Annotated in this window: 206 protein-coding genes, 3 tRNA genes, 2 pseudogenes and 1 riboswitch (2 of these 212 running past the window's edge); of the genes and pseudogenes, 110 read left to right on the forward strand and 101 right to left on the reverse strand. The window is 63.2% G+C overall.

Annotated elements, in window-relative coordinates; genetic code table 11:
* From DFLDMN_RS08495 to DFLDMN_RS08530, 8 genes are all read left to right on the forward strand, one after another.
* Positions 1-2,661, forward strand: the 3' portion of a protein-coding gene (locus tag DFLDMN_RS08495; protein WP_423198025.1) for an ATP-dependent DNA helicase. The gene continues 1,239 nt to the left of window position 1, outside the view; 2,661 of the gene's 3,900 nt are visible here — the last part of the coding sequence; the start codon falls outside the window, past its left edge; its stop codon occupies positions 2,659-2,661.
* A gap of 493 nt (positions 2,662-3,154) precedes the next feature.
* The gene (locus DFLDMN_RS08500; RefSeq protein ID WP_423198026.1) at positions 3,155-3,496 is read left to right on the forward strand and encodes a hypothetical protein; all 342 of its coding nucleotides are present in this window, start codon (positions 3,155-3,157) and stop codon (positions 3,494-3,496) included.
* Between the two features lie 109 nt (positions 3,497-3,605).
* A complete protein-coding gene (locus DFLDMN_RS08505; RefSeq protein ID WP_423198027.1) occupies positions 3,606-3,863 on the forward strand; it encodes a hypothetical protein in 258 nt (85 codons plus the stop codon).
* Between the two features lie 2 nt (positions 3,864-3,865).
* Positions 3,866-4,090: a hypothetical protein gene (locus tag DFLDMN_RS08510; protein WP_423198028.1), complete on the forward strand. Its 225-nt coding sequence runs from the start codon at positions 3,866-3,868 to the stop codon at positions 4,088-4,090.
* Positions 4,087-4,467 carry a hypothetical protein gene (locus tag DFLDMN_RS08515; RefSeq protein ID WP_423198029.1) on the forward strand — a complete coding sequence of 127 codons (381 nt, stop codon included), beginning with the start codon at positions 4,087-4,089 and terminating at the stop codon, positions 4,465-4,467. Before DFLDMN_RS08510 ends, DFLDMN_RS08515 begins: the two co-directional genes overlap by 4 nt.
* A gap of 119 nt (positions 4,468-4,586) precedes the next feature.
* The gene (locus tag DFLDMN_RS08520; protein ID WP_423198030.1) at positions 4,587-4,829 is read left to right on the forward strand and encodes a hypothetical protein; all 243 of its coding nucleotides are present in this window, start codon (positions 4,587-4,589) and stop codon (positions 4,827-4,829) included.
* Between the two features lie 46 nt (positions 4,830-4,875).
* Positions 4,876-7,377: a type IV secretory system conjugative DNA transfer family protein gene (locus DFLDMN_RS08525; RefSeq protein ID WP_423198031.1), complete on the forward strand. Its 2,502-nt coding sequence runs from the start codon at positions 4,876-4,878 to the stop codon at positions 7,375-7,377.
* Between the two features lie 60 nt (positions 7,378-7,437).
* On the forward strand, positions 7,438-9,270 hold the full coding sequence (locus tag DFLDMN_RS08530) for a hypothetical protein (RefSeq protein ID WP_423198032.1): 1,833 nt from the start codon (positions 7,438-7,440) through the stop codon (positions 9,268-9,270).
* 46 nt (positions 9,271-9,316) lie between these two features.
* On the opposite strand, the gene DFLDMN_RS08535 is transcribed toward DFLDMN_RS08530, so the two are convergent.
* Positions 9,317-10,051 (reverse strand): hypothetical protein, encoded by a 735-nt coding sequence (locus DFLDMN_RS08535; RefSeq protein WP_423198033.1) that lies wholly within the window; start codon positions 10,049-10,051, stop codon positions 9,317-9,319.
* A gap of 90 nt (positions 10,052-10,141) precedes the next feature.
* Between DFLDMN_RS08535 and DFLDMN_RS08540 the strand changes: the two genes are divergently transcribed.
* The 8 genes from DFLDMN_RS08540 to DFLDMN_RS08575 all read left to right on the forward strand — a co-directional run bounded on the left by DFLDMN_RS08540 (position 10,142) and on the right by DFLDMN_RS08575 (position 16,382).
* Positions 10,142-10,510: a hypothetical protein gene (locus tag DFLDMN_RS08540; RefSeq protein WP_423198034.1), complete on the forward strand. Its 369-nt coding sequence runs from the start codon at positions 10,142-10,144 to the stop codon at positions 10,508-10,510.
* 24 nt (positions 10,511-10,534) lie between these two features.
* A complete protein-coding gene (locus tag DFLDMN_RS08545; RefSeq protein WP_423198035.1) occupies positions 10,535-11,623 on the forward strand; it encodes a hypothetical protein in 1,089 nt (362 codons plus the stop codon).
* 12 nt (positions 11,624-11,635) lie between these two features.
* Complete coding sequence (locus tag DFLDMN_RS08550) at positions 11,636-13,423, forward strand: hypothetical protein (RefSeq protein WP_423198036.1); 1,788 nt, start codon at positions 11,636-11,638, stop codon at positions 13,421-13,423.
* A 24-nt stretch (positions 13,424-13,447) separates the two neighbouring features.
* Positions 13,448-14,089, forward strand: coding sequence for a hypothetical protein (locus DFLDMN_RS08555; protein ID WP_423198037.1), 642 nt, complete (start codon positions 13,448-13,450; stop codon positions 14,087-14,089).
* A gap of 107 nt (positions 14,090-14,196) precedes the next feature.
* Positions 14,197-15,120, forward strand: a complete 924-nt coding sequence (locus DFLDMN_RS08560) for a hypothetical protein (protein WP_423198038.1) — start codon at positions 14,197-14,199, stop codon at positions 15,118-15,120.
* 92 nt (positions 15,121-15,212) lie between these two features.
* Positions 15,213-15,497, forward strand: a complete 285-nt coding sequence (locus tag DFLDMN_RS08565) for a hypothetical protein (protein WP_423198039.1) — start codon at positions 15,213-15,215, stop codon at positions 15,495-15,497.
* On the forward strand, positions 15,484-16,047 hold the full coding sequence (locus DFLDMN_RS08570; protein ID WP_423198040.1) for a DUF4116 domain-containing protein: 564 nt from the start codon (positions 15,484-15,486) through the stop codon (positions 16,045-16,047). Before DFLDMN_RS08565 ends, DFLDMN_RS08570 begins: the two co-directional genes overlap by 14 nt.
* Positions 16,047-16,382 carry a hypothetical protein gene (locus tag DFLDMN_RS08575; protein WP_423198041.1) on the forward strand — a complete coding sequence of 112 codons (336 nt, stop codon included), beginning with the start codon at positions 16,047-16,049 and terminating at the stop codon, positions 16,380-16,382. The genes DFLDMN_RS08570 and DFLDMN_RS08575 overlap by 1 nt, the downstream gene beginning before the upstream one ends.
* Positions 16,383-16,405: 23 nt before the next feature.
* Here the strand turns inward: DFLDMN_RS08575 and DFLDMN_RS08580 are convergent, their stop codons facing one another.
* A complete protein-coding gene (locus DFLDMN_RS08580) occupies positions 16,406-17,704 on the reverse strand; it encodes a zincin-like metallopeptidase domain-containing protein (RefSeq protein ID WP_423198042.1) in 1,299 nt (432 codons plus the stop codon).
* Positions 17,705-17,830: 126 nt separating this feature from the next.
* Here DFLDMN_RS08580 and DFLDMN_RS08585 point away from each other — a divergent pair, with 126 nt between their 5' ends.
* Together DFLDMN_RS08585 and DFLDMN_RS08590 are read left to right on the forward strand one after the other, a co-directional pair.
* The gene (locus DFLDMN_RS08585; protein ID WP_423198043.1) at positions 17,831-18,262 is read left to right on the forward strand and encodes a hypothetical protein; all 432 of its coding nucleotides are present in this window, start codon (positions 17,831-17,833) and stop codon (positions 18,260-18,262) included.
* A gap of 1 nt (position 18,263) precedes the next feature.
* Complete coding sequence (locus DFLDMN_RS08590; protein WP_423198044.1) at positions 18,264-18,599, forward strand: hypothetical protein; 336 nt, start codon at positions 18,264-18,266, stop codon at positions 18,597-18,599.
* Between the two features lie 45 nt (positions 18,600-18,644).
* Here DFLDMN_RS08590 and DFLDMN_RS08595 read toward each other — a convergent pair whose 3' ends face one another.
* The 7 genes from DFLDMN_RS08595 to DFLDMN_RS08625 all read right to left on the reverse strand — a co-directional run bounded on the left by DFLDMN_RS08595 (position 18,645) and on the right by DFLDMN_RS08625 (position 26,801).
* The gene (locus DFLDMN_RS08595) at positions 18,645-19,175 is read right to left on the reverse strand and encodes a hypothetical protein (RefSeq protein WP_423198045.1); all 531 of its coding nucleotides are present in this window, start codon (positions 19,173-19,175) and stop codon (positions 18,645-18,647) included.
* 120 nt (positions 19,176-19,295) lie between these two features.
* A tRNA-Ile gene (locus DFLDMN_RS08600) sits at positions 19,296-19,372 on the reverse strand.
* 166 nt (positions 19,373-19,538) lie between these two features.
* On the reverse strand, positions 19,539-21,818 hold the full coding sequence (gene rpoD / locus DFLDMN_RS08605) for an RNA polymerase sigma factor RpoD (RefSeq protein ID WP_423198046.1): 2,280 nt from the start codon (positions 21,816-21,818) through the stop codon (positions 19,539-19,541).
* 523 nt (positions 21,819-22,341) lie between these two features.
* Complete coding sequence (dnaG, locus tag DFLDMN_RS08610) at positions 22,342-24,186, reverse strand: DNA primase (protein WP_423198047.1); 1,845 nt, start codon at positions 24,184-24,186, stop codon at positions 22,342-22,344.
* A 210-nt stretch (positions 24,187-24,396) separates the two neighbouring features.
* Positions 24,397-24,846 (reverse strand): GatB/YqeY domain-containing protein, encoded by a 450-nt coding sequence (locus DFLDMN_RS08615; RefSeq protein WP_423198048.1) that lies wholly within the window; start codon positions 24,844-24,846, stop codon positions 24,397-24,399.
* Between the two features lie 189 nt (positions 24,847-25,035).
* The gene (rpsU, locus tag DFLDMN_RS08620; RefSeq protein ID WP_423198049.1) at positions 25,036-25,248 is read right to left on the reverse strand and encodes a 30S ribosomal protein S21; all 213 of its coding nucleotides are present in this window, start codon (positions 25,246-25,248) and stop codon (positions 25,036-25,038) included.
* A 317-nt stretch (positions 25,249-25,565) separates the two neighbouring features.
* A complete protein-coding gene (locus DFLDMN_RS08625; RefSeq protein ID WP_423198050.1) occupies positions 25,566-26,801 on the reverse strand; it encodes an NAD(P)/FAD-dependent oxidoreductase in 1,236 nt (411 codons plus the stop codon).
* A 128-nt stretch (positions 26,802-26,929) separates the two neighbouring features.
* Between DFLDMN_RS08625 and tsaD the strand changes: the two genes are divergently transcribed.
* A complete protein-coding gene (gene tsaD, locus DFLDMN_RS08630; protein WP_423198051.1) occupies positions 26,930-27,958 on the forward strand; it encodes a tRNA (adenosine(37)-N6)-threonylcarbamoyltransferase complex transferase subunit TsaD in 1,029 nt (342 codons plus the stop codon).
* 45 nt (positions 27,959-28,003) lie between these two features.
* On the opposite strand, the gene folE2 is transcribed toward tsaD, so the two are convergent.
* The 4 genes from folE2 to DFLDMN_RS08650 all read right to left on the reverse strand — a co-directional run bounded on the left by folE2 (position 28,004) and on the right by DFLDMN_RS08650 (position 32,293).
* Positions 28,004-28,810 carry a GTP cyclohydrolase FolE2 gene (folE2, locus tag DFLDMN_RS08635; RefSeq protein ID WP_423198052.1) on the reverse strand — a complete coding sequence of 269 codons (807 nt, stop codon included), beginning with the start codon at positions 28,808-28,810 and terminating at the stop codon, positions 28,004-28,006.
* Between the two features lie 335 nt (positions 28,811-29,145).
* On the reverse strand, positions 29,146-31,062 hold the full coding sequence (gene dxs, locus DFLDMN_RS08640; RefSeq protein WP_423198053.1) for a 1-deoxy-D-xylulose-5-phosphate synthase: 1,917 nt from the start codon (positions 31,060-31,062) through the stop codon (positions 29,146-29,148).
* A gap of 47 nt (positions 31,063-31,109) precedes the next feature.
* The gene (locus DFLDMN_RS08645) at positions 31,110-31,994 is read right to left on the reverse strand and encodes a polyprenyl synthetase family protein (RefSeq protein ID WP_423198054.1); all 885 of its coding nucleotides are present in this window, start codon (positions 31,992-31,994) and stop codon (positions 31,110-31,112) included.
* A complete protein-coding gene (locus tag DFLDMN_RS08650; protein ID WP_423198055.1) occupies positions 31,991-32,293 on the reverse strand; it encodes an exodeoxyribonuclease VII small subunit in 303 nt (100 codons plus the stop codon). The genes DFLDMN_RS08645 and DFLDMN_RS08650 overlap by 4 nt, the downstream gene beginning before the upstream one ends.
* Before the next feature lie 407 nt (positions 32,294-32,700).
* Here DFLDMN_RS08650 and DFLDMN_RS08655 point away from each other — a divergent pair, with 407 nt between their 5' ends.
* The 3 genes from DFLDMN_RS08655 to DFLDMN_RS08665 all read left to right on the forward strand — a co-directional run bounded on the left by DFLDMN_RS08655 (position 32,701) and on the right by DFLDMN_RS08665 (position 35,829).
* Complete coding sequence (locus DFLDMN_RS08655; RefSeq protein WP_423198056.1) at positions 32,701-33,804, forward strand: aromatic ring-hydroxylating oxygenase subunit alpha; 1,104 nt, start codon at positions 32,701-32,703, stop codon at positions 33,802-33,804.
* Positions 33,805-34,012: 208 nt separating this feature from the next.
* Entirely contained in the window at positions 34,013-34,936 is a 924-nt protein-coding gene (locus DFLDMN_RS08660; RefSeq protein ID WP_423198057.1) for a DMT family transporter, read from the forward strand.
* A 32-nt stretch (positions 34,937-34,968) separates the two neighbouring features.
* Entirely contained in the window at positions 34,969-35,829 is an 861-nt protein-coding gene (locus DFLDMN_RS08665) for a sulfurtransferase (protein ID WP_423198058.1), read from the forward strand.
* Between the two features lie 8 nt (positions 35,830-35,837).
* On the opposite strand, the gene DFLDMN_RS08670 is transcribed toward DFLDMN_RS08665, so the two are convergent.
* The 4 genes and pseudogenes from DFLDMN_RS08670 to polA form a co-directional block, all read right to left on the reverse strand.
* Positions 35,838-36,662, reverse strand: a complete 825-nt coding sequence (locus DFLDMN_RS08670; RefSeq protein WP_423198059.1) for a ZIP family metal transporter — start codon at positions 36,660-36,662, stop codon at positions 35,838-35,840.
* A 79-nt stretch (positions 36,663-36,741) separates the two neighbouring features.
* Positions 36,742-37,428: pseudogene (locus DFLDMN_RS08675) on the reverse strand (dienelactone hydrolase family protein); the annotation flags it as partial.
* An 84-nt stretch (positions 37,429-37,512) separates the two neighbouring features.
* Complete coding sequence (locus tag DFLDMN_RS08680; RefSeq protein ID WP_423198060.1) at positions 37,513-38,847, reverse strand: NAD(P)/FAD-dependent oxidoreductase; 1,335 nt, start codon at positions 38,845-38,847, stop codon at positions 37,513-37,515.
* Positions 38,848-39,149: 302 nt separating this feature from the next.
* Entirely contained in the window at positions 39,150-41,984 is a 2,835-nt protein-coding gene (gene polA / locus DFLDMN_RS08685) for a DNA polymerase I (protein ID WP_423198061.1), read from the reverse strand.
* A gap of 4 nt (positions 41,985-41,988) precedes the next feature.
* Between polA and DFLDMN_RS08690 the strand changes: the two genes are divergently transcribed.
* From DFLDMN_RS08690 to DFLDMN_RS08705, 4 genes are all read left to right on the forward strand, one after another.
* Entirely contained in the window at positions 41,989-42,945 is a 957-nt protein-coding gene (locus DFLDMN_RS08690) for a TIGR00730 family Rossman fold protein (protein ID WP_423198062.1), read from the forward strand.
* 261 nt (positions 42,946-43,206) lie between these two features.
* Complete coding sequence (locus DFLDMN_RS08695; protein ID WP_423198063.1) at positions 43,207-43,641, forward strand: hypothetical protein; 435 nt, start codon at positions 43,207-43,209, stop codon at positions 43,639-43,641.
* Between the two features lie 147 nt (positions 43,642-43,788).
* On the forward strand, positions 43,789-44,772 hold the full coding sequence (locus DFLDMN_RS08700) for a homoserine kinase (RefSeq protein WP_423198064.1): 984 nt from the start codon (positions 43,789-43,791) through the stop codon (positions 44,770-44,772).
* Positions 44,773-44,775: 3 nt separating this feature from the next.
* Positions 44,776-45,570 carry a BPSS1780 family membrane protein gene (locus DFLDMN_RS08705; protein WP_423198065.1) on the forward strand — a complete coding sequence of 265 codons (795 nt, stop codon included), beginning with the start codon at positions 44,776-44,778 and terminating at the stop codon, positions 45,568-45,570.
* A 36-nt stretch (positions 45,571-45,606) separates the two neighbouring features.
* On the opposite strand, the gene DFLDMN_RS08710 is transcribed toward DFLDMN_RS08705, so the two are convergent.
* Positions 45,607-47,991 (reverse strand): UvrD-helicase domain-containing protein, encoded by a 2,385-nt coding sequence (locus DFLDMN_RS08710; protein WP_423198066.1) that lies wholly within the window; start codon positions 47,989-47,991, stop codon positions 45,607-45,609.
* Between the two features lie 287 nt (positions 47,992-48,278).
* On the opposite strand from DFLDMN_RS08710, the gene DFLDMN_RS08715 reads away from it, so the two are divergent.
* On the forward strand, positions 48,279-51,146 hold the full coding sequence (locus DFLDMN_RS08715) for a valine--tRNA ligase (protein ID WP_423198067.1): 2,868 nt from the start codon (positions 48,279-48,281) through the stop codon (positions 51,144-51,146).
* Between the two features lie 289 nt (positions 51,147-51,435).
* A complete protein-coding gene (gene galU / locus DFLDMN_RS08720) occupies positions 51,436-52,305 on the forward strand; it encodes a UTP--glucose-1-phosphate uridylyltransferase GalU (RefSeq protein ID WP_423198068.1) in 870 nt (289 codons plus the stop codon).
* Positions 52,306-52,418: 113 nt separating this feature from the next.
* On the opposite strand, the gene DFLDMN_RS08725 is transcribed toward galU, so the two are convergent.
* The 5 genes from DFLDMN_RS08725 to DFLDMN_RS08745 form a co-directional block, all read right to left on the reverse strand.
* Entirely contained in the window at positions 52,419-52,646 is a 228-nt protein-coding gene (locus DFLDMN_RS08725) for a sulfurtransferase TusA family protein (RefSeq protein WP_423198069.1), read from the reverse strand.
* Positions 52,647-52,700: 54 nt separating this feature from the next.
* On the reverse strand, positions 52,701-53,288 hold the full coding sequence (locus DFLDMN_RS08730; RefSeq protein ID WP_423198070.1) for an NUDIX domain-containing protein: 588 nt from the start codon (positions 53,286-53,288) through the stop codon (positions 52,701-52,703).
* A 40-nt stretch (positions 53,289-53,328) separates the two neighbouring features.
* Positions 53,329-54,363, reverse strand: a complete 1,035-nt coding sequence (locus tag DFLDMN_RS08735; RefSeq protein ID WP_423198071.1) for a threonine aldolase family protein — start codon at positions 54,361-54,363, stop codon at positions 53,329-53,331.
* A gap of 64 nt (positions 54,364-54,427) precedes the next feature.
* Entirely contained in the window at positions 54,428-54,616 is a 189-nt protein-coding gene (locus tag DFLDMN_RS08740; RefSeq protein WP_423198072.1) for a 4-oxalocrotonate tautomerase, read from the reverse strand.
* A 22-nt stretch (positions 54,617-54,638) separates the two neighbouring features.
* The gene (locus DFLDMN_RS08745; RefSeq protein ID WP_423198073.1) at positions 54,639-55,412 is read right to left on the reverse strand and encodes a class II aldolase/adducin family protein; all 774 of its coding nucleotides are present in this window, start codon (positions 55,410-55,412) and stop codon (positions 54,639-54,641) included.
* A 151-nt stretch (positions 55,413-55,563) separates the two neighbouring features.
* Here DFLDMN_RS08745 and DFLDMN_RS08750 point away from each other — a divergent pair, with 151 nt between their 5' ends.
* Positions 55,564-56,967 (forward strand): NfeD family protein, encoded by a 1,404-nt coding sequence (locus tag DFLDMN_RS08750; RefSeq protein WP_423198074.1) that lies wholly within the window; start codon positions 55,564-55,566, stop codon positions 56,965-56,967.
* 1 nt (position 56,968) lies between these two features.
* Positions 56,969-57,733 (forward strand): slipin family protein, encoded by a 765-nt coding sequence (locus DFLDMN_RS08755; protein WP_423198075.1) that lies wholly within the window; start codon positions 56,969-56,971, stop codon positions 57,731-57,733.
* 132 nt (positions 57,734-57,865) lie between these two features.
* On the opposite strand, the gene alaS is transcribed toward DFLDMN_RS08755, so the two are convergent.
* Positions 57,866-60,490: an alanine--tRNA ligase gene (alaS, locus tag DFLDMN_RS08760; RefSeq protein WP_423198076.1), complete on the reverse strand. Its 2,625-nt coding sequence runs from the start codon at positions 60,488-60,490 to the stop codon at positions 57,866-57,868.
* A 265-nt stretch (positions 60,491-60,755) separates the two neighbouring features.
* Between alaS and DFLDMN_RS08765 the strand changes: the two genes are divergently transcribed.
* The 3 genes from DFLDMN_RS08765 to DFLDMN_RS08775 all read left to right on the forward strand — a co-directional run bounded on the left by DFLDMN_RS08765 (position 60,756) and on the right by DFLDMN_RS08775 (position 63,880).
* On the forward strand, positions 60,756-61,976 hold the full coding sequence (locus tag DFLDMN_RS08765; protein ID WP_423198077.1) for a CaiB/BaiF CoA transferase family protein: 1,221 nt from the start codon (positions 60,756-60,758) through the stop codon (positions 61,974-61,976).
* Between the two features lie 241 nt (positions 61,977-62,217).
* Positions 62,218-62,673, forward strand: a complete 456-nt coding sequence (locus DFLDMN_RS08770) for a DUF2214 family protein (RefSeq protein WP_423198078.1) — start codon at positions 62,218-62,220, stop codon at positions 62,671-62,673.
* A gap of 163 nt (positions 62,674-62,836) precedes the next feature.
* A complete protein-coding gene (locus tag DFLDMN_RS08775) occupies positions 62,837-63,880 on the forward strand; it encodes a tripartite tricarboxylate transporter substrate binding protein (RefSeq protein WP_423198079.1) in 1,044 nt (347 codons plus the stop codon).
* An 11-nt stretch (positions 63,881-63,891) separates the two neighbouring features.
* Here the strand turns inward: DFLDMN_RS08775 and DFLDMN_RS08780 are convergent, their stop codons facing one another.
* Entirely contained in the window at positions 63,892-64,080 is a 189-nt protein-coding gene (locus tag DFLDMN_RS08780; RefSeq protein ID WP_423198080.1) for a hypothetical protein, read from the reverse strand.
* A gap of 19 nt (positions 64,081-64,099) precedes the next feature.
* Positions 64,100-65,872, reverse strand: a complete 1,773-nt coding sequence (locus DFLDMN_RS08785; protein WP_423198081.1) for a potassium/proton antiporter — start codon at positions 65,870-65,872, stop codon at positions 64,100-64,102.
* Positions 65,873-66,324: 452 nt separating this feature from the next.
* Between DFLDMN_RS08785 and DFLDMN_RS08790 the strand changes: the two genes are divergently transcribed.
* The 3 genes from DFLDMN_RS08790 to DFLDMN_RS08800 all read left to right on the forward strand — a co-directional run bounded on the left by DFLDMN_RS08790 (position 66,325) and on the right by DFLDMN_RS08800 (position 70,123).
* A complete protein-coding gene (locus DFLDMN_RS08790; RefSeq protein ID WP_423198082.1) occupies positions 66,325-66,786 on the forward strand; it encodes a tripartite tricarboxylate transporter TctB family protein in 462 nt (153 codons plus the stop codon).
* 13 nt (positions 66,787-66,799) lie between these two features.
* Positions 66,800-68,302: a tripartite tricarboxylate transporter permease gene (locus tag DFLDMN_RS08795; RefSeq protein ID WP_423198083.1), complete on the forward strand. Its 1,503-nt coding sequence runs from the start codon at positions 66,800-66,802 to the stop codon at positions 68,300-68,302.
* Between the two features lie 198 nt (positions 68,303-68,500).
* The gene (locus tag DFLDMN_RS08800) at positions 68,501-70,123 is read left to right on the forward strand and encodes a hypothetical protein (protein ID WP_423198084.1); all 1,623 of its coding nucleotides are present in this window, start codon (positions 68,501-68,503) and stop codon (positions 70,121-70,123) included.
* A gap of 9 nt (positions 70,124-70,132) precedes the next feature.
* Here DFLDMN_RS08800 and DFLDMN_RS08805 read toward each other — a convergent pair whose 3' ends face one another.
* Entirely contained in the window at positions 70,133-71,017 is an 885-nt protein-coding gene (locus DFLDMN_RS08805; RefSeq protein WP_423198085.1) for a LysR substrate-binding domain-containing protein, read from the reverse strand.
* Between the two features lie 154 nt (positions 71,018-71,171).
* On the opposite strand from DFLDMN_RS08805, the gene DFLDMN_RS08810 reads away from it, so the two are divergent.
* The 5 genes from DFLDMN_RS08810 to DFLDMN_RS08830 all read left to right on the forward strand — a co-directional run bounded on the left by DFLDMN_RS08810 (position 71,172) and on the right by DFLDMN_RS08830 (position 76,251).
* Positions 71,172-72,152 (forward strand): Bug family tripartite tricarboxylate transporter substrate binding protein, encoded by a 981-nt coding sequence (locus DFLDMN_RS08810; RefSeq protein ID WP_423198086.1) that lies wholly within the window; start codon positions 71,172-71,174, stop codon positions 72,150-72,152.
* A 5-nt stretch (positions 72,153-72,157) separates the two neighbouring features.
* A complete protein-coding gene (ggt, locus tag DFLDMN_RS08815; protein ID WP_423198087.1) occupies positions 72,158-73,786 on the forward strand; it encodes a gamma-glutamyltransferase in 1,629 nt (542 codons plus the stop codon).
* Between the two features lie 161 nt (positions 73,787-73,947).
* A complete protein-coding gene (locus DFLDMN_RS08820; protein ID WP_423198088.1) occupies positions 73,948-74,811 on the forward strand; it encodes a PhzF family phenazine biosynthesis protein in 864 nt (287 codons plus the stop codon).
* A 79-nt stretch (positions 74,812-74,890) separates the two neighbouring features.
* Positions 74,891-75,508 carry a pyridoxamine 5'-phosphate oxidase family protein gene (locus DFLDMN_RS08825; protein ID WP_423198089.1) on the forward strand — a complete coding sequence of 206 codons (618 nt, stop codon included), beginning with the start codon at positions 74,891-74,893 and terminating at the stop codon, positions 75,506-75,508.
* Positions 75,509-75,621: 113 nt separating this feature from the next.
* Positions 75,622-76,251, forward strand: coding sequence for an FMN-binding negative transcriptional regulator (locus tag DFLDMN_RS08830; RefSeq protein WP_423198090.1), 630 nt, complete (start codon positions 75,622-75,624; stop codon positions 76,249-76,251).
* Between the two features lie 18 nt (positions 76,252-76,269).
* Here the strand turns inward: DFLDMN_RS08830 and DFLDMN_RS08835 are convergent, their stop codons facing one another.
* Entirely contained in the window at positions 76,270-77,706 is a 1,437-nt protein-coding gene (locus DFLDMN_RS08835; RefSeq protein ID WP_423198091.1) for a CoA transferase, read from the reverse strand.
* A gap of 172 nt (positions 77,707-77,878) precedes the next feature.
* Here DFLDMN_RS08835 and DFLDMN_RS08840 point away from each other — a divergent pair, with 172 nt between their 5' ends.
* The 7 genes from DFLDMN_RS08840 (at position 77,879) to DFLDMN_RS08870 (ending at position 82,341) form a co-directional block, all read left to right on the forward strand.
* Positions 77,879-79,621 (forward strand): glutamine--tRNA ligase/YqeY domain fusion protein, encoded by a 1,743-nt coding sequence (locus DFLDMN_RS08840; protein WP_423198092.1) that lies wholly within the window; start codon positions 77,879-77,881, stop codon positions 79,619-79,621.
* Positions 79,618-79,839 carry an RNA-binding S4 domain-containing protein gene (locus DFLDMN_RS08845; protein ID WP_423198093.1) on the forward strand — a complete coding sequence of 74 codons (222 nt, stop codon included), beginning with the start codon at positions 79,618-79,620 and terminating at the stop codon, positions 79,837-79,839. Before DFLDMN_RS08840 ends, DFLDMN_RS08845 begins: the two co-directional genes overlap by 4 nt.
* 25 nt (positions 79,840-79,864) lie before the next feature.
* Complete coding sequence (locus DFLDMN_RS08850) at positions 79,865-80,242, forward strand: MAPEG family protein (RefSeq protein WP_423198094.1); 378 nt, start codon at positions 79,865-79,867, stop codon at positions 80,240-80,242.
* Positions 80,243-80,306: 64 nt separating this feature from the next.
* A complete protein-coding gene (locus tag DFLDMN_RS08855; RefSeq protein ID WP_423198095.1) occupies positions 80,307-80,903 on the forward strand; it encodes a YceI family protein in 597 nt (198 codons plus the stop codon).
* Positions 80,904-81,018: 115 nt separating this feature from the next.
* Entirely contained in the window at positions 81,019-81,327 is a 309-nt protein-coding gene (locus DFLDMN_RS08860) for a hypothetical protein (RefSeq protein WP_423198096.1), read from the forward strand.
* Positions 81,328-81,408: 81 nt separating this feature from the next.
* Positions 81,409-81,954, forward strand: coding sequence for a YaeQ family protein (locus tag DFLDMN_RS08865; protein WP_423198097.1), 546 nt, complete (start codon positions 81,409-81,411; stop codon positions 81,952-81,954).
* Between the two features lie 39 nt (positions 81,955-81,993).
* Positions 81,994-82,341, forward strand: a complete 348-nt coding sequence (locus tag DFLDMN_RS08870) for an FKBP-type peptidyl-prolyl cis-trans isomerase (protein WP_423198098.1) — start codon at positions 81,994-81,996, stop codon at positions 82,339-82,341.
* Positions 82,342-82,429: 88 nt separating this feature from the next.
* Here DFLDMN_RS08870 and DFLDMN_RS08875 read toward each other — a convergent pair whose 3' ends face one another.
* Positions 82,430-82,750: a hypothetical protein gene (locus DFLDMN_RS08875; protein ID WP_423198099.1), complete on the reverse strand. Its 321-nt coding sequence runs from the start codon at positions 82,748-82,750 to the stop codon at positions 82,430-82,432.
* A 227-nt stretch (positions 82,751-82,977) separates the two neighbouring features.
* Here DFLDMN_RS08875 and DFLDMN_RS08880 point away from each other — a divergent pair, with 227 nt between their 5' ends.
* Positions 82,978-83,751 (forward strand): gamma-glutamylcyclotransferase, encoded by a 774-nt coding sequence (locus DFLDMN_RS08880; protein ID WP_423198100.1) that lies wholly within the window; start codon positions 82,978-82,980, stop codon positions 83,749-83,751.
* Positions 83,752-83,782: 31 nt separating this feature from the next.
* Positions 83,783-84,580: an ankyrin repeat domain-containing protein gene (locus tag DFLDMN_RS08885; RefSeq protein ID WP_423198101.1), complete on the forward strand. Its 798-nt coding sequence runs from the start codon at positions 83,783-83,785 to the stop codon at positions 84,578-84,580.
* A gap of 36 nt (positions 84,581-84,616) precedes the next feature.
* Here DFLDMN_RS08885 and DFLDMN_RS08890 read toward each other — a convergent pair whose 3' ends face one another.
* Complete coding sequence (locus tag DFLDMN_RS08890) at positions 84,617-86,326, reverse strand: long-chain fatty acid--CoA ligase (RefSeq protein ID WP_423198102.1); 1,710 nt, start codon at positions 86,324-86,326, stop codon at positions 84,617-84,619.
* A 225-nt stretch (positions 86,327-86,551) separates the two neighbouring features.
* On the opposite strand from DFLDMN_RS08890, the gene trxA reads away from it, so the two are divergent.
* Positions 86,552-87,397 (forward strand): thioredoxin, encoded by an 846-nt coding sequence (gene trxA, locus DFLDMN_RS08895; RefSeq protein WP_423198103.1) that lies wholly within the window; start codon positions 86,552-86,554, stop codon positions 87,395-87,397.
* Between the two features lie 73 nt (positions 87,398-87,470).
* On the opposite strand, the gene DFLDMN_RS08900 is transcribed toward trxA, so the two are convergent.
* Positions 87,471-87,923 (reverse strand): bacteriohemerythrin, encoded by a 453-nt coding sequence (locus DFLDMN_RS08900; protein WP_423198359.1) that lies wholly within the window; start codon positions 87,921-87,923, stop codon positions 87,471-87,473.
* Between the two features lie 127 nt (positions 87,924-88,050).
* On the opposite strand from DFLDMN_RS08900, the gene DFLDMN_RS08905 reads away from it, so the two are divergent.
* Entirely contained in the window at positions 88,051-88,629 is a 579-nt protein-coding gene (locus DFLDMN_RS08905) for an AAA family ATPase (RefSeq protein WP_423198104.1), read from the forward strand.
* Positions 88,630-88,649: 20 nt separating this feature from the next.
* Here the strand turns inward: DFLDMN_RS08905 and DFLDMN_RS08910 are convergent, their stop codons facing one another.
* Positions 88,650-89,531 (reverse strand): tRNA threonylcarbamoyladenosine dehydratase, encoded by an 882-nt coding sequence (locus DFLDMN_RS08910; protein ID WP_423198360.1) that lies wholly within the window; start codon positions 89,529-89,531, stop codon positions 88,650-88,652.
* Between the two features lie 210 nt (positions 89,532-89,741).
* Between DFLDMN_RS08910 and DFLDMN_RS08915 the strand changes: the two genes are divergently transcribed.
* The 5 genes from DFLDMN_RS08915 to DFLDMN_RS08935 all read left to right on the forward strand — a co-directional run bounded on the left by DFLDMN_RS08915 (position 89,742) and on the right by DFLDMN_RS08935 (position 97,032).
* A complete protein-coding gene (locus DFLDMN_RS08915) occupies positions 89,742-92,051 on the forward strand; it encodes an AsmA family protein (protein WP_423198105.1) in 2,310 nt (769 codons plus the stop codon).
* 359 nt (positions 92,052-92,410) lie between these two features.
* A complete protein-coding gene (locus tag DFLDMN_RS08920) occupies positions 92,411-93,616 on the forward strand; it encodes an MFS transporter (RefSeq protein ID WP_423198106.1) in 1,206 nt (401 codons plus the stop codon).
* Between the two features lie 103 nt (positions 93,617-93,719).
* On the forward strand, positions 93,720-94,358 hold the full coding sequence (pdxH, locus tag DFLDMN_RS08925) for a pyridoxamine 5'-phosphate oxidase (protein ID WP_423198107.1): 639 nt from the start codon (positions 93,720-93,722) through the stop codon (positions 94,356-94,358).
* 323 nt (positions 94,359-94,681) lie between these two features.
* Entirely contained in the window at positions 94,682-95,923 is a 1,242-nt protein-coding gene (locus DFLDMN_RS08930; protein WP_423198108.1) for a class I SAM-dependent methyltransferase, read from the forward strand.
* A 77-nt stretch (positions 95,924-96,000) separates the two neighbouring features.
* Positions 96,001-97,032 (forward strand): DUF72 domain-containing protein, encoded by a 1,032-nt coding sequence (locus DFLDMN_RS08935; RefSeq protein WP_423198361.1) that lies wholly within the window; start codon positions 96,001-96,003, stop codon positions 97,030-97,032.
* 68 nt (positions 97,033-97,100) lie between these two features.
* Here the strand turns inward: DFLDMN_RS08935 and msrA are convergent, their stop codons facing one another.
* Positions 97,101-97,646 carry a peptide-methionine (S)-S-oxide reductase MsrA gene (gene msrA / locus DFLDMN_RS08940; RefSeq protein ID WP_423198109.1) on the reverse strand — a complete coding sequence of 182 codons (546 nt, stop codon included), beginning with the start codon at positions 97,644-97,646 and terminating at the stop codon, positions 97,101-97,103.
* Positions 97,647-97,907: 261 nt separating this feature from the next.
* Between msrA and DFLDMN_RS08945 the strand changes: the two genes are divergently transcribed.
* Positions 97,908-98,498, forward strand: a complete 591-nt coding sequence (locus DFLDMN_RS08945; RefSeq protein WP_423198110.1) for a flavin reductase family protein — start codon at positions 97,908-97,910, stop codon at positions 98,496-98,498.
* 64 nt (positions 98,499-98,562) lie between these two features.
* On the opposite strand, the gene DFLDMN_RS08950 is transcribed toward DFLDMN_RS08945, so the two are convergent.
* On the reverse strand, positions 98,563-99,042 hold the full coding sequence (locus tag DFLDMN_RS08950; protein WP_423198111.1) for an Lrp/AsnC family transcriptional regulator: 480 nt from the start codon (positions 99,040-99,042) through the stop codon (positions 98,563-98,565).
* Positions 99,043-99,175: 133 nt separating this feature from the next.
* Here DFLDMN_RS08950 and kynB point away from each other — a divergent pair, with 133 nt between their 5' ends.
* From kynB to kynA, 3 genes are read left to right on the forward strand one after another with little or no spacing between them, the layout of a single operon-like run.
* Positions 99,176-99,817 (forward strand): arylformamidase, encoded by a 642-nt coding sequence (gene kynB / locus DFLDMN_RS08955; RefSeq protein ID WP_423198112.1) that lies wholly within the window; start codon positions 99,176-99,178, stop codon positions 99,815-99,817.
* Positions 99,818-99,834: 17 nt separating this feature from the next.
* Positions 99,835-101,091, forward strand: a complete 1,257-nt coding sequence (kynU, locus tag DFLDMN_RS08960; RefSeq protein WP_423198113.1) for a kynureninase — start codon at positions 99,835-99,837, stop codon at positions 101,089-101,091.
* Positions 101,092-101,104: 13 nt separating this feature from the next.
* Entirely contained in the window at positions 101,105-102,085 is a 981-nt protein-coding gene (gene kynA / locus DFLDMN_RS08965; protein ID WP_423198114.1) for a tryptophan 2,3-dioxygenase, read from the forward strand.
* Positions 102,086-102,095: 10 nt separating this feature from the next.
* On the opposite strand, the gene DFLDMN_RS08970 is transcribed toward kynA, so the two are convergent.
* Complete coding sequence (locus tag DFLDMN_RS08970) at positions 102,096-102,935, reverse strand: IclR family transcriptional regulator (protein ID WP_423198115.1); 840 nt, start codon at positions 102,933-102,935, stop codon at positions 102,096-102,098.
* A gap of 128 nt (positions 102,936-103,063) precedes the next feature.
* Here DFLDMN_RS08970 and DFLDMN_RS08975 point away from each other — a divergent pair, with 128 nt between their 5' ends.
* Positions 103,064-104,257 (forward strand): acyl-CoA dehydrogenase, encoded by a 1,194-nt coding sequence (locus DFLDMN_RS08975; RefSeq protein ID WP_423198116.1) that lies wholly within the window; start codon positions 103,064-103,066, stop codon positions 104,255-104,257.
* Between the two features lie 66 nt (positions 104,258-104,323).
* Here DFLDMN_RS08975 and DFLDMN_RS08980 read toward each other — a convergent pair whose 3' ends face one another.
* The gene (locus DFLDMN_RS08980) at positions 104,324-104,962 is read right to left on the reverse strand and encodes a peroxiredoxin (protein ID WP_423198117.1); all 639 of its coding nucleotides are present in this window, start codon (positions 104,960-104,962) and stop codon (positions 104,324-104,326) included.
* 374 nt (positions 104,963-105,336) lie between these two features.
* On the opposite strand from DFLDMN_RS08980, the gene DFLDMN_RS08985 reads away from it, so the two are divergent.
* The 3 genes from DFLDMN_RS08985 (at position 105,337) to DFLDMN_RS08995 (ending at position 106,769) form a co-directional block, all read left to right on the forward strand.
* A complete protein-coding gene (locus DFLDMN_RS08985; RefSeq protein ID WP_423198118.1) occupies positions 105,337-105,654 on the forward strand; it encodes a DUF883 family protein in 318 nt (105 codons plus the stop codon).
* Between the two features lie 150 nt (positions 105,655-105,804).
* Positions 105,805-106,182 (forward strand): phage holin family protein, encoded by a 378-nt coding sequence (locus tag DFLDMN_RS08990; protein ID WP_423198119.1) that lies wholly within the window; start codon positions 105,805-105,807, stop codon positions 106,180-106,182.
* Complete coding sequence (locus DFLDMN_RS08995) at positions 106,179-106,769, forward strand: DUF3318 domain-containing protein (RefSeq protein ID WP_423198120.1); 591 nt, start codon at positions 106,179-106,181, stop codon at positions 106,767-106,769. The genes DFLDMN_RS08990 and DFLDMN_RS08995 overlap by 4 nt, the downstream gene beginning before the upstream one ends.
* Positions 106,770-106,886: 117 nt before the next feature.
* On the opposite strand, the gene DFLDMN_RS09000 is transcribed toward DFLDMN_RS08995, so the two are convergent.
* The 12 genes from DFLDMN_RS09000 to ybgC all read right to left on the reverse strand — a co-directional run bounded on the left by DFLDMN_RS09000 (position 106,887) and on the right by ybgC (position 117,894).
* The gene (locus DFLDMN_RS09000; RefSeq protein WP_423198121.1) at positions 106,887-109,232 is read right to left on the reverse strand and encodes an EAL domain-containing protein; all 2,346 of its coding nucleotides are present in this window, start codon (positions 109,230-109,232) and stop codon (positions 106,887-106,889) included.
* Positions 109,157-109,654 carry a hypothetical protein gene (locus tag DFLDMN_RS09005; RefSeq protein ID WP_423198122.1) on the reverse strand — a complete coding sequence of 166 codons (498 nt, stop codon included), beginning with the start codon at positions 109,652-109,654 and terminating at the stop codon, positions 109,157-109,159. The genes DFLDMN_RS09000 and DFLDMN_RS09005 overlap by 76 nt, the downstream gene beginning before the upstream one ends.
* 328 nt (positions 109,655-109,982) lie before the next feature.
* Positions 109,983-110,058, reverse strand: a tRNA-Lys gene (locus DFLDMN_RS09010).
* Between the two features lie 43 nt (positions 110,059-110,101).
* A complete protein-coding gene (locus DFLDMN_RS09015) occupies positions 110,102-111,217 on the reverse strand; it encodes a YeeE/YedE family protein (protein ID WP_423198123.1) in 1,116 nt (371 codons plus the stop codon).
* A 142-nt stretch (positions 111,218-111,359) separates the two neighbouring features.
* Positions 111,360-112,046 carry a 7-cyano-7-deazaguanine synthase QueC gene (gene queC, locus DFLDMN_RS09020; RefSeq protein WP_423198124.1) on the reverse strand — a complete coding sequence of 229 codons (687 nt, stop codon included), beginning with the start codon at positions 112,044-112,046 and terminating at the stop codon, positions 111,360-111,362.
* 244 nt (positions 112,047-112,290) lie between these two features.
* Positions 112,291-113,049, reverse strand: coding sequence for a tol-pal system protein YbgF (gene ybgF, locus DFLDMN_RS09025; RefSeq protein ID WP_423198125.1), 759 nt, complete (start codon positions 113,047-113,049; stop codon positions 112,291-112,293).
* A gap of 17 nt (positions 113,050-113,066) precedes the next feature.
* Positions 113,067-113,579, reverse strand: coding sequence for a peptidoglycan-associated lipoprotein Pal (gene pal / locus DFLDMN_RS09030; RefSeq protein WP_423198126.1), 513 nt, complete (start codon positions 113,577-113,579; stop codon positions 113,067-113,069).
* 16 nt (positions 113,580-113,595) lie between these two features.
* Positions 113,596-115,065, reverse strand: coding sequence for a Tol-Pal system beta propeller repeat protein TolB (gene tolB, locus DFLDMN_RS09035; protein WP_423198127.1), 1,470 nt, complete (start codon positions 115,063-115,065; stop codon positions 113,596-113,598).
* A gap of 142 nt (positions 115,066-115,207) precedes the next feature.
* Positions 115,208-116,311 carry a cell envelope integrity protein TolA gene (tolA, locus tag DFLDMN_RS09040; protein WP_423198128.1) on the reverse strand — a complete coding sequence of 368 codons (1,104 nt, stop codon included), beginning with the start codon at positions 116,309-116,311 and terminating at the stop codon, positions 115,208-115,210.
* A 15-nt stretch (positions 116,312-116,326) separates the two neighbouring features.
* Positions 116,327-116,764, reverse strand: coding sequence for a protein TolR (gene tolR / locus DFLDMN_RS09045; protein WP_423198129.1), 438 nt, complete (start codon positions 116,762-116,764; stop codon positions 116,327-116,329).
* Between the two features lie 45 nt (positions 116,765-116,809).
* Positions 116,810-117,493 (reverse strand): protein TolQ, encoded by a 684-nt coding sequence (gene tolQ / locus DFLDMN_RS09050; protein WP_423198130.1) that lies wholly within the window; start codon positions 117,491-117,493, stop codon positions 116,810-116,812.
* Positions 117,490-117,894 (reverse strand): tol-pal system-associated acyl-CoA thioesterase, encoded by a 405-nt coding sequence (gene ybgC / locus DFLDMN_RS09055; RefSeq protein ID WP_423198131.1) that lies wholly within the window; start codon positions 117,892-117,894, stop codon positions 117,490-117,492. Before ybgC ends, tolQ begins: the two co-directional genes overlap by 4 nt.
* Positions 117,895-118,050: 156 nt before the next feature.
* Positions 118,051-118,200, forward strand: a riboswitch (ZMP/ZTP riboswitch).
* Positions 118,201-118,384: 184 nt separating this feature from the next.
* Here ybgC and glyA point away from each other — a divergent pair.
* From glyA to DFLDMN_RS09135, 16 genes are all read left to right on the forward strand, one after another.
* Entirely contained in the window at positions 118,385-119,632 is a 1,248-nt protein-coding gene (glyA, locus tag DFLDMN_RS09060; protein WP_423198132.1) for a serine hydroxymethyltransferase, read from the forward strand.
* 156 nt (positions 119,633-119,788) lie between these two features.
* Positions 119,789-120,256 (forward strand): transcriptional regulator NrdR, encoded by a 468-nt coding sequence (gene nrdR, locus DFLDMN_RS09065; RefSeq protein WP_423198133.1) that lies wholly within the window; start codon positions 119,789-119,791, stop codon positions 120,254-120,256.
* A 399-nt stretch (positions 120,257-120,655) separates the two neighbouring features.
* Positions 120,656-121,339, forward strand: a complete 684-nt coding sequence (locus DFLDMN_RS09070) for a GspH/FimT family pseudopilin (protein ID WP_423198134.1) — start codon at positions 120,656-120,658, stop codon at positions 121,337-121,339.
* 4 nt (positions 121,340-121,343) lie between these two features.
* Positions 121,344-121,922: a type IV pilus modification protein PilV gene (gene pilV, locus DFLDMN_RS09075; RefSeq protein ID WP_423198135.1), complete on the forward strand. Its 579-nt coding sequence runs from the start codon at positions 121,344-121,346 to the stop codon at positions 121,920-121,922.
* Positions 121,919-122,761: a PilW family protein gene (locus tag DFLDMN_RS09080; protein ID WP_423198136.1), complete on the forward strand. Its 843-nt coding sequence runs from the start codon at positions 121,919-121,921 to the stop codon at positions 122,759-122,761. The genes pilV and DFLDMN_RS09080 overlap by 4 nt, the downstream gene beginning before the upstream one ends.
* An 8-nt stretch (positions 122,762-122,769) precedes the next feature.
* Positions 122,770-123,363 (forward strand): pilus assembly PilX family protein, encoded by a 594-nt coding sequence (locus DFLDMN_RS09085; protein ID WP_423198137.1) that lies wholly within the window; start codon positions 122,770-122,772, stop codon positions 123,361-123,363.
* A 122-nt stretch (positions 123,364-123,485) separates the two neighbouring features.
* Complete coding sequence (locus DFLDMN_RS09090) at positions 123,486-128,285, forward strand: pilus assembly protein (RefSeq protein WP_423198138.1); 4,800 nt, start codon at positions 123,486-123,488, stop codon at positions 128,283-128,285.
* A 30-nt stretch (positions 128,286-128,315) separates the two neighbouring features.
* Positions 128,316-128,789 (forward strand): type IV pilin protein, encoded by a 474-nt coding sequence (locus DFLDMN_RS09095; protein ID WP_423198139.1) that lies wholly within the window; start codon positions 128,316-128,318, stop codon positions 128,787-128,789.
* Positions 128,790-129,259: 470 nt separating this feature from the next.
* On the forward strand, positions 129,260-129,625 hold the full coding sequence (locus DFLDMN_RS09100) for a hypothetical protein (RefSeq protein WP_423198140.1): 366 nt from the start codon (positions 129,260-129,262) through the stop codon (positions 129,623-129,625).
* Positions 129,622-130,545, forward strand: coding sequence for a PilW family protein (locus tag DFLDMN_RS09105; RefSeq protein WP_423198141.1), 924 nt, complete (start codon positions 129,622-129,624; stop codon positions 130,543-130,545). Before DFLDMN_RS09100 ends, DFLDMN_RS09105 begins: the two co-directional genes overlap by 4 nt.
* On the forward strand, positions 130,539-131,102 hold the full coding sequence (locus tag DFLDMN_RS09110; RefSeq protein WP_423198142.1) for a pilus assembly PilX family protein: 564 nt from the start codon (positions 130,539-130,541) through the stop codon (positions 131,100-131,102). Before DFLDMN_RS09105 ends, DFLDMN_RS09110 begins: the two co-directional genes overlap by 7 nt.
* Positions 131,099-132,973, forward strand: coding sequence for a pilus assembly protein PilY (locus DFLDMN_RS09115; RefSeq protein ID WP_423198143.1), 1,875 nt, complete (start codon positions 131,099-131,101; stop codon positions 132,971-132,973). The genes DFLDMN_RS09110 and DFLDMN_RS09115 overlap by 4 nt, the downstream gene beginning before the upstream one ends.
* Positions 132,970-133,422 carry a type IV pilin protein gene (locus DFLDMN_RS09120; RefSeq protein WP_423198144.1) on the forward strand — a complete coding sequence of 151 codons (453 nt, stop codon included), beginning with the start codon at positions 132,970-132,972 and terminating at the stop codon, positions 133,420-133,422. The genes DFLDMN_RS09115 and DFLDMN_RS09120 overlap by 4 nt, the downstream gene beginning before the upstream one ends.
* Before the next feature lie 40 nt (positions 133,423-133,462).
* Complete coding sequence (locus DFLDMN_RS09125; RefSeq protein ID WP_423198145.1) at positions 133,463-133,990, forward strand: pilus assembly FimT family protein; 528 nt, start codon at positions 133,463-133,465, stop codon at positions 133,988-133,990.
* Between the two features lie 84 nt (positions 133,991-134,074).
* Positions 134,075-135,196 carry a bifunctional diaminohydroxyphosphoribosylaminopyrimidine deaminase/5-amino-6-(5-phosphoribosylamino)uracil reductase RibD gene (gene ribD / locus DFLDMN_RS09130; protein ID WP_423198146.1) on the forward strand — a complete coding sequence of 374 codons (1,122 nt, stop codon included), beginning with the start codon at positions 134,075-134,077 and terminating at the stop codon, positions 135,194-135,196.
* A 21-nt stretch (positions 135,197-135,217) separates the two neighbouring features.
* On the forward strand, positions 135,218-135,844 hold the full coding sequence (locus DFLDMN_RS09135; protein WP_423198147.1) for a riboflavin synthase: 627 nt from the start codon (positions 135,218-135,220) through the stop codon (positions 135,842-135,844).
* 61 nt (positions 135,845-135,905) lie between these two features.
* On the opposite strand, the gene DFLDMN_RS09140 is transcribed toward DFLDMN_RS09135, so the two are convergent.
* On the reverse strand, positions 135,906-136,643 hold the full coding sequence (locus DFLDMN_RS09140) for an ABC transporter substrate-binding protein (protein ID WP_423198148.1): 738 nt from the start codon (positions 136,641-136,643) through the stop codon (positions 135,906-135,908).
* A 30-nt stretch (positions 136,644-136,673) separates the two neighbouring features.
* Positions 136,674-136,802: a hypothetical protein gene (locus DFLDMN_RS09145; protein ID WP_423198149.1), complete on the reverse strand. Its 129-nt coding sequence runs from the start codon at positions 136,800-136,802 to the stop codon at positions 136,674-136,676.
* 396 nt (positions 136,803-137,198) lie between these two features.
* Here DFLDMN_RS09145 and ribBA point away from each other — a divergent pair, with 396 nt between their 5' ends.
* The 4 genes from ribBA to DFLDMN_RS09165 all read left to right on the forward strand — a co-directional run bounded on the left by ribBA (position 137,199) and on the right by DFLDMN_RS09165 (position 140,564).
* On the forward strand, positions 137,199-138,314 hold the full coding sequence (gene ribBA / locus DFLDMN_RS09150; RefSeq protein ID WP_423198150.1) for a bifunctional 3,4-dihydroxy-2-butanone-4-phosphate synthase/GTP cyclohydrolase II: 1,116 nt from the start codon (positions 137,199-137,201) through the stop codon (positions 138,312-138,314).
* 63 nt (positions 138,315-138,377) lie between these two features.
* Complete coding sequence (gene ribH / locus DFLDMN_RS09155; RefSeq protein WP_423198151.1) at positions 138,378-138,884, forward strand: 6,7-dimethyl-8-ribityllumazine synthase; 507 nt, start codon at positions 138,378-138,380, stop codon at positions 138,882-138,884.
* The gene (gene nusB / locus DFLDMN_RS09160; protein WP_423198362.1) at positions 138,877-139,371 is read left to right on the forward strand and encodes a transcription antitermination factor NusB; all 495 of its coding nucleotides are present in this window, start codon (positions 138,877-138,879) and stop codon (positions 139,369-139,371) included. Before ribH ends, nusB begins: the two co-directional genes overlap by 8 nt.
* An 11-nt stretch (positions 139,372-139,382) precedes the next feature.
* Positions 139,383-140,564 carry a pyridoxal phosphate-dependent aminotransferase gene (locus tag DFLDMN_RS09165; protein ID WP_423198152.1) on the forward strand — a complete coding sequence of 394 codons (1,182 nt, stop codon included), beginning with the start codon at positions 139,383-139,385 and terminating at the stop codon, positions 140,562-140,564.
* A gap of 155 nt (positions 140,565-140,719) precedes the next feature.
* Here DFLDMN_RS09165 and DFLDMN_RS09170 read toward each other — a convergent pair whose 3' ends face one another.
* Entirely contained in the window at positions 140,720-141,769 is a 1,050-nt protein-coding gene (locus DFLDMN_RS09170; protein ID WP_423198153.1) for a transglycosylase SLT domain-containing protein, read from the reverse strand.
* Between the two features lie 616 nt (positions 141,770-142,385).
* Here DFLDMN_RS09170 and ubiD point away from each other — a divergent pair.
* From ubiD to trmB, 6 genes are all read left to right on the forward strand, one after another.
* Positions 142,386-143,903 carry a 4-hydroxy-3-polyprenylbenzoate decarboxylase gene (ubiD, locus tag DFLDMN_RS09175; RefSeq protein ID WP_423198154.1) on the forward strand — a complete coding sequence of 506 codons (1,518 nt, stop codon included), beginning with the start codon at positions 142,386-142,388 and terminating at the stop codon, positions 143,901-143,903.
* Positions 143,904-143,971: 68 nt separating this feature from the next.
* Positions 143,972-146,071: an acetoacetate--CoA ligase gene (locus DFLDMN_RS09180; RefSeq protein WP_423198155.1), complete on the forward strand. Its 2,100-nt coding sequence runs from the start codon at positions 143,972-143,974 to the stop codon at positions 146,069-146,071.
* A gap of 30 nt (positions 146,072-146,101) precedes the next feature.
* The gene (locus DFLDMN_RS09185; RefSeq protein ID WP_423198156.1) at positions 146,102-146,998 is read left to right on the forward strand and encodes an aldose epimerase; all 897 of its coding nucleotides are present in this window, start codon (positions 146,102-146,104) and stop codon (positions 146,996-146,998) included.
* A gap of 127 nt (positions 146,999-147,125) precedes the next feature.
* Positions 147,126-148,508: an O-antigen polymerase gene (locus DFLDMN_RS09190; RefSeq protein ID WP_423198157.1), complete on the forward strand. Its 1,383-nt coding sequence runs from the start codon at positions 147,126-147,128 to the stop codon at positions 148,506-148,508.
* A gap of 60 nt (positions 148,509-148,568) precedes the next feature.
* A tRNA-Gly gene (locus DFLDMN_RS09195) sits at positions 148,569-148,643 on the forward strand.
* A 78-nt stretch (positions 148,644-148,721) separates the two neighbouring features.
* Complete coding sequence (gene trmB, locus DFLDMN_RS09200) at positions 148,722-149,489, forward strand: tRNA (guanosine(46)-N7)-methyltransferase TrmB (RefSeq protein ID WP_423198158.1); 768 nt, start codon at positions 148,722-148,724, stop codon at positions 149,487-149,489.
* Between the two features lie 67 nt (positions 149,490-149,556).
* Here the strand turns inward: trmB and DFLDMN_RS09205 are convergent, their stop codons facing one another.
* From DFLDMN_RS09205 to DFLDMN_RS09215, 3 genes are all read right to left on the reverse strand, one after another.
* Complete coding sequence (locus DFLDMN_RS09205) at positions 149,557-150,438, reverse strand: undecaprenyl-diphosphate phosphatase (protein ID WP_423198159.1); 882 nt, start codon at positions 150,436-150,438, stop codon at positions 149,557-149,559.
* 82 nt (positions 150,439-150,520) lie between these two features.
* Positions 150,521-151,090, reverse strand: coding sequence for a DUF1439 domain-containing protein (locus DFLDMN_RS09210; protein WP_423198160.1), 570 nt, complete (start codon positions 151,088-151,090; stop codon positions 150,521-150,523).
* Between the two features lie 13 nt (positions 151,091-151,103).
* Positions 151,104-151,400 carry a YkgJ family cysteine cluster protein gene (locus tag DFLDMN_RS09215; protein WP_423198161.1) on the reverse strand — a complete coding sequence of 99 codons (297 nt, stop codon included), beginning with the start codon at positions 151,398-151,400 and terminating at the stop codon, positions 151,104-151,106.
* A 136-nt stretch (positions 151,401-151,536) separates the two neighbouring features.
* Between DFLDMN_RS09215 and DFLDMN_RS09220 the strand changes: the two genes are divergently transcribed.
* The 5 genes from DFLDMN_RS09220 to DFLDMN_RS09240 all read left to right on the forward strand — a co-directional run bounded on the left by DFLDMN_RS09220 (position 151,537) and on the right by DFLDMN_RS09240 (position 158,241).
* Positions 151,537-152,334 carry a TetR/AcrR family transcriptional regulator gene (locus DFLDMN_RS09220; protein ID WP_423198162.1) on the forward strand — a complete coding sequence of 266 codons (798 nt, stop codon included), beginning with the start codon at positions 151,537-151,539 and terminating at the stop codon, positions 152,332-152,334.
* Between the two features lie 127 nt (positions 152,335-152,461).
* Positions 152,462-153,115, forward strand: coding sequence for a protein-L-isoaspartate O-methyltransferase family protein (locus tag DFLDMN_RS09225; protein WP_423198363.1), 654 nt, complete (start codon positions 152,462-152,464; stop codon positions 153,113-153,115).
* Between the two features lie 11 nt (positions 153,116-153,126).
* Positions 153,127-153,450, forward strand: a complete 324-nt coding sequence (locus DFLDMN_RS09230) for a rhodanese-like domain-containing protein (RefSeq protein ID WP_423198163.1) — start codon at positions 153,127-153,129, stop codon at positions 153,448-153,450.
* A 170-nt stretch (positions 153,451-153,620) separates the two neighbouring features.
* Positions 153,621-155,081, forward strand: a complete 1,461-nt coding sequence (locus tag DFLDMN_RS09235) for a TolC family outer membrane protein (RefSeq protein ID WP_423198164.1) — start codon at positions 153,621-153,623, stop codon at positions 155,079-155,081.
* Between the two features lie 58 nt (positions 155,082-155,139).
* The gene (locus DFLDMN_RS09240) at positions 155,140-158,241 is read left to right on the forward strand and encodes a family 78 glycoside hydrolase catalytic domain (RefSeq protein ID WP_423198165.1); all 3,102 of its coding nucleotides are present in this window, start codon (positions 155,140-155,142) and stop codon (positions 158,239-158,241) included.
* On the opposite strand, the gene DFLDMN_RS09245 is transcribed toward DFLDMN_RS09240, so the two are convergent.
* The 13 genes from DFLDMN_RS09245 to DFLDMN_RS09305 form a co-directional block, all read right to left on the reverse strand.
* Positions 158,209-159,093, reverse strand: coding sequence for a methyltransferase domain-containing protein (locus tag DFLDMN_RS09245; protein WP_423198166.1), 885 nt, complete (start codon positions 159,091-159,093; stop codon positions 158,209-158,211). The two genes, DFLDMN_RS09240 and DFLDMN_RS09245, sit on opposite strands and share 33 nt — an antisense overlap.
* A gap of 23 nt (positions 159,094-159,116) precedes the next feature.
* Positions 159,117-159,479, reverse strand: coding sequence for a hypothetical protein (locus DFLDMN_RS09250; RefSeq protein ID WP_423198167.1), 363 nt, complete (start codon positions 159,477-159,479; stop codon positions 159,117-159,119).
* Positions 159,476-160,642, reverse strand: coding sequence for a dTDP-4-amino-4,6-dideoxygalactose transaminase (gene rffA / locus DFLDMN_RS09255; protein ID WP_423198168.1), 1,167 nt, complete (start codon positions 160,640-160,642; stop codon positions 159,476-159,478). The genes DFLDMN_RS09250 and rffA overlap by 4 nt, the downstream gene beginning before the upstream one ends.
* Positions 160,643-160,647: 5 nt before the next feature.
* Positions 160,648-161,301, reverse strand: a complete 654-nt coding sequence (locus DFLDMN_RS09260) for a class I SAM-dependent methyltransferase (RefSeq protein WP_423198169.1) — start codon at positions 161,299-161,301, stop codon at positions 160,648-160,650.
* A 48-nt stretch (positions 161,302-161,349) separates the two neighbouring features.
* Positions 161,350-162,048, reverse strand: a complete 699-nt coding sequence (purN, locus tag DFLDMN_RS09265) for a phosphoribosylglycinamide formyltransferase (RefSeq protein ID WP_423198170.1) — start codon at positions 162,046-162,048, stop codon at positions 161,350-161,352.
* Positions 162,045-162,962 (reverse strand): glycosyltransferase family 2 protein, encoded by a 918-nt coding sequence (locus DFLDMN_RS09270; protein WP_423198171.1) that lies wholly within the window; start codon positions 162,960-162,962, stop codon positions 162,045-162,047. Before DFLDMN_RS09270 ends, purN begins: the two co-directional genes overlap by 4 nt.
* A complete protein-coding gene (locus DFLDMN_RS09275; protein ID WP_423198172.1) occupies positions 162,959-163,648 on the reverse strand; it encodes a WbqC family protein in 690 nt (229 codons plus the stop codon). The genes DFLDMN_RS09270 and DFLDMN_RS09275 overlap by 4 nt, the downstream gene beginning before the upstream one ends.
* Positions 163,649-163,661: 13 nt before the next feature.
* Positions 163,662-164,867, reverse strand: coding sequence for a hypothetical protein (locus tag DFLDMN_RS09280; protein ID WP_423198173.1), 1,206 nt, complete (start codon positions 164,865-164,867; stop codon positions 163,662-163,664).
* A 50-nt stretch (positions 164,868-164,917) separates the two neighbouring features.
* Positions 164,918-166,210: an O-antigen ligase family protein gene (locus tag DFLDMN_RS09285; protein WP_423198174.1), complete on the reverse strand. Its 1,293-nt coding sequence runs from the start codon at positions 166,208-166,210 to the stop codon at positions 164,918-164,920.
* 87 nt (positions 166,211-166,297) lie between these two features.
* Positions 166,298-167,113: a DUF4377 domain-containing protein gene (locus tag DFLDMN_RS09290; protein ID WP_423198175.1), complete on the reverse strand. Its 816-nt coding sequence runs from the start codon at positions 167,111-167,113 to the stop codon at positions 166,298-166,300.
* Positions 167,114-167,618: 505 nt separating this feature from the next.
* The gene (waaA, locus tag DFLDMN_RS09295) at positions 167,619-168,911 is read right to left on the reverse strand and encodes a lipid IV(A) 3-deoxy-D-manno-octulosonic acid transferase (RefSeq protein WP_423198176.1); all 1,293 of its coding nucleotides are present in this window, start codon (positions 168,909-168,911) and stop codon (positions 167,619-167,621) included.
* Positions 168,911-170,014: a lipopolysaccharide heptosyltransferase I gene (gene waaC / locus DFLDMN_RS09300; protein ID WP_423198177.1), complete on the reverse strand. Its 1,104-nt coding sequence runs from the start codon at positions 170,012-170,014 to the stop codon at positions 168,911-168,913. The genes waaA and waaC overlap by 1 nt, the downstream gene beginning before the upstream one ends.
* The gene (locus DFLDMN_RS09305) at positions 169,995-171,380 is read right to left on the reverse strand and encodes a phosphomannomutase/phosphoglucomutase (RefSeq protein WP_423198178.1); all 1,386 of its coding nucleotides are present in this window, start codon (positions 171,378-171,380) and stop codon (positions 169,995-169,997) included. The genes waaC and DFLDMN_RS09305 overlap by 20 nt, the downstream gene beginning before the upstream one ends.
* A gap of 204 nt (positions 171,381-171,584) precedes the next feature.
* Here DFLDMN_RS09305 and DFLDMN_RS09310 point away from each other — a divergent pair, with 204 nt between their 5' ends.
* From DFLDMN_RS09310 to DFLDMN_RS09335, 6 genes are all read left to right on the forward strand, one after another.
* On the forward strand, positions 171,585-172,733 hold the full coding sequence (locus DFLDMN_RS09310; RefSeq protein WP_423198179.1) for a glycosyltransferase family 4 protein: 1,149 nt from the start codon (positions 171,585-171,587) through the stop codon (positions 172,731-172,733).
* 1 nt (position 172,734) lies between these two features.
* Positions 172,735-174,051, forward strand: a complete 1,317-nt coding sequence (locus DFLDMN_RS09315) for an exopolysaccharide biosynthesis polyprenyl glycosylphosphotransferase (RefSeq protein WP_423198180.1) — start codon at positions 172,735-172,737, stop codon at positions 174,049-174,051.
* A gap of 17 nt (positions 174,052-174,068) precedes the next feature.
* Positions 174,069-175,184, forward strand: a complete 1,116-nt coding sequence (locus DFLDMN_RS09320; protein ID WP_423198181.1) for a glycosyltransferase — start codon at positions 174,069-174,071, stop codon at positions 175,182-175,184.
* Entirely contained in the window at positions 175,181-176,458 is a 1,278-nt protein-coding gene (locus DFLDMN_RS09325; protein WP_423198182.1) for a lipopolysaccharide biosynthesis protein, read from the forward strand. Before DFLDMN_RS09320 ends, DFLDMN_RS09325 begins: the two co-directional genes overlap by 4 nt.
* A 2-nt stretch (positions 176,459-176,460) precedes the next feature.
* Positions 176,461-177,549 (forward strand): glycosyltransferase family 4 protein, encoded by a 1,089-nt coding sequence (locus DFLDMN_RS09330; RefSeq protein WP_423198364.1) that lies wholly within the window; start codon positions 176,461-176,463, stop codon positions 177,547-177,549.
* Positions 177,550-177,720: 171 nt separating this feature from the next.
* Positions 177,721-178,584, forward strand: a complete 864-nt coding sequence (locus DFLDMN_RS09335) for a hypothetical protein (RefSeq protein ID WP_423198183.1) — start codon at positions 177,721-177,723, stop codon at positions 178,582-178,584.
* Positions 178,585-178,656: 72 nt separating this feature from the next.
* On the opposite strand, the gene DFLDMN_RS09340 is transcribed toward DFLDMN_RS09335, so the two are convergent.
* From DFLDMN_RS09340 to rfbB, 18 genes are all read right to left on the reverse strand, one after another.
* Positions 178,657-180,555 carry a polysaccharide biosynthesis protein gene (locus tag DFLDMN_RS09340; RefSeq protein WP_423198184.1) on the reverse strand — a complete coding sequence of 633 codons (1,899 nt, stop codon included), beginning with the start codon at positions 180,553-180,555 and terminating at the stop codon, positions 178,657-178,659.
* A gap of 85 nt (positions 180,556-180,640) precedes the next feature.
* Complete coding sequence (locus tag DFLDMN_RS09345; protein ID WP_423198186.1) at positions 180,641-181,219, reverse strand: acetyltransferase; 579 nt, start codon at positions 181,217-181,219, stop codon at positions 180,641-180,643.
* Positions 181,219-181,779, reverse strand: a complete 561-nt coding sequence (locus DFLDMN_RS09350) for a sugar transferase (protein ID WP_423198187.1) — start codon at positions 181,777-181,779, stop codon at positions 181,219-181,221. The genes DFLDMN_RS09345 and DFLDMN_RS09350 overlap by 1 nt, the downstream gene beginning before the upstream one ends.
* A complete protein-coding gene (locus tag DFLDMN_RS09355) occupies positions 181,776-182,720 on the reverse strand; it encodes a UDP-glucose 4-epimerase family protein (RefSeq protein WP_423198188.1) in 945 nt (314 codons plus the stop codon). Before DFLDMN_RS09355 ends, DFLDMN_RS09350 begins: the two co-directional genes overlap by 4 nt.
* Positions 182,717-183,970 carry a glycosyltransferase family 4 protein gene (locus DFLDMN_RS09360; RefSeq protein WP_423198189.1) on the reverse strand — a complete coding sequence of 418 codons (1,254 nt, stop codon included), beginning with the start codon at positions 183,968-183,970 and terminating at the stop codon, positions 182,717-182,719. The genes DFLDMN_RS09355 and DFLDMN_RS09360 overlap by 4 nt, the downstream gene beginning before the upstream one ends.
* A 19-nt stretch (positions 183,971-183,989) precedes the next feature.
* Positions 183,990-185,120 carry a non-hydrolyzing UDP-N-acetylglucosamine 2-epimerase gene (gene wecB / locus DFLDMN_RS09365; RefSeq protein ID WP_423198190.1) on the reverse strand — a complete coding sequence of 377 codons (1,131 nt, stop codon included), beginning with the start codon at positions 185,118-185,120 and terminating at the stop codon, positions 183,990-183,992.
* A gap of 4 nt (positions 185,121-185,124) precedes the next feature.
* A complete protein-coding gene (locus DFLDMN_RS09370) occupies positions 185,125-186,168 on the reverse strand; it encodes a polysaccharide biosynthesis protein (RefSeq protein WP_423198191.1) in 1,044 nt (347 codons plus the stop codon).
* A gap of 24 nt (positions 186,169-186,192) precedes the next feature.
* Entirely contained in the window at positions 186,193-187,074 is an 882-nt protein-coding gene (locus DFLDMN_RS09375; protein WP_423198192.1) for a dTDP-4-dehydrorhamnose reductase family protein, read from the reverse strand.
* 4 nt (positions 187,075-187,078) lie between these two features.
* Entirely contained in the window at positions 187,079-188,194 is a 1,116-nt protein-coding gene (locus tag DFLDMN_RS09380) for a glycosyltransferase family 4 protein (RefSeq protein WP_423198193.1), read from the reverse strand.
* Positions 188,191-190,131 (reverse strand): asparagine synthase (glutamine-hydrolyzing), encoded by a 1,941-nt coding sequence (asnB, locus tag DFLDMN_RS09385; RefSeq protein ID WP_423198194.1) that lies wholly within the window; start codon positions 190,129-190,131, stop codon positions 188,191-188,193. The genes DFLDMN_RS09380 and asnB overlap by 4 nt, the downstream gene beginning before the upstream one ends.
* 16 nt (positions 190,132-190,147) lie before the next feature.
* The gene (locus tag DFLDMN_RS09390; protein ID WP_423198195.1) at positions 190,148-191,200 is read right to left on the reverse strand and encodes a glycosyltransferase family 4 protein; all 1,053 of its coding nucleotides are present in this window, start codon (positions 191,198-191,200) and stop codon (positions 190,148-190,150) included.
* Positions 191,197-192,483 carry a lipid II flippase MurJ gene (locus DFLDMN_RS09395; RefSeq protein ID WP_423198196.1) on the reverse strand — a complete coding sequence of 429 codons (1,287 nt, stop codon included), beginning with the start codon at positions 192,481-192,483 and terminating at the stop codon, positions 191,197-191,199. The genes DFLDMN_RS09390 and DFLDMN_RS09395 overlap by 4 nt, the downstream gene beginning before the upstream one ends.
* 19 nt (positions 192,484-192,502) lie before the next feature.
* The gene (locus tag DFLDMN_RS09400) at positions 192,503-193,555 is read right to left on the reverse strand and encodes an NAD-dependent epimerase/dehydratase family protein (RefSeq protein ID WP_423198197.1); all 1,053 of its coding nucleotides are present in this window, start codon (positions 193,553-193,555) and stop codon (positions 192,503-192,505) included.
* 16 nt (positions 193,556-193,571) lie between these two features.
* Positions 193,572-194,849, reverse strand: a complete 1,278-nt coding sequence (gene tviB / locus DFLDMN_RS09405) for a Vi polysaccharide biosynthesis UDP-N-acetylglucosamine C-6 dehydrogenase TviB (RefSeq protein ID WP_423198198.1) — start codon at positions 194,847-194,849, stop codon at positions 193,572-193,574.
* A 65-nt stretch (positions 194,850-194,914) separates the two neighbouring features.
* Positions 194,915-195,469: a dTDP-4-dehydrorhamnose 3,5-epimerase gene (rfbC, locus tag DFLDMN_RS09410; protein ID WP_423198199.1), complete on the reverse strand. Its 555-nt coding sequence runs from the start codon at positions 195,467-195,469 to the stop codon at positions 194,915-194,917.
* Positions 195,466-196,344, reverse strand: a complete 879-nt coding sequence (gene rfbA, locus DFLDMN_RS09415; RefSeq protein ID WP_423198200.1) for a glucose-1-phosphate thymidylyltransferase RfbA — start codon at positions 196,342-196,344, stop codon at positions 195,466-195,468. The genes rfbC and rfbA overlap by 4 nt, the downstream gene beginning before the upstream one ends.
* A 9-nt stretch (positions 196,345-196,353) precedes the next feature.
* Positions 196,354-197,271 (reverse strand): dTDP-4-dehydrorhamnose reductase, encoded by a 918-nt coding sequence (gene rfbD, locus DFLDMN_RS09420; protein ID WP_423198201.1) that lies wholly within the window; start codon positions 197,269-197,271, stop codon positions 196,354-196,356.
* The gene (rfbB, locus tag DFLDMN_RS09425) at positions 197,261-198,325 is read right to left on the reverse strand and encodes a dTDP-glucose 4,6-dehydratase (protein ID WP_423198202.1); all 1,065 of its coding nucleotides are present in this window, start codon (positions 198,323-198,325) and stop codon (positions 197,261-197,263) included. The genes rfbD and rfbB overlap by 11 nt, the downstream gene beginning before the upstream one ends.
* Before the next feature lie 254 nt (positions 198,326-198,579).
* On the opposite strand from rfbB, the gene DFLDMN_RS09430 reads away from it, so the two are divergent.
* A complete protein-coding gene (locus DFLDMN_RS09430) occupies positions 198,580-199,428 on the forward strand; it encodes a symmetrical bis(5'-nucleosyl)-tetraphosphatase (protein ID WP_423198203.1) in 849 nt (282 codons plus the stop codon).
* Here DFLDMN_RS09430 and DFLDMN_RS09435 read toward each other — a convergent pair.
* The 7 genes from DFLDMN_RS09435 to DFLDMN_RS09465 form a co-directional block, all read right to left on the reverse strand.
* Positions 199,425-200,213, reverse strand: a complete 789-nt coding sequence (locus DFLDMN_RS09435; protein ID WP_423198204.1) for a lysophospholipid acyltransferase family protein — start codon at positions 200,211-200,213, stop codon at positions 199,425-199,427. The genes DFLDMN_RS09430 and DFLDMN_RS09435 overlap by 4 nt on opposite strands.
* 15 nt (positions 200,214-200,228) lie before the next feature.
* Entirely contained in the window at positions 200,229-201,512 is a 1,284-nt protein-coding gene (locus DFLDMN_RS09440) for a dihydroorotase (protein WP_423198205.1), read from the reverse strand.
* A gap of 41 nt (positions 201,513-201,553) precedes the next feature.
* Positions 201,554-202,525 carry an aspartate carbamoyltransferase catalytic subunit gene (locus DFLDMN_RS09445; RefSeq protein ID WP_423198206.1) on the reverse strand — a complete coding sequence of 324 codons (972 nt, stop codon included), beginning with the start codon at positions 202,523-202,525 and terminating at the stop codon, positions 201,554-201,556.
* Between the two features lie 52 nt (positions 202,526-202,577).
* Complete coding sequence (pyrR, locus tag DFLDMN_RS09450) at positions 202,578-203,102, reverse strand: bifunctional pyr operon transcriptional regulator/uracil phosphoribosyltransferase PyrR (RefSeq protein WP_423198207.1); 525 nt, start codon at positions 203,100-203,102, stop codon at positions 202,578-202,580.
* Positions 203,099-203,536: a RuvX/YqgF family protein gene (gene ruvX, locus DFLDMN_RS09455; protein ID WP_423198208.1), complete on the reverse strand. Its 438-nt coding sequence runs from the start codon at positions 203,534-203,536 to the stop codon at positions 203,099-203,101. The genes pyrR and ruvX overlap by 4 nt, the downstream gene beginning before the upstream one ends.
* Positions 203,529-204,104, reverse strand: coding sequence for a YqgE/AlgH family protein (locus tag DFLDMN_RS09460; protein WP_423198209.1), 576 nt, complete (start codon positions 204,102-204,104; stop codon positions 203,529-203,531). The genes ruvX and DFLDMN_RS09460 overlap by 8 nt, the downstream gene beginning before the upstream one ends.
* A gap of 75 nt (positions 204,105-204,179) precedes the next feature.
* The gene (locus tag DFLDMN_RS09465; protein ID WP_423198210.1) at positions 204,180-204,881 is read right to left on the reverse strand and encodes a pseudouridine synthase; all 702 of its coding nucleotides are present in this window, start codon (positions 204,879-204,881) and stop codon (positions 204,180-204,182) included.
* 134 nt (positions 204,882-205,015) lie between these two features.
* Here DFLDMN_RS09465 and DFLDMN_RS09470 point away from each other — a divergent pair, with 134 nt between their 5' ends.
* Positions 205,016-206,551: a cryptochrome/photolyase family protein gene (locus DFLDMN_RS09470; protein ID WP_423198211.1), complete on the forward strand. Its 1,536-nt coding sequence runs from the start codon at positions 205,016-205,018 to the stop codon at positions 206,549-206,551.
* A gap of 131 nt (positions 206,552-206,682) precedes the next feature.
* Here DFLDMN_RS09470 and DFLDMN_RS09475 read toward each other — a convergent pair whose 3' ends face one another.
* The 3 genes from DFLDMN_RS09475 to hemC are packed head-to-tail and all read right to left on the reverse strand — an operon-like array spanning position 206,683 to position 211,023.
* Positions 206,683-207,873, reverse strand: a complete 1,191-nt coding sequence (locus DFLDMN_RS09475) for a heme biosynthesis HemY N-terminal domain-containing protein (protein ID WP_423198212.1) — start codon at positions 207,871-207,873, stop codon at positions 206,683-206,685.
* Positions 207,874-207,876: 3 nt separating this feature from the next.
* Positions 207,877-209,982 (reverse strand): uroporphyrinogen-III synthase, encoded by a 2,106-nt coding sequence (hemDX, locus tag DFLDMN_RS09480; protein ID WP_423198213.1) that lies wholly within the window; start codon positions 209,980-209,982, stop codon positions 207,877-207,879.
* Positions 209,983-209,991: 9 nt separating this feature from the next.
* Positions 209,992-211,023 (reverse strand): hydroxymethylbilane synthase, encoded by a 1,032-nt coding sequence (gene hemC / locus DFLDMN_RS09485; protein WP_423198214.1) that lies wholly within the window; start codon positions 211,021-211,023, stop codon positions 209,992-209,994.
* A gap of 150 nt (positions 211,024-211,173) precedes the next feature.
* Between hemC and ppc the strand changes: the two genes are divergently transcribed.
* The 4 genes from ppc (at position 211,174) to DFLDMN_RS09505 (ending at position 218,605) form a co-directional block, all read left to right on the forward strand.
* A complete protein-coding gene (gene ppc / locus DFLDMN_RS09490) occupies positions 211,174-214,368 on the forward strand; it encodes a phosphoenolpyruvate carboxylase (RefSeq protein ID WP_423198215.1) in 3,195 nt (1,064 codons plus the stop codon).
* Between the two features lie 62 nt (positions 214,369-214,430).
* Positions 214,431-215,843, forward strand: a complete 1,413-nt coding sequence (gene argH, locus DFLDMN_RS09495; protein ID WP_423198216.1) for an argininosuccinate lyase — start codon at positions 214,431-214,433, stop codon at positions 215,841-215,843.
* Between the two features lie 407 nt (positions 215,844-216,250).
* A complete protein-coding gene (locus tag DFLDMN_RS09500) occupies positions 216,251-216,847 on the forward strand; it encodes a TRAP transporter small permease subunit (RefSeq protein ID WP_423198217.1) in 597 nt (198 codons plus the stop codon).
* Between the two features lie 12 nt (positions 216,848-216,859).
* Positions 216,860-218,605 (forward strand): TRAP transporter large permease, encoded by a 1,746-nt coding sequence (locus DFLDMN_RS09505; RefSeq protein WP_423198218.1) that lies wholly within the window; start codon positions 216,860-216,862, stop codon positions 218,603-218,605.
* 87 nt (positions 218,606-218,692) lie between these two features.
* On the opposite strand, the gene DFLDMN_RS09510 is transcribed toward DFLDMN_RS09505, so the two are convergent.
* The 4 genes from DFLDMN_RS09510 to apbC all read right to left on the reverse strand — a co-directional run bounded on the left by DFLDMN_RS09510 (position 218,693) and on the right by apbC (position 223,656).
* Positions 218,693-220,957, reverse strand: a complete 2,265-nt coding sequence (locus DFLDMN_RS09510) for an Orn/Lys/Arg decarboxylase N-terminal domain-containing protein (RefSeq protein ID WP_423198219.1) — start codon at positions 220,955-220,957, stop codon at positions 218,693-218,695.
* A 184-nt stretch (positions 220,958-221,141) separates the two neighbouring features.
* Positions 221,142-221,708, reverse strand: a complete 567-nt coding sequence (gene dcd, locus DFLDMN_RS09515; protein ID WP_071014972.1) for a dCTP deaminase — start codon at positions 221,706-221,708, stop codon at positions 221,142-221,144.
* A gap of 188 nt (positions 221,709-221,896) precedes the next feature.
* Positions 221,897-222,463, reverse strand: a complete 567-nt coding sequence (locus DFLDMN_RS09520) for a superoxide dismutase family protein (protein ID WP_423198220.1) — start codon at positions 222,461-222,463, stop codon at positions 221,897-221,899.
* Positions 222,464-222,555: 92 nt separating this feature from the next.
* Positions 222,556-223,656 (reverse strand): iron-sulfur cluster carrier protein ApbC, encoded by a 1,101-nt coding sequence (gene apbC, locus DFLDMN_RS09525; RefSeq protein WP_423198221.1) that lies wholly within the window; start codon positions 223,654-223,656, stop codon positions 222,556-222,558.
* 385 nt (positions 223,657-224,041) lie between these two features.
* Here apbC and DFLDMN_RS09530 point away from each other — a divergent pair, with 385 nt between their 5' ends.
* On the forward strand, positions 224,042-224,680 hold the full coding sequence (locus DFLDMN_RS09530) for an OmpA family protein (protein ID WP_423198222.1): 639 nt from the start codon (positions 224,042-224,044) through the stop codon (positions 224,678-224,680).
* 187 nt (positions 224,681-224,867) lie between these two features.
* Positions 224,868-226,922, forward strand: coding sequence for a methionine--tRNA ligase (gene metG, locus DFLDMN_RS09535; protein WP_423198223.1), 2,055 nt, complete (start codon positions 224,868-224,870; stop codon positions 226,920-226,922).
* A gap of 224 nt (positions 226,923-227,146) precedes the next feature.
* On the opposite strand, the gene bamE is transcribed toward metG, so the two are convergent.
* A complete protein-coding gene (bamE, locus tag DFLDMN_RS09540) occupies positions 227,147-227,695 on the reverse strand; it encodes an outer membrane protein assembly factor BamE domain-containing protein (RefSeq protein ID WP_423198365.1) in 549 nt (182 codons plus the stop codon).
* Between the two features lie 85 nt (positions 227,696-227,780).
* Positions 227,781-230,686 (reverse strand): annotated as a pseudogene (locus DFLDMN_RS09545) (translocation/assembly module TamB domain-containing protein); it runs 1,229 nt beyond the window's last position.

Raw genomic sequence — 230,686 nt, forward strand, 5'->3', positions numbered from 1 at the left:
TTAAAAGAAGAAATGAAAGGCTACTCTGAAGAGATTGATGCTAAGAAAGCTGAACATCAAGCCATGAAAGACTCACTTGATAAAAACACTAGATGGGGTGTTTTGGTTAAGCATGGTCAAGCTGAACTTCCATTGAAGGAAGGTGAAGTTAAGAAAGAAGGAGAAAACAGAACTTCTTACTTTGTCACTTATAAAAATGAATACGGTAAAGAAGTGACTGTATGGGGTAAGGGTTTAAGAAATGCTATCAATGAATGGGAAGAGCAAGTTAAGAATAATGACAATGCAGATAATCGCATTGAATTAACCTTCAAAGGAAAACAGAAGGTCAAGGTTAATCTTCCTAAGACAGTTGATCCAAAGACCAAGAAGGTTTTGGAATGGGAAGAAAAAGAAGTTGAGAAAAATATTTGGGAATGCAAACCATCAAATCAGGATAGAGAAAAAGTAGTCAATGAGAGAAAGCAACTTATTGAAGAAAGAAGAGAGCTTGTCCACAAGAAGAATGACTTAATGAGTCAGTTGAACCAGGTCAATCGTGAGTATCAATCAAGCTTCAAGGTTTTGGATTCAAACAAACACCGTCAAGATGTTTGGAAGTATTTGAAGGCTCCAAAAGAGAACAAGGCAAAATCATTGAAAGATATTGAGATTGCCAAGTCTGTATCTGAAATGAAATTGAAGATGAAAGCCAAAGGTGATGTTGGTTTAACTTTCCTTGGAAAAACAGATAGAGAGTTGATTACAAGCTTAACCAACACATCAGCATTCTTCACTGAGAATCAGATGGTGATTGAGTTATCCAAGATGGCAGGTATTGGCCCACAAGCCACAGTCCTTGCAAGAGCCAAGCTTGATGAGTGGCAGAAGAACGGCTTCCTTGTCTCTACTGGCAACATGAAGACCGGCCAAGAGAATTTCACTACCTACGAGCTCATGCAGAAGGAGCATGAAAATGTTCAGATGATGAGTGGTGCAGTCAATAGAGCATGGAAGTCTAGAGTCCATAACCGCATTGACTTTGAGATTCAAAAGATTGTTGATGCTTCACCAGCAGACAAGAAGCCAGCCCAGGAACAGCTAGATTTCATCAAGGCTATCTTTGAACCAAGACAAGGGACACTCACTATTGGAGTACCGGGAGCAGGCAAAACTTTCTCAGTTGGAAAAGCTACTGAGATAGCCAACAACTACGGTTATAGAACCTTTGGAGTCGCGCCAACAGGCAAAGTGAAAGGTGCTTTGATTGATGAGACAGCAGTCAACAAGGGCTATACCGTTGATAAGTTGCTTATGGAAATCAAAGACAACAAGCTTCAGTTAAATCCTAATGACATCCTTTTCTTAGATGAAAGTTCAATGGTAGGAACTCGCCATTGGAATGACCTTTTGAAGAACTTGAATGGAGCCAAGATAGTTGCACTAGGCGATCACAATCAGATTGCTTCAGTAGCCACAGGCAACACTTTAAAAGCCTTTGCCAAGGAAGAGAGCATCAAGCCACACATCAACTACTTAACTGAAATCAGAAGACAGAAGGATGAAGTAGCTCTTGCAGCAGCTAAAAAATCTGCCCTTGCTGATGTGTACCGTAGTGGTGATATTGAAGCTATCAAGAAAGACGGAAGACACATATCCAATGCAGACAAAACAGGTTCATTGGATATTATGGAAAAAGAAGGAAGAGTTGTTTTATTTGAAACATCAGAAGATAAGTACAATCAACTTGTTGTTGATTATCTTGACAACAAAAATGAATTCAAAGAAAAACTATTGCTTGCGCCTGATAACAAAACCATTGACTTGATGAATTCAAAAATTCAAGACGAAAGATTGAACCGCAATGAGATTGGTGGAACTTATCTTGAAAATGAGAAGGAAAGATTTTACAAAGGTGACAGAATAATCCTTGAAGAGAACAACAACAAGGAAGACTCTTATTCCAATGGAGACATTGGAACAATCAAAGATGTCATCAATGGAAAAATGATTATTTCATTAGATAATGGCAAGGAAAGAATTCTTGAAGATATAACCAATGTGAGATTGGGATACAGCATAAGCTTGAACAAATCACAAGGGGCAACCGTTAATGATGTCTTCTTATGTGCTGAAAATTCTCAAGTGTTGTGTCAGGAAATCTACAACGTGGGTATCACAAGAAATAGATTCATGTGCAAAATCTATGGTGTTCAATCTGAGTTTCAGGAAATCAAGAAACAGTTCATGAGAGAGAATTCCAAGGAAGACTTGATTGATATGTTCAAGAGATATGTTTCAGGTGAAAAGCCTACCTTCCAAGAAGAGCAAGAAGCTGAAGCAGCAAAATTAGCAGCAGAAAAAATCAATGGCATTGTTGCAGGTCTTAAAGAGAATGGAGCCTTCTTAGATAAAGGCATCCAGAACATGACCAGTGATAAAGTTCAATCTACTGTGAAGACACCGGAAGTTGCAACACACATCAAGAGTGAAGCAGTTAAACAGGAAGACATCACAAAATCTGTTGAACAAGCTAAGGTAAATGAACAAGCTAGAACATCTACTAAACCATTGGCTACTGATGCAAATAAAGAGAAAGAAGCCAAAAACAATTCTTTCAGTCAGTTAAGACAAAAGAGAAAAGAGAAAGCAAAAGAAGATGGTGCAGAACTATCCATGTAAAAGAAAAGGCTCCAAGTTGGAGCCTTCTTTTTTTGTCTCAAAGAAAAAGCCACTGTTGAGAGTGGCTATTCTTACTTATTATGGAAAATATGAATAATGCAGATAGATAAAAGGAGCCATCATTCAATACATTAACAATAATTGTTTTTTATTGTTTGTCAACAATCTTGATGGATTTCTTTTTGGTTGCAGGTATCCCAAGAAGCACGGACGAAGCCGCGCACACTTACCTTACAGGCCAACAGCTACAGCCTAAGTCTCTATAACCCTGCTACAGAGTCCGTAAACCGCACTGGACGAGCTCAACCAGGTTCAGCCAGGTAGAAGCCACCCAACCACCAAGAAGGTTTCTCACAGGCAGGTTAGACACGTGAGTGAAAGGCTCCGACCTTTCTTCTAGTGATGATAGAAGACTGCATAAACATTACCATCAACTATTGATTTAATAATTATTTTTCGTAAGATAAGACAATAACTATAAAGGAAAATGATTATGGCAAAAATGAATAAAAGAGAAGAAGACTTAAAGAAGATAAATGAATTAGCAAACACAGAGAAATCCAAACCTGAAGTTGAAAAAGATTCACAAGGCAACGTCATTAGAGTAGTGACAAGAAGTGTAGTCATCAACAACATTCCTCATGGTGAACCACAGCCACCACAAAGATTAATTTGTTTGAATTGTCAGTTTGCTTGTTTCATCAAAACAAAAGCAGATATAGAGAACTTTTGTAAATACAGATTCAGAAATGTCTATTCAATGGAGAACACACAAGATGAAGACATTATTGAAGATTGTGATGGAACATACATACCAGAAGATAAAAAAGAATGAAGAAGAGTCCCGAAAGGGACTTTTTTATTAGATATCCTTTATTGTTTGTACTATTGATTATTGTTTAATAATTTCATAGAATAATAAGACAACTATAAAGGAAATAAATATGAAATCACTTACAATAATTAATGGAGAAATTGCATCATATGGATTAAAGATTGTTGCAATCACTACAGAAGTAGAAATGACTCCAACTTACTACTTATTGAAAAATGTCCCTGACACCAAAGGCAATAAGTTCAAAAGATTGATGTCAATCATCAACCCTACTGCACAAGGTCAAATCATTAAATCATCAAAAGATGTTAATGATGTGTTGAAGACATTAGAGGAAGAGCTTAAAAAAATAGGAACAGGAGCTTAATCATGAACTACATTGAAAACAAAATAGAAGAAAAGGATGGTTCAGTAAAAGTCACTGTTGTTCCTGTTAAAAAATCATTGATAAACAGATACACATTCACAGTTGGCATGTTCATTGTTGGATTTGTTTTGGTAGCAACAGGAATGGCAGTAGGTTTAGGAAGTTGCCTTTCTATTGGAGCAGTCTTCTTAGCTAAGAAATTTCATGACGTGGAGAGACAATCATGAAAATAAAGACACCACTTCAATTTTTGAACAACAGAAAGTTAGATAGATTTTTCTGTGAGTATGTGAATTACTTAAACAAAAAAATCAAAAGCATTGGAATGAAATCAAAGCTACAAGCAATGAAGATTTTTGAAGAAGATTTTCTTGTTGTAGTTGATGAAATGATTCCATTGTTTGAAGTTGCATTGATAGATGAAGACATGCAAGTTAATGAATTCAGATTTCAAGAATATTCAGAGAAAGAATTCATCAGGTTTGATGCTTGGTTTAGAACAGAAGCAATGTTCTACATACTCAGTAAAGTAGAGTCATTAAAAGCAGATGATGTGAAGTTTTCAAGATTACGACAATACAGAGAAAAATATGCATTCACCTAAGAAGACCCGAAAGGGTCTTTTTTTATTTCTACACGATATCTTATTTGATGTGATTTATTGACAATAAAAACCTATTTCATAGAATAAGTTATATATACATAATTACAAGGAGAAATATTATGGAAAATAAAGTAAATAAAAAAGTGTCAGATGAAGAATTCTTTGCAGCATTAACAAAGCACAGTGATAACCAAGTTGAGAACGGTGGTTTATTGATGGATGACTATGAAGAGCCAGATAGTGACATCAAGCCAAAATCAAAAATCTCAAAATTGACAAGCTACATTTCTGAAAATGCTGTAGGTCTTTCATTGATTGGCTACATTGGTCTGTTGTTAGTTGTCTCATTAAAATTCATGTAATTGAAAATGAACACTCAAAAGAAAAATAATAATAAAGGAGTGTCTTATGAAAAAGCCACAGTATTTAAAAGACAAAGATGGAAACATTGTCTTAGATAAAGAAACTGGTCTTCCTATAGAAATAAACAAAAGAACATTTGGATTAAAAGAAGTTGTTTGGCGATCTTACAGAGACAAGAAAGGATTGCCCGATGAAACACAAGCAGTTATTTGGAAAGAAACATTGTGGGGATATGGAATATTTGCTTTCATATTCTCATATGTTCTTGTTGTTTTGTTTTTATGGATGCTTGATTTCTCATTCTTTCCAAATCCACCAACTTGGATTGTTCAAGCAAGTGCAGATGTAAAAGAATCTCACAACTTCAATGCCAACCCGTTCTATCAGTTATTTAGATTATTGGGATGGTTCTCACACTTGTTCTTTGGATTCTTCCCTGAATCAAGTTGGGAATACAGAGTTTATTTAGACAAGATAAAAGCAGCCTATGGTGATTGGCCTGTAAATGTCATATTAATCAAACTGTTGTTTGTTCCATTTTTGGCAGCAATCTATTCAACATTCTATGCAGTGAGACATGGAATAAGAAACCCTGTTGATGCAGTTGTTATCAAACACAAAGCAGGAGCCCAAGTTTTTCAGCCTGACGAGTCAGAAGAAATTCTTGCTAAGAAACTATCCGCTCAATCAAAGAGATATGGCAAGCACAAAGCATTTGCCCAAATGTCTCACAACTTGATGTTTGACGAACATTCAAGAAGAACACACACATTAATCTTTGGAACAACAGGTTCAGGTAAATCCCAAGTCCTTGCACCGCACCTAAAAGCATCTATCAAGAATTGCAAGAGAACAGTCATTCTTGACCCTAAGAGAGAGTTTGCTAATGCCTTGTTCAATCCCAAGGATAAATCAATGGCAATCATTGATTTCACAGACAAGCATGGTTCCATTCCTGACATCTTCAACGACATCAACGGCCCAGGTCTTCTATCAGCAGTAGTAGCAGGGATGATTCCACCTGAAGGCAATGGTGATGGCTCCATGTGGGTTTCAGCAGCACAAGCAGTATCCAAGGGCTTGATTGTCTATTTACAAGAGACAACAAGAGATCCAAAAACAGGAATTGTTGATGCTGACTGGATTGATATGTCTCAGTTGCTTCTTCAGTCTCATGAAGATTTAGCTTATGCAATCTTTGAGTATTACCCTGAAGCAAGAGTTTTAGTAGGTGAATTAAATCCTGATGGAACAATAAAACAAAACGTCACCACAGCCGGCATCATGATTAACATGTTTGCAAAATCTGAAATGTGGACAGGTATTGCAAAATACATGCTTAACAACAGAAATGCTAGAAAGATTTCTCTTGAAAAGTTCATGACTGACCCAGATTATGAAGTCAGAACTTTATTCATCTACCCAAATGCTGAAGTAGAAACAATATCTAGACCTTTTGTGTCTATGATTCTTTCTTATCTTATTTCATTCATTGATAACCCAAGATTAATTGAAAGTGAAACTGAGCCAATAGGCAATTTCTTCTTAGATGAATTCCATGCACCAGGCAAGATGTCAAACAGCCAAGGGCTACCAGTAGTCAACAAGTTGTTTGAAAGAGGACGTTCAAAAGGATGGGGAGCCTATGTAGCAGTTCAGGACATCAACCAACTTTGGAACCTATACAAGAAGGAAGATGTTCAAGGATGGTTAGGTACAGCCTGCAACTTCATTTGCACAGGTGCGAATGGTGAAACCTTGAAAGCTATCTGTGATTCACTTGGCAAGAAAGACATCTTGAAGCTTCAAGTCAGTGAAACACATCAGCAATCAGATAGAACTACTAGCCAATCTAAAAATTGGCAGAAGCACACAGAAGAAGCTCTTCTTCCTTCTGACCTTTCAAAAATGCTTGAAAAAGTAGAAGGTGCAGGTATCCGCTATTACTACAAATCAGCAGGAGTAGCCGATGCATTCATTTTGGAAAAACCATTTGAGGAATTGAAGAAAAGAAAAGATAACGCATTCACACCTGTTAAACCATCTAACACCATTGCTAAAGATGAAAATAGTAGAGTCAGTTTAAGACTTACAGCAATGAGAGAAGAAAGAGAAAAACAAAGATTATTGGCTGAAGAACTTGAAAAGGAAAAAGAACATGCAAATGAAAAAGCTTCAAAAGGTGAAATAGCAGGGTCTACTTATTATGACGATGAGCCAAGTGATGAAGAAATGGATATTTCAGACTTTGACAGAAACAATGAACGAAATAAGAAAATCTATGACTTGATTGATCTTGAAGGGGATAGTGCTGATGAACTTGCCTCAGATATGGTGAAAGACTCAATGTTAGAAGCTATTTTTGATTCTCATGCAATCACAACAGTATTGAATCTTGCTCAAACTCTTGCTTCACCATACAAAAATCTACAAACTTCATCTAAGCAAGTTTTTGAAAAACATCAAAAAGAACAGATGAGCAAAAGATTGGAAAGAGTCTTTGAAAAAGATATGAAAATGAAGGAGGAAAACACCACAAAGCATTGATTTAAATTTTATTTTTTGTAATATAAATCCATAGAACTACTAATATAAGGAGAAAGGTCTATGGATTTATTTACTGATGAAGCAATAGAAAATTTTAGAAAGCAAATTGAAGCTGAATACGAAGAAAAACTAAAGCTAGTTGTTCAAGGTGTAAAAGAGACAATTGCTGATGAAATCAATCATGGTGCAACAATGGAAGATTGGTTTGCTAATGCAGACTTTCAATTGAAGTTGGAGCAACAAGCCCAAGAAACAATGTTTGGTAAGCAGGAGGAAGCCAACCAGGAACAAGCCCAGGATCGCCCTGAAGCTCTTCAATCCGTTGAGACAGGCAAAGGTACTGGTGAGCCTTCTGTGAGTCAGGAAGAGCCTGTATTTGATGAAGGCGGTACTACTGAGGCAGTGGCCACAAGCTCAATCACACCAGAAATGGAAGCAGCAGCCCTAGACTCATCATCCTTCTTCCAACAGGCCGCAGGTATACCAACACCTGAACAGCCACAAGTCACCGAGTCCATCACACCTGAGATGGCAGCAGCAGCTCAAGAGTCTTCTGCATTCATGCAGAGTCAAAACAAGCCAGTTAAAGAGCCTGTAGCAGTGGAAAGCAACATCAAGGAGTATTCCACTCTATCCAAGACAGACCACAGATTGAGTAGCCAAGCCATGCACACTGAAATGGTGGAGCGTGAGAATGCCATTCACGATGAAATGAAGCATGGTCAAGACTTCAAGGGCTTCTTTGACCACCGCAACCCTGAGCAAGTGAACAACTACTTTGAGCATTCAAGCAGTGCTTCACTTGGAACACTTGCAACAAAAAATGGCAAGGAATACAGAGAGAGCGTTAAAGGTAAATCTCATGAAGTTCAAGCCAATGATGCCGCCTACTCTGACTCATTGAAATTCATGCATAGAAACCAAGCTGCAGAATTGGACTTTGCTCAAAAGTTCAATCCTGATTCAGTTGATATGGTTCAAAAGAAACATGCTTTTGAACAGGTTGATTTCAAGTTGATGGACAAGGCAAATAGCAATGAAGTTGCTACAAGAAGACTTGGCGATCCAACAGTCTCTATGGAAGAAAAAAAAGCAACTCAGCTACAACCAATCACAGCAGAAGATAAACAAGAATGGTTCAAGGCTTATAAAGAGTTTGACAAAGAAAGAAGTGCTTATCTTGGTGTTGAGTCAGATAAAAGTTACCGTGAACAAGCTTTATCAGAAAGATATGATGACCAGTTTGTAAAAAACTATACAGGCATGATGGACAAATCCAATGATAGAGATTTTACTTTTGAAAGAAAAGAAGTTAAGCCATACAGCGAGTACAACAAAGACTTAAACAACATCAGTGACATTGAGAAAAATAAAACATTGAATTCATTCAGAGATTACAAGGCCGATGAGTTAGGTGGAACTTGGAAGCATGAGTACAAGACAAATTCCAAAGAAGCAGTGATAGAGAAGCCAAAAGCTGAAATATCACAACAACAAATCAATGCCGCTGAAATGTCTGAAGAAGGTTCAAGAGATAAGAGCTTCAATCTTAGTAACATTTTTGGTAAAGAACAGATGAAGCTTTCTGACTACTCACCAGCTTTACAGAACATCATCATGAAAGCTGATAAGAAGATGGCTCAAGAGTATGGAACCAAGGAAATCACCAAAGGGCACCAAGTAGAGAAGACACAAGGCAACGAAGGTAAGACTTCATCTATGTCAGCTATCCAGGAAGCCAACAAAGGAAGAGTTCAGACTCAAGGTAAGGAGGAAAGTGCTGCTATGGCAGCAATCAAAAGTCACACTCAATCAAATGAGTTGAAGACTCCACAACAAGAGATTGAGCAACCTAACAAGAAGAGACAGATAGAAGCAGGTGTTGGCTACTAAGCCAAAAAGAAAAAGACCCAAAAGGGTCTTTTTTTTTCCATCGTTTTCAGTGCATGAACTTCAAAAGTATTCCTGTAAAGATAGATCCTGCTAAACCTGTACCAAGCAATAAGCCGATAAGTTGAGCAGTTGTAAAGCTTGCTGCATTTTTTGATTGCTTGATAAGTTCATCAATCTTTTCAGAAAGTTTCACAACTTTTGAGCTTTCACCTTTCTGAAGTCTTTTGCTTAAACAAGCCAATACCAACTTATCAATCTCAGATTCCAACTCTTCAGTTTTTGCCGCCTGAACATCTTGGAAAGCACTAAAGATTGGTTTGATTTGTTCATTGATGCTTTCTCTTAATTTGTTATTCACATCTTCTTTTGTTAAGTCCTGTTTTTCAGATAACTCAATAACATAAGAAGACAAAGATTTTATGTAAGTGACGATGTTATCAACGGACTCAGCCATAGTTTTTTTAACATCACTGTCAAACTTACTTGCTTGTTCATCCAACACGATACTTAAAGAATTCACTCTATCACTAATAGAGTCAGTTTTTGTTGATAACTCATCCAAGAAATCAATCTGTTGTCTTGTGAATTCTTTAAATGCTTCAGCAGTCATGTAGTAGAAGGCAAAGGTTAATTCCATTTCTTTATGACCTGAAACACCTCTCTTCTTCAAGAACTCACTTAAATCATTTCTTTCATTGATGTCCTTAATTCCTGAAAGTATATGAGGAATAACATCATCAGCTTTCAACAAATTATAAAGTTTATTTTCGTTATTTGTCATTTTTATTTCTCCTTGTATTGACTTAATACTTTCTATTTTGTATATATATCTTATCAAATAAAAATCTAATTACAATAGGAGATAGATAAAATGACAGAAAAAAGTTTAAAAGAATTAAATGAAGAGTTGATTTCTAATGGTGAGGGTTGTACTTATTCAGATAAATACAACTCTATTTTCTTCAATGACAAGGCATACAAAAATCACACAGTCTCTATTTATGAGAAAGGTGGGGTTTTCAATGTATCAGTGAAAAACAAAGGAAAGTCTTTTGAATCAACTACACCAAAAGAAAAGAAAGAGTGTATTGAATTGAAGAATGCTTTGGTTGAAAGATTAAATGGCTATGGTGTTTATCACTTTGAAGGAGTGAAGCCATTACAGAACAAAGAGCAAGTTCAATCCAAAGAAGAACCTGTTGAAAACCCATTTGGTGAACTAGATGAGTTTGGCAACTAAACAAATAACTATAAAGGAGAAAATATGAAAGCCACAACATTAAAAAAGATAGATGACTTTGATGAATTGGAAATATCCAATGATGAATACAAAAAGATAGAAAGTGATTTGAGTAAGGGATTTGATAACAAGACGCAAGAAGACAAGGAAGCCGAAAGACTTCTTGAAGAAATGATTGCTCTAGAGGAAAAATTGGCTCATACAAACCCTAAGAACTTCTATCTTGTTTGGAGCCAAGTTGTAATGGAGAAAGCAGAACTTGATGCACTAACTACATCATCAAAAATAAATCAAGTCTTAGCAAGATTAATTTTTGGAAGTTTTAAAAAACAAGTTATTGCTCCATTTGCATATTGGAGTGAGCAAGACAAAATCAGATGTCTTCCTTTGGCTTTTGATCCAAAGTTGGCAGGAAATGAATTAGTCAAGAGAAACAAATACATTACAACAAGACAAATTCAAGAGCTTAGAAATCAATTTGCAGACAATGCACTTTCTTTTGCAAACAGCGTGAGTCTTGTTGTTAGTGTCTCAATATTCATGACCATGTACTTTTTCAGCATGAGTGGAATAAACAAGGCAGCAATTCTAACCGCTATTGCTGGTGGAGTTGCTTACAAGTTCAGAGATTGGATTAAACAGAAGACAAAGCAAGAGAAGAGCTATCTACTTCACAGAGTCCTATTTGGTTTAGCTGCTTCAATCTTTTTAGGAAACTTAGGCTATGTGAAGGTTCAGCAAATTCAAAACAAAATTCAAGCTGAAAAGAAAGCCGAATCAATACGTGAAGACAGCTTAACAAGTGCAGTTGAAGAATTCAAAAAAGCAAATGATGCATGGTTGAATACAGTTGAAGCAAATAAACCATATGCAGCACAAACATTCTTGAATCACATTGTTAATTTAAAACTTGAACAGTTTGTACAAACAATGAATTCAATGAAAAAAGATGTTGGCAGTGATTTCTACAAGTCAAGAGTCAAGGAAGTTCAGGATGTGCTTGTTCAAAAAGATGTACCTGTATTCAGTAGATTGCTTGGTGAAGGAGTTGTTAAACAATCTGATGTTGAAACAATTCAAACCACCATAGAAGAAAAAATGAAAAGACTATAAAGGAGAAGAAAAATGAAATTATTTGGAAAAAAATTTAGCTTAGTAGATGGAGATAAGGCATTTGAGAAGTCATTAGATTGGGCTTTGGAGCTTACTTCAGGCAATGCAGCATTGAATGGTGAGGATGTGCCAGAGGATTTGAGAGAGCCCTTAGATAAGACCATCTTCACCAGGTCAGGCAAGCCATATGCAGGGCAAACCTTAATGCAGGATAGATTCATGGTAGGCAATACAGCCTTGAACCCTTTCTTCTGGCTAGTTGGGATGTTCATTTGGAACATTGGACTAGCAGCCCTTGGTTTTGGTGCAATTGTTGGTTTCTTCAATTCATCAAACTTGAACATGAAGGATTTGGCAACTCTATTTGGTGCTTGCACTTTCATTTTCTTCTTTCCCGCAATCATTGCTTGGTTAATTTCATGTATAGCTCAAGCGAGATTTATTAATCCATTCGCAATGCAAAAAGGAAGTGACTCAAGAGCCTTCAAAATGTTTGCCGCATTTATGTTGGGTTCAGGTGCATCCTTAATGCTTCCTACTATTGCAAACATTGGATTAATTGGGCTAGTGATTCCATATTTATTCTTCATGAGTCCTTTTTGGATTATGAAGCTACACAATGAAACATGGAACATTGAGAGAGCTAGAACACTTTCATCCCAATTAGCTAGTCACAGAAGTAATGCAGGTGAAGCAAGTGTTGATTCATACCATAACAACAACAAAATTAAGCAAATCTACAATGCAAGAAAAGACTCATCAATCTTTGTCCCAGTTGGTGAAGCAACCGGCATGATGAGAGCATTAGGCAGAAAGAATGCTCCTGTACGTGGAACCGTGATGGGGTTAACTCTTAACGATAAGAAAAGACACTTATCAGTTTGGGGTGATTCAGGTGGCGGTAAGTCTTTCACTCTTAGAAATATTGGCTTCTATATTTGTCAATCAGAATCTGGTTTCTTATTGGTTGATGGAAAGAACACATTAGTAAAAGAGTTTGGTGTAAAAAGTGAAGGCGGTTTATTGGATGAAATCATTTCCATTGAAAGAAGTCCTAACTTAAACATTCTTTTAGGTCTTCCACCACAAATGGTTGCTTCAGTTATCTTGACAGTTTCAAGTCCTGAAGACTCCAAGAAAGACATTTGGGATTCAGCAGCAGGCTTAGGATGTTTCTATGCTTCATCTATTCAAGAATTACTTGTTGAAATGAAGAACCCTGAAAAGGTCAATCCTGATGTTTTAGATCACTTCAATGGTGAATGGGTAGGTGTTTCAAATCATGCAGGCTACTATGATGAGTCATTCTTAACCTTCAAAAGAATTGGTGTTGAAATGCTTACACCACCAGAGAAGGGAGAGCATGAATTGATTGAAGCTTTAATGTGCCATTCTCAATACAAAGAAACAACCTTGGATAAAAAAGGCAACACTGTATTGACCAATAGAGCGGTTCATATTGATAACTGCATTCACTATGTAAAAACAAAACAAAGAGAAGGTTCAGACAGAATCAATTCATCAATTGAATTCACCGTTGATAGCTGGAACTCTTTGATGATTACTTCTGAAAAAATCTTAGGATGGGCAGCTTCAACCCATAGTGATGTTGATGTTACTGAGTGTTTGAGAAGAACAGCATTTAATCCAAAAACAGGAAAAAAAGAAGGCAAGAAAATTGGTATCCACATTGATCCATCATTGGGCGATGTTTCAAAATTAGTTCAACGCTTTTTGATTACCAAAGTTCTTATTGATGTCACTGCAAGAGCAAACATGAATGGTGGATGGGAGTCTTAAGAAGACCAAGTTCAATGCTATTTCATGTGTGATGAAGCCCAGGACGTTCTAACTTCCTACATGATTGACAAAGCAGCAGTCACAAGAAGTTTAGGCTTCTCATACATCATTGCTACTCAGACAGAAGACAGCTTGATTGAGAAGCTTGGTGAACCTGTTATTGATGTGTTCAAGAACCATTTCAGAAGTTGCATTTGGGGACCAACCAACAACAAGAGAACCATTGAAACCATCATCTACAGATGCGGTAAAACACACATCATCAACAGTGGATTTAAGACAGGTGATCCAATTGACTTTGACCATACAGAGAAGTCTTTCTTGGAAAGCCCTGAGTTTGATAGAACCCATCCTGACTATGAGTACATGACTAAGTTAGGTTCTAGAAGTGCAATGGGGAACATGTTTCAATACATGAAAAGAAGAAAAATTGAAGCCCATAACAAAGGTGAATCAAGAGGTCAATCTTATGTAGATACAGGAAGTTTAGACCTTGCTACATATCACAGAGAAAGTGACAAGCCACTTGATGTCTACAACTACCAAATTGCAGCAAGACACAACAACATTGGAATGGCAGTCTGTCAGTTAAGTAGAGCAGGATATGAAAGAATTGACCTTTGCAAAATGTATGGTAGAGATGAAAAATTCAATTTGATTAAGTAATCATCCAAAAAAGAAAAGACCCGAAAGGGTCTTTTTTTATGTCTGTTGACTTCTCTTTTTAAAACGCTATTAATTATAGTACATATTATAATAATAAGGAGAAAGATATGACTAAGATAAATGATGCAGAAAAAGAGAAAGTAGCTAAAAAACCAGCAACTAAAACACCAAAAACAAATACTAAGGCAGCAGCAGAAAAAAAAGAAAAAGTTGAAGCCGTAGCCAAAGAAACAGTTGTTGAAGATACTTTAATTAAATCAAGCAATGGCGATTCAATCAGTGTTGAACCTGATAAAGAAAAAGGTGTTTATAAAATCACCATGCCTAACTACTACGATGCTACTTATGACATTGCAGGCAGAAACAAGTTAGGTGAAATCAAAGGATATGTTGATTCAGAAGATAAAAGTCAGAAAACAAAGAATGTAGTGATTGAAGTTCCTTTTGACAAAATCACTGACAAGAAAACCGCTGATGACTTCAACAGAAAAATCAGTCATGCAAGAAGCACTATGAAAGAAATCAAAAATGAAATTGACACTATGGAGACAGTCATAGCTTTTGCCGCTGATGGTAAAGAGTATCTTTCTAATGGCATTCCTAAAACTGCCATGAAAGATGAACAAGGCAATTTCATCAAGAAAGATGGTAAAACACAATTTCAAAACGGTGGATGGTTCAAAGGTGATTTGGTTAGTGTTGGAAAATACTTTGTTGTTGTGAAAGACAACAATCCAAACATTCCACAAGACAAGATGGTTTTCAGAAAATTGGAAACTAACAAGATGCTCAACTTTGCTGATGGTGATTACAACAAGCCAAGACAAGATGCAGTGAGAGATAGATTAGGTTTAACCGATGCTGATTTCAGCCATGATGGAGGTGTTAAGCCAGGAATTGAGAGATATTTTTCTTACGATGAAAAAGGGAGAGCAGAAAAAATCAGTAGCACATACGTGAATAAAAAAGCTCAAACACAGCAACAAGGAAAAGCAAAAGAAAATAGTGATGAAGCTGCATTAAGTAGATAAAAACAAAGCCCTAAAAAGGGCTTTTGTTTTTTGTAGCTATTGCTTATTGATTTCAATTTTGTATTATTAATAAGTAAAAGGAGATAAGAAAAATGAATTCATTTGATATTTTATGGATAGCAACACTTCAATGGTTGCTTATGAGAATAGGACTGATAGATAAATTTCAGTTCTTAACAGCGAAGCAAAAAGAGTTGGGCAAGAAATACGAGAAACAACTAACACTTGTTTTACTTGCTTTTGGTAGTGTGAAGATGTTCTTCAATCATCCAATATTTGAAATGCTATTCATGGCAATTTGGATGACCTATTGCATCTTTGCAGTCATGGAAGTTTATGTTTATGTTTATGAAGGAGTTGAAAATGCAACAAGCTAAGAAGAAATTATTAGACTTCACAAGTGATGACTTGAGAAGTTATGTTTATGAAAAAGGGTTATTTAAAGATGATGATGTTTATCATGGAAGAATGGATAGCTATTTTGATTATTTGAGTTTAGGCAGTGAAGACAAGAATGACACATTGGTTTCACTCTATGCAGTGAGAAACAATTCATTCAATCTTTACCATGTTCCTGAAGAAGTCAAAAATGATGCAAGCTTTTTGAGTTCTTGTTTGAAGCACAACATCAATTCATTTGAAAGAATGACTCCAAACGAATTACAGAAAAAAGGTGTTGTAGCTTATGTGTCAGTAGCGATGCCTAAGCTTTTCAATTACTACCCTGAAGAATTGAAGAATGACCCTAAATTTTGGGCTAGTGTGGTTTCAATTAATAAAGATGTAGTTCAGCACTTACCACCTAAAATAGTGAATAAGGTCAATAAATACAATCAATCATTAAAAGCTTCACAAGGTCAATCACAGGACAAAGAAGAAGTATTAGTACCATCATTGGACATTACAAAAAGAAAAGGAGATAACTAATGGAAAGAGAAAAATTATTGTCATATTTAACCGACTTGGAGAAGAAGATTCTTGTTGGTGTAGAAAAATATTTTGAGAAGACAAAAGAGGTTCATCCAATTCAGCAGTTGAAGACAGAGAAGTCCACCAGGAATGAACATGCAGCCTTCTATTTTTGGTTCACAAGTTCAAGAACCTTCAACTTGTCACCAAATAAGAAAGTCATTGGAACAGTCATCAAAGGAGCAGCAGCAAAAGCCTGTTGCATACTCAATGAAGACTCTTTTGAAAACATCATGCTTACATACACAAGATGCCGAAAATTGAAAATAGAAGACCAGTTGAACCGAAAATAAAAAAGACCCGTTAGGGTCTTTTTTCATTGCATGGAAAGCTGAATTTCTTCTTCTTTTTGTTTTGGTTTGTCTTTAGGGATAGATGTTGATTTTTTATTAGATGATTCAACAGCCTGAGTCTGAACTTTCACATTCTCTTGAACCTGTTCTTTGCTCTTGGATTTTTCAAGACTTCGTTCAGCCATGAATTCATTGCGAATTGCATTTTGGTAGTCAAAAGAACGAGCAGCTTGGACGAATGCAGAGGTAAGCAACTTTTCATTTTTAGCTTTACCTTCTGTGCCTTCAATTGAACATATCCAGGACTTCATATAGGCAAGATGGTTTTCATCACACATAGAGTTGTGAGGAAGCCCAAGTTCTTGAGCCATCATGATTGAAGTCATTTCAGCAACCAATTCTTCCTTTGCATAGGCTTCATCACCAAAGGTTTTTCCTTTGACACGGCCAAGAGCATCACCTGTTGAGTGTGCAATCTCATGGTTCAAAGTGTCATAGAACTCTCTAGCACTCTTGAAGGCAGATTTTGCAGGCATAGCAATCATGTGTTCAGAGCCACGGTAAAAAGCTCTTGAAGAGTTGCCTTCTTCAATTCTCAAGCCGGTTTTGGCAACCATAGCTTGTGCATGTATCTCAGCAAGTTCAATAGGATCATGTTGAAGACCGCGATCAGGAAGAGGTGAAATGTTCTCTATCAGGCAGGCATTGAAAACATTTCCCGCATATGCATAGACGTACCAGGAAGAGACTTTCAAGCCGTTTTCATCAGTTCCAGAGAGTTCTAATGCTTCAGAGTCTTCATTGCCACCTGAAATAGCCTTTGAAATAGCAGTTCTTTGAAGGGATTTATAGACAGTATCACTCTTGGAACTTTTCTTTAGATGGAAAGGCTTGTTGATGTCATGAACACCATATTTCTCAAGTTCAGTGATTTTTTCTTCTAACTTACCTGCTTTCTCTTCATAGGTTTTTGCATTGTATGAAGGAGACTTTGCATATTCAGCAAGCTTTTCTTTTTCTTTGACTACTGACTGTCTCTTTTCTTCAATTTGAGTAATGTTGTTGTATGTGTAGAAACGACCATCACCACGGAAGTTTTTTGAGTTTGCAAGAATTAATCTATTGATTCCTGAATACTGTGTACCAGTATAAGGATTGTATGCAGGAGCAGGCATTGTAAAAAATGGCTTATCCCATTCTTTACCTTCAGCTTGTGCTTTCTCTACACCTTCAATACATTGTTTTAGTTGAGTAACGAGAGCAGAGTTAACAGAGCTTAATGCTTCTTGGTTGTAATCTCTCTTTTCATATTCTTTTTCCATTTCTTTCTCCTTATTATAATAATATGTATAACAGAAAGAAAATAAAAATCAAATGCGATATCCAAAAGACTTTCTACTATTGATTAAAAATATAATTTATATACACTAAATAGAAAGGAGAATAAAATGATTGAACTAGAAAAAGAAAAAGAATTTGATTGGAGTTTTTTAAAGACAAGAAAGGTCTTCTTGCTTTTACCTTGGATTGCACCTTGCTATGTTGCAATAAAGGTTTGGTTGTTCTTATGGATGTATCTAAATGATGTTTTGATGACAGTTAAAAGAATGGATATAGAAGAAAGAGAAGCCTACATTGAAAGATTTGAAGAAGAGAAGGCAATGAGAAAATCAGAGTTTGACATGATTTCAATTGCATTCATTGTTTCAGGAATCTTCTATCTTGCATTTGGCAAGGGTTCATTGGTTAATGTTTTTTCAGAGATAATTCTTATATGGATTTCTGCAATAGTCATTAACTGTTGGAAAGGAATGTTGATTACTGCTTTACTTTATGCAGTTCTTCATTTTGGATTGAAGCATTTGAAAGGAGAAAAATAAGATGGAAAAAATGCACAGAGTAAGAGTAATGTTTTCAGATGAAAGTTTTGACTTGATAAGAAGTGATTTATTGAAGTTGTGTGATGAATTGTTTGTTAGCAACACAACACTTTTTAGGCTTTCAATAGAACACTGTTTAGGAATTGAAACATTTGGAAAAATCATTTCAAGAAGTCACGACAAGAATTCTGTCTCATGTTTAATCAGCAAGGATGACATTGAGAAGTTCCCAAGCTTGAACAAAGAGAAGGCAATGTTGTTAAGGAAGACAATCACTGATTACAGAAGTGGAGAGATAAGCAAAGAACTATTGAAAAAAATCATTCCACACATATGAAAAAGGCTCCACTAGGGAGCCTTTATTTTTTGTCTGAGAAGTGATTCAGTGACCAGCAGCAACAAGATTGATGTCATTAATTGGAAGTCTTGAATAAGCAATATTCCAGAGTTCAGCAGTGTAGGAGACAACAGCAAGAAGAGGATAGTCCAAGGCAAATTGTTCAACCACAAACAAAGGTTGATTGTTGTGTTTGTTTGATTGGACAGTATAAGTAAAGCCAAGATAAATTTCTTCATCTTGTTCATCAGGTTTTTTGATGATGCCATTCATCATAAGTTGAACTCTTTCAAACCTTCTTTTGCTTGCAGTCTGTTCTTTCAGTTCATCACTGACTTGAGAACCATCAAGACGAATGAAGCCAACTTTCATGATTTGCATCTTCTTCTTGTTCATATCCTTGTTGAAAGCAAGAACATTACGAACAGCCTTTTGATACTCAACTTTATCAGGAGAGTAAGAGAAGGCATCAAGAAGTTGGTCTTTGGTGAAATAGAATTCACCATCATTCAAGATAGCTTCATAAAGCTTCTTGTGAAGGTTTTTTAGTTCAATTTGAACGATTTCTTGAGTCATGTGATTAACCTAACTAAGTTCTAATCATCATGTTAACGTACATGTTCTGAAAAGAAAAAGCTTTCTGAATCAATGTACAAAAGAAAAAAGCCACTGCTTTGAGTGGCTTTTAAGGGTGTTTGGTGGGCCCTGCGGGGCTTGAACCCGCGACCATCCGATTATGAGTCGGGTGCTCTGACCAACTGAGCTAAAGGCCCTGAAACTGAAATTCTACCGCATTTGTAGCCTATGTGTAGCCTAAGAACCTTTTGTATCCTTGGCTACAATCATAAGTTGTTGATTTTCCTTGTGTTTTTAAAATAAAGCAGCAGATTATGAGTCCGCTGCTCTAACCAGGCATGAGCTAGAGGCCCTTGGACAGGCTTAGTTGCCTTCCAGGAAGCTCTTCAGCTTGTCCGAGCGGCTCGGGTGGCGCAGCTTGCGCAGCGCCTTGGCCTCGATCTGGCGGATCCGCTCGCGGGTGACGTCGAACTGCTTGCCGACTTCTTCCAGCGTGTGGTCCGTGCTCATTTCGATACCGAAGCGCATGCGCAGCACCTTGGCTTCGCGCGGCGTCAGGGAATCCAGCACGTCCTTGACGACGTCGCGCATCGAGCCGTGCAGGGCTGCCTCGGCCGGTGCGAGCGTGTTGGTGTCTTCGATGAAGTCGCCCAGATGGGAGTCGTCGTCGTCACCGATCGGCGTTTCCATGGAGATCGGTTCCTTCGCGATCTTCATGATCTTGCGGATCTTGTCTTCCGGCATCTCCATCTTCTCGGCCAGCGTTGCCGGATCCGGCTCGTTGCCGGTTTCCTGCAGGATCTGACGCGAGATGCGGTTCATCTTGTTGATCGTCTCGATCATGTGCACCGGAATACGGATGGTGCGCGCCTGGTCGGCGATCGAACGCGTAATGGCCTGACGGATCCACCACGTTGCATACGTGGAGAACTTGTAACCACGACGATATTCGAACTTGTCCACCGCCTTCATCAGGCCGATGTTGCCTTCCTGGATCAGGTCGAGGAACTGCAGACCGCGGTTGGTGTACTTCTTGGCGATCGAGATCACGAGACGCAGGTTGGCCTCGGTCATTTCACGCTTGGCTTCGCGGGCGCGCTTCTCGCCTTCGGACATCTTGCGATTGACGTCCTTGAGCTCCTTGAGCGGCAGCACCACGCGCGCCTGCAGGTCGATCAGCTTCTGCTGGAGTTCATGCACCGCGGGCACGTTACGCTCGACGATCGTGCTGTAGGGCTTGTTGTCGGCCACTACGGTCTGGATCCAGTCGAGGTTGGTCTCGTTGCCCGGGAAACGCTGCACGAATTCCGAACGCGGCATGCCGCACTTGTCGACCACGATGTTCAGGATCGCACGCTCCAGCTTGCGCACCTCGTCCACCTGGCCACGCAGCGTGTCGCACAGGCGCTCGACGTTACGCGCGGTAAAGCGGATGCCCATCAGTTCCTGCTGAATGGCTTCCTGCGCCTTCACGTACGGCTTGGACTTGTAGCCTTCCTTCTCGAAGGCCCGGCGCATCTTGTCGAACTGGTCGGCAATGGCGTGGAACTTCTCGAGCGAGGCAAGCTTGAGCTCCTCGAGCTGACGCGCGGAGGCACCGCCGCCGGCGCCGCCTTCGTCGTCATCCTCTTCCTCGCCGTCGCCATCCTCGTCGGACTCGATCTCTTCGTCGTCGGACGAAGCAGCGGGCGCCATCGGGGCTTCCGCGACTTCTTCGGCGTTCGGGTCGATCAGGCCGTCGACGAACTCGTCGATCTTGATCTCGTCATTGCGCACGCGGTCCGCATAGGCCAGGATCTCGCTGATCGTGACCGGGCACGCGGAAATGGCCATCACCATGTCCTTGAGGCCAGCCTCGATACGCTTGGCGATCTCGATTTCGCCTTCGCGCGTCAGCAGCTCCACGGTGCCCATCTCGCGCATGTACATGCGGACCGGGTCGGTGGTGCGGCCAAACTCGGAGTCCACCGTGGAAAGCGCGGCTTCGGCTTCTTCCTCGGCTTCTTCTTCGCTGGTGGCGGACGGCGCGTTATCGTTGAGCAGCAGCGTTTCGGCATCCGGCGCCTGTTCGTAGACGGCGATACCGATGTCGTTGAGCGTGGCGACCAGCGTGTCGATCGTTTCCGAATCGACCATGTCGTCCGGCAGGTGATCGTTGATTTCCGCGTAGGTCAGGTAGCCGCGCGACTTGCCGAGCTTGATCAGCGCCTTGAGTTTCTGGCGACGGAGCTCGAGCTCCTCCTCGGTACCCTGCTGGGTCGAGGCGAACTCCTTCAGCAGCGCCTTTTCCTTGGCCTTGCGGTCCTTGGCTTTCTGCTTTTCCGTCTTGGGCGCCGCAGCGGGTGCAGCGGCCGCGGGGGTGTCGTTCTCGTAAAACTCTTCAGTCACGTCTTCAATAGTGCTGTCGTCTTGCTGCGATTCGGCGGCCTTGGGCTTGCGGCCACGCTTCTTGGGCTCCGGTTTGACGGCCGGTGCCGCAGGGCGTTCCGATGCAACGGGTGCGGGAGTCGCGGCACGAGCCTTGGGCGCCGCGGCGGCGGTGCCACTACGGGCACTGCTGGTCCGGGTGCCGGCACTGGCCGCACGCTTGCTCTCGACTTCGGTATTCTGCTGTTTCGCCACGGTGATACTCTTGCCTTTCACTGGTGCAGAAGCGGCGTTCTTGCCGCTTGTATTGGCGCTTTTGCCGCTCTCGCGTGCCGAAGTCGAGGGCTTGGTACTTTCGGATGTGCGATTCCTGGCGGAAGCGGTCTCGACGGGTGCATCCACACCGCGTACGGACTTCGATGGCGCAGACCGGGCCTGTGTCGTCCTGACTGACGCGGTCGATGTCTTCGCCGCCGTTGTTTTCACGGACGCCTTGCCGCTCCCGGTAGAGGGAGCTTTGGAGGACCCTTTGAGCAGGGTCGCATCGGTAGCTTTGGCCTTTGCCATTGGCACGCTCACTTTCGCCAGAACTGGAGAGAGATTTCGCAATCCAAACCGGGCATTGTAGCACGTCGCTACTCCCGGGCTTCCTGTCAGGTGTGGTTTTCACCTGAAAAATCAAGGCTTAAGCTCGACAAACCAGGGGCCATGGCCTGTCTGTTCGCCTGTGCGCGGCACTTGCGCCACGCCGGTTACGCTAGCCCTGTCGCGTTTCTGCCGCATTCCTGCAGCATTTCCGTCACCTTTCGCCAGCCTCCTTCGGCCCCCTGTAACCCACCTGGCGCCGCTGCTGGACTTCGCTGACCAGCCAGCGCAACCTGATCTTGGCCGCCTCGTCGGCGGTACCCGCCACCACCGCGGCCTGCAGCGCTTCCAGCTCGCGGCGTAGCGGTTCTGCCAATAACTTGTGGATGGCGGCGTCGAATTCCAGCGCCGCCGGCTCCTCTTCGATGTCTTCGCGCAGCACCGCGGTACGCGCGTTGGCATACACCTCGGCGTACGGCGATTGCGCCAGCTGCTCGCTGAATGCGGCGAAATTGGCCTGGCCCTCAATGCCGTCGCAGGCCCCCACGAGGTGAGCCAACACTTCCGATTCAGGCCTTTCACTGTCGAGCAATAGTGCGCGACTGTCGGCATCGAGGCGGCCGGCCAGCGCGGGATAGCACATCAGCAGCTGGACCACGCGCTGCTCAAGGCCGGTTGGCGCCTGGCGGCGTGCGCGCGGACGCGGCGCGGCATAGCGGCCGACCCGCGAAGCATCGCTGCCCAGCCCGCAGATCGCCTCGATTTCCGCAGGTGTCGTACCCGTGGCATCGGCAAGCTCGCGCACAATCTGTAGCCGCAGCCCGCCGGCCGGCATCGCCTGCAGCATCGGCTTGGCCTCGAACTGGGCACGGGCGCGGCCTTCGGGCTGGCGCAGGTCCTGTTCCTCGGTGGCCACCTGCAGCAGGAAGCGCGACAACGGCATGGCATCACGCACCTGCGCGGCAAAGGCGTCGGTGCCCTGCTCGCGAATATAGCTGTCGGGATCGTGCTCCGCCGGCAGGAACAGGAAGCGGATGGTCTTGTTGTCCGCCACATGCGGCAGGCAGGCCTCGAGCGCGCGCCGCGCGGCGCGTCGGCCCGCGGCGTCGCCATCGAATGAGAACACCACGGAATCCGTCTGCCGCAACAACTTCTGGACGTGCACAGGCGTACAGGCGGTACCCAGCGTGGCCACCGCGTTGGCAAATCCGAGCTGTGCAAGCGCCACCACGTCCATATAGCCTTCGACAACGAGTACGTAGCCGGTTTCCCGAATCGCATGCCGCGCCTCGAACAGGCCATACAGCTCCGCCCCCTTGCTGAACAGCGGCGTTTCCGGGGAGTTAAGGTATTTTGGCTCGCCTTGCCCGATGACCCGACCACCAAAGCCGATCACGACACCCTTAGTGTTACGGATCGGGAACATGATGCGGTCGCGAAAACGGTCGTACCGGCGCGGCTTGCCGTCCGCATCGCGCTTGTCGCCGCTCTCGATCAATAATCCGGCCTCCACCAGCGGAGCCGCAATGGCGTCGTCGCGATAGCTGCCGAACACGCTTTCCAGGCCTTGCCAGTCGTCCGGGGCATAGCCGAGGCCGAAATGGGCCGCGATCTCGCCCGTCAGTCCGCGGCCTTTCAGATATTGAATGGCGGTCTGCGCGCCGCGCAGCTGGCGCCGGTAGAACTCGGTGGCGCGCGTCATGGCGTCGGAAAGCGCCACCGTGCGCGCCTGCTGCTCGGCACGCTGCGCGGGCGGCAGACTGTTACGCTCCTCGGGCACGGTCAAGCCGACCGACTGCGCAAGCTCGCGCACGGCGTCCGGATAGGACTGGCCCGAATACTCCATCAGAAATCCTATGGCCGAGCCATGGGCGCCGCACCCGAAGCAGTGATAGAACTGCTTTGTGGGCGATACCGTAAACGACGGGGATTTTTCGTTATGAAACGGGCACAGCCCCATGAAATTGGCGCCGCCCTTCTTCAACTGCACGTACCGACCCACCACATCGACAATGTCGACACGGTTGAGCAGGTCCTGAATAAAGGATTGCGGAATCACCCGACTGACCGTCCTGATGGCTTGGCCGGCCGGCGTGCCGGCGACCGCTTTTCTGGAATGCGTGACCGGAACTGCGCCCGGCTACTATCGACTCATTGTAGTGCACATGCAACGCGGCGCCTGGAATACGCACATCTGCGGTCAACTTCGCCAAAGTCGACCGCTTCTGCTTTTACCGTGTCCATTACTTTTCTGTCAGAAACTGAGGCTTCACTTACCGCTCAGCGCCGCCTTGACCAAGCCCGACACCGCGGTCATGTCCGCACGGCCGGCCAGCCGCCCCTTGAGCACGCCCATCACCTTGCCCATGTCCTGGGGGCCGGCGGCGCCGGTCTCCGTCACGGCCTTCTGCACCTCGGCGGCCACTTCGGCTTCCGACAGCGCGGCCGGCATATAGACCTTCAGCACCTCGACCTCTGCCTTTTCCTTGTCCGCCAGATCCTGGCGACCGGCCTGTTCAAACTGGGAGATCGAATCCCTGCGCTGCTTGATCAGCTTTTCCACCACGGCCGTCACGGCGGCATCGTCGAGTTCGATACGCTCGTCCACCTCGCGTTGCTTGATGGCGGCCAGCAGCAGTCGAATGGTGCCAAGACGCTCGGTCTCGCGTGCACGCATGGCGGCCTTCATATCGTCATTGATCTGGACTTTGAGGGACATGGCAGTTTCCGGAAAAATTGGGACAGGCCGCCCGCGGGCGGCGCGATGGATGGCACTGAGGCAACCCTAGACCTAACCGAGCCACAACGCAAAAACCCGCCGGAGCGTGGCCCACAGCGGGTTTCGATGCTGACGCGACTGCGACTGTTGCGACTGTTGCGACTGTTGCGACTGTTGCGACGGCGCGGTTCAGTACAGCTTCTTCGGCAGCATCTGACTGCGGATGCGCTTGTAGTGGCGCTTTGCCGCAGCGGCCTTCTTGCGCTTACGCTCGGCGGTCGGCTTCTCGTAAAACTCTCGCGCTCGCAACTCCGTAATCAGACCGGTCTTCTCAATGGTGCGCTTGAAACGGCGCATAGCGACTTCGAACGGTTCGTTTTCCTTGAGGCGAATCGTAGTCATTTGGCCAAAAAAGAAACTAGATGGTGCACGATCGTGCACGGGAGTCGCCCACGAGCGCGTCGGCGGTTTTACGGAGATGGCGATTGTAGCGCAAGGTCTGTGACGCTGCACGCGCATGGCGGACGCTGGATCTGGCCGTGCCGGCGGCGCAACACGCTGTGATCACCACCGGTTACCGTGCACGTCGGCACACCATAGTCCGTACCGCTCGGCTCGCACCGCTCAGGTCGGCCCCATCAGGTCGGCCCCATCAGGTCGGCCCCCTCAGGTCGCTCCGTCAGGTCGCTCCCTCAGGTCGCTCCCTCAGGTCGCACCGCTCAGGTCGCACCGCCCCGTGCCGCTTCCGCCGCAGCCTCCCCCGCCGCCACCGCCGACGCCCAGGCCCACTGGAAGTTGTAGCCGCCGAGCCACCCGGTCACGTCGACCACCTCGCCAATAAAGTAGAGGCCGGGCACGTCGCGCGCCCTCATCGTCGACGACGACAGCCCGCGCGTATCCACGCCGCCCAGCGTGACCTCGGCCTTGCGATAGCCCTCGGTGCCCGACGGCACCAGCTGCCAGCGGTTGAGCGATCCGCCCAACTGGCGCAGCGCCCTGTCCGGCAGGTCCGCCACGGACTGTGTGCCGGGCAGGCCGGCGGCCCCGCACCATGCCTCGGCGAGCCGGGCCGGCAAGCGCTCCGCGAGCAGGTTGGCCAGATGCTTGCGGCTGGTGCGCTTGTGGTCGATGAGCCAGCCGGCGGCGTCTTCGCCGTCGAACAGGTCCACCTCGATCGGCGTACCCGGCCGCCAGTAGCTCGAGATCTGCAGCACCGCCGGCCCCGACAGGCCGCGGTGTGTCCATAGCAGGTCCTCCTTGAACGCGCCCGCGGTCTTGCCGCTGCCGGTGGCGATATCGACCTCCATGGAAACGCCCGCGAGCGGCACGAACGGCTGCCAGGCCTGGCCGTCAAAGGTCAGCGGTACCAGCGCCGGCCGCGTCTCGACGATCTTGAGCCCGAACTGGCGTGCGATACGGTAGCCCAGGTCGGTGGCGCCGATCTTGGGAATGGATAGTCCGCCCGTGGCCACCACCACCGCACCGGCGCGGATCTCGCCCTGCGTGGTCAGTAGCAGGTAGTCGTCGCCCTCCTTGCGGACCTCCTCGATCCCGCAGCCGGTCCGCCAGTGCACCGCACCGGTCTCGCATTCGGCGCGCAGCATGCCGATCACGTCCTCGGCACTGTCGTTGCAGAACAACTGGCCGCGATGCTTCTCGTGCCAGCCGATGTCGTAGCGGCGCATCAGGCCGAGGAAATCCTGCGGGGTATAGCGCGCCAGTGCCGAGCGACAGAAGTGCGGATTGGCGGACAGATAGTTGGCCGGCCCCGCCTGCAGGTTGGTGAAATTGCAGCGGCCGCCGCCCGAGATACGGATCTTTTCCGCGAGCTTCGTGGCATGGTCGAGCAGCACCACGCGGGCGCCGCGCTGCCCGGCCACGGCGGCACACATCATGCCGGCCGCGCCCGCGCCCAGCACCGCCACATCGAACCGCTCCTTCCTGGCTGAACTCATCACATCCTTTCCAAACGAAGCGCAGATTGTAGCGTCCGGCCACGCCGGGTCCGCCCCTGTGCTACCCTGCTGGCCTTCCCGCTCTCTCATGCTTGCCAGACCCACGGTCTGGCCGTATTGCTTGCCCCATGCTCGTCCTCGGCATCGAATCCTCGTGCGATGAAACCGGACTGGCCCTCTACGACACCGAGGCCGGCCTGCTTGCGCACGCTCTCCACTCGCAGATCGCCATGCATCGCGACTACGGCGGCGTGGTCCCCGAGCTGGCCTCGCGCGACCATATCCGCCGCGTGCTGCCGCTGTTGCAGCAGGTGCTCGCCGATGCGGGACGAGCCCGTGACGATATCGATGCCATCGCCTTCACGCAGGGGCCGGGGCTCGCCGGCGCGCTGCTGGTGGGCGCCTCGGTGGCCAACGCGCTGGGTTTTGCGCTCGGCGTGCCGATGATCGGCGTGCACCATCTCGAAGGCCATCTGCTCTCGCCGCTGCTGACCGCGCAGCCACCGGCCTTTCCGTTCGTGGCGTTACTGGTCTCCGGCGGCCATACGCAGTTGATGGAAGTGAAGGGTATCGGCGACTACACACTGCTTGGCGAAACGCTCGACGATGCCGCCGGGGAAGCGTTCGACAAGACCGCCAAGCTGCTTGGCCTGGGCTATCCCGGTGGGCCGGAAGTGTCGCGACTGGCGGAATTCGGCACGCCGGGCGCGTTCGAGCTGCCACGGCCCATGCTGCATTCGGGCAACCTCGATTTCTCGTTTGCGGGCCTCAAGACCGCTGTACTGACGCAGACGCGCAAGCTCGCCAATACCTGCGAGCAGGACCGCGCCAACCTCGCGCGCGCGTTTGTCGATGCGATCGTCGATGTGCTGGCGGCCAAGTCGATGGCGGCGCTCAAGCAGACCGGCCACAAGCGCCTGGTGGTGGCCGGCGGCGTCGGCGCCAACCGGCAACTGCGCGAGCGGCTCAACCAGCAGGCTCGCGCGCGCCGCGTCGAGGTGTTCTACCCGGACCTGGCGTTCTGCACCGACAATGGCGCGATGATCGCGTTTGCCGGCGCGATGCGACTGCAGGCGGCACCGCAGCTCGCGCGCGTGGGATACGACTATGGCGTGACCCCACGCTGGGACCTGGCCGACCTGCGATTGCCGGCCTAGCGAAGCGCGCCTACCACCTGACCCGCCGCCTGACCTGCCCCTAACCTACCGCTGGTCGCGCTTGTCGCGTTCGATCAGTGCATACGCACTGTGGTTGTGGATCGATTCGAAGTTCTCGGCTTCGAGCACATAGGCGACGATACGCGCGTCCGCATCGAGGCGCATCGCGATATCGCGCACGAGGTCCTCGACGAACTTCGGATTCTCGTACGCGCGCTCGGTCACGTACTTTTCGTCGGGCCGCTTGAGCAGCCCCCACAGTTCGCACGACGCCTCTTCCTCGGCCATGCGGACCAGCGCTTCCACCGGCAGATCGCCGTCCAGTTCCACCTTCATCGTGATGTGCGAGCGCTGGTTGTGCGCGCCGTACTGCGAGATTTTCTTCGAGCACGGGCACAGGCTTGTCACCGGCACCAGCGCCGTCAGGAATACCCGGGTGCGCCCGTTGCGCGCCTCGCCCGTGAGCGTGACCTCGTAATCCATCAGCGACTGCACGCCCGACACAGGCGCCACCTTCGAGATGAAATACGGAAAGCGGACCTCGATGCGACCGGCATCGGCCTCCAGCTTCTGCAGCATGCGATCCATCAGGCCGCGGAACCCCGCCAGGTCGAGCGGTGCCTGGCTTTCTTCCAGCAGCGCGACAAAGCGCGACATGTGCGTACCCTTCTGATCGGCCGGCAGGCGCACGTCCAGATCGAAGGTACCAACCGTGGCCACCACGCCCGTAGGCGTCTGCAGCGACAGCGGATAGCGCACGCCGCGCACGCCCACACGCTGAATCGGAATCTGACGGGTATCGACGCTCGACTGCACGTCGGGCATGACAAAGGCGGGATTGATGTCATTCATTGACGGTTTCCTCCAGGACGCCGCCGAGGGGTGACGGCCATCCTTACGGTCGCGGCGCTTTCGCAGTTCATTCACGCCACGCAACGAGTGTGAAACCACGGCCCCTGAGGGTTGCGACGTCGGTCAGCGGTCCGTAGCTGCGAACACAGATATGAAAAAAGAATTCGAAATTTTACGAGAGTTCGCCACCACCTGCCGCAAAAAAAGCAAAACCCGCACAGATCGTGCGGGTTGTCCGGCAATCATGCAGATCGCTACAGATCGCTGGCGGGGCCGAAGCGCGCGGCGCGAGGTCGGTAACGCCGACCGGCGGCGTGCCTTCGGCGCGACCCGCGTCAGGCCACGCGCGTCGCGACCTTGATGGCCGGCTGGCCGATCGGGAAGCGCTCGCGCACGGAGCGTTCGATCCCCGCGGCGTCGAGTCCGCACTGCGCGAGCAGGAAGGCCGGATCGCCGTGGTCGATGAACTTGTCGGGCAGGCCCAGCACCAGCACCGGAATCTCGATGCCAGCTTCCGACAACGCCTCGAGTACCGCGCTGCCCGCGCCACCCATGGTCGCGCCCTCTTCCACCGTCACGAGGTAATCGTGGCTGGCGGCGAGCGACTTGACCAGTTCGACGTCGAGCGGCTTGACGAAGCGCATGTCAGCCACCGATGCATCGAGCGCCTCGGCGGCGCCGAGCGCCGGATGCACCATCGAGCCAAAACCCAGGATCGCCACGCGCTGGCCGGCGCGGGCATGGCCCTCGCGGCGCATCACGCCCTTGCCGAGCGGCAGCGCGGTCAGCTCGGCCGCGGTGGCCGCGCCAATACCGGCACCGCGCGGATAACGCACGGCAGTCGGACATTCCTGCTGGTACGCGGTGGTCAGCAACTGACGGCACTCGTTCTCGTCCGACGGCGTCATCACCATCATGTTGGGCACGCAGCGCAGGAACGGAATGTCGTACACGCCGGCGTGCGTGGCGCCGTCGGCGCCAACCAGGCCGGAGCGGTCCAGCGCGAAGACGACGGGCAGGTTCTGCAGCGCCACGTCGTGGATCAGTTGGTCATAGCCACGCTGCAGGAACGTCGAGTAGATCGCGACCACGGGCTTCAGGCCTTCGCAGGCCATGCCGCCGGCAAACGTCACGGCGTGCTGTTCAGCGATGCCCACGTCGAAGTAACGGTCAGGGTAGCGCTTCTCGAATTCGACCAGGCCCGAACCCTCGCGCATGGCAGGCGTGATGCCGACCAGGCGCTTGTCCGCGGCGGCCATATCGCACAGCCATTCGCCAAACACCTGCGTATAGGTCTTGCGCGACGGCTTGCCCGAGGGACGGATGCCCTCGGCCGGATTGAACTTGCCCGGGCCGTGGTAGAGGATCGGGTCCGCCTCCGCGAGCTTGTAGCCTTGTCCCTTCTTGGTCACGACATGCAGGAACTGCGGGCCATGACCTTCCAGCGCGCGCTGGCGGATATTCTGCATGGTCGGCACCAGCGATTCGAGGTCGTGACCATCGATCGGGCCGACGTAGTCGAAGCCGAATTCCTCGAACAGCGTGGCGGGCACCACCATGCCCTTGGCATGTTCCTCGAGGCGCTTGGCGAATTCGAGCACCGGCGGCGCCACCGACAGCACGCGCTCGATGCCCTTCTTGGTGGCGGCATAGAACTGGCCGCTCATCAGGCGCGCCAGATGGCGGTTGAGCGCGCCCACCGGCGGGGAGATCGACATGTCGTTGTCGTTGAGCACGACCACCAGCGGCAGGTCCTTGTAGACACCGGCGTTGTTCATCGCCTCGAACGCCATGCCCGCGGTCATCGCGCCGTCGCCGATCACGGCGATGGAGACGCGTTTCTCGCCCAGCGTGCGCGCGCCGAGCGCCATGCCGAGCGCGGCCGAGATCGAGGTCGACGAGTGGGCGGTGCCGAACGTGTCGTACTCGCTCTCGCTGCGGCGCGGGAAGCCGGAGATGCCGCCCCACTGGCGCAGCGAATGCATGCGGTCGCGGCGACCCGTCAGGATCTTGTGCGGATAGCTCTGGTGGCCCACGTCCCAGACCACGCGATCCGACGGCGTCTGGAACACGTAGTGCAGCGCAATGGTCAGTTCGACCGTGCCGAGGTTTGACGACAGGTGACCGCCGGTCTGGGAGACCGATTCGAGCACGTAGGCGCGGAGTTCTTCGGCCAGCGTGTTCAGCTGGCGTCGGTCCAGCTTGCGCAGGTCTGCGGGGTCGTCAATCTTGTTGAGCAGTGCGTAGGTCATGATGTCCGTTCGGCCGCCGGATTCTTCGCGTCCGGCTTTTCAGTTCTTCAGTTATTGCGCAGCACGATCAGGTCGGCCAGTTCGGCCAGCCGGGTGGCGCGTGCGCCAAAGCCTTCCAGCGCCTCGTGGGCAGTCGCGCGGAGCTGGCCAGCCAGTTCGCGCGCGGCGTCGAGTCCCATCAGCGACACATAGGTCGGTTTGTCGTTGGCGGCGTCCTTGCCCGCCGTCTTGCCGAGCGTCGCCGTATCCGCGGTGACGTCGAGGATATCGTCAACCACCTGGAACGCCAATCCCACGGCCGCCGCGTAGCGGTCCAGCGCGCCCAGGCCGGCGGTATCGATGTTTCCGCACAACGCTCCCATGCGCACGCTGGCACGCAGCAGGGCGCCGGTCTTCATCCGGTGCATGCCTTCCAGCGCCTCGCGCGACATCGCCAGACCCACGTTCTGCAGGTCGATCGCCTGGCCGCCGGCCATGCCGACCGAGCCCGACGCCTCCGCCAGTTCGGCCACCAGCGTCAGGCGCGCCTGGGGCGGCAGCGCCTGGGCCCGCGTCAGCACCAGGAACGCCTGCGTCTGCAGCGCGTCACCGACCAGCAGCGCGGTGGCCTCGTCATAGGCCTTGTGGACCGTCGGACGGCCCCGGCGCAGGTCGTCGTCGTCCATGCAGGGCATGTCGTCGTGGACCAGCGAATAGGCGTGGATCATCTCCACCGCGCAGGCCGCGGCATCGCAAGCCTCGGGCGTGGCACCGCTTACCTCGCCGGCCGCATGGACCAGCAGCGGCCGCACACGCTTGCCGCCGCCGAGGGAAGCATAGCGCATGGCTTCGTGCAGCGTGTGTGGAATTGTGTCCGTGGAAGGTAGCGCCGCGTCGAGCGCAGCCTCGGTCCGGGCGCCCTGCGCCCGCATCCAGCTTGCAAAATCGGTCATTCGAAGTCCGCCCCGTTGCCGTTGTTGTCGCCGCGGGCGTCGGCGGCGAGCGGCTTGAGCGCTTCGCCCTCCAGTACGCGCACCTGCTGTTCGACGCGCTCCAGCTGCTGCTGGCAGTACCGCACCAGCTCGGCGCCCCGGCGGTAAGCCGTGAGGGACGCCTCGAGCGGCAGCTCACCACTTTCCATGCTGGCCACCAGCGTCTCCAGCTCGGCCATGGCGGCCTCGTAGGAGGCCGGGGGCGTGGCGTCGGTGCGCGTGTCGTCAGGCTGGACCGGAGCGGTCGTCGTTTTCGGCATGAGGGGCCTTGATCAGGGGAAGCGGGGATTCTACGCCAAACCCGTCGCACTCCGCTGGATTGCGCGCATCCAAGTGACCGGAACAGCAGGTGCTGACATGGAAGTGACTTGTGCGTTCGGGTCGTCTTTTGCGAATGCGCCCCAAAGGGCACAAAAAGACGACCCGGGTCGACTTTTTCGCTAAAAAGGCAGAAAAATCAGTCCCTTAATTTTTTGGGCGCGGGTACAATCCCGGGTTCGTCAGGCAGCCGCCGCGGTGTTGTTCGAAGCACCGGAACCCTCGTTCCGGTCGACGCGGCCGACGCCAGGGACCTCCGGCCCCGCCTGACCTGGTTTCCCTAGATCGATTTATTTTTCGATGGTTGGGTTGTTCACTGCTTTCGCCTGTTTATCTGGGAGTGGGGATAATGTCCAATCTCAGCACCGCGCTCAAGCTGGCGCCGGCTGATTCGCAACTGCCCGTCAACGTCTACTTCGACGAGGCGCTGCATCAACAAGAACTGGAACTGCTGTTCAGGAAGGGCCCTGGGTACGTCGGTCACGAACTGATGGTCCCGGAGGTCGGCGACTACCATACGCTGCGCGCCGAGAACGAAGGCCGCATGCTGGTGCGGAACGCGGGCGGCGTGGAACTGCTGTCCAACGTCTGCCGCCATCGCCAGGCCATCATGCTCAACGGCCGCGGCAACACGAAGAACATCGTCTGCCCGCTGCACCGCTGGACCTACGACCTCAAGGGCGAACTGCTCGGCGCGCCGCATTTTGCGCAGCAGCCGTGCGTCCATCTGAACCGCTCGCCGCTGCAGAACTGGAACGGCCTGCTGTTCGACGGCCAGCGCGACGTGCGCGCCGACCTCGCGCGCATGGGCGTGGCACAGGACCTCGACTTCGACGGTTACATGCTCGATCACGTCGAGGTGCACGAGTGCGACTACAACTGGAAGACCTTCATCGAGGTCTACCTCGAGGACTACCACGTCGTGCCTTTCCACCCGGGGCTGGGCAGCTTTGTCTCGTGCGACGACCTGAACTGGGAGTTCGGCGAGTGGCACAGCGTGCAGACCGTTGGCCTGCACGCGGGCCTCAAGCGGCCGGGCAGCCCGACGTACCAGAAGTGGCATGACGCGGTGTTGCGCTTCAACAACGGACAGCTGCCCAAGCATGGCGCGATCTGGCTCACGTACTACCCGAACATCATGGTCGAGTGGTACCCCAACGTCCTCGTCATCTCCACGCTGCACCCGCTGGGACCGCGCAAGACCCGCAATGTGGTGGAGTTCTACTACCCCGAGGAAATCGTGCTGTTCGAGCGCGAGTTCGTCGAGGCGGAGCGCGCCGCGTACATGGAAACCTGCGTCGAGGACGACGAAATCGCCGAGCGCATGGACGCCGGCCGCCTCGCCCTGATGCAGCGCGGTGTCAGCGAGACCGGGCCGTATCAGTCGCCGATGGAAGACGGCATGCAGCACTTCCACGAATGGTATCGGCGCACCATGGGCTACACGGGCTGACAGCGCTCCTCCGCCTTCCGCGTGATCCCCTGCCCTCTTCCACCGCGCGCCTCGCGCGCGGGGAGAGGCGCCCCCCCTAGTGGGGCCTGCGCTGTTACAATTGCTGCGCCGCACCCGCCACACGTCGTAGCCACCGCACGCCGTAGCCGCCCCAAGCCGCCCCAAGCCGCCCCGACCCGCGCCCCTACCCGTTTCCCCCTGACTCGCCATGCAATCGCTCTGGATGCTGTTCGCCGCCTTCTCGTTTTCGTTGATGGGGGTGGGCGTCAAGCTGGCATCCGAGTTCTACAACACAGGCGAAATCGTCTTCTACCGCAGCCTGATCGGGGTGCTGATCATGTGGGCGCTGCTCGCCACGCAAGGCACGCCTGTCCGCACGCCGCAGATGGCGGTGCATATCAAGCGCAGCGTGTTTGGCGTGACCGCGCTGCTGCTGTGGTTCACCTCGATCACCTATCTGCCGCTGGCCACGGCGATGACGCTCAACTACATGTCGCCGGTGTGGATCGCGCTGATCCTGGGTGCCGGCGCGGCCATGGCCGGCACGGGCGGCGGCGCGGACCGCAAGCTGATTGGGGCCATCCTGCTGTCGTTTGCGGGCGTGCTGTGCCTGCTGCAGCCGTCGGTCGGCAAGGATCAGCTCACGGGTGGCCTGATCGGACTGATCTCGGGCATGTTCACCGCCCTCGCTTACGTCGAGGTACGACAGCTGGGCCAGCTGGGCGAGCCCGAAGGGCGCATCGTGTTCTATTTCTCGCTGGTCGGCATGGTGGTGGGCCTGGTCTGGATGCTCTATGCGGGTCCGAGCCACCATACCTGGCATGGCGCCGGCCTGCTGCTTGCAATCGGCATTCTCGCCACGCTCGGCCAGACCTCGATGACGCGCGCGTACAAGCGCGGCAACACGCTGCTGACGGCAAACCTGCAATACGCCGGCATCGTGTTCTCCAGCCTGTGGGGCATGATGATCTGGTCCGACCAACTGAACTGGGTCTCCTGGCTCGGCATGGCGCTGATCATTGCCAGCGGCATCGCCACCACGCTGATGCGCGCGCGCCAGAGCACCGACGCGCAGCCCACCGCCGCCACTCCGGTCAAATCCCCAGAAGCGGAAGTCCATCCCGAGGTGTAGCATTTCGGGATACTTCCCCGACAGGTTCATTCATGCCGACACCGCTGATTTCCGCGATCGAACTCGAAGCGCTGCGCACCCGCGGCAACCAGGACATCGTAATCGTCGACTGCTCGTTCGACCTTGCCGACCCCGCCGCGGGCCGCGAATCGTATCACCAGGGCCATCTGCCCGGCGCGTTCTACCTGCACCTGGACAACGAACTCTCGGGGCCGAAGACCGGCTTCAATGGCCGCCATCCGCTGCCCGATGCCGACGTGCTGACCGCGCGCCTGCGTGCCCTCGGCATCAACGACGGCACGCTGGTCGTCGCCTACGATGCGCAAGGCGCCATGTACGCGGCGCGCCTGTGGTGGCTGCTGCGCTGGCTGGGCCATGAAGCCAGCGCCGTGCTCGATGGCGGCAAGGCCGCGTGGGTGGCGGCGGGCTTGCCGCTCGAAGCCGGCAGCACGCCCGATCCCGAGACCGCCGGCAATCTCACGCGGCGCTCGACCATGGTGCCCACCGTCGATGCCCGGACCCTGGTCGACAACCTCGATACGCGCCAGCGGCTGGTGGTCGACGCGCGCGCGCCGGACCGCTTCCGCGGCGAGAACGAGACCATCGATCCCGTCGGCGGCCATATCCCCGGCGCGGTCAATCGTTTCTTCAAGGACAACCTCAAGCCCGACGGACACTTCAAGTCCGCCGATACGCTGCGGCAGGAATTCGGCCAGATCCTGGCCGGCACGCCGCCGGCCGACGCCGTCATGCAATGCGGCTCGGGCGTAACCGCGTGCCACAACCTGCTGGCGCTCGAAGTGGCCGGCCTGGCAGGCGCGGCGCTGTATGCGGGATCGTGGAGCGAATGGTGTGCCGACCCGCAGCGGCCGGTCGCCACCGGAGCGGCCTGATTTGCCGTTCAGTGCGCGGCTGACGGTGCCGATGCCTGCGCGCCCGGGCCACGGCGCTGATGATCGTGGCCCTCGTGCACGCCATTGGTGATGTAGACGATGGCGGCAATGCCGGCAGCCACGAGCATCACCTGGATAACCGACTCGCGCCAGCGCGGCCGCCGCTGCATCTGCGGCATCAGGTCGCTTACCGCGATATAGATGAAGCTGCTCGACGCGATCACCAGTACATACGGAATCCAGCCCTGGAGCTGGTCGAGCAGGAAGTAACCGACCACGCCGCCGATCACGGCGGCCAGGCTCGACAGCAGGTTGAAGGCAAACGCCCGCCCCTTCGAGAACCCCGCATTCAGCAGCACGATAAAGTCGCCGACTTCCTGCGGGATCTCGTGCGCGGCAATGGCCAGCGCGGTGACGATGCCGATATGCGGATCGGCCAGGAAGGCCGCGGCGATCACGATGCCATCGGCAAAGTTGTGGAACGTGTCGCCCACCAGGATGGTCAGGCCGCTGCGGCCGGCTTCCTCGCGATCGTGCCCATGATGGTGGTGATGCCCGTCGCCTTCGTGATGGTGCGAATGGCGCAGCAGTGAAAACTTTTCGAGCAGGAAGAAGCCCAGCAGGCCGGCCAGCAGCGTGCCGAACAGCGCGCGCGAGCTGGCGCCCGAGTCGAACGCTTCCGGGAGCGAATGCAGCAGCGCGGTGGCCAGCAGCACACCGACCGAGAAACTCACCATGCGCTCGACCACGCGCGACGCCACCGTCAGCGATAGCAGCGCCGCGCCAAGGATGCTCCCCACGCCGGAAATCAGCGCCGCGAGCAGGATGTACAAAAGCGTGGAATGGATGATGGGCTCCCGGAATCCGGCCGCAACCAATTAACGCAACACGGTTGCAAAAATCACAAAGACCGTCCTGCGTAATGCCCGTGTCCTTGCCGCCGTAGAGGCCGAGCACCGGCGCATGGAGATCGTTGACGATATCGATCGGATTGCGCGGCTTGAGCGGATTGGGCTCGCCCACCAGCTGGCCGTACCATGCCACACCGGCCTTGATGCGCTTGCTGTGCGCGGTGTAAAGCCAGACGATGCGGCCACCCCAGCAGAAGCCGGTGATGCCGACGCGATCGAGATCGCCGCCGTTCTGGCCCGCCCACGCGAGGGCGGCGTCGAGATCGCCCATCACCTGCGCGTCCGGCACCTTCTGGATGATGTTGGTCTGCAGCTCCTGGATGGTGCCAAAGCTGCTGGGATCGCCCTGGCGCGCAAACAGCTCGGGCGCGATGGCGAGATAGCCGGCCTTGGCGAAGCGACGGCACACATCGGCGATATGCTCGTGCACACCGAAGATCTCGCTGATGACGAGAATCACGGGCAGCTTCTGCTTGCCCTCCGGCTGCGCACGGTAGACCGGCATGCCGAACCCCGCCGAGGGCACCGTGACCTCGCCCGCGGTCAGACCCTGGAAGTCGGTCTTGATGGTCTGCGCGGCCACCGGCAGCACGGCCGCGGCAAACGCCGACCCCAGCGCGGTCTTGACGAAGCCACGGCGATCGAACGTCTGGCCGGGGACGAGACTTTCCACTTCGGGTTTGAGCATGCGCATCTCCTGTCGATTCGCTACGTGTATGGGTGACGTATGAAGCGACAGGGATTCTAAGCAAACATGGCGCGCGCTGCAGGCTCAGTGCAATTTGACGCGCGGACTGGTCTTGCTGCGCAGCCAGTGCGTCACGGTATCGAGCGCCATGCCCACCGCGCCATGCAGCGCGAGCACGTGCATGCGATAGAGCGACGTGTACATGACGCGTGCCATCAGCCCCTCGATAAACATCGAGCCGCCGATCAGGCCGCCCATCAGGCTGCCGACCGCGCTGAAATGGCCGAGCGATACCAGCGAACCGAAATCCTTGAACTCGAAGTTGCGCAATGGCTTGCCGGCAAGGCGGGCGCGGATCGCGTCGTACAGGAAGGTGGCCTGCTGGTGCGCGGCCTGCGCGCGCGGCGGCACGGTGGTCTGCTGCGCGGGCCAGGAGCAGCTGGCGCAGTCGCCGAAGGCGAAGATATCGGCATCGGCCTCGCTCTGCAGCGTGGGCCTGACCACGATCTGTCCCATGCGGTTGACGGGCAGGTCGAGCTCGCGCAGCACCGCGGGCGCGGTAATGCCCGCGGCCCAGACCGTGAGGTCGGCATCGATGCGCCGGCCGCTGGCCGTCAGCACGGCGTCGGCGGTCACCTCGGTCACGCGTTCGCCGGTAAGCACGCCGACCTCGAGCTTATGCAGCAGCTTGGTGGTCTCGGCGGAAACGCGCTCGGACAGCGCCGGCAGGATGCGCGGGCCGGCCTCGATCACGTTGATATGGATATCGCGGCGCGGATCGAGCTGGTGCAGGCCATAGGCGTTGAGCACGTGCGCGGTGTTGCGCAGCTCGGCCGAGAGTTCCACGCCGGTGGCGCCGGCACCGATGATGGCGATGTCCACGCGCGGCCGGCCATCGGCACCCACGCGCCCGCGCCCGTTCTGGGCGCGCACGCACGCGGCGATCAGCCGGCGGCGGAAGCGCTCGGCCTGGGACACCGTATCGAGCGCGATGGCATGATCCGCGGCGCCCGGCACATTGAAGAAATGCGTGACACAGCCGATCGCCAGGACCAGCGTGTCGTAAGGCAGTTCGCGGGCCGGCAGCAGCTCGGCGCCGTCCTGGTCGAGGCAGGCCGCCACCGCGATGGTCTTGCGCGTGCGGTCGAGGCCGGTCAGTTCGCCCTGCTGGAACTCGAAATGATGCCAGCGCGCCTGCGCCACGTATTCGAGCTGATGGGTGTTGGGATCCATGCTGCCGGCGGCGACTTCATGCAGCAGTGGCTTCCAGATATGGGTGGGCGAGCGGTCGACCAGCACGACCTGGGCCGCGCCGGACTTGCCAAGCTTGTCGCCGAGGCGCGTCACGAGTTCCAGCCCGCCCGCGCCACCTCCCACTACGACGATCCGATGTGCTGCGCCCTCTCTCTGATTGGTCATGGTCTACCCGGTGCTTGTATGGAAATGCGCGCGGCTGGCTCGCCGGTACCCTGGTACCGCAGGTACATTGCCTTCAGTTTGCTGCATCGCAGCATCGATGGCAAGCCGCCGTGACGGGCGCGCCGGCGCCATCGTCAGTTCGTTCCATACTAGACCGCCCGCGCGGCGCGGGCGGTGCACAGTGCACCGGGCAGGCGGACCGGTACAGCGAGGCACGGTTGCGGGCGCGCGCGGCAACCGGGCCGCAACCTCAACGCGCCCTCGCGTGTCCTCGCGTGTCGTCGCGTGTCGTCGATGTGCCGCTAGTGCGCTTCTTCCCAGTTGGCCCCGCTCCCGACCTCCGCCACCAGCGGCACGCGCAGCGTGGCCACCGTGCACATCAGTTCCGGCAGGCGCGTCTTGACCAGCGCGAGCTCGGCCTCGGGAACCTCCAGCACGAGTTCGTCGTGCACCTGCATGATCTGCCGAGTGCCGAGATTGCCGGCCTCGATCCAGTCCTGCACCGCGATCATCGACAGCTTGATCAGGTCGGCCGCGGTGCCCTGCATCGGCGCGTTGATCGCCGCCCGCTCGGCCGCCTGGCGGCGTGGACCATTGCCCCCGTTGATATCGGGCAGCCACAGGCGGCGGCCGAACACGGTTTCCACATAGCCCTGCTCGCGCGCCGTCTGGCGCGTTTCCTCCATGTAGCGGGCCACGCCCGGGTAGCGCATGAAATAGCGGTCGATATAGTGCTTGGCCGCCTCGCGCTCGATACCGAGGTTGCTGGCCAGGCCGAACGCGCTCATGCCGTAGATCAGGCCGAAGTTGATCACCTTGGCATAGCGGCGCTGCTCGCTGGAGACCGCGTCGCGCTCCACGCCGAAGATCTCGCCGGCGGTGGCACGGTGGATGTCCTCGCCCTGGGCAAAGGCGCGCAGCAGGTTCTCGTCGCCCGAGATATGGGCCATGATGCGCAGCTCGATCTGCGAGTAATCGGCGGACACGATCACGCTGCCCGGCGGCGCCACGAACGCCTCGCGGATGCGCCGGCCTTCCTCGGTGCGCACCGGAATGTTCTGCAGGTTGGGCTCGGTCGAAGCCAGGCGTCCGGTCACCGCGGTGGCCTGGCCGTAGCTCGTATGCACGCGCCCCGTGCGCGCATTGACCATCTTCGGCAGCTTGTCGGTGTACGTCGACTTGAGCTTGGACAGCCCGCGATAGTCGAGCAGGATCTTCGGCAGCGGATAGTCCTCGGCCAGCTTCTGCAACACTTCTTCGTCGGTCGACGGCGCACCGCTGGCGGTCTTCTTGACCACCGGCAGCTTCATCTGGTTGAACAGGATCTCGCCGATCTGCTTGGGCGAACCCAGGTTGAACGGCTGCCCCGCGGTGGCGTACGCGGCCTGCTCGATCTCCAGCATGCGCTGGCCGAGTTCGGCGCTCTGCGCGCCCAGCCGGGCGGCATCGATCAGCACGCCGTTGCGCTCGATCTTTTGCAGCACCACCGACACCGGCATCTCGATCTTTTCGTAGACGTAGCGCAGGCCCGGCACCGCCTCGATCTGCGGGTGCATGTTCCGGTGCAGGCGCAGCGTCACGTCGGCGTCCTCGGCCGCATAGTCGGTGGCGCGCTGCAGGTCGATCTGGTCGAAGCCGATCTGGCTCGCGCCCTTGCCGCACACTTCCTCGTACGTGATGGTTTTCACGCCGAGCAGCTTCTCCGCCAGGCTGTCCATGCCGTGATTGCGATGGGACGCCAGCACGTAGCTTTCGAGCATGGTGTCGTGCTCGATGCCGCGCAGCGCAATGCCGTGGTTGGCAAACACGTGCGCGTCGTACTTCAGATGCTGGCCCAGCTTCGGACGCGACGGGTCCTCCAGCCACGCGCGCAGGCGCTCGAGCACGTACTCGCGCGCAAGCTGGCCATGATGTTCAAGGCCGGCGACGTCGGGGCCGCGGTGGGCGACCGGGATATAGCAGGCCAGGCCCGGTTCGGCCGATAGCGAAATGCCGACCAGCTCCGCGACCATCGGGTCGAGCGAGGTGGTTTCGGTATCGATGGCGACCAGCGGCGCATCGACGATGCGCGCGAGCCACGCGTCGAGGGCCTCCACGGTGGTCACGGTTTCATAGCGGATCTCGGCCGGCGCGCTGTCGTGCGAGACGCCTTGCGCGGCACCGGTCGGCGCGCCGTCGAACAGACCGCCCTGCGCGGGCGTGTCGGACGCGCCCGCCGGCAGCGGCAGGCCCGAGCGGCCGCGGCCGACGGCACGCGCGTTGGGCAGGCTTTCGCCGGTCAGTTCGCGCAGCCAGGACTTGAAGCCGTAGCGCGAGAAGAACGCGATCAGCTTGTCCTTGTCCTCGCCAAGCTCGCGCAGCGCGTGGAAGTCGGCCACCGCGTCGCGCAGGTCGCAATCGGTCTTGACCGTGACCAGTTCGCGCGCGCGCGGCAACCAGTCGAGCGTATTGCGCAGGTTCTCGCCGACCACGCCCTTGATACCCGCGGCGCCGGCCATGATGTCGTCGAGCGTGCCGTATTCGGTCAGCCATTTGACGGCGGTCTTGGGGCCCACCTTCGGCACGCCGGGCACGTTGTCGACGGCATCACCGATCAGCGAAAGATAGTCGACGATGCGCGTGGGCGGCACGCCGAACTTGGCGACGACGCCGGGCGGGTCGAGCACTTCGCCGCTCATCGTGTTGACCAGCGTGACGTGGTCGTCGACCAGTTGCGCGAGGTCCTTGTCGCCGGTGGACACCACCGTGCGCACACCCTGCTCGGTGGCCTGGCGCGCGAGCGTGCCGATCACGTCGTCGGCCTCCACGCCCTCCACCACCACGATGGGCCAGCCCAGTGCGCGCACGGCTTCGTGGATCGGCTCGATCTGCCGGGCCAGGTCCTCGGGCATCGACGGACGGTGCTCCTTGTACGCGGGATAGAGCTCGTCGCGGAAGGTCTTGCCCTTCGCGTCGAACACGCAGGCGCTATACTCTGCCGGGTAATCGTTACGCAGCTTGCGCAGCATGTTGATCATGCCGTAGATTGCCCCTGTGGGCAGCCCCTCGCCATTCCTCAGATCCGGCAGCGCGTGATACGCGCGATACAGATAGCTCGATCCATCGACGAGCAAGAGTGTTTTTGGACTATCCGACATTCCCATGGACTCAAAATTGACTGGTGCACCGAACGGCGGCGCCGCCGGCATTCCCGCTGACACGGACGTGTCCGACATCTCGGGCGATACCGTAAATCCCCCACCCGAAAAAGCCTCGGCGCATGCGGCCGCGATCGCCGCCAAGGCCGATGCCGCCGCCGCGGGCAAGAGCCCCGAGGCACAGGAGGCGGCGGCCGCCGCCGCCGCGGCCGCTGCCGCCGCGCGCGCCAATCCGCGCAAGATGATTCCGAGCCTGCGTGCGCTCGCCGACGAGGACCGCGCCACTGCGAAGAAAGCGCGCGCCTCGTGGCAAATGTTCACGATTATGGCAGAGTTCATCGAGGCGACCGAGTACCTCTCGGAGATCCGCCCGGCCGTTTCCATCTACGGCAGCGCGCGCCTGCGCGAGGACTCGCCCTACTACCAGCGCACCATCGAGATCGCGCGGCTGTTCTCCGATGCGGGCTTTGCCGTGATCTCGGGCGGCGGCCCCGGCATCATGGAAGCCGCCAACAAGGGCGCACACGCGGGCAAGTCCGCCAGCGTCGGCCTCAATATCGAGCTGCCGCACGAGCAGCAGGGCAATCCGTACCAGGACATTGCCATGCGCTTCCGCCATTTCTTCACGCGCAAGGTGACGTTCGTCAAGAATTCGGACGCGTTCATCGTGATGCCGGGCGGTTTCGGCACGCTCGACGAACTGGCCGAGGTGCTCACGCTCGTGCAAACGGGCAAGTCCCGTTCGGTACCGGTGGTGATGTATGGCAGCCGCTTCTGGAAGGGCCTGCTCGACTGGTTCCGCTTTACCCTGCTGCCCATGGGGCTGATTGCCGAACACGACCTGGACCTGATGAAGATCGTGGACGAGCCGCACGAGGTACTCGAGGCGGTCTACGAATACTACGAGAAGCGCGGCGGCGACCATCCGATCCCGCCCAAAGAGGAAATGTTCTATCTCTAAGGCATTGGCTGGGTGGCCCGCGCGCCACGGCAACGGCCCGCGGACGGCAGGAATTGCTAGAATGGAATCCTGTTTGTCTGCCAGGGTCCGGCGTCGCCGGATCGCAGAACCCCCCGCGCCGCGGCGAACCCCGAGCGAAGCCGGACATGGTTGAAGCTGAACATGGTTGAAGCCGGACATGGTCGAAGCTGAACATGGTCCACGCCGACCAGCATCGACCGGGATCGATCGGGAATTGCGCCGCGCGCACAGGAGCCTTGAATGAACTCCCCTTTGCAACGGACCGCCATCTGCGATGATGGCGACGTTCCGCCTGCCGTACGGACCGTCAGGACCAGCCGGAAGCTGGCCATCGTCGCGGCCACGCTCGCGCTGATGGTGTCCGGCATGGCCGCGGCACAGCAGGGCAACGAGCAGAGCAGCGCGCTGACCCAGCAGGAGCTGAACCAGATCAACAACCAGCCGATTGCGCCGGCGGTCAAAAGCCAGCTCAACCAGCCGCGCGAGCCGAGCTTCCAGCTCAACGAGCGCGATGGCACCCAGGTGCGGGAATACCGCAACAAGGGCCAGGCCACCGATATCCAGGTGCGCTCGGGCTTTGGCACCAAGTACGAGATGAGCAAGCCGGAGGACAGCTCGCCGAAGTTTCGCGATCACGACGTGAACCGCGTGCCTTCCGTCAACCTGCAGTTCTGATCCTGTTCACCCACGAACCGGCGGGGGCAACCCGGCCGGTCCGCGTCGGCCACGGCGAGCCGTCTCGCCGCGGCGGCGGGAACGACTTGCCCGGTCGAAACCCGCGACCCGCATCGACGCGACCCGCATCGATTCACACGAATACGTATGGCAGTTTTTACCACGGTCTCGCAGGACGAGATCGCCCGCTGGCTGCTCGAATACGACCTTGGCGAAGTGCACGCGCTGCGTGGCATCGCCTCCGGTATCGAGAACAGCAATTTCTTTCTGACCATGGAGCAGGATGGGCAGCGGCACGAATATGTGCTGACCATCTTCGAGCGCCTGTCGTTTGTGCAACTGCCGTACTACCTGCACCTCATGGCGCATCTGGCCCGCCATGACATTCGCGTGCCCGCGCCGGTGCCGGGCCGCGATGGCGAGATCCTGCGCACGCTCAAGGGCAAGCCGGCCACCATCGTGACGCGCCTGCCCGGCGCCTCGCAGCTGGCGCCCGACGCGCACCACTGCGCCGAGGTGGGCGACATGCTGGCCCGCATGCACCTGGCTGGCGTGGACTACGCACGCCAGCAACCCAACCTGCGCAGCCTGGCGTGGTGGCAGCAGACCGAGCCCGAGATCGTGCCGTTCCTCGATGGCGCCCAGCGTGCGCTGCTGCGCAACGAGATCGCGCACCAGAGCGCGTTCTTCGGCGGCCGCGACTATGCCGCGCTGCAGGGCGGCCCGTGCCACTGCGACCTGTTCCGCGACAATGTCCTGTTCGAACAGGACACCGCGGGCGGACACAAGCTCGGCGGCTTCTTCGATTTCTACTTTGCTGGCCACGACAAATGGCTGTTCGACCTGGCCGTGACGGTCAACGACTGGTGCATCGACCTGCCGACCGGCGCGCTCGACGACGACCGTGCGCGCGCGCTGCTGCGGGCTTATCATGCCGTGAGGCCGCTGACCGATAACGAACACGCGCACTGGCAGGACATGCTTCGTGCCGGCGCACTGCGCTTCTGGGTCTCGCGGCTCTGGGACTTTTTCCTGCCGCGCGAGGCCGACATGCTGCAGCCGCATGATCCGACCCACTTCGAACGCATCCTGCGCCGGCGCATCGACGCCAAGGCGCTCCCCTGGATCTGACCCATGCAACTACTGGAAGTCCCCGCCAAGGAAGGCTACGTCTGGTTTCGCCAGGGCATCTGGCTGTTCCGCAAGAATCCGCTCGCATTCCTGATGCTGCTGTTCATCTATCTGATCGCGGCGCAGCTTGCCATCTTCGTGCCGCTGTTTGGCGTGGTGGCGCTGCTGGTGGTCACGCCAGGGCTATCGGTCGGCGTCATGACCGCGTGCCGCGAAGTGGTCCAGAACAAGCGCGTGCTGCCCACAGTGCTGCTGGCCGGGTTTCGCAACAACGGCAAGCAGGCCACGCGGCATCTGCTGATCCTGGGCGGTATCTATGCGGCGATGGTGTTCACGCTGAGCCTGATCGCGGGCGCGCTGGTCGATATCGGCTCGCTTGCGCCGATCCTGCTCAAAGGGGAGGAACCGTCGGCAGAAGCCGTGCGGCAGGTCTACTATGCGCTGCTGCTGGGCGCGCTGCTGTACACGCCGATTGCCATGATGTTCTGGTTTGCGCCGCTGTTGTCCGCGTGGCATAGCGTGCCGCCGGTCAAGGCGCTGTTCTTCAGCTGGACGGCGTGCTGGCGCAACCGCGGGGCGTTCTTCACCTACGCCGTGCTGTTCGCGCTGCTGATGGTGGCGATTCCGTTCTTCCTGGAGGCCCTGTTCGCGCTGTTTGGCGCGCAGGCGGTACTGTCGTTCCTGGTGACGCCGTACTCGCTGCTGATGCTGGCCATCCTGTATTGCTCGTTCTACGCCACCTACCGCGGCTGCTTCAATATCGCACCGAGCGAGCCGGGCGCCACGGCCGAAGCCTAAGCGCACCTCCGCGCGCGCCCAACGCCCCTGCCAGACTCAATCGATCGGATCGAGCTTGGCCACGCCCAGCGCCAGCTTCTTGGTGCCGTGGCGCTTGAAGTTGATCTGCGCGTGGGCGTTGGTGCCCTCGCCTTCGATCGCCGTGATCACGCCCTCGCCGAACTTGTTGTGGAACACGCCCTGGCCGACGCGAAAGCCGGTCTGGGCCGCACGCTTGCTGTCGGCATAGCCGTTGCCGGTGTCCATGCCGCCGGTCGGCCGGGTGCCGGTATAGGCCACATCCTCCGGACGCTTGAACCAGTCGCGGCCCCACGCTGACTCCCCCTGCTGACGCCCGGAGCGGCCACCGTACGAGCCACCGCCATAGCCCTGCTGCACCTGCGGCGTGAGCCACTTGAGCGCGCTTTCGGGCAGTTCCTCGAAGAAGCGCGAACGCACGCAATAGCGCATCTGGCCATGCAGCACGCGGCTCTGCGCGAATGACAGGTAGAGCCGCTCACGCGCGCGCGTGATGGCCACGTACATGAGCCGGCGCTCTTCCTCCAGGCCATCGAGCTCCATCGCGCTGTTCTCGTGCGGGAACAGCCCCTCCTCCAGGCCGGTGATGAATACCACATTGAACTCGAGGCCCTTGGCCGCGTGCACCGTCATCATCTGCACCGCGTCCTGGCCGGCCTGCGCCTGGTTGTCGCCGGCCTCGAGCGAGGCATGCGTGAGGAACGCCACCAGTGGCGTCATCACCACGGGCAGTTGCTCCGGGTCGAGGACCTGCTGGACCTGGTCGCCCTCGGCCAGCGCCGGCACGCCCTCCCCGGCCCGGTCCCCGATGCGGCCGGCCGGCAGCACGGCGGCCAGCGCATCGAGCCCGTAGCCTTCCTCCATCACGAACGCCTGCGCGGCGGTAACGAGTTCCTGCAAGTTCTCGATGCGGTCCTGCCCTTCCTTCTCGGCCTGGTAATGGAGGATCAGGCCGCTGGTATTGGTCACGTACTCGACCATCTCGGGCAACGTCATGCGGCGCGTCTCGGCGCGCATCTGCTCCAGCAGGCGGATAAACGCGCCCAGCGAGCTGCCGGCCTTGCCCGGCACATAGGCCACGGCTTCGGCGAGCGAGCAGTTGTACTGGCGTGCCGCGTCCTGCAGCAACTCCAGCGAGCGCGCACCGATGCCGCGCGTCGGAAAATTCACCACGCGCCCGAACGCGGCGTCGTTGCGTGGATTCTCGATCAATTGCAGATAGGCAAGCGCGTGCTTTACCTCGGCCCGCTCGAAGAAGCGCAGGCCCCCGTACACGCGATACGGAATGCCGGACGAGAACAACGCGTGTTCGATCACGCGCGACTGCGCGTTGCTGCGGTAGAGGATCGCGATCTCCGAGCGCATCATGCCCTGCGCGATCTGGTCGCGGATCTCCTCGACGATCCACGAGGCCTCCTGCCCGTCCGAGCCCGCCTGGAATACGCGCACCGGCTCGCCGTGGCCCGCATCGGTGCGCAGGTTCTTGCCCAGGCGGCGCGCGTTGTGCGCGATCAGGTGGTTGGCCGAATCGAGGATATTGCCGTGCGAGCGGTAGTTCTGCTCAAGCTTGATCAACTGGCGCACGCGAAACTCGTGCTCGAAGTCGCGCATGTTGCCGACGTTGGCGCCGCGGAACGCGTAGATGCTCTGGTCGTCGTCGCCCACCGCGAACACCGCCGCCGCGTTGCCGGTGCCAAAGCCGGCCAGCAGCTTGAGCCACTGGTACTGGAGCACGTTGGTGTCCTGGAACTCGTCGACCAGGATATGGCGGAAGCGGTGCTGGTAATGCTGGCGGATCGCGTCGTTGTAGCGCAGCAGCTCGTAGCAGCGCAGCAGCAGCTCGGCGAAATCGACCACGCCCTCGCGCTGGCATTGCTCGTCGTAGGCGGCGTAGAGGTCGACGAAGCGGCGGTTGTAGTCGTCGTTGGCTTCGACATCGGCCGGCCGCAGCCCCTGCTCCTTGGCATTGTTGATGAAGTACTGCAGGTTCTTGGCCGGATACTTCTCGTCGTCTACGTTGAGCGCCTTGAGCAGCCGCTTGAGCGCGGACAGCTGGTCCTGGCTGTCGAGGATGGCAAAGGTCTGCGGCAGCCCGGCATCGCGGAAATGCGCGCGCAGCATGCGGTTGCAGAGCCCGTGGAAGGTGCCGATCCACATGCCGCGCGTGTTGATCGGCAGCATGGCGGCCAGGCGCGTCTGCATTTCCTTGGCCGCCTTGTTGGTAAAGGTGACGGCCAGCACGCCCGCCGGCGAGACGTGGCCGTTCTGGATCAGCCAGGCGATGCGGGTGGTCAGCACGCGCGTCTTGCCGCTGCCAGCCCCTGCCAGGATCAGCGCCGGTTCGTCGGGCAAGGTGACGGCGGCGAGTTGTTCGGCGTTGAGATTGGCGAGGAGATTGGACATCGGAAGCGGCCTTTGCGAATGCCGGTGATTATACCGGCGGCGCCCCGCCCGCCCCGGCGGCCCATCTCCCGGCATGGTCGGGCGCGCAGGGTGGCCGGAGCGCGGGCAAGGAGCGGGCGGGATCCGGCCAAAGCCGCCCGCGCGCACCGGTGCCGGCGGCCGCGTGGTGGCACGACGCGGTGGCACGACGCGGTGGCATGAAATACGCACTGCCGAGCCGACTCCCCTATAATTTGACGTTTTCCCGGCGATTTTTTCCGGGTCCCACCTTTTCCACACCTCCCAGCATGACCGCAGAAGACCAGTCCCTTGCCAAGAGCTTCGAACCCGCCGCCATCGAGGCGAAGTGGGGCCCCGAATGGGAGCGCCGGGGCCTCGCGCAGCCGACGTTCGATCCCGCCCGGCCGAACTTCGCCATCCAGCTGCCGCCGCCCAATGTGACCGGCACGCTGCACATGGGACACGCGTTCAACCAGACCATCATGGATGGCCTGACGCGCCATGCGCGCATGCGCGGCGCCAATACGCTGTGGGTGCCGGGTACCGACCATGCGGGCATTGCCACCCAGATCGTGGTGGAACGCCAGCTCGAGGCGCAGGGCGTATCGCGCCATGATCTCGGCCGCGAAAAATTCACCGAGAAGGTGTGGGCCTGGAAGGAAGAGTCGGGTTCCACCATCACGCGCCAGGTGCGCCGCATGGGTGCGTCGATCGACTGGACGCGCGAGTACTTCACGATGTCGCCGGACATGTCGAAGGCCGTGACCGAGGTCTTCGTGCGCCTGTACGAGCAAGGACTGATCTATCGCGGCAAGCGCCTGGTCAACTGGGATCCGGTGCTGGGCACGGCGGTCTCCGATCTCGAGGTGGACAGCGTCGAGGAAGACGGCTCGCTCTGGCATATCAGCTATCCGCTGGTGGAAGCCGACACCGTGCGCGGCCTGACCCATCTGACCGTGGCGACCACGCGCCCGGAAACCATGCTCGGCGATACCGCCGTGATGGTCCACCCCGAGGACGAGCGCTATGCGCACCTGATCGGCAAGTTCGTCAGGCTGCCGCTGACCGAGCGCCAGATTCCGGTGATCGCCGACGAGTACGTCGACCGCGCATTCGGCACGGGCGTGGTCAAGGTCACGCCGGGCCACGACTTCAACGACTACGCGGTGGGCCAGCGCCACAACCTGCCGCAGTTGTCGATCCTGACGCTCGACGCGAAGATCGTCGCCGATGCGCCGGCCGCCTATGCGGGCCTGGACCGCTTTGACGCGCGCAAGCAGATCGTCGCCGACCTCGATGCGCAGGGCCTGCTCGGCGAGATCAAGAAGCACAAGCTGATGGTGCCGCGCAGCGAACGCACCGGCAGCGTGATCGAACCGATGCTGACCGACCAGTGGTTCGTGGCCATGAGCAAGCCGGCGCCCGAGGGCACCTTCTACCCGGGCCGTTCGATCGCCGAGGTGGCGCTCGACGCCGTGCAGGGCGGCCAGATCAAGCTGGTGCCCGAGAACTGGAACAGCACGTACAACCAGTGGCTCGCCAATATCCAGGACTGGTGCATCTCGCGCCAATTGTGGTGGGGCCATCAGATTCCGGCGTGGTACGACGAGGCCGGCAACTGCTTTGTCGGCCGCAACGAGGAAGAGGCCGCCGCCAGGCAACGCGCTGCTGGCAGCACGGGTCCGCTGCGCCGCGAGGAAGACGTGCTCGACACGTGGTTCTCGTCCGCGCTGGTGCCGTTCTCGTCGTTGGGCTGGCCCGAGCAGACGCCGGAGCTGAAGCACTTCCTGCCGTCGTCGGTACTTGTGACGGGCTATGACATCATCTTCTTCTGGGTGGCGCGCATGGTCATGATGACGATGCACTTCACCGGCCAGGTGCCCTTCCACACCGTGTACGTGCATGGCCTCGTGCGCGACTCGGAAGGCAAGAAGATGAGCAAGTCCGAGGGCAATACGCTCGACCCGGTGGACCTGATCGACGGCATCGCGCTGGAACCGCTGCTGAAGAAGCGGACCACGGGCCTGCGCCGTCCCAAGGATGCGCCGCGCATCGAGAGCAAGACGAAGAAGGAGTTCCCGGACGGCATTCCGGCCTTCGGCGCCGACGCGCTGCGCTTCACCTTTGCCTCGCTCGCCACGCTCGGCCGCAATATCAACTTCGACACCGGCCGCTGCGAGGGTTATCGCAACTTCTGCAACAAGCTGTGGAACGCCACGCGCTTCGTGCTGATGAACACCGAGGGCCATGACTGCGGCATGGGTCCGTGCAACAACGATTGCGGCCCCGACGGCTACCTCGATTTCTCGCAGGCGGACCGCTGGATCGTGTCGCTGCTGCAGCGCGTGGAAGCCGAGGTCGAGAAGGGTTTTGACGAGTATCGCTTCGACAATATCGCCAACGCGATCTACAAGTTCGTGTGGGACGAGTATTGCGACTGGTACCTGGAACTGGCCAAGGTCCAGATCCAGACCGGCACGCCGGCCCAGCAGCGCGCCACGCGCCGCACGCTGCTGCGTGTGCTGGAAACGGTGCTGCGCCTCGCCCATCCGATCATCCCGTTCATTACCGAGGAACTGTGGCAGAAGGTCGCGCCGCTGGCCGGCCGCGCCAAGGGCGACGGCAGCGAATCGATCGCGCAGCAGGACTACCCGCTGCCGGCCATGGCCAAGATCGACGAAGCGGCCGAGCAATGGGTGGCCCAGCTCAAGGCGGTGGTCGACGCCTGCCGCAACCTGCGTGGCGAGATGAACATTTCCCCGGCGCAGCGCATTCCGCTCTATGCCCAGGGCGACAGTGCGTTTCTGAAAGCCGCCAGCGCACAAGTGCAGGCGCTGGCGAAACTTTCCGAGGTGAAGGTGTTCGAAGACGAAGCCGCGTTGATGCAGGAAGGCGCCGGCGCGCCAGTGGCGATCGTCGGCGGCAATCACCTGCTGCTGAAGATCGAGATCGATGTGACCGCCGAGCGGGCGCGCCTGAAGAAGGAAGTCGAACGGATCGGCGCGGAGATCGGCAAGTGCCGCGGCAAACTGTCCAATGAGAGCTTCGTGGCCAAGGCACCGCCGGCCGTGGTGGCGCAGGAAACGCAGCGTTTGTCGGATTTCGAACAGACGCTGGCCAAGCTGCAGGATCAACTACAGCGTCTGCCGGCCTGATTGCGGATCCCGAGTACCCACCCAAGTGCGCACCCAAGTACGCGCGCGAACTGGGCGGGCGCCTTGGGCGCGTACGGGGCAGCATGACCGGCATGGAAGTTGCGAGCCAGCCGTCATCTGGCTCCGCCATGCTGATGCGGCATGTCGGGCCAGTGACCTTGGCAAGCCAGGCAGACACTCCGACTCGTCACTCGTCCCGAGCCCCCGACCGGAAAGTCGGACAGCGACCGACAGACGGCGACCCGACCATCCGGCACGGTAATGCACCGGAATAGAAAGGAATTCTGATATGGAAAACCGCGTCACCAAGGCCGTCTTCCCGGTCGCGGGACTGGGCACCCGCTTCCTGCCCGCGACCAAGGCCAGCCCCAAGGAGATGCTGCCGGTGGTGGACAAGCCGCTGATCCAGTACGCCGTGGAGGAAGCCATGGCCGCCGGCATTACCGAGATGATCTTCGTCACGGGCCGCTCCAAGCGTGCCATCGAGGATCACTTCGACAAGGCCTACGAGCTCGAGGCCGAGCTGGAGGCCAAGAACAAGCAGGCATTGCTCGATGTGGTGCGTTCGATCAAGCCGTCGCACGTGGAATGCTTCTACGTGCGCCAGCCCGAGGCCCTGGGCCTGGGCCATGCCGTGCTATGCGCGGCCCGCCTCGTCGGCGACGAGCCCTTTGCGGTGATGCTCGCCGACGATCTGCTCGATGGCGATACGCCGATCATGAAGCAGATGGTCGACGTCTATAACCACTACAACTGCTCGGTGCTCGGCGTGGAGGAGATCGCGCCGGAACAGAGCCGTTCGTATGGCGTGGTGGAAGGCCGCGAGTGGGACGAACGCGTGATCAAGATGTCCGGCATCGTGGAAAAGCCGGCACCGGAAGACGCACCGTCGAACCTCGGCGTGGTGGGACGCTACATCCTGACGCCGCGCATCTTCGACCATATCCGCGACCTCAAGCCGGGTGCCGGCGGCGAATTCCAGCTGACCGATGCGATTCAGTCGATGCTGGACCAGGAGCAGGTGCTCGCCTACCGCTATGACGGCGTCCGCTACGACTGCGGCAGCAAGCTCGGCTACCTGAAGGCCACGGTCGAGTTTGCGCTGAAGCATCCGGAAGTCCGCGACGAGTTCAGCGCCTACCTCGCGCAGCGCGACTGACGCGCGGCCGGGGACATCGGTCCGATAGAAAAGCCGCCACGGGGAGCATCCCCGGGCGGCTTTTTTTTGCCAGCGCCGCCGCCCCAGGCAGACGGCCGGCGGCGACCGACAGATCAGCGGCGCTTCATGTAGAAGACGAAAACCTTGTCCACTTCCTGGTGCGACAGCAGCTCGTTGCCGGTCTGCTTGGCAAATGCCTGGAAATCGCGCGTGGCGCCGGGGTCGGTGGCCAGTACCTTGAGTACGTCGCCACTCGCCATATCGGCCAGTGCCTTCTTGGTGCGCAGAATCGGTAGCGGGCAATTGAGTCCCCGCGCATCTACTTCTTTCTGAAAATCCATACCTCTCGTCCCATGTCAGTTGCCGGCCGTGGTGACTGGCCCTGGTTTGTCGGCCTACAGCCGGTATTGTAGCGAAGCCGCCAAACGGCTGAAGTCCGGCGGTGTGCGCGGATCCGGGATGTCGGCACCGGTCTCGCGATCGAAGAAGCGCACCGGATACCCGCGCGCGTGCAGCCAGTCGGCGACGGCAAAGCCGGTGCCGGCACTCCAGATGCGCATTTTCTCGGGCGCCACGAGCTTGTACTCGGCGAGCTCTTCCGACAAGGCGATGGTGCCGTACGCCTTGACGTGATACGCGATGATCAGCTCGTTCTTGCGCATGAACTCATAGACGCCGATCAGCGAGACTGCCTCGGTATCGAGGTTGGTCTCCTCCTTGAGCTCGCGCGCTACGCCCAGTTCCGGCGTTTCGTCGCGCTCCATGAAACCGGTCACCAGTGCAAAGCGCTTTTCCGGCCAGGCCGCGTTGCGCGCCAGCAGCAGTTTGCCTTCGTACTCGACCACGGCCGCAAGCACCGGCAGCGGATTGTTCCAGTGGACAAAGCCACAGCCTTGCTGCACGCATGCGTGGCGTTCGCGTCCGGACAGCGGCAGCTGCTCCAGCGTCGCGCCGCATTGCGGACAGAATCGGTAGGGTTGCATCGGATCTCCTCGTGGGGGCCCTCGATGGCCACCGCCCCCGTCAGCCGGCGCAGGCCGCGCGGATATCGGCGGCAAACGCATCCACGGTCTCGGGCCGTGTATCCCAGGCGCACATCAGCCGGCAGCCGCCCTCGCCGATAAACGTATAGAAACGCCAGCCCCGCGCATGGAGCGCCTCCATCGCGTGCCGCGGCAGCTCGGCGAAGACGGCGTTCGCCTCCACCGGAAACATGATGCGCACGTTCTCGATATCGGCGATCTGTCCGTGCAGGCGTTGCGCCATGGCGTTGGCGTGGCGCGCATTGCGCAGCCACACGTCGTTCTCGAGCATGCCGAGCCACGGCGCGGAAATAAAGCGCATCTTCGACGCCAGCTGGCCGGCCTGCTTGACGCGGTATGCGAAGTCCTCGGCCAGGCGCTTGTCGAAGAACACCACGGCCTCGCCCACCGGCAGGCCGTTCTTGGTGCCGCCCAGGCACAGCACGTCGACGCCGGCGCGCCAGGTGATCTCGGATGGATGCACACCCAGCGTGGCCACCGCATTGGCAAAGCGCGCGCCGTCCATATGCACGCGCAACTGGTGCCGGCGCGCGACCTCGGCGATGGCGCGCACTTCGTCGACCGTATAGACCGTGCCGAGCTCGGTGGCTTGCGTCAGCGATACCACGCGCGGCTTGGGATAGTGCACGTCGGTGCGGCGCGTGACCAGACGGTCGACCGCCGCCGGCGTGAGCTTGCCGAGTTCGCCCGGCGCGGGCAGCAGCTTGGAGCCGTTGGAGAAGAATTCGGGCCCGCCGCATTCGTCGGTATCGATATGCGCGATCTCGTGGCAGATGACCGAGTGATACGACTGGCACAGCGCGGATAGCGCAAGCGAATTGGCGGCGGTGCCGTTGAAGACGAAGAACACCTCGCAATCGGCCTGGAACAGGTCGCGAATGCGATCGCAGACGCGCTGTGTCCAGCTGTCGTCGCCATAGGCCAGCTCATGGCCGCTGGCGTTGGCTTCCAGGAAATACTTCAGCGATTCCGGACAGAAGCCCGCGTAGTTGTCGGAGGCAAAATGCTGCTGCATGACACAATGGGGTGGAGCGTGGGACGTGGACCGCCGGGGACCGGGGTGGACCGGGCGATCGACCTTATGGCTTGTCAAGCCAGAGCTCGCCGCCCGTGGCCCAGTTTTCGCGCTTGACGTCGCTGATGATGATGTCGACGGCGCCCGGCGAGCAGCCGAGCGTCTCGCAGGTGACGCGCGTGATCTCCTCGACCAGCTTGCGCTTCTGCTCGACGCTGCGGCCTTCGAACAGTTCGACGCGGTATGTCGGCATGGAATATCTCCTCTTGGCGGATTCAGTCTTGATAGGAAGGATCGATTCTATCGAGTTTGCGCCGCAGCGATGGCCACTCGAGTACGCCCTCGACGGCGCCGCCGTCGTCGAGCTGGAGCGAAGTCCGCTCGGCCACCGCGGCCGGCGGTTGCACCACCGCGCTGCCGGCCTGCGCGCCGAGCTGGATCTCGCAGGCCTTGATCAGCGTGGCCATCAGCACGTACGCCTCGGCCACCGTGCGGCCCACCGTCAGCGTGCCGTGGTTGCGCAGCAGCATGGCGGGGTACTGGCCAAGCGAGGCGGTCAGCCGCGCGCCCTCTTCCGGCGTGAAGGCAAGGCCTTCGTAGTCGTGATAGGCAAGCCGGCCGTAGAAGCGCATGGCGTGCTGCGACAGCGGCAGCAGTCCCTCGGCCTGTGCCGATACCGCGATGCCGGCCGTGTTGTGCAGGTGCATGACACAGTGCGCATCGGGGCGTGCCGCATGCACCGCGGCATGCAGCGCAAACCCGGTGACGTTGACCGGATGCACCACGGCGCCGACTGCTTCGCCACGCGCGTTGATCTTGACGAGGTCCGAGGCGCGAATCTCGTCGAAGGCAAAGCCGAACGGATTGATCAGGAAGTGGCCGGGCTCGCCGGGCACCGTGGCCGAGATATGGGTGTAGATCAGGTCGTCCCAGCGTTCCCGCGCGGCCAGCCGGTACGCGGCGGCCAGGTCGATGCGCACCTGCGCTTCCGCGGGACCGACGGGGTGCACGGCGCCGGCGGCGCGACCGGGCTGCAAGGCGAAAGACATGGGGGAGGCTCCTCGGACCAGGCTTCTGCGAGCCGTGGCGAAAGCGATACTGTAGCGCAGTCCGGCCGACGGCGCGGCGCCAGCAGGATGTGGCCGGTCGCCTACACTGAAAGTGGCGCCGCCTCGGCAGTTTTCCGGGCGCGCCCCCGCCATGACACTCGCCAACGCCTTACGCGCGATGCTGCCCGTGTGGCTCGTGGCCCTCGCCACACTATGCGTGACATTCGGTGCGCCGGTGGCGGCGCAGGGTGACGGGCGGCCGCCGGTCTACGTGGTTCCGCTCAAGGGCGCGGTCGGCCCCGCCAGTGCCCACGTGGTCATGCATGGCATCACGCAGGCGCGCCAGGGCGGCGCGCAGCTCGTCGTGATCGAGATGGACACGCCAGGAGGGCTCGACCTCTCGATGCGCGACATCATCCGGGCCATCCTGGCCTCGCCGGTACCGGTGGCGAGCTACGTCTCGCCGGGCGGGGCGCGTGCGGCCAGCGCAGGGACCTATATCCTCTACGCGAGCCATATCGCGGCCATGGCGCCCGGCACCAACCTCGGCGCGGCCAGCCCGGTGGCCATCGGCATCGGCGGCCCGCACCGGCCCGAGGCTGGCCCGGCCTCGGCACCGGGCAGCGCGCCGGCGGAAGACACCATGACGCGCAAGCAGATGCACGATGCCTCGGCCTATATCCGCGGGCTGGCGCAATTGCGGCACCGCAATGCCGAATGGGCCGAGCGCGCCGTGCGCGAGGCGGTGAGCCTGTCGGCCAACGAGGCCGTGGCACAGCGCGTGGTCGACCTCGTCGCCCCCGACCTGCCCTCGCTGTTGCGGCAACTCGACGGCCGCCGCGTCGAGGTGGCCGGCGCCACGCGGGTGTTGCACACCGCCGACGCGCCGGTCATCACGCTCGCGCCAGACTGGCGCAGCCGCCTGCTGGCCGTGATCACCGAGCCCAGCGTGGCGCTGATCCTGATGATGATCGGCATCTACGGGCTGATCTTCGAATTCTCGACACCGGGCATGGTCTTGCCTGGCGTGGCCGGTGCGATCTGCCTGCTGCTGGGGTTGTTTGCGTTGCAGATGCTGCCCGTGAACTATGCGGGACTGGCGCTGATCGCGCTTGGCATCGGCTGCATGGTGGCCGAGATGTTCCTGCCGAGCTTCGGCGCGCTCGGGGTTGGCGGCATCGTCGCCTTTGCGTTTGGCGCGGTCATGCTGATCGATACCGACGTGCCGGGCTTTGGCATTCCGCTTGCGCTGGTGGGCGGACTGTCGCTGCTGTCGGCAGCATTCGTGTTCGGCATGTCCGCGCTGATGCTGCGTGCGCGCCGCCGGCCCGTGGTCAGCGGCGCCGACACCATGGTGGGCGCCATCGGTGTGGTGCTCGACGACCTCGAACAGGACGGCTGGGCCCAGGTGCATGGCGAGCAATGGCGCGTGCATAGCGACGCGCCACTGGCGCGCGGACAACCGGTGCGCGTGACGGCGCGCCGCGGGCTGCTGCTGGAGGTGGCGGCAGCCGACCCGGCGCAGGTGACCGAGATCCAACGGAAAGGAGCATGAGATGGCATTCGGATTCAGCTTTGGCGGTCTGATCTTTCTGATTGTCCTGCTGGTCGTTGCCGCGTTTCGCGTGTTGCGCGAATACGAGCGTGGCGTGGTCTTCATGCTGGGCCGCTTCTGGAAGGTCAAGGGACCGGGCCTCGTGCTGGTGATCCCGGCCATCCAGCAGATGGTGCGCGTGGACCTGCGCACCGTGGTGCTCGACGTGACGCCGCAGGACGTGATCTCGCACGACAACGTCTCGGTCAAGGTCAACGCGGTGATCTACTTCCGCGTGGTGGATCCCGAGCGCGCGATCATCCAGGTGGCGAACTTCATGGAGGCGACCAGCCAGCTCGCGCAGACCACACTGCGCAGCGTGCTCGGCAAGCACGAACTCGACGAAATGCTGGCGGAGCGCGAAAAGCTGAACCTCGATATCCAGAAGGTGCTCGACGCGCAGACCGATGCGTGGGGCATCAAGGTGTCGAATGTGGAGATCAAGCATGTCGACCTCAACGAAACCATGATCCGCGCGATCGCAAGGCAGGCCGAGGCCGAGCGCGAACGGCGCGCCAAGGTGATTCATGCCGAGGGGGAACTGCAGGCGTCAGAGAAGCTGCTGGAGGCCGCGCAGATGCTGGCGCGGCAACCGCAGGCAATGCAGTTGCGCTACCTGCAGACGCTCACGCAGATTGCGGGAGACAGGAGTTCCACCATCGTGTTTCCGCTGCCGATCGATATCGTGAATGCGCTGACGGGTGCGGGGTCAAAGCCGGGCAGCTGAACGTCGAGGGGAAAGCGGGCGGTAAAGCAGCGGGCGGTAAAGCGAGTGGGACGCCGAGGGGCGCCGAGGGACGCGTCAAAACGGCCCTCCCCCCGCCTGGCAGAGGGCCGCGTACGTCCCAGCCTCGGATCGTCAGACCTTGGCAGCCACCCACTCGCTGACGCCGGCCAGGGCCTGCGGCAGCTTGGCCGGCTCGGTGCCACCGGCCTGTGCCATGTCCGGACGGCCGCCGCCCTTGCCGCCCACCTGCTGGGCGACGAAGTTGACGAGCTCGCCGGCCTTGACCTTGCCGGTCGCGTCCGCCGTCACGCCGGCGATCAGGCTGACCTTGCCGTCGCTCACCGCGCCGAGCACGATGGCTGCGCTCTGGAGCTTGTCCTTGAGCTTGTCCATGGTCTCGCGCAGCGTCTTCACGTCGGCGCCGTCCAACTGGGCGGCCAGCACCTTGATGCCCTTGATGTCCACCGCCTGCGCGGCCAGCTCATCGCCCTGGGACGCCGCCAGCTTGCTCTTGGCGCGTTCGAGTTCCTTCTCCAGCGCGCGCACCTGGTCCTGCACCTGCGCAATGCGCGGCACCAGCTCCGAAGGCTGCGCGCGCAGCACGGCGGCGGCCTCGTTCAGGCGCGCATCGAGCGACTGCAGGTAGTGCAGCGCGTTGTCGCCGGTAATCGCCTCCACGCGGCGGATGCCAGCGGCCACACCGCCTTCCATCACCACCTTGAACAGGCCGATATCGCCGGTGCGGGACACGTGCGTGCCACCGCAGAGTTCCTTCGAGGTGCCGATCGACAGCACGCGCACATCGTCGCCGTACTTCTCGCCGAACAGCGCCATGGCACCGCCCTTGACGGCGTCGTCGAACGACATGATCGCGGCCGTGGTGGCCTCGTTGCGCAGGATTTCAGCGTTGACGATCTCCTCGACCTGGCGGATCTGCGCATCGGTCATCGGCGCGTTGTGCGAGAAGTCGAAGCGCGTCTTGTCGGCATCGACCAGCGAGCCCTTCTGCTGCACGTGGGGGCCGAGCACTTCGCGCAGGGCCTTGTGCATCAGGTGGGTGGCCGAGTGGTTGCGCACCGTGCGCGCGCGGCGTATCGCGTCGACCTGCGCCGCTACCACGTCGCCCACCTTGAGCGGGCCGCCCGCGAGCGTGCCCTGGTGGCCAAACACGTCGGCCTGGATCTTGGTGGTATCGACCACCGTGAACACCGCGGCGTCGGCCACGAGCGTGCCCTGGTCGCCGACCTGGCCGCCGGACTCGGCATAGAACGGCGTGCGGTCGAGCACGACCACGCCTTCCTGCCCTGGCTGCAGCGTGTCTACCGCGGCGCCGTCGGCATAGAGCGCCGTCACGCGCGCGCTTTCCACGCCGAGCGCCTCGTAGCCGTGGAACACGGTCTTGTCACCGCGGTACTCCAGACCGGCGGCCATCTTGAACTTGCCGGCGGCGCGGGCCTGCTCGCGCTGGCGCCCCATGGCGGCGTCGAACGCGGCTTCGTCGACCGAGATCTCGTTCTCGCGCGCCACGTCCTGCGTGAGGTCGAGCGGGAAGCCGAAGGTGTCGTGCAGCTTGAACGCGAGCTCGCCGTCGAGCACCTTGCCGCCGCGCCCCTTCAGATCCGTCACGGCGGCATCGAGGATGGCCATGCCGTTCTCGATGGTTTCGAAGAAGCGCTCTTCCTCGGCGCGCAGCACCTCGGTCACGCGCTCCTGTGCCTCGGCCAGTTCCGGATAGGCCTGGCCCATCTGCGCGACCAGGTCCGCCACCAGCTTGTGGAAGAACGGCGTCTTCTGGCCGAGCTTGTAGCCATGGCGAATGGCGCGGCGCACGATGCGGCGCAGCACGTAGCCGCGGCCTTCGTTACCGGGGATCACGCCGTCGACGATCAGGAACGAGCAGGCGCGAATATGGTCGGCAATGACCTTCAGCGAGTTGTGGTTGAGGTCGGCGCAATGCGTCTCGCGCGCGGCAGCCTTGATCAGCGCCTGGAACAGGTCGATCTCGTAATTGCTGTGCACGTGCTGCAATACCGCGGCGATACGTTCCAGGCCCATGCCGGTGTCCACGCACGGCTTGGGCAGGGGCGTCATGTTGCCCTGCTCGTCGCGGTTGAACTGCATGAACACGAGGTTCCAGATCTCGATATAGCGGTCGCCGTCTTCCTCGGGCGATCCCGGCGGGCCGCCCCACACTTCCGGGCCGTGGTCGAAGAAGATTTCCGAGCACGGGCCGCACGGGCCGGTGTCCGCCATCTGCCAGAAATTGTCCGAGGCGTAGCGCGCACCCTTGTTGTCGCCGATGCGCACGATGCGCTCGGCCGGCACGCCGACTTCCCTGGCCCAGATGTCATAGGCTTCGTCGTCCTCGGCATACACCGTGACCCACAGCTTCTCGGCCGGCAGCTGGTAGACACGGGTCAGCAGTTCCCACGCGAACTGAATGGCATCGCGCTTGAAATAGTCGCCAAACGAGAAATTGCCGAGCATTTCGAAGAACGTATGGTGACGGGCCGTGTAGCCGACGTTCTCGAGGTCGTTGTGCTTGCCGCCCGCGCGCACCGAGCGCTGCGCCGACGTGGCGCGCGCATACGGGCGCTTGTCGGTGCCGAGGAAGACGTCCTTGAACTGCACCATGCCGGAATTGGTGAACAGCAGCGTCGGGTCGTTCGCCGGCACCAGGCTGGACGAGCGGACCACGGTATGGTCCTTCGACTCGAAGAACTGCAGAAACTTGCTGCGAATGTCGGAGACTTTCATGTGTGATGGCAGGCGCAGCCCCACGCTCGGGATCGATGCGGGGACGCGGCATGGTCGGATTGGATTTGCAAACCGTTGATTATACGGGGAAGGCGGGCGCCGGGGCAGCCCCGGCCCGGCCCGTCCCGCTACCGCCCAGCTTCGGCCCGCCGCGGGCGCGCGCGAGTGCGCCCCGCGGCCCGCCGGGTGGTACAGTGCTGCCTGTCCGCGCGGCACCGATCCGGTGCCATTCCCCACTCCACACTGCCACACTGCCGCATTCGCCATGGGAGCCTTGAGCCACCTTCGCGTCCTCGACCTGACCCGCGTTCTCGCCGGGCCGTGGTGCGCACAGAATCTCGCCGACTTCGGCGCCGACGTGATCAAGATCGAACGGCCGGGTGCCGGCGACGATACCCGCACCTGGGGGCCGCCGTGGCTCAAGACCGAAGACGGCCGCGATACGGCCGAGGCGGCCTACTACCTGGCCGCCAACCGCAACAAGCGCTCGGTCACCTGCGACATCAGCACGCCGGAAGGCCAGCAGCTGGTGCGCGAGCTGGCGGCGCAGAGCGATGTGGTGCTCGAGAACTACAAGGTCGGCCAGCTCAGGAAGTACGGTCTCGACTATGACTCGCTGCGCGCCGTCAAGCCCGACCTGATCTACTGCTCGGTGACCGGATTCGGCCAGACCGGCCCGTACGCCAGCCGCGCCGGCTACGACTTCATCATCCAGGGCATGGGCGGCTTCATGAGCCTGACCGGCGAGCGCGACGACCTGCCGGGCGGCGGGCCGCAAAAGGCCGGCGTGGCGATTTCCGACCTGATGACGGGCCAGTACGCGACCATTGCGGTGCTGGCGGCGCTTGCGCACCGCGAGCGTACCGGCGAAGGCCAGTACATCGACATGGCCCTGCTCGACGTGCAGGTGGCGATGCTGGCCAACATGAATACCAACTACCTGGCGAGCGGCGTGGCGCCGAAGCGCTGGGGCAATGCGCATCCGAACATCGTGCCGTACCAGACCTTCCAGGCCGCCGATGGCTGGATCATCGTCGCGGTCGGCAACGATGGCCAGTTCCGCAAGTTCGTCGCGGCCGGCGGCCGTCCCGAACTCGCCGACGATCCGCGCTTTGCCACCAACCCGCAACGCGTGGCCCAGCGCGACGTGCTGGTGCCGATCCTTGCCGAGATGGTGCGCCCGCGCACGCGCGCGCAGTGGATTGCCGAGCTCGAGGCGGCCGGCGTGCCGTGCGGCCCGATCAATACGCTCGACGATGTGTTCGAGGACGCGCAGGTCAAGGCGCGCGGGCTGCGCGTGGACCTGCCGCATCCGACCGCGGGCGAGGTCAAGCTGGTCGGCAGCCCGATCCGCATGAGCGCGACGCCGCCCGAGGCGCTGCGCCATCCACCGCTGCTGGGCGAGCATACCGATGCCGTGCTGGCCGAGACGCTCGGCTACGACGCCGGCAAGATCGCCGCGCTGCGCGACAAGGGCGTGATCTGAGGCCTGCCCGGCTCTGCCCGGACGTCACGCCGGCGTCAATGGCGCGATGGGCCACCGGCAGGGCCCGCCGGTCTTTGCCAGCGTCCGGCACGGTCCAGCCGGGAGGCCCCGGCGCCGCCAGCGGAGCGCCCGCAGCTCCAGGCCGGGATCACCAGGTGGATTGACCGACGCGGATTGACCGACGCATATCGAACGAAGCGTATCGAACGAAGCGCCCCCACCCCCAACAAGAGGAGGTTTCATGCTGACCGATGCCCTGCTGGCGTTTTTCCACTTTATCGCGATCTTCGTGCTCGTCATGCTGATGGCGGCCGAGGCCGTGGTGCTGCGGCCCGATCTCACACCGGCCGCGCTGCGCCGGTTGTCGATCTACGACCTGAGCTACTTCCTGGCGGCCATCGCCGTGCTGGTGTCGGGCTTGCTGCGACTGTTCTACGGCGCCAAGGGCGTGGATTTTTATGTTCACAACCCGTGGTTCCACGCCAAGATGACGGTCTTCGTGCTGATCGCGCTGTGCTCGCTGCCGCCGACGCTGGCGATCGCGCGCTGGCGCAAGCAGGCGCGCACGCTGCCGGAGTTCGTGCCGACGCCCGCCGAGATCAAGCGGGCGCGGCGCTGGGTCATGATCCAGGCGCACGTGCTGATCCTGCTGCCGCTGTGCGCGGTGATGATGGCGCGCGGCATCGGCGCGCGTTGACCCATGGGCCGGCGCCGCGCGATGGCGCCTGGCAGCCTGCCACGGCGGACCCGCGCGCCGGCCAATGCCGCCCCATTGCCGCCCCAATGCTGGCCGACACTGACCGGCCTTCCCCACGTTTCAGGGCCCGCTCCCGCGGGTCCGCCGACCTTGTTTTGACGACATGCTGAAGACCCTGTTCCACGCCACCCGACTGGCTACCGCCACCGCCGCGCTCGCAGTGGCCACGCTCGCCACGCCGGCCCATGCCGCCCCCGCCACGACTGCCGCGAATTTCGCCACCCACTGGCCGGCCAGACCGATCCGCTTCGTGGTGCCGTACCCGGCCGGCGGTCCGCTCGACACCGTGGCGCGCGCCATCGGCGAAAAGCTGCGCGACGAGCTGGGCCAGCCCGTGGTGGTCGAGAACAAGCCCGGCGCGGGCGGCAACCTCGGGGCCGACTTCGTGGCCAAGCAGCCGGCCGACGGCTACACCATCCTGATGGGTGCGGTGGCCACGCACGCCATCAACCCCACGCTGTTCAGCAAGATGCCGTACGACCCGATCCGGGACTTCGCGCCCGTGACGCTGGTCGCCGATGTGCCTAACGTGCTGGTGATGCATCCGGGCAAGGCCAGCGCATTGCATATCGACAGCGTGCGCGACCTCGTCGCCTATGCGCGCCAGCATCCGGGCAAGCTCGACTATGCGTCGGGCGGCAACGGCAGCGCGGGCCACCTGTCGGGCGAGCTGTTCAAGAGCATGGCGCATGTCAGCATGGTCCATATCCCGTACAACGGCGCCTCGCCCGCGCAGCTGTCGGTGCTGTCGGGCCAGACCGACCTGATCTTCGACAACCTCGCCTCGGCATCGGCCAATATCAGGGCCGGCAAGCTCAAGGCGTTTGCCGTGACCACCGCCACGCGCGCGGCGGCGTTCCCGGACCTGCCGACCATCGCCGAAGCCGGCCAGGGCCTCGGCCTGGAAGGGTTCGACATTTCCACGTGGTTCGGCGTGTTCGCGCCGGCCAATACGCCAAAGGACATCGTCGACCGCCTCAACCGCGATATCGTCGCCATCCTCAGGACCGACGACATGAAGGCCAGGCTGGCGCGCATCGGCGCGCAGCCCGCCCCGACCACGCCGGAACAGTTCGGCGCGCTGATCCGGCGCGAGCTGAAGAAATACGGAGAAGTGGTAAAGGTGTCCGGCGCCAGGGTGGACTGACGGCGCGGTTATCAGCCGTAGCGGGAACGGCCGGCGATGATGTTCAATTGAGCGTCGGCGACCTTCTGAACGCGCCGATTGCTTTCATCGATGCGCCGCGGCCCGAACCCGGCCAGATTGCCATGCGCGGCAGCGGTTGAGGCTTGCCAGTGCCGTCGAACCGCGCATGACTCACCGCGCTTGTCCAGTAACTCGGACAAGTCTGGCACATCATGCCGGTCACCGCTCGCGCCGGCGCAGGCGCCAGGCGCTGTCCTTGAGGTCGGCTGCGGGCGCCGGGCCGCGCGGCAGCAGCAGGCCGGCCTGCGCGATGCGATGCCCCTCCATGCGCGTCACGGTCAGGTGCAGGCCCGCCACCGCGACGCTGTCGCCCTCCACGGGCGGAGACGGAAAGCGCGCCAGCATGGCCTGTTCCAGCGTTTGCGAAGCCTCGCCCGGGCCGAGTTCACCGGCGCCATAGAGGGCCGCCACCTCCGCCAGACTGGCGTCCCCCGCGAGCAGGAAGTCGTGGGAGAGCTGGTCCCACGCGGGCGGCTGCGCCGGGGTGAGGAACAGGCGCGACAGCATCGGCACGCTGGCCCCGGGCGCGAGCACGCTCACCGCATCGCCGGCGCGCAGCACGGTCTGGTCGAGCGGCACCAGCGCGCCATCGCGCGCCACGGTCATGATGCGGCAGCGTGGCGGCAGCTCCAGTTGATCGGCGCGCTGGTCCTCCACCGGCGCGCTGGCGGTCACCACGAACTGCATCAGTTCCACCGCCGGCGTGTGTGTGCCGCGCAGCCGCTCACGCGAGAGCGGCTCGGTGTAGCTCGGCCGCAGCACGCGCGCCAGGCGCGCCGCCAGCGCCACCGTGGTGCCCTGGCATAGCAGGCTGGCCAGTACCACCGCAAACGCCAGGCGGAATACCAGGCCCGAATCCTCCATGCCCTTGAGCAGCGGAAACAGCGACAGCACGATCGGCACCGCGCCGCGCAGTCCCATCCACGCAAAGAATCCCTTCTCGCGCGCATTGAAGCGGAACGGCAGCAGGGCCAGCATTACCGCCACCGGCCGCGCCACGAACATCAGGAACAGCGCCACCGCCAGCGCCGGCAGCGCGATATCCCAGATCCGGTGCGGCGTCACCAGCAGGCCGAGCAGCAGGAACATCGCCGACTGCGCGAGCCAGGCCATGCCGTCCATCGCCCGCATGGTGTCGGCGGTCACCGCGCGCTCGCGGTTGCCCACCAGCACGCCGGCCAGGTACACGGCCAGAAAGCCGCTGCCGCCCGCGGTCTGGACGATGGCGAATACCATGGTCCCGCCCGAGCAGACCAGCAGGGCCTGCAGTCCTTCCGCCACCTGGATCCGCTCCAGCACGTTGGCAAGGCAATAACCGAGGCCGATCCCGAGCACACCGCCCACGCCAAACTGCACCACCAGCCGCCACACCAGCATGCCGGGGGTGAGGGTGTCCGGCGCGGTGATCCACTCGATGAGGGTGAGCGTGAGGAAGATCGCCATCGGGTCGTTGATGCCCGACTCGATTTCCAGCACGCTGCCCACCCGCTCCTTGAGCCGGATGCCGCTGCTGTTGAGCAGCGAGAACACCGCGGCCGCGTCGGTCGAGCCGACGATGGCGCCGAGCAGCAGCCCGAGCTTCCAGTCGATCGCCAGCAGCCAGCTGGCAAAGGCGCCGACCAGCCCGGCTGTGATGGCCACGCCCAACGTCGCCAGCGACAGCGAGGGGCGCAGCGCCACGCGAAAGGTGGCAAAGCGCGTGCGGAGGCCGCCATCGAGCAGGATGATGGCCAGCGCGACATTGCCGACCAGGAAACTGAGCCAGGTATTCGAGAACTTGATGCCGCCGGGGCCATCCACGCCGGCCAGCATGCCGACGGCGAGAAATACCAGCAGGAATGGCACGCCCAGCCGTGCCGAGAAGGCGCCCACCACGATGCCCAACGACATCACGACGGCGCCGATCAGGATGGCGTGCTCGATGCTTTCCAAGCGGCGATTCTCCTTGCCCGCGGGCTTTCGTTGTTCGTTCCGGTTCCTTTTTTCAGCGCGTGGGCAGACGCATCCTTGCACGCGATGATAGCCCAGGCGGGCAGCGCGCCGCTGCCGGGCACGGCCGCCCCGGCCTGCCTCTTGCGGGGAGCGGGGGCCCCATTCCGTGCCGCCGCCGCGGGCCGCGCCCAAGGGTTTTTCCCGCTTTCTTCCGTACGCTTTCTGCCTGCTTTCATACGTCTGCCTAGGGACATACCCTGAGCATGACCCTGATTGAAGACATATGAAAGGTAGCTGAAAGGTACCGCTTTTAACTTCCACCCTGCCCGCGACGGGGTCAGGGGCGAAACGTCCCTTGTGCAGTGCAATAAGTCGCGCGAATCCCCTCGCGACTCGCGCGAATCCCCCCGCGTCGCGAAGAATTTCAAGCAGTCTTATCGAGGAGAATCACTTTGCGCATACGTAGCCAAAAGGACTTTGCCTCCGGCCTGATGTTCATCCTGGTCGGATTCGGCTTTTCCTTCGTCGCTCGCGGCTATTCCATGGGAACCGCCGCCAAGATGGGGCCCGGATACTTCCCGTTCTGGCTCGGCATCGTGCTGGCCCTGCTCGGCGCCCTGGTGCTGTGGGGCTCGCTGTCGAGCAGGGGCGAGGAAGACAAGCTCGCCGGATGGGATATCAAGACGCTGCTGTGGATCCTCGGCGCGGTGGTTCTGTTCGGCCTCCTCCTGAAGCCGCTCGGCATGGTGCTGTCGGTGCTGGTGCTGGTGCTGGTGTCGTCGATGGCGAGCCACGAATTCAGCTGGAAGGGCGCGATCCTGAACGCGATCATTCTGGTGCTGATCAGCCTGGGCGCCTTCGTGTACGGCATCAACCTGCAGATGCCGGTGTGGCCGGCTTTCATTACCGGCTAAGGAGACGTCCCACATGGAACTGTTGACCAACCTGGGACTGGGCTTCTCGACCGCCCTCTCCTTCCAGAACCTCGCCTACGCGTTCCTCGGCTGTATCCTGGGCACGCTGATCGGCGTGCTGCCGGGCCTCGGCCCCCTCGCGACCATCGCGATGCTGCTGCCGGTGACCTACACGCTGCCGCCCGTGGCCGCGCTGATCATGCTGGCCGGTATCTACTACGGCGCGCAGTACGGTGGCTCGACCACCGCCATCCTGGTGAACCTGCCCGGCGAATCGTCCTCGGTGGTGACCACCATCGACGGCTACCAGATGGCCCGGCGCGGCCGCGCCGGGGTGGCGCTGGCGACCGCGGGCCTGGGCTCGTTCTTCGCCGGCTGCGTGGCCACGCTGATCCTGGCCGCATTTGCCGCACCGCTGTCGGAACTGGCCTTCAAGTTCGGTCCCGCCGAGTACTTCTCGCTGATGGTGCTGGGCCTGATCGGCGCCGTGGTACTGGCGTCCGGCTCGCTGGTCAAGGCCATCGCGATGATCGTGCTGGGCCTGCTGCTGGGCCTGGTCGGTACCGACGTGAACTCGGGCGCCGCGCGCTTCTCGTTCGACGTGCCAGAGCTGACCGACGGTCTGAACTTCGTGTCGGTGGCAATGGGTGTGTTCGGCTTTGCGGAAATCATCGCAAACCTGGAACAGAAGGAACACCGCGAGACCTTCACCGATCACGTGACCAACCTGTTCCCGACCAAGGAAGACTTCAAGCGCATGATCCCCGCGGTACTGCGGGGCACGGCGCTGGGTTCGGCACTGGGTATCCTGCCCGGCGGCGGCGCGTCGCTGGCCTCGTTTGCCGCGTACTCGCTGGAGAAGAAGACTTCCAAGTATCCGCAGGAGTTCGGCAAGGGCGCGATCGAAGGCGTGGCGGGTCCGGAATCGGCCAACAACGCAGCCGCGCAGACCTCGTTCATCCCGCTGCTGACGCTCGGCATTCCGCCCAACGCCGTGATGGCGCTGATGGTCGGTGCCATGACCATCCACAACATCCAGCCCGGTCCGCAGGTGATGAGCAGCAACCCTGCGCTGTTCTGGGGCCTGATCGCGTCGATGTGGATCGGCAACTTCATCCTGATCATCCTGAACCTGCCGATGATCGGCATCTGGGTGAAGCTGCTCAAGGTGCCGTACCGCTTCCTGTACCCGGCCATCCTGACGTTCTGCTGTATCGGCGTGTACTCGGTGCAGAACACCACCTTCGACGTGTTCCAGACCGCGGCGTTCGGTGTAGTCGGCTACCTGTTCATCAAGCTGCGCTGCGAACCGGCGCCGCTGCTGCTCGGCTTCGTGCTGGGACCGATGATGGAAGAGAACTTCCGCCGTTCGCTGCTGCTGTCGCGCGGTGACTTCACCGTGTTCGTCACGCGCCCGCTGTCGCTGGGCCTGCTGATCGGCGCGGCCGTGCTGGTGGCGATCGTGGCCATGCCGTCGATCAAGGCCAAGCGCGAGGAAGCGTTCCAGGAAGAATAAGCAGGTACGAGGCCGGCGCAGCCGGCCACACAACGCAAGCTCCGGGTGCCGTCAGGCACCCGTTTTTTTTGGCCGCTCCGCGGGGCGGGTGCGGCGTGGCGGCAACGACACGACTGTGGTTGGTGAGCGAGCGTACATAAACCTTGCCCGGGCAACGGCACCATCGCGCTTGTACCCTGAAGCGCGTGAGGAACCGCCATGCCTCCCAACGACAGTCCCCGCCCCTCCGTGACATCGCCGCCGCGCGTGCTGGCCACGCGCACGGGCCGCCTGACCGCCCTGGTCGCGCTGTTCTTCCTGAGCCTGGCCATGCTGCTGGCCAGCGGCCGGCTCTCCAGCGGCGATGCGGGCGAGCAATACCGCGCCGCCAAACTGTGGGCGTCGACGGGCCAGCTCGGCAGCCCGGTCAATGCGCCGCTTGCCACCTACTGGAACCAGGGCCCGGATGGCCTCTGGTACGAGCCGCACGATCCAGGCGCCTTGCTGCTGATGATGCCGGGCGCCCTGCTCGACGAGGCCCTCGGCGATATCGATCCGCACCAGTTGATGCGCGAGCGCTATATGGGCCGGACCTATGGCAAGTTGCTGACGGCTTTTATCTATACCGTGTACAACGCGCTCGGCGCGGTCTTCATGTTCCTGCTCGCGCGCGAGTTCTACAGTTCACGCCCGGCGTTCGGCCTCGCGCTGGTGTTCTACGCCTGTACCACCTTCATGCCTTACGCCAAAACCGCGTGGGACGTCACGCCGGCTGCCACCAGCCTGTGCGCCTATCTGTACTTCACCGCGCGCGCGCTGCGCGCACCGCGCGCACTGGGCATGTTCGCCGCGGCCGGGGTGGCACTCGGACTGGCCTGCTCGTTCCGTTACTCGCTGCTGCCGTTCTTCGGCCTGGCGCTGCTGTGGCTGGCCTGGCGCGAGCGGCATGCGCACAAGACCGGCTTTGCGGTCATGCTGGTCGCGCTCGGCATCACGATGATCCCCGCCCTGCTGTACAACGACATGCGCACCGGCCTGTTCCTGCGGCCCGCGATTGCCGCCGACCTGCATCTGTCGGACAGCCTCTCGCTCGGCGGCAATCCGGTCACCGGCCTGCTCGGCCTGCTGGCGAGTCCGAACCTTGGCCTGTTCCTGTTCGCGCCCGTGCTGCTGCTGGCACTGCTAATCGGGCGCATGCGCCATGAGCTGCCGGAGCGACAGCGGCGCGTGCTGGCCGCGGGACTCGGCGCCGCACTGATGTACCTGGTGCTGATCGCCCATATGAAGAACTGGGGCCACTTCGGCTGGGGGCCGCGCTACCTGGTGCCGCTGCTGCCGATCCTGTTCTTCGCGTCGATCCCGGCGCTGCTCTGGATGTGGCGGCATGTGCGGCGCGCCGCGGTACCGTTGCTGTGCATCTCGTTCATGCTCAACCTGGCGCCCACGCTGATCAACTGGCATGTGATCGTGGGCGAATTCCCGGGCGCGCGGCCGCAAAATTCCACGCTGCCGTACCAGCATATCGGCGTCTGGACCGGCATCGGCATGGCGCTCGCCGACGAGCCGCTGGTCTTCAGGAAAACCGACGATCCGCAGGCCGCGCTCGATGATCCCGCGCGCCGCTTCCCGGACCTGTTCGCGGTACGCCTGATGGAATTGTCACCGGCCGGCATCGCGGCCGGCGCGGTCTGGACGCTGCTGTGCGTCGGCGGCATGGCGCTGTCGTTGCACCGGTTCCTGCTGGCCACCACACCGCCACGCGTCGGCACGCAGCGGCGCCGCTATATGGAAGCCGAGCACACCTCGCGCACGGCCACCGCGGAAGTGCCGCGCCGGCGCTAGGCCGACCGGTCAGCTGCCAAACAGCGCCGCACACGCATTGCGGATCGCGCCGGTAACCGGGTCGCGGCCGTGGTCGCGCCGCTCCAGCATGCCGATGGTGCGCACCACGGGTTCGCCGCCAGCCTGCAGCGGCAGAATGCGCAGCGCCTCGTCGTCGCGCCAGCGCGCGCGCTTGAGCAGCGGTACCACGGTCACCCCGACTTCCTGCCGCACCAGCTCCACCAGCGCCTCGATCGAATTGAGTTCGAGAAACTCGTTGACGCGCAGATGGGCGCGCCGCAGTGCGCGCTCCACCAGCACGCCGGTGCGCTGGCTACGGTCGAAGCGCAGGAACGGGTTGGCCGCCAGCGCCTGGCGCGCGCTCTCGCCCGGCGCTCCGCGCGCCGCGATCACCACGAGAGGTTCCTGGTAGAGCGGCGTCCAGCGCAGCGCGCCGGCGAGCCGGGTGGACCCCTCCACCAGGAACGCCGCGTCCAGTTCTCCCTGCTCGACCTGGGTCGCCAGTTCGATCGACTTGGCACCCACCAGCCGCACATCGAGCGCCGGATAGGCGCGCTTCATGCGGGCCACCGCATGCGACAGCCCGCCCATCACGGATACCACGGCGCCGACCGCCACGGCGCCCGCCATCGCCTCCGACGAGGCCAGCGGCAGCCGCATTTCGTCGTATTGCGCCAACAGGCGGCGCGCCTGCGGCAGCAGCGCGCGGCCATCCGCGTTGAGCACCGCCACGCGGCCGCTGCGGTCGAACAGCTCGCGCCGCAACTCCTGCTCCAGCGAGCGCATCTGCAGACTGACGGCGGCCTGGGTAAGCGCGACCTGGCCGGCGGCGGCGGCAAACGAGCCGTGTTCGGCCACGGCGACGAAGGTGCGGAGAAAGCGGATGGTGCTCATGGGAGGTGCGCCCGAATGGCGTCATTCACAAGAATTTCTTGTGAATCATAAAAGGAATATTAGCTTTCATTGTGACGAGGCGAGGAGAATAATTGGAGGTTGATTTGCTTTTTCGTTGCGTTTTCCCGATTTGCCCTGCCCGGAGATTTACAGCATGACCCATCATTGGCTACGCCTTCTCGGCATCGGCCTGACTGCCAGCCTCACGCTGGCGACGGCCGCGGCCCACGCCGATACCTACCCCAGCAAGCCGATCCGCCTGATCGTACCGTTCCCGGCCAGCGGCGCCACGGACCTGCTGGCGCGCGCCATCGCGCAGAAGGTGGGCGCCAACATGGGTCAGCAGATCGTGGTCGACAACCGGCCCGGCGCCGGCGGCGCGATCGGCTCCGATATGGCCGCCAAGGCCACGCCCGACGGCTACACGCTGCTGATCGCCACCACCAGCACGCACTCGATCGGGCCCTTCATCAATTCGCGTCTGCCGTACAACACCGAGACCGACTTCACGCCGGTGAGCCAGGTGGCCGTGGCGACCAACGTGCTGGTGGTGCCGAACCAGTTGCCGGTCAAGAGCGTCAAGGAGCTGATCGAGTACGCCAAGAAGCATCCGGGCGAACTCAACTATGCGTCGAGCGGCAACGGCACCATCGGCCAGCTGACTGCCGAGGCCTTCAAGGCACAGACCGGTACGTTCATTACGCACATTCCGTATCGCGGCACCGCGCTGGCCGTGCCGGACCTGATCTCGAACAAGGTGCAGGTGCTGTTCGACAGCATCGTGTCCGGCATGCCGCATGTGAAGGACGGCAAGCTGCGCGCGCTCGCCGTGACCAGTCTCAAACGCTCGCCGCTGGCGCCGGAGGTGCCGACCGCGAGCGAGTCGGGCCTGCCGGGCTTCGAATCCAATACGTGGTTCGGCATTTATGGTCCCAAAGGCCTGCCGGCCGATATCGTGGCGCGCCTGAACAGCGAGTTCAACAAGGCCATCCAGTCGCAGGACGTCAAGGACCGCCTGGCCAAGCTCGGCGCCGAGCCGGTCGGCGGCACGCCGGCCCAGTTCGCGACGATGGTCAGGCAGGATGCCGCCCGTTGGGGCAAGCTGATCAAGGATCGGCACATTACGGTGGAGTAAGTCGCATGCAGAATTTCAACTGGAACAACCCGTATCCCACCGTGCGCATTCCGCTGTTCGCGCGCAACGTGGTCTCGACCTCGCACCCGCTGGCCGCGCAGGCCGGCCTGCGCATGCTGCTCAAGGGCGGCAATGCAGTGGACGCCGCGATCGCGGCCGCCGCGGCCATCACGCTGGTCGAGCCCGTGTCGTGCGGGCTTGGCAGCGACGCGTTTGCGATCCTGTGGGACGGCAAGGCGCTGCATGGCCTGAATTCGTCGGGCGTGGCACCGGCGGCGTGGAATCCCGACTACTTCAAGCACAAGTACGGCGTGGACGGCAATGGCCTGGCCAACCGTCCGGTGCGCGGGTGGGACTCGGTCACCGTGCCCGGCGTGATCGCGGGCTGGGCCGCACTGCACGAGCGCTTCGGCAAGCTGCCGTTCGCGGACCTGATGGAGCCGGCCATCGAGATTGCCGAACGCGGCTATGCGGTGCCGCCGGTGGTGTCCCACAAGTGGGCCGCCGCGGTCCCCGAACTGAAGAACCAGCCGGGCTTTGCCGACACCTTCATGCCGCGCGGCCGCGCGCCCGAGGTCGGCGAGAAGTTCGTGTTCCGCGCTGCCGCCGACACGCTGCGCAAGATCGGCGCCACCGGCGGCCGCGCCTACTACGAAGGCGAGATCGCCGAGCAGATCGCGGCCTTCAGCAAGGCCTGCGGCGGCGCGATGACGCTCGACGATCTGCGCAACTATCGTCCGGAATGGGTCAAGCCGATCTCCAAGTCGTACCGCGGCCATGAGGTCCACGAGATTCCGCCCAATGGCCAGGGCATTGCGGCGCTGATCGCGCTGGGCATTCTCGACCAGTTCGACCTCGGCTCGCTGCCGGTGGATTCGATCGAGTCGCAGCACCTGCAGATCGAGGCGATGAAGCTGGCGTTTGCCGACCTGTACCGCTACGTGGCCGATCCGCGCAGCATGGAAGTCACGCCCGAGCAGATGCTCGACGACGCGTACCTGAAGTCGCGCGCCAAGCTGATCGACATGCAGCGCGCGACCCACTTCAACTTCGGCATGCCCAAGGCCGGCGGCACTATCTACCTGAGCGCCGCCGACGAGAACGGCATGATGATCTCGTTCATCCAGTCCAACTACATGGGCTTCGGCTCGGGCGTGGTGGTGCCGGGCACCGGGATCAGCCTGCAGAACCGCGGCGTGGGCTTCTCGATGGATCCGAAGTCGCCCAACGTGGTGGCGGGCGGCAAGCGACCGTTCCATACCATCATCCCGGCGTTCCTGACCCGCGATGGCCAGCCCGTGATGAGCTTTGGCGTGATGGGTGGCGACATGCAGCCGCAGGGCCACCTGCAGACCGTGGTGCGCATGCTCGATTACCAGCAGCAGCCGCAGGCCGCGTGCGACGCGCCGCGCTGGAAGGTCAACCGCGACTTTACGCTCGACGTCGAGGGCACCATGGACCCTGCCACCGTGGCGGGCCTGAAGGCGCGCGGCCATCAGCTGAAGTCGGTGGACGACCCGTACATGGACTTCGGCTCGGGCCAGTTCATCTGGCGCCTGTCCGCGGACGATCGCGATCACGGCTACGTGGCCGCCAGCGACAGCCGCCGCGACGGCCAGGCGGTGGGCTTCTAATCAGGTTTTGTGCTGACTTGCAGGCGCCCCGGGGCAACCCGCGGCGCCTTTTTTCATGCCGGCGCCGCAACTGTTACGTTCGCGGCTGCCATAACTGTGCATGGCGCGGCCCGCCGGCATCACTACACTCTGTGGTTTCCCTCACCCGCTGCCGCTCCATCATGGCCACCTACGCGTATCGCCTCGTCAACGTCTTTGCCGAATCGACCCTCGCCGGCAATCCGCTCTGCGTCTTCGAGGACGCGCGCGGCATGGACGACGCCACCATGCAGGCGCTGGCGCTGCAGTTCAACCTGTCGGAGACCACCTTCCTGCTGCCGTCGCAGACCGCGACCCGGCGCATGCGGATCTTCACGCCCAACTTCGAGATGCCGTTCGCGGGCCATCCCACGCTGGGCACCGCGCACGTGGTGCGCGCCCTGGCCGACGGCGGCGATACCCTGACGCTGGAGACCAGGGCGGGTGTGGTGCCGGTCCATGCGGCGGGTGATCGCTGGACGCTGACCGCCCCGCATGAAGGCGCGCCGAAGACCGCCCCGGCCGGCGTGCCCGATGCGCTCATGGCATCGCTGCTGGACCTGTCGGTCGACGATCTTGCCGGTCCGCCGCTGTGGGTCGACACCGGCAACGAGCAACTGATGGTGCCGTTGCGCTCGACCGACGCCGTGCGCCGCGCGCGCCCCGACGGCGGGCGTTTCGAACAATGGCCGCGGAGCCCGAGCATCGGCCGGCGCTGTGCCTATGTATTCGCGGTCGACGAGCAGCAGCCGGGCACGATGCTGGTCCGCTTTTTCTTTACCAAGCATGCCGGCTCGTTTGCCGAGGATCCGGGCACGGGCTCGGCCTGCGCCAACCTTGGCGGCTGGCTGCTGGCCACCGGTCATGCCCTGCCCGCGGCCTACCAGATCGACCAGGGCGAAGCGGTGGATCGCCGCTGCCGGCTGGATCTCGCGGTGAGCGCCACGGGCGTCATCCAGGTCGGCGGCCGCGTGATCGAGCTGGGCCGCGGCACGGTCACGCTCTGAATCCTCATGGGATCGCCGCAGTGGTTCATACTGCGGTTTCCGCCTGAATATCTCCCCGACCGCTCGCCCCCACACCGCCATGGCTGACCACGACATCACCACGCTGGCCGACCTCGAAGCCCGCTACGCCGAACCGAGCGAAGCCTCGCTCGCCAAGGAAGTCGACTACCTGCATCCGCATTACCGCGCGTTCGTCGAGGCTGCGCCGTTCTGTCTGCTCTCCACCGTCAACGACAAAGGCGGCGACTGCTCGCCGCGCGGCGACGCGCCGGGCTTTGTGCAGGTGCTCGACGCGCGCACGCTGCTGCTGCCCGATCGACGCGGCAACAATCGCATCGACAGCCTGCGCAACATCATGGCGGACCCGCGTGTGGGCCTGCTGTTCCTGGTGCCCGGCGTCAACGAGACCCTGCGGGTGAGCGGCACCGCGCGCATCTCCACCGACCCGGCGCTGCTCGCGCGCTGCGTGGTCGACGGCAAGACGCCGACCACGGTGCTGGTGGTAACGGTAAGCTCGGTGTTCTTCCAGTGCGCGCGCGCGTTGCTGCGCTCGCGGCTCTGGTCGCCCGAGGTACAGGTGCCGCGCAGCGCGCTGCCGAGTACCGGCACCATCCTCGCCGATATGAGCCGGAACGCCATCGATGGCGCCACCTACGACCGCGAACTGCCGGAGCGCATGCGCAAGACGCTTTATTAGGCCAAGACGCTCTATTTGGCCAAGACGCTCGATCACGCTACAACGCCCGACCAGGCCAGGACGCCCTGTCAGGCGATTAGCACCTTAGGCGATTAGGACCCCGGACCTGCCCCATGTACCTGCCTGCCCACTTTACCCGCGACGACGCCGATCTCATCGACGAAATCATGCGCAGATATGCGTTTGCCACGCTATACGGCAGCGACGGCGACGGCCTGCCCTTTGCCACCCACCTGCCCGTCGTGGCACAACGCAGCGGGGAGGCCTGGCACATCGAAGGCCATGTCGCGCGCGCCAACCCGCACTGGCGCTGGCTCGAAGCGCAGGGCCGCGCACTGCTGGTATTCCAGGGGCCGCATGGCTACGTGTCGCCCTCGCTGTACGAGCAGAAGCTCTCGGTGCCAACGTGGAACTACGTGGCCGTGCACGTCTATGCGGACGTGACGACCGTGCATGACGCGAGCGAGAAGGATGCGCTGTTGAAGCGGCTGATCGGCGCCAACGAACCGGGGTACGCGCAGCAGTGGCGCGACCTGCCCGAGGACTTCCAGCAGAAGATGCTCGGCGCGATCGTGGGCCTGCGCCTGGCGCCGACGCGCATCGAGGCCAAGTTCAAGCTGAGCCAGAACCGCCCGGCCGCCGATCGCGCGCGCATCCTCGCGGCGCAGCGCGCCGGCAGCGAGACCGAGCGCGACATGGCGGCGTGGATGGCACGGCTGACCGGCGCAACGCCCGCGCCTTAGGTCTTACCCCCAAACCTGCTATGCCTTCAGCCACTCGGGCGCATGCGTCCCCAGCGGCACCGATGGCAGCGCCCAGTGCGCCGGCGTCTCGGCCAGGTGCGCCGCGTGGCGCACCACCGTGAGGTCGCCAAAGCCGGACGGCAGCACCTCGAGCAGGTCGGCGATATCGTCGATCTTCGTATCTGCCACGCCAAACCCGTTCTCCACGCGACCGAGTCCGCGCAGCCACTGTCCCACCTGCGCGAGCGACACGCGCACATGCCAGCTTCCGCCCTCCACGGCACGCCGGTGCAGCGCCGCCATTGCGCCAAACGCCAGCAGGTAGCCGGCCGCATGGTCCAGCACCTGGGCCGGCAGCGGCCGCGGATCGGTGCTGCCGGCCGCCTCGGCCTCGGCCTGGTTGAGACCCGTGGCGGTCTGCACCAACGAATCGAACCCGCGCTTGCCGGCCCACGGCCCGACATGGCCATATGCGGTCAGCGAGACGTAGACGATGCCGGGTCGTGCGCGTGCCGCCGCCTCGGGACCAAAGCCGAGGTGTTCGAGGCCGTGCGGCCGGTAGCCCTGCAGCATGACGTCGGCCCCGTGCAGCAGCTTGTGCAGCGTGCGCTTGTCGTCGGCATCGCGCAGATCGAGCTGGCACGAGCGCTTGCCGCGGCCGGTATCGATCACGAGCGGCGCGATGGCCGGCAGGTGCGCGGCCGTGACCAGCAGCACGTCGGCGCCGTGCGCGGCAAGCGTGCGCCCCGCTACCGGGCCGGCGATGATGCGCGTGAAGTCGAGCACGCGCACACCGGTCAGCGGGCGTCGCGTGATGCCCGGCTCTCCGTGCGCGGGCAATGCCGGCAGCGGCTGGGGCGGCGCGTCGCCGATCCGTTCGATCGTCACCGGCGGCAGGCCGCGCAGCGCGGCCGCCTGCGGATGCGCGTCCCATTCGGCAAAGCTGCGCATTGCCGCGACCACCAGCCCGGCCTCGGACGCCGCCGCCTCGAAGGCCTGCGCCTCCCACCTGGCGAGCGCCTGCTGCACCGCCGCGCGGTCGTGCGCGCAGCCGAGGATCTTCAGCACGCCGTCGCGATGGTGCGGAAAGTTGGTATGGAGCCGCACCCAGCGCCCGTCGCCGCAGGGGTAAAGCCCGGCGATCTTGTCCCACAGCTCGGGCGCCGCGCCGCCGTCGACACGCAGATAGCGTTCGCTGCGGAACTCGGCGAGCGCATGGCGCATGTCCACCGACACCTGCTGGCGGCGCCCGGTGCGCTGGGTCCACAGCGCGGCGGCGGCCAGTGCGGATGCGCCGAGGCTTGCCTGCGCGGCGGCGCCCACCGCGAAACTCGATGGCAGGACCGGATCGGCGCCGGTCAGTGCAAGGTCGGACAGCGCCTCGGGCGGCAGGCCTGCCGCGTGCCAGAGGGAAGTCAGGGAATCCAGCGGAAGTGATGAAGAAGGGGCATTCATGGGGCATGTTCCGGCGACAAGACCTGGCAGGATCGTGCCACGATTCGCAGGCACGGTAAAATCCCGGTTCTGCACTGCCACCGATTTGCACGTCACCGATTTGCACGTCACCGATTTGCACGCCACCGATTCGCACTGCCACCGATTTGCACCGCCACCGCGCGGCGCCACCATGAGCCAAGACAACAAGCCCAACGACACGCCCGCCGCTTCCAACTTCCTGCGGAGCATTATTGACCACGACCTGGCCGCCGGCACCTATGCGTCCCGCGCGGACCAGGCCGGCGCGCCGCTGCCGACGGTCATCACGCGTTTTCCGCCGGAGCCCAACGGCTACCTGCATATTGGCCACGCCAAGAGCATCTGCGTGAATTTCGGCCTCGCGCGCGACTACGCGGGCCGCTGCCACCTGCGCTTTGACGATACCAACCCCGTCAAGGAAGACACCGAATACGTCGACTCGATCATCGACGCCGTGCACTGGCTCGGCTTCTCGTGGGACAGCCAGGCTGGCACGCACCTGTATTACGCCAGCGACTACTTCGACCAGCTGTACGCGTTTGCGGAAACGCTGATCGAGCGCGGCGCGGCCTATGTGGACAGCCAGAGCGCCGAGCAGATCGCGGCCGCGCGCGGCAATTTTTCCGAACCGGGCAAACCGTCGCCGTACCGCGACCGCACCGTGGCGGAAAACCTGCAACTGTTCCGCGACATGCGCGCCGGCAAGTACGCCGACGGCGAGCACGTGTTGCGCGCCAGGATCGACATGAGCGCGCCAAATATCGTGATGCGCGATCCGGTGCTCTATCGCATCCGCCACGCGCATCATCACCGCACGGGTGACAAGTGGTGCATCTACCCGATGTACGACTTCACGCACTGCATCTCCGATGCGCTGGAGAACATCACCCATTCGCTGTGCACGCTGGAGTTCGAGAACAACCGCCCGCTCTACGACTGGGTGCTCGGCCACCTGCGCGACGCCGGCGTGTTCCGCGACCCGCTGCCGCATCAGTACGAATTTGCCCGCCTGAACCTGACCTACGCCATCACCAGCAAGCGCAGGCTGCTGCAACTGGTCAACGAAGGCCGCGTCAGCGGCTGGGACGACCCGCGCATGCCGACCATCGTGGGCATGCGCCGGCGCGGTTATACGCCCGAATCGATCCAGCTGTTCTGCGACCGCGTGGGCGTGTCCAAGGCCGACAGCTGGATCGACATGAGCACGCTCGAAGGCGCCGTGCGCGACGACCTCGACGCGCGCGCGCCACGCAGCGTGGGCGTGCTGGACCCGGTCAAGCTGATCCTCGACAACTACCCGGAAGGCCAGACCGAGGAGTGCTCGGCGCCGGTGCACCCCAAGCAGCCCGAACTCGGCCGCCGCGTGTTCCCGCTCTCGCGCGAGCTCTGGATCGAGCGCGAAGACTTCAACGAGAACCCGCCCAAGGGCTACTTCCGCCTGTTCCCGGGCAACAAGGTGCGGCTGCGTTACGGCTACGTGATCGAATGCACGGGCGTGGACAAGGACGCCGACGGCAATATCGTCGCGATCCATGCCAACTACCTGCCCGAGACGCGCAGCGGCACGCCGGGCGCGGACAGCGTCAAGGTCAAGGGCAATATCCACTGGGTCAGCGCGGCCCATGCGTACGAGGCCGAAGTGCGCCTGTACGACCGCCTGTTCAGCGATCCCCAGCCCGATGCGGGCGGCAAGGACTTCCTGGAAGCCCTGAACCCGCAGTCGTGCCGCATCGTGCGGGCCTACCTGGAGCCAGGCCTGCGGGACGCCAGGCCCGAAGAGCGCTTCCAGTTCGAGCGCCATGGCTACTTCGTGGCCGACCGCGTGGATTCGAAGCCCGGCCAGCCGGTCTTCAACCGCATTGTCGGCCTCAAGGACAGCTGGGGCGGCAAGTGACCCAGACCGTGACCTTCCCGCTCGCGGGCGAATACATCGCGCTGAACGACCTGCTCAAGCTGGCGGGCGTCTGCGATAGCGGCGGCGCCGGCAAGGCGCTGGTGGCCGCCGGCGAGGTGGCGGTCGATGGCGCCACCGAGTCGCGCAAGACGGCCAAGATCCGCGCGGGCCAGGTGGTCAGCGTGGCAGGGGTCAGGATCAAGGTGGTGGCCGCCTGAGCGGCTGCCGGAAAGGACGGCGGGCATGCCCATTGCGTTCTGGTGCGTACTGATCGCGGGCCTGCTGCCCGTGCTGACGGTGGCCATCGCCAAGGCCGGCGGCTACGACAATCACGACCCGCGCGGCTGGCTCGAGCGGCAGGGCGGACGGGTGCGGCGCGCCGACATGGCGCACCGCAATCACTTCGAAGCCTTCCCGTTCTTCGCGGCGGCGGTGCTCTGTGCCAGCCACCTGGGCGCGCCGCCCGCGCGCATCGACGAACTGGCGGTCGTCTTTATTGTCGTACGTGTGCTCTACACGATCTGCTACCTGACCGACCGGGCGACGCTGCGCACACTGTGCTGGACCGTCGGCTACCTGACGGTGATCGGCATTTTCCTGCTGCCGGTGTTCGTGCACTGAGCCCGCTGGCGCGCCGCATCCCGTAGCGCCGCGCCGTGTCACGTCACGCCCACCGGACCCTGCCATGCGTCTTGCCTCCGCCCTGCTCTGCTGCCTGCCCCTCTCACTCTGCGTGCTATCCGGCCCCGCGCGGGCCGCGGCGGTCAGCTACACCGTCGATCCGCTGCACACCTCGGTGTACTTCGGCGCCAGCCACTTCGACCGCACTACCGTGCGCGGCCGCTTTGGCAAGATCGACGGGCGCATCCTCTACGATCCCGCCAGCGGCGCCGGCTCGATCGACTTCACCGTGGACACGGACTCGGTCGATACCGGCAACCGCACGCTCGACGGCGTGCTGCGCTCCGGCCAGTTCCTCGACGTGCAGAACAATCCCGTGGCGCGCCTGCAGGCCAACCGCTTTATCGTCGAAGGCGGCAAGCTGGTCGCGGTGGAAGGCCAGTTCACGCTGCACGGCGTGACGCAGCCGCTGCGACTGGAAGCCGATCGCTTCAGCTGCGGACAGACGGTGCTGTTTGGCGTGCGGCGCGACGTCTGCGGCGGCGACTTCCACGCCACCATCCGGCGCAGCGCCTTCGGGCTCACGCGCTTCCTGCCCGAGGTCAGCGACGACGTCACGCTGCGGATTGCGGTGGAGGCCTCTCCGGGCAATCCCGAATAACGCGCGCGAGATGCCCTCGCGTCACCTTTGCGGGCAAAATCTTTTGTAGAATCAGCGCTTTGCAAAATTCCTGCCGCGTCCCGCCGTACAGCGTGTCCCGGCGACGCGAGTCAAGATGATTGCCATTCATGCCGGAGACGTCGTTGCGGCGTCTCTCGCTGCGGCCGGCGCCTGCCTGGCCTGCAGCATTCCCCTCGATTTCCTGCGCCGGTTCCCGCTGTGGGCCTACCGCACCTATGGCCGCGGCGCCCTGCTGCTGCCGGTGCTGTGCATGCTGGTGACGACCGTGCTGGTGCGCCTGGCCGTGGCCGGGCAGATCGACAGCGCCGCGGGCCTGGCGATGGTCGCCGCGGCCGCCTTCCTCGGCCTCGTGCTGGCCTCGGCGCTGCTGCGCTTCTACCTGAGCGACTACCGCAAGTCCTGAGTTTTGCATCGCGCCGTCGCGCGGATCACGTATGATGCGCCCTTTCGCCGGTTCTCCCGCGCGTTCTATCCCGATTCGCCCATGGCGCTCAAATCCACCATCTTCAAGGCCGAACTGTCGGTATCCGACATGGATCGGCCCTACTACGGCAGCCACGCGCTGACCATCGCCCAGCATCCGTCCGAAAACGACGCGCGCATGATGATCCGCGTGCTGGCGTTTGCGTGCGAAGCGACCGAATCGCTCGCCTTCACCCGCGGCCTCGACGAACCCGACGAGCCCGATCTCTGGGACAAGGCCCTCACCGGCGACATCCTCCACTGGATCGACCTGGGCCAGCCCGATGAGGCGCGGCTCAAGCGCGCGGCCGCACGCGCCGCACGCGTCACGGTCTATACCTATCAGAGCGCAAGCGCGCGCGAATGGTGGAAGGGCATGGCCGGCAAGGCGAGCAAGCTGCGCAACGTGACCATCTACAATGTGCCGCAGGAAGCGGTTGACGCGCTCGCCGGCCTGGCGCGGCGCGCGATGCGCCTGTCCGTCACGATCCAGGACGGCGAGATCTGGGTCAGCGACGACGACCACAACGTCCAGCTGACGCTGGATGTCCTCCAGCGCGCCGACTGACGCGCTGCCGATTCACTCTGCCAACAGAAGGAAATCACGATGCAAACCAATCCCTCGGGCCTGCAGTATGAAGACACCGTTGTCGGCTCCGGTGCCGAAGCCACCGCCGGCAAGCACGTGACCGTGCACTACACGGGCTGGCTCTACGAGAATGGCCAGGCTGGCCGCAAGTTCGACTCGAGCAAGGACCGCAACGATCCGTTCGTGTTTCCGCTTGGCGCGGGCCATGTGATCCGCGGCTGGGACGAAGGCGTGCAGGGCATGAAGGTGGGCGGCACGCGCCGCCTGGTCATCCCGGCCGACCTTGGCTATGGCGCGCGCGGCGCCGGCGGCGTGATTCCGCCCAACGCGACGCTGCTGTTCGAAGTGGAACTGCTGGCCGTCTGACGCCGGCCGCAACGGACGCCGGCACCCCGCCCGCGTCCGTCCGTTTTTCCTATCCGGCGGTCCGTCCGGCGGTCCGTCCGGCGGTCCATCAGAAGCCGATCGCGGCGCTGCCCACGTCGACCCGCACCTTGTCGCGATCCAGCAGGCGGGCGGCATGCCGGGCAAAGTCCTGCGCCCAGGCCGGATCCCCCGTAAAGCGGCCCTCGCCCGAGAAGCGCGCCACATTGAGGATCTTGTCGATCACCAGCACCTTGCCCACCGGGCTCGAGGCCTGGCAGTCGAGTGTTTCGTACTCGCGATCGAACCAGCGCCAGGCGGCGTCTTCGCTGATGTCGGCCAGATCGGTCTCACCGACCGTGTAATCGAATTCCTTGCCATTGCCGAACACCACGGTAAGCGTACGCGCCATGAGGGCTCTCCTGTCGTTATGCGCCTGGGGGGATGGATACCACTGCGACTGCCGCGCCCAGATCGATGCCGCTGGGGCGATGCCCCCATTGTAGGGACATGCGGCGCGCCCGGCCATGCATGCATGGGCTTGCCCCATCGTGGCGCGAACGCCACGACCCGGGGAAATGTTCGATCGCCGTGGTTTCTCGGACACGTCCGATCCGGCTTTGGATTATGCTTGCACGCATGGCCATCACCAGACAGGACCTCGAAGCGGATCGGCTGCGCGCCACGCTGTGCAGTACACCGGTCGCGTCCACACTGCTCTCGGACGATGCCATCGAACGCTCGCTGCATGACGCCCTCGGCCACCGCGCCGACGCGGACGGCCCTGCCGGCGACAGTGGCGATGTCTGGCTGTTCGGTTACGGCTCGCTGATCTGGAACCCCATGGTGGTCCATACCGACCGCCGCGTGGCCACGGTGCATGGTTACCATCGCGGGTTCTACCTCTACTCGCGTATCAACCGCGGCACCTGGGACAATCCAGGGCTCGTGCTCGGCCTCGATCGCGGCGGCTGCTGCACGGGCATGGTGTTCCGCATTCCGAAACACGTGATCGAGCAGGAATTCCGCGTGCTATGGCGCCGCGAGATGATGACGGGCGCCTATCACCCGCGCTGGCTGCGCGTGAAGATCGGGACCGATGCCAGCGTGCCGGCACGGCGCGCGCTCGCCTTTGTCATGAACCGCGCGCATCCGGGCTACGCCGGGCGCCTGCCCGACGACACGGTGGTCGACCGTCTGCGCCATGCCTGCGGCCTCTACGGCCCGGCGCGCGAGTACCTGCAGCAAACGCTGCTGGGCCTGGCCACACAAGGCGTGGAGGATCCGTATCTGGGCCGCTTATGGCGCCAGTTGCAGGATACCGATCGCCGCGCGCCGGTACCGGCGAAGAGCGTGGAGATCGATCCCGCCACGGCGGCGGCGGCGGCCGTGGCGCCGCACGAAACGGTCTGACGTTGGGATCCGACAGTCGATCGATCACCTCATGACCCGCTCCCACTCCCGCCCCCGCCGCCAGGCCATCGCCGAGTTGCTCGGGCTGATGGGCATGCTGATGGCAGGCGCGTTGCTGACCGGACAGGGCGGGCAGTCGCTGGCGCGCTCGATTGCCACCGGGAGTGCGGGACCGCTGCGCAGCCTGCGCGCGCCGACGCCCACGCCGGTGCCGGAACGGTCCGAGCCCGTGACCACGCTCGATCGCAATCTCATGACCGCCGCCGCGCTCGGCGACCTCGATCTCGTCAACAGGCTGCTCGCTGCCGGCGCTTCGCCACGCGCTGCCGACGAGCGTGGCCGCACGGCACTGCTGAGCGCGATCTACAACCGGCGCGGCGACGTGGCGCGTGCACTGATCCTCGCCGGTGCCGACGTCAACCGCCGCGATGCCGAATCCAACAGCGCCTTCCTGCTCGCCTCGGCCACCGGCCAGGTGGACGTGGTACGACTGTCGCTTTCGCACGGCGCGGACCTCAACAGCACGGACCGCTACGATGGCACCGCGCTGATCGCGGCCGCGCAGCATGGCAATACCGAAGTGGTGCGCATGCTGCTCAAGGCCGGCATTGCCGTGGACCACGTGAACCAGCTCGGCTGGACCGCGCTGCTCGAGGCGGTGATCCTCGGCGACGGCAGCTCGCGCTATGAAGAGATCGTGCAATTGCTGCTCGATGCGGGCGCGGACGCCAACCTGCCCGACCGGGAAGGCGTCACGCCAACGCGCCACGCGCGCGAGCGCGGCTACAAGTCGATGGTAAAGATGCTGATGCGCGCGCGCGGGCATTGATCCCGGCGCGCCACCCTGTTCCAGCCGGCGACACCCCTAGCCGTTGCGCGCGTTCTCGCTTTCCTGCAGCGCGCGCCACATCACCTTGCCAGTGCCCGACTTGGGCAGCGCATCGACGAACTCCACCACACGCGGGTACTTGTACGCCGCCATATGCTCGCGCGCCCACTCGATGATGTCCTCGGCCGTGGTCTGGCCGCGCGCGGCGGCCCGCAGCACCACCACCGCCTTGACGGTTTCGCCGCGATAGGCGTCGCGCGTGCCGATGATGCACGCTTCCTGCACGGCCGGATGCTTGTAGAGCAGGTTCTCCACCTCGGCCGGCCACACCTTGAAGCCCGACGCGTTGATCATGCGTTTGAGGCGGTCGGTCAGGAAGAAGTAGCCGTCCTCGTCCATGCGTCCGAGATCGCCGGTGCGGAAGAACGTGCGGCCCTCGAATTCGATAAAGGCATCGCGCGTCGCGTCGGGGTTGCCCCAGTAGCCCTTGAACACCTGCGGGCCGCACACGATGATCTCGCCCACTTCGCCGGGTGGCAGTTCGGCCAGCGTGACGGGGTCGATGACGCGCGCGTCGGTATTGAAGATCGGCACGCCCAGGCATTGCAGCTTGGGCCGCTCCGACGGATTGCTGTGGGTCGGTGCCATCGTCTCGGAAAGCCCGTAGCCCTCGACGTAGCTGAGCCCGAACTGTTCGCGCAGCCGCTCGGCCACCGCTTGCGGCATGGCCGCACCGCCGCCGCCGATATAGCGCAGGCTGCTCAGGTCGAACTGGTCCAGGTTCGGACTGCCGAGAAAGTCGATCACCATGGTCGGGATATTGGTCCAGTGCGTGACCTGGTAGCGCGAGATCAGGCGCCCGGCCACCTCGCGGTCCCAGCGCGGCAGCATGACCACCGTGGCGCCGGTATAAATCGGCACGTTCATGCCGTACTGCATGCCGGTCACATGGAACAGCGGCAGCACCGACAACTGCACCGATTCGGCGCCGTTGCCGGACCAGGTGGCGCCGCCGATCACGTTGTGCATGACCGTGCGATGGGTATGGATGCACCCCTTGGGAAAGCCGGTGGTCCCCGAGGTATAGGGCATCACCGCCATGTCGTCGGGACCGGCGGTATGCGGGCCGGGCTGCAGGTTGGCGGCCAGCGCGTCGGTCCAGCGCACGGCACCCGCCGGCAGCGCATGCGGCACGGTCAGCCAGGCCGGCGGCTCGTCTTCCGGATAGGTGTGGGTGCGCGGCAGCGCATCCGCATACTCGCTCACCAGCAGGTGGTCGAGCCGCTCGCCGGCGGGTAGCTCGGCATTGGCCTCGGTTACCGCCGCGCCCAGGTCGGCGCTGCAGATGGCGACGCGCGCCTGCGCATCGGTGATGTAGTGGCGGAATTCCTCGCTGCGGTTCATCGGATTGACAGGCACCACCACCGCATCGGCGCGCAGGATCGCGTAGTAGGCGACGATGAACTGCGGGCAGTTCTGCATGTACAGCAGCACGCGATCGCCCTTCCGGACGCCGGCGCGTTGCTGCAGCCAGCCGGCCAGCGCGGTGGCCTGGGCCTCGAGCTCGCGGAACGTGATGGCGCTGCCGAAATAGCGGATCACCGGCTTGTCGGCAAAGCGGCGCGCCGACACCTCCAGGTTGTACCAGAGCGAGGTCTCCGGCAGTACGACGCGCGTCGGTACGCGTTTGGGCCAGAACTGGAAATGCGGCCGTCCCGAAGGAACGGCGGTGTCGGCGCTTGCCATGTCGTCTCCTGATGGCCTCGGATGGGCCTGTTCTGTGTGGGCGCCCGGATGGGCGCGGGCCGGCAGCGCCGGCCCGCGGCGGCAATCTGGCGGCCAGTATCACCGAGCGGCCAATATAACTGAACGATCGTTCTATTTTCAACCCCGCGTTTTCCGCAGGCGGGTTGTGTTCTGCGCTTCCGCCCTCACAATAGACAGCATTGCAACGAAACAAGGGCCCCCACCATGAGCGACGTCACCCTGCAGAACTTTGAAGCCGACGTGATCGAGATGTCGCGCCAGGTCCCCGTCCTCGTCGATTTCTGGGCGCCCTGGTGCGGACCATGCCGCACGCTGGGGCCGATGCTGGAGAAGCTGGAGGCCGAAGGCGGCGGCCAGTGGCGGCTGGCCAAGGTCAATGTCGACGAGAACCAGGAGCTGGCCGCGCACTTCGGCGTGCGCAGCATTCCCCACGTGGTGGCCTTTGCCGATGGCCAGGCCGTGGACCAGTTCACCGGCGTGCTGCCCGAGTCGGGCTTGCGGGAATTCCTGGAACGGCTGAGCCCCAACCCGGGCGAGCTGGCCTTGCACGAAGCACGCGAACTGGCCGAGGCCGGCGACCGCGCGGGCGCGCAGGCCGCGTTCCAGGCGGCGCTGGCCTACGATCCGGGCGCCGACGAGGCGCGCCTTGCCTATATCGCGTTTCTGCTCGACGGCAATGCCATCGCCGAGGCCGAGGCGGAGTTCGCACGCCTGTCGCCGCGCGCACCGCAACTCGATGCGTTTGCGGCCCTGCGTACCCGCATCGACGCCATGAAGAACGTGTCCGACCTGCCCGATGCCGCCACGCTGGCCGCGCGCATCGAGGCCACGCCCGGCGACCTGCCGGCGCGGCTCGACCTGGCGCGCGTGCTGATCGCGCGCCGCGACTACGAGCCCGCGCTCGCGCAGTTGCTGGAGATCGTCCGGCGCGACCGGACCTTCGAGGACGATGCCGGACGCAAGACCATGCTGTCGGTATTCGAGATGCTGGCGGACCAGCCTGAGGTGGTATCGCGCTGGCGGCGGCAGCTCAGCACCGCGCTGAACTGAACGCCGCGGCCGCGCCGGAGCCCGGGCCGGGCGGCGGGGTCGACCGCCCCGGGTCGGGCGTGCCGAACGGCCCTCAGACCGGCGGGCCTTCGATCAGCGTAAAGCCGTTTTCCTTCATATGGGCGACCATCATGGCGTCCATCGACTTCACGTGCTGGTCGAACCAGCCTGACAGTTCGCTCACCAGGCGCCGACCCACGTCGACGCGGCCTTCGTCGAGCACGGCGGTGCGGACCGCGTCCGCCACCGCGAGCACCTGCTGGTGCTCGCCGGCATGGCAGTGGCGCGGACCGAACGCCATCGCCTCCATCCACTGCTCCTCCTGCCCGAAGTGATAACGCGTGTGGTCGATCCACGCATCGAACGCCGCCAGAAAGCCGGCGTCGTCCGCCTGGGCGGCGGCCGCGAGCAGCGCGATGAATTCGGCGTGCGTGGCATCGGTGACCGGTTCGTCGAGGTGAAGATCGGCGGGCAGTCCCTCGGACGAGAGTCCTGCGTAGGGCGAGAGCTGGGCAGGTTGTGACATCACGGAAAGTTCGTTGGAAACGGGCGTGGCGGCGCACGCGGGGACTGCCACAATAGGGCATCCACAACGTGCCAAGCATACCGCGTTATGCTTGACGCACGCTTTCCTGACGTCACCGCCGCTCCCCATGCCTCGACTGATCTTCTTCTGCGGACACGCCGGCACCGGCAAGACCACGCTCGCACACCGCCTGATCGGCCCGCTGATGGCCGCCACCGGCGAGCCGTTCTGCCTGCTCGACAAGGACACGCTGTACGGCCGCTACAGCGCCGCGGCAATGGGCGCGATCACCGGCGACCCCAATGACCGCGACAGCCCCGCCTATCTCGAGAACCTGCGCGACCCCGAATACCAGGGTCTGCTCGATACCGCGCGGGAGAACCTCGCGCTCGGCATCAGCGTGATCGTGATCGGCCCGCTCTCGCGCGAGATCCGCGCGCACCAGCTCAGCGATCCGCACTGGCTGCACGTCCCCGAAGGCACCACCATCCGTATCGTCTGGATCCATGTCTCCGAGGACGAAGCGCATGCGCGCATCATCCGGCGCGGCAATCCGAACGATGCGTACAAGCTCGCGCACTGGGACGCGTATCGCACGCGCCGATTCCAGCCGGACCCGGCCGAATATCCGGAACTGATCTTCTTCGAGAACACCGCCGCCACGCCCGCCCAGATCGAGACGCTGCTGCGCACGCTGAGCGCGTGAGGGCGGCGCCGCGCCCGGACTCAGCCCGCCGCGAGCGTCCCCACCACCGCACCAGCGGCCACAAAGCCGAACACGGCCGTGACCGCCACCGACGAGCCGTAGCCCGCGCAGGCCAGTCCCTGCGGCGCCTGGCGCGGCACCGGCTGGGGCGGAGGCGCCTCGTCGATCTCGCAGGCCTGCTGTTCCGGCTCCGGATAGCGCAGCGGCTCATCCGAATAGACCGCCTGGACGCCGAATTTCTTCCGGAGGTCACGCGGAAAGCCCCACTCGCGGCGCAGCGCGCCGCGCACCTTGGCCAGCAGCGGATCCTGGACCGTGCGCGCGAGGTCCTCGATACGGACGCGGGTGGGATCGAGCTGACCGCCCGCACCGCCGCAGGTGATGATGGCGCGCCCCTCGCGGCGCGCCCAGCCGATCATGGCGATCTTCACGCGCACTGCATCGATGGCGTCGATCACATAGTCGAACCCCGTCAGCAGCGCCGCCACATTGTCGGGCGTGACAAAGTCGTCGACGGTACTGACGCGGCAGCGCGGATTGATGGCAACGATGCGCTCGCCCATCGCCTCGACCTTGGCGCGGCCGTAGGCATCGCCAAGCGCGTGGATCTGCCGGTTGGTGTTGGATGGCGCGATATGGTCGAGGTCGACCAGCGTGATGCGGCCCACGGCATTGCGCGCGAGCGCCTCGGCCGCCCAGCTGCCGACGCCGCCGATCCCGACCACGCAGACATTGGCCGCCTCGAGCCGGGCCAGGCCCTCGGCCCCGTACAGACGGGCCACGCCGCCAAAGCGGCGGTGGTAATCGTCGTCCCCGGGTGTCTCATGGGACAAGGGCGCGGGCAGGCCCGATGGATCGGCAAGTTGTGAGACGGCCGGGGCCGGAGTGGGGGCGATGGTCATGCGAACGCGGCCGGGGGCGGCCTGAATCAACTGGGGCATGCGCGCCGGCTCGATGCCGGCGCGGTGCCGGCATTTTATGCCATGGCCCGAAAATCGGCGCCCGGGCGACCGCAATGTCAGCGCTTGCCCGACAACGGCACCGCGCCGGCGTTCCTACAATGAACTTGCAGTGGTTGATCCGCCGCTTTGCCGCCAACCAAGGCCAGCCTCATGCCAGTGACCCGCCGCCAGAAAATTGCCCTGTGGAGCGTATTCACGCCGCTCGCGCTGATTGCGATCATCGTGATCGTGATCCTCACGTTCGACTGGAATCGCCTCAAACCGTGGCTCAACGACAAGGTGTCGCAAGCCATCGGCCGGCCGTTTGCCATCAACGGCGATCTGGTCGTGACGTGGAAGCGGGCCCAGGGCGAAACCGGCTGGCGCACGCTGGTACCCTGGCCGCGCCTGTCCGCGCACGACATCACCATCGGCAACCCCGAGTGGGCCACGGCCCCCAATATGGCCACGGTGCGCGAACTGGTATTCGTGCTGCGGCCGCTGCCGCTGCTCGCGCACGAGATCAACGTGCCCACCATCGTCGTCGACAGTCCCGCCGTCTGGCTCGAGCGGCTGGCCGACAAGCGCAATAACTGGACCTTCGATACCGGCAAGAAAACCGGACAGTCGTCGTGGCAGCTCGATATCGGCGAGATCGTGCTGGCCCAGGGCAATATCGCGCTCAACGACGCCGCGCAGAAGATCGAGATGAAGGCCGAGATCGACACCATCGGCGACGGCGCGCTCTACAGCAAGGCACGCGATGGCGCGCTGGTGACGCCGGCCGCCGGTGCCTCGGCCGTGGCGGCCATGAAGTCCGAGCAGAAGAGCGGCAACGAGAGCCGCTACGGGCTGCGCTGGAAAGCGGTAGGCCACTACAACCAGGCCACCATCAATGCCAACGGCAAGGCCGGCACCGTGCTCAGCCTGCGCGATACCGATACGCCGTTCCCGGTGCAGGCCGATGTGCGCGTAGGCGGCACGCGCGCGGTGATCGAAGGCACGCTGACCAATCCGGCCCACCTCGGCGCGCTCGATGTCCACCTGCAGCTGTCCGGCGATAACATGGCCAACCTGTACGGGCTGACCGGCATCGTGCTGCCTTCCACACCCCCGTACGAAACACGCGGACAACTGGTGGCCACGCTCAACAAGGGTTCGTCGACCTACAGCTACCGCAACTTTACCGGCAAGGTCGGTGGCAGCGATCTCGGCGGCACGCTGACCTACGCGCAGCGCGCGCCGCGGCCACTGCTGTCGGGCGAGCTGGAGTCGAAGCAATTGCTGTTTGCCGACCTCGCCCCGCTGATCGGTGCCGACGCCAAGCCGGGCCGCAAGGCCGCCGACAGCAATGTCACCCAGCCGCCCGACAAGGCGCTGCCGGTGGCGCCGTTCCACACCGAACGCTGGGACGAAATCGATGCCGACGTGCGCTTCACCGGCAAGCGCATCGTACGCGACGAAGCGTTGCCCATCACCGATCTCAGCACGCACCTCAAGCTGGAGGACGGCGTGCTGCTGCTCGATCCGCTCAATTTCGGCGTGGCCGGCGGCGACCTGGCGTCCACCATCCGGCTCGACGGCAAGCGCTCGCCGATGGCCGCCAAAGTCGACATGCGTGCGCGCCACCTCAAGCTCAAGCAGATGTTCCCGAAGGTGGAGAGCATGCGCGCGAGCATCGGCGAGTTAAACGGCAGCGCCAAGCTGTCGGCCACCGGCAATTCGGTGGCGGCGCTGATGGGCTCGTCCAATGGCGAAGCCAAGCTGCTGGTGGAGAACGGCACGGTCAGCAAGTTCATCCTCGAAGCCATGGGCCTCAATGTCGGCAGCGTGGTCATCTCCAAGCTATTCGGCGACAAGCCGGTGCAGATCAACTGCGGCGTGGCCGATTTTGGCGTGAGCAACGGCATCGCGCGCGCACGCACCTTCGTGCTCGATACCCAGGACGCGGTGATCAAGGTCGACGGCGGCATCGACTTCGGCGACGAGAAGCTCGCGCTGACCGTCCACCCCGACTCCAAGGGCCTGCGCATCATCTCGCTGCGCTCGCCGCTGTATGTGGGAGGCACCTTCAAGAATCCGTCGGTGAGCCCCAATATCGCGGTGCTGGCGCTGCGCGCGGGCGGCGCGCTGGCACTTGCCATCGTCGCGCCGGTGGCCGCGGTGGTGCCCCTGCTCGATATCTCGCCGGGCGAGGAGAGCCAGTGCAACCGGCTGCTCGAAGACCTGAAGAAGCGCCCCACGTCGGCGCCGCCGCCGGGCAAGACGTATCGCGACCCGAAGACGACCCAGGGTGCGGGCGAGGACGCGGCGGTGGACCGGAAGTCTGGCCCGAAGTCTGACCGGAACGCCGGCACGACCGCGGACGGCAACGGCGGCCAGGACGGCAACCCGAACACCGGCTCGCCACGCAAACCCGCGTCGCAGGCCACGCGCCCCACCCCCGGCGGCAACCGCGATCCGATGTATCAGGGCGGCTGAGTCGCCCGAGCGCCTGCCCGGCCAAACCGTCCGGCCCCTTCCTCTCCCCGCAGGCTGTCGCACCGGCGCCACGGTATCGCGCCAGGCTGACCGGCCGCGAGCGGGCACACCCCGGACTTTCGGCAATTTCGCCACACCCGCGCGATGGCGACCGTTGCGAATTCGCACCTCGCGTTCCCCGTTGTTGTGCACAGCCGACGCCAAGGCGCATAATTAAACGGCCATTTACAAGGAAGTCGTGAACAGATGGCATGCATCGGTCGCCGATGCCGGTCCAGTCCGGCCTCTGGTGCCCTTGTCAGGTGCGGCTGCGGCCGCACTCATTTTTTCTTCCACGCTGCCCCTGCCCCCCCGTCACCATGACGCTGCCTCCTGCCGCCGTGCCCCCGATCAGCTGGCTGATCGCGTTGACGGTGTGCAACCACGTGGCTTTCAACGCCAGCCGCGTCGTCGTTTCCCTCTTTGCCCTCTCGCTCAAGGCCTCGACCGTTACGCTCGGCGTGCTGATGGCGCTCTACGCACTGCTGCCGATGTTCCTGGCGATCCGCGCCGGCCGCCGCATCGACGAGATCGGTCCGCGCGTGCCGATGACGGCCGGCTCGCTGATGGTCGTCACCGGCACGCTGCTGCCGGCGGTCTGGCACGACATCGCGTCGCTGTACGGCGCGTGCGCGCTGATCGGCGTCGGCTTCATGCTCGTGCAGGTGGCCATGCAACTGCTGATCGGCCAGGTCTCCACCAACGAGACGCGCCTGCGCAACTATTCGCTGCATGCGCTCGGGCTGTCGGTGTCGGGCACGCTCGGACCCGTCACCATGGGCTATGTGATCGAGCATGCCGGCTTTCGCCCGGCCTTTATCGTGCTGGTCGGCGTGGCGCTGCTCGGCCAGGTCGGCCTGCACTACGTGCGGCCGCGCCTGCCGGCCACGGGCGGCAATGCCGGCCGCATCGCGATCGAGGACGGCAGCCGCGGCTCGACGCTGAGCCTGCTGCAGTATCCGGAGCTGCGCGCGGTGTTCGTCGCCAGCGCGGTGCTGTCCGCGGCGTGGGACCTGCATGCGTTCCTGATCCCCATCCGCGGTTCGAATATCGGCCTGACCCCGTCGTCGATCGGCTGGGTACTGGGCGCATTCTCGATCGCCACGCTGGCGATCCGCATCGCCATGCCGCTGATCTCGCGCCATTTCTCGGAATGGAAGATCATCCGTATCGCGCTGACGGTAGGCGCCATGGCATACCTGGTCTATCCGTTCGTCTCGCACTTCTGGCTGATGTGCGGGCTGGCCTTCGTGCTGGGCCTGGCGCTCGGCAGCGCGCAGCCCAACGTGATGAACATCCTGCATACCGCGTCGCCGTCGGGCCGTGCCGGCGAGGCGCTGGGCCTGCGCTCGGCCGTGCTCAATACCAGCCAGGTGGTATGGCCGCTGACCTTCGGCGTGGTCGGCACGGCGCTCGGCATGCTGCCGATCTTCCTGTCGATGGCCGGCGCGATGGGCGTGGCGGGCTACTACTCGCGCAACCAGAGCCGCGACCGCGCGCAGACCAGGCCGCTGCCGCCGGCCTGACGGCGGCGCGCGCGGCGCACATCGGTCCATCTGGATCAAAGCAGCAAGCGGCGCATTCGCTATACTCGAAACATCCTTCGTGATGTTTTCGTTCGAAAGCGATATGACTCAACTTGCCGACCTGCGCCGGCAATTCGTGCTGGGCGCCCTATCCGAAACCGAAGTCGCCGCCGACCCGATCAGCCAGTTCCAGCGCTGGTTCGACGAGGCGGTGGTCGCCAAGATGCCCGACCCCAATGCGATGACGCTTGCCACGGTCGATGCCGACGGCCAGCCGTCCGCGCGTATCGTGCTGCTCAAGGGGCTCGACGCCAGCGGCTTCACCTTCTTCACCAATTACGAAAGCCGCAAGGGCCTCGACCTGCTGGCCAACCCGCGTGCGGCGCTGCTGTTCCACTGGGTGCAACTCGAACGCCAGGTGCGCATCGAGGGCGAGGTACGCAAGGTCGACGAGGCGGAGAGCGATGCGTATTTCGCTTCGCGTCCGCTCGGCTCGCGGCTTGGCGCATGGGCCTCCGAGCAAAGCCGCGAAGTGGCCAGCCGCGCCGTACTGGAGCAGCGCGAGGCCGACTTCCGCCAGCGCTTTGGCGACGAGCCGCCCCGTCCTCCGCATTGGGGCGGTTATCGTCTGATGCCCAACTGGATCGAATTCTGGCAAGGACGCGCGTCGCGCCTGCATGACCGCATCGGCTACCGCCGGCAGGACGACGGCAGCTGGCGCATCGTGCGGCTGTCGCCCTGACGATCGGCCCAGGACATCGCCGCTGGGTCATTGTTTGCAGGCGCGGACATGCGAAGGGCGGGTACTGCACGTTTGGCGAAACAGGCGTAAAGTTTCCGTGTTGCCCGCCGGCGAGCCAAGGCCGGCGCGGCTTCCCGGGTAGCTTCTGGATGGTCTCGCGCAGGGTGGCCGCATCGCCGGTCCCTCGATTGCCCGGGAGGTTTGTTCGTCTGGCAAGGCGGCAATGAGCCATTGCTGCCTTGCCATTTGCTGCAATGCCTTTTTTGCTGCAATGCCATTTTTTGCTGCAATGCCATTTGCTGCATGACTCGGGAGGATGCCGCATGTTATTCAAGCAAGCCCTGGACAACCAACTGGACCGCTGGATCGCCGATGTGCGCGAGCACGCGAACCTGCCTGTCAAACTGCGCCTGTGGAATGGCAGCGAGTTTGCGCTAGGCAAGTTCGATCAGCCGGACGTTACCCTGACCGTGCGCGAGGCCGCCGCGCTACCGCTGCTGCTGGTGCCGAGCCTCGACAACCTCGGCGAAGCGTATGTCCAGCAGAAGATCGACTTCGACGGCAAGCTGTCCGACATCATCAAGGTCGCCTACGGTTTTTCCACGGCGGCCACGCGCAGCGCCGGCGGCATGCTGGCCAAGGTCGCCCAGCACTTCACGCACACCAAGCAGGAAGACAAGGCCGCGATCCAGTACCACTACGACGTGTCGAACGAGTTCTACCAGCTGTGGCTGGACCCACGCATGGTCTACTCGTGCGCGTACTTCGAGACCGGCACCGAGGACCTCGCCACCGCGCAGCTGAAGAAGATCGACCATATCCTGACCAAGATCCGCGTGCAGCCCGGGCAGACGCTGCTCGATATCGGCTGCGGCTGGGGCGCGCTGGTGATCCGCGCCGCGCAGAAGTTCGGGGCGCGCTGCGTGGGCATCACGCTCTCGCAGAACCAGTTCGATCTGGCCACCGCGCGCGTGAAGGAGGCCGGCCTGCAGGACCGCATCGAGATCCGTCTGCAGGACTATCGCGATACCACCGGGCAATTCGACCGCATTACCAGCATCGGCATGTTCGAGCATGTGGGCAAGGACAACCTGACCGGCTACTTCGCGCGCATCCGCGACCTGCTGACCGACGACGGCGTGGCGATGAACCACGGCATCACCGCCACCGATCCCGACAGCGGGCAGGTGCCGATGGACGGGTCCGGCTTCATGGATCGCTACGTGTTCCCGCAAGGCGAGCTGCCGCATATCGGCATGGTGCTCCATACGCTGCAGAGGGGTGGACTCGAGGCCTTCGACGTGGAGCTGCTGCGCCGGCACTATGCGCTCACGCTGCGCCACTGGGCCGATAATTTCGAGGCCAACAGCGAGACCATCCGCAAGATGGTGGGCGAAACCAAGTACCGTATCTGGCGCGTCTACCTTGCCGGCTGCTCGCATGCGTTCACGACCGAGCAGATGTCGATCCACCAGGTGGTGTGCCACAAGGCGGGCCGCTCGGCCGATCATCTGCCGTGGTCGCGACGCTATATCTACGACACCACGCTCGCCGCACCCGCTTGACCGTCAATCTCGATTTATTCGGCGATCCGCTCGACCAGGCGGTCGAAGACACGCCTCTCCCCACGCCAGACCCGGCGCTGGAGGATCCGTCCGCGGCCACCGCCCGGGCCGGATCGTCCGGCGCCGCCCCCAGCCCGAGACCACCACGCGGCAAGATCGTCGCGGCCGCGCCGGCACCAGCCGCGCTGGTCGAGCTGGCCGCGCGCCTGCCGTCGAACCTGTACCTGGGCACCTCGTCGTGGTCCTATCCCGGCTGGCAAGGGCTGGTCTATGACGGCCAGTACAGCGAGAGCCTGCTCGCGCGCAAAGGCCTGCGCGCATATGCCCGGCATCCGCTGCTACGCGCGGCCGGCATCGACCGTGGCTTCTATGGGCCGATACCGCTGGCCGACTACCTCGCCTATGCGGCCCAGGTGCCGGAAGACTTCCGCTTCCTGATCAAGGCGCCGGCCAGCGTATGCGATGGCTGGCTGCGCGGCCCGGATGGGGCCGGGCGCGTCGAGAACGCGGCCTTCCTCAATGCCGAGATGGCGATCCGCGACCTGGTCGTCCCGGCCACGGGCGGCCTGGGCCGGCGCTGCGGGCCACTGCTGTTCCAGTTGTCGCCGCTGGGCGCGCTCGCGCAAGACGCGGGCGCGTTTCTCGCACGGCTTGACGCGTTCCTCGCCGCGCTGCCGCCGCTCGACCCGACGCTGACGCCGTTCGCTTGCTATGCGGTGGAACTGCGCGACCCGGCCCTGCTGACGCCGCGCTACATCAAGCTCCTGCGCGCGCGCGGCGTGCGCTTCTGCCTGTCGGCGCGTGATCGCCTGCCGCCGGTGGCACGGCAGGCCGGTGCCCAGGCCCTGATGGACGCGGACGCGCCCGGGCCGCTGGTGCTGCGCTGGATGCTGTACCAGGGACGCTCGTACGACTTCGCCGAGTCGGCCTACGCGCCGTTCGACCGCATCGTCGACGAGGACGTAGCCACGCGCGAAGCCATCGCCACGCTCGTGGTACGCACGCTAAAGGCGGGCCAGCCCGCCTACGTGATCGTCAGCAACAAGGCCGAGGGCTCGGCGCCGCTCACCTGCTGGCGGCTGGCCGAGGCCATTGCGGCGCGGCTGTAACGGCGGCTGCCCGACTGCCCTCTGACTGCCGCCATAACTGCCGCCATAACTGCCACCTGAAGGCCACCTTACTGCCGCAGCCGATGGGCAAACTGCTTGCGGAATTTCGCCACCTTGGGCGAGATCACGAACGCGCAGTAGCCTTGCCCCGGATGATCCTGATAGTAGTTCTGGTGGCTCTCCTCGGCTCGCCAGTACGGCTGTTCGGGTTCGATCTGCGTGACCAGCGGATCGTCATACACCTTGCTGGCGACGAGTTCGTGCATCACATACTCGGCGGTGGCGCGCTGCGCTTCCGAGTGGGTAAAGATGACCGATCGATATTGCGTGCCGACGTCGTTGCCCTGCCGGTTGAGCGTGGTCGGATCGTGAATGGCAAAAAAGATCTCGACGATCTCGCGATAGGTAATGACCGATGGATCGAAGCTCACGCGCACGACCTCGGCGTGGCCGGTGTCGCCGTCGCACACCTGCCGGTAGGTCGGATGACTGACATGGCCGCCCGTATAGCCGGACTCGACCGCGCGCACACCGTCCACCTGCTGGTAGACCGCTTCCAGGCACCAGAAACATCCACCGCCGAGGGTGGCGATCTCAAGCTGCTGCTGTTCCATGTCGTCGGCTCCGTTCCCGGTGGTGGTCACTGTCGCTCCACTTACCTAGCATAACCAAGCAAACGCGCGCGCGCAGGCAAAAATGAAGGGAACGGCATCGGCGGCACGTCCGTTACAATCGCGGACAGCCTGAGGCTGGCGCGATTTGTGCGAAAACCCACCGAAACCCCGGTTGCACGGGTTTAGGTTATGACGCAGCACGTGCGCCCGCCGACGCGATTACACTGTGGAAACGTCATGGAATTGTGTGGAGCCCAAGACATGGGCATGCCTGAAACCGGAAGCCGCCTGGAAGGACCGTCCCAGGGCAGCCGGCCGCGCGGCCGCGCCGCCTCGCCCGACTTCGATGCGCAACACTTCCGCCGTGCGTTGTCCCAGTTCGCCACCGGTGTGACCGTCATCACCACGCGCTCGGCCGGACATGCCCAGGCGGGCAGCGCGCCCTTCGTCGGCATTACGGCCAGCTCGTTCAACTCGGTCTCGCTCGACCCGCCGCTGGTGCTGTGGAGTCTGGCTACGCGCGCCAACAGCCTGCCGATGTTCCGTGGCGGCTCGCACTACATCATCAACGTGCTGGCCGCGTCCCAGCTCGACCTGTGCCAGCGCTTTGCCACCCTCAAGGGCGACCGCTTCGCCGGCGTGGACTATCGGCTGTCGGCCAACGGCCTGCCGATCCTGGCCAATGCCCTGGCCTGGTTCGAATGCCACAATCGCAGCCGCTACGACGAAGGCGATCACGTGATCTTCGTGGGCGAAGTGGAACGCTGCGGCATCCACGACCCCGCGGGCCAGCCGCTGGTGTTCCAGGGCGGCCGGTTCGCGACGCTCGCCGCGTTACCGGGCCAGGAGTAGTCCTGCGCGCCGGCGCGAGCGCCTTCCCTGCGCCAGCCTTCCCCCTGCCGCCTGCCTCGCTGCCTCAGGCCGCGACCGCCTTGATGATCGCCAGCGGCGAGCCGTCGGTCTTGATCTTCTGCAACACGATATTCGAGCGGATATCCATCACCCCGGGCGTGCGATAGAGCCGGTTGACGATGAAATCGGAGTAGTGCTTGAGGTTGCGCGCCTGCACCCGCAGGATGTAGTTGCTGTCGCCGGTAATCACGTAGGCCGACATCACCTCGGGCCATGCCTGCACCGCGGCGTTGAACGTATCGTGCCAGCCCTCGACGTCATGCCGCATAGACACCTGCACGATCGCCTCGATCTCGAGCCCGAGCTGCTCCGCATCGAACCACGCGCGGTAGCCGCCGATCACGCCCCCCTCTTCCAGCAGGCGCACACGCCGCAGACAGGCCGACGGCGAGAGCGCCACGCGGTCCGCAAGGTCCTGGTTGCTGATCCGGCCATTCTCCTGCAGGCAGGTCAGAATGCGCAGGTCGATAGGGTCAAGCGTCATGTTGAAGATCCAGCCAAAATCAGGCTATTAATTGAAAGATTCTGCGAATATCCGCCGATTATACGGGTGAATTTGCAAGCCCCTTGCTCGATTTTTTGACTAACATGCGGCCATTGAGACCTGAAGAGTCGATATGACCGCCGCCCCTCGCCAACTCTGGGACATCAGCCCGACGGTGTCTTCCGCCACGCCGGTCTGGCCAGGCGATACCCCCTTCCGCCACGAGCCCTCGTGGCAGATGGATGCGCACTGCCCGGTCAATGTGGGCCGCATCACGATGTCGCCGCATACCGGCGCACACGCCGACGCCCCGCTGCACTACGCCGCCGATGGCGCGCCGATTGCCGATGTCCCGCTCGACGCCTACCTGGGCCCCTGCCGCGTGATCCACTGCATCGGCGCCACGCCGGTGGTCGCACCGCACCATGTCGAACATGCGCTGGCCGGCGTCCCGCCGCGCGTGCTGCTGCGCACCTACCAGCGCGCGCCGCTGGCCGCGTGGGATAGCGGCTTCTGCGCGGTGGCGCCCGGCACCATCGCGCTGCTGGCCGCGCACGGCGTGCAACTGGTCGGCATCGATACGCCGTCGCTCGACCCGCAGGACAGCAAGACCATGGATGCCCACCATGCCGTGCGCGCGCACCGGCTGGCGATTCTCGAAGGGATCGTGCTCGACGAGGTGCCCGCCGGCGACTACGAACTGATCGCGCTGCCGCTGCGCCTGGCCGGGCTCGATGCCAGCCCCGTGCGTGCCGTGCTGCGCGCCCTGACCTGACCCGACCCCATTGCTCCATGACCGCATTCACCCGTGAACACTGCGTCGCGCTCGACCGCGACGATCCGCTCGGCGCGCTGCGCGCGCAATTCGCCCTGCCTGAGGGCGTGATCTACCTCGATGGCAACTCGCTCGGCGCGCGGCCTCGTGCCGCCGCCGCGCGCGCGGCCGAGGTGGTATCCGCCGAATGGGGCGACGGCCTGATCCGCAGCTGGAACCGCGCCGGCTGGTTCGACCTGCCGCGCCGCCTTGGCAACAAGCTCGCGCCACTGATCGGTGCGGGCCCGGACGAAGTGGTGGTCACCGATACCACCTCGATCAATCTGTTCAAGGTGCTGGCCGCCGCGTTGCGTGTGCAGCAGCAGCGCGATCCGGCGCGCAAGGTCATCGTTTCCGAAGCGAGCAATTTCCCCACCGATCTCTATATCGCGCAGGGCCTGGCCGATCTGCTGCAACGCGGCTATTCGCTGCGCCTGGTCGACCATCCGCACGAGCTCGACGCGGCCATCGATGGCGACTGCGCGGTGCTCATGCTCACGCACGTCAACTACCAGACCGGCGAGATGCTCGACATGGCCGGGCTGACCGAACGCGCGCACGCGCGCGGCGCGCTGACGGTGTGGGATCTGGCCCACTCGGCCGGCGCGGTGCCGGTGGACCTGACCGCGGCGCGCGCCGACTACGCGATCGGCTGCACCTACAAGTACCTCAACGGCGGCCCGGGCTCGCCCGCATTCGTATGGGTGGCGCCCGCGCTGCGCGATGCGTTCTGGCAGCCGCTGTCGGGCTGGTGGGGGCATGCGCAGCCGTTCGCGATGGCGCCGCAGTACCGGCCCACCGCAGGCATCGGGCGCTTCCTGTGCGGCACGCAGCCGGTCACGTCGCTGGCCATGGTCGAATGCGGGCTCGATATCTTTGCGCAAACCAGCATGGCCGCGCTGCGTCAGAAATCGCTGCGGCTCACCGACCTGTTTATCCGCCTGGTGGAACATCGCTGCGCCGATCATCCGCTGCGGCTGATCACGCCACGCGAGCATGTGCGCCGTGGCAGCCAGGTCAGCTTTGCCCATCCGGACGGCTATGCGGTGGTGGCCGCGCTGATCGAACGCGGCGTGATCGGCGACTATCGTGAGCCCGGTATCGCGCGCTTCGGCTTTACGCCGCTCTATACCGGCTATGCCGACGTGTGGGACGCGGTGGAGACGCTGCGCGACGTGCTCGATACCGGCATGTATCGCGAGGCCCGCTTTGCCGTGCGTACCCAGGTGACCTGACACGGAGACCAGCATGAACCATACACGGGGATGTCCGTTCTCGGGCCACGCCGGTGACAGCGGTAACGCCGGCGAGCAGCGTGACGCGCGCGCAGGCAGCCAGGGGGACGATGCGGGCGGAAGGGACGAAAGGGACGAAAGGGGCGAAGGGAGCCAAGGGGACCACGGCCAGGCGGGCAATTGGCACGGCGCGCAGATGGATTTTGCGCGCGACATGAGCTACGGCGACTATCTCGGCCTGGACCAGATCCTCACCGCCCAGCACCCGCGCTCGCCCGATCATAACGAGATGCTGTTCATCGTCCAGCACCAGACCACGGAATTGTGGATGAAGCTGATGCTGCATGAACTGCGCGCCGCGCGCGACAGCGTGCGGCAAGACCAGCTGCGCCCGGCTTTCAAGATGCTGACGCGCGTGTCGCGCATCATGGACCAGCTGGTGCAGGCGTGGAACGTGCTGGCGACCATGACGCCGCCCGAGTACTCGGCCATGCGGCCGTACCTGGGTGCGTCGTCGGGGTTCCAGTCGTATCAGTACCGCGAGATCGAATTCATTCTTGGCAACAAGAATGCCGCCATGCTGCGGCCGCATGCGCACCGGCGCGAGCACCACGCGCTGGTCGAAGCCGCGCTGCATACGCCGTCGCTGTACGACGAAGCCATCCGGCTGATGGCACGGCGCGGCTTGCGCATCGACGCGGGCTGCCTCGAACGCGACTGGACCGAACCGGCCGGCTACAACGCTTCGGTCGAGGCCGCATGGCTGGAAATCTATCGCGCCCCGTCCGCGCATTGGGAGCTTTACGAGCTTGGCGAGAAGCTCGTCGATCTCGAGGATGCCTTCCGGCAATGGCGCTTCCGCCATGTGACCACGGTCGAGCGCGTGATCGGCTTCAAGCGCGGCACCGGCGGCACCGAGGGCGTGGGCTACCTGCGCAAGATGCTCGACGTGGTGCTATTTCCCGAACTGTGGAAACTGCGCACGGATCTCTGACGCGGTCGTTTCAAACGCGCGGCTCGGACAGGCGCGCGGCCAGCGCCTGCAACGCGGGCGCGAGCCTGTCGTGGAAATCCTGTTCCGGCACCGTGCCATAGGATGCGCTGCAGCTCAGCATATGCGGCTCGCGCTCGCCGATCGGCCGGAACGCCACCGCGCACGCGTGAATGGCCGGGTGCCAGTCGCGGAACGAGGTGGAATAGCCCAGGCGCTCGGCCTCGGCCAGCGCCGCGCGCATCGGCGCCTCCTGCTGCTTCCACTGTTCCGGATAGGCCTGCGCAAACTCGGCCAGCACACGCTCGCGCCGTGCCGCCGGCAAGGCCGCCAGGTAGGCCCGACCCATCGAGCTCGACACCAGCGACAGCCGCGAACCGACGCCCAGGCCCAGCATCACGCCGGCATCGTTACGGATCGATTCCAGGTAGATCACCTCCAGCCGCTCGCGCTTGCCGAGCGAGACCGACACCCCGTACGACTGCGCAAACGCGAGCATATGCGGACGCGCCAGCGCCACCACATCGGACGCCGAGAGGTACGAGAAGCCCAGCGCCAGCACACCGGCATCGAGCGCGTACTTGCCGAGCGATTCGTCATGACGCAGGTAGCCGAGCTGCACCAGCGTACCGGCCAGCCGGCTGACCGTCGCCTTGGGAAAACCGGTGCGGCGCACGAAGTCCTGGTTGCCGAGCATCGCCTCGCCGGTGCGAAAGCAACGCAACAACTCCAGGCCACGCGCGAGCGCGGTGACGAAATTCGGATCGCTGTCGCGCGCGGCGGCGGTAGCGGCCGGGGCAACGACAGGGGAAACGGCGGGCGAAACGGCGGGGGAAACGGTATGGTCGGCCAAGCCAGGCTCCTGGAGAAGGGTTCGCATCACAACCGCATCGCGGTTGTTGCAGCGCGATCCTGTTCGGCTATACTAGCTCATCGGAACACGGTTCCGCAATGCGGAACTTCAAATTTCAGGAGACCTTCATGGCTGCCAACGCCGAATTCCACTGGGCCGATCCGCTGCTGCTGGACCAGCAACTCACCGACGAAGAACGCATGGTGCGCGACGCCGCGCAGTCCTATTGCCAGGATAAGCTGATGCCGCGCGTGCTCCAGTCCTTCCGCAATGAGAAGACCGATGTGGAAATCTTCCGCGAGATGGGCGAACTGGGCCTGCTCGGCCCGACCATCCCGGAACAGTACGGCGGCCCCGGCCTCAACTACGTCAGCTATGGTCTGATCGCGCGTGAAGTGGAGCGCGTGGACTCGGGCTACCGCTCGATGATGAGCGTGCAATCGTCGCTCGTGATGGTGCCGATCTACGAATTCGGCAGCGAGGCGCAGAAGCAGAAGTACCTGCCCAAGCTGGCCACCGGTGAATGGATCGGCTGCTTTGGCCTGACCGAACCGAACCACGGCTCCGACCCGGGCTCGATGGTCACCCGCGCGAAGAAGGTGGCGGGCGGCTACGAACTGAGCGGCGCCAAGATGTGGATCACCAACTCGCCGATCGCCGACGTCTTCGTCGTATGGGCCAAGCTGGCTGGCGACGACGGCAAGGAAGCGATTCGCGGCTTTATCCTGGAGAAGGGCTGGAAGGGCCTGAGCGCGCCCGCCATTCACGGCAAGGTGGGCTTGCGGACCTCGATCACCGGTGAAATCGTGATGGACCAGGTCTTCGTGCCCGAAGAGAACCTCATGCCCGGCGTAAGCGGCCTCAAGGGCCCGTTCACGTGCCTGAACTCGGCCCGCTACGGCATTGCCTGGGGCGCGCTGGGTGCCGCCGAATTCTGCTGGCATACGGCCCGCCAGTACACACTCGACCGCAAGCAGTTTGGCCGCCCGCTCGCCGCCACGCAGCTCGTGCAGAAGAAGCTGGCCGACATGCAGACCGAGATCACGCTGGCGCTGCAAGGCTGCCTGCGCCTGGGCCGCATGAAGGACGAAGGCACGGCTGCGGTGGAAATCACCTCGATCATGAAGCGCAACTCGTGCGGCAAGTCGCTCGACATCGCCCGCGTCGCGCGCGACATGCTCGGCGGCAACGGTATCTCCGACGAGTTCGGCGTGATCCGCCACGTGGTCAACCTCGAGGTGGTCAACACCTACGAAGGCACCCACGATATCCATGCCCTGATCCTGGGCCGCGCCCAGACCGGTATCCAGGCATTCTTCTGATCCCTCCGACCGGCATCCGCCGGTCTGCGCCCTCTCCCGTGCGGCAGAGGGCGCGCGCCACCGGACTTACTTGTTCGGCTGCGGCGTCAGGCGCAGATACGGGCGCACCGCCCGGTACCCCTTCGGGAATTTCTGGCGGATCACCGCCTCATCCTTGAGCGACGGCACGATGACCACATCGTCGCCATCCTGCCAGTTGCCCGGCGTGGCCACGCTGTGATTGTCAGTCAATTGCAGAGAATCGATGACACGGAGGATCTCGTTGAAATTTCTACCCGTGCTGGCCGGATAGGTAATGATCAGGCGCACCTTCTTTTTCGGGTCGATGATGAACAGCGAACGCACCGTGAGGGTCTCGTTGGCGTTCGGGTGAATCATGTCGTAAAGCTCGGACACCTTGCGATCGCCATCGGCCAGAATCGGAAAGTTGACCGAGGTGGCCTGGGTTTCATTGATATCGTTGATCCAGCCGCGGTGCGATTCCACGCTGTCGACCGACAGTGCGATCGCCTTGACCCCGCGGCGCGCGAACTCTTCCTTGAGCTTGGCGGTCAGACCGAGTTCAGTGGTGCAAACCGGCGTGTAATCGGCCGGATGCGAGAACAGGACACCCCAGCTGTCGCCGAGCCATTCGTGAAAGCGGATGCGGCCTTCGCTCGAATCCTGCTCGAAATCGGGGGCGATATCGCCGAGACGCAATGCCATGCCTTACCTCCTGTCCTGAAAAAGGATGCAACAGTATGTGAGAAACCAGCGAAACCGAAACCGGCGACACCGAACCCAGAGAAACGGTCGACTCAGCTTAGTGAGATTGCGATCTAACTCAAACGAATATAAAGTCACTATAAAATCACTCGAAGTCATAAAGCATCGAGTCATTGCTCGGTAGCTGGTACCTTGCGCCGCCTGGCTGTCACGGATTTTGCATGGCCGTCCAATGCACCGGATCTTCGCCATGCGCGTCTCCTTCCGATGACGGACTGGCGGTCATGCAATCCGTCAACTTGAAACGATGGGTCGCCGCCACATATCCTAGTTGGACGAGAGGAAACGCCACAAGACCAAGCGAGCAAGGCAAAATGCTAACGACACAACCAACCGCCCGCAAACAGGAGAAACTGATGAGCGATGTCAAGACCGTTTTGTCCGATGCCGAAGAACTGCTTAAGCAAGCGGCCTCGACTACCGGCGAAAAAGCCGCCGAACTGCGCGAACGCGGCATGGGCCTGCTGAAGCAGGCCAAGGAAAAGGCCCAGGACCTGCAGGACGCCGTGGTCACCAAGAGCAAGGCCGCGGCCCGCGCCACCGACGACTACGTGCACGACCACCCGTGGCGTGCCGTGGGTCTGGCAGCGGGCGTGGGTCTGGTGATCGGCCTGCTGCTGAATCGCAAGTAAGCCGAACGGGGCGGCACGCGAGCGCCGCCCCGCCCCTTACACGACGCAGGACGACACAGGCCCCGCCGCCGCACGGCCCGCTCTGCTACCGCGGCTTTCGCCACCCCGCCCTGTCAACCCGACCTGCCCGCCAATCGCCAAAGACGCCGCATGAGCGACCCTTCTTCCCCGAAGTTCCTGGAATCCCTTCGCAACCTCGCCAGCTCGGTGGTCTCGATGCTGCAGACCCGGCTTGAGCTCGCCAGCGTGGAACTTGCAGAGGAACGCGCGCGGCTCATGAAGGTGGCGCTCCTGGTCTGTTTTGGCCTTGCGTTCTTCAGCATGGCGCTGATGACGTTCACGCTGCTGATCGTCATCCTGTTCTGGGAAACCTACCGCTGGCAGGCCATTCTCGCCATCGTGCTGTTCTACCTGATTGCGGCGGCCGCATGCCTGCTGACCGCACGCAACAAGGTCCGCAATGCACCGCCGCTGTTCGAGGCGACCCTCGCCGAGCTGGACAAGGACCGGGAGATTCTGCGCCGATGACCAAGCCGACCTCTGCTTCCGCCGCGCCCGACGGGGCCCACGGTGACGACCACGCGGGCGAGCTCCCACGCCGCGATCATCCGCGTCCCGCGCGTTTTTCGCACGAAGTACGGCTGCCGCTCGCGGTACGCAAGGAACTGCTGCTGACGCGCGCCGCGCTCGAGCGCTACGACGCGGTCCAGGCCCTGCGCCAGGTGCGTGGCGGCGCCCGCCGCATGACCAACATGAGCGCATGGCTGCCGCGCCTGACGCGGCCTGCCGGCTGGCTCAAGCTGTTTGGCGTGACGCGTGACTACCCGATGGTCAGTACTGCCATCACCCTGGCGCTGCCGCTATTGCGCCGGACCGCGCTGGGACGCGCCACGTGGAAGCTGTCGAAACTCGGCATGCTGGCCGGCGCGGGCTACTGGGCCTACAAGACCTGGAACGCCACGCGGCGCGAAGGTCCGGCGCCATCGACGGCGATGCGCGATACCGGCTTCCGCGATCCGCTGGTGTCGACGCCGCGTGCCGGGACGGCGCTGCCTGCCGTGACAACCGAGGCGCCACTTGCCGTGACCCCGCCGGGCACGCCACCCACCCCCTGATTTTTGGCCCTGAGTTTTTCGCCCTGAGTTTTTCGCCCTGAGTTTTTCGCCCTGATCCGGCCCGAAACCGGGCGGGTGCCGATCCGGCCGCCGGATACCCAGGCGCCAGTCAGCGCCTCACAGCGCCACCACGGCGCAATCGGCATGATCCGTCTGCACGCCGCTGCCGTGCGCGAACGGCCGGGGCCGCGCGATATGGTGGCCCTGTGCGTAGTCGATGCCGAGCGCGCGCAGGCGTACCAGCATGTCCTCGCTCTCGACAAACTCGGCAATGGTCCGCTTGCCCATCACATGACCGATGCGCTGGATCACTTCGACCATGACCTGGTTGACCGGATCGTCGAGCATATCGCGCACGAAGCTGCCGTCGATCTTGAGATACGCCGCAGGCAGATGCTTGAGGTAGGCAAAAGATGACATGCCCGCGCCGAAGTCGTCGAGCGCAAACGCGCAGCCCATCGCCTGCAACTGCTGGATAAACGCCGCCGCTTGCGTCAGATTGCCGATCGCCGCGGTCTCGGTGATTTCGAAGCAGATCTGGTGCAGCGCGACGCCATGCCGAGCGGCTTGCTGCCGCACGAAGCCCGGGAAATGGTCGTCGGCGAGCGAGGCGCCGGACAGGTTGATCGAACACATGCCGATTTCGCCGGGCCGATCGACCTCGATGCGCGCGAGCGCGGCAAACCCGGTCTCCACCACCCAGCGATCGATCATCGGCATCAGGTTGAAGCGCTCGCACGCGGGTACGAAGGCCATCGGCGGTACCAGTTCGCCGCGTTCGTCGACCAGGCGCAGCAGCAGTTCGATATGGCGGCCGCCGGCGCCCGCCACCTCGGGCTGCAGCGCGACGATATCCTGGGCATACAGGCAGAAACGTCCGGCCGCCAGCGCCGCATGCACGCGGCTGACCCATTCCATCTCGCCACGCCGCAGTTGCATCGCGTTGTCGTCCATGCGGTAGACCTGGACACGATTGCGGCCGCCTTCCTTGGCCATGTAGCAAGCGGCATCGGCCGCGCTCAGCGCTTCTTCCAGCTTGACGATGCTGCCATCGAGCGTGACCAGCCCGATGCTGACGCCCAGCGCGAAGGTGCGCTGCCGATGGGCAAAGCGGAAGCTCGAGATGGCGCGCCGCAACGCCTCGGCCACGCCCTCGCCCTCATCGCGCTCGCAACGTTCGAGCAGCACTCCGAACTCATCTCCGCCCAGGCGCGCGAGCGTATCGCCCTTGCGCATCGGCTGCCGCATCACCTCGGCCACCTGGCGGATCAGTTCGTCGCCGGCGGCATGTCCGCAGGTGTCGTTGACCACCTTGAACTGGTCGAGATCCAGGTACATCAGCGTGTGCGTGCAGCCACCGTGCTGGGTGGCATTCATGGCGGCGGCAAGGCGCCGCTCGAATTCCGCGCGGTTAACCAGGCCGGTGAGCGCGTCGTGCGTGGCTTCATGGGCGAGGCGCGCCGCATGCGCGCGCTCCATGCTGACATCGTGCAGCACCAGCACGACGCCGATGGCCAGACCGCCGCGATCGCGGATCAGCGCGACCGAGGGTTTGACCGCGACCAGTCCGCCGCCGCGCCGCGCCAGCAGCATCACGGCCTGCGTGGGCCAGCGTTCCTGCAACGCGCGCGCGATCAGGTCGGTGACCGGCGCGCCGGTGTTCTCGTCCTGCAGCGGACAGGTCTGCGCCAGGAACTTGCCGGCCGCCTCCGCGTTGGACCAGCCCGTCAACAGTTCGGCCACCGGGTTGAGCGACTCGATGCGGCCCCACACATCGGTGGTGACTACCGCCTCGCCGATCGCCTGCAGCGTGACCTGGGCGCGCTCCTTTTCCGCGAACAGCTGCGACTCGAATTCCTTGCGATCGCTGATATCGGTCAGCGAGCCGGCCATACGCGCGGGCTTGCCGGTGGTACCGCGCACCAGCCGGCCGCGCGAACGCACCCACAGGTAACCGCCGGCCTTGCGGCGTAAGCGGAATTCCACATCGTATTGCGTGCCGGCACGCAGATGCCGCGACAGGCGACGCTCGAACTCGGGCACATCGGCGGGATGCATCAGGGCCATCAGCGTTTCGCGCGCATGCGGCAGTTCGTCGGCCGCGTAACCCAGCATTTCCGCGCAGCGCGGCGAGAAATAAAGCTCGCCGCGATGGGGATGCCAATCCCATAGCCCGTCGCTGCTGCCGGCCACCGCCAGCTTGAGGCGCTCCTCGCTGCCGGTCAGCGCCTCGCGCAGGCGGCGCTCCTGGCGCAGGATGCGGTACGACAACCACATCGCGCTCAACAGCAGCAGCCCCGCGATGCTCACCGCGCCCAGCAGCAGCATGTCGCGGACGCGGCGCGAGGCCATGCCGAGCGAAGCGGAGAATGACGCCTCCAGCGGCGTCAGGCGTGCATCGAGCGCCGTGATGGACGCCACCAGCGGTTGCAGGCAGGCCTCGCCGCAGTCGGGGTCGGCCACGTGCTCGCGCAGCGTGGCGGCGAGCGCATCGAGCTTGCCGATCTCGGCATCGGCCTGGGCCCAGGCCTTGATGGCCGCGTCGATCTCGGTGACATCGCGGCCGTGGCGCGGGCCTGGTTGAACCGCGTCGTGTTTTCCAGTTCGAGGCGTGCGGCACGGTCGCCGAGCGGCACCGCGATGGCGCGGCGAAAGGCTTCGAAATCGGCGTCCTGGCGGGTCTCCGCATAGCGCAGCAGATGCACCACCGCGGCCTTCTGCCCCTTGCTCCACAGGCTCTCGCCGGCAATGAACGCGCGCGTGGCGGACAGCACGTCGACGCTGGCCACGCAGAACACCGCCAGCGCAAATACCACGGGGACGAACGGCCAGACCACGCGCAGGACGCGTCCGCTGGCCGGCGGGGATCCGCCATGCTGCTGCATAAAGACTTCCCTTGCCGGCGTTCCGCGCAGCCGGCAACTCGTCGATTTCTTGGGTAGAGGGAGAGGAGCGTCGCCACACGGATGTGACGCAGCGCTCATTCTGGGTCAGGACGGTAACGTTGTCTTTAACTCAGACGGATTAATCGGGACCGGCCCGCGGCAATGATAGAGGGAGGCGGGGAAAAAAGCGATGTAACCGTTTTGGCAACGCCCACGCGTCGACTCGCGGCGGCGGACCCGCGATGACGGGCACACCCCTTGGTGGGCTTTCGATGGTTGGCACCAACGAAAAAAGCCCGTCGTAGGAGCGACGGGCTTTTGGGCATGCTGGTGGGTCGTGCGTGACTCGAACACGCGACCAACGGATTAAAAGTCCGCTGCTCTACCGACTGAGCTAACGACCCCGAAAAACCGAATCCGCGATTATATGGAGGCGACCTGGGGGTGTCAACCCATGCTTTCCAGGCGCCACATCTGATAGCGGAAGGCCATGGTGGCCCCCGCCATCATCGCGGCAAACACCAGGAACGAGCCGATCGCGAGCGTCGACACGCCGGACAGGCCCTGCCCGATCGTGCAGCCGAGCGCGGTCACGCCGCCGATGCCCATCAGGGTGCCGCCCACGATATGGTTGGCCACGTCTTCCGGGCTGCCGAAACCTTCCCAACGGAACGTGCCGGTGGCCAGCGCGTAGACCGCGGCGCCGGCGATCACGCCGAACACGCAGACGATGCCGATCGTGAGCACCTTGCTGGTATCGCTGAACAGCATCAGCCAGTCGAGCGTATAGGCATACGGCGCGACAAAGCTGAGGCTTTCCATACGTCCACTGTTGGTAGCCACGAACAGTTCCTCGAGCGTGTTGGGATCCTCCGACACGTAGCCGATATGGCCGGACACGTACCACATCGCAATGATGATGAGGCCCACGCCGATACCGCCGAGCAGATGGTCGAAGGTGCGGAAGCCGCGCCCGAGCATGGCCCAGAGAATCATCACGATGCCGAGCACGATGCCCAGCCCGAGTTGCAGCGTCGGGCGCGCGATGCCGCTGGCATGCGCCACCAGCGAGGGCAGGTCCTGCGTGGTGGGCAGCGCCACCGCGATCTTGTCGACGGTATTCACGCGCGCCACCCCGAACACGCCGCGCAGCGTCATGTATGCGGACAGGCCGAGGAATACGAACACCACCAGCGACTTGAGATTGCCCGCGCCGATCCGTACCAGCGTCTTGCTGCCGCAGCCCGAGGCCAGCACCATGCCAAAACCGAACAGCAGGCCGCCGACGAGGCCCGACAGCCAGCTCAGCTTGCTCGCCGTATAGATCGTCTTGGTGGGATCGATCTGCCCGCCCCAGGCGAGCACGCCGGTACCGATCATCGCCACGCCGATGGCCAGGCCCCACATGCGCAGGCGGTTCCAGTCGCCCATGTTGACGACATCGGAGATCGCTCCCATGGTGCAGAAGTGGGTGCGCTGCAGGATTGCGCCGAACAGGAACGTCAGGACGAAGGTGCTCCACAGCACGGTGTGCGTGAGCGCGGGAATATTGATCTCGGGCATGTCGGGGCGAGGCTCGTTGTCGTTATGGATATGCACGGCGCGGCGGCCGGTGCGAGGTCCGCTGCGATGGCTGGTGCGATGGCTGGTGCGATGGTCGGTGCGGTGGCTGGTGCGATGGTGGGGGGCGTGTCCGGAAGGGCGATCAGCCCGCGCCGCCCTGGTAGCGCGTGGGATCGGCCACGCCGGCGGCCTCGAAGCCGGCCCGGCGGATCCGGCACGAGTCGCACACCCCGCATGCCCGGCCGTCGTCGTCGGCCTGGTAGCACGATACGGTCAGGCTGTAGTCCACGCCGAGGCGCGTGCCGGCGCGGATGATCTCGCCCTTGGTCAGGTCGATGATGGGCGCGTGCACGCGGAAGCGATCGCCTTCCACGCCGGCCTTGGTGGCCAGGTTGGCAAGCGTCTCGTAGGCCGACACATACTCCGGCCGGCAGTCCGGATAGCCCGAATAGTCGACGGCGTTGGCGCCGAAGAACAGGTCGCGGCCGCCGATCGCCTCGGCCCAGCCGAGTGCGAGCGACAGCATGATGGTGTTGCGCGCCGGCACATACGTCACCGGAATGCCGCCGACGGCGCCATCGGTCGGCACATCGAGGCTATCGTCGGTCAGCGCCGAGCCGCCGAAGCGGCGCAGGTCGAGATCGATGATCTCGTGGCGCGCGGCCCCGAGCGCGGCGGCCACGCGCCGGGCCGCGTCGAGCTCCGACGAATGCCGCTGGCCATAGCGCATGGACAGTGCATAGGTTTCAAACCCCTGCGCGTTGGCCATGGCAAGGACGGTGGCGGAGTCGAGGCCGCCGGAAAGCAGGACGATGGCGCGTTTGGTCATGATCGGGGTTGACGCAATGGAAGCCGCTATTTTAATCCAGCGCCAACGGCGTGCCGCCGTGGGCCGGCGCGACCGTGCGCAAGCTGGCACCGCTACCTCCGGCGACCGCACTGCAACCGAGCGGCAATCGGGAGGCAATCGGGAGTGGCGAGCGGGCAAAAAGCCCGGCAACAATCCGCCGCGCACAAAAGAAAAAGCCTGCAAACGCAGGCTCTCTCTTACACCACGATGCTGTACTACCGCATCACTTCAGCGTCTTCAGGCGATTGCTGGCCGCCTGGGCGCCTTCCGTGCCCGGGTACTTGGCCACCACCGTTTCCAGCGTCTTCTTCGCGGCCGCCTTCTGGCCGGATTCGAACTGGCTATTGGCGATGGCGATCATGGCATCGGGCGCTTTCGGGTGCGTCGGATTGGCCTGGACCATGTTCTGCAGCACCGAGATCGAACCCTTGTAGTCACGCTGCGCGTAGAGCGAGTTGCCAAGCCAGAATTGCGCGAGCGGCAGGTACGGGCTTTGCGGATACTTCCGCGCAAAGGCCGAAAACGCATTCCCTGCGCCCTTGAAATCGCCGGTCTGGAACTGCTTGAGCGCGGCATCGTACTCCGGCTTCTCGGTGGGCTGGGACAGCCCCTCGCGCCCGTCCACGGTGACCTGCTGCGGCTCGAATTTCTTCAGACGCGCATCGAGGTCCGCGTAGTAGTCCTTCTGCTGGCGCTGCAACGTGTCCACCTGGTTCTGCAGCACTTCGTTCTGACCGCGCAGCCGGGCCACTTCCTGACGCAGACCCTCGAGCTGGTTCTGGATGTCAAGCTGGACCTTGCTGTTCTGGTCGATGCGTTGTGAGGCCGTGGCCTGGAAACCGTTGAACTGGTCCCGCAGCTGGATCACGGCCTTGCGGGCCTCGTCGTCGTCGAAGACGCCGGCCTGTGCCTGCGTGGCCGCGAGCAGACCGCCACCGGAGATGGCGGCCAGCCACAGCAAGGTGGATACGCGTGCGTTCATGAAGACTTGTCCGTAGATCAGTAGGCGATGTCAGCGCGGCGGTTTTCCGCCCACGAGGCTTCGTCGTGACCCGTTGCCTTCGGCTTTTCCTTGCCCAGGCTCACGGCTTCCATCTGCGAGTCGGACACGCCGAGCGAACCCAGCGAGCGACGCACCGCTTCGGCACGCTTCTGGCCCAGCGCGAGGTTGTACTCGCTGGTGCCACGCTCGTCGGTGTTGCCCTGGATCAGCACCTTGCGGCCCTTGTTGGCGTTCAGGTACTGGGCGTGGGCCGACAGCATGCCCTGGTAGTCCGACTTGACGGTATAGCTGTCGAAGTCGAAGTACACGCTGCGCTTGGCCAGCGGGCCGTTCGGGTCGTTCAGCGGGTCGCGCGACACATCCACCGGCTGTACGGCACGGCCGTCGGCGCCCGGCTGGGCACCACCGGCACCGGCCTTGGCGGTGTCGTCGAGCTTGACGCCCGAGCTGCAGGCGCCCAGGGCGAGCAGTGCGGCGATGGCGAGAGTCTTGGTCAACATTTGGGGCATGGCGATACTCCTCTGGTTATTGCATGAAAGGACCCCAGGACGGCTCGCGAACCTCGCCGGACTGGAGGGAGAGAACCTGTTTGGTGCGACCATCCGTCGAGACCGCCGCCAATACCGCGCGGCCTCCCACGCGGGTTGCGTACAGAATGTACTTGCCGTTGGCGGCGAAGCTCGGGGATTCGTCGTTGGTCGTATCGGTGAGCGACGTCACGTCACCGTTGGACAGGTCCTGCAGCTGCAGCTTGAAGCCGCCCGCCCGCGTGATATAGGCCAGGTACTTGCCGTCCGGCGAGATGCGCGGACTGACGTTGTAGCTGCCCTTGAAGGTCACACGTTGTGCCGCGCCGGACTCCTCGCCGGTTGCAGGCATGCGGTAGATCTGCGGCGCACCGCCGCGATCGCTGGTGAAATAGATGCTGCGTCCGTCCGGCGAGAACTGCGGCTCGGTATCGATCGCGCTGCTGCGCGTGATACGGCGCAGGCCGGAGCCGTCCGCGTTGACCAGATAGATCTGCGTGTTGCCATCGCGCGAAAGCGCCACGGCCAGGTGCTGGCCGTCGGGCGACCACGACGGCGCGCTGTTGTTGCCCTTCTGGTTGGAGACCAGCACCCGCTTGCCGGTGGCCAGGTCATGCACGTAGACCACGGGCTTCCTTGCCTCGAACGAGACGTAGGCCACGCGGCGGCCATCGGGCGACCACGCCGGCGAGATGATCGGCTCGTTGCTGGTCAGCGCGACCTGCGCGTTCTGGCCATCGGAGTCGGAGATCAGCAACTGGTAGCGCTTGCCCACGCGCGACACATAGGACAGGCGCGTGGCAAACACGCCGCGCTCGCCAAGCAGCTTCTCGTAGATGTAGTCCGCAATCTTGTGTGCGGTCACGCGCAGCTGGTTCGGCGCGACCGTAAAGGCGAGACCGCCGAGGCTCTGCTGCTTGACGGTGTCGTACAGGCGGAAGCGGACTTCGTACTGACCGTTGCCGGCGGGCGTCACACTGCCGGCGACAAAGGCATCGGCGCCGCGACCCTTCCAGCTGCCGAGGTCGACGCTGGCGGTTTCCGCCACGGTGGCGCCGGCCGGATCGACATTGCGAAAGCGGCCGCTGTTGACGAGGTCGCTGCGGATGATGGCGGTCAGGTTCTGCGGGGCTTGCGCCTCGCCCTGGAAATTGGCCGTGGCGATCGGGAACTGGGTCGAGCCCACACCCACGATTTCCACATTCAGTTGGGCGTGGGCGACGCCGGCGGAGAAGGCCAGCGCGGCCGCCAGCCAGGCCATGAGCGCGCGGCGCGTGGATTGTCGCGTGGCGTGGCGCGTGGCGTCGCGCGATGCGTTGGCAAGCAATGCGGGGGTAGGCAATGCGGTAGGCAATGCGGCGGATGCCGACGCGGCGGTATGCACGTCGGTGGTAGGCAGAACACCCGCCCGTTGGTCAGCGTGATGCCGCCGCGCGGACAGCCAGTTGGGGGCCCAAAGCTTTCGCATGCTGCTCCTTAGTCGATAACAGGATTCACACTGCCGGCTGCGTCAGGCAACCGTCCATGGTAGCGACGGGACCGATACCCCGCGATGAAGGTTGCATTATGTTGCAAATCACGGTATGCCTCCTTCGCTCTCGCTACCTTATTCAGTTCTTCGGCCGGAACGACAGCGTGATGCTGCCCGGCGCCTTGCCGTTTTCATCGCGCGGCAGCGGGCTCGATGCCTCCACCGCGCGCAGCACCGCGTCGTCCCATGCCGAATTGCCACTGCCGCGCGTCAGGCGCGCCGACAATACCGTGCCGTCCGGGGCCAGTTGCACCGCCACCACGGCAGTCGGATTGCTCGAGGTGTCGCCACCATAGTTCACGTTCGGCAGCACCTTGCGGCGCACGCGGTCCGCATAGCCCGGCGAGGCATTGCCGCCCGCGCCCGCGCCGGAGCCGCTCGCATTGCCGACGCCGCCGCCGCTGACCGCGGCACCACCGCTGGCCAGCGCCTGCAGACGGGCGAGTTCCGCCTTGCGTTGCGCATTGGCCGCGGCCTCGCGCTTGGCCTTGGCGTCGGCATCCGCCTTGGCCTTGGCCTTCTGCTCGGCGTCGGTCTTGGCCTTCGCTTCGGCGTCGGCCTTGGCCTTGGCGTCCGCCTTGGCCTTCGCCGCGGCGGCTTCCTTGCGGTCGTGCTCAGCCTGTTCCTTGCGCTCCTGCTCCTTGCGCTCCTGCTCCTGCTGGGCCTTCTTGCGCTGGTCTTCCTTGCGTTGCGCTTCCTTGCGCTGGGCTTCGTCGCGCAACTGCTGCTGGCGTTGCTGTTCCTTCAGCGCTTCCTCGCGCTGCTGTTCCTTGCGCAGTTGTTCCTGACGCGCGGCCTCTTCCCTGGCGGCACGCTCTTCCGCCTGCTTGCGCTTCTGGCGTTCGAGCGCGATCTCGGCATCTTCCTCGGCCTGGCTGCGCACCTGCGGGGTCGGCACCGGACGCGGTTGCTCGACCGGTTGCGGCGGCGGGGGCGGCGGCGCCGGCGCGACGTCGGGCACTTCCTCCCACAATTCGGCCTCGCCGCCGACAGGGGTGCTGCTCTGCCAGTGCACACCGAAATAGAGCACGATGCCGAGCAGCACATGCATCAGCAAGGCGAGCAGGAACGAACGCAGCGTGCCGCGTTCCTTGACCGGCTGATACGGATACGCGGCGGCCTTCGCGCGGCGCGGCGGCCGCGGGGCCTGCTGGGAAGGATGAGGTGAGGACAAGGTGGCCACGAGCGGACGCGACGCTTATTTGGACTTCACCATCAGGCCGACGCGCTTGACGCCATCGGCCTTCAAAATGGACATCACGTCGAGCACGGCTTCGTACTTGACGGAACGGTCGGCCGCAATCACCACCGGCTGGTCCGGATTCTCGTTCTGGCGCTGATGGACAAAGCCCAGCAGGCCCGGCTTGTCGAGCTTGCGCTCGAACGAGTTGCCGGCCGGATCCCGGCCGCGCGCGGTCAGGGCGCCGTCTTCGTGGACGGTCACGATGATCGGCGGCGTCTTCTGCTGCGGGGTGGCATTGGCGACCGAAGGCAGGTCGACCACGGCCGGGTTCACCAGCGGTGCCGCCACCATGAAGATGACGAGCAGCACGAGCATCACGTCGATATAGGGCACGACGTTGATTTCGGCGCTGGCCCGGCGGCGCGAGCCGCCGCGGCGCTGGATGGCTGCCATGTGTGTTAGCTCCGTGTGCGATCCATCGAATGCATGAACAGGCGATCAGCGGGTCTGGCGCTGCAGGATGTTCAGGAACTCCTCCATAAAGCTCTCGAACCGGATGGCCAGGCGGTCGATCTCGGTCGCATACCGGTTATAGGCAATCACCGCCGGAATGGCGGCGAACAGGCCGATGGCCGTGGCCACCAGCGCTTCGGCAATGCCGGGTGCCACCGAGGCCAGGGTCGCCTGCTGCACGTTGGACAGGCCGCGGAACGCATTCATGATGCCCCACACCGTGCCGAACAGGCCGATGTACGGGCTGACCGACCCGACCGAGGCCAGGAACGGCAGGTGCGACTCCAGCACGTCCATCTCGCGCTGATAGGCGGCGCGCATGGCCCGGCGCGCGGCGTCGAGCAGCGCGCCGGCATCGTTGCTGCGCTCGCGCGCCTTGAGGAATTCGCCCATGCCCGATTCAAAGATGCGCTCGAGCGCGCCGGTGTTATGGCGGTTATTGGCGGCGCTGTTATAGAGCGCCTGCAGGTCGCCACCCGCCCAGAAATCGCGTTCGAAACCCTCGGTCTGGGTGCGCGCGGAACGCAGCGCCAGATGCTTTCTGAAAATATAGGTCCAGGAAAAGAGGGACATTACCAGCAGCAGCGCCATAACGGCCTGCGCCAGCAGACTGGCGTTCAATACCAGCGAAATGATCGACAGGTCCTGCGTGACGGTCACTGGGTTCATCGAGCGTTCTTGATGGTTTCGAGGACAGGGGTGGGAATCGGCGCCGGCCTGAATGTGCTTTTATCAACACATCCAACCCGAATCGCGCCGGTCGCCAGATGGACTTCCGCGCGCCACGCTTCCTGGGCGAATTGGACCGAAGCCGGTCCTACCCGTTCCACGCGCGTCCGGATCTCCAGTTGGTCATCCAGCCGGGCGGGCGCATTGTATTCCACGGCGGTACTGCACACGACGAAGACCACACCGTTATTTTCAGCGAGCGTTTGTTGTTCGATGCCCAGCGAGCGCAGCCACTCGGTACGGGCCCGCTCGAAGAACTTCAGATAGTTGGCGTAGAAGACCACGCCACCTGCGTCGGTATCTTCCCAGTACACGCGCAGTGGCCACACGAACATTGACATGGCCGGCATTGTAACGGAGGGGCCGCCCGTACGGAGGTTAACCCGCAGGCGACTTTGCAACAGCAAGTTGCGAGCCAGGCCTGGCGCGGCTTTGCGGGGAGCCGGCCGGCGCGCTTGCGGGTCCGTGCGCGCTCGCGTAAACTCTGGCGCAACCATTCCACCTTGCGCGACTGGCGAAGTCAGTGGGTACTACCACGAGGAAGCGCAAGTTCTCTGGTGTGTCGTATGCGATTCCTGGAATATTCAGTGGAAAATTCCGCGCAGGATCTCATGCCGGCATACCTGCCGCTCGCCTGGGCAGCGAATGGGAAGCAGGGTGCGCCCTGTATCGCTGGCTCGAAAAGTCGAAAAAGCCGCCGGTACGGGTCGCCGATGCTCCCCCGCGCGCCCTATCTCCCCCTCGTAAACGCTCCATCTCATCAAGATGGAGTTATTCAGAATTTCTCCGATGCGCACGTATCGGGATACTTTTTTACAGACGAGTGACGCCATGTTCGAACGCAGCCGCTATACGATCGACCAGATCGACCCCGAAGTCTTCGCCGCCATCCAGAAGGAAAACCAGCGCCAGGAAGATCATATCGAGCTGATCGCTTCCGAAAACTACACCTCGCCGGCCGTGATGGCCGCGCAGGGTTCGCAACTGACCAACAAGTATGCCGAGGGCTATCCCGGCAAGCGCTACTACGGTGGCTGCGAGTATGTCGACGTGGTCGAGCAGCTCGCGATCGACCGTGTCAAGCAGCTGTTTGGCGCCGAAGCCGCCAACGTGCAGCCCAACTCCGGCTCGCAGGCCAATCAGGGCGTGTTCTTCGCCATGCTCAAGCCGGGCGACACCATCATGGGCATGAGCCTCGCCGAAGGTGGCCACCTGACCCACGGCATGGCGCTCAATATGAGCGGCAAGTGGTTCAATGTGGTGAGCTACGGCCTGAACGCACAGGAAGACATCGACTACGACGCGCTGGAGAAGCTCGCGCACGAGAAGCAGCCCAAGCTGATCATCGCCGGCGCCTCGGCCTTTGCGCTGCGCATCGACTTCGAGCGTATCGCCCGCGTTGCCAAGGCGGTTGGTGCTTACTTCATGGTGGACATGGCCCACTACGCCGGCCTGATCGCGGCCGGTGTGTACCCGAACCCGGTGCCGCACGCCGACTTTGTCACCACCACCACCCACAAGAGCCTGCGCGGCCCGCGCGGCGGCGTGATCCTGATGAAGGCCGAGCATGAGAAGGCCATCAACTCGGCGATCTTCCCCGGCATCCAGGGCGGCCCGCTGATGCATGTGATCGCCGGCAAGGCAGTGGCTTTCAAGGAAGCGCTCACTCCGGAGTTCAAGACGTACCAGCAGCAGGTGGTGAAGAACGCCGCGGCACTGGCGGATACGCTGATCGCCCGCGGCCTGCGCATCGTCTCCGGCAAGACCGAAAGCCACGTGATGCTGGTGGACTTGCGCGCGAAGAAGATCACCGGCAAGGAAGCCGAGAAGATCCTCGGCGATGCGCATATCACCGTCAACAAGAATGCCATCCCGAACGATCCGGAGAAGCCATTCGTGACCTCGGGCATCCGGCTGGGCTCGCCGGCCATGACCACGCGCGGCTTCAAGGAAGAGGAAGCGCGCCAGGTAGGCAACCTGATCGCCGACGTGCTGGACAACCCGCACGACGAAGCCAATATCGCAAAGGTACGCGAACAGGTGGCGGCGCTGACGCGCCGCTTCCCGGTGTACGGCTAAGCGGCTAAGCGGGTAAGCGGCTGAGCGGCTGACAGGTTGCCCGGCTACGGCCGAGCGCTGGCGGCGGCCCCTTCCTGCCCGGAAGGGGCCGCCTTTTTGCCAGCGACCATCGATATATATATATAAAGCGAGTATCAACTCACCAGGCGGTCCGGCATGAAATGCCCCTTCTGCGGTCACTCGAATACCCAGGTTCTTGATAGCCGCGTGTCGGAGGACGGCGATACGGTGCGGCGCCGCCGGCGTTGCGAAGCCTGCGACCGCCGCTTTACCACCTACGAGCGAATCGAGCTGTTCTTTCCCGCCATCGTCAAGAAGAACGGTTCGCGCGTCGACTACACGCGCGCCAAGCTCAAGGATTCGATGCGGCTCGCCTTGCGCAAGCGGCCGGTCTCGGCCGAGGCCATCGACCTCGCCATTACCCGCATCGAGGAAAAACTGCTGGCCCTCGGCGAGAAAGAAATCCCGAGCAGCCAGGTCGGCGAGCTGGTCATGCGCGAGCTGCGCAAGCTCGACAAGATTGCCTATATCCGCTTTGCGTCGGTTTACCGAAGTTTCGAAGATGTGTCGGAATTTCGCGACGTGTTGGACGAATTTTCGCCACCCACCCCACGAAAGGGGTAGCCATCTACTTAAAAAAGCCGTCTAATCTGCACTGACCTTCCCCCGGGTTAGGGAAGGATGTTTGCGAGCGCGCGACACCGGTCCATTGCCACATCAGCCGCACGACGGCCGACGTCACAACGTCACAACGTCAAGAGACCACCGAGAGAAACGCGCGCCGCCGCGATGTCGTTGCAAGAGACGTTGCAAGAGACGTTGTAAAAGTAGTTCTTGCGAACGACGTCGCGAAGAAGTCGCAGTAAAAAGCAGCAACAATAAGCAGTAACAATAAGCAGTAACAAAAGCAAAAAAGAAGCTCCACTTTTCGGACGGGAGTCATAGATGGGTCAGTCTGTCTGCCTTCGGGCGGAGGGAATCTGCCCGTGGGCAGTGGGTACGCGGACGTCTGCGCAACCCACGATGGCCCTTTTGTCGGGTAGTCCCTTCTCGGGTCACGCATCGGGTGAGGTATCGGATCATGCGGCAAGCGCGGGCCTTGTCGCCGCGACGCGCCATGCAACATGGCGTGGCGCCAGCCATCGTGCCGCCTCCGCATTCACGCGATTCACGCGATTCACACCATCCACACCATCGACGGCCGGCTTTACGCTGATCGAGATGATGGTCGTCGTTGCGGTGCTCGCCATCATCGCCACCGCGGCGATCCCCAACTTCACCAGCTTTATCCACAACAGCAAGCTGCGCTCGGAAGCATCGAAGCTGTTTGTCGACATCGAGACCGCGCGCAGCGAAGCCGCACGGCGCAATGCCTCGGTCACCGTATGCCCGAGCGCCGACGGAGTCAACTGCTCGGAAGACTGGTCGCTCGCCCGCATCATCTTTTTCGATACCGACGACAACGGCGTGCGCGATGGCGCCGACCAACTGGTCCGCAACAGCGACAAGCCCACCGTCAAGACCGCGATCACCGCAAGCGGCCTCGACAAGGCCAACCGCATCGCGTTCCGCTCGTCCGGCACCGCGGTGAAATCGCCAGTGGCCGCGTGGAAATTCTGCGAAACCGGATCGACTCTCGAAGGCCAGACCGTGTCGCTGACCGGCAGCGGCCGCGCCTATACCCAATCGCCGACGCCCTGCCACTGACGCCATGCCGCACACCCTCCTCCATGCCAAGCCCCCGGGCCGGCCGCGGTCCGGCCGTGCACGGGCCTGCCGCCGGACGCGCCCCGGCGGCTTTACGCTGATCGAAGCGCTCGTCACCATCGTCGTGCTCGCATTCGGCGTGCTCGCGCTGGCCATCCTGCAGACGCAGACGTTACTGGATACGCGCACCGCGTCGATGCGCAACGTGGCCACGGCCATGGCGTACAACCTGGCCGACCAGATTCGCGCCAACGAGCGGGCGCTGACTGCCGGCACCTACAGCAACCTCACCGCCAATCCCAAGCCGGAGCCGGTAGCCGCCTGCTATACCGCGGCGGGCTGCACGCCGGAGCAGATGGCACTGACCAGCTTTGCCGCCTGGCTCGACGACGTCGGTGCGGCGCTGCCGGGCGGCACCGGCATCGTTTGTGTCGACAGCACCCCGACCGACGGCACCAGCCCGGCGGTCCATGGATGCGACAACGTCGCCGGCGCGCCGTACGTGATCAAGATCTGGTGGCGAGAGGACAGCAAGAGCAACGACACGCCCATCCAACGCTTTGTGACCGCGGTGGTGCCATGACCCGAACGTTCCTCCACTCCCGCCGCCGCGTTAGCGGCTTCACGCTGGTCGAACTGATGGTCGGCATGGTGATCAGCCTGCTGCTGATCCTGGTGGCCAGCTCGCTCTACATTTCGCAGCAGCGCTCCAACAACACGCAGGGCGATCTCGGCGAGATCCAGGAGAATGCGCGCGCCATCGCGCAACTGCTTCAGCGTCAGGCGCGCCAGGTCGGTTATACCGATTTCACCTTTACCGCCAACACGTTCGGCGCCAACGAAACGCTCGACGCCAGCAATGACGATGGCGCCAACACCAGCGACTCGCTGACGTTCCGCTATTTCGGCTCGTCGCTCCCGGGCGGCGATCCGGCCGCCGCGCCCGGCTCGGCAAGCGCGCCCAAGGCCGACGGCACCGTGGTCGACTGCTCCGGTAACGATGTCAACGCCAACGTGCTGGTGAGCGAGGTCTTCTCGATCGCCAAGGACGCCGCCGGCACCCCGTGGCTGCAATGCACGGCCAATGGCGGTGCCCCCACGCCGCTGTTCCCGGGCGTGGAATCGTTCCAGGTACTGCTCGGCGAGGACACCGACGGCGACCAGACCATCAACCGCTACGTGGCACCGGGCGCCGCCGTCATGGCCAATGTCCGCGCGCTGCGCGTCTCGCTGATCCTGCGCGGCCGCAACACCACCAACCCGCGGCCGGAATCGCTGGTGGTCAACCATTTCGGTGCCACCTACGCGCCCGCCAACGCGGCGCCCGCCGGCGACGCCGGCAGCGTGACCAACCTCGCCGACGATGGCCGCCTGTACAAGCACTACACGTTCTTCATCGCCCTTCGCAACCGTCTGAACTAGGCCCCGAAATGACCAACCGATCCTACCGTGCGCGCGCCCATCTGCCCCGGCGCCAGGAGCAGCGCGGCATTTCGCTGATCATGGTGCTGCTGTTCCTGATCATCCTGACCCTGGTGGGCGTCGCGGCAAGCGTGGCGAGCCTGTCTTCCGAACGCATGGCGCGTAACTCGCGCGACCAGAACATCGCGCTGCAAGCCGCCGAGGCAGCCCTGCGCGATGCGCGCAAGGACATCAACGAAACACGCAAGCTGGCTGGCCGCACGGGTGCGTCGCTCACCTGCGACGTGCCCAACTTCAAGGGCTTCTGCATTCCGGCGGACACCGGCAAGCCCGTGTGGGACCTGTATCTCGAGGACACCACGCGTTCGCTGGAACTGGGCGAGATCACCGGCTTGACCGCCGCACAGAAGATGCCCACCTCGGCCAATGCCACCAGCAGCGGCGTGTCGAAGCAGCCGCGCTACCTGATCGAATCGATCCCGGACCTGACCGAGGGCAGCCTGAAGGCGGGCGCCACCAAGTATGTGTTTCGCATCAGCGCCATCGGATACGGATCCAATCCCAATACCAAGGTCGTGATCCAGGAAGTCGTCCGCTTCTGACGCCGCCGGCCACGCGACCGCATGTAGCACCGCAGCATCCAGCACTGCCGCACGTATCGCCGCAATTTGCCTTACCTGATTTCTGAGCTCACTTGCGCAACCCCTTACTCGTCGGGCGCACCATGACCCAGTCCACCTTCCGTCGTCCCGTCAGCCGCCTCCAGGGCGTGCTGCTGGCCGCTTCGCTTCTGCTCGCCATCGCGTCGGCGTCCGCCGCGCAGATGAACCTGGCCACGCGCCCGCTCTACGCGGGTGGCAACGTGCCGCCGATCGTCATGATCGACCTGTCCAAGGACCATTCGCTGCACCAGAAGGCGTATAACGACTACACCGATCTGGACAACGACGGCATCCTCGACGCGACCTACACCAACGCGATCAAGTACGCCGGATACTTCGATTCCGGCAAGTGCTACACGTACGACAGCAACACCATCAAGGGCTTTGTGCCCTCGTTCGTGATGACGGCGGACACCCAGGGCCAGCTGTATTGCGATGGCAAGAGCTGGAGCGGCAACTTCCTGAACTGGGTCAGCATGAGCCGCATCGACGAGGTGCGAAAGATTCTCTATGGCGGTACGCGCGCCACCGACACCGCCACGACCACGGTGCTGGAACGCGCCTTCCTGCCGATGGATGCCCACGCCTGGGCCAAGTACTACGCCGGTGCGGACCTGCGCAAGCTGGTCCCCAGCAGCATGGTGGCGGAGATGCCGAGCGACGTCGGCCTGCTGACTTCGAATTCGACGGTCACGATGAAGCCGACCTATGGCGACATCCTGACCATCAATGTCAGCGACAGCAGCAAGATCGAGGTAGGCGACCAGATCCGCATGGTGCCGAGTTCCACCAGCGCACCCAAGAACGTGTCGATGACCGGCTGGGCCACGAAGACCGGCAAGAACACCGTCACCATCGCGATCTATCCCGAGAGCGTGTTCACCTCCACCGGGCGTGACGAGACCTATACCAACTGGAACGTCGCCAACCTGAGTCGCGGCGGCCTGACCTTCTGCAATGTCACGCCGCGCGACGGTAGCGGCGTGCAGGCGTCGCAGGACAATACCCAGGCCCCGCAGATTCGCGTGGCCAACGGCAACTACGCCACCTGGGGCGCCAGCGAGAAATGGCAGTGCAACTGGACCAGCGAAGCCAGCAATACCCAGGGCAGCTTCCTGCCCTACATCATTACGGACCCGAAGAATAATACCCAGGTACGGCCCGGCGGTTCGTCGAGCGGTAACCGCGCGGCCCTGTCCGGCATCAACTCGTCGGCGGAGAACCCCTCGCGCGACAACCGCGGCGCGGGCACCGGCGAGGCCAAGGGCACCTTCAACGCACGCGTCCAGGTATGCGTGGCAGACGCCACGTTACGGGCGGGCGAGAACTGCAAGCAGTACGGCACCAGCTACAAGCCGGTCGGGTTACTGCAGAAGTACGGTGAAACCGGACAGATGCTGTTCGGCCTGATGACCGGCTCCTACGACAAGAATATTTCCGGCGGCGTGCTGCGCCAGAATGCCACCAACTTTGCCACCGAGATCAACCCGGCGGACGGCACCTTCGCCACGGGCACCGTCAAGGGCATCGTGTGGAACATCGACCGGCTGCGCCCGTATGGCTACAGCTACCGGGACGGCGGCTACACCTCCGGCGACACCGGCGTGGACGCGTGCAACTACCAGCAGACCGGTATCACGCTGAGCGGCGGCGCCAACGCGCAAGGCAAGCCCGCCAACCAGGGCAACTGCTCCACCTGGGGCAACCCGATCTCGGAGATCTATCTGGAGACGCTGCGCTACCTTGCCGGCAAGTCTTCCAATAGTGATTTCCTGCCAAAAACCAACGGCAAGGACGCGGCGCTCAAGCTCACCACGGCGACCTGGGCCAACCCGATGAACCTGCCGGCCAACGATCCCAAGCGCGCGCCGTATTGCACGCCGCTCAATGCACTGGTGTTCAACTCCAGCGTGTCGTCGTATGACGGCGACCAGCTAGCCGGGTTCGCCGACCTGAACAGCAGCAACGGCGTGAGCAAATACACCGACACGGTGGGTACCACCGAGGGGGTCACGGGCAAGTGGTTCGCGGGCGGTGTCACCGGTGGCTTGATCGACAACCTGTGCTCCGCCAAGGACGTGGCGAACTTCAGCGACGTGCTTGGCATCTGTCCGGAAGGTCCCTCCCAGGCAGGCACGTTCCAGATCGCGGGCGCCGCGTACTTCGCGCACACCAACCGGATCCGCTCCGACATCAATATCCCCGCCGGCGATACCAAGTCGCTGAAGGTATCGACGTACGCCGTGCAGCTGGCCACCACCACGCCGCGCATTAACGTCAACGTCAACGGCCAGACGGTCACCATCCTGCCGTCGTATCAGCTGCACCCCGACAATATCCAGCCGAGCTCCGGCACGCTGGTCGACTTCAAGGTCATTTCGCAGACGCCCACCAGCGGGCGGTTCTACGTGAACTGGGAAGACTCCATCGCCGGGGGCGACTACGACCAGGACGTCTGGGGGATCCTCAGCTATAACGTGGTGGGCGACAAGATCACGGTATCCACGCGGGTGGTCTCGGCCTCGACCTCGAACGGCCAGGGTTTTGGCTATGCGATCTCCGGCACCGACAAGGATGGTCCGCACTTCCACTCGGGCATCTACAACTTCAAGTACACCGACCCGGCCACCGTGGTGGTCTCGCCGAAGAGCGCGCCCATCAATACGTCGGGTGGCTGCCAGAACTGCAATATCGGGGACCCCGAGACCAGCGTGACCTATACCGCCAACGGCAAGGCCGGGGGGCAGTTCCAGGATCCGCTGTTCTACGCGGCCAAATGGGGTGGCTTCAGCGAGGACAAGGGCGGCAATGGCCTGGCCGACAACGTGCTGGAATGGGACACGCGCAAGGCGGACGGGTCGGCCGGTGCCGATGGCCTGCCGGACAATTACTTCTACGCGACCAACCCGGCGGCCCTGTCCGACTCGCTGGAACGTGCCTTCATCAATATCCTGAACGTGTCGTCGGCGGCTTCCGTTGCCACCAACTCCGCGACGCTGACCACGGGCTCGGCGATCTTCCAGGCCCTGTTCAACGGGTCCGACTGGTCGGGCAAGCTCATCGCCTTTCCGATCGACCTGAATGGCCAGACCGGCAACGCGACGTGGGACGCGGGCGACGTGCTCAATACGCAGACCAGCGCCACGCGCCAGATCCTGACCTACGACAACGTCACCGCCAACAAGGCCGGCATCCCGTTCAAATGGGACCGCCTGCCGGCGGCCTACCAGACCCTGCTGAGCCAGAATCGCCTGGAATGGATGCGCGGCGATCGCAGCCATGAAGGCGGCTCCGACCTGCGATCGCGGCCCAATACGATCCTGGGCGATATCGTCAACTCGAGTCCGCAATATGTCGCCGCGCCGAACGCCGGTTATGCCGATGCCGACTACGCCGCCTTCGTCGTCCAGCATCGCGACCGCCGGCCGGTGCTCTACGTGGGCGCCAACGACGGCATGCTCCACGCGTTCGACGCACATCTGAACGCCGCCGACGGCGGCGGCCGCGAACTGTTCGCCTATGTGCCCTCGGCACTGTATGGTTCGCTGTCGACGCTGTCGAACCCGGGCTATGTGCACCGCTACTACGTGGACGGCACGCCGACCGTGGGCGACGCCAAGGTCAACGGCACCTGGCGCACTATCCTGGTCGGTGGTCTGGCCGGCGGCGGACGCGGCATCTTCGCGCTCGACGTGACAGACCCCGACGCCATCAACGAGGGCTCGGCGGCCAGCACCGCGCTGTGGGAATTCACCAATAACCAGGACGCGGACCTGGGCTACACCTACGGCCAGCCGAATATCGTCAGGCTCGGCAACGGCAAGTGGGCGGCGGTCTTCGGCAACGGCTACAACAGCAACGCCGGGCGGGGATCGATCTTTATCGTCTTCCTCGACCGCGCCGCCGGCAGCAAGTCGTGGTCGATCGGCACGGATTACCTCAAGCTCACGGTCGACGACGCCAACATTACGGTGCCGAATGGCATCTCCGCGGCGTTCCCCGCGGACGTCAACGGCGACGGCACCACGGACTTCCTGTATGCCGGCGATCTGCTCGGCAACCTGTGGAAATTCGACGTGTCGGGCACGGATCCGGCCACCTGGCAGGGCACGCGCAAGCTGCTGTTCACGGCTACCGACGCCAACGGCAAGCGCCAGCCCATTACCTCCGCGGTCGACGTGATGCGTAACACCCAGGCCGGGGGCTACATGGTGCTGTTTGGCACCGGCAGCTACGTGGACAACGCCGACCCGTCCAACTTCTCGACGCAGTCGTTCTACGGCATCTGGGACCAGAACAATACGGCACAGGGCACGGTCACGCGCAGCAAGCTCGTGCAGCAGACCATCGATGCCGAGGCGCAGTTTCCGGCCACCAAGGTGCTGTATCGCCTGGTCAGCCGGAACAACGTGCAATACACCGCGACGGGCAAGCAAGGCTGGTACATGGACCTGCTGAAACCACCCTACCCGCCCGGCACGGCCGAGGGCGAGCGCGTGGTCTACGATCCGCAGATTCGCGGCACACGGATCGTGTTCACCACGCTGATTCCTTCCACCGACCAGTGCGCGAGCGGCGGTACCAGCTGGCTGATGGAACTCGATGGCGTATCCGGTGGACGACTGACGCAGCCCCCGTTCGACGCCAACAACGACGGTCGCTTCGACCAGAACGATCTGGTCAACGGCCAGCAGCCCGGCGGTGTCCAGCCTGCGAACGGGATTACGCCCAAGCCGACGATCCTCATCGATGGAACCAAGGAACGCAAGGTCTTGAACGGTTCGACGGGCGAAACGCAGGTCGTCACGGAAAGCGCGGGCTCCCCGCTCGGCCGCCTGTCCTGGCGTGAAATACTGCATTGACGGGCCATGGGCCCCACGAGGAGAAGACGCATGACCCTGATCGCCCGCCTCCACCGGCGCCCTCGCGGCGCGCGGGGCTTCACGCTGCTGGAGCTGATCACCACCGTGACCATCATCGGCATCCTCGCCGCCATCGCGATTCCGACGTACCAGCAGTACGTCACGCGCGCGCGCCGCACGGAGGCGAAGACCGCGCTGATGCGCCTGCAGGGGGCGCAGGAGCGGTACTTCACGGTGAACAACAAGTACGCGGACCAGGCCGGCAAGCTGCAGTTTCCGGCTTGTGGTGGTACCAACGATACGACCGGCTCGGCCGATACGTGCGATGCGAGCGCGTACACCATCCTGATCGAGGCCGACGGCGGCGGCTTCGATCAGGGCTACAAGCTCACGGCAACGCCGGTCAAGCTGGTCGACAATGTGTGCGGCAACTTTACGCTGAACTACACGCAAACCAAGGGCATCAGCGGCAGCGGCACGCTGGAGGAATGCTGGGGATCCTGATGCGCCAGGCAGATGCGGGCCGGCTCACTCGCATGACCTCGGACCGTTCCGAGAACACTGGCTGACGCCGGTCGCTAACAAACCGCCACATTCTCGGCGCATTCCGACACGTTTCGACCGGCCTTTTTTGACTACGCTCGGCATCCTGATCATCGATCGAGGATGCCGTGGCTACCGTCTCTTCGCGCTCCCCCCAATCATCCCAATCACCGCAATCATCCCAATCACCGCACCCGCCGCGTGCGCCGCGTGCGCCAGTTTCGGGGGTGCCGCGTGCTCGGCTGTCAACGCTGTCATCGCCGCCCGGCGCGCCGTCTCCGAACGCGCCGTTTCCGCACTCGAACCCGGCGCGACCGGGCGCATCCGGACCAGACCCGTGCTGTCCGAGCCCGCCTTGTCTGGCGTTGCGCTGTCCGGGTCGCCAGCGGTCGCGCGGGCACGATGTACACGGATTCTTCCTGGCGGAAGCGTTGCTGTGTCTTGCGCTCGCCGGTATCGCCGCGCTGCCGCTGGCGACACTCGGTGCGCGCGGGCTGCGCGCGGCCGCGGCACAGCAGGCACTGGCCGCCGCCGCGCGTAGCGCCGCGGATCTGGCCGAATCGCTGCCGCTCGGTATCCCGCCCGCGGCGCCCGCGTCCTCCGCGTCGACTATCGCACGGCAGTGCGCAGCGCTTGCCGGAACGCCGCCGGCATCGATGACGTGCGTGCCAGGACATCGGCTGGTAGTGGCGCGGGCCGAGTCCACCGATCTGGCGCCAACGGGGGCACCATGGGGTGACGCTCAGGCTCCGGCGCAATGGGTCGCACTATGGGTCGCACTATGGGTCGCGCCATGATGCCCGCCCCGTGGTCCTGCCCCACTGCCCATGGCTTCTCGCTGGCCAGCATGCTGGTCGGTCTGTCGCTCGGCCTGATCGCCAGCCTGGCCGGCTTTGCGATTTTCCGCGTGGCCAGCGGTGCATACGGCGATATCGTCGACAACGTCATGCTCGAGGAACGCGGTCATCGCGCACTGGCGATCCTGTCCTACGCGGTGCGTCATGCCGGCTGGGCACCGCCCGCCGAGCGACCCACGGACGGGTCTGCCGCACCCTTGATCGGCTATGACGACTGCGCTCGCCCGGCCACCGACGATTCCGCTTGCCAACGTGCGGGCTATCAGGGCAGCGATGCATTGCGCATCCGCATGATCGGCAGCAGCCGCGCCGACGAACCCGCCGTAGCGGATGGCACCATGACCGATTGCGGCGGCTTTGCCTTGCCGATGCGCGCCCGGGACGCTACCGAGCGCACCACGACGGCGATCAACCTGTTCTATATCGGCCGCGCCACGGATGGCATGCCACAACTGATGTGCCGGTATCCAAGGCGCCAGGGCGGACGCATGGATGCGTTCCAATACACCGGTGGCGCGCTGGTGCGCGGCGTGGAAACGATGCAGTTGCGGTATGGCGTGGATGACGACGGGGACGGTCTGGTCGAAGCCTTCGTACGCGCCGATGCGTTGCATGCGCGCGGGGCGCACGCATGGCACCACGTACGCGCGGTGCAGATCGCCATCGTGATGCGTGGGGAGCGCAGGTTCTGGCTGCGCACGCTTGACGATGTACCGTTGGCGCTGCTGCATCCCACGCATGGCGATCCGGCGCCCGACGACGTCTTTGCGCCGCAGACGGATCCGGAGCGTCGGCGGCGCGTGTTCACCGCTACCGTCCGGCTGCGCAACCCTTCCGGATGTGGGGAGGGGCGATGCTGATCCTGCCGCGGATACGCCATCAATGCGGCATGGGCGTGCTGCCGTTCGTGTCGGCCCTGCTGATCATGACCAGCGCGGCCTGCATGGCGGCGCTGCACGCATTGGCCGCGGGGCATGTCATGGTGGCCGCGCATGTGGAGCACCAACTCGCGTTCCGCGCGGCCGAAGTGGCCCTGCTCGATGCGGAGGCCGATATCCTTGCGGCGCTTGCGCCCGACAGCATGCGGCTGGCGCACTGGCCCGCCGCGGACACCTGTGGAGATCAAGCGGAGTCGGGCTGGTGTCGCCATGTCCCCAACGGGACACCACCGTGGCACCGATGGCGCGAAGGTGAGAGCGCGGCATCGCCGTTGGGCGTGACGTTCGGCACGCGCTCCGGCGCACGGATGCCGCAGTTGCCAGCAGGCGTGATCGGGGCGACGACGCCACCGCGCTATCTGTTGGAGATCCTGTCCGAAGGGGCGGCCGGTACGCTACCGCGCTTTCGCGTCACGGCATTGGGAATTGGCCGCGACCCCGCGATACGGGTGCTGCTGCAAACGGAGTTCCAGCCATGAGCTGGCGCCGCCTGGCCTGCGCGTGGTACCTCGGCATGGGTCTGTTCGGCCCCACCGCGCTCGCCGCAACGTTGCCGACCGGCTACCGCATCGATGCCGCCGGCTATCCATGGACCGGCAGGCTGCATGCGATCACCTTCCACATGGCCCCGCTGACGAGTCCCGTCCAATCCGTGCTGTCGATGTGGGAAGCCGGCCGTCTACTCGATCGACGCGATACGGCTTCGCGTCGTCTCTATCTGGGTGGCGCTGCGCTCGGCGCGTTGCACTGGCATGCCATCGATGCGGCCGCGCGCGATACGCTCGCGGTCGAAGGGAACGGACCCCAACGCCTCGCCTGGCTGCGCGGCCGGCTGGGCGACGCCGGCATGCGGCCCCGCGATACGCGGCTCGGCAGCGCATCCGGGGCCCGCGTGCTCGTCATTCCGCCGCCGACATGGCAGCCGCTACAGCCCGGCCACGATCGCTTCCGGCAAGCCCATGCGCGCCGGCCGCACACGGTGTGGCTCGCCACGCGGGACGGCTTTGTGCACGGCTTCGAGAGCGCAACGGGGCAAGAACTCATGGCGTTTCTGCCACGCGCCTTGCTCGCGCGCGCTGGCGACTTCAGCGTGCACAGGCCTCAGGGTAGTGGCCAGATGCCGGACCTGCCGTGTGCCCGGCCCGATACGATCGACGCCGACGTTGGCGGTCGATGGCGGACGTTGCTGCTCTGCGCGATACCGGCGACCGGCATGGAAGCCGCTGCCATCGACGGCGACGCTGATGCAAGCGGCGCGACTGGGAGGACTGGGAGGACTGGGAGGACTGGGAGGACTGGGAGGACTGGGCAGACTGGGCAGACTGGGCAGACTGGGGCAAGCGGGGCAAGCGGAGCGAGGGGTGCCGGCGGTGCAAGCGGTGCGGCAACGCTGTTTGCCCTCGACGTCTCCGACCCCACCGGCGACATACCGCTGCCGTGGCACTGGGAAGTATCCGGCCATGCCGCACTGCCGCTGACTGGCACCGGCCCGCTACGCGTCGCCGCTGTGTTCGAGGCCGGCGTCCGCCGATGGTATGCCGTGGCGATCGTTGCCGACGCCTTGCACACCGGCATGGTGCTGCTACCGCTCGGCCGGCCGCCGTCGGCCGACGTGCAATCCTGGCACTTGCCGCCGCGCGGCTGCGGCAACACCCCCACACGCGGACGTCTGCTTGCGGCCACCGTGCACGCCGATGCGCGCGGCATTGCCGCCGCGATCTATGCCACCGATACACAGGGGCAACTGTGGCGGTTCGCCATCGATGCCAGGACCGCGCCGGTCTGCGTGCATCGACTGCGCGGTCCGGCGTCGCGCCGCGCGGAGGCGCCCGTCATCGTGCCGGGCATCGGCGGCCCGTTGGTGGCTATCGCCGGCGGCAGCGAGGTCGCCGCGATCAGCCCGGCGGGCGCGCCCCCCACATCGATCCGTCCGCAACGGCAAGGCGATGGCGTCCTCCTGCCCGCGAACCGTCCATCCGCCTCGGGCTGGACGTTGACGCTGCCGAACGATGGCGAGCAGTTCGATCAATGGCTGCCGGCCGGCCCGGGCCATCTCGCCTTTACCTCCATCGCCGCGGATGGCCGCCAACGCAGCTACCTGCTCGATGCCCATCACGGTAGCGCCGCGGCGGTCACTGGCTTGCCAACACCGTCGTCCGACCCGCCCATCGTCACGGTCACCCCGATCGTCACCGATGCCCCGACCCTGCCCGGGACGCAACGCCGCGACGTCGACGCGATCGCGCTCTGGACCGTGGCAGACGGCATCGCGCGGCTTCAACAGCAGGCCCGCCATGTGCGCCGCCGCGGCCGTCTTTCGTGGCGGCAACTCACCCATACGCCGATATGAACCTCCTCGCCCCCCGCTTGCATGGTTTCAGCCTTGCAGAGCTTGCCACCGCACTGGCGGTCATCGCGCTGCTGGCCGCGGTTGCGCTGCCGGCATGGCATGAGCACCGCGTGCGCGCGTGGCGCATTGCGGCACGCGCGGAACTCACGGCGGCGATGTTGGCCCTGGAGCGTCATGCGTTGACCCATGCCACCTACGCCAGCACCGCCGGCGGGCACACGCCCGCCGGCCAGTGGCCCCGCGCGGTCCCTCGGCCGCCGGCCGCGCCACGCCACTGGCTGACGGCCACCAGTTGCGGACAGGTGGATCTTGCCCGCTGCGTGGAACTGCGTGCCACGCCGGTATCGGCGGACGCGCGCTGCGGCGCGCTGGTGCTGCGAAGCAATGGCGAGTGGCTCGCGATACTACCGTCCGCGGATATCACCGTGCGATTGCCTCATGGATGCTGACTCCCCTCGCGCGCCCTCGGCGCAAGCTCGCGGATCGACGATGGCAATCGCCCGCGCCACCGCCTTGGGCATGACCATCGTCGAGCTGCTCGTCACGCTCGCCGTCATGATGGTGCTGGCAAGCCTGGCGTACCCGTCCTTGCAAGCCATGCGCGCGGAACAGACCGTTGCGCAGGTGGCGGACCGGCTCGCGTTGTCGCTCGCCATGGGCCGCAGCGCGGCGGCGGCACGGACCCGCGGCACGATAATGCGGCCGCTTGACGGCACGGCGTCGTTCGACACCGGCTGGCAAGTCGAGGCGGCCGACCGGCCCGGGGCGCCGCTGGCGGTGGTCGCACTGGACCAGCGTTGTTTGCAGATTGCACTGCGCGGTACCCGCGTCGCCCGGCCTGGCGAGGGCGGGCCCCACATCCGCTGGACGGGTGTGGGATACTCACGCTCTGAGCACGGCGGCTTATTCTCCGCGACGTTCGTGGTGCGCTGCCGCGGCGCGCAGCGCCAGGTCAGGCTCGGCGCGCAGGGCCGGATCCGCGTTTGCCGGCCTGGCAGCGGGCGCGGCTGTGACTGACCGAAGCCGCCCCCAGCGCCCGCTCTTTCGCTGATTTTCCCGGGCTTCGCCCGGCATTGCCTTAGGCAACCATCGCCAGACAGTATGTTTTCCGATTCAGACCACGCCGCCATGCAACAGGCGCTCGCGCTTGCATCGCGCGGCATGTTCACAACCACCCCCAACCCGCGCGTCGGCTGCGTGCTGGTTCGCGATGGCGAGGTGATTGGACAGGGGTTCACCCAGCCCGCCGGGCAGGATCACGCCGAAATCCAGGCCATGAAGGATGCCGTGGCCCGGGGTTTCGACCCGCGCGGTACCACCGCATACGTCACGCTGGAGCCTTGCAGTCACTTTGGGCGCACCCCGCCGTGCGCCGATGCGCTGGTGCGGGCGGGTATCGCGCGCGTGGTGGCGGCCATGGAAGATCCCAACCCCGCCGTCTCCGGACGCGGCCTGCAACGGTTGCGCGATGCCGGTATCGATGTGCGTTGCGGACTGCTGGAGAAGGAGGCGCGCGATCTCAATATCGGCTTTGTCTCGCGCATGACGCGCGGCACACCGTGGGTGCGCGTGAAGGTGGCCGCGTCCATCGACGGCGGTACGGCACTGCATGACGGCACCAGCCAGTGGATCACCGGCCAGGCGGCGCGTGACGATGGGCATGCGTGGCGCGCGCGGGCCTGCGCCATCCTGACCGGCATCGGCACGGTACGCGACGACAATCCCGCACTGACCGTGCGCGCGATTGCCACGCCGCGCCAGCCGCAGCGCGTGCTGGTGGATTCGCGTCTGGAAGTCCCGCTCGATGCGCGCGTACTCGCGCGCGACAGCGGTGACTTCGCCAGGCCGGTCCTGATCTTCTGCGCGGTAGACAATGCGCCGCGCCGCAAGGCACTCGAGGCGCGCGGCGCCGAAGTGGTGGTACTGCCCAATCCGCATGGCAAGGTGGAATTGCGGCAGATGCTGGCCGCGCTGGGCCAGCGGGGCATCAACGAACTCCATGTGGAAGCGGGCTTCAAGCTCAATGGCTCGCTGATTCGCGAAGGCTGCGCGGACGAACTGCTGGTCTACCTGGCGCCCAAGCTGCTGGGCGATGCGCAGGGTATGTTCAACCTGCCGCCGCTGGCCCGGCTCGACGACGCGCCGGCCTTCCACTGGCACGATGTGCGCCAGATCGGCGACGACTTGCGGCTGATCGCACGACGCCAGCCCAATCCATCCTGACAACCCGTTCACGAGAGCACCATGTTCACAGGTATTGTCGCGGCAGTCGGCCGCATCGAATCCGTATCTCCGCTCGGCGGCAGCCAGGCTGGCGTGCGCCTGCGCATTGCCGCCGGCGCGCTCGACCTTTCCGATGTGGTGCTGGGGGACAGCATCGCCATCCAGGGCGCCTGCATGACGGTTGTCGCCATGGAGCCGGGCCAATTCGACGTCGACGTCTCGCGCGAATCGCTCGACAAGACCGTCGGTCTCGACCGGCCCGGCCGCGTCAATCTGGAAAAAGCGCTACGCCTCGCCGATCGCCTTGGCGGGCATCTGGTTTCCGGTCACGTCGATGGACTCGGCGAAGTGGTGCATTTCGCCCCCGTCGGCGAATCGCACGAACTGCGTATCCGCGCGCCGCGCGAGCTCGGCAAGTACCTGGCTTACAAGGGCTCGGTGGTCGTCAACGGGGTCTCGCTGACCGTCAATCGCGTTACCGACGAGGCCGATGGCTGCGTCTTTTCGATCAACCTGATTCCGCACACGATCGAGGTCACCACGCTGCAGGACCTGAAAGCCGGCGCGCGCGTCAACCTCGAAATCGACCTGATCGCGCGCTACGTCGAGCGCATGATGTCGGCGGCCGCGGCAGGCACGGCCCACTGAGCGCACGACCGCGCCTGGGGCAGCCGCTACCCCGGCGCCAAGCCGTACCCGGCGCCGAAACTCAGGACTGCGCCGGCGCCACGGATGCACCTTCGATGCCGTGACGTTTGAGCGCGGCGGCCACGAAGCCGCTGGCCTTCATGTCTTCCACAAAGCGGCGCAGCACTTCCACGGCGGCAGCGCTGCGCGCCTTTGGCAGCCCCATGGCCTGCTGGATGACCATAAAACGGCCCGGCAGCAGCCGCAGGCCCGGTACGCGCTTCGCGTCCGCCTCGAGCTGCTGGCGCACGCCGGCGGCCACATCGAGGTTCTGCGCCAGGAACGTATCCACCACAGCCGGCGAGGTCGGCGCACGGACGATCTCGGCCTGCTTGAGTTCGCGCGTCAGGAACAGGTCATAGGCACTGCCCTTGCCGACCGTCACGCGTCGGCCTGGCTGGTCCACCTCGGCGTTGTCCCGCAGCGGCGATGCCTCGCGCACCAGGTAAGCGCCCTCGATCAGCACATAGGGCGCCGTGAAGGAAATCCCCGCGCCGCGCACAGGATCCACCGCGAAGAAGCCGAAGTCGGCCTGCTCGTTGGTCACCGCATCCACCGACTTGCCGGCCGCGTCGAAAACGACCAGCTGCACGTCGACGCCAACCCGGCGCGCAAATTCACGCGCGAGGTCGATCGAGACACCGAACGGCTGGCCGTCCGCGCCAAGATTGGCCAGGATCGGGTTGCCGACGTTGATGGACGCGCGCAGCACGCCCGTGGGTGCCAGCTCGGCGACGAGCTGGGAATCGATGGCGGTCATGGGTTCGACACTCCTGTCTGGTGGACGCGCTCACGCCTGCGGTGTCGCGCCCGTAAGATCGAATAGGGTCACCGGCGTCAGGCTCCCGGAGAACCAGGTGGCAATGGCAGCGGCCTGCTTGCCGATGTACTCCGGTTGGCCCTGCTTGTCCAGCCGCATGCCGGGGTCATGCCCGGTGCCAGCACGGTGCCGGGCACCTGGCTGCGTTATGGCCGGCCGCGGCTCAAGCCCACAGCCTTGCCGCATGATCTTGCGGCCCCGGGCATGCGATATGACTGTACGGCGAGATGGGACCGAAATGGTTGCTGCCGCGCACCGGCGCCATGCCACTGGCGGCCACGCGCCAGGACGCCACCGCCGCCACGGCGCTCGGAGCATAAGGCCGGGGCCGGCCTGGCCGGCGGCGGCGCTCGCCGTTGCGCATCCGGTTGCCCGTGCCCGTTGCGTCCGGAAGCGGGCCATTGGCGTACAATACCGGCCTTGATTTCCCGGCACGTGCCGTGCCTCACCCCTCCTATCGGCATCCGCCATTTGACTCCCGACGTCGCCCCAACCATGACAATCGCCCGCACCGAAGACATCATTGCCGACATCCGCGCCGGCCGCATGGTCATTCTCGTCGACGAGGAGGACCGCGAGAACGAGGGCGATCTGGTACTGGCGGCCGATTTCGTCACGCCGGAAGCCATCAATTTCATGGCGAAGTTCGGCCGCGGGCTGATCTGCCTGACCCTGACCGCCGAGCGCTGCCGCCAGCTCGACCTGCATCCGATGGTGTCGCGCAACGGGACCGCACATGGCACCAATTTCACGGTGTCGATCGAGGCCGCGGAGGGCGTGACCACAGGCATTTCGGCGGCCGACCGCGCGCGTACCGTACAGGCGGCCGTGGCGCGCGACGCCAAGCCGGCCGACCTCGTGCAGCCGGGCCATATCTTCCCGCTCACGGCCCAGCCCGGCGGCGTGCTGATCCGCGCCGGCCATACCGAGGCCGGGTGCGACCTGGGCGCACTGGCCGGCCTGACGCCCGCCGCCGTGATCTGCGAAATCATGAAGGACGACGGCACCATGGCGCGCCTGCCCGACCTGATCGAATTCGCGCGCGAGCACAACCTCAAGATCGGCACCATTGCCGACCTGATCCACTATCGCAGCCGTACCGAAAGCATCATCGAACGCATGGGCGAACGCGCCATGCAGACGCCGTACGGCACCTTCCACAGCGTGGCCTACCGCGACAAGGCAAGCGGCCGCGCGCACCTGGCGCTGGTCAAGGGCGAGCCGCGCCGCGATCGCGAGACCCTGGTGCGCGTGCACGAACCGCTGTCGGTGCTGGATGTGCTGGAGGTTTCGCGCACCACGCACTCGTGGAGCGTGCCTGCCGCGCTCGAGGTGCTCGGTGCCGCCGAGGCCGGCGTGCTGGCCCTGCTCAACTGTGGCGACACCCCGGAGCAGCTGTTTGCCCAGTTCAGCGCGCTCGACGCCCCGCAGGACCGTCCGCGCCGCAAGCCCGACCTGCGCACGTACGGCGTGGGTGCGCAGATCCTGCGCGATCTCGGCGTGGGCAAGATGCGCGTACTCGGCTCGCCGCAGAAAATGCCGAGCATGACGGGCTACGATCTTGAAGTCACCGGCTGCCAGCCGATGGACGGCGAACCTTCCTGCGACTGAATACCGGCGGCCGGCGCCACGGGGCGACTACCGGCCGTCATCCCGACAACTGGAGAACTGACAATGGATCACGGCTTCTACCCCAGCAACCTCGACGGTGAAGGCCTGCGCATCGGCATCGTGCAGGCGCGCTTCAACGAGCCGGTCTGCGACGAACTGCGCGAAGCCTGTGTGGCCGAGCTGGAAAAACTCGGCGTGGAAGGCGAGGACACGCTCGTGGTAACCGTCCCGGGCGCCCTGGAAATTCCGCTGGCACTGCAGAAGATGGCCGAGAGCGGCCAGTTCGACGCGCTGGTCGCGCTGGGCGCCGTGGTGCGCGGCGAGACCTACCACTTCGAGCTCGTCTCGAACGAATCCGGCGCCGGCATTACGCGCATTGGCCTCGATTTCAACCTGCCGGTCGCCAACGGCGTGCTGACCGTCGATACCGACGCCCAGGCTCACGCCCGCACCCGCGAGAAGGGCCGCGACTGCGCCCGGGCCGCGGTGGAGATGGCCAACCTGGTCGCCGCGCTGGACTCGCTGCGCGACCACGATCGGGACGAAGACGACGAGGAAGATGATGAGTGACGCGCGCGACACCGGCGACCAGGGCGGCAAGGCTGCCCGCAGCGAACCCAAGGCGCCGCCCAAAAGCGCGCGCCGCCGTTCGCGCGAACTGGCGCTGCAGGGGCTCTACCAGTGGCTGCTGAACCGCAACGATATCGGCGCCATCGAGGCCCACCTGCATGACGCGCAGGGCTTCAACAAGGCCGACCGCGATCATTTCGACGCGCTGCTCAATGGCGCCGTGCGCGAGGAGGCGCGCCTGACCGCTGCGTTCCAACCGTTTCTGGACCGTACCGTCGAGGAACTGTCGCCAGTCGAGCGCGCCGCCCTGCTGGTCGGCAGCTACGAGCTGGTGCACTGCCTCGACATCCCGTACAAGGTCGTAATCAACGAGGCGGTGGAACTGACCAAGACGTTTGGCGGCGTGGAAGGCTACAAGTACGTCAACGGCGTGCTCGACAAGCTGGCCGCGCAGGTGCGCGCGCCCGAAGTCGCCGCCCGACGCTAAGCGCCGCTGCAATGGATGCCCGGCACATCGCCACCGCCGCGCGGCTGGCCCATATTGAACCGTTCCACGTGATGGAACTGGCCAAGCAGGCCGCCGAACTCGAGCGCAGCGGGCGCCATGTGATCCACATGGGCATCGGCGAGCCCGATTTCACCGCCGCGGCGCCGGTCATCCATGCCGCCGAGGCAGCCATGCGCCGCGGCGTGACGCAATACACCGGCGCGCTTGGCATCCATGCCCTGCGCGAGGCGATTGCCGGGTATTACAAGACGACCTATGGCATCGACGTGCCCGCGCGGCGCGTGATCGTCACCGCCGGTGCTTCGGGCGCATTGCTGCTGGCGTGTGCCGTGCTCGTCGATATCGGCACGGAAGTGCTGATGCCCGATCCGAGCTACCCGTGCAACCGGCACTTCGTGGCGGCATTCGATGGGCAGGCGCGCATGATCGCGAGCGGGCCCGCCGAGCGCTTTCAGCTGACCGCCGCCCAGGTGGCCGCCAACTGGGGGCCGGACACACGCGGCGTGCTGCTGGCGTCGCCGTCAAACCCGACCGGCACCTCGATCCTGCCCGACGAGCTTGCACGTATCCTGGCGGAAGTGCGCGCGCGGGACGGCTTTGCGATCGTCGACGAGATCTACCAGGGCCTGTCGTATGACGCGCCGCCGGTGTCGGCGCTCTCGCTGGACGAGAACGTCGTGACGGTCAACAGCTTTTCCAAGTACTTCAATATGACCGGCTGGCGGCTCGGCTGGCTGGTCGTGCCCGATTCACTGGTGCCGGCGTTCGAGAAGGTGGCGCAGAACCTGTTTATCTGCGCCTCTGCCGTGGCCCAGCACGCCGCCCTCGCCTGCTTCACGCCGGAGGCGCTGGCGATCTACGACGCCCGCAAGGCCGAGTTCCACCGCCGCCGCGACGCGATCGTGCCGGCACTGGAAGCGCTCGGGCTGCGCGTGCCGGTCAAACCCGACGGCGCCTTCTATGTCTATGCCGACTGCCGCCATATCAATCACCCGTACGCCGGCGATGCCGATCGGCTGACCCAGGCGATCCTGCACGATGCGGGCGTGGTGATGGTGCCAGGCACGGACTTCGGCCCGCATACGGCGCGCGACTACCTGCGGATTTCCTACGCGACCGCGATGGAGAATATCGAAGAGGCGATGCAGCGGCTGCATCATTTCCTGCGATAGCGCCCACCGGCACGCGCCGGGGGCGTACGCCCAAACAAAAAAGCACCCGAGGGTGCTTTTTTGTTGGCGACGATCGTGCCACGATCGCGCCACGATTGGGACAAGATGGCGTGCCGACCAGGCGCTGCCAGCATGGCCAGCGCAGGCTGACCAGATCAGGCCGCCTGTGCGGTCCCGCCAGCGGCTTCCAGCTTTTCGCCACCGGCCTGACGTTCGGCCTGGGTCTTGTTGCTGCCGGCTGGCCTGCTGTCGTTCGGCAAGCCCAGCAGCGCACGCAGACGTGCGCGCTCGGCCAGCACCTTGGCGCCATAACCGCCATCGGTACTGGTAGTCGAGCCGACGTAGAAACGCAGGCCGCCTTCGATCGAGCCGGCGCGGGCGATGCAGTCCTTGAGCACCAGCGCGCCAATCTTGATATTGGCGTACGGATTCAGCGCCTCGGCGACACCACCGACCGCTTCGTACTTGTCCTGGTGCACCTTGGTCATGACCTGCATCAGGCCCTGCGCCCCCACGCCGCTCTCGGCATACGGGTTGAAGCTGGATTCGATCGCGATCACGCCGAGGATCAGCAGCGGATCGATACCGACCTCGCGGCCGGTCAGGTAAGCCGCCTTCACCAGCTGCGCGGTCGCCTGCGAGGCAACGCGATACTTGCGGGCAATATAGTCGGCCACGGTCGCCTGCTCACGCGCGGTACCCAGCGCGGCCGAGCTACGGGCGTCCAGCGTCACACGCTGGGCCGGGATCTGCGCGGCCAGATGGGCCACGGATGGCACCTTGCCTGCAGCAGCGACACTCCATTCGTCCACGCCGGACACCGTCGGCAAGCCGGTGGCACCGCTCAAACGCGCGGCCGCCACATCGGCCGATACCGCCGGCACGCCATGGTTGGCGTGGGCAGTCGACACGGGCATGGCGGCGCCGATCAGCACGGCCGGCGCTTCCTTGCCGGCGAGAGCACCCGCCAGCGAGGTGCGCCATTGCTGGCTCACGGTCAGCGAAACCGCTGCCGCGACGGACAACACGCCAAGACTGTTCAGCGCGTACTTCAAGGTTGTGCGGCCGCCTCGCAAGGCGCGGCTCGCAACCGGGTGAGCCAACCGCAACTGCAGCGGTCCGTTCACGCCAGGTACCGGACGTCTGAGGCGGACCTGCAACGCCCGCCCAACGCCGGGAAGATGAAGGGTTTTCCAACCGCTCATACTTACCTCCATCCGCTGTCCGCTGCGCGCGCCAGAAACACCGCGCGTGCCCGATCTCAACGTATTCAAGTAAGGATGCCGCGCCATCTAGCAGGTGATGGCCAGCATCTGTTGGCAGGCGCTCCCCATGCGCCCAACGAGAAACAGGGTACGCTCTTGGGGGAGCGCACCCTGCCACTAAGTACTCTTACCGGTCCGGCTACGCCGGGGGTCTGCGGAGGGACGTCGCGCAATAACTTTTTCTGCAGCACCCTGCTGTTACCCTATTGACAGCGGGAAAAAAGCCATGTTGCAACGCAACACCTCACAAAGTAGACCGGATTGTAGGAACCCTTTTATATCCCGTCAAGAATAAGAAATTTACAAATAACTACTTTCAGCTATATGTAACAGGCGTTTTGATGACTCGCAGGGATCACCCTGTGGCACTCAATGGCAGGGCTGGCCTAGGCTCCCGGCCCATGCAGACCGACTTGCGACCGGCGGAGAAATTACAATCTGTCGATGCAGATTGACACATTTTTTTTGCGCCGTTGAGCCGAAATGCGTATCTTTATCCACTTGGATACCGTGCTCGCGGCGCCACCCGGTTACCGCACCATCTGGACGAATCACTATGCAATACAAAGACTTGCGCGATTTCATCGCGCAACTGGAAACGCTGGGCGAATTGAAACGCGTGGCCACTCCTGTCTCGCCAAATCTGGAGATGACCGAGATCTGCGACCGCGTACTGCGCGCGGGCGGTCCCGCCATACTGTTTACGCAACCGCGCAAGGCGGAGACGCCTGACGCTATCTATAGCGTGCCGGTGCTGGCCAATCTGTTCGGCACGACACGCAGGGTGGCGCTGGGTATGGGCGCGGACTCCATCGACGACCTGCGCGATATTGGACGGGTACTGTCGGTGCTGAAGGAACCGGAACCGCCGCGTGGGCTGCGCGAGGCGGGCAAGCTGTTCACGCTGGCCAAGTCGGTATGGGACATGGCCCCCAGGCGTGTGAGCGGGCCGGCGTGCCAGGAGGTGGTCTGGGAAGGCAACGATGTGGACCTCGCCCGGCTGCCGATCCAGACCTGCTGGCCGGGCGACGTGGCGCCGCTGATCACATGGGGCCTGGTGGTAACGCGCGGTCCGAACAAGAAGCGCCAGAACCTCGGCATCTACCGCCAGCAGGTGATCGGTCGCAACCAGGTGATCATGCGCTGGCTCGCCCATCGCGGCGGCGCGCTCGATTTCCGCGAACATGCGCAACGCCATCCCGGCCAGCCGTTCCCGATCGCGGTGGCGCTCGGCGCCGATCCGGCGACCATTCTCGGCGCAGTGACGCCGGTGCCTGATACGCTGTCGGAGTACCAGTTCGCCGGCCTGCTGCGCGGCAGCCGCACCGCCCTCGCCTCGTGCATCACGCCGGGATTGTCCGAGCTCAATGTGCCGGCCTCGGCCGAGATCGTGCTGGAAGGCCATATCCAGCCGGACCCGAACCACCCCAGCGGCTACGAGCATGCGCTGGAGGGACCGTACGGCGACCACACCGGCTATTACAACGAGCAGGACTGGTTTCCCGTCTTCACGATCGACCGCATCACCATGCGTCGCGATCCCATCTATCACTCCACCTATACCGGCAAGCCGCCCGACGAGCCGGCCATGCTCGGCGTGGCGCTGAATGAAGTGTTCGTGCCGCTGCTGCAGAAGCAGTTTCCCGAGATCACGGACTTCTATCTACCGCCCGAGGGCTGCAGCTACCGGATGGCCGTGGTGCGCATGAAGAAGCAGTACGCCGGCCACGCCAAGCGCGTGATGTTCGGAGTATGGAGTTTTCTGCGCCAGTTCATGTACACCAAGTTCATCGTGGTGGTGGATGACGACATCGACGCGCGTGACTGGAAGGAGGTGATCTGGGCGATCACCACGCGCGTGGACCCGACGCGCGATACGGTCATGGTGGACAACACACCGATCGATTACCTCGATTTCGCCTCGCCGGTATCGGGCCTGGGTTCCAAGATGGGCATCGACGCCACCGACAAGTGGCCCGGCGAAACGACGCGCGAGTGGGGCACGCCGATCGTCATGGATGCCGCGGTCAAGGCGCGCGTCGATACCCTCTGGGAAACCCTGTTCGATCGATAGCCCCCTGGCCGGTATCATGGCCGGAAAGTCGCCGAGACGACACCCGGCCATCCCGACCAGGAGGAGACATGACGCTTGCGCTAGAGGAAGGCGCGCTGCTGTGGACGCCATCGCCCGCGTTCGCCGACGGTAGCGAGCTCACCCGTTTCATGCGGTGGTTGCGCGCCACGCGCGGCCTGGATTTTGCCGACTACGACAGTCTGTGGCGCTGGTCGGTCGACGATATCGAAGCGTTCTGGGAGGCCATCCGCATCTATTTCGACGTGCGCTTCGATACCCCGGCCGACGCGGTCCTTGCGCAGCGGACCATGCCTGGCGCGCGCTGGTTTCCCGGCGCCACGCTCAATTATGTGCAGCAGGTGTTTCGCCACGCCGGGACTGGACCGGCCCGCCAGCGCGCGGCGATCCGTTACGCCGGCGAGGGGCAGCCGCTCGCCGACCTGAGCTGGGACGCACTTGAAGCCCAGGTTGCCTCGCTGGCCCACGCGCTGCGCGCGATGGGCGTCGGCGTGGGCGACCGCGTGGCCGCCTACCTGCCCAATGTGCCCGCCACCGTGGTAGCGTTCCTGGCCACCGCCAGTATCGGCGCCGTCTGGTCCGTATGCGCGCCCGACATGGGCCAGGTCGCCGTGATCGACCGTTTCCGCCAGATCGAGCCCAAGGTACTGATTGCCGTGGACGGTTATCGCTACGGTGGCAAAACGCACGACCGTGGCCAGGTGGTGGCACAACTGGCGGCGGACTTGCCGAGCCTCACGGATGTGGTGCTCGTGCCCCGCCCGGATGCGTCTGCCGCGCCAGCTGGCTTGCGCGCGGCGGTGCCGACCGCCGGGGTTGCCGCGGCCGGCGTTGCCACCGCCGGCAAGCCGGCGCGTGCGCCCTTGCACTGGCACGACTGGTCCGAAGTGCTCGCGCACGACGTGCCGCTCGCCATGACCGCCGTGCCCTTCGATCATCCGCTCTGGGTCGTCTATTCATCCGGCACCACCGGCATGCCAAAACCGATCGTCCACGGTCACGGCGGCATCGTGCTCGAGCAGCTCAAGCTGATGGCGCTCCATGCCAACCTGGGCGCCGACGATGTCTATCACTGGTACAGCAGCAGCGGCTGGATCATGTGGAATGCCCAGGTGGCAGGCCTGCTGCTCGGCACCACCATCGCGCTCTACGACGGCAACCCGGCCTACCCCGACGCCGGCGTGCTGTGGCGCTTTGTCGACGCGGCGCGCGTGACCATGTTCGGCGCAGGCGCCGCCTTCTTCACCAACTGCATGAAGGCCGGCATCATTCCGCGCGAGATGGCCGATCTGTCGCGCCTGCGCGGCCTGGGCTCGACCGGCTCGCCACTGCCCGCGGAAGCGTATGCCTGGATCTACCAGGCCGTGCGGGACGATATCTGGATTGCGCCGATGTCCGGCGGCACCGATTTCGCCGGCTCGTTCGTCGCCGGCTGCCCGTTGCTGCCGGTGCATGCGGGCGAAATGCAATGCCGCTGCCTGGGCGCGCGCGTGGAGGCGTTCGACGAACAGGGCCAGCCCGTGCTCGACCAGGTGGGCGAACTCGTGTGCAGCATGCCGATGCCGTCGATGCCGCTGTTCCTGTGGGGCGACGCGGACGGCAAGCGCTACCGCGACAGCTACTTCGACATGTGGCCACAGGTCTGGCGCCACGGCGACTGGATCAAGATTACTTCGCGCGGCAGCGCCATCATCTATGGCCGCTCGGACGCCACCATCAATCGCCATGGGATTCGCATGGGGACCAGTGAACTCTATCGCGTGGTCGAAGAGTTGCCCGAGGTGCTCGACAGCATGGTGGTGGACCTCGAGTATCTGGGCCGCGAGTCGTATATGCCGTTGTTCGTGGTGCTGCGCGAAGGCGTGGCACTCGACGACGCCTTGCGCGTCGCCCTGTGCGCGCGCATCCGCTCAGCCTTGTCGTCGCGCCATGTGCCGAACGAGATCGTGCAGGTACCCGCCGTGCCGCGTACCCTGTCGGGCAAGAAAATGGAGGTGCCCATCAAGAAACTGCTGCTCGGCCATGCACGCGACAAGATCGCCAATCGCGATGCGATGGCCAATCCGGACAGCCTCGACTGGTACTTTGCGTATGCCGACCGGTTTGCCAATCGTTTTACCGAGCGCAATTCCGCCGCGCGAATGGGGTAGCCTTCCCACTTTCACCGCGGAGATCCCACCATGACGATGGCAATGACGGAACGCTTTCAGGGACAGGACCTGCTGCGGGTCGGCACCGGCGACAGCTTTATGCTGCTCGCCCCGGAACACGGCGGCCGCCTCGTGCGCTGGGTCCACCGCGGAGATGACATCCTTTACTGGCCCGAGAACGCCGACTGGACGCGCGTCTCCAAGGTCCGCGGGGGCAACCCGCTGCTGTTCCCCTTTATCGGCCGGCATTTTGTCGATGGGGAAGCGGCCAAATGGCGCGACGCGGAGAGCGTCGTCCGCGACATGCCCCAGCACGGGTTCGCGCGGGATCTGCCGTTCGCGGTCTTGGACGCGTCCGATCAGGCGGTGAGACTGACCTTGGCGGGATCGAAGGCCACGCACGCGTGGTATCCGTTCGCGTGGGTGTTCGAGGCTGGCTATCGGCTCCTGCCCGACGGACTGGAGGCCACCCTGACAGTCCGTAATGCCGGCAACACGCCAGTGCCTCACTACGCGGGCCATCACTTCTACTTCGCCCTGGCGCACGCACAGCGCAACCGCTCGAGCCTGGTCATACCCGCCGCCGTCCGTGTCCGGCAGCGCACAGACGGGACGCTGACAGACGGAGAACCCGGCGAAGCCTTATACCGCGTGGACGATCCGCGATTGCAGGATACCTTCCATGTGCTCGACCACATGGGAACGATCCGGCTGGAAATGCCTTCGCGTACGATTGCCATCGAGACCGGCACTGCCGGCGGGACCCCGTGGCATGCTGTCGCCACGTGGACCGAGCACGACGACGCGGACTTCTACTGCGTCGAGCCGTGGCTCGGGTTGCCGAATGCGATCCACGATCACCAGGGGCTCCGCTGGGTCGCGCCCCACGCGCAAATGTCGGCAACGTGCCGGCTGCGCATCGTGTAGGGGCCTTCGCGGCGATGGCGTTCGGGTCTCGCAGACATATTTGGTTGCACTTCCCAGACCGTAATCTCGGCGTTTTTCGGTCGATGGCTTAACATAGCGGATTAGCCAAGGGAACAAATCGCTCGCGATGGGATTAATCGTAGTTGGCACCTTCCTTCTTGCAGCCATTCTGCTGCTTGCGACATCCAGATTCTTCGAGGACCCGAAAGCCTTCCTGTTATCCCCCGTCATCGTCTTTGCCGTCGCATGGGGCGCCAGTGCGCTGATCTACGGCAGTGGACAGGATTTCATCCGGGACGACACGGCCTATTCGTTACTCGGCTTTTACCTTGCATTCGTCATACCCGGCGCGTGGATGATGTACGCGCGTTCGTGGGAGACGATCGGCCGGCCGCCGGTCGTCATCGAGCCACACGTCGCGCGAAGACTCGTGGTAATCCTGCTGACGATGCAGGCGCTCGCGGCGGTGTCGGCCGTCACTTACCTGCTGAGCGCGATGAACTATGCGGACATGCCGTTCGACAGCGTGCCCCCGATGTCGGCGCTGCGCGGCGTCCTGGCCACGCAGAAGTATGAAGTGCCGCTGCCATTCCGATTGCTGAGCCAGTTCCGATACGGCAACTACTTCGCGCCGATTGCGATGATGGTGCTGTTCCGCGATGGACACATCCGCAAATGGGCTGTGATCGCGTCGATTACGCTCGCCTGCCTCTACCCGCTTTGCTTCCTGGAGCGTTCCGGGCTCATGCGCGTCCTCATCCTCGCATTGTTTGCCTACCTGTTCGTTTTCGAGATCCGTGTGGCCAAGCTGCTGCGCCTTGGCGCATTGCTCGCCGTACTTGTGACGGCGTTCGTGGTCCTGGTGCCAATCCTCCGGGGACAGGGCGACGAAGGTGGGGGCAATCTTTATAACTACGTGGCGGGCGCGTGGTCAGGTTTCGACAACTTCGTGTCCGGCTCCGGGTCAGGACAGGTTGTGGTGCTGGAAAACCAGGACATCTTCGTCCGGCCTGGTGGCTACGATTTCGTGCATTCCGACTCGCCCGCGCTCGTCAGCATCATGACGGAAGCCTACCGCTTGTGCAATGCCGTCAACATCTGCCAGCAGAAACTCGCGAACTTTGGCGAATATGTCTACGACCCCATCTATACGAATATCTATACGGCAGCGCGATCGTTCTACCAGGATCTTGGCTTTCTCGGGATGATTCCCGCGGTGGCCTTCGTCTCGATGATCTTCCATTTTCTGTACCTGAGCACGATGCGCAACGCGAGCGTGGCCGCCACGTATACTGCTGCCTATATTGCCTTCACGTGCGTGATGTCCGTGTTGTCTGACACGTTCCTGCTGCGCGACATGGTCTTTCCGCTGATCATCATCTACGCACTGGCGAAGATCTGCGGCGGCTGGCAGCTCTGGTTCGGCAACAGGCGAGCCAGCCACGGCAGGCTGGCGATCACAAATCCGACCAGCGACGCGGGCCCGGGACCGATGGGCAATAATTCCTGACCCGGCGTGCCACGCCCAGGGTTGCACGCAGCGTAGAATCCCGCATACAATGGTGGGTTCGCGGGCGTCGTATAATGGCCATTACCTTAGCTTCCCAAGCTAAAGACGTGGGTTCGATTCCCATCGCCCGCTCCACTTCTTACTGAAACAAGCCGCTCAGGCAGCCCGTCTCTTCCCGCGACCGGCGACGTGCCGGGCGGCTTTTTTGTTGCCATGCTTCCCCAAGAGCCGATCGAATCGACCCCGGACGACCACGACGACGCGGCCGGTACTTCTTCTGCCGGCGCGCCGCCCGATAACGTAGCGCATCCGCGCCGCATTCGCTCGTTCGTCCGGCGTGCCGGACGTACCTCCATTGGGCAGCAGCGGGCCATCCATGAACTCGGGCCGCGTTTCCTCGTGCCGTATGCGCCCGCTCCGCTCGATATCGCCGCGACCTTCGGGCGCGTTGCGCCCACCATCCTCGAGATCGGGTGTGGCATGGGCGAGACCACCGCGCATATCGCGCAGTTGCGTCCGCAGGACGATTTCCTTGGCTGTGAGGTGCACGTACCCGGCGTCGGCGCCCTGCTCAAGCAGATTGGCGAGCGCGGCCTTGGCAACGTGCGCATCTTCCAGCATGACGCGGTCGAAGTCGTGGCACATATGCTCACCGAGCACTCGCTCGATGGCGTGCATATATTCTTTCCCGATCCGTGGCACAAGAAGCGCCACAACAAGCGCCGGCTCGTGCAGGCGCCGCTGGTCAGGCTGCTGGCGACCCGGCTGAAACCCGGTGGCTATATCCACTGCGCGACCGACTGGGAAGAGTATGCGCGCCAGATGGTGGAGGTGCTGCGCGGCGAGCCCGCCCTCGAGAACACGTCTGCCGCGGCCGATGGCTTCGCCAAGCGACCCGACTATCGGCCCGTGACCAAGTTCGAGCGCCGCGGCGTGCGGCTGGGCCATGGCGTGTGGGACGTGGTGTTCCGGAAAAAGTAATCCGGCATCGCCCCAAAATAGGCGCTGACAACGGTCAGCGCTCTTTCTTGTCTGTGATCCTGGCCGCTCAAGCGTGCCAGGACACGATGCCCGTATAGGCGGTCAGCAGCACAATGACCCCGAACGCGATCCGGTACCACGCGAATGGCTTGAAGTCGTGCGTCGCCACGAATCGCAGCAGCCAGCGCACGCACAGGAATGCCGACAGGAACGCGAACACAAAACCGATCGAAAAAATGCCGAGATCGTCGGCGGAAAGCACCGAGCGCGCCCTGTACAGTTCATAAACCGTCGCGCCGAAGATCACTGGAATCGCGAGGAAGAAAGAGAACTCGGTGGCCACCTGACGCGACAGGCCGAAGATCATGCCGCCGATGATCGTGGCGCCCGAGCGCGACGTCCCCGGCACGAGCGCGAAGCATTGCGCGATACCGACCTTGATCGCATCGCGCCAGTTCAGATCATCCACCGACTCGATGCGCGGCGCGCCGGCCTTGGCGGCCTCCAGCAGCGCATTCCCCTGCGGATGGGACACCGTGCCACGCCGTCCCTCGCGCCATTCCGCGCCTAGGATCACGAGGCCGCCGATGATAAAGGCCAGTGCCACCGTGATCGGGTTGAACAGATGGGCCTTGATCCATTTGCCGAACACGAGCGCGAGCACGATCGCGGGGATCGTGGCCACGATCACGTTGATCGCGAAACGCTGCGCGCGCCGCTCGGTCGCGAGCCCTGTCACGACGTTGATGATGCGCTGCCGGAACTCCCAGCAGACCGCGAGAATCGCGCCAAACTGGATCACGATCTCGAAGATCTTACCCTTCTCATCGTTGAAGTTCAGCAACTGTCCGGCGAGAATCAAATGGCCGGTACTGGAGATAGGTAGGAATTCGGTCAGTCCTTCGACGATGCCGAGGATCACGGCTTTCAGGGCGAGTGCGATGTCCATGCGTTACGGGTAATTGAGATGTTCTTGTTGTGAATTTTGTACAGCAGCGAGCAGACGGCAGACAACGGGTAACGCGTGAACCCTACGGCCGGTTGATCTTCACTTTGATACCATCCGGCAGCACCGTGATTGTACCGGGCTCCACCTGCATGCCCGCATAGCGCAACTGCTCGGGCTTGAACGTATAGAGCGGATAACCCTGCAGGAGTTGCTCCGCCAAGATGCCGCCGAGCGCGTTTAGCTGACGCGAATACTCGCCCGGCAGACCTTGCACGTCGAACTGCCTGACCTCGGGGTCCTGCAGCACGAGCGAATGCGACGCCGGATCGTAGCGCAGCGCGCTGTCGAGCGCGAAGCGGCCGTTGAGCGGCTGACGGAAGAACAACCGGTTATCGACCTTCGCATCGAACTGCACGTTCACGCGATTCCTCGCGGCATCGAGCACGAGCTGAGGATTGGTCAACTGGACGTCGAACAGCTCCATATAACGCTTGCTAAACGGAAACTTCCGTTCGAGCGCCGACTGAAGCTGCGACTGGGAGAAGGTATATTCGTTGCCGATTCCGGCGCAGGCGGCGAGCCAGCTAGCGGCCGCCACCGCGGTGGCGATGCCGGCAGCGGCAAGCCAGCGCCGGCGGGACGTTACGATCATCAGGAATGCTCCATCAGTGTGGGTCGGATGGACTGCGGTCCGGCGCGGTCAGGATTTCGAGCCACGTCAGCCATTGCAGCGCGGATTCCCGCGAATCCCCGCACATCTCCGCCGATGGCCGCAGGCCGCCGCAGAACGCGGGACGCTCGGGCTGTCCGAATACCGCGCAGCGAGAGTCGGGCAGCAGTTGCGCGCAGGGCACACCGGCCGGCTTGCCGTCGGGCATGCCAGGTAGCGGCGACGCGATGGACGGCGCGATACAGCAGGCGCCGCAGCCATCGCGGCAGGACAGTTGAGACTGGCAACCCATGACAAGGGGTTCAGCGGGGGCGGACGAAGGCGTTATTGTGCCTGAGTGCGTGTACTGCACCCGGCCGCTGCTTGACCGTCCCGGACCGCTGGCCTACATTACTGACCCATAAGTTATTTAATAGCAAGATTCAGCCGTGCCTGCACGTTCTCCCTGCCGGAATTCGAGCCCCCCCTCGAACGAATCGACAATCGACACCCGCCGCTGGACGCGGCGCAAAGCGGCGCGGCCTCAGGAACTCGTGGCCGCGGCACTGGATCTGTTCGTCGAGCGTGGTTTCGCCGCAACACGGCTCGAGGACGTGGCCGCCGCGGCCGGCGTGTCCAAGGGCACCGTCTACCTGTACTTCGCGAACAAGGAAGAGCTATTCAAGACCGTCGTGCGCGAGAACATGCTTCCCGCGCTCATGAAGGGCATCGACCTCGTGGACAGCTACGAGGGCTCCACGCCGGAGTTGCTGCGCGAGCTGCTGCTGGGCTGGTGGGGCCTGATCGGGGCCACGCCGGTGGCCGGGCTGACCAAGCTGATCATGGCCGAGTCCGGCAATTTCCCTGATATCGCGCAGTTCTATCAGAACGAAGTGATCGAACCCGGCGAGCGGCTGTTCGCGCGCGTGCTGGAGCGGGGTGCGGCGCGCGGCGAGTTCCGGGCGCTGCCGCCCAACCCCTGCACCACGCTGTTCTGCGCCCCGCTGGTATATCTGATGATCTGGCAGCGCGCGTTTAGCAACGTGTCGTGCGAGCCGATCAACCCGAATGCCTTCGTCGATCAGCTGTTACAGATACTGCTGTTCGGCGTAACGACGGGCGCCGCGCGCGATGCGCCGCTGCCGCCTGCCACGGGGCCGTTCATCTGGGAGCATATCCGCGACGAACTGCTGGCGGAGAAGCAAGTGTCTGTAACAGTCTCCCCGGCGGGCACGGATGCCACATGATCAATCTTTCGCAGGCCCGTGCCGCGCTGCGGCGGTAAAATGGCGGGCTTTCATGCTCTTTCCGGCCCATGACGCCGCTCGGCCGGGAAGCAGAATGGTAACAATGGTAGGCGCAAGGACACGCAAGATGGATCTCGAAAAAGCCCGTTTCAACATGATCGAACAGCAAATCCGCCCGTGGGACGTGCTGGACCAGGAAATCCTGGACCTGCTCGCCGTGGTCAAACGGGAGCAGTTCGTGCCCGCGGCCTACGCCGCGCTCGCATTCGTCGACATGGAGATTCCGCTGCCGGCGGGCCAGAACATGCTGCCCCCGCGCGTGGAAGCGCGCCTGTTGCAGGACCTGGCCGTACGCAAGCACGAGAACGTGCTCGAGATCGGTGCTGGGTCCGGCTACATGGCCGCTCTGCTTGCCAACCGCGCACGCCACGTGCTGAGCGTTGAAATTGAGCCCGAGTTGGTCGCAATGGCCCGAAAGAACCTGACAGCGGCCGGTGTCGGCAATGCCGAGGTGGTCGAAGGCAACGGCGCCGAAGGCTGGGCCGCTTCGGCCCCGTACGACGTGATCTGCATCTCGGCTTCGGTGCCGGAATTGCCGCAGTCGATCCTGTCGCAGGTGAAGGTCGGTGGCCGCATTGCCGCCATCGTCGGCGACGTGCCGGTGATGGAAGCTCGCATCATCACGCGCGTGTCGGAAACTGAATACCAGGTGGTCAACCTGTTCGAGACGGTCGTGAAGCCGCTCCAGGGCGCCGCCCAGACGTCGCGTTTCAAGTTCTGAGGAGCGTTCGCATGCAGGTGATCTCCGCAACCGAACTGGCGCAGTGGCTGGCCACGCCGGATCGCAAGAAGCCCGTGCTGCTCGACGTCCGCGAGGACCCCGAGGTGCGCATCGCCGCCATGCCCGGCATCACGCATATCCCCATGGGGCAGATTCCGGCCCGCATGGGCGAGCTCGACGATGAAACCGAAATCGTCTGCATCTGCCATCACGGTGCGCGCAGCATGCAGGTGGCGAGCTTCCTGGAGCGCCAGGGCTATGCGCACTTGTACAATCTGACCGGCGGCATCCACGCCTGGTCCACCGAGGTCGATCCCTCGGTGCCGCAGTATTGATCCAAACTTCTTCGCAGTAAGGGTTCGCTACCCGGGGGCGCGGATCCAGCAGTCCCTCGAGGCCCCGGCATGTCCGTGGCCTCATCTCCGCATCATCCGCCCGCTTCATCCGTCGTTACACCGCAGCACCCGATAATTGACCGCGCCCAGCGCGGCAAGCAGGAGAAGTCATGAGTCTCGCGCCAAAGTCACTGGCACTCTTCGCGTGGCTGGTGCTGTTGCAGGTACCCGTGTCGTCCGCCGCGGATCTGCTGCAGGTCTTTCGCGATGCGCAGTCCAACGATGCGCAGTTTGCGAGCGCCCGCGCGCAACTGCTGGCGACGCGAGAGCGGCTGCCTCAGGCGCGAGCCGGACTGCTGCCCAATGTGGCGGGCTCGGCCGGCTCCACGCGGTCCAAGGTCGACCAGCATGCCCCAGTGGAGGCAGACCGTTTCATCAACAACAGCCTCTGGGCGCTGCAGCTGACCCAGCCTCTGTTCCGCTGGGACCGGTGGGAAACGTACAAGCAGGGCGAACTGGCCTCGCTCGCGGGCGAGGTGTCGTTCCTGCAGGCGCAGCTCGACCTCATCACGCGCGCGTCGCAGGCCTACTTCGACGTGCTGGCCGCGCAGGACAACCTGTATCTGGCGCAAGCGCAAAAGAAGGCCATCGGCGAGCAGCTTGAGCAGGCCAAGCGGAATTTCGAGGTCGGGACCTCAACGATCACCGACGCCAACGACGCGCAGGCCCGCTACGATCTGGCCACCTCCACCGAAATCGCCGCGCAGAGCGCGCTCGAGGTCAGCCGCGCCACGTTGCAGCAGATCACGGGCAAGCCCGTCGATGAATTGCTGGGCCTGCGCCCACAGGCGCAGATTCCGGGACCCGTGCCGGCCGACGTCAACGCGTGGGCGTCGCAGGCCGAGCAGAGCAACCCGCAGGTCAGCCTGGCCAACTACAATCTCGAGACCGCGGAGCGCGAAACGAGCAAGGCGCGCGGCGGCCACCTGCCCTCGGTCGATCTGGTCGCGTCGTACGGCTATACCAACGCCACGGGCACGCAGACGCAGATCGTCAACCAGGCCGCCCGCTACAACAGCTCGCAGGTTGGGGTCCAGCTGACTATCCCGATCTTCGCCGGCGGCGCGATCCAGTCGCGCGTCCGCGAGACGCTGGCACTCGCCGACCGGGCCGCGGCAGACCTCGAGTTTGCGCGCCGCACCGCCGCGCAGAACGCGCGCCAGACCTATTCGGGTGTGTACAACGGACTCGCGCAGGTCAAGGCGCTCGAAGCCGCCGAGCGCTCGGCGCTGAGCGCGGTGGAGTCCAACCAGCTTGGCTATGAAGTCGGCGTGCGCATCAATATCGATGTGCTGAACGCCGAGGCGCAGCTGTTCCAGACACGGCGCGACCTGTCGAAGGCGCGCTATGACACGATCATGAACGGTCTGCGGTTGAAGGCGAGCACGGGCGTGCTCTCGGAAGACGACGTGGTGCAGATCAACACGCTGCTGACCGAGCACACGGGCGCCATGTACGAACTGCCCGATTGGAAGCGGCTGAACAACCTCGGCCCCCGGAACAACGCGCCGGGCACGCCGCGCGTTACGCCGCCGAGCGCTGGCCCGAACAGCGCGCCCATCGTACGCTAGCGAGCGGCGTCGCGGGGGACCCGCAGCCCCTTATACTGAAAGCCTTAGATTGATCTCGATGAAGATTGCAAGACCACTTGTCGTCCCGGTACTTGTTGCCGCGCTCGTTGCTGCACTGCTCGTCGCGGCGTTTGCTGCTTGGCGTGCCCTACGCACACCCGATCGCAGCGATATCCGCATTACGCAACTCTCCACCGAGTACGCCGTCAACCCCCTCGGCATCGATGCCGCAAAGCCGCGGCTCGGCTGGAAGCTCGAATCGGCTAGTCGTGGGCAGTCTCAATCGGCCTACGAAATCCGGGTAGCCACTTCGCCCGCAAAGCTCGATACCCCGGACGTCTGGCAGAGCGGCAAGATCGCCTCCGGCGAGTCCGCGCTGGTCACCTACGGAGGACCGTCGCTCCAGTCGCGCGCACGGTACTACTGGTCCGTGCGCGTTTGGGATGCAAAGGATCGCCCCACCGCGTGGAGCGATGCAGGCTGGTGGGAGATGGGCCTGTTGTCGGACGCCGACTGGAAGGCACAATGGATCGGTCACGACCAGCCACTGCCACTACCGCCGGCATACGGCCGACCGGACGATCCGTCCGAGCTGAAGGCAGGTGACACACAGGGACAAGCTTTCACGGTGATCACTCCGGTCAAGTCGGTGTCGATTCTAGTGCCCACGTTCCAGACCGCGGATTCGTCCCTCACGCTCACACTGTATCGCGAAGGCCCCGAAGGCGCCTCCGTCGCCACCCGGCGCTACGTCAACATACGCGACGGGGACTGGCTGACGCTTACGGCTTCCAGCCCGCTTGCACCCGGCCGGTATTACCTCGAAGCGTCCGATGTCAGCGGCAAGGTAGGCTGGTGGACATCGAAAGGGCACGACTACGATTTTGGCACCGCCTATGCGAACCGGAAGCCGATCGCGGGTTTCCGCAAGCTGCGTCTGGACGGCGCGGTGCCGGCTACCACCCGAGATTTCAACCCGCGGCTCCGCCAGACGTTCACGGCACCGAAGGCCGTGCGCTCGGCGCGCCTCTATGCCTCGGCACTCGGCCTCTACACGGCACGTATCAACGGCAAGCCCGTGGGCGACGCGCTGTTCGCGCCCGGCTGGACCGATTACAAGCGGCGCGTGCAATATCAGACGTATGACGTCACGGCGCTACTGCAGGCGGGCAAGAACACCCTCGCGGTGCAGCTTGCACCCGGCTGGTATGCTGGACACGTTGGCGCATACGGCATTGGCCAGTACGGGCTGATGCCGGCCGCGCGACTCCAGCTCGAGATCGCCTACGAGGACGGCACGTGCGACACCATCGTTACCGACCAGAACTGGAAGAGCCATGTCGGCCCCTTCATCCAGGCCGACCTCGTCATGGGCGAGTCGTACGACGCGCGCGAGGATCATGACGGGTGGGATCGATCAGACTTCGACGATGCCGGCTGGCAGCCGGTCCGCATCAAGCAGAACGTCCGCGCGAAGATGGTGGCACAGGTGGACCCGCCCGTCCGCGCAGTGCAAGATCTGACGCCAATTGCGGTCCGCAGGACCATATCGGGCGCCTACGTCTATGACATGGGACAGAATATGGTCGGCACAATCCGGCTACGCGCGACGGGGCGCGCCGGGCAGGTCCTCACGATCCGCCATGCCGAAGTGCTCGATCGCGACGGCGCGCTCTACACGGCCAACTTGCGCTCGGCAAAGGCCATCGATACGTACACCATGAAAGGAGGAGGCGAGGAAACGTACGCGCCCACGTTTACATTCCACGGCTTCCGGTATGTGGAGATCAGTGGCGCCAGCACCCAGCCCGAGATTGTCGGGCGCGTCATGCATACCGACGCGCCGATGACGCTTCGATTTTCGACGGGCGTGACCATGCTCGATCGCCTGCAGCGCAACATCACTTGGGGTCAGCGCGGCAACTTCCTGTCGGTGCCCATGGATACGCCCGCGCGCGACGAACGGCTTGGCTGGACAGGCGACATCGCCGCATTCGCAGGCACCGCCGTATACAACATGGCGCTCGCGACGTTCCTCGACAAATGGCTAGTCGACCTGCGGGACACTCAATCGGCGGACGGTGAGTACGCCGCAATCGCGCCGATTGGTGACACCATGGCGGTGGACAAGGCTGCGCCAGGCTGGGGTGATGCCGGCGTCATCGTGCCGTGGACGGTCTTCGAGCAATATGGGGACCGCCGCGTGCTGGCCGAAAACTTCGACGCGATGACGCGCTGGCTCGCATTCCTCGACAAGAACAGCACCAACGGCCTGCGCCCCGCCACAGGCTACGGCGACTGGCTGAACCTCGACGACGATACGCCCAAGGATCTGGTTGCCACGGCATACTTTGCCAACAGCGCAGCCATCGTGGCTAAGGCTGCTGCCGTGCTCGGCAAGGACGCCAAGCCCTACGACGCCGTGTTCGAGCGCGCGCGGAATGCGTTCCAACGGGCCTTCGTGGAGGCGGATGGACGCTTAAGGGGCGATACGCAGACCGCCTACGTGCTGGCGCTGACCATGGACCTGATACCGGCCGAAGCGCGCAAAGCCGCGGCGAACCGGCTGGTGGAGCGCATTCGCCAGCGCGACTGGCATCTCTCAACGGGCTTCCTTGGTACGCCTCGTGTACTGGAAGCGCTATCGGCCAACGGGCATGCCGAAGCCGCCTATCGGGTTCTGCTGCAGACCTCGTACCCGTCGTGGGGCTACCAGATCGAGCATGGCGCCACGACGATGTGGGAACACTGGGACTCGATCCGGCCCGACGGCACTTTCCTCGATCCGAACATGAACTCGTTCAACCATTATGCGTTCGGTGCAGTGGGGCAGTGGATGTACCAGAACATCGCCGGGATTCGATTGGATACGCCCGGATTCCGCAGTATCGTCATTCGTCCGCTTCCCAGCGAGTCCGTTTCCAAGGCCGAAGGCAGATACGAATCGCCGTATGGGCCCATCGAATCGCGGTGGAAGGTCGAGAATGGTCTGTTCGATATCCACGTGTCCATTCCCGTGAATACGACGGCAGAGGTTTGGGTCCCCGTACGGGAAGGCCAGAAAGTGAACGCCGACGGCGCTGAACGCGTGCGCGCGACGGAAGGCTTCACTATCTACCGCGTGGGCTCAGGCACATACCATCTCTTCACGGGTCGCTGATCCGAAACGCTTGTCGATCCGGCAGTCGATGATCGGAAGCACAGCTGCGGGCAACATGGCGGGCAACATGTGCAAGCGCGTGCGGACCAGCGCCCCAATGCAACGCCGCAGCATGGCTGGCCGCCGCGCAGCGTACTCTGCATCGTGTGCCACACGTTCCAGTGCTCGGGTGAGCAGACGACGATCGAAGCGGACACTTAGCTCGGGGCGACTGCGCAATACGCGCTTTATCTGTCCCACCGTGATCCAGTTCAGCGAATCCCAGGTCCCTCTCGGATCTTCAAGGTGGGCATAGCTAAAGATTCTGCTGCCCATCCATCGCTCCGTAAGGCGTTTGCCGAGGAGCGTCGGCATATTGAAATGCGGCTCGTAAGGAAATAGATAGTTGGGGCATGTGAAGTGGTAGCACGCCCCCACACGCAGCCCGCGAGTCACTCGCTCGATGACTGCACCGACATCGCGCACATGCTCCATCACATTGATCGAGAATGCGAAATCGTAGCAGTCGCGCTCGTCGAATGCCTCGGCCGGACGTGCCACTACGCCCGGCATGCATTGCATTTCGGTAGCCAGGGCAGTGACGAGGGACTGCATGCGCCGAAAATGCGAAAAACCCTCGCCGACGGGCTCAATCGCCGTGACGTCAAATCCTTCGCGCACGAGCTGGCAACTGAGGAGATAGGCGCCCGCACCCGTCTCCAGTACCGCGGCGTTGGGCGGCAGTCGGGCAAGATCTTCGGCAATGAAGTTGCGGCCAAAGCGTGCTTCACCAGCGTACACGTCAAACATAGGAAGCAGATCCGGGGCATCGCGCTTGATGCGCGCACCCACGGCATTCAGCCAGACTTCCATGTCCTGAGGTGTCCGCGAGTTGCTCATATCTGGGAAGAGGTACCGATCACGATCCCTGCAAGAATCAACCCTGCAGCAAGAACCTTGGGGAGCGCCAACGACTCACCGAGCAACAAATGCCCGCCGGCGATCACCATGACAAACGTCACACCGATGTAGACCGGAAAAGCGATGGTGAGCGGCAGCTTTGTCACAACGAAGAGCCACGCCACCGAGGCCCCCAGCGCAGCGAGATACGCCGAGAGAATCAGTGGGTCCGAAAGCATTATCGCTATCTTGCCGGAGAGACTTGCAGGCATCGATATCGACGCCGCTCGCCATTTCACCATCAGTTGGCTATACGCTACCAGCACGGCGACCGGAAGAATCAGGAGGTACGAGGTCATGCGCGGCGTTGCGATTGGCAAGCAGCAGCCAGCATATCGACGATCCGCTCCTGCTGCGTCGGCTTTAGACCGACCCACAGCGGCAAACGAATCAGCCGTTCCGCTTGACGGTCCGTGGTCTCGAGCGGTCCGTGCGCACGGCCATAGCGCCGTCCTCCCGGCGAAGAATGTAGCGGAACATAATGAAATACTGATTGGACACCGCCCGCCCTGAGCGCGGCCAGCACAGCCTGGCGATCGATCCCCGGTGCCAGCAGCACGTAGTACATGTGTGCGTTATGGCCACAGTGTTCCGGAATGAACGGCCGGCGCATCAGGCCTTCGGCCTCGAGCGGTGCCAGCAACTCGTGATAGCGGCGCCAGGTCGCAAGTCGCGCCTGGAGGATCTGCTTCGAACGCTCGAACTGCGCCCACAGAAAGGCCGCAATCAGTTCGCCTGGCAGGAATGAAGAACCCACCTCTTGCCAAGTGTATTTGTCGACCTGACCACGGAAGTACTGACTGCGATCCGTGCCCTTCTCGCGAATGATCTCCGCGCGAGCTACATGCACGGGGTCGTTCACAAGCAAGGCCCCGCCTTCGCCCGAGATGACATTCTTCGTCTCGTGGAAACTCAACGCACCGAACGAACCAATGCTGCCCAGCTTGCGGCCACGATATGTCGACTCTAGTCCCTGCGCGGCATCCTCGACCACGGCAAGCCCATAATTGTCCGCCGTTTCCATGATGGCATCCATCTCGCATGCCACACCGGCATAGTGCACCGGCACGATCGCCCGCGTGCGAGGCGTGATCGCCTGCTCGATCAGCGTCTCATTGAGATTGAGCGTGTCCTCGCGGATATCGACGAACACCGGGACACCACCCCGCAGCACGAAGGCATTCGCTGTCGACACGAATGTGTACGATGGCATGATGATTTCGTCCCCCGGCGTGATATCTAGCAATAACGCTGCCATCTCGAGGGCCGCCGTACACGAGTGTGTCAGAAGCGCCTTTTGCGTCTTCGTATGATTCTCCAGCCATTCATGGCAGCGCTTGGTAAACGGGCCATCACCGGCAAGACGATGGCCTTCGTTCGCTTCAGCGATATACTCGAGCTCCTTCCCTGTCATGTAGGGACGGTTGAACTCGATGTCATCACGCTTGTCGTCGTTCTTCATGGCTATTATTGTGCCGCCTTGCCGGCATACTCGGTCCCGCCGCCGTTCTCGCAAACGACGTGACAATGAGTGTAGGGAATCCAGATCTTGTGGCGTACCGTCGCGGTAACGCAACCGAACGCGGCACGGGCAATGAATTCGTAACCTTCGCGCGTGCGCACGTTCTGCCCACGGTCACTCTTCACCAGCCAGCGGGCCACTGGATTCTGATCGCCAGTCAGGCACGGGTCCAGCGTTACCATGCGGCCACCAGGTGCCAGTCGTGCGGAAACCATGCGCATCAACTCCAGCGCAGATGCATCGTCCAGGTGGTGCAACAGCCCAATGGCGATGACACGATCAAAATGCGGCAATCCCGCAAGATCGGCGGGCGTCATCAGCTTGCAATGGAACTTCGCATTCCTGCCAGCGAAACGGGATCGCGCCATCTCGATGTACCGCTCGCTGATGTCAAAACCGTAGTACGACACATCGGGAAGATGTGCGAGGATATCTGCCGGTCCACAACCGATATCGAGGATGCGCATGCCGTCCAGCGGCTGAAGATAGTCTTCGACATACAGCTCGCGATCCCGGGTTGCACCCATGAATTGCTGGAATGCCGAATAGACGGCCGGATGTGACAATACCGCACGTATTCCGGTGGTAACCTGAGCCATCAGACGATCTCTGCCGCTGGTAGGTCGGCGCACACTGTGAGGCCGACATTATATCGGGGCGGCGGGGTAAGCCGCCAAATCCCGCCAAAATGCTTCATCGAACGAAGACACGCCAAACGACAGCAGCGGGTTGAATCGAACGTCACGACCATGCACCTGAATGTCACGAACGCCGCCAGTGGCGTTTGCTGGTCTAAGCACGCTGGCAATCGCCTGTAATAGCGCCAGGCAGCCGCATCGGAACACGGTGTCCATCAACTCGCCAGCGGTGTCCCCGGGCTCGGTCGGCATGATGGCCTGCACGATGGGCCGCCCCGCATCGACCGCAACCTCGACGTGATGTGCGGTGACGCCCAAAAACTGGGCGCCATCGGCCAATGCCATCTCGACAGGCCGCGCACCTATTACTCCCCCATATGCTGGTAACAATGAGTAGTGAAGATTCACTAGTCGTCCGCGATACGCGGTCACGACAGAGACGCTGAGGATCTTGTGCACGTTGGTGACAACGAGATCCGGAGCCAGAGCGTCCAGCGCGGCGATCACCGGCGACTGCGAATCGCCGGAGAAATCCAGCACGTCCGTCGGAATCCCGTGATCGCGCGCGTACCGGTTGGCAAGGCACTCGCGATCGGTGAGGACGCCCCGTACCGAGGCGTCACCGAGGACGCCACGCTTCAGCGCCTGCACGACGAAGCGCAGATTGCCGCCGCCACCGGAACAGAGGAAAACGATGCGTCGCATCATGGTTGGCGCCTGTAGATCTGCCGAACGATCGTATAGGGCCGCTGCTTAGCCTCGGAGAAAATCTTCGACAGGTAAATGCCCACGCAAGACATCAGCATGCCGCCGATCAGCCAGATCGACGCCATAACGGAAGTCCACCCGGAAGGCGGCCGATTGAAGAATAGCCAATGGACAAGCAGCCATGCGACGTAGATAAGCGCTAGCATCGAGATTCCCAGCCCTACATAAAAAATTCCCACGAGAGGCGTATTGCTGAACGCCGTGATCGAATTGACGAACAGCGAAAACTTTCTGCGAAACGTATAGGTCGATGTGGCGTTACTCAGCTTGTGCACGGTCTTGGCAATCTGCTCAAAGCCAGTGATATGCCAAAGCCCCGCCATGAAGACTTCGCGCTCACGATGCTGCAATAGCGCGTCGACGTAGCGGCGTGTCATCACCCGCGCAGTGACGATGTTCGCGGGCAACGACATGTCAGTCGCCGCATTGAACAACGTCCAGAACCACCGCCCGGAAATACGCTCGAACCAGCCTCCCTTTCGCTGCTCTTGGACACCGTAAACCACGTCGCAATGCCGCTCGTTCAGTACCTGTCCAAAGTCCTCGAGCCAGGCGGGCGACTCTTCGAGGTCGCTGTCAATTAGAAACACATACTCGCCGCCTGCATGAGCAAGGCCCGTCATCATGGCCTTGTGATGCCCGAAGTTGCGCGATAGGTCAACGACAACGACGTGAGGGTCCTCGCTTGCGATTCCGATTGCAAGCGCGAGACTGTCGTCGGGCGATCCGTCGTTGACGATCACGATTTCGTAGTCGTCTGCGGCAAACTTGCGGGCAGCAGCCGTTGCACGCGCATGGAACTCGTGCAAGTACGCACGAGATCCATAGAGAGTGGTAACAATCGAGAGTTTCACGATTGGCCGGATTTCATATAGCGCGCGGCCTCCCTGCCGCAGTTGAACAGGAGGTCGAGAATCGACACTTCATGTACGAATGGTCCCCAAAGCTGAGGGTATTCGGGATAAGGCCCGTACTGCATCCACGCGACGCCCATACCAGCAGCCCGAAACGCCGACTCGTCGAGATAGCCACGGGCCGATGGCCCCGAAACGTAGACGTCGCCACCGGCCTGCCTGCATAGATCGACCAACCGCTCCGTCTTGCCTTCCACGAGCATGTAATCCCAGGAGTTGCGAAGAGTTGTCTCGATTCGGAGATACCTGCAGATGGACTCGATCAGCTTCCGATTAAACGAAGACAGATCGCTGCACTGGTTCGCCAGGTAGATCGGCTCTAGCCACTGTGCAACATCGTCGAAACAGGCCGCTGCACGATAGTTCAGAGACAACGTCTTCCAATGCTGCTCTGACCAGTTCGTCGCGGGTAGCTGCACATCGCGAATCCGCCGGTGGATATTCCCTCCGACGGGAATACTTAGCCACGGCGTTCCAGCCGGCGTCTTGATGCGATTGCGATTTCTCCAATCGTTCTTGGTGAACTGCATATCATCGTAAAAGATGAACTCATCGACCGCCGCGATGATCTCGAAGTACCCCTTCCAAGGGATATAATTCGACTGCAGAATTGCTACGCGTTTCATTCCGCGCGCCCCCTCAGCCCGCGCGCTCGTTCGTCATGTCCCACCTCGGATAGAACGGGGCATGTGACGCTTGCGCGATCGTAGTGAGGTTGAACATGATCAACAGTGACAGCGCGAAACACCACACCGTGAAAGCGCGCTCCGAGACAGGATTCGAGGCGATGTTGACGATACTCCAAGCGACCAGTGGCCCAATGAGCACCGCATCGTAGAGATACGGATGAATCGACACGGCTTGTGGCCAGAACAGCAACGTCAGTGCGTAGAACGTGAAGAGGTTGACCACAAATGGCCATTGCGTGGTTTCCTCCGGTACCGGCTGGGCGATGCGGTACTGGCGGACGGACAGCCATTGCATGACGACGATCCCCAGTGGAATCAGGATCAGGTAGAAAGGACGCCGGAACTGGGGAAACAACACGGAATTGACGGCGTTGCTAAAGAATCGCGTGTCGCCATCCAGCCCCGCCCGAAACGCCCAGGAACTGTTCTCACTCGCGAAGCCAAGCCACTTGAGCACAAGCACGGGCTGCATGTAAATTGCCACCGAGAGCGCTGCCAGCAAGGGAGGCACCAAGAGCGTACGGAATCTGGGCATCCGGCGGCGGCCCGCCATTTGCATGCACAGACCGACCGCAAACAACGCGCCTGCCATCGGCATAATCAGCGCGGTAACGATCGCCCAGAACCAGAATGCGCGACCGCCCCAATCTCGTTCGCTGGCGAAATGGCTGAGCATGACCAGGGCAGGCATGACAAAAATAAAACCATTGTCGACGTTGAATTTGCCCAAGGCGATCCAATAGGTCGGCAACGTGGCCAGGTAGACGAAGCCCAACAGAAGCAGCAGCATCTTGCCACGATGCCAGTTCTCGAGGCGGCGGTGCGCCACAAAGCCAACGGTCAGCACCATCGCGGTCATGGCCAGCCAGCCCGCCGTTAGCCGCATGCTCAACGCCGGCACGTGCTGCGCCACATGGTTGAGCAAATCCATGAACCACAAGTAAAGCGTGGCATGGTTGGCGTAAGCCGTTTTGGTGTCAAAGCTCTCTAGACTGTAAAAGACCAGAAACCCATGCTCGCGGAGCGCATGAGTGTGCCAGATGGGAAACGTACCGTCGCGCAGCCGTTCGGGAAGTGGATCGATTGCAGCCACCATGGCAGCAAAGCCATAGTGCCGGGCCGCAAGCATGCCAATCAGGCCGGCGAGCACCACCATAGTCAAGAACAAGTCGAGGCGAACGCAACGATTCCCGTTTTTGTGAGTTGTCATATCTTGGAAGAAGCGATCCCCTCGTCCGTCAAAGGCTGGTCCCGATGACCGGTGTTCCGTGCGTCCGTTACCACGGCCTCGTGTGCGGCCAGCGCTAGCAGCAATCCTGTCGTCCCGGCATAGAACACCATATTGGCCTGATGCGCGGTCGTAACCTGCGTCAGACCGCAGATCAGCGAAGCGCCCACAGTGCCCAGTCCCGCCCAACACAGGCTCTCGCCACGCGCGTTACCCTGGCGCCGGCAAGCTGCCAGCGCGCGCCCAAACAGCGCGGCAGGCACGAGGAAAATTCCCAGCAGCGCCAATAATCCCGGGACGCCCATGGTCGACGATGCCTCGATCACATCATTGTGTGCATGTTGGAGGACGCATGCCATTGACGTCGCAGTCTGGCAAAAATCGGATGACGTCAGGATGCGGGCGAACTGCCCAACGCCGACACCCGTCCACGGATGCTGGACGAAGTAATGCACCCCAAGGGTCCAGATCTTTAACCTGGTACCCACGGAAGTCTCGATGTTACCCTGTTCGTACATCCGAACCTCGTCCACGGCCTGACCGACGCGATGCGAGACAGGATTGCCAGGCACCAGCACCGCCGCCGTTACGATCGCCGCGATGCATGCCGACACGATGCCTAGCATGCGCCAGCTGAACTGGCGATGGCGCACTAGCAGCAGCGGCAACAGCACCACCAGCAGTGCGACGAACGCGCCTCGCGTACCGTTGAGCGCGAGAATCAGCATGGCGCAAAGGACGTTGCCCCACGCCTCCATGTGCGTGCGCCGTTCCTGCCCGGGCCGCGCGAACCCGACCAGCGCAAGCGCCGTCACCATGTTGGCAAAGGCGATGGCCTGCACGAAGGCAGAGGGGCGTTCGTAGCCCAGCCCGAACTTCTGGTACGCGACGATCGCGAGTGCGCCCAGCAAGCCCACGGAAACACCTCGCCAGAGCCATGCCGGATTGGGCGTCCATCGTGCCATAGCCCAGCATGTCACGATCGCCAGCAGCGCGCGCGACGGGTTGTCGAGGACGTCCCAGTGCGTATGGTGATAGAGCTTGGATGCGAGGTAGACGGCAAGGAACAGGAAGACGGTCAGTCCTAGCGGGCGCAGATAGGCCGCATGGTCACGCCACGCGGCGCCCATCATCCGCCATCCCGCGACAGACAGGATGACGACGCCGGCCATAAAGACGCCTGCTCCCCGTGGCGCACACAGGAGCAGAATCGGAAAGGCGAAGATGAGGGTGTCGGCGATCGTCGGTAGCCGGTTCTTGCTGGCATTCATACGCAGGCATGTGAGGTCGCGAACCCACAGGCAATGTCACGCCGCCAGGGTCCTCGAAGTCGACCCCACATTGTAAACGATTGGCGTTCACCCCCCTCGCCGTCGCTCTTCCACCTTCAGCAGTTGCCACCGGATCGATGAGGCATCGGCCGGCGGATTCGGGACGCGATATTCGCGCACGCGCAGCTTGTAGGCCACGCCGGGCTCGAAGTCGAGACCTTCGATCGGGCCGTACCAGAGCTTCCAGGCCGCGTCCGCGGACTCGCGCCAGCGGTAGCACTGCATGCGGCCGACGCCGGTGCATTCAACGCGCTGGGAATCGATGTAGACGATCTTTTCCGTCCCGGAGGCGGCATCGATCTTCGCGCCACGACTGCCCACGCCCTCGCGCTCGGCGAATTGCAGCAGATCGCCATCCGCGGTTTTCCAGATGATCTGGCGCCCCTGCGGCGTGGCCGAAGGCTGGGTTGCGACGGTCGTGAACGGCGACCGCATCGTGTGCAGTAACGCGGTCTCGAATGTCATGCGTTCGTCGGGACAGGCCATGCGCGTGCCGGCAATCTTGTCGAAGCGGATGCCGGTGGACGTCTTGCCGTAGCTGCCCGTGAAACGATTGCAGCCGCTGTTGCCGCTGACGGTGCCCTGCGAGGCATCGATGCCGCTATTGAACTCGAAGACGACCGGCTGCCCGCTATCGGCGCGCGGCAGCTCGCGCGGCGCGCCGTCGGCATGCTGCCAGCGCACGAGTTCCCAGCGCTCGGGACCGTCCGAATGCGTTTGCGAAAGGCTCGCGCCGGCGGCGGGCGAATCGGGGTTGGTCGTCGTCGCGCATGCGGCGAGGAAGGCAACGGCGGCAACGGGGACTAGGGTCGCAAGCCCAGGTAAGCGCTGAACTTTGTGCATAATCCGCTCCTTTGTTCTCTGCGTGGCGTCACTTACATGGCGAATTTACATGATGCGGCAGCGCGCGCGCTGTAATCGGACGCCGGGGCCCAGGTCGCCACTGCCGGTCGCAACACCCATGCCAGTACGCGATGGCGCGCGCGATGGGATCTGGTACCTCCACGAAGTCGCCCGCGCGCCCGCGCTGACGCTGACCGGATGGTCCGTTGGAGGGTTCCGGCGGGATCGCGCATGCAATTCGGAAGACCGTTGAAGGATACCTGGCAACCGCCCGCGCAGACATTCGCACGCCGGCGCGCCTTGGCGGACGCTGTGTATTCCGCCGGTAGAACGTTACCCACGGGGGACAAACGCCTGCTTTACAGCAATACCGGCGCCATCGATCGCAGCGACGGGACTGTCATCGGCAAGCGGGGGACGTTCGATGCCGCCAGGCATTTGTACGCCATGGCGGTGGATCTGTATGGGACGTTTCCACTTTACTAGCCAGCATGCCCGCCTACGGTCACCGCAGTGCGGGAGCCAGAGTGGACAGCGTTCGCGCGGTCGCACCGCGATGCATACCCGCGAAGGCCAGCGCGTTCGCGCGCATCTCGCCCAGCGCCGCGCCATCGGCAAGGATGTGCGCGGCGGTGGTGATCAGCACGTCGGCGTTGTCCACGCGCTCGCATGCCCCCGCGGCAATCGCATCTTCGGTGGCCTGCGCGAAGTTGAACGTATGCGGGCCGATCAGGACCGGCGTCCCGCACGCGCACGCCTCGATCAGGTTCTGGCCGCCGAGCGGCATCAGGCTGCCGCCGATAAAAGCAATGTCCGACGCCGCAAAGTACATCGGCATCTCGCCCATGGAATCACCCAGCACGATGTCGGCCGTGATGGGTGAGCGCCACCCGGCGTCGGCGTCGAGTGTGCTGCGGCGCTGTACGGTAAAGCCGAGCCGCGCAGCCAGTGCCGCCACTTCGTCGAAGCGTTGCGGATGGCGCGGCACCAGCAGCAGCAGCGGACGATGCTCACCGGGCCAGCGGATGAATGCATCGAGCAGCATGGCTTCCTCGCCCTCGCGCGTGCTCGCTGCCGCCAGCACGGTGCGTTGCTTGCCCGACGTGTCCCGCACCGCGTGGCGCAGGGCCTTGCCGCGTGCCAGCAGTGCCTCGGGCGGCTGCATGTCGAACTTGAGATTGCCGGTGATCGTCACGCGCGTGATGCCCAGCGCGCGATAGCGCTCCGCGTCACCTGGCGTCTGCGCGAGGACCTCGGTGAAGTTCTGGTAGATCGCCGTGGCCGCGCTGCCGAAACGCGCCGTCCGCCGATAGCTGCGCGGCGAGAGCCTGGCGTTGACAAGGTAGAGCGGTACACCGGCCTCGCGTGTGCCATGCACGAGATTTGGCCAGACCTCGGTTTCCATCAGCAGCGCCGCCTCCGGGCGGAAATACTGCAGGAAACGCCGGACGAGCCAAGGCACGTCGTACGGCACGTAGCACTGCTGCACGCGTACGTTAGTCCCAAACAGTTGCTGCCCGGTCTGGCGGCCCGTGGGCGTCATATGAGTCAGCAGCACCCGATGATCCGGATGCGCTGTCAACAGCGCCTCCACGAGCGGCTGCGCGGCGCGCGTCTCGCCGACCGATACCGCGTGGACCCAGAGCCACGGGCCCTTGGAAGGGATATCGTCATACCGGCCGAGGCGCTCGCCCACGTGACAGACGTAGCCGGGCTCCTTGCGCGCGCGCCAGACGAGGCGCAGCAATGCGACCGGAAGAATGACTATCCACAACAACGTATAAACCCACCGCAACATCAGGCCTCCGCACCCCGCACGCGCCTTGCCGCGGCATGCACTTCCTCGACGGACGGCACCATGCCGTCGTCCCCCACGTTGGCAATGCGTGCGGACCAGTAGCCCTCGGTCTTCCAGCGCCACGTGGCCGTATAGATTTCCACCGTCGGCCGGCACAGCGCCGCCGAGATATGCACGAGGCCGGTATCGACACCAATCACAACCTCCGCGCGATTGATCAGGCCGAAACCTTGCATTACCGAGAAACGCGGCAGCACGCGCGCCCCCGGGATGCCTGCGGCAATCTCCTCCGCATCGCGGCGTTCGGCGGCATTGCCCCACGGCAACAGAACAGTCAGCCCTTCCGCCTGGAGCCGGTTGCCCAGTGCATGCCAGTGAGGGACCGGCCAGCGCTTCTTCGCGCCGGCCGTTGCATGAAAGCAGACCGCATAGCGCGCGGGCAGATCGGCCCACAGCGCATCATCGACATGCAGCGCGCGCGCGCGCTCACCAAAAAATTTCGGCGGCTCGGGCGGCGCCACGGCCGTCAGCGCGGCGCCGAGCAGGCGCGAGCGCCGGACCGAATGGGTCTGGCGCGGCACCTGGATGGGGGCGGTATAGAACAGCCGCGCGGCAGGTTCGTAGCCCGAGCCCTGCGTGGCATTGCCGAGCCCGATCACGGGCGCGCCTGCCACACGCGCGGCGGTCCGCGCCACGACGGCGGTCTTCAGCAGCCCCTGTGTTTCGAGCACGGCGTCGTAGGGCCGCGCGCGAATCGCATCGCGCAACGCGCCGAGTTCATGCCACGTGTCGCGCCGGTAGAACCTCTTGCGCCAGCGCCGCAACGCGAACGGAATCACGTGCGAGACCTCGGGCAGCAGGCGCACGAGGTCCACGTAGCCCTCTTCCACGACCCAGTCGATTTCGCACGCGGGCCAGCGCGCGCGCAGGTCGTGTACGAGCGGCATGTTGTGGACCACGTCGCCGAGCGACGATACCTTGACGATCAGGATGCGCCGGGGCGCGGCATTCGCCGGCAGGGCATGTGGATATGCCGCCGGCGACAGATCGTTCGCCGGCGCCACGAGCGGCTGCGTCATCCGTTCAGAACGGGAGCTGCGCATCCGGTTTCTCGGCCAGGATCACCCGCTTGAACTCGGCCTGGATACGCGCGAGCGCCGCGTCGTTGTCCGCCTCGAAGCGCATCACCACGACTGGCGTGGTGTTCGACGGCCGGGCCAGGCCGAAGCCATCGGGATATTCCACACGCACCCCGTCGATCGTGATGACCTCGCGCGCACCGTCGAACTTTGCGTTCGCACGAATCTTGTCGAGCAGCGCGAACGGCTCGCCCTCGGCGCACTTGAGCTGCAGCTCCGGCGTGTTGTTGGCGTTCGGCAGCGCATTGAGTACGGCGCTAGGGTCAGCATGGCGCGACAGGATCTCCAGGAGCCGCGCACCCGTGTAGAGGCCGTCGTCGAAGCCGTACCAGCGATCCTTGAAAAACACATGGCCGCTCATCTCGCCCGCGATAGGCGCGCCCGTTTCCTTTAGCTTGGCCTTGACCAACGAATGGCCGGTCTTCCACATTAGGGGTTCGCCGCCATGCTCGCGGATCCACGGAGCCAGCTTGCCCGTGCACTTTACGTCGTAGATCACCTGCGCGCCGGGGTTGTGCGAGAGGATGTCCTCGGCAAACAGCATCAGTTGGCGATCGGGGAAGATAACCTGACCATCCTTGGTCACCACACCGAGGCGGTCACCGTCGCCATCAAAGGCGAGGCCAAGTTCGCAATCGGTTTCGCGCAGCGCCTTCATCAGGTCCTGCAGGTTTTCGACGTGCGCGGGGTCCGGGTGATGGTTCGGGAAATTGCCATCGACGTCGCAAAACAACTCGACGACCTCGCACCCGAGCCTGCGGAACAAGTCGCCCACGAACGCGCCGGCCACGCCGTTGCCAGCGTCCAGCGCGATCTTCAGCGAACGCGCCAGCTTGACGTCGCCGACGATGCGGTCGAGGTACTGCTGGCGGATGTCGACGAGCTTGTAGCTGCCGCCACCTTTGCCGAAATTGGCGACCTCGATGCGCTGGCGCAGGTCCTGGATCTGCTCGCCATAAATCGCCTTGCCGGCGAGCACCATCTTGAAGCCGTTGTAGTCGGGCGGGTTGTGGCTGCCGGTCACCATGATGCCGGAGGTTGCGCGGCGGCCATCGATCTCGATATTGGTGCCAAAGTAGACGATCGGGGTCGCGACCATGCCGAGGTCGATCACATCGACGCCCGCCGCGCGCAGCCCCTCCACGAGGCCACCGAGCAGGTCGGGGCCCGACAGCCGGCCGTCGCGGCCGACGACCACGGACTTCTCGCCGAGTTCAACCGCGGCCGAACCGAACGAGAGGCCGATCTGACGGGCCACTTCCACCGTCAGCGTCTTGCCGACGATACCGCGAATGTCGTAGGCCTTGAAGATCGAGGGGTCAATTTGCATAGATCGTCCTTAGGGAGTGCGGCGCATTAGTCACATGGCAGGCACTGCAAGGGGGGTTGTCCAAAGGCGCCATTTTGCCGGATTGCGGCGACGACGGCAGTTATAATCGCCGAGTTCCATGCATCCGGCCACCCGATTTCGTCTGATCTTTGCGAGAACAATGGAATCGGGAGCCAGTCAACCGGAATCTCCCTCACAACCTTCGTGCCTATAACTCCTTCCGTTCCAATTCGCCCCCGGATTGCCTATCTGATCACGAACTCCGAGATCGGTGGCGCGCAGTCGCATCTGGGCGACTTACTCCGCGCGCTACAGGGCAAGACCGAGGCAACGGTGCTCGCCGGCGGCGACGGCCCCCTCTTCGCCGCCGCACATGCCGCGGGCGCGAACGCAGTGGTCTTGAAACGGCTCGACAACACGCTGTCAGCGTTGAATGCCATCGCGGCATTCCGCGAGGTCTTACGCGCACTCAAAGCCGCGCGCCCCGACCTGATCCACGTCCACAGCGCAAAAGCCAGCGCACTGGGGAGGCTCGCGGGCTGGTGCCTCCGTGTGCCAGTGGTATACACCGTGCACGGATTCGCATTCAAGCCTGCCGCACCGATCGTCCGACGCCTGGCGGCGCGGCTGACCGAGTGGTGCTTGGCCCCGCTGACGACCCGGCTGATATGTGTCGCCCAAGCCGAACGCGCCCTTGCTGCATCATTACCCATTCCTCCACGGCATATCGAGGTGATCCGGAACGGCATTCCCGACACGCCGCTGCGCGCAAACCCAGACGCGCCATTGCGCCGCATCGTGATGGTGGCGCGACTGAAGGCGCCCAAGCGTCCGGACCTGCTGATCCGCGCATTTGTCGAGGCCAACATTACCGACTGCGAGCTCGTGATCGCGGGTGAAGGCCCCGACATGGCCGCGTTGCAGACGCTCGTGGCAAGCGAGGCCTCGGGCCGCCACGTCACGCTTTGTGGAAACGTGGCGGATATTCCGTCGCTGCTTTCCTCGGCGCAAGCGTTTGTGCTGGTATCGGAGCACGAAGGTTTGCCGCTGTCGATTCTGGAGGCGATGCGCGCGGGTCTGCCGGTGATCGCCTCCGACCTGCCGGGCATCCGCGAGCAGCTCGACAACGGCGATGGCTGCCTGGTGCCGAACAACGACGTATCGTACCTCGCCGCAGCAATGCGTACGTTCGCCGCATCGCCAGAGCTTCGCGCCACCCTGGGCGCGCGCGCGCGGGCGCGTTGGGCACGTGACTTCCGTCTGGACAGGATGGCCGACGCGACCTGGCGTGTCTATCAGGATGCAATGGGCATGGAAGCGGCCGTTCCGGCAGCCGACAGCGAGGGTACCTGACGTGCACCTCGAAAAAGTGCCCACGCGCGTGCGCGATGTCTCCGGCAGCGCCACCTCGGAAACCGCACGCCGCGCCAGCAGAATGCTGAGCTGGGCCATGCTCGGCCTGCTCCTGTTCGGCCTGAACCTGATCTTTGCAGAAGGCTTGCGTCACGCGGGCATCGCCACCTACGTGTTCACACGCACGATGGCCTGGTCGATCCTGCCCTACCTGTGCACGTTCGTACTGCTGCACCGCTCCCTGCATCTGCCCTCCATCGAGGGCAACAGTCTCGTCGGCGTGGCCGGGACGCTGCCGTTCGCGTTGCTGCTGCTCGGCTTTGCCGCGTTCCATGTCGAGTTCTCGCGTGGCGCGATGCTACTCGGCTACCTGACCACACTTGCCTGGAGCGGCTTCGGCTACCGGCGCTTCGTGCAGAACTACGTGCCGGTCGTCGGCTATACCGATCCGCGCGCGCTCGCACAGCTCGAGGGCATTCTGTCCATGCCAGGCGCATCGGCACCGAGCGCGATGCGCTTTGTGCTGATCCGCTCGCTGGAAGACGCTGCGCACTGCGACGGCCTGATGCTCGACCGCACCGCCACGGCCGACCCCGAACGCACGCGCGCGCTGGCGCGCTTCAAGCTGGGCCACGTGCGCATGTATTCGGTGGAACGCGTCGGCGAGATGCTGACCGGCCGTGTGGGCCTCGCCCATATCGACGAGAACTTCCTCGACGATTACGCGCGACACTACCTGTATGGCTTTATCAAGCGCGTACTCGACGTCACCGCGGTGCTGTGCCTCGCGCCGTTCGCGCTGCCGGCCGCGTTGCTGACTGCACTGGCGATCCGTATCGAATCGCCGGGACCGGTATTGTTCCGCCAGACGCGCGTGGGCCGCTTCGACGCGACCTTCACCATGCTCAAGTTCCGCAGCATGGCCGTGCAGCAGGATGTGCCTGCGCAATTCGCGGCGCGCCACGACCCGCGCGTGACGCGCGTCGGCCGCGTCATCCGCAAGTACCGCCTCGACGAGCTGCCCCAGCTCTGGAATGTGCTGACCGCCGACATGAGTCTGATCGGCCCGCGTCCCGAGCAGGTGCCGATGGTCGATAGGTTCGCGGAGACCATCGCCTACTACCCGTACCGGCACCTCGTGCGCCCCGGTCTGTCCGGGTGGGCGCAGGTGCAGCAGGGCTACGTGGGCAGCCACGAGGAAACGATCACCAAGCTCAGCTACGACCTCTATTACGTCAAGCACTGTTCGTTCGCGCTTGACTTGCTCATCGCGGTCAAAACCGTGCGCACGCTGCTGACGGGATACGGGGCGCGATGATGGGTGAACAACGGGGCATGCGTATCCTGCTCGTCGTCACCGGTCTCAAGGTCGGCGGCGCCGAACATCAGGTCGTGGCACTGGCCGGAGCGTTCCGCGCCCTCGGCCATGCCGTGGCCATCGTCAGCCTGTCGCCGGGGTGTGAGATCGACGTGCCCCCGGGCGTCGATGTAATCGAACTCGGAATGCGCAAGACCCCGGCCGGCCTCGCCCTTGCGCTGTGGCGCGCCCGGACATTCGTCCGCGCATGGCGGCCCGACGTCATGCACGCCCACATGATGCACGCCAACCTGTTTGCACGGCTGCTCACGCGCATCGCACGTTGCCCGCTGCTGGTCTGCACCGCGCACAGCTATCGCGAGGGCGGCCGAGCACGCATGCTCGCTTACCGCCTGACCGACCGATGGTGCGCGCTGACCACGCATGTGAGCGAAGCCGGCCGCGCGGGCATGATCGCCGCCGGCGCGGTGCCCGCCGCGCGCATCGTCGTCATGCCGAATGGCATCGATATCGCACGCTTTCGTCATGACGCGGAACGGCGCGCACGCACCCGCGCCAGCCTCGGCATCGACGACGGCGCGCCGTTGCTGATGCACGTGGGCCGGCTCGTGCCGGCCAAGGCCCAGCATGTGCTCGTCGCCGCGTTCGTGCGCAGCCGCGACAAACGCGCGAGGCTGCTGATCGCCGGTGGCGGGCCGCTGGCCGATACGCTGGCAGCGCAGATCCACGTGCTGCAGCTCGACGGCCGCGTGCGGTTGCTCGGACCTCGCCACGACGTGCCCGCGCTGCTCGATGCCGCAGATGCGTTTGCGCTCTCGTCGCACATCGAAGGCTCGCCGCTGGTACTCGCCGAAGCACTGGCCAGCGGTTGCCCGGTCGTGTCCACCGACGCACCGGGCGTTCGGGAGATCGTCGATGGACTCGGCATCATCGTGCCGCGCGGCGACGCGGAAGCGCTTGCCAGGGCCATCGACGCCACGCTGGCGGAAGGCCGAGGCGATGCGCCCACGCAGGCTGCGCGCCGCGCGCATGTCCGCGCGACCCGCGCGCTGGACTCCATCGCGCACCGCTGGCTCGTCTGCTATGCCACCCTGCGCGCCTCGGCCCGCGATAGCCGGCTGGACGCCGCATGAACCGGCGCGTCGCGGCCAATCTCAGTTGGATGCTGTTCGAGCGTGGCCTGCAGGTCGGTATCGGCATCGTCGTCGTCGCGATGGTCGCCCGGGCACTGGGCCCGGTGGGTTTCGCACACTTTCAGTACGCCCAGTCGATGGTGCTGGTCGCGGCAACGTTCGCGCTGGTGTGCGGCGCCGAGGTCGTGGTGCCCCGCCTGGTGGCAGCGTCCGGCCCCCGCGCCGAAGCCACGCACCACGCGCTGCTCGCGCACGCCTTCGTGCTTCGGTTCGCGGGAGGCGTCGCCGGTTATCTGCTGATGTGCGGGTATCTGGGCATCACATCGCCCGACGCGGAGGTCTGGCACACGGCACTGCTGCTCGGCGTCGCCATCTTGCTGCGCGAACCGTTCGGCGTGGTCTCCGCATGGATGCAGGCGCGCACTCACAATCGGCCCGGCGTGCTGTTCAACCTCGCGGCGCTCGGCACCAAGTTCGCGCTGGTCGGCGTCCTGTTCCTATACGGCGTGCGTGAGGTCAGCGGTTACGCCCTGGCGTTCGCGATCGAAGCCGTCGTGGTGGCGGCAATGCAGATGATCTATTTCCGTATACGCAAGCGTGAGCACCGCATCGGCGGCCTGTTCAGCGTCGCGTGGCAACGCTCGTGCCTGCATGAACTGCTGACAACCGGCGCGTTGTTCTGGGCCAGCTACGTCCTGATGGTGGGTGCGCGCCGCGTGGATCAGTTCGTGCTGCAACCGTCGGTACCGGCCGCGGAGTTCGGGGCGTATGCCGCGTGCATGCAGATCCTCGACAACTTCACCGTGCTCGCGAGCGTACTCGCCGCGGGCCTCGCGCCGGTGTACATCTATGCCCGCGGCAATCTCGCTGAAGCCCGTACGAACACCGCGCGCGTCGCGCTCGCGCTGGCTACCGTGGGCCTCGCCGGCGGCGCCGTGATCGCGGCCCTTGCGCCCTGGATCGTGCATCTGATCTACGGCCAGGCGTTCACACCGACCATCGCGCTGCTACGCGCCGCGGCCCTGGTCTCGGCGCTCGTGTTCGCCGACGTTGGCCTCACGCTGCTGGCGGTGCACCTGCGCCGTCCCGACTGGATCGCCATCAAATGGCTCGCGGTCTTTGTCGTGACACTGCTGTTCGACCTCGTAGTAGTGCCGCGCTACGGCAGCTGGGGAGCGATCGCGGGCTACGGCCTGGGCAATGCGGTTGCGATGTTCGTGGGCGTAGTGCTCTGGTGGCGTTGCCGGCCGGCAACGCACGTGGCAGCGCCGTGACGATGCGGCCGACGATATGCTTCCTCACCGGGACGCTCAATGCGTTCGCGGGGGCTGAACGGATGACGGCGGTCATTGCCAACGGGCTGGCCGAGCGCGGATATCCGGTATGTGTGCTGAGCCTGTATGACAGCGTCAGCGTGTTCCCGTTGCACGAAACCGTCACCCACCATGCGCTGTTCAAAGAGCGCCCCTCATACAAGCGCGCGTATCTGGCAACGGTGCTGGGCCTCCGACGCTTCGTGCGCGCGCATGCGGTCGATGTGCTGGTCGAGGTGGATCCGATGCTGACGCTGTTCACGCTACCCGCGACGCTAGGGTTGGGCATCCGTCGGATCGCATGGGAGCACTGTCATTTCGACGAGGATCTGGGGCGGCCGGCGCGGCGGGTGGCTCGGTGGATAGCGGGGTGGAGCGCCGCCGCGATCGTCGTCCTGACCAAGCGTGATCGCGAGCAATGGGTGCGCGCCTTGCATCCGCGCGCCCCAGTGATGGTAATCGGCAATGCACTGCCATTTGGATTCCCGGACAAGCCTTCTCCGCGCGAGGGCAGAACCGTGCTGGCGATAGGCAGGCTCGTACCGGCAAAGGGTTTCGATATTCTGATCCGCGCATGGGCGCACGTCGCGGCGCGGCATCCCGGCTGGCGGCTATCCATCGTCGGAGAAGGTGAACAGCGCGCCGCCCTCGAAGGATCGATTGACGCGATGAACCTCGCGGAACGCGTTGCGCTGCCGGGCTCGACCCCGGACGTCGAGGCGCACTACCGAAATGCCGCAATCTTCTGTCTGAGTTCGCGATACGAGGGATTCGGCCTCGTGCTGCTGGAAGCCATGGCGTTCGGCTTGCCAATCGTGTCGACGGACTGCGAATCGGGCCCGCGTGAACTGATCCACGATGGCGTGAACGGTCTGCAGGTGCCGGTGGACGATCCGCACGCGCTGGCGAATGCCCTGTGCCGGCTCATCGAGGATGCATCGCTTGGCGGCGCCCTTGGCGACCACGCGCGTAACGATGCGCGCCGCCATGGCATCGACGCGGTGATCGGGGACTGGATCGATCTGCTGCGCTCCGCGCCGCTTCGAGAATAACCCGACCCGCCAAATTTTAGCGCACGCAGGTTGCCATTCTTTACCCAGCGATGCGCACGCAAGGTAACCCACCACCCCCGAAATAGAAATCGAAAATTTCTGTTAGCGTTTGCTTTCAGCCTCAGCGGCCAAGGTACAATGCCCCGCATACGATAGGACAATGACCCCACAATGCGATCCGCAGATCCAAATGTTCTCAAAAACAACCGAAAAAGTTATACGAAGTCCCTCGGCATAATTGCCGCGGGGGCAATTTTAGGCGGTGCAATCGGTCTCGGAGCATTCCATATATCGTCGCCGCGCTGGACCGCAAGTGTCGCCGTTCAGATCGGTCAGATTGCGAGACCGGAGGGCGAGGGTGCCACTCTGACCAGTCGTATGCTTGAGAATCCGCTCACCGTCGTAGATCGATTCAATCTGCCAGCGACGCGGCTGAGAATTCTCGAATCACTTGGCCTGCCGGCGCCCGAGAGCGGTGAAAGCAAGGAATCGCGACTGGCGTTCAATACCTTCCGTGCGGCAATGGGTCGTGGTCCGGACGTCATTAATCTGCAGGTTTCTGGTTTTTCGCCGGAATCCGCAGAAAATGCACTGCAGGCCTCTTTCAAACTATTGTCCGCGGAACACCAGAAAATCTTCGAGCCCGCGATTGGAAGGCTGAAGACCGATTTTTCGACGGCTCAGGACAAGCTGAATGGCGCCGAGCGCGATTACGCGAGCAGCCATGCCCGATTACAGGAGGGATCGCAAAAGAGCGATTCTACTGCTGGTACGCGTGACATTCTGCTGACGAATATCGCGGTGCTTGCGAGCGCGCAGATCACCGCATTGCGGCGGCTCACCACACAATTGCAAGAATCGCTGGATCCCGCGCGCAGTTACACGACGCGCATGATCGGTGCAGTCTATGTTCCCGAGCGCCCCAGCTCGCCCAGCCGGCTAGTATATGTCGCCGCAGGCCTTGCCATTGGCATGGCAGGCGGAATTCTCGTGGTTTTCATGCGCATGTCGCGCCGGGAACGCTACACCGCCTGATAACGATGCCCGGTGGGGCCACTGCTCCATCGGACATCATTCGTCGCAGCCCGCGCCTTCATCGGCGCCACACTACACCAGCGCCGCAGCCGAAGTTCCTTCACTTGCCTGTGCATCGTAGCCCTGCACGTAATGGCGGAGGATGTCCTTGATTGTCGCTTCGTCGCTGTGCTCGGCAGCCTGACGCATCCGCGTCAGCACCGGCACAAACTCGCTCCAAGCCACGTGATCCTCGCGCGCCTTCATGATGAGCTCATGTGCGGTCTCCTCCGGGTTGTCGCCGATCAGCAATTCCTCGTAAAGCTTCTCGCCGGGGCGCAGTCCCGTCACGCGAATCTCGATGTCTCCATCGGGCATGCGCTCGTCGCGGATCGTCAGCCCTGATAGCTGTATCATGCGGCGGGCCAGATCCATGATCTTCACGGGTTGGCCCATGTCCAGGACGAACACCTCGCCGCCCTCCGCCATCGCGCTGGCTTGCAGCACGAGCTGAGCAGCCTCGGGAATAGTCATGAAGTAACGGGTCACTTCTGCATGGGTGACCGTGAGCGGCCCTCCCTCGGACAGCTGGCGGCGGAACAGCGGCACGACACTGCCGCTGCTGCCCAGCACATTGCCGAAACGCACCATCGCGAACACCGTGTCATTGCGCACCAGAGCTTGCCCTGCCTGCTCCCCTCCGTCGAGCGGCGCAAAGTTCAGGTTCTCACTCGCCGCAAAGGCCTGCAGTACGAGTTCGGCCATGCGCTTGGATGCGCCCATCACGTTGGTCGGACGGACAGCCTTGTCAGTCGAGACCAGCACGAAACAGTGGGCCTTGTGCTCCATGGCAGCGCGCGCCACGTTCAGCGTACCGAACACGTTGTTCAGCACACCTTCTGCGGGGTTGAACTCGACGAGCGGCACGTGCTTGTACGCGGCCGCGTGGTACACGGTAGCTGGCTGGTACTGGCGGCAGATGTCGCGCATCCGCTCTAAATTGGCCACGCTCGCCAGGAGCGGCACCACCTCCACCGAAAGCCGATGCTTGACACGCTGGCCTTCGAGCTCGTGATGGATGCTGTACAGCCCGAACTCGTTATGATCCACGAGAATTAGCCGCGTCGGCTTCTGCAGCAGAATCTGCCGGCAGAGTTCACTCCCGATGCTGCCGCCCGCGCCCGTGACGAGCACGGTCTTGTTGTAGAGGTTACGCGCCAGCAGGGTCTCGTCGGGCATCACCGCGCCGCGCCCGAGCAAATCTTCGATATCGAGTTCCTGGAAGTCACGTATCGTGACTTTGCCTGACGCCAGATCCACCATGCCGGGCAGCGTGCGCACGTGCACCGGCAGCCCACGCAGCCGCGCGATGATCTCGTTGCGTCGCGCACGGCCCAGTGACGGTACCGCGAGCAGAATGTCGGTCACGTCCATTCGTTCGACGGCATCCGGCACATCGTCGGGGCTTATCACGTCGATGCCGTTGATCGTGCGGCCAACTTTCGACTTGTCGTCATCGACAAATCCCAGTAATGCAAACTCGCGGGCAGCGCCAAGCGCCAGGGCGGTTTGCACGCCCGCCTCGCCCGCACCGTAGATCAGCAGCCTTCCACGCGCCTGGCGGGACTTACCGATGGCGCCGGCCAGCCAAAAGCGGGCCATCGCGCGGCTGGCGCCAACCATCAGCAGAAACAGCATCGGCTGGATCAGCCCGATACTGCGTGGCACACCATCCCATTTGACAAGAACGAGCGCGATAAAGAACAGCGCGCCGTAGATGCTGACAGCCTTGGCGGTGGTCGCGAGGGCTGCCATGCCCGTGTAACGGAAGATGGCCCGATAGAGACCGAAGCGGGCAAAAATAGGAAACGCAAGGACCGGCGCTAGCAGATAGGTGTAGCCCTGCTGCAGTTGCGGCAACCCGACCTGATCGATGCGGAGATAGTACGCAACCCAGACAGAGACCAGCGCTAGCAACAGATCCAGCGCCATGACTAGCATGCGCTTGGCCGGGCGCGGAAGTGCCAGCAAGGGCGCCGCTGTTCTGTGAAATCGCATTGTGGGTGTCTTTAATATCTCAGTTCGCGCACATCGCCTGCCCGGGCCGCAGCACCTCTCTTGCCGCTACCTGAACACGGTACCCTAGTACTGCTCCCGCCTGCATCCAGGCGCCTCGTCCGAGCACGGAGCCACCTGCCATCGCAGCATTGACGCCCAGATGCCCGAAATCCTCGACCCGGCAGTGATGATCAACCACCGCGCCGCAGTTGACGATGGCACCGGTACCGAGGACGGCTTCCGTACCGACAATGGCGCCGGCCATGATCGCACTGCCGGCGCCGACTGTAGCGGACGGCGATACGAATGCGCGAGGATGCACAATGGTCACCAGCTCGAATCCTGCATCGACAAGTGCCTGGCACAGTGCCTCGCGTGCGTTGTTGTTGCCGATAGCCACAATGGCCGCATCGGCCTTGCCGCGATACGCTGACAGGCTGCTCGCCGGCCCGAGCACCGGCGGCCATCCATCGGCGGCCAGCATGACCTCCGCTCGGTCATCGACGAATCCCGCGAGCGCGAAGCCCCCCGTGAGGCTGGCGGCCTCGGCCACCGAACGGCCATGACCGCCGGCACCTACGATCAGCAAATGCTTCATCAGTGCGATACTCCGTCTCTACGCGCGACCTTGACGAAGGTCATCCAGAGGATGCGGATATCTAGCCACAGAGACTGACGATGCAGATACTCAGCATCCAGTTTGACCTTCTCCGGAATCGGTAGCTCGTCGCGGCCGTTCACCTGCGCCCAGCCGGTAAGTCCTGGCACCAGTTTGTGCACGCCTTCCTCCGTCCGCAAGGCAATCAGGTCTGCCTGATTGAACAGCGCAGGCCGGGGACCGACGAAGCTCATGTCTCCCACCAAGATACTCCACAGCTGCGGAAGCTCGTCGAGGCTGCTCTTGCGGAGGAAGGATCCAATCGGCGTGAGATGCGAGCGAGGATCTGCAAGCAGGTGCGTTGCGACGGCGGGCGTACCCACGCGCATGCTTCGAAATTTTGGCATGCGAAAGATCTTGTTGTCACGCCCGACGCGATCCGACCAGTACAGGGCGGGCCCCGCCGACGTCAGCCGCACCATCAGCGCGACGACGAGCACGGGCAATGCCAGCACAAGGGCCGCCACCAGCGCGAGCAGCAGGTCGAATGTTCGCTTCACGACTCAGTGTCCTCCGTCACCTTCTTCAGGCCGTCGTCGAGCGTCAACGGCGGCCGCCAACCCAGCATACGCCGGGTCTTCTCGATATCAACATGCAGCGATCCACACAACCGCCGCGCCACGTCACGCTTACCCAGTGCCGCCGCAATGCCCTCCAGCAACGGCGCCGGAACCGGCAGCAGCCGCGCTGGCCTACCCATTGCCCGGGCAACCCGGCGCAACAGCTCGGACGTGGAGACATCTTCGCCGTCGGAGACCAGGAATGTCTGCCCCGCCGCAGCGGGATGTACGAGGCATGTTGCCAACAGGTCGGCGAGATTTTCCACCGACACGACGCTACGCACGTTGTAGATCGCACCCAGCGGCAGGGGTACGCCGCGCCGGACCCAGCGGAGCATCGCCGCGAAATTGGCCTTTACGCCCGGCCCGTAGACCAGCGGCGGACGCACAATCACGACCGCCATGCCCGTCTGCGACGACAGCTCGCGCAACGCGACCTCCGCCTCCAGCTTGGAGACGCCGTACGGATCGAGCGGCGCCGGGGCGTCGTCGGCCCGAAACGGTGTGCCGGGCGACGTGGCCTCACCGTTCACCTTGATCGAGCTGACGAATACGAAACGGCGTGCACCCGCCTCCGCGGCCTGCTGCGCGAGGTTCACCGTCCCCGCGACGTTGGCGCGCCGAAACTCCGCCAGTGGATCCTGAGCCGTTTCATCCATGACGTGCACACGCGCGGCCGCATGCACCACGGCAGTCACCCCACGTAAGGCGTCACGCCATTCCGTGTCTGCCGATAGATCGCCGACCTGCGCGATCTCCACCGCGCCAGGCACGTGCGCGCCAGCGCTACGCACCGCTGCGCGCACAGGCAAGCCGTCGCGCGCAAGGCGGCGCACTAGCGCACCGCCGACAAATCCCGTTGCCCCGGTGACGAGGATCATGCCGACTCTCCCGATCGGCGCACCACACCGCGTGCCGCGCGCAATTGTTCGAACCATCCCTCGAGCCGGCCTATCAGCGCGTCACGGTTGAACTCAGTCGCCGTCACGGCAAGTCCGCGCGCACCCATGACCGCTCGCTCCTCATCCGTCATGCGCGACAAGCGCAACACGGCATTGGCAAGCCCCTCGTGATCGCCAGCGGCACAGGCAAGGCCCGAACCCGACGACTGCACGACCGTCGCGCCCTCGCCATTGAGCATCGCCACGACCGGAATGCCGGCCGCCAGATACGACTGCAGCTTGCTCGGAATCGTCATCGAGAAAATCGGCTCGTCTTTCAGGGTCACCAGCAACGCCTGCGCATGCCGGAAAAACGACGGCATGCGCTCGAGCGGATGCCGTCCGAGCATCAACACGCGGTCTTCGAGCCCCAGGCGCTTGATCTCCTCGGAGACCCACGGGCCCACGCGTCCATCGCCGACGATCAACCAGCGGATAAGCGGTTCGTTCCTGAGCGCATTGGCTGCGGCGAGGATCGCGGGAAAATCCTGCGCCGCCCCGATATTGCCGGCAAACATCACATTGAAGCTCCCCGGCTTTACAGGGACCTCGCTCGCGGGCACCGCTTCGCGCATCTCGAAGAGCGACTCCGCCCAGCCCGGAAAGTACTCCACGCGTGCTCGCGCCGGCGCGTACTTGCGAATCTGCGGAATGAAGCTGTGCGACTGCGCGAGAATCAGATCGCAGCGGCCATAGATCCAGGACACCAGCTTACCAACCATGCGCAGGATCGTCGGCGAACGTATGACGCCGATGGCCTCGAGTGTCTCCGGCCACAGGTCCTGCACCCAGAACGCCATGGGTGCGCGCTTGGCCGCGCGCATGACGGCGGCGGGAATCCCGACCGTCACCGGCGACGGTTCGTACGCGAATACCGCATCGAACTTCCCGCCACGCAGCTTCCACAGGCCTGCGACGGATGCGCCGATGGCGAAGGTCAGGTAGTTCAGCATCAGCCGGAAGCTGCCAGTCTTGCGCGGCAGCATCGGCACGCGCACGATTTCGGCCCCCTCGTAGCGGGAGAAGCTGTCCGGGTCCTTGCGATACTGCGCAAACACTTCTCCGTCCGGATAGTTGGGGACACCCGTCAGCACCGTGACCTGATGTCCGCGTCGGACCAGTTCGGCGACCAGGTCATTGATGCGGAAGTTTTCCGGCCAGAAGTACTGGGTAACGATCAGCAATCGCATGGAGTCAATCGTCGCCGGCTCAGTATTTCTTCCATACCACGCGATTCACGTAGTCCGTGTAGCTATGGATGATACGAAGCACTTTGTCGGACACGTTCGGCATGCTGTAGTCCGCGACGAGGCGCAGCGTGCGGTCCGTGCCGCGCGACTGATCCTCGAGGATCGCCAGCCCCTGCATGACGCGATCGATATCCTGGCCCACCATCATGACAGTCCCCTCTTCCAGCGCCTCGTGCCGCTCCTGCGCCTCGCGCAGATTCAGCGCCGGGAAGTTCAGGATCGAAGATTCCTCGCTGATCGTGCCGCTGTCGGACAGCACTGCTTTGGCCGACAGCTGCAACCGGTTGTAATCGCTGAAACTAAGTGGCTTCAGCAACTGGACACGCGGATCGAAGCTCGCGCCGAGAGCATCGACGCGCTTCTGCGTACGCGGGTGCGTCGACACGATCACCGGCATGTCGTACGTCTGTGCGACCGTGTTCAGCAAGCTCACGAGCTTGCGGAAATTGGGCTCGGAGTCGACATTCTCCTCGCGATGCGCGCTGACCGCGAAGTATTTGCCTTCCGTCAGGCCGAGGCGCGGCAGCACGTCCGACGCCTCGATGCGCTCGCGGTAGTGCGCGAGCACCTCGGTCATCGGGCTGCCGGTCTTGATCACAAGGTCGGGCGACAAGCCCTCACGCAGCAGGCACTCGCGTGCGATGGCGCTGTACGTCAGGTTCACGTCGGAGGTGTGATCGACGATGCGACGGTTGATTTCCTCCGGCACGCGCATATCGAAGCAGCGATTGCCTGCTTCCATATGAAAAATAGGAACCTTGCGGCGCTTTGCGGGAATCACGGCGATGCAGCTGTTGGTATCGCCGAGCACGAGCAGCGCGTCCGGCCGCGCGGCCTCGAGCACCTTGTCCACCGCGATGATCACATTGCCGATGGTCTCGGCGGCGCCGCCGCCGGCCGCGTTCAGGAAGTGATCGGGCTTACGGATGCCCAGGTCCTCGAAGAAGATCTGGTTCAGCTCGTAGTCGAAATTCTGGCCGGTATGGACCATCACATGGTCGCAGTACTGGTCCAGCTTCGCCATCACGCGCGAGAGGCGGATGATCTCGGGACGCGTGCCCACGACGGTCATGACCTTCAGTTTCTTCATGGCGTCACTCCTCCGCTACCGCGTATTCGCCGCGCGCAATGCGCTGCATGAACTCGAGCTTGAGCAGCAGGGCCTTCATGCCCTGCACATCGAGCCGCAGGGTGTTGTGAGAGTTGTAATCTTCGCCGTGCGTGCTTTGCGTCAGACGCGCTTCGCCCTCTTCGAAGTACTTGCTGTAGTTGAGATCTCGACCGTCGGGCGGCACGCGGAAGTAGTCGCCCATGTCCTCCGCGCACGCAATCTCCTCGCGGCTCAACAACGCTTCGTAAAGTTTCTCGCCATGGCGCGTGCCAATAACACGAACCGGATGCTCGGGCTTACCCATCAGCGCCAAGATCGCCTGCGTCAGCACATCGACGGTAGCCGCCGGCGCCTTTTGCACGAAGATGTCGCCGTTGTTGCCGTGCTCGAACGCGTAGAGGACCAGGTCCACCGCATCGGCCAGCGTCATCATGAAGCGCGTCATCGACGGATCTGTCACGGTGATCTCGCGGCCGGCGAGCACCTGATCGACGAACAGCGGAATGACCGAGCCGCGCGACGCCATCACGTTCCCGTAGCGCGTGCCGCAGATCACTGTGCCCGTGCCTTCAAGGTTGCGGCTCGCCGCCACCATCACCTTCTCCATAAGCGCCTTGCTGATGCCCATGGCGTTGATCGGATAGACGGCCTTGTCGGTGCTCAGGCAGACCACGCGCTTGACGCCTGCGCGGATCGCGGCGTCCAGCACGTTCTCCGTGCCGAGGACGTTGGTGCGAACCGCCTCCATTGGATAGAACTCGCAGGACGGCACCTGTTTGAGCGCCGCGGCATGGAAGACGAAATCGACACCACGCATCGCGGACGAAACGGCATGCGCGTCGCGCACGTCTCCAATGTAGAACTTCAGCTTCGGGTGGTTATAACGCTTGCGCATGTCGTCCTGCTTCTTCTCGTCGCGGCTAAAGATGCGGATCTCGCGCAGATCCGAATCCAGAAATCGACGCAGCACGGCGTTACCAAACGAACCGGTTCCACCGGTAATCAACAGGACTTTGTCTTTGAACATTTTCGTGTTCCGGCAGCTAATTCTTCAACGAAACGCGTGCATGGATTGCACGAGTTCCGGCCATGGCTTGGGCTGGTATCCCGTCGCCTGACGAAAACGACGCGAGTCGAGCGAACGATCGATCACGAACTGGTCGTCGGGCTGGATCTCGATGGTCTTGCCATAAGTCCGCGCCACCAGCGCCAGCAGGTCGAACTTGTTAATCGGCTCGGCCGATACGTGATACAAGCCATGCAACTCGGGGTGTGGAATGACGTGGTCGCGAATCAGGCGCGCGATCTCCACAGTCGGCAAACCCGAAAAGATAGCACGGCGGAAACCTTTCACTGGCCCCGGCTGCGCCAGAAACCAGCACACGAGGCTGCGCGCGCCATCGAGCTCGTGCCCGATGATCGACGTGCGCAGCGTGATGGCGTTCGGATAATCGACTTCCCCCAGATACTTACTACGTCCGTAGAGGTCCTTCGCATCGGAAAAATCCTCCTCCAGATACATGCCCTTCGCCCCCGAGAACACGCAATCGGTGCTCATTTGCACGAAGCGCGCGCCCGCCACGCCGCAGAGGCGCGCCAGGCGATGCGGCAGCAGGCTGTTGATGGGAATCGCGGCCAGTGCGTCGTCCGCCTCGGCAAGCTGCTTCACCAGCCCCACGCAATTGATCACCACGTCCGGACGCACCCTTTCGAACGCCTTGGCAAGGCTGTCGAAGTTCTCCACATCCACGCCGGCGACCACTCTCGGCTGCAGTTCGCCCGGCAGCAGGCGGGCCGCCGCGCCCGAGCGCACCGTGCCAAACGACTCGAAGCCGGTGCTCCGCGAGAACTCGCGCAGCACCGCATTGCCCAGCATACCGGAGGCGCCGAGCACCAGGATTCGCATAGGTTCGTTGTTCATTGCAATATTCATGTTGTCAGACCAGCGCACCGATGCTCTGCCACGTGCGCGTCGATGTCAGCCGCCAGTTGAACGTCTCGCTGCGCCGCGCCGAGGCGGTGGCAAGATCGCTGCGATAGTGCTCATCCAAGAGCACCTTCTCCATCGCCTGTCGAATGCTGCCGGGGTCGGTCGGCGCGAAATATCCTGCGCCGTCCGCGCCGAATTCCGGCATCGGCGGAATGCTCGACGACAGCACGGCACGTCCCGCGCCCAGCGCCTCCAACAGGATGTTCGGGCAGTTCTCGCAAGAGGAAGCGAACAGGTTGACGGTCGCGTTACGGTATGCGGCCGGTAGATCCTCATAGGCGCGTGGACCCGCGACAATGATCTCGTCCTTCAGTTGCCGTTCCTCGATCAGCTTCATCACTTCGCCGGTCAGCTGCTCCTCCGTTTCGCCGACGAGAACGAGCTTGTACCGTGCACGCAACGCGGCCGGCAGGGACGCGTAGGCCAGCGCAACCTCGCGGTGATGCTTGTAGACGTCGAACTTCGACACGTAGAGGATGTATTCCTCATGCGGCAGCCACTCCGGTCGGTCGAGCGACTTGTGATGCGTACGGAAGACTTCATTGATGCCGTGAGGGATCGTCACCGCATGGCGCACGGTCGTCAGACCCTCGATGATCTTGCGTGCGTAGTCTGAAATGAAAATCGTCAGGTCCGCATTCGACATGCTGCGCAGCATCACGCGCCGGAGAATGACATTCCGCAGTTTCTGCAGGCCTGGTGGCATCCGGGCCAGCACCTCTGGATCAAACGGAATCATGTTGCGGAACATCGTCACCACCTTGCAATCGCGTGGCACGCGCGTGGCCACGACGCCGCCGGGGCAGAACAGGACGTCCGCCTTCTCGCGACGCAGCAGACCTGGCAACAGCAGCTTTTCCCACACGGTGCGTAGTAGCGGATTCTCGGTCGGCCAGCCCGTCTCGTCGCGACGGATGCGCCGGTCCTCCGGCAGCTTGAGATACGCCGGCGCAAACACCACGATTTCCAGGTCCGGGCTGTCCGGGAGGTAGGCAAGCAGATTCTTCAGGTAGGTCTGCCCACCGCCGAGACGCGCGGACAATGCATTGATGACGATCTTCATTGTTGTTTGCCTTGCGCCGCCAGCCAGGCCTGGAACATGAGGACGTTCCAGAGGAACAGGCTTCTGTCGAATTCTCCGGACACGTGCTGACGCCACATCTCCCGCACCTTGACCGCATCGAGCAGGCCCTGCTGCTCGAGCAGCGCCGGCGATAGCAACGACTCCGCCCAACTGCGAAGCGGACGCCGCAGCCATTGCGCGAGCGGAATCGAGAACCCCGCCTTCGGTCGGTCGATTAGTTCGCGCGGGACATAGCGGTCCAGGACGCGCCGCAGCACCCATTTGCCCACGCCGTCGCGCAGCAGCACATGCCGCGGCAAGGCAAAGGCAAGTTCCACCAGCCGGTGATCGAGCATCGGTGCGCGTGCCTCAAGGCTTGCGCTCATCGTCGCGCGATCGACCTTCACAAGCAGGTCGTCGGGCAGGTACTGATTCAGGTCCCATTGCCGCATCGCCAGCACGGCATCCTGCTCCGCGCGCCATTTCGGTGCAAAGTTCTCGGGCGTGCGCGCGCCGAGCACGACGCCGTCCTCGGGCTGCCACTGCGACATCAGCCGCACATACATCTCTGCCACGCTCGAGGCCGTCATCAACTGCGCCGCGCGATGAATACGGCGGCCGTTCACGCGCTGGCGCAGCCCGCCCGGCATGACGCGCAGCAGACGGTCCCAGTCACGCGCGGACGCGCTTGCCAGCACTGCCGCCGCGGGCTTGCGCACCATGCCGGGATAGCTGCCCACGCGCTGCCACAGCGCTTCGGTGATCGGATACCTCGGATATCCTGAGAACAGCTCGTCACCACCATCGCCCGACAGGGACACGGTGACGTGCTGACGCGTGAGTCGCGACACCAGCGTTGTCGGAATTTGCGACGAGTCCGCAAACGGCTCGTCGTAGATCTGCGGCAGATCCGGAATGACCGCCTCGGCGTCCTCGGCTGTAACATAAAGTTCCATGTGGTCCGTGCCGAGATGTCGCGCCACCTCTTTCGCATAGGGCGCCTCATCAAAGCCCTCCTCGGCGAAGCCGATGGTGAACGTCCGCACGCGGTGCGAGCTCTGGGCCTGCATCATCGCCACCACGGTGCTCGAGTCCACGCCACCGGACAGAAAGGCGCCCAATGGCACGTCGGAGACCATCTGCAATCGCACCGACTCGCGCAGCGTCTCATCGACACGATCAATCAGGTACGCATCGTCGCATTCGGCCAGCGCGGCGCGCTTCGCCATCTGTTCATCGTCGCCGAGCTGCCAGTACGACCGAACGTTAATTTCGCGGCCGCGATGCGGCGCAATCTTGGCGAAGTGCGCCGGTGGCAGCTTCCAGATACCGCTATAGATGGATTGCGGTGCGGGTATGTAGCCGAAGCGCATAAACTCGGCCAGCGCCTCGCGATCGATCTGCAATTGATCGCCGAAGGCCGCGCGGATCGGCTTCTGCTCGGACGCAAACACGAAAGTCTCGTCGACGAAGCCGTAGTAAAGCGGCTTCTCGCCCATGCGATCGCGCGCCAGCGTCAGCACGCGTTCGGCGCGGTCCCATAGCGCGATCGCGAACATGCCGACAAGTCGTCGGAGCGTGGACTCGATGCCCCAAACCTCGATTGCGGCGAGCAGCACCTCGGTGTCCGAGTGCCCACGCCAGGCCGGACCCCGGCCCGTTGCGTCGATCTCCGCGCGCAGCGCTTCGAAATTGTAGATCTCGCCGTTATAGGCGACGTGATAGCGGCCACCGGCCGAGGCCATCGGCTGATGGCCGGCGGGCGATAGGTCGAGAATGGCCAGGCGGCGGTGACCGAGCACCATGCCACTTTCGTCGTCCGACCAGATGCCGCTGTCGTCGGGGCCGCGATGGTGCAGGGCCTGCAGCATGGTCCCCACATGCGCCTTCGCACTACCGACATCGCGTGCCGCCAGCAGCCCCGCAATTCCACACATCAGCTATCTCCCATATTCAAAGCGAGCGAAAGGATGCCGCAATGCCACGCGCCACGACTTCCGTCGAAAATTTCTCTAGTATCACGGCGCGACCGTTCCGGCCCTGACGCGCGCGCCCCTCCGCATCGCGTTTGCTCTGATGCAGTGCATCGATCCATTGTGCTTCGGTCGTCGCGGCAAAACCGATATCGCCCGCCGCAAACACCTCGCCATTCATGCCGTACGGCGAGGCCACGACCGGCAGCCCCACGGACATGTACTGGAGCATCTTGAAACTGCATTTGCCGCGAGACAGCTCGGAGTCGTCGATCGGCATCAAGCCCACGTCCATCTCCTGCACCAACGCATGTTCTCGCGCGGCGCTCCACGGTACGAAATCGATCTGGTCCTGCGGCACACCGGCCAGTTCAGGCCGCCTGTCCGCGACGATCAGAAAGCGCGCAGTAGGCTCGGCCTGGAAGAAAGAGACAAGCGCGGGCTTGATCATCTCCAGGAACCGGAAGTTGCCGGAGGTCCCGGTCCAGCCCACGATGAACGGCGCGTCGCCCGCCTTCGGCTGCGCGCGCGGCACGAAGCGATCGGCATCGATCGCCGTCGGCACGATGCGAATATCTTCGCAGAACTGCGAGCACCAGTCCGCAAGGTAACGGTTGCCAGCCAGGACCATGCTTGCCTTCCCCACCAAGCGGCCGATCGCGCTGCTGCCCATTGGGTTGTAGAGCCAGATCGCGTCGTCGATATCGAGCACCAGCGGCCGCTTGACGAGCCCGGCCAGCGAATCCAGGCCCGGAATGAAGCTGCGCTCGAGCCAGGTCACGTCGGAAGCGTAGCTGCCCAAGATTCCCGGTATCCGGCACGCGAGGTTCGTCAGCATCTGACCCATCAGCAAGGGCGGAAAATAGCGAGTGCGGATCTGTCCCAGCTTGCCGGGCAGCCGTGCACCCTGGCTCACGGCCGGACAGTAGTCGGTCACCTCCAGGCCGGCTTCCCGCAATGCCGGCATGTATTGCCGCACCCGGAATCTTGCCGATGGCACGTTCAGGCCGCTCGTAAGCGCCGCAATCTTCATCGTTGCCCTTCTCGCGACAGGCTCGCTGAACCGTCGAGCCGGCGAAACAATATGAAATACATTGCCACGGAGTTGAACACCATGTACACCCCGGAGCCGATGGCCACGCCGATCACGCCGCCGAGCAGCAGGCCAACAATCTTGAGCCCGATCCCGAGCGTGAAGCCGATCACGCCGATGCGAGTTGGCGTTTTCGTGTCCGACATCGCGTAGAAACTGCTGGATAGCACCTGTCCGCTGAGGCCCGACAGCCAAACCATGCCCAGCGCAAGCATGATGTGCCACAGCGTATCGACGGATGCGACCGACAGGTTGCCCCGCGCGAACACGAGCTCCAGGACGTAGCGGCCCGGGAACACCGTCAACGCAAGCGCCAGCACGCCGAGCGCCATCAGGATGCCCAGCACGCGCCGGACTTCATGCCGGAACGCGCCCCACTCGCCCTCGTCTGCATGCTTCGCCAGCCGGGGCGTCATCGGCATCGCGATGGCGTTGGTGAGCACGAGATTGCCGGCCGCGTAGATCTGCTGGGCAAGGTGCAGTAGCGACAATGAACCGCTCGGTGTCATCGACGCCAGGAAACGATCTAGCAACTGGTCAGTCTTGTAGTAGATCGTGCCGGCCACCAGCGGCTTTAACCGACGCAGCGCCGAGACGAAATGCTCATCCTTGAAATTCGGCGCGGCGAACGGAAAGCCGACTGGTGTCTGGAACAGGCATTGCAGCACGGCGCGCAGCGTCAGACCCCACGCTGCGATTTCCACGCCACCATGGCCAAGGAACATCACCACGAACGCCAGGGCCAGCAGGCCGGCCAGCATCTGCATGAACGCAGGGTAGATGAATCGGTGCTCCGCCTGATAAGCTGCGTTGAACGGCGCGCCGAGACCGGCGAACACCATGCCCAGCAACTGGATCCGGGTCAGCGTGACGGTCTGCGCGACGGCATCGGCATCGAAGCCGGGCACGGACAGTGGCACCCACCATGGCGCGAGTAACCAGAGCACGCCGGCGAGGCTGCCGAAGATGAGCGCCAGCGCCATCGCGAAGCTCCAGATCGACGATACACGGTGCTTCCGATCGACTACGGTCAGCAGCGGAATCAGCACGTATCCGAGCGAGCCGCTGATGACGTTCAGCACGAGCTGTGGCATGACCATGCCGGCAAACAGCGCGTCGGTACCCTGCCCCGCGCCAAGGCGCGTGACGACGAACCACTGGTAAACGAACAGTCCGCCAGTGTTCAACGCGGTGATGGCCATCAGCCACAGGGCACGCCTCAATGGGATCTCCGACTGACGGTCACGCGAACGCCACGTACCACGGCATGGCCTCCGCGATCCCGTCGCGCAGACGATGCGTGGGGGCGTAGCCGAGCAGGCGCGTGGCCTTGCCGATATCCGCCTGGCTGTGCCGCACGTCGCCCGCTCGGAAGTCGCGGTAGATCGGCCGCACCCTGTCGCTGACGCCATGCGCCTGCAGGTTTGCCTTGAGGAGGTCGTAGAGCGTATTGAGCGTCGTGCGATCGCCGACGGCTACGTTGTAGACCTGATTCAGGCTTTCGGCGTTCTCCGTCATTGCCGCCAGAAGATTGATCTGTATGACGTTCTTCACGTAGCAGAAGTCGCGGCTAGTCTCGCCGTCGCCATTGATAAACACGTCATCGCCCTGGATCAGCGCAGCCGTCCACTTCGGGATGACCGCCGCGTAGGCGCCTTCCGGATCCTGGCGCTTGCCGAATACATTGAAGTACCGCAGGCCGATGGAATTGAATCCATAGCAGCGCGCAAACACGTCGGCATACAGTTCGTTGACGTACTTGGTCACTGCATACGGGCTCAACGGCTTGCCGATACGATTTTCCACCTTTGGCAGACCCGGATGGTCGCCATACGTGCTGCTGCTCGCAGCGTAGACGAAGTTCTTCACGCCGGCATCGCGCGCGGCCACCAGCATGTTCAGGAATCCGTCGATATTCACGGCGTTGGTTGTGATCGGATCCTTCAGGCTGCGCGGCACCGAACCGAGCGCGGCTTCGTGCAGCACGTACTCGACCGCGAGCGCGCCGGTGTCGCCCCCGGCGAATGTCATCGCGCGCTGGCAATCCTCGAGCTTGCGGATATCGCCCTCGATGAAGCGGAAGTTGTCCCACTGCGCGGGCGTTACCGCACCGCGCACCTCGTCTAGGTTGCGCTGATGGCCCGTAGCAAAGTTGTCGAGGCCTACCACGCGCTGGTTGAGCTGCAGCAGCGTTTCGAGAAGATTGCTGCCGATGAAGCCGGCCACGCCGGTGATCAGCCAGACATGCGCCTCGTCATTCAGGCGCCACTTCAGTTGTTCGAATGCATTCGTCATGAGGAAGTCCGAAAGGTCACAGGCGGCCGTCGGCCGTTCCGTAGGGAAGAATGCTCTTGACGTCGAACAACACAGCGCCGGGCACGCCCAGCCTCTTGATCCCCTGCTCGCCCATCGCTACGAACTCGCGATGTCCCACAGCCAACACGATCGCCGCATACGTTCCGGCGAGCGGCATCTGCGCGAGACATGTAAGGCCGTACTCGTGCTCGGCTTCATCGAGGTTGATCCACGGATCGTAGACGTCTACCTCGGCGTTGTAGCTCTGCAGCGCGCGCACGATGTCCACAACCTTCGTATTGCGCACGTCCGGGCAGTTTTCCTTGAAAGTCAGGCCCAGCACCAGAACTTTGCTGCCCAGCACCGGCTGATTCTTGCGCAACATCAGCTTCACCGTTTCATCGGCGACGTGGGCAGCCATGTTGTCGTTGATGCGGCGGCCCGCGAGGATCACCTCGGGGTGATAGCCAACTTCCTGCGCCTTGTGCGTCAGATAGTAGGGGTCGACGCCGATGCAGTGGCCACCGACGAGACCCGGACGAAACGGCAGGAAATTCCACTTGGTGCCCGCGGCTTCCAGCACCTCGAGCGTATCGATGCCGAGCCGGTGAAAAATCAGGCTGAGTTCGTTCATCAGCGCGATGTTGACGTCGCGCTGCGTGTTCTCGATGACCTTCGCCGCTTCCGCCACCTTGATGCTGCTAGCCTTGTGCGTGCCGGCGGTGATGATCTGCGCGTAGAGCTGGTCCACGGCCTCTGCCACTTCCTGCGTGCTGCCGCTGGTTACCTTGCGGATCGTGGGCAGGCGGTGCTGCTTGTCGCCGGGATTGATCCGCTCGGGGCTATAGCCGCAGAAGAAATCCTGGTTGAACGTCTTTCCGCTGAACTGCTCCAGCACCGGCACGCAGACTTCTTCCGTCGCACCAGGATACACGGTCGATTCGTAGATGACGACGGCTCCCTGCGGCATCACCTTGCCCACAGTCTCGCTTGCCTTGACCAGCGGCGTCATGTCGGGGCGGTTTGCCTTGTCAACCGGCGTCGGCACGGTCACGATGAACACCTGGCAATTGCGCAGCGCTTCGATGTCGTTGCTGTACTGCAGGTGCGAAGCTTCCGCGAGCTCTTCCGGACTCACCTCAAGCGTGCCGTCCTTGCCGCTATTGAGTTCGGCGATGCGAGCCTGGTTGATGTCGAAGCCGATCACGTGGCGTCGCTTGCCGAATTCGACGGCCAAGGGCAAACCCACATAGCCTAGACCGATGATTGCGATTTTTGCTTGATTCAGGTTCATGCTTGAGAAGGGTAGCAACGACATTAGCGGAGCCGGCGCCTCTTGGGACCGCCGGGCCGGCAGTCTTATTCGAACAAATCCGCCGTGGAAAGGCTGGCACCGGCCTGGTCCTTCGCCGACAGCAGCGGCGCGACATCCAGTTCCGGCCAGACAATACCGATCTCCGGATCGTTCCACGCGATCGTGCGCTCGAACTGCGGCGCATAATAATCAGTTGTCTTGTAGAGAAAATCGGCGGAGTCGGATAGCACGAGGAAGCCATGGGCGAAACCCGGCGGCACCCAAAGCTGGCGATGGTTGTTCTCGCTCAATTCCACGCCGACCCATTTGCCGAATGTTGCGGAGCGCTTACGGATATCCACGGCGACGTCAAAGACGCTGCCACGCACTACTCGCACCAGCTTGCCCTGCGGCTGCTGGATCTGATAGTGCAGGCCACGCAGCACACCCTTGACGCTACGACTGTGATTATCCTGTACGAACGCCGCCCGCACACCTGCAGCCTCGGCAAAGGCTTCCTGATTGAAGCTCTCCAGAAAGAAACCACGCGCGTCGCCAAAGACTTTTGGCTCGACGACAACGACCTCGGGAATCCCGGTTTCAACGATGCGCAGACTCATTTGATGGATTCCGAAACAATGTGTTTGAGGTACTTGCCGTAAGCGTTCTTCAGCAACGGCGCCGCGAGCTGCTCCACCTGTTCCGCACTGATCCACTTGCTCCGGTAAGCAATCTCTTCCGGACACGCCACCATCAGCCCCTGCCGGTTCTGCAGCGTGGCAATGAAACTGGCCGCCTCGAGCAGCGAGTCGTGCGTGCCCGTATCGAGCCATGCATAGCCGCGGCCCATGATCTCGACCTCAAGCTGGTTCATGTCGAGGTAGCGCTTGTTGACGTCCGTAATTTCGAGCTCGCCGCGCGCGGATGGTTCGATATCGGCAGCAATATCGCAAACTTGATTGTCGTAGAAGTAGAGCCCAGTTACCGCATAGTGCGATTTGGGGTTCACCGGCTTCTCCTCGAGCGACACGGCGCGGAAGTTCTCGTCGAACGACACGACACCGTAGCGCTCCGGATCGTGCACGTGATAAGCAAACACGGTCGCGCCCTGGTCCTGGGCGGCCGAGCGGGAGAGCTGACCGACCAGATCGTGCCCGAAGAAGATGTTGTCCCCGAGGATCAGCGTCGACGAGTCGTTGCCGACGAAGTCGCGACCGATCAGGAACGCCTGCGCGAGCCCGTCGGGCGACGGCTGCTCGGCGTACTGCAGATTGATGCCCCACCTGCTGCCATCGCCGAGCATGGCTGCAAAACGTGGCGTGTCTTCCGGGGTGGAGATGATCAGGATGTCGCGAATCCCCGCCAGCATCAGCGTCGTCAGCGGATAGTAGATCATCGGCTTGTCGTAGACTGGCAGGAGCTGCTTCGACACCGACAACGTGATCGGGTAGAGCCGGGTACCGGAGCCTCCGGCCAGAATGATGCCTTTACGCATGGGGCGGTATCAGGAAAGGATCTGGTCGAGCAGGTGCCGCACACCGTACTGCCAGTCCGGAAGGTGGATGTCGAAGGTTGCCCGCAGCTTGCCCGTATCCAACCGGGAATTGGCGGGCCGAACGGCCGGCAGCGGGTAGGCGGTGGCCGGGATCGCCTCGATCGCCGATGGATCCGCCTTCAGCACAACACCGCGGCTTGCCGCGTAACGGAGCACCTCCGTCGCATAGCCATGCCATGAGGTCTCGCCCGACGCGGCCAGATGATAGATGCCACCGGGAAATGCAGTGCGATCGCCATGCAACCATGCTCGATCGACAACGTGTGCGGTCACATCGGCGATCAGGGAGGCCGTCGTGGGCGCGCCAAACTGGTCGGCGATTACGCGCAGCACATCGCACTCGCGACCGAGCCTGAGCATGGTCTTGGCGAAATTGCCGCCATGCGCGCCAGCCACCCAGCACGTACGGAACACGATCGCCTGCGCGCCGGAATCAGCAATCGCCTGCTCGCCCGCGAGCTTACTCTTGCCATAAACGGAGAGCGGCCCGACCTGATCCTGCTCGGTATAAGGTCTCGTGCCGTCGCCCGCGAACACGTAGTCCGTGGAGTAATGCACGAATAGGCTGCCTGCCTCGTGCGCCAATTCGGACAGGATGCCGGGTGCCGTGCAGTTGATCGCATAGGCCAGCGCGGACTCGGTCTCCGCCTTGTCCACGGCCGTGTAGGCTGCCGCATTGACGATCACGTCGGGGCGCACTTCGCGCACGACGCGGCGTATACCCTGCGGGTCCGACAGGTCGCAGGCATTCCGGTCAAGCGCCACAACCTTGGCGAGCGGCGCCAGGCTCCGGCGCAGCTCGAATCCGACTTGGCCGTTGCTTCCTGTTACAAGAACAGTCGGAGTTGCCGCCGCCTTATGCTGCATATTGCTTTGCGATCCAGTTCCGGTACTCACCGGAAATCACATCCTGCACCCACGGCTCATTGGCAAGATACCACTCCACCGTCTTGCGCATACCTGTCTCGAAGGTCTCGGCCGGCTTCCAGCCCAGTTCGCGCTCCAGCTTGCGCGCGTCGATGGCATAACGCCGGTCGTGGCCAGGCCGGTCCTTCACGAACTCGATCTGGTCCCGATACGACCCCGCGGACTTCGGCCTCAGCGCGTCGAGCAGGTCGCACAGCGTGTGCACCACCTCGAGATTGCTCTTCTCGTTCCAACCGCCAATGTTGTACGTCTCGCCGAGACGCCCGCGCGCGAGCACTTCCCGAATGGCGCTGCAATGATCGCCGACGTAGAGCCAGTCGCGCACGTTCTGTCCGTCGCCATAGACCGGCAGCGGCTTGCCCGCGAGGGCGTTGGTGATCATCAGCGGGATCAGCTTCTCGGGGAAATGATACGGGCCGTAGTTGTTCGAGCAGTTCGTCGTCACGACCGGTAGGCCGTACGTATGAAAGTAAGCGCGCACCAAGTGATCCGATGCAGCCTTGGACGCCGAGTACGGGCTATTCGGTGCGTAAGCGGTAGTTTCCGAAAACTGCGGGTCTGCCGGCCCCAGGGATCCGAATACCTCGTCCGTCGATACGTGCAGGAACCGAAATTCCGCCCGAGCGGTGTCATCGAGACCGTTCCAATAGGCGCGTACGGCCTCCAGCAGCGTAAACGTGCCGACGATATTGGTCTGAATAAATTCTCCGGGGCCGTGAATGGACCGGTCGACGTGGCTTTCCGCGGCAAAGTGCACGACCGCGCGTGGCCGATGCTCGGCCAGCAACCGGTCGAGCCCGGAGCGATCGCAGATGTCGGTTTGCGAGAAGACGTGGCGACTGTCTCCCTCGAGTGCGGCGAGCGTCTTGAGATTTCCGGCGTACGTCAGCTTGTCGACGTTGACGACCCCGTCGGCGGCAGGCCGAGCGAGCCAGCTCAGAACAAAATTCGCTCCGATGAACCCCGCTCCGCCGGTGACAAGAATATTCGACAAAACTTTCGCTCCCTGCTTATCGATATGTTTCGAGTTCTCGACAATAATCGAGTGGCCGCCTGATCCAGTGGGATGGCGGCATTTTCTAAGTCCTTTTGGGAAGTGGCGCTATTCTATATGACCGCAGACCTCAACCCTGATACATGGCCTAACTTTTTGTAACGGTTCGCAAGACCGCTTTGGATTCAGCCGCCCACACGCAAGGGTTGCGCACATTTACAACTCATTCCGCACGATTAACGCAGAACTCCCCGATGTCTGTTGCCCATTCCACATCCGAGAGCAAATTCGCGGTCGGCGACCTGCAGGGCTGCGCGCCCTCCCTCCAGACGCTGCTGAGCCGGCTGCCCGTCGGAGCCCGGTTACGCTTCGTCGGCGACCTCGTCAACCGCGGCCCAGCCTCTCTTGACACACTCCGCATCGTCCGAGCGCAGGGCAATCGCGCCGAATCCGTGCTCGGCAACCACGATATCCATCTCCTGGCCGTATCGATCGGCGACCGGAAAAAGAGCAAATCGGACACGCTCGACGATATCCTCAACGCCGCCGATAGTGCCGAAATAATCACCTGGCTGCGGCACCGCCCCATGGCGATCCGTGAGGCGGGGTATCTAATCGTCCACGCCGGCGTCCTCCCCCAATGGAGCGCGGACCAAGTCATCGATCTCGCTGCCGAGGTCGAGGAGCAACTGCGCGGCCCAAACTGGCAGGGCTTCCTCGCCGATGTCTTCGGCAACTCCGCCGACAGGTGGCACGATGGCCTGCGTGGCATCGAACGGCATCGCGTCATCGTCAACGCGCTGACGCGCCTGCGCTACTGCAGCGCCGATGGTGTGATGGATCTCAAGACCAAGGAAAGGCCGGGCAGCGCGCCCTCGGGCATGATGCCGTGGTTTGACGTGCCGGGCCGTCGCACGGCCGACGTGACCGTGGTCTGCGGACATTGGTCGACGCTCGGCCTCGTCATGCGTCCGGACCTGATGGCGCTTGATACCGGATGCGTCTGGGGGGGGCAGCTGACCGCGGCCAGGCTCGCGGTCGATCCCGCGCAGCGCGAGCTGGTCCAGATCGACTGTCCGCAGTATCGCGATCCGCTGACCTAGGACGTTGCGCCCAGCCCGGGTGCGACGTCCGGCACCGCGGCAGGCGTGGCGGCCCCACCGCACAAGTCCAGAACCATCGCCCGCGCCGTTTCCGCCAGTTCCCGGCGTCCCAACCCTTCTGACCGCAGTTCCTCGCCGATCGTCAGCCGGGCCTTGATCTTCGGCGCGCGCAGAATCGAATCGAGGCATTGCAGCAGCGTAATGTCGTCGATATACGCCGGCGCAATGGCCGTCTCGCCCGTGGCGGCGTCGATATAGCTCAGGCCCACCGGCTGCACGGGAATGCCTTCCGAGACCGGCGCCTGTAGCAGGTTGGCGTGAAACGGCAGCACCTTCGAGCCGTCCGTCGTGGTGCCTTCGGGAAACACGCCGACCAGATCGCCCTTCTTCATCTCGCCCGCGATCTGGTGCAATACGCGGTGCGCGTCGCGCTTGTTCGCGCGTTCGATGAAGATGGTGCCGGTCTTGTCGCATAGCCAGCCGATCACGGGCCAGCCGCGGATCTCGGACTTGGCCACGAAGCGCGTCGGCTCCCAGCAGTGAATCACGTAGATGTCGAGCCACGAGATATGGTTCGACACCAGCATCGCGCCCGGCGGCAGCGTCTTGCTGGCGCGGCGGTCGTCCAGTTCGAACTCGACCCCGCAGATCGCCAGCATTTTCAGGGACCACGCGCGGATACGCCGGCGGCGCGCTTCCTTGCCGATAAACGGAAAGATGGTCGCGCACACCAGCATGCCATGCAGGATGTGGAGAAACAGAACGAGCTTGCGCAGCGCGATCATGATATCTGCCCGCGCTCAGCGTGCCTCGCGCGCGTCATAGACCACCTGACCCGCGACCAGCGTCATGCGTACGCGCCCTTCCATCTCGTAGCCGAGCCACGGCGAGTTCTTGCCCTGGCTCTTCAGCGACTTGCGTTCCACCTTCCACATCAGCTTCGGATCGAACACGCAAATATCGGCTGTGGTACCCGCAACCAGCGAACCCGTATCGAGGCCGATCACCCGGGCGGGCTCGCTGGTGATGCGCGCCAGCGCCTTCACCAGCGGCACGTTGTGCTCGCGCGCCCAGCGCAGCGTCAGCGGCAATAACAGCTCGAGCCCGGTGGCGCCCGGCGACGCCTCGGCGAACGGCAGCAGCTTCTCGTCGTCGTCCACGGGGGTGTGATCCGAGCACAGTGCGTCGATGGTGCCGTCGGCGAGCGCGGTGACGATGGCGTCGCGGTCGCGCGCGCTGCGCAGCGGCGGGGTGAAGCGCATCTGGCTGTTGAAGAAGCCGATGTCCATATCGGTCAGCGAGACGTGATGGATGTTCACGTCGCACGTCACCGCCAGCCCTTCCTTGCGTGCCTGGCGCACGAGTTCCAGGCCGGCCGCCGACGACAGGCGGCACAGGTGGACACGTGCACCGGTGGCACGCATCAGTTCGAAGATCGTATGCAGGCGCACGGTCTCGGCGATCACCGAGACGCCCGACAGCCCGAGCCGCGAAGCCACCGGACCGCTGGCCGCCACGCCGCCGCCGAGGAACGGGTCCTCGGGGCGCAGCCACAGCGTAAAGCCAAAAGTCTGCGCATACTGCATCGCACGCTGCAGCACCTTGGTGTCGCGGATCGGCGCCTCCGCCTGGCTGAAGCCGACGCAGCCGGCTTCGGTCAGTTGCCCCATCTCCGTCAGCGACTCGCCCTTGAGGCCGACGGTCAGCGCGCCGAGCGGGTAGACGTGCGTCTGGTTCAGCGTGCGCGCCCGGAACTTGAGCATTTCCACCAGGCCCGGTTCGTCGAGCACGGGGTCGGTGTCAGGCGGGCAGACCAGACTCGTCACGCCACCGGCGGTGGCTGCCGCCACCTCCGATTCGAGCGTGGCCTTGTATTCGTAGCCCGGCTCGCGCAGCCGGGCGGACAGGTCGACCAGACCCGGGCACACAATCAGCCCCCTGGCGTCGACGGTCTTGTTGGCGGAGAAATCGGTGGGCGCGCGGCCCACCCCGACGATCTTGCCGGCGGCAATAAAGAGATCCTGCTCGGCGTCGAGGTTCGCGGCCGGATCGATCAGGCGGCCACCCTGGATGTGAATCTTCATGTCGAGTCGCTTGCGAATGTCGTGTTGTTCTGGCGGCCGGCTCAGTCGTTGTTACCCGCGACAATGCCCATCACGGCCATGCGCACCGCGATGCCGAAGGTCACCTGGTTGAGGATCACCGATTGCGGGCCGTCCGCCACGGCCGAGTCGATCTCCACGCCGCGGTTCATCGGGCCCGGGTGCATCACGATCGCATCGGGCCTGGCCAGCGCCAGGCGCTCGGGCGTGAGGCCGTACGCCTTGAAGTATTCCTGCGCCGACGGCAGCAGCGCGCCGCTCATGCGCTCGTTCTGCAGTCGCAGCATGATCACCACGTCCACGCCCTTGAGGCCTTCCTCCATGTTGTGGAACACCCGCACGCCCATCTGCTCCAGACCGGACGGCAGCAGCGTGCGCGGGCCGATCGCGCGCACTTCGGGCACGCCGAGCGTGGTCAGTGCATGGATATCGGAACGCGCCACCCGCGAGTGCAGGATGTCGCCGACGATGGCAACCGTCAGGTTGGTGAAGTCCTGCTTGAAATGCCGGATCGTGTACATGTCCAGCAGGCCCTGCGTCGGGTGCGCATGCCGGCCGTCGCCGGCGTTGATCACGTGAACGTGCGGCGCCACGTGCTCGGCAATCAGGTACGGCGCGCCCGAGCTCGCATGGCGCACCACGAACATGTCGGCCGACATCGCCGACAGGTTGTTGATGGTGTCGAGCAGCGACTCGCCCTTGCTGGTCGAGGACGCGTTGATGTTCAGGTTCAGCACGTCCGCCGACAGCCGCTTGGCGGCGATCTCGAAGGTGGTACGCGTGCGGGTCGAGTTTTCGAAGAACAGGTTGAACACGCTCTTGCCGCGCAGCAGGGGCACCTTCTTCACGTCGCGGTCGGAGTCGGACAGCGAGACGAACTGGCTGGCAGTATCGAGGATGTGCGTGATCATGTCACGCGACAGCCCCTCGATCGACAACAGGTGCTTGAGCTCACCGTTCTTGGTCAGCTGCGGGTTGCGGAACATCTTGGTCATGGCAGGTCAGGCGCGGGCGGGGTCGGACTGGGTCGGGATGGTTCGAATGAATTCAGGCACGTGCCTCGGTGGCGAAGGTGAAGCGGGTCGCGCCGCCCTCGCCCTCGCGCGACAGCACCAGCGTGCTGCCCGCAGCCACCTCGACGGTGGCGGCGGCGAAGTCTGCGGCGATCGGCAACTGGCGCCCACCCCGGTCGGCCAGCACCGCCAGCGCGACGCGCGCCGGGCGGCCGTAGTCGAACAGTTCGTTGACGGCGGCGCGGATGGTGCGGCCGGTGGCCAGCACGTCGTCGATCAGCAGGATATTGCGGTCCTGCACGTCGAACGGCAGCGTGGTCGGCTCAGCCTGGCTGTGCAGTCCCTTCTTGGCGTAATCGTCGCGGTGGAAGGCCACGTTGATGACGCCGTGCCCACCGAGCTTCAGGTCCGCGGCCAGGCGCTCGGCAATCCAGGCGCCGCCCGAGTGAATGCCGGCAATCGACCAGTGCGCGCGGTCCGCGGATGGCATCAGCGCCTGGGCCTGGTCGCGCAGCGCGTGATAGAGCGCCTCGGCGTCGGGAGAAGAGGTCTGTGTCATAGGGGAAGCTCGTCGAAATACTGTTGCAGGATGATACGGGCGGCTTCCGCATCGAGCGCGCCACGTTGCGCCCCGGCCATGGCGGCCATGCGCGAGGAATAGCGTTCGTCGACCCACGCCACCGGCAGCCCGAAGCGGCCGTTGAGCTGATTGCCGAAGCGGCGCGCGAGCCGCATCGAGGCCTGCTCGGGGTCGTCCGGGCCCGCTTCGGGATTGACCGGCATGCCGACCACCAACTGTACCGGCGACCATTCGCCGATGAGCGCGGCCACGGCTTCGAAACGCGCCTCCACGGTGACATTGGGCAAGATACCGAGCGGGCGGGCCTGGCGGGTGATGAAATTCCCCAAGGCCACGCCGATTTTCCGTTCGCCGTAATCGAAGGCGAGGACCGTGCCGTCGCGGGGCACTGTGGGCCCCGCCTGCTCAGGCATGCCCTGCCTCTCCGGACAACATTGCGATATCGATGCCCAGCAGCCGGATGGCGGCATTGAACCGTTCCTCGGGCGGCACGCTGAAGATGATCTCGGGATCGGCCTGGACCGTCAGCCAGCCATTGCGGCTGAGCTCCTCCTCGAGCTGTCCGGCGCCCCAGCCGGCATAGCCGAGCGTAAGCAGGAACCGGTGCGGCCCGCTGCCGTTGGCTACCGCCTCCAACACGTCCTTCGAGGTCGTCATCTCGAGCCCGCCCGGCACCGCCAGGGACGATACGTAGACCCCCACGGGGTCATGCAGCACAAAGCCCCGCTCGGTCTGAACGGGGCCGCCAAAGTAGACCGGCTGGTGCGCCACGGGCTGGATTTCGAGCTTGAGATCGATCTTGTCGAACAGCGTGGCCATGTCGATGTCGATCGGCCGGTTGATCACCAGACCGAGCGCGCCGCGCTCATTGTGCTCGCAAAGGTAGACAACGGAACCCGAAAAGGTCGGATCGGCCATGCCGGGCATGGCAATCAGGAATTGATTGGTGAGATTGATGAGGGGGGCTTCGGGCTTCGCCATGACTTCCATTTTATCAAATCGCTGCCGGACGACCGGAAAACTTCTGGGGGGCGCCGCACGGGCGTCCCCCATGCCTTAACCCCTGATTGCCGCAAGGTCTTCCGGCGTCAGCCAGCGCCACGCTCCGGGTGCCAGCGCCGGATCGAGCGTCAACCCGCCAATCGCGCTGCGATGGAGGGCGGCCACGTGATTGCCGGCCGCCGCCACCATCCGCTTGACCTGATGGTACTTGCCCTGCAGCAGGGTCAGCCGCAAGCTGTATTCGCCGGTCGCCTCGCAGGCATCGGCGGCCAGCGGGGCCGGTTCGTCGTCGAGCTGCACGCCCGTGCGCAGGGCCTCCACCTGCGCGGCCGTGACCGGCTCGGCCGTCGTGACCTCGTAGACCTTGGGTACTTTGCGCTTGGGCGAGGTGTGGGCGTGGATGAACTGTCCGTCGTCCGTCAGCAACAGCAGACCGGTGGTGTCGTGATCGAGCCGTCCCACCGCCTGCACCTCGCGCTGGCGCAGCGGCACCGGCAGCAGGTTGTATACGCTCGGATGGTGACGCGGGCGCTGCGAGCACTCGTAGCCGGTAGGCTTGTGAAGCATGAGGTAAGCGCGGGTGCAGGCGATCCATGGCTCGCCGTCGACGGTCAGGCGCAGGCCGTCGACCTCGAAGCTCGCGCGCGGGTCGTCACAGACCTGGCCCTCGACCTCGACCAGTCCGGCGGCGATCAGGTCACCACAATAGCGGCGCGTGCCAAAGCCCTGGGATTGCAGAATACGGTCGAGTGTCATGATGTCCTACGGTTTTCCTGAAGCAAGATCGACGACGAGATAGTACGGCGATTGGTGCGGCGATTGGTGCGGCGATTGGTACGAGGATTGTCCGCCGATGATGCGGCAGCGTTTTGCCATGTTAGGTTATGGCTATGTCGACATCTCCATTCGTTTCCCCTTCCGATGGCCGGGGCCGCCAGCCGTACCATATCGATGCACGGTTCGACCGCGGCCTGGTCTGGTTCCGGCGCGACCTGCGCGCCGAGGATCATGCGGCGCTGCATTATGCCCTCAAGCATTGTGCGCAGGTATGGTGTGTATTCGTGTTCGACCGCGAAATTCTCGACCCGCTGCTGGCGCGCGGGCTCCAGCGCGACCGCCGCGTCGAGTTCATCCTGCGCTCGCTGGCGCCGTTGCGCGACGCACTGGCCCAGGGCGGTGGCGGACTCATCGTGCGCCACCAGCACGCACGCCAGGCGATACCGGCACTGGCACGCGCGCTCGGCGCCGCGGCCGTCTTCGCCAATCACGACTACGAGCCCGCGGCGCGGGCGCGCGATGCCGAGGTCGAAGCGGCCCTCGCGGCGGACGGCCGGCGCTTCTTCACCTTCAAGGACCAGACCATCTTCGAAGGCGACGAAGTGCTGACCGGCCAGGGCCAGCCGTTTTCGGTCTTCACACCGTACAAGAACGCCTGGTTGCGCACGGTGCAGCCCTTCGACCTCCGTCCGTACCCGATCGCGCCCTATATGCGGGCTCTGGCGCCGGTACCGAAGGATTGGGACCAACCGGTGCCGACCCTCGCGGCGCTAGGCTTCGACACCAGCAACCTGGCCGAGCTGGCCATGCCGACGGGCAGCGACGGCGCCCAGGCGCTGTTCCAGGAATTTCTGCACCGTATTGGCGAATACGGACAGCGGCGCGATTACCCGGCCCTGCGCGGGCCGAGCTACCTGTCGGTCCACCTGCGCTTCGGCACGATTTCGATCCGCGCGCTCGCACGCGCCGCGCACGAACTGACGCTCGCTGGCGGCAAGGACGCGGCCGGCGCCGCGGTATGGCTGTCCGAACTGATCTGGCGCGACTTCTATTTCATGATCCTGCATCACCATCCGCGCGTGGCGGAGGGCCGGTCGTTCCATCCCGACTACGATCGCCTGCGCTGGGCCGATCCGGCCACCGCCGACAGCCTGTTCGAGGCCTGGCGCACCGCGCGCACCGGTTATCCGCTGGTCGACGCGGCCATGCTGCAGATCGCGCAGAGCGGCTACATGCATAACCGGCTGCGCATGGTGACGGCGAGCTTCCTGATCAAGGACCTGGGCGTGGACTGGCGGCGCGGCGAACAGTACTTCGCCGACCAACTGACGGATTTCGAGTTTTCCAGCAACAACGGCGGCTGGCAGTGGGCGGCGTCGAGCGGCTGCGATGCGCAGCCGTACTTCCGCATCTTCAATCCAGTGACGCAGTCGGAGAAATTTGACCCGGAAGGTCGCTTCATTCGCCGCTATCTGCCGGTGCTTGCCGAGCTGCCCGACAAGTACATCCACGCGCCATGGACTGCGCCGGAGTCCGTGCTCGCCGCGGCGGGGGTCAGGCTGGGGGACAATTACCCGCGGCCGCTGGTGCGGCACGAGCTGGCGCGAATGGAAACGCTGGAGCGCTATGCGGTGGTGAAGAAGCGGTGAGGGTCGCCGCTTCACTCCGCCGTGCCCTCATGCCGCAACCTCAGGTCGCAACCTCAGGTCGCAACCTCAGGTCGCAACCTCAGGTCGCCGTATCAGGTCACGGTATCAGATCGCGACATCCGATCGCGACATCAGGCCGCTAGCATCGCGCTTTCGCGGTAATGGCGCTGCGCGTCCTCCGGCCGGTCGGTCTCCTCGTAGAGCCGGGCCAGCGCCAGGTGTGCGCGCACCCGCAGGCGGCGTTGCACTTCCGGGTCCGCGTACTTGAGGGCGCGTTCGAAGTTCGACTGCGCCTTGCCCCATAACTGCTCGCCCAGGCACAGCACGCCAAGCGTGTAGTACAGGTCGGCATCGTTCGGATGCTGGGTGAGCCATTGCTCGGCCTGCTGGATCTGCGGCAGCGCGTGGCCCGGCTGCGCGCAGTCCGCATAGCGCTGCACAAGCCGGCTGTCCCAGTTGTACTTGAGCGCTTCCTCGACGATCCGGCGTGCCTCGTTCTGCTGGCCGAGCGCCGAGAAATAGCGCGCGGCCGGCTCCGCGATGCGCACGGCGCGGCGTTCGTCCACTGACAGCGACTTCCAGAAATACGACAGGGCGTCGGCATCGTGGCGGCGTTCCTCCAGCATCGCCTCCACCGCCATCTGCTTGAGCCGCAGGGCCAGGACCGGATGCAGCGCATTCCGCTTTTCGAGCGAGCGCGCCAGCCGCAGCACTTCCGACCAGTTCTTGAGATGCTGGTGGGCGCGCAGCGCAATGCGCTGGACGTGAATCTGGCGGCCGCCCTGCGCCTGCAGCTGGGCGATGGTCTCCAGCGCGCCCTCGGCATCGCGCGCGTCGACCAGCAGTTCGGCCATCGAGACCAGGCGTGCCTGCTCGCGCTCCGGGTCCGTCACCTGCGCCATCCAGCTATCGCGGCGCTCGGACTCCTGCATCCGGTGGGCGGCGCGCGCCCCGATCAGCGCAGCGGTCTGCGACTGCTCCGGCCACGCCTGCGCGTCGCGTGCCGCGCGTTCGGCACGTGCGAAGCGGCCGGCGAACAGGTTCTCGATGGACTCGCGTAGCGCCGCCTGGGCCTTGCTCATGCGGCTGCGCTCGCGGTATGCGGCCGCCCGGCGCGGCATTTCGGACAGATGGCGGATGGTGGACAGCACGGTCCAGGCGGCAAAGAACGCCAGCAGCAGCAGCGCCAGCGCCAGGTTCAACGACAGCTCGACGCGATACGGCGGATAGAACAGCACCACATTGCTGTGGTTGAACTGCGTGAACAGCGCCAGCCCGACAGCGCCGCCGAACAGGACCGCGACCCAGAACAGAAGACGCATGCGCTACTCCTTCTTGAGTGCGCGCAGCGCACCGAGGCTCTCGGCCATGGTCGGCAACGTGACCGTGACCGCGCTCGCCTGGGCCTGCTTGAGCAGTGTCAGCACGCCCTGCACACGGCGCGAGCGCACATCGAAGTAGCGCGTGATCATGTGCTGCGCGGCGGCCAGGTCGTTACGGAATACGGGTTCGTTACGCGACAGCAACGCCAGGCGCGCGTTGAGCAGGCGCAGCTTGACGTTCTCGCGCAGGAACCAGCCCTGGTCCCCCGAGAGCAGCAGCGCGTTGGCATCGTCGACCTTGCGGATGCGGATCACCTGGGCCAGCTCGTCGCGCACGTAGTCCCACAGCCGTACCAGGACATTGCCCGCGGGCTGCGCGGGGGTGCCGGCCGGGCTCGCCTGCGCTGCCGGGGCGCCTTGGCGGTCGAGCATGCGCTCGCTGGAGATCAGCGGCAGCGCGTCGATCTGGTTGATCGACTCGTCTAGCTTGATGGCGGCCCCGGTGAGGTCGGTGTCGGGCACCGCCTTCATGCGCGCGATATCGCGCGCGATGGCACGCCGCAGCAGGTTGTACTGCGGCTTGTCGGTGCGGGCAAGACGGCCGTCGGCGCTCTGCAGCGCGGCCAGCGCCACCTGCACGTTGCCGGTCAGCTGCAGTTGCTGCCCGGCGTTGGTCAGCAACTGCTGGATCTCCGCGATCTCCCAGTCGTCGCGATTGCGCATGAGGTCCTGGTAGACCTGTTCCAGCGCGGCCTGCTTGTCGCGCGTCTCGCCGACCTGATCATCGAGCGCGCCGACCTTGGCCTGCAGCTCCTTGACGGTGTCCTGGGCATTGCGCGACAGCACGCGGGTTTCCTGCACCAGCGCGTCGTTGCTCTGCTGGCGCCGCGCCAGTTCCTCGGTGAGATGCTCCACGCGCTGCTGGAGCCACCAGAAGCCGCCGGCGACGGCGAGGATCAGCACGGCGGCCAGCAGCCACCATGGATTCATGCGGCGCGGGGCAAGCCCGGCACCGTGGGACGGGTGCGGCGGCATGCCCGGCGGTGCGGTGGCGGCGGGGGCGGAGTGAGTGGTCTGGTTATCTGTCGTCACGCGATCGACCTTCGTTGACGTTATAGGCGGCTCGACTGGGGTGGCAATGGACGGCGCTGCGTGCCCGGCCGGTTCCGGATTGCGCGCGGGCGGCGACACCGGGGATGGCACGGGTGCGGGCATCGGCGCGGGTACCGCCAGGGGCGCCGCTGCCGGCGCGGGCTCGGGCATCGGACCCGCATGGGCCTCGGCCCATTGCCGGCAGGCGGCCAGCAAACCGGCATCCCCTGACGACGCCGGCATGATATGCGCAAATCCGAGCGCTTCGGCCTGCGCCGCAATTCTCGCATGCGGCGTGATGCACTGCACCTGTTTGAGCCTTGTCAGCTCCTGCGGCGAGAGATGCAGATGCGCCAGGGCATCGAGATTACGCACGGCCTCGGAGCTGGTCAGCAACCAGGCCTGCGGCGGCGCATCGGGCTTGAGCCCGTCGCGCACGGCCTGCCATTGCATGCCGCTCGGCTCCGGCAGGGTCCGGCGGTAGGCCTCCACCGCTTCCACGGTGGCACCCGCTTCGCGCAGGCGCTCGCCCAGCCAGTCGCGCCCGCCATTGCCGCGCACGATCAGCACGCGGCGACCGGCGTACGCGCCCGGGGCCCTGTCGAGCTGGGACCAGAGCGCTTCCGAATCGAAGCGCGCCGCGTCGCCATTGCCTTCGGCGCCGGCGGGTGCAATCACGGTGTGGGCAGGCGGCGCGACGCCGCGCTCGGCCAGCGCCGCCACCGAGGACGGGCCGACCACGGCCACCGGCACCGCGGCGGGCCAATGCGCGACGGGTACCTGCTGCACTTGCGCCAGCGCGTCCAGCGCGAAGGCAATCGCGTTGGGACTGACAAAGACCACCAGGGCATAGTCGGCCAGCCGCTCGAGCGCGGCCCGCAGCGGGCCGTCATCGTCGGTCGGGCCGATCGCCAGCAGCGGAAAGCCGAGTACGTTGATGCCGTCGGCCTGCAAGGCCTCGGTCAGTTGCCGGGATTGCCCGGCAGGTCGCGTGACGACGACGGTCGGGCGAGGCATGCGCGATCCTCAGGCCGGCGACTGCCGGTCCGCATCCGCAGCACCCGCCGTACCTCCATCGGGCGCGGCCAGCGTGGCCAGGATCTCGGCGGCGCCCTGCCCCAGCAGATCGCCGGCCACCGCCGCGCCAAGCTGCTCGGCCTCGGCCACCGACGTCACCGTGGTGATGGCATGCGCGCGCACGCCGCGGCTGCCGTCGGGCATGGCGACGAACGCATCGAGCTGCAGGTCGGTGTCATGCCAGCGCGCATGGGCGCCGAGCGGAACCTGGCACGAACCGCCCAGCCGGCGCGATACCGCGCGCTCGGCCAGCACTGCCAGCGCGGTCGGCGCGTGGTTGAGCGGGGCCAGCCAGGCCGCCAGCTCGGGACGATCCGCGCGGATCTCGATACCGAGCGCGCCCTGCCCGGCCGCCGGCAGCGACGCCTCCTGGCCGATCAGCGCACGGATGCGGTCACCCATGCCAAGCCGCTTCAGGCCCGCGGCGGCGAGGATGATGGCGCCGTACTCGCCGCGATCGAGCTTGCCCAGACGCGTATCCAGATTGCCGCGCAGCGGCTTGATCACGAGGTGCGGATAGCGGCTGCGCAGCGCCGCCTCGCGGCGCAGGCTCGAGGTGCCCACCACGGTGCCGGGCGGCATCTCGTCGAGCGAGGCGAACTGCGTCGACACCAGCGCGTCGTGCGGGTCCTCGCGCTCCATCACCGCCGTCAGGGCAAAGCCCGCGGGCAGCTCCATCGGCACATCCTTCAGCGAATGCACGGCCAGATCGGCCCGCCCTTCCGCCATGGCGACTTCCAGCTCCTTGACGAACAGACCCTTGCCGCCCACTTTGGACAGCGTCCTGTCGAGAATCTGATCACCCCTTGTCGTCATTCCCAGAATGGACACATCGCACGCGGGATAGTATTGTTGCAACGCAGCACGCACATGTTCGGCCTGCCACATTGCCAGCCGGCTTTCGCGAGACGCGATCACGAGCTTGTGCGGAAGGCTGCGCGATGCCGCAGCGGAGGATGGTGAAGAGGCGGGTGCTTGCATGCGCGCATGTTAGCACGCAGGACAATGGCCCCAGAACCGGCTCCAGACCTGGCTTCAGCCCCCTCAGGGAGCCGGAGCGCCGCGCGTGCCAAGGCTTTGCCGGCCCCTCGCTGGGTCGGCCCAGACCCATAAGACATACGAGGAGATTGCATGACGCAGCCTGCTGCGCGCCCCACCGGCCGTACCCCCTCCAGCGCCGCCCGGACCGACTCCACGGCACAAGACACCGCACCAACCGCACCAACCACCGCACGGACCGCCGCACCAGCCCCCGCAGACCCCGCCGCCGCGCGGCAGTCCACCAGGGTGACCGCCAAAGCCGCTACGAAGGCCGCCGGGAACGCGACTTCGAAGGTCTCGCCGAAAGCCGCCGCCAAGGCTGCCGCCAAAACCGCCGGCGCGCGGGCCGTCGGCCGGGATGCCCTTAAAAGCGGTGCAGACATCACCCCGGACACACCGAAGCTGACCGTGGTCGCGTCCGACGGCAGCACCCGCCCCACACCGCGCCCCACACCGCGCCGCCCCAGCGCGGACAAGGACCTGCCGTTGCGCGAGGACATCCGCTTCCTGGGCCGCCTGCTCGGTGACTGTGTGCGCGAGCAGGAAGGCGGAGCCGCGTTCGAACTGGTCGAGACGATTCGCCAGACCGCGGTACGCTTCCGCCGCGAGAACGACCGCGCCGCCGGCGCCGAGCTCGACCGCCTGCTCAAGCGGCTGTCGCGCGACCAGACCAACTCGGTGGTGCGTGCATTCAGCTATTTCTCGCACCTGGCCAATATCGCCGAGGACCAGCACCACAACCGGCGCCGGCGCGTGCATGCGCTGGCGGGCTCGCCGGCGCAGCCAGGCAGCATCGCGCGTGCGCTGGAGGCGATCGATGCCGCCGGTGTTACCGGCAAGCAGTTGCGCGCCTTCCTGGACGAAGCGCTGATCGTGCCGGTGCTGACCGCCCATCCGACCGAGGTGCAACGCAAGAGCATTCTCGATGCCGAACGCGAGATCGCGCGCCTGCTGGCCGAACGCGACCTGCCGATGACGGCGCGCGAGCGCGAGCACAACACCGCGCAGCTGCGCGCCCGCGTCACCACGCTGTGGCAGACGCGCATGCTGCGCAATACGCGGCTGATGGTGGTCGACGAGATCGAGAACGCGCTGTCGTACTACCGCACCACCTTCCTGCACGGCATTCCGCGCCTGATGAGCGAGCTCGAGGAGGACATCGCCGCGATGTTCCCCGCCGCGCGCAAGGGCAAGACCGCCGGCAGCGTACCGCCGCCGCTGGCGCCGTTCCTGCAGATGGGGTCGTGGATCGGCGGCGACCGCGACGGCAATCCCAACGTCACGGCCGATACGCTCGAACACGCGGCGCGCCAGCAGTCGCAGCTGATCCTCGAGTGGTACCTCGACGAGCTCCACGCGCTCGGCGCCGAGCTGTCGATGTCGTCGCTCATGGTCGAGGCCAGCCCCGAGCTCATGGCGCTGGCCGCGGCCTCGCCCGATCATTCCGACCACCGCGCCGACGAGCCGTACCGGCGCGCACTGATCGGCATGTATGCGCGCCTGGCCGCCACCTCGCTCAAGCTGACCGGCCATGCCACCATGCGCCATCCGGTGGCGGACGTGGAGCCCTACGCCGATGCCGAGGCGTTCGCCGCCGACGTGCAGATCGTGATCCACTCGCTGCGCGCGCATCATGGCGAGGCCCTGGCCCGCCAGCGCATCGATGCCCTGGCGCGCGCGATCTCGATCTTCGGCTTCCACCTGGCCTCGATCGACATGCGCCAGGTGTCCGACGTGCACGAAGCGGTGATCGCCGAGCTGTTCGCCGCCGCCGGCGTGGAGGCCGACTACGCGGCGCTGCCGGAAGCACGCAAGCTCGCGCTGCTGCTGGACGAGTTACGCCAGCCGCGCCTGCTCACGCTGCCGTGGTACGCGTACTCCGAGCAGACCCGCAGCGAGCTGGCGATCCTGGCCATGGCGCGCCAACTGCGCGCCCGCTACGGCCATCGCGTGGCGCGCAACTACATCATTTCCCACACGGAAACGCTGTCCGACCTGGTCGAGGTCATGCTGCTGCAGAAAGAGGCCGGCATGCTGCGCGGCACGCTGGGCAGCAAGACCGATCCGGCTCGCATGGAGCTGATGGTGATTCCGCTGTTCGAAACCATCGAGGACTTGCGCAACGCCGCCGGCATCATGCAATCGCTGCTGGAATTGCCTGGCTTCGGCCCGGTGATCGCGCACCACGGTGGCGAGCAGGAAGTCATGCTTGGCTACTCGGACTCCAACAAGGATGGCGGTTTCCTCACCTCCAACTGGGAGCTCTACAAGGCCGAGCTGGCGCTGGTCAAGCTGTTCGACGCCAAGCGCGTCAAGCTGCGCCTGTTTCACGGCCGCGGCGGCACCGTGGGCCGTGGCGGCGGTCCGACCTACCAGGCCATCCTGTCGCAGCCGCCGGGCACGGTCAACGGGCAGATCCGGCTGACCGAGCAGGGCGAAATCATCAACAGCAAGTTTGCCAATGCGGAAATCGGCCGGCGCAATCTCGAGACCGTGATCGCCGCCACGCTCGAGGCTTCGTTGCTGCCCACGCAGAACGCGCCGAAGGACCTGGCCGCGTTCGAAGCCGTCATGCAGCAGCTCTCCGACCATGCGTTCCGCGCGTACCGGCACCTGGTCTACGAGACCCCGGGCTTCAAGGACTACTTCTTCGCCACCACCCCGATCACCGAAATCGCCGATCTCAACCTCGGCTCGCGGCCGGCCTCGCGCAAGCTGATGGACAAGAAGCATCGCCGCATCGAGGACCTGCGCGCGATTCCGTGGGGCTTCTCGTGGGGGCAGTGCCGGCTGCTGTTGCCGGGCTGGTTCGGCTTTGGCAGCGCGGTCAAGGCCCTGCTCGACGACGCCCCCGACGACAAGGCGCGCAAGGCCACCGAGGCCATGCTGCGCCGCATGGTCAGGCACTGGCCGTTCTTCTCCACGCTGCTGTCCAACATGGACATGGTGCTGGCCAAGACCGATCTCGCGGTGGCCTCGCGCTACGCCGCGCTGTGCGAGGACGCGGCACTGCGCAAGACCGTGTTCGCGCGCATCAGCGCCGAATGGCACCTCACCTGCGACATGCTCGGCCTGATCACCGGCCGGCACGAGCGGCTGGCCGACAATCCGTTGCTGGCGCGTTCGATCAAGAACCGCTTTGCGTATCTCGATCCGCTCAATCACTTGCAGGTGGAGCTGCTCAAGCGGTATCGCGCGGGCAAGGACGGCGACGACGTGCGCGTGCGGCGTGGAATCCACCTGACCATCAACGGTGTGGCGGCCGGGTTGCGCAATAGCGGGTAACACGCCAGGTCATGGCGCGCGGGGCGATATAATCGCGGTTTCCCGTTTTTCGCCCTGCCGTCATGACTTCCCAACTCGCCAAGAAAGGTGAAGCCTGGTCCGCCCGCTTCACGGAGCCGGTGTCCGACCTCGTCAAGCGCTATACCGCTTCGGTCTTTTTCGACAAGCGCCTGGCACTGTTCGATATCCAGGGCTCGCTGGCCCATGCGGCCATGCTGGCAAGGCAGGGCATCATCGCCGAGGCCGACCGCGCCGAGATCGAGCGCGGCATGACCCAGATCCGTGGCGAGATCGAGTCGGGGGCCTTCGAATGGAAGCTCGACCTCGAGGACGTCCACCTGAATATCGAGGCGCGCCTGACCGCGCTGGTCGGCGACGCGGGCAAGCGCCTGCATACCGGCCGTTCGCGCAACGACCAGGTGGCGACCGATATCCGCCTGTGGCTGCGTAGCGAGATCGACAACATCGTCGGCCTGCTGGGCGCACTGCGTGGCGCGCTGCTGGATCTGGCCGAGCGCAACGCCGACACCATCCTGCCGGGCTTCACGCACCTGCAGGTGGCGCAGCCGGTGACCTTCGGCCACCATCTGCTGGCCTATGTGGAAATGTTCACGCGCGACACCGAGCGCATGGTCGACTGCCGCAAGCGCGTCAATCGCCTGCCGCTGGGCGCCGCCGCGCTGGCCGGCACCAGCTATCCGATCGACCGCGAGTTCGTCGCCAGCCAGCTCGGCTTTGACGGCGTGTGCCGCAACTCGCTCGACGCCGTCTCCGATCGCGACTTCGCCATCGAATTCTGCGCGGCCGCGGCGCTCGTCATGACGCACGTGTCGCGCTTCTCCGAGGAACTGGTGCTGTGGATGAGCCCGCGCGTGGGCTTTATCGACATCGCCGACCGCTTCTGCACGGGCAGTTCGATCATGCCGCAGAAGAAGAACCCCGACGTGCCCGAGCTCGCGCGTGGCAAGACCGGTCGCGTCAATGGCCACCTGATCGGCCTGCTGACGCTGATGAAGGGCCAGCCCCTCGCGTACAACAAGGACAACCAGGAAGACAAGGAGCCGTTGTTCGACACCGTCGATACCGTGGCCGATACGCTGCGCATCTTCGCCGACATGGTGCCCGGCATTACCGTCAAGCCGGACGCCATGCGCGCCGCCGCGCTGCAGGGCTACGCCACCGCGACCGACCTCGCCGACTACCTGGTCAAGCGCGGCCTGCCGTTCCGCGATGCGCACGAGGCCGTGGCCCATGCCGTGCGCGCCTGCGACGTACGTCGCTGCGACCTGGCCGATCTGAGCGTGGCCGAGCTGCGCGACGCCTCGGGCCTCGGCGACAAGGCGTCGCTGATCGGTGACGACGTCCACGCGGTGCTGACGCTCGAAGGCTCGGTTGCCGCGCGCAATCATATCGGCGGTACCGCGCCCGACCAGGTGCGCGCGGCCATCGCTGCCGCACGCGCCGCGCTCGCCTGAGCACGCGCCGGTTGGCCGGGGGCGGCTTCCTGCCGCCCCCGCGACGCGCTTCTCCGCTGGCTAGCCCTTCCGCCCTCCCTCCTCCTGCCCCACCGCGCTTTATCCCTCCGCCTTATTTCTCCGCCTTATTTCTCCGCTTTACTTCTCCGCTTTCACCCGCCGCTTCATCCCACCGCTTCACCCGGGCCGCAGCCCCGCCTTATCCCGATTTACCTTCCGATTTACCTCCCGCATTACCACGCGGCCTGGCGCGCTTTCCTCCCTGCTGCCCCGCTTCCGGCGCGAGGCTCACGCCGTCGCGACAATGGGGCGGGATTGTCAAGGACTGGGGATTTACCCTAGCGAAGCGGCGGGGCGAAACACGTAGACTAACGCGCCACCCAACAATCTCCACAAGGGATGATGACATGTCTTTCCTCATGAAAATCTCGCGGCTTATCGATGCCGTGAACGATTTCATTGGGCAGTGGGCGAAATGGCTGATTCTGATTGCCGTGCTCATCTGCGCCGGCAACGCCATCATTCGCTATAGCCTCAGTATCAGCTCCAACGCCTGGCTCGAAATGCAGTGGTATCTGTTCGCCGGCGTCTTCCTGCTCGGTGCGCCGTACACCTTGCGCCGCGACGAGCATGTACGCATCGATGTGGTGGCGGGCCGGCTGTCGGAGCGCAAGCAGGTGTGGATCGATATCGTGGGCCTGCTGCTGTTCCTGCTGCCCATCTGCTGCATCATCCTCTGGTTGTCGATTCCTTATTTCTGGCTGTCGTATGCCGGCCACGAAATGTCCGGCAATGCGGGCGGCCTGATCCGCTGGCCGGCCAAGTTCCTGATCGTCGCGGGTTTCTTTCTGATGATCCTGCAAGGCATCTCCGAACTGATCAAGCGCGTGGCATACCTGCGTGGCCTGATCCCGTTCTCGGCCTTCCGCAAGCATGCGACCGATCCGGCTGACGAGATCGCCGCGATCGCGCAGGCCAACGCCGGCCCGTCGGCAAAACAATAAGAGGACGGCACCATGATGCAATTCATTGCCGCGAACATGGCACCGATCATGTTCGCCAGCCTGGTCGTGTTCCTGATGTCGGGCTTTCCGATCGCGTTCGCGCTCGCCGCCAACGGCCTGCTGTTCGCGTTTGTCGGCATCGAGCTCGGCATGCTGCCGCCGGAACTGCTGCAGGCGCTGCCCAACCGGTTGTTCGGCATCATCGAGAACGACACCCTGCTCGCCATTCCGTTCTTCACGTTCATGGGCCTGGTGCTCGAGCGGTCCGGCATGGCCGAGGACCTGCTCGATACCATCGGGCAGCTGTTCGGTCCGATCCGGGGCGGCCTGGCCTACGCCGTGATCTTCGTCGGCGCGCTGCTGGCGGCGACCACCGGCGTGGTAGCGGCGTCCGTCATCTCGATGGGCCTGATCTCGCTGCCGCTGATGCTCAAGTACAAGTACGACCGGCGCCTCGCGTCGGGTGTCATCGCGGCATCGGGCACGCTCGCCCAGATCATTCCGCCGTCGCTGGTGCTGATCGTGCTGGCCGACCAGCTCGGCCGCTCGGTGGGCGACATGTACAAGGGCGCATTCGTGCCCGGCCTGGTCCTGACCGGCATGTACATGGGCTATGTGCTGCTGGTCACGCTGATCCGTCCCAACGCCGCGCCGGCGCTGCCGATCGAAGCGCGTACCTTCCGCGAGCCGAGCGGCAAGACCGGCTCGACCTCGGTACTGGTCCTGGCGGTGCTGTCGATCATCGTCGGCGTGCTGGCGGACAAGTACTACAAACCCGAGGGGCCGCTCGACGAGCGCCTCGTGATTGCCATCGGCGCCGGCATCCTGTTCGCGTTCGTGGTGGCGGTCATCAACCGCGTGGTGCGCCTGAACCTGCTGTCGCAGATGGCGGAGAAGGTCACCTTCGTGCTGATCCCGCCGCTGGCGCTGATCTTCCTGGTGCTCGGCACGATCTTCCTCGGCATCGCCACGCCGACCGAAGGCGGTGGCATGGGCGCGCTGGGCGCCCTGGTCCTGGCCCTGATCAAGCGACGCCTGAACCTGGACCTGACCAGGCAGGCCATGGAGTCGACGCTCAAGCTGTCGTCGTTCGTGATTTTCATCCTGATCGGCGCGCGCGTGTTCTCGCTGACGTTCTACGGCGTGGACGGCCATATCTGGGTGGAACACCTGCTGACCGCACTGCCCGGCGGCGAGGTCGGATTCCTGATCGCGGTGAACATCCTGTTCTTCCTGCTCGCGTTCTTCCTCGACTTCTTCGAGCTCGCCTTTATCCTGGTGCCGCTGGTCGGCCCGGTGGCGGACAAGCTGGGCATCGACCTGATCTGGTTCGGCGTGCTGCTCGCCGTCAACATGCAGACGTCGTTCATGCACCCGCCGTTCGGCTTCTCGCTGTTCTACCTGCGCTCGGTCGCGCCGCGCGAAGTCAAGACTACCGACATCTACTGGGGTGCGGTGCCGTTCGTTGGCCTGCAGCTGGTCATGGTCGCGCTGATCATCGCTTTCCCGGGCATTGTCAGCACGGGCAAGGCGCCCAGGCAGGATCAAAGCATCTCGCGCGATCTCAATATCGACCTCGGCACGGGACGGGCGAGTGGCGCGGCCGATGGCGGCGGTGGCGCGCCGTCGCTGAACATCCCGGCCCCGGGAGGTGCGCCGGCCGGCGGTGCGTCCAGCCCCGGATCGCTGGAACTGAACGTGCCGGCGCAGGATTCCGAACCTGCGGCACCCACGTTCGAGTTCGAGAAGAAGCCGTGACAGGAGATGCGGCTCCCCCCGTACACCACTGAACAATGAAAAGGCCCCGCAATGCGGGGCCTTTTTCATCCTGGCTGGCTGCGGTGCTTACTGCTTGACGCAATCCACGAAGTACGCGGACTGGCCGTCGATCACGTCTTCCACCAGCCCGTGGATATCGGTCTCGAAGCCGGGGAACAGCTTGTTGAACTCGCGCGCGAACTTCAGGTATTGCACGATGGTGCGATTGAAGCGCTCGCCCGGAATCAGCAGCGGAATGCCCGGCGGGTAAGGCGTCAGCAGAATGGCGGTGACGCGGCCCTCAAGCTCGTCCACCGGCACGCGTTCGATCTCGCGATGCGCCATCATCGCCCATGCATCCGACGGCTTCATCGCCGGCTCCATGTCCGACAGGTACATCTCGGTGGTCACGCGCGCCACGTCGTTGGCCTTGTAGACGCTGTGGATCGCATCGCAGAGATCGCGCAGGCCCATGCGCTCGTACTGCGGGTACTTGCCCACGAACTCGGGCAGCACGCGCCAGAGCGGCTGGTTCTGGTCGTAGTCGTCCTTGAACTGCTGCAGCTCGGTCACGAGCGAGTTCCAGCGGCCCTTGGTGATGCCGATGGTGAACATGATGAAGAACGAGTACAGGCCCGTCTTCTCGATGATGATGCCGTGCTCGGCCAGGTACTTGGTGACGATCGCCGCCGGAATGCCGCGCTCGCTGAACTCGCCGTCGACGTCGAGGCCCGGGGTGATGATGGTGGCCTTGATCGGGTCGAGCAGGTTGAAGCCGTCGGCGAGGTCGCCAAAGCCGTGCCAGCGCTCGTTGGCCTTGAGCATCCATTCCTCGCGGTCCGGCATGCCGTCCTCGGCCAGCGCATCGGGGCCCCACACCTTGAACCACCAGTCGCCGTTGTTGCCGGCATCGTAGTCGCCCTCGACCTTGCGCATCGCGCGGCGGAAGTCGAGCGCCTCCTGGATGCTTTCTTCCACCAGCGCGGTGCCGCCCGGCGCTTCCATCATCGCGGCGGCCACGTCGCACGACGCGATGATCGAATACTGCGGGCTGGTCGAGGTGTGCATCAGATACGCCTCGTTGAAGCGGTAGCGGTCCAGCTTGCGCGTCTCCGAGTCCTGCACGAGGATCTGCGACGCCTGCGACAGGCCGGCCAGCAGCTTGTGCGTGGACTGCGTGGCAAACACCAGCGCGTCCTTGCTGCGCGGGCGGTCACGCCCGATCGCGTGCATGTCGCGGTAGAACTCGTGGAAGGCCGCATGCGGCAGCCAGGCTTCGTCGAAATGCAGCGTGTCGATCTCGGTCGCCAGCAGCTGCTTGATCTGCTCGGCGTTGTACAGCACGCCGTCGTAGGTGCCCTGCGTGATGGTCAGGATGCGCGGCTTCTGGTTCCTGGCCTTGCTCGCGAACGGGTGCGCGTCGATCTTGCGGCGGATGGTCTCCGGATCGAACTCGCTCCTCGGGATCGGACCGATGATGCCGTAGTGATTGCGCGTCGGCATCAGAAAGACCGGAATCGCGCCGGTCATCATGATCGCGTGCAGGATCGACTTGTGGCAGTTGCGGTCCACCACGACGATATCGCCCGGCGCCACGTTGGCGTGCCACACCATCTTGTTCGACGTCGAGGTGCCATTGGTGACGAAGAACATGTGGTCCGAATTGAAGATGCGCGCGGCATTGCGCTCCGACGCCGCCACCGGGCCGGTGTGGTCGAGCAGCTGGCCGAGTTCGTCCACCGCGTTGCAGACGTCGGCGCGCAGCATGTTCTCGCCGAAGAACTGGTGGAACACCTGCCCCACCGGGCTCTTGAGGAACGCCACGCCGCCCGAATGGCCGGGGCAGTGCCACGAATACGAGCTGTCCTGCGCGTAGTCGATCAGCGCTTTGAAGAACGGGGGCGCGAGCGAATCGAGATAGACCTTGGCTTCGCGGATGATGTGCCGCGCGACAAATTCCGGCGTGTCCTCGAACATGTGGATGAAGCCGTGCAGCTCGCGCAGGATGTCGTTGGGGATATGGCGCGAGGTACGGGTCTCGCCGTACAGGAAGATGGGCAGATCCGTATTGCGGCGACGCACTTCGTTGACGAAGGCACGCAGTTTCTCGATGGCGGCGGCCTCGGGCTGGTCGTCGGCACGCACGAACTCGTCGTCGTCGATCGACACGATAAAGGACGAGGCGCGGCTCGCCTGCTGCGCGAACGACGTGAGGTCACCGTAGCTGGTCAGGCCCATCACCTCCATGCCCTCGGTCTCGATGGCTGCCGCCAGCGCGCGGATGCCCGAGCCGGAGATGTTCTCGGAGCGGAAGTCTTCATCGATGATGATGACGGGAAAGCGAAATTTCATCGGGCGTCCTCGAGGAGAAGGATGGACTCAAAAGAACTGAGCCACATGGCCGCCGGGTGGTTCCCCGCGCTGGCGACATGTGGCTCACATGTGGCTCTTTCGTCAGGTTCGTCTGTGCTGGCGACCCGCCGGGTACCCCCGGGCGGGGGCCATGCCGGCGGCGGACGCCGGCATTGTAATGCGTTCAGGTCTTCGGCAGTGTGACACCGTGCTGGCCCTGGTACTTGCCGCCACGGTCGCGGTACGACGTCTCGCAGACTTCGTCGCTCTCGAAGAACAGCACCTGGGCGCAACCCTCGCCGGCATAGATCTTGGCGGGCAGCGGCGTGGTGTTGGAGAACTCGAGCGTCACGTAGCCTTCCCATTCGGGCTCGAACGGTGTCACGTTGACGATGATGCCGCAACGCGCATAGGTGCTCTTGCCCAGGCAGATGGTCAACACGCTGCGCGGAATGCGGAAATACTCCATGGTGCGGGCCAGCGCGAACGAATTGGGCGGGATGATGCAGACGTCGCCCTTGAAGTCCACGAACGACTTCTCGTCGAAGTTCTTCGGATCGACGATCGTGCTGTTGATATTGGTAAAGATCTTGAATTCGTCGGCGCAGCGAATGTCGTAGCCGTAGCTGGACGTGCCGTACGACACGATCTTGCGGCCATCCGCCTCCCGGACCTGTCCCGGCTCGAACGGCTCGATCATGCCATGCTGCTCCGCCATGCGGCGGATCCACTTATCGGACTTGATGCTCATAGGGAAAGGAAACGATGGGAGGAGGGAGGAGGCGGGCGAACGGTGTCTTGCAATGAGGCGAGATTGTACAACCAAACCCCGCCTCGACCGGCGCCCCGCCACCGCCACCCCGCCACCGCCGCGGCCTGCCGGCGCTCCCCGCGCGCGGGGTTCCCGGCCGCCAGGCCGGGAATGCCCGGCGTTGGACCTCAGGAGGCCGAGATCACGCCACAGGCGATGCGGCCGCCCGAATTGCCGGTCGGCTGGGTCCGGTAATCGTCCGGATCCTTGTGCACGACCACCGCGCGTCCTACCACGCTGGCCGGCCCCGGTGTCACGGTCACGTCCGCCATCACGAACTGGACGCGCACGTTGCCGCTGGCATCGGCGGTCAGGTTGTTCATGTCGCCGGCGTGGTGCTCGCCCATCGTCATCTGGCCGTGCTGCTTTCCGGTCGGATTGAAGTGGCCACCCGCGCTCATCGCGTCCGGCGCCGAGCAATCGCCCTTCTCATGGACATGGAAGCCGTGCACCGAGCCCGGCGCAAGGCCGCTGACCTGCACCGTCACCAGCGTGCCGCCGCCGGTCTGCTGGTCGAAATTGACGCGCCCGGCGGTGTTGGTGCCGCTCTTGGGCATCAGCGCGGCCGTGGCCTTGCTGGCGCCCAGCGACGACGATGCGCTCGGAGGCGTGCTACCGGTACCGCCCATGTTGCCGCAGCCCGCGACGACTGCCGCGGCCGCGCCCATTGCCAAACCGAAAAGTACACGTTTCATGCCAAACCTCCTTACGGTGAAAGTGGCGGCGATTGTAGCGCCGACTCGGGGGCGGAATTGTCACAAGGTGCATCAGGCCATTCGCACGGTCCTCATGTGTTTTGCACGACGATGCTCGGGAACTTGTTGCTCATGTCGCGCGCCTTGTCGGCGACCTTGATGGCCACCTTGCGGGCGACCTCGCGGTAAATCGCCGCGAGCGGGCTGTCCGGCGCCGCCACCACGGTCGGCCGGCCGGAATCGGCCTGCTCGCGGATGGACAGGTTGAGCGGCAGGCTGCCCAGCATGTCGACCTGGTATTCGTCGCTCATGCGCTGGCCACCGCCCTCGCCGAAGATGTGTTCGACATGGCCGCAGTTGGGGCAGCAGTAGACCGCCATGTTCTCGACGATGCCGAGGATCGGGATGCCGACCTTCTCGAACATCTTGAGGCCCTTCTTGGCGTCCAGCAGCGCGATGTCCTGCGGCGTGGTCACGATCACGGCGCCGGTCACCGGCACCTTCTGCGACAGCGTCAGCTGGATATCGCCGGTGCCCGGCGGCATGTCCACCACCAGGTAGTCGAGGTCGTGCCAGTTGGTCTGGCGCAGCAGCTGCTCCAGCGCCGAGGTCACCATCGGGCCGCGCCACACCATCGGGTTGTCCTGCTCGATCAGGAAACCGATCGAGTTGGCCTGCAGACCGTGACCTTCGAGCGGCTCCATGGTCTGCCCGTCGGTCGACTCGGGGCGGCCGGTAATGCCGAGCATCATCGGCAGGCTCGGGCCGTAGATGTCGGCATCGAGCATGCCCACGCGCGCACCCTCGGCCGCCAGCGCCAGCGCGAGATTGACGGCCGTGGTCGACTTGCCCACGCCGCCCTTGCCGGAGGCCACCGCGATCACGTTCTTCACGCCCGGCAGCAGCTTGACGCCGCGCTGCACCGCATGGGCGACGATCTTCATGGAGACGGCGACGCTCACGTTGCCGACGCCCGGCAACTGGCGCAGGGCGCCGATGACGAGCTGGCGGATCGGCTCCAGCTGGCTCTTGCCAGGATAGCCAAGCTCCACTTCCAGCGAGATATCGTTGCCGTCCACCCGGATGTTGCGGGCCGAGCGCGTGGAGACGAGGTCGCGGCCGGTATTGGGATCGATGACGGTGCGCAGGGCTTCGGTAACCTGCTCGGTGGTGAGGCCGGGGGTAAGGCTCAAGACAGTCTCCGCTGTATGCGATCGCTGGCGATCGGTATGGATCGGTGGGGTTGAGGCGCGTGATGTTAGCAGTATGGTCCGACCGGTGTGCGGCTTGGCGAACAGTCCGGGGGCGAGTGTGGGATTACAGACATTTACATCTCTCACACTCTGGCGCTTGTGCACCGCGCGGCATGTGCCTATTGTAGTGCGCCTGTCATCGGCCGCACCTGGCTCGCCGGCCGGCACGCGGGTGTGCCGCGGGGACGGGGAGGTGAACGCGAATTCATACGCCTGCCTCAAATGGCGCACGGCGCAAAGGATTGCGGCGGATCGCCGCAATCCCCGTTACCATGCGGGAATGCCGTAGACAGAACATTCACGGGATTCATCAGAAGGAGAAAGCATGCACGCCAAGTTCGCCATTGTCTCGCTCGCCACCGCCACCCTCCTCGTGGCCGGGTGCGCCACGGAACAGCAGACCCATACGGCCGTCGGCACCGGGGTCGGAGCGGCCGTGGGCGCCGGGCTCGGCAACCTGATCGGCGGCAATACCACGGGCACGCTGGTCGGTGCCGCGGTGGGCGGTGCCATCGGCGGCGCCACCGGCTACAACTGGAACGCCATCCGCGGCAAGCTGAGCAAGGACACCGCCGGCACCGGCACCCAGATCACGGAGCAGCCGGATGGCTCGCTCAAGGTCAATATCCCGAGCCAGGTCACGTTCGACACCGACAGCTCCACCATCAAGCCGTCGTTCCGCAGCGTGCTGGACCAGGTGGCACAGACGCTGAACCAGCACCAGGATGTGGCGGCCAATGTCGTCGGCCACACCGACAGCACGGGCAATCCCTCTTACAACATGCAGCTTTCGCAACGTCGCGCCCAGAGCGTGGCTGGCTATCTGGGTGATCGCGGGGTCGCCCGCAACCGCCTGACGGCCGAAGGACGAGGCCAGACCCAGCCGGTGGCGGACAACGCCACCGAGGCCGGACGCGCACAAAATCGCCGCGTCGAAATTTTTTTGAAACCAATTCAGGGCTGACCCGGTCATACAGTTCAGGTACCGCTTGCCACCGTTGCTGGCTCGCGATGGGTGGCTGACCTCCCGGGCGGTACCTGATTTCTCCTCCTTTTCCGTTGTGGAAAGCTGCGCCGGTATCGACCGGCGCTTTTTTTTGGCCGCGCGGTAAAATAGTCATTTACCTCCCGCAAGACCACCGGCTCACTCCATGACCGCTCGCCGCATTCTCGTTACCTCCGCCCTGCCCTATGCCAACGGCCAGATCCATATTGGCCACATGGTCGAGTACATCCAGACCGACATCTGGGTGCGCTTCCAGCGCATGATGGGCAACGAGGTCTACTATGTCGGCGCCGACGACACGCACGGCACGCCGGTCATGCTGCGCGCGGAGAAGGAAGGCATCACGCCCAAGCAGCTGATCGACCGCGTCTGGGCCGAGCACAAGCGCGATTTCGACAGCTTCCTGGTGTCGTTCGATAACTACTACAGCACCGATTCGGACGAAAACCGCGTGCTGAGCGAAAAGATCTACCTTGCGCTGAAGGCTCAGGACCTGATCGACGCGCGCGAGGTGGAGCAGTTCTACGATCCGGTCAAGGAGATGTTCCTGCCGGACCGCTTCATCAAGGGCGAGTGCCCCAAATGCGGCTCCAAGGACCAGTACGGCGACTCGTGCGAGGTCTGCGGCACCACCTACGCGCCCACAGACCTCAAGAACCCGTACTCGGTGGTATCGGGCGCCACGCCCGTGCGCAAGTCGTCCACGCACTATTTCTTCAAGCTGTCCGATCCGCGCTGCGAGACCTTCCTGCGCGAGTGGGTGGCCGACCTGGCCCAGCCCGAGGCCACCAACAAGATGCAGGAGTGGCTGGGCGCCGAGGGCGAGGCGTCGACGCTGTCCGACTGGGACATCTCGCGCGATGCGCCCTACTTCGGCTTCGAGATCCCGGGCGCGCCGGGCAAGTACTTCTACGTGTGGCTGGATGCGCCGATCGGCTACTACGCCAGCTTCAAGAACCTGTGCGAACAGCGCGGCATCGACTTCGACGCGTGGGTGAACCCGCATTCCACGGCGGAGCAGTACCACTTCATCGGCAAGGACATCCTGTACTTCCACACGCTGTTCTGGCCCGCGATGCTGCGCTTTTCCGGTCATCGCACGCCGACCAACGTGTTTGCCCACGGCTTCCTGACCGTCGATGGTGCCAAGATGAGCAAGTCGCGCGGCACCTTCATCACCGCGCAGAGCTATATCGACACCGGCATGAACCCGGAATGGCTGCGCTACTACTACGCGGCCAAGCTCAACGCGAGCATGGAAGACCTCGACCTGAACCTCGACGACTTCATCGCGCGCGTGAACAGCGACCTGGTGGGCAAGTACGTCAATATCGCCAGCCGCGCGGCGGGCTTTCTGGTCAAGCGCTTCGACGGCAAGGTCGATGACGCCGCCCTGGCGCATCCGCTGCTGCTGCAGTTGCGCGCGGCCGCGCCGCAGATCGCGCAGCTCTACGAGGCGCGCGAGTACAGCAAGGCGCTGCGCCTGGTGATGGAGCTGACCGACCATGTCAACGCGTTCGTCGACACCGAAAAGCCGTGGGAGCTGGCCAGGGACGAGAGCAAGCGCGCCGCGCTGCAGGCCGCGTGCTCGGTTTGCCTGGAGGCGTTCCGCCTGCTGACGATCTATCTGAAGCCGGTGGTGCCCGCGATGGCCGCGGCCGTCGAGCGCTTCCTCAATATCGAGCCGCTTGACTGGCGCGGGATCGACACGCAGCTGTCGTCGGCATGCCCGATCCAGCCGTACTCGCACCTGATGACGCGGATCGACGCCAAGCAGGTGGCGGCGCTGATCGAGGCCAACCGCGAGTCGCTGCAGGCAGCCCCCGAGGCCGCCGCCGCGGCCATCGAGCCAGTGGCCGACACCATCACGATCGACGACTTCGCAAAGATCGACCTGCGTGTGGCCAGAATCGTCGCCTGCCAGAAAGTGGAGGGCTCGAGCAAGCTGCTGCAGCTGACGCTGGACCTAGGCGAAGGCAAGACGCGCAACGTGTTCTCGGGCATTCAGTCGGCCTACGCGCCCGAGCAGCTGCTCGGCAAGCTCACCGTGGTGGTAGCCAACCTGGCGCCGCGCAAGATGAAGTTCGGCATGTCCGAAGGGATGGTGCTGGCGGCATCGGCGGCCGATGAAAAGGCCACCCCGGGCCTGTGGATCCTGGAGCCGCACGAAGGCGCGGTACCAGGCATGCGCATCCGCTGACAGGCATGTGCCGATGGTGCCGCCCAGGCGCCATCGGTGGCATCATCGCCCACCATGGCGGCGACACCATCGGCCACACCATCGGCCACACCATCGGCCACACCATCGGCCACACCGGTGGTCACACCGGTGCTCACATCATCGGCCTGCCCCAAAGCCGAACCACCCCAGCCCCCGCAGGAAGGCGACCGTCGCAGCCCCCTCCGGCCAGGCTTACGCCACGCTCACCCGCCCTGGTGCCGCGACGGATCGTCGCTGCGCGAGGTCGTGGTCACCACGCCCTGCGCGTCGAAGTGCACGTTGAAGAAAGCGCGCTCGGTCGACGTTTCGTACCAGCGGTAGCCCCATACCTCTTCCTGCTTGAGCGCAAACGCTTCGACCCGCGTCGGCTTGCCGAGCAGGCGGCGGACCCCGTCCTTGCTCATGCCGGGCCGCACGCGCGCGAAATTTTCCGCGGTCAGAACCTGCTCGATCCGGCGTACCGTGCCGTCGGGGCCGATCGTCACCATCCAGGTGGTCGCGCCCTCCGGGCCACGCGGATATTCCAGGCGGCGGCCGCCGTCGGCCTCTTCCCACACGATCTCGGGCTTGCCCGCCTGCCGGCGCACGTCGTCCTCGGTGGCGCGGCCGACCTCGATGCCCTTGAACAGTTGGCTGTCCGGCTTGACGCTGTCCCATACGCCGCGCGCGGTCTCGCCGGCCTTCTTCAAGGCTTCGTCGACCTTGCGCTGATCGCAGCCGACCAGCGCGAGCAACGCGGCGATCACGCCCATGACGGCCAGGCGGCGCCGCGACGCCGCGGTGAGTCGTGCCGCAAAGGCGGCACGGAATGGCACACTGCATCGCATATCGCATCCCTCATCGCTTGATGGCCTCCACCGGGTTGGGCGGCGTGGTGTCGTCATCGGCCGTGCGCGCGCGGCCCGACCGGCCCGAGAACAGGCTATCCCAATTGTTGAAGCGGCGGTTGAACAGCACCGACAGGCCGTTGATCGAGCCGCCCTTGGCAATCAGCGACCAGCGGCGCGAGAACGCCCATGTCAGCTTGACCACGTTCGACGCCGAGGTCAGGCTCTGCTCGTAGCCGACCGAGATCTGGTTGGTCACCGCCTTGCCCACGCTGACCACCTGCTGGTCGTTGAGGCCGGCGGTACTCGGCCCGATCGAGAACTCGTCGATGCCGAAATGCTGGACGATGCCCTTGCCCGCGCGCCCGCCCAGCATGCCGAGCGCGGCCCCGCCCAGCGCGCCGCCGCTGAGCTGGCGCTGCTGGCTGCTGCCGGCACTCTCGGCGCCGTAGCCGAACATCAGCCACGACAGCTTGTCCTCGTCCGGCACGTTGGGCTCCGACACCAGCCTTACGCGCGGCAGCCGCACCGTGCCGGTTACCTCGACGCCTGCCTCCACTTCCTGGTTGCGGCGCATAGCGCGGATGTTGATGTTGGGGTTGTCGAGCGGACCGTTGAAGTTGACGATGCCGCGTTCGATATCGAGCTTGCGCCCAAACGCCTCGTAGGTGCCCTCCACCACGCGCACGGTGCCGGTGGCACGCATCGGCGTCAGGGGCGCGCTGTTGATATTGAGCAGCCCGGCCAGCAGCAGATCGGCGCCCGCCCCGCGGAAGCGGAAGTTGCTGCCGAGGTCGAGCGCGAGGTCGATCACCGGGCTGAAGCGTCCGGCCGGCTGTGCTTCGGGCACCGCCGCGGTGGCGCTGGGCAATTCGCGCTGGTCGCGCCGGCGGATCACCACCACGTCGTCGCCAAGCTGCGGAGCGCCGGCCTTGGGCAGGTCGAACAGGCCGCGATCGACGCGGAACTTGCCGCGTATGGCGATCTGTCGGTTTTCGTTGGCGATGCCGGCCTCGCCGGAAATGATCAGCGTGCGCTCCGGACTGGCAAAGAGCTGCAGCTTGTCCGCGACGATCCTTGCGGTCAGGTTGGGATCGGTCTCGCCGAGCTTGATATTGCCGGTGGCGGTCAGCGTGCCGTCGCCACCGCGAAAATGCACCTGCTGCAGTTCCACCGTGTTCTGGTCGAGCGCGATCTTCACCACGCCATCGGTCAGGCGGATGCCGAGGTCGTACAGCGTGACCGCGATCCCGCTGCCGTCGACCCCGCCCGTGAGCAACGGATTGCCGACGGTGCCGGCCAGTTGCAGCCTGGCGGCGAGCTTGCCTTCGAACGCATACTGCGGCCCGGTGAACGACTCCAGCGACTTCAGGCGCGGAATCTCGACCGCGACCGAGCCGCCCAGCGTGGACGCCGGCCCGATCGTCTGCAGTCCCTGCTCGGTCACCAATCCCGCCGAAGCATCGACCACGAGCTTGCCGAGACGCTCGGCCGAGGTACCGCCGCGCACGGTGGCCCGGCCGCCGGCGAGGTCGGCGCGCAGCTGGGTCTCGCCCAGCCCGAGCGCGGTCCAGCCGCGCCCCGCATTGATCGAGGCATCGCCCGAGCGCCGGCGGATCTCGGCAAACCCGGCCGCGGTCTCGGCCAGCGTGAGGTTCCAGCGCGCATCGAGCACGAGGTCCGAGCGTACCGGTGGCGCTGCGCCGCTGAAGGTTTCGACCAGTTCGAGCACGCGCGCGACCTGCACGCCATCGAGCGTACCCGCGGTACGGATGCGGCCATGGTCCCAGTCCACGCCGTCCACGGCCATGGTGGCGCGGTCGAACTGGAAGCGCGCCGCGCCCAGCTTGAGGTGCTGGTCCGCCACCAGCAGCGTGGTCGGCGCCAGCAGGCGCAGGTTGGCCATGCCGCGTTCTTCCAGCGTGCGGATGGTGCCATGCCAGCCCTGTGCGCCCTGCCATGCGCCCTGTCCGGCCAGGCTCAGCTGCACCTGCCGGCGCCGCACGGTGCCGGCCGCCCTGACGTCGAAGGTGTGGTTGGCCTGCGTGCCCGCCAGGGTAGCGTCGAGCGTGCGTACGGTGGCTTCGGGACCCCGATAGTCGCGTGCCGTCAGCTGCGCGGAGAGCGTGCCGTCGAGGCCGCCGCGCAGTTCCGCGTGACCGCTGGCGCTGGCGAGATGGTGCGGGCCGAACACGAGGCCCTGCGCGCTGTAGTCGCCGACCACCTCGGGCCGCCGCAACGTGCCCGTGATGTCCGCATTGACCTTGGCGCGGCCGGCCACGCCGAACTTGAGCCGATCGAGTTGCGGCGCGTCGATCGCCACCTTGAGCCGGTCGCCGCGCGCGCCGAAACTGCCACGCAGGTCCACCTGGTTGCCGGCCATGCTGAGCGCGACCTGGCTTGGCAGCAGCCGTTCGCCCTCGACGCGGACCTTGCCGTTGCCGGTCATCGGCAGGCCGGCGTATTCGCTGTCGCGCAGACCGAAGTCGAGCGCCACGCGCAGCGTCCTGGCCAGCGTGCCGTTGGCCGTGAACTCGGCATTGATGCGGCCCGGCGCCACCTTGGCCAGCCGTGCCGGATCGAAATTGGCGAGCTTGCCCTTGAACTGGAACGCCTGTTCGTCCTGCAGCCCGAGCTTGCCCTCGGCGGTCAGCGTGCCGGCGCCGAGGCCCGCGCGCAATGCCTCCAGGGTCAGCGCCTCGCCATCGACACGCGCATCGGCAAACAGCTTGAGCTCGCCGCCGGCCAGGTCCATCGCCACGCTCTGACGCCCCGGCTCCAGGCGCAGGATCACCGGCCCGGACAAGCGGGTCGGCACCAGCGACGTAGGCCAGCGCGGCCGCATCGAGCCGGCGGATATCGAGATCGAAGCCGCCGCGTCCGTCGCGCAGCATGCCCTGCCCCATCACCTCACCG

This window comes from Cupriavidus sp. H19C3 (genome assembly GCF_049393815.1).
GTDB lineage: Bacteria > Pseudomonadota > Gammaproteobacteria > Burkholderiales > Burkholderiaceae > Cupriavidus.

Coding starts and splice junctions, on each gene's coding strand:
- DFLDMN_RS09235 (WP_423198164.1), top strand. CDS start 153,621: ATGAGTCTCGCGCCAAAGTCACTGGCACTCTTCGCGTGGCTGGTGCTG.
- DFLDMN_RS08560 (WP_423198038.1), top strand. CDS start 14,197: ATGACTAAGATAAATGATGCAGAAAAAGAGAAAGTAGCTAAAAAACCA.
- DFLDMN_RS08775 (WP_423198079.1), top strand. CDS start 62,837: ATGCTGAAGACCCTGTTCCACGCCACCCGACTGGCTACCGCCACCGCC.
- metG (WP_423198223.1), top strand. CDS start 224,868: ATGACCGCTCGCCGCATTCTCGTTACCTCCGCCCTGCCCTATGCCAAC.
- DFLDMN_RS08615 (WP_423198048.1), bottom strand. CDS start 24,846: ATGTCCCTCAAAGTCCAGATCAATGACGATATGAAGGCCGCCATGCGT.
- DFLDMN_RS08915 (WP_423198105.1), top strand. CDS start 89,742: ATGCCAGTGACCCGCCGCCAGAAAATTGCCCTGTGGAGCGTATTCACG.
- DFLDMN_RS08765 (WP_423198077.1), top strand. CDS start 60,756: ATGGGAGCCTTGAGCCACCTTCGCGTCCTCGACCTGACCCGCGTTCTC.
- dcd (WP_071014972.1), bottom strand. CDS start 221,708: ATGAGCATCAAGTCCGATAAGTGGATCCGCCGCATGGCGGAGCAGCAT.
- DFLDMN_RS08665 (WP_423198058.1), top strand. CDS start 34,969: ATGCCGACACCGCTGATTTCCGCGATCGAACTCGAAGCGCTGCGCACC.
- DFLDMN_RS09530 (WP_423198222.1), top strand. CDS start 224,042: ATGCACGCCAAGTTCGCCATTGTCTCGCTCGCCACCGCCACCCTCCTC.
- tolQ (WP_423198130.1), bottom strand. CDS start 117,493: ATGAACCCAGTGACCGTCACGCAGGACCTGTCGATCATTTCGCTGGTA.
- glyA (WP_423198132.1), top strand. CDS start 118,385: ATGTTCGAACGCAGCCGCTATACGATCGACCAGATCGACCCCGAAGTC.
- DFLDMN_RS08750 (WP_423198074.1), top strand. CDS start 55,564: ATGACACTCGCCAACGCCTTACGCGCGATGCTGCCCGTGTGGCTCGTG.
- DFLDMN_RS09245 (WP_423198166.1), bottom strand. CDS start 159,093: ATGGAAGTCTGGCTGAATGCCGTGGGTGCGCGCATCAAGCGCGATGCC.
- purN (WP_423198170.1), bottom strand. CDS start 162,048: ATGATGCGACGCATCGTTTTCCTCTGTTCCGGTGGCGGCGGCAATCTG.
- DFLDMN_RS09120 (WP_423198144.1), top strand. CDS start 132,970: ATGAACCTCCTCGCCCCCCGCTTGCATGGTTTCAGCCTTGCAGAGCTT.
- DFLDMN_RS08860 (WP_423198096.1), top strand. CDS start 81,019: ATGATTGCCATTCATGCCGGAGACGTCGTTGCGGCGTCTCTCGCTGCG.
- DFLDMN_RS09460 (WP_423198209.1), bottom strand. CDS start 204,104: ATGGCGAAGCCCGAAGCCCCCCTCATCAATCTCACCAATCAATTCCTG.
- DFLDMN_RS09170 (WP_423198153.1), bottom strand. CDS start 141,769: ATGAGCGGTTGGAAAACCCTTCATCTTCCCGGCGTTGGGCGGGCGTTG.
- DFLDMN_RS08710 (WP_423198066.1), bottom strand. CDS start 47,991: ATGTCCAATCTCCTCGCCAATCTCAACGCCGAACAACTCGCCGCCGTC.
- DFLDMN_RS08565 (WP_423198039.1), top strand. CDS start 15,213: ATGAATTCATTTGATATTTTATGGATAGCAACACTTCAATGGTTGCTT.
- DFLDMN_RS08740 (WP_423198072.1), bottom strand. CDS start 54,616: ATGCCGACATACCGCGTCGAACTGTTCGAAGGCCGCAGCGTCGAGCAG.
- DFLDMN_RS08830 (WP_423198090.1), top strand. CDS start 75,622: ATGTACCTGCCTGCCCACTTTACCCGCGACGACGCCGATCTCATCGAC.
- DFLDMN_RS09430 (WP_423198203.1), top strand. CDS start 198,580: ATGTCTGTTGCCCATTCCACATCCGAGAGCAAATTCGCGGTCGGCGAC.
- DFLDMN_RS09355 (WP_423198188.1), bottom strand. CDS start 182,720: ATGATCCTCGTCACCGGGGCAACGGGATTTGTCGGCGGTGCGCTAGTG.
- DFLDMN_RS09390 (WP_423198195.1), bottom strand. CDS start 191,200: ATGAAGATTGCGGCGCTTACGAGCGGCCTGAACGTGCCATCGGCAAGA.
- DFLDMN_RS09210 (WP_423198160.1), bottom strand. CDS start 151,090: ATGATCGTAACGTCCCGCCGGCGCTGGCTTGCCGCTGCCGGCATCGCC.
- DFLDMN_RS09435 (WP_423198204.1), bottom strand. CDS start 200,213: ATGATCGCGCTGCGCAAGCTCGTTCTGTTTCTCCACATCCTGCATGGC.
- DFLDMN_RS09345 (WP_423198186.1), bottom strand. CDS start 181,219: ATGAAGCATTTGCTGATCGTAGGTGCCGGCGGTCATGGCCGTTCGGTG.
- DFLDMN_RS08570 (WP_423198040.1), top strand. CDS start 15,484: ATGCAACAAGCTAAGAAGAAATTATTAGACTTCACAAGTGATGACTTG.
- DFLDMN_RS09140 (WP_423198148.1), bottom strand. CDS start 136,643: ATGACCGCCATCGATTCCCAGCTCGTCGCCGAGCTGGCACCCACGGGC.
- waaA (WP_423198176.1), bottom strand. CDS start 168,911: ATGTTGCGGTGGGTTTATACGTTGTTGTGGATAGTCATTCTTCCGGTC.
- DFLDMN_RS09510 (WP_423198219.1), bottom strand. CDS start 220,957: ATGAAATTTCGCTTTCCCGTCATCATCATCGATGAAGACTTCCGCTCC.
- argH (WP_423198216.1), top strand. CDS start 214,431: ATGACTTCCCAACTCGCCAAGAAAGGTGAAGCCTGGTCCGCCCGCTTC.
- DFLDMN_RS09250 (WP_423198167.1), bottom strand. CDS start 159,479: ATGACCTCGTACCTCCTGATTCTTCCGGTCGCCGTGCTGGTAGCGTAT.
- DFLDMN_RS08820 (WP_423198088.1), top strand. CDS start 73,948: ATGGCCACCTACGCGTATCGCCTCGTCAACGTCTTTGCCGAATCGACC.
- DFLDMN_RS09205 (WP_423198159.1), bottom strand. CDS start 150,438: ATGGACATCGCACTCGCCCTGAAAGCCGTGATCCTCGGCATCGTCGAA.
- DFLDMN_RS08800 (WP_423198084.1), top strand. CDS start 68,501: ATGCCTCCCAACGACAGTCCCCGCCCCTCCGTGACATCGCCGCCGCGC.
- DFLDMN_RS09165 (WP_423198152.1), top strand. CDS start 139,383: ATGGATGCCCGGCACATCGCCACCGCCGCGCGGCTGGCCCATATTGAA.
- ribBA (WP_423198150.1), top strand. CDS start 137,199: ATGACAATCGCCCGCACCGAAGACATCATTGCCGACATCCGCGCCGGC.
- DFLDMN_RS08910 (WP_423198360.1), bottom strand. CDS start 89,531: ATGACCATCGCCCCCACTCCGGCCCCGGCCGTCTCACAACTTGCCGAT.
- DFLDMN_RS08660 (WP_423198057.1), top strand. CDS start 34,013: ATGCAATCGCTCTGGATGCTGTTCGCCGCCTTCTCGTTTTCGTTGATG.
- DFLDMN_RS08850 (WP_423198094.1), top strand. CDS start 79,865: ATGCCCATTGCGTTCTGGTGCGTACTGATCGCGGGCCTGCTGCCCGTG.
- DFLDMN_RS08805 (WP_423198085.1), bottom strand. CDS start 71,017: ATGAGCACCATCCGCTTTCTCCGCACCTTCGTCGCCGTGGCCGAACAC.
- DFLDMN_RS08585 (WP_423198043.1), top strand. CDS start 17,831: ATGATTGAACTAGAAAAAGAAAAAGAATTTGATTGGAGTTTTTTAAAG.
- DFLDMN_RS08575 (WP_423198041.1), top strand. CDS start 16,047: ATGGAAAGAGAAAAATTATTGTCATATTTAACCGACTTGGAGAAGAAG.
- DFLDMN_RS08725 (WP_423198069.1), bottom strand. CDS start 52,646: ATGGATTTTCAGAAAGAAGTAGATGCGCGGGGACTCAATTGCCCGCTA.
- tsaD (WP_423198051.1), top strand. CDS start 26,930: ATGCTCGTCCTCGGCATCGAATCCTCGTGCGATGAAACCGGACTGGCC.
- DFLDMN_RS08980 (WP_423198117.1), bottom strand. CDS start 104,962: ATGGCATTGCGTCTCGGCGATATCGCCCCCGATTTCGAGCAGGATTCG.
- bamE (WP_423198365.1), bottom strand. CDS start 227,695: ATGGGCGTGATCGCCGCGTTGCTCGCGCTGGTCGGCTGCGATCAGCGC.
- DFLDMN_RS09290 (WP_423198175.1), bottom strand. CDS start 167,113: ATGCACAAAGTTCAGCGCTTACCTGGGCTTGCGACCCTAGTCCCCGTT.
- DFLDMN_RS08870 (WP_423198098.1), top strand. CDS start 81,994: ATGCAAACCAATCCCTCGGGCCTGCAGTATGAAGACACCGTTGTCGGC.
- pyrR (WP_423198207.1), bottom strand. CDS start 203,102: ATGACACAGACCTCTTCTCCCGACGCCGAGGCGCTCTATCACGCGCTG.
- DFLDMN_RS09325 (WP_423198182.1), top strand. CDS start 175,181: ATGAACCGGCGCGTCGCGGCCAATCTCAGTTGGATGCTGTTCGAGCGT.
- DFLDMN_RS08545 (WP_423198035.1), top strand. CDS start 10,535: ATGAAAGCCACAACATTAAAAAAGATAGATGACTTTGATGAATTGGAA.
- DFLDMN_RS08650 (WP_423198055.1), bottom strand. CDS start 32,293: ATGCCGAAAACGACGACCGCTCCGGTCCAGCCTGACGACACGCGCACC.
- DFLDMN_RS08810 (WP_423198086.1), top strand. CDS start 71,172: ATGACCCATCATTGGCTACGCCTTCTCGGCATCGGCCTGACTGCCAGC.
- DFLDMN_RS09070 (WP_423198134.1), top strand. CDS start 120,656: ATGGCCCTTTTGTCGGGTAGTCCCTTCTCGGGTCACGCATCGGGTGAG.
- DFLDMN_RS09475 (WP_423198212.1), bottom strand. CDS start 207,873: ATGCGTCTTCTGTTCTGGGTCGCGGTCCTGTTCGGCGGCGCTGTCGGG.
- tolB (WP_423198127.1), bottom strand. CDS start 115,065: ATGCGAAAGCTTTGGGCCCCCAACTGGCTGTCCGCGCGGCGGCATCAC.
- DFLDMN_RS09445 (WP_423198206.1), bottom strand. CDS start 202,525: ATGACCAAGATGTTCCGCAACCCGCAGCTGACCAAGAACGGTGAGCTC.
- wecB (WP_423198190.1), bottom strand. CDS start 185,120: ATGAAGAAACTGAAGGTCATGACCGTCGTGGGCACGCGTCCCGAGATC.
- DFLDMN_RS08695 (WP_423198063.1), top strand. CDS start 43,207: ATGAACTCCCCTTTGCAACGGACCGCCATCTGCGATGATGGCGACGTT.
- DFLDMN_RS08500 (WP_423198026.1), top strand. CDS start 3,155: ATGGCAAAAATGAATAAAAGAGAAGAAGACTTAAAGAAGATAAATGAA.
- kynA (WP_423198114.1), top strand. CDS start 101,105: ATGAACCATACACGGGGATGTCCGTTCTCGGGCCACGCCGGTGACAGC.
- galU (WP_423198068.1), top strand. CDS start 51,436: ATGGAAAACCGCGTCACCAAGGCCGTCTTCCCGGTCGCGGGACTGGGC.
- DFLDMN_RS09015 (WP_423198123.1), bottom strand. CDS start 111,217: ATGCCCGAGATCAATATTCCCGCGCTCACGCACACCGTGCTGTGGAGC.
- DFLDMN_RS08535 (WP_423198033.1), bottom strand. CDS start 10,051: ATGACAAATAACGAAAATAAACTTTATAATTTGTTGAAAGCTGATGAT.
- DFLDMN_RS09520 (WP_423198220.1), bottom strand. CDS start 222,463: ATGAAACGTGTACTTTTCGGTTTGGCAATGGGCGCGGCCGCGGCAGTC.
- ribD (WP_423198146.1), top strand. CDS start 134,075: ATGTTTTCCGATTCAGACCACGCCGCCATGCAACAGGCGCTCGCGCTT.
- alaS (WP_423198076.1), bottom strand. CDS start 60,490: ATGAAAGTCTCCGACATTCGCAGCAAGTTTCTGCAGTTCTTCGAGTCG.
- DFLDMN_RS09285 (WP_423198174.1), bottom strand. CDS start 166,210: ATGAATGCCAGCAAGAACCGGCTACCGACGATCGCCGACACCCTCATC.
- DFLDMN_RS09190 (WP_423198157.1), top strand. CDS start 147,126: ATGGGATTAATCGTAGTTGGCACCTTCCTTCTTGCAGCCATTCTGCTG.
- DFLDMN_RS09180 (WP_423198155.1), top strand. CDS start 143,972: ATGACGCTTGCGCTAGAGGAAGGCGCGCTGCTGTGGACGCCATCGCCC.
- rfbC (WP_423198199.1), bottom strand. CDS start 195,469: ATGAGTCTGCGCATCGTTGAAACCGGGATTCCCGAGGTCGTTGTCGTC.
- DFLDMN_RS09500 (WP_423198217.1), top strand. CDS start 216,251: ATGTCTTTCCTCATGAAAATCTCGCGGCTTATCGATGCCGTGAACGAT.
- DFLDMN_RS08890 (WP_423198102.1), bottom strand. CDS start 86,326: ATGGCAAGCGCCGACACCGCCGTTCCTTCGGGACGGCCGCATTTCCAG.
- DFLDMN_RS08865 (WP_423198097.1), top strand. CDS start 81,409: ATGGCGCTCAAATCCACCATCTTCAAGGCCGAACTGTCGGTATCCGAC.
- DFLDMN_RS08905 (WP_423198104.1), top strand. CDS start 88,051: ATGCCTCGACTGATCTTCTTCTGCGGACACGCCGGCACCGGCAAGACC.
- DFLDMN_RS09380 (WP_423198193.1), bottom strand. CDS start 188,194: ATGAAGATCGTCATCAATGCATTGTCCGCGCGTCTCGGCGGTGGGCAG.
- DFLDMN_RS08975 (WP_423198116.1), top strand. CDS start 103,064: ATGGCTGCCAACGCCGAATTCCACTGGGCCGATCCGCTGCTGCTGGAC.
- pal (WP_423198126.1), bottom strand. CDS start 113,579: ATGCCCCAAATGTTGACCAAGACTCTCGCCATCGCCGCACTGCTCGCC.
- DFLDMN_RS08680 (WP_423198060.1), bottom strand. CDS start 38,847: ATGACCAATCAGAGAGAGGGCGCAGCACATCGGATCGTCGTAGTGGGA.
- DFLDMN_RS08770 (WP_423198078.1), top strand. CDS start 62,218: ATGCTGACCGATGCCCTGCTGGCGTTTTTCCACTTTATCGCGATCTTC.
- DFLDMN_RS09230 (WP_423198163.1), top strand. CDS start 153,127: ATGCAGGTGATCTCCGCAACCGAACTGGCGCAGTGGCTGGCCACGCCG.
- DFLDMN_RS09225 (WP_423198363.1), top strand. CDS start 152,462: ATGGATCTCGAAAAAGCCCGTTTCAACATGATCGAACAGCAAATCCGC.
- pdxH (WP_423198107.1), top strand. CDS start 93,720: ATGACTCAACTTGCCGACCTGCGCCGGCAATTCGTGCTGGGCGCCCTA.
- asnB (WP_423198194.1), bottom strand. CDS start 190,131: ATGTGTGGAATTGCGGGGCTGCTGGCGGCACGCGATGTCGGTAGTGCG.
- DFLDMN_RS09110 (WP_423198142.1), top strand. CDS start 130,539: ATGCTGATCCTGCCGCGGATACGCCATCAATGCGGCATGGGCGTGCTG.
- DFLDMN_RS08880 (WP_423198100.1), top strand. CDS start 82,978: ATGGCCATCACCAGACAGGACCTCGAAGCGGATCGGCTGCGCGCCACG.
- msrA (WP_423198109.1), bottom strand. CDS start 97,646: ATGGAACAGCAGCAGCTTGAGATCGCCACCCTCGGCGGTGGATGTTTC.
- DFLDMN_RS08735 (WP_423198071.1), bottom strand. CDS start 54,363: ATGCAGCAGCATTTTGCCTCCGACAACTACGCGGGCTTCTGTCCGGAA.
- DFLDMN_RS08505 (WP_423198027.1), top strand. CDS start 3,606: ATGAAATCACTTACAATAATTAATGGAGAAATTGCATCATATGGATTA.
- DFLDMN_RS08540 (WP_423198034.1), top strand. CDS start 10,142: ATGACAGAAAAAAGTTTAAAAGAATTAAATGAAGAGTTGATTTCTAAT.
- DFLDMN_RS08730 (WP_423198070.1), bottom strand. CDS start 53,288: ATGCAACCCTACCGATTCTGTCCGCAATGCGGCGCGACGCTGGAGCAG.
- DFLDMN_RS08945 (WP_423198110.1), top strand. CDS start 97,908: ATGGGCATGCCTGAAACCGGAAGCCGCCTGGAAGGACCGTCCCAGGGC.
- DFLDMN_RS08645 (WP_423198054.1), bottom strand. CDS start 31,994: ATGACCGATTTTGCAAGCTGGATGCGGGCGCAGGGCGCCCGGACCGAG.
- DFLDMN_RS08690 (WP_423198062.1), top strand. CDS start 41,989: ATGGACTCAAAATTGACTGGTGCACCGAACGGCGGCGCCGCCGGCATT.
- DFLDMN_RS08930 (WP_423198108.1), top strand. CDS start 94,682: ATGTTATTCAAGCAAGCCCTGGACAACCAACTGGACCGCTGGATCGCC.
- DFLDMN_RS09005 (WP_423198122.1), bottom strand. CDS start 109,654: ATGCAGCAGCATGGCGGATCCCCGCCGGCCAGCGGACGCGTCCTGCGC.
- DFLDMN_RS09095 (WP_423198139.1), top strand. CDS start 128,316: ATGACCCTGATCGCCCGCCTCCACCGGCGCCCTCGCGGCGCGCGGGGC.
- ubiD (WP_423198154.1), top strand. CDS start 142,386: ATGCAATACAAAGACTTGCGCGATTTCATCGCGCAACTGGAAACGCTG.
- ribH (WP_423198151.1), top strand. CDS start 138,378: ATGGATCACGGCTTCTACCCCAGCAACCTCGACGGTGAAGGCCTGCGC.
- ybgC (WP_423198131.1), bottom strand. CDS start 117,894: ATGTCAATGTTCGTGTGGCCACTGCGCGTGTACTGGGAAGATACCGAC.
- DFLDMN_RS09085 (WP_423198137.1), top strand. CDS start 122,770: ATGACCAACCGATCCTACCGTGCGCGCGCCCATCTGCCCCGGCGCCAG.
- ppc (WP_423198215.1), top strand. CDS start 211,174: ATGACGCAGCCTGCTGCGCGCCCCACCGGCCGTACCCCCTCCAGCGCC.
- DFLDMN_RS09145 (WP_423198149.1), bottom strand. CDS start 136,802: ATGCGGCTGGACAAGCAGGGCCAACCGGAGTACATCGGCAAGCAGGCC.
- DFLDMN_RS09125 (WP_423198145.1), top strand. CDS start 133,463: ATGGCAATCGCCCGCGCCACCGCCTTGGGCATGACCATCGTCGAGCTG.
- DFLDMN_RS08655 (WP_423198056.1), top strand. CDS start 32,701: ATGTCCAATCTCAGCACCGCGCTCAAGCTGGCGCCGGCTGATTCGCAA.
- DFLDMN_RS09090 (WP_423198138.1), top strand. CDS start 123,486: ATGACCCAGTCCACCTTCCGTCGTCCCGTCAGCCGCCTCCAGGGCGTG.
- waaC (WP_423198177.1), bottom strand. CDS start 170,014: ATGCGCAGCTCCCGTTCTGAACGGATGACGCAGCCGCTCGTGGCGCCG.
- DFLDMN_RS08715 (WP_423198067.1), top strand. CDS start 48,279: ATGACCGCAGAAGACCAGTCCCTTGCCAAGAGCTTCGAACCCGCCGCC.
- DFLDMN_RS08745 (WP_423198073.1), bottom strand. CDS start 55,412: ATGTCTTTCGCCTTGCAGCCCGGTCGCGCCGCCGGCGCCGTGCACCCC.
- DFLDMN_RS09440 (WP_423198205.1), bottom strand. CDS start 201,512: ATGAAGATTCACATCCAGGGTGGCCGCCTGATCGATCCGGCCGCGAAC.
- DFLDMN_RS09360 (WP_423198189.1), bottom strand. CDS start 183,970: ATGCGATTGCTGATCGTTACCCAGTACTTCTGGCCGGAAAACTTCCGC.
- DFLDMN_RS08825 (WP_423198089.1), top strand. CDS start 74,891: ATGGCTGACCACGACATCACCACGCTGGCCGACCTCGAAGCCCGCTAC.
- DFLDMN_RS09340 (WP_423198184.1), bottom strand. CDS start 180,555: ATGGCGCTGGATCTGTTGCTAGCGCTGGTCTCTGTCTGGGTTGCGTAC.
- DFLDMN_RS08995 (WP_423198120.1), top strand. CDS start 106,179: ATGACCAAGCCGACCTCTGCTTCCGCCGCGCCCGACGGGGCCCACGGT.
- DFLDMN_RS08590 (WP_423198044.1), top strand. CDS start 18,264: ATGGAAAAAATGCACAGAGTAAGAGTAATGTTTTCAGATGAAAGTTTT.
- DFLDMN_RS09280 (WP_423198173.1), bottom strand. CDS start 164,867: ATGGTGGTGCTCGCCGGCCTGATTGGCATGCTTGCGGCCCGGCACTAT.
- DFLDMN_RS09470 (WP_423198211.1), top strand. CDS start 205,016: ATGTCGACATCTCCATTCGTTTCCCCTTCCGATGGCCGGGGCCGCCAG.
- DFLDMN_RS08525 (WP_423198031.1), top strand. CDS start 4,876: ATGAAAAAGCCACAGTATTTAAAAGACAAAGATGGAAACATTGTCTTA.
- DFLDMN_RS09370 (WP_423198191.1), bottom strand. CDS start 186,168: ATGTTCAAAGACAAAGTCCTGTTGATTACCGGTGGAACCGGTTCGTTT.
- kynB (WP_423198112.1), top strand. CDS start 99,176: ATGACCGCCGCCCCTCGCCAACTCTGGGACATCAGCCCGACGGTGTCT.
- dxs (WP_423198053.1), bottom strand. CDS start 31,062: ATGACCTACGCACTGCTCAACAAGATTGACGACCCCGCAGACCTGCGC.
- DFLDMN_RS08985 (WP_423198118.1), top strand. CDS start 105,337: ATGCTAACGACACAACCAACCGCCCGCAAACAGGAGAAACTGATGAGC.
- DFLDMN_RS09260 (WP_423198169.1), bottom strand. CDS start 161,301: ATGGCTCAGGTTACCACCGGAATACGTGCGGTATTGTCACATCCGGCC.
- rfbA (WP_423198200.1), bottom strand. CDS start 196,344: ATGCGTAAAGGCATCATTCTGGCCGGAGGCTCCGGTACCCGGCTCTAC.
- DFLDMN_RS08520 (WP_423198030.1), top strand. CDS start 4,587: ATGGAAAATAAAGTAAATAAAAAAGTGTCAGATGAAGAATTCTTTGCA.
- DFLDMN_RS09335 (WP_423198183.1), top strand. CDS start 177,721: ATGCGATCCGCAGATCCAAATGTTCTCAAAAACAACCGAAAAAGTTAT.
- rffA (WP_423198168.1), bottom strand. CDS start 160,642: ATGAAGAACGACGACAAGCGTGATGACATCGAGTTCAACCGTCCCTAC.
- DFLDMN_RS09185 (WP_423198156.1), top strand. CDS start 146,102: ATGACGATGGCAATGACGGAACGCTTTCAGGGACAGGACCTGCTGCGG.
- DFLDMN_RS08950 (WP_423198111.1), bottom strand. CDS start 99,042: ATGACGCTTGACCCTATCGACCTGCGCATTCTGACCTGCCTGCAGGAG.
- DFLDMN_RS08700 (WP_423198064.1), top strand. CDS start 43,789: ATGGCAGTTTTTACCACGGTCTCGCAGGACGAGATCGCCCGCTGGCTG.
- DFLDMN_RS08900 (WP_423198359.1), bottom strand. CDS start 87,923: ATGTCACAACCTGCCCAGCTCTCGCCCTACGCAGGACTCTCGTCCGAG.
- DFLDMN_RS08875 (WP_423198099.1), bottom strand. CDS start 82,750: ATGGCGCGTACGCTTACCGTGGTGTTCGGCAATGGCAAGGAATTCGAT.
- DFLDMN_RS09240 (WP_423198165.1), top strand. CDS start 155,140: ATGAAGATTGCAAGACCACTTGTCGTCCCGGTACTTGTTGCCGCGCTC.
- DFLDMN_RS09305 (WP_423198178.1), bottom strand. CDS start 171,380: ATGCAAATTGACCCCTCGATCTTCAAGGCCTACGACATTCGCGGTATC.
- DFLDMN_RS08530 (WP_423198032.1), top strand. CDS start 7,438: ATGGATTTATTTACTGATGAAGCAATAGAAAATTTTAGAAAGCAAATT.
- DFLDMN_RS09320 (WP_423198181.1), top strand. CDS start 174,069: ATGCGTATCCTGCTCGTCGTCACCGGTCTCAAGGTCGGCGGCGCCGAA.
- DFLDMN_RS08550 (WP_423198036.1), top strand. CDS start 11,636: ATGAAATTATTTGGAAAAAAATTTAGCTTAGTAGATGGAGATAAGGCA.
- nusB (WP_423198362.1), top strand. CDS start 138,877: ATGAGTGACGCGCGCGACACCGGCGACCAGGGCGGCAAGGCTGCCCGC.
- DFLDMN_RS08555 (WP_423198037.1), top strand. CDS start 13,448: ATGTGTGATGAAGCCCAGGACGTTCTAACTTCCTACATGATTGACAAA.
- DFLDMN_RS08595 (WP_423198045.1), bottom strand. CDS start 19,175: ATGACTCAAGAAATCGTTCAAATTGAACTAAAAAACCTTCACAAGAAG.
- DFLDMN_RS09275 (WP_423198172.1), bottom strand. CDS start 163,648: ATGAAACGCGTAGCAATTCTGCAGTCGAATTATATCCCTTGGAAGGGG.
- rpsU (WP_423198049.1), bottom strand. CDS start 25,248: ATGACTACGATTCGCCTCAAGGAAAACGAACCGTTCGAAGTCGCTATG.
- ruvX (WP_423198208.1), bottom strand. CDS start 203,536: ATGCCTGAGCAGGCGGGGCCCACAGTGCCCCGCGACGGCACGGTCCTC.
- hemC (WP_423198214.1), bottom strand. CDS start 211,023: ATGCAAGCACCCGCCTCTTCACCATCCTCCGCTGCGGCATCGCGCAGC.
- DFLDMN_RS08795 (WP_423198083.1), top strand. CDS start 66,800: ATGGAACTGTTGACCAACCTGGGACTGGGCTTCTCGACCGCCCTCTCC.
- trxA (WP_423198103.1), top strand. CDS start 86,552: ATGAGCGACGTCACCCTGCAGAACTTTGAAGCCGACGTGATCGAGATG.
- DFLDMN_RS09400 (WP_423198197.1), bottom strand. CDS start 193,555: ATGACGAATGCATTCGAACAACTGAAGTGGCGCCTGAATGACGAGGCG.
- tolR (WP_423198129.1), bottom strand. CDS start 116,764: ATGGCAGCCATCCAGCGCCGCGGCGGCTCGCGCCGCCGGGCCAGCGCC.
- nrdR (WP_423198133.1), top strand. CDS start 119,789: ATGAAATGCCCCTTCTGCGGTCACTCGAATACCCAGGTTCTTGATAGC.
- DFLDMN_RS08840 (WP_423198092.1), top strand. CDS start 77,879: ATGAGCCAAGACAACAAGCCCAACGACACGCCCGCCGCTTCCAACTTC.
- DFLDMN_RS09115 (WP_423198143.1), top strand. CDS start 131,099: ATGAGCTGGCGCCGCCTGGCCTGCGCGTGGTACCTCGGCATGGGTCTG.
- ggt (WP_423198087.1), top strand. CDS start 72,158: ATGCAGAATTTCAACTGGAACAACCCGTATCCCACCGTGCGCATTCCG.
- DFLDMN_RS08990 (WP_423198119.1), top strand. CDS start 105,805: ATGAGCGACCCTTCTTCCCCGAAGTTCCTGGAATCCCTTCGCAACCTC.
- polA (WP_423198061.1), bottom strand. CDS start 41,984: ATGTCGGATAGTCCAAAAACACTCTTGCTCGTCGATGGATCGAGCTAT.
- DFLDMN_RS09330 (WP_423198364.1), top strand. CDS start 176,461: ATGCGGCCGACGATATGCTTCCTCACCGGGACGCTCAATGCGTTCGCG.
- tviB (WP_423198198.1), bottom strand. CDS start 194,849: ATGAACCTGAATCAAGCAAAAATCGCAATCATCGGTCTAGGCTATGTG.
- DFLDMN_RS08580 (WP_423198042.1), bottom strand. CDS start 17,704: ATGGAAAAAGAATATGAAAAGAGAGATTACAACCAAGAAGCATTAAGC.
- DFLDMN_RS08705 (WP_423198065.1), top strand. CDS start 44,776: ATGCAACTACTGGAAGTCCCCGCCAAGGAAGGCTACGTCTGGTTTCGC.
- DFLDMN_RS08855 (WP_423198095.1), top strand. CDS start 80,307: ATGCGTCTTGCCTCCGCCCTGCTCTGCTGCCTGCCCCTCTCACTCTGC.
- DFLDMN_RS08515 (WP_423198029.1), top strand. CDS start 4,087: ATGAAAATAAAGACACCACTTCAATTTTTGAACAACAGAAAGTTAGAT.
- DFLDMN_RS08835 (WP_423198091.1), bottom strand. CDS start 77,706: ATGAATGCCCCTTCTTCATCACTTCCGCTGGATTCCCTGACTTCCCTC.
- queC (WP_423198124.1), bottom strand. CDS start 112,046: ATGACCAAACGCGCCATCGTCCTGCTTTCCGGCGGCCTCGACTCCGCC.
- DFLDMN_RS08755 (WP_423198075.1), top strand. CDS start 56,969: ATGGCATTCGGATTCAGCTTTGGCGGTCTGATCTTTCTGATTGTCCTG.
- hemDX (WP_423198213.1), bottom strand. CDS start 209,982: ATGCCTCGCCCGACCGTCGTCGTCACGCGACCTGCCGGGCAATCCCGG.
- trmB (WP_423198158.1), top strand. CDS start 148,722: ATGCTTCCCCAAGAGCCGATCGAATCGACCCCGGACGACCACGACGAC.
- DFLDMN_RS09135 (WP_423198147.1), top strand. CDS start 135,218: ATGTTCACAGGTATTGTCGCGGCAGTCGGCCGCATCGAATCCGTATCT.
- ybgF (WP_423198125.1), bottom strand. CDS start 113,049: ATGAACGCACGCGTATCCACCTTGCTGTGGCTGGCCGCCATCTCCGGT.
- DFLDMN_RS08920 (WP_423198106.1), top strand. CDS start 92,411: ATGACGCTGCCTCCTGCCGCCGTGCCCCCGATCAGCTGGCTGATCGCG.
- DFLDMN_RS08885 (WP_423198101.1), top strand. CDS start 83,783: ATGACCCGCTCCCACTCCCGCCCCCGCCGCCAGGCCATCGCCGAGTTG.
- DFLDMN_RS09375 (WP_423198192.1), bottom strand. CDS start 187,074: ATGAATATTGCAATGAACAACGAACCTATGCGAATCCTGGTGCTCGGC.
- folE2 (WP_423198052.1), bottom strand. CDS start 28,810: ATGAATGACATCAATCCCGCCTTTGTCATGCCCGACGTGCAGTCGAGC.
- DFLDMN_RS09505 (WP_423198218.1), top strand. CDS start 216,860: ATGATGCAATTCATTGCCGCGAACATGGCACCGATCATGTTCGCCAGC.
- DFLDMN_RS09465 (WP_423198210.1), bottom strand. CDS start 204,881: ATGACACTCGACCGTATTCTGCAATCCCAGGGCTTTGGCACGCGCCGC.
- DFLDMN_RS09105 (WP_423198141.1), top strand. CDS start 129,622: ATGATGCCCGCCCCGTGGTCCTGCCCCACTGCCCATGGCTTCTCGCTG.
- DFLDMN_RS09215 (WP_423198161.1), bottom strand. CDS start 151,400: ATGGGTTGCCAGTCTCAACTGTCCTGCCGCGATGGCTGCGGCGCCTGC.
- DFLDMN_RS08625 (WP_423198050.1), bottom strand. CDS start 26,801: ATGAGTTCAGCCAGGAAGGAGCGGTTCGATGTGGCGGTGCTGGGCGCG.
- DFLDMN_RS08510 (WP_423198028.1), top strand. CDS start 3,866: ATGAACTACATTGAAAACAAAATAGAAGAAAAGGATGGTTCAGTAAAA.
- rfbD (WP_423198201.1), bottom strand. CDS start 197,271: ATGCAGCATAAGGCGGCGGCAACTCCGACTGTTCTTGTAACAGGAAGC.
- DFLDMN_RS09080 (WP_423198136.1), top strand. CDS start 121,919: ATGACCCGAACGTTCCTCCACTCCCGCCGCCGCGTTAGCGGCTTCACG.
- kynU (WP_423198113.1), top strand. CDS start 99,835: ATGACCGCATTCACCCGTGAACACTGCGTCGCGCTCGACCGCGACGAT.
- pilV (WP_423198135.1), top strand. CDS start 121,344: ATGCCGCACACCCTCCTCCATGCCAAGCCCCCGGGCCGGCCGCGGTCC.